224 protein-coding genes, 1 tRNA gene, 1 other RNA gene, 2 pseudogenes, 2 riboswitches and 4 other annotated features (2 of these 234 cut by a window edge) are annotated in these 230,686 nt (G+C 44.4%); of the genes and pseudogenes, 95 read left to right on the forward strand and 133 right to left on the reverse strand.

Features of this window, described 5'->3' with window-relative positions; translation table 11 throughout:
• The 12 genes and pseudogenes from CHL1_RS07870 to CHL1_RS18415 form a co-directional block, all read left to right on the forward strand.
• Positions 1–170: the end of a hypothetical protein gene (locus CHL1_RS07870; protein ID WP_250935896.1), read on the forward strand. 847 nt of this gene lie to the left of the window's left edge; only the last 170 of its 1,017 coding nucleotides appear in the window; the start codon falls outside the window, past its left edge; it ends in the stop codon at positions 168–170.
• A 477-nt stretch (positions 171–647) separates the two neighbouring features.
• Positions 648–2,042, forward strand: a complete 1,395-nt coding sequence (gene miaB, locus CHL1_RS07875; RefSeq protein WP_276520482.1) for a tRNA (N6-isopentenyl adenosine(37)-C2)-methylthiotransferase MiaB — start codon at positions 648–650, stop codon at positions 2,040–2,042.
• Positions 1,996–4,641, forward strand: coding sequence for a DNA mismatch repair protein MutS (gene mutS / locus CHL1_RS07880; protein WP_250935900.1), 2,646 nt, complete (start codon positions 1,996–1,998; stop codon positions 4,639–4,641). Before miaB ends, mutS begins: the two co-directional genes overlap by 47 nt.
• 14 nt (positions 4,642–4,655) lie before the next feature.
• Positions 4,656–6,788, forward strand: a complete 2,133-nt coding sequence (rnr, locus tag CHL1_RS07885; protein ID WP_070372028.1) for a ribonuclease R — start codon at positions 4,656–4,658, stop codon at positions 6,786–6,788.
• A 53-nt stretch (positions 6,789–6,841) separates the two neighbouring features.
• Positions 6,842–7,300: an SsrA-binding protein SmpB gene (smpB, locus tag CHL1_RS07890; protein WP_250935902.1), complete on the forward strand. Its 459-nt coding sequence runs from the start codon at positions 6,842–6,844 to the stop codon at positions 7,298–7,300.
• A gap of 9 nt (positions 7,301–7,309) precedes the next feature.
• Positions 7,310–7,708: a transfer-messenger RNA gene (gene ssrA / locus CHL1_RS07895) on the forward strand.
• A 526-nt stretch (positions 7,709–8,234) separates the two neighbouring features.
• Positions 8,235–8,648, forward strand: coding sequence for a PadR family transcriptional regulator (locus tag CHL1_RS07900; protein WP_250935904.1), 414 nt, complete (start codon positions 8,235–8,237; stop codon positions 8,646–8,648).
• A 189-nt stretch (positions 8,649–8,837) separates the two neighbouring features.
• The gene (locus CHL1_RS07905; RefSeq protein ID WP_250935906.1) at positions 8,838–9,908 is read left to right on the forward strand and encodes a CobW-like GTP-binding protein; all 1,071 of its coding nucleotides are present in this window, start codon (positions 8,838–8,840) and stop codon (positions 9,906–9,908) included.
• A 39-nt stretch (positions 9,909–9,947) separates the two neighbouring features.
• Positions 9,948–10,547 carry a DUF5714 domain-containing protein gene (locus tag CHL1_RS07910; protein WP_250935907.1) on the forward strand — a complete coding sequence of 200 codons (600 nt, stop codon included), beginning with the start codon at positions 9,948–9,950 and terminating at the stop codon, positions 10,545–10,547.
• A gap of 19 nt (positions 10,548–10,566) precedes the next feature.
• Entirely contained in the window at positions 10,567–10,863 is a 297-nt protein-coding gene (locus tag CHL1_RS07915) for a lipoyl domain-containing protein (protein WP_250935909.1), read from the forward strand.
• Between the two features lie 215 nt (positions 10,864–11,078).
• Positions 11,079–11,463, forward strand: a pseudogene (tnpA, locus tag CHL1_RS07920) (IS200/IS605 family transposase); the annotation flags it as partial.
• 93 nt (positions 11,464–11,556) lie between these two features.
• Positions 11,557–11,736 (forward strand): Fic family protein, encoded by a 180-nt coding sequence (locus CHL1_RS18415; protein WP_338078311.1) that lies wholly within the window; start codon positions 11,557–11,559, stop codon positions 11,734–11,736.
• A 265-nt stretch (positions 11,737–12,001) separates the two neighbouring features.
• Here CHL1_RS18415 and CHL1_RS07925 read toward each other — a convergent pair whose 3' ends face one another.
• Positions 12,002–12,490, reverse strand: coding sequence for a transposase (locus tag CHL1_RS07925; protein ID WP_250935911.1), 489 nt, complete (start codon positions 12,488–12,490; stop codon positions 12,002–12,004).
• Between the two features lie 450 nt (positions 12,491–12,940).
• On the opposite strand from CHL1_RS07925, the gene CHL1_RS07930 reads away from it, so the two are divergent.
• Positions 12,941–14,092 (forward strand): GGDEF domain-containing protein, encoded by a 1,152-nt coding sequence (locus tag CHL1_RS07930; protein ID WP_250936245.1) that lies wholly within the window; start codon positions 12,941–12,943, stop codon positions 14,090–14,092.
• 219 nt (positions 14,093–14,311) lie between these two features.
• On the opposite strand, the gene CHL1_RS07935 is transcribed toward CHL1_RS07930, so the two are convergent.
• Positions 14,312–15,484, reverse strand: coding sequence for a GGDEF domain-containing protein (locus CHL1_RS07935; protein WP_250935921.1), 1,173 nt, complete (start codon positions 15,482–15,484; stop codon positions 14,312–14,314).
• A 329-nt stretch (positions 15,485–15,813) separates the two neighbouring features.
• On the opposite strand from CHL1_RS07935, the gene CHL1_RS07940 reads away from it, so the two are divergent.
• Positions 15,814–16,803, forward strand: coding sequence for a nucleotidyltransferase family protein (locus CHL1_RS07940; RefSeq protein ID WP_250935923.1), 990 nt, complete (start codon positions 15,814–15,816; stop codon positions 16,801–16,803).
• A 74-nt stretch (positions 16,804–16,877) separates the two neighbouring features.
• Here the strand turns inward: CHL1_RS07940 and CHL1_RS07945 are convergent, their stop codons facing one another.
• Together CHL1_RS07945 and CHL1_RS07950 are read right to left on the reverse strand one after the other, a co-directional pair.
• Positions 16,878–18,005: a PucR family transcriptional regulator gene (locus CHL1_RS07945; protein ID WP_250935925.1), complete on the reverse strand. Its 1,128-nt coding sequence runs from the start codon at positions 18,003–18,005 to the stop codon at positions 16,878–16,880.
• A gap of 21 nt (positions 18,006–18,026) precedes the next feature.
• Entirely contained in the window at positions 18,027–18,431 is a 405-nt protein-coding gene (locus tag CHL1_RS07950) for a GNAT family N-acetyltransferase (protein ID WP_250935927.1), read from the reverse strand.
• 200 nt (positions 18,432–18,631) lie between these two features.
• On the opposite strand from CHL1_RS07950, the gene CHL1_RS07955 reads away from it, so the two are divergent.
• The 10 genes from CHL1_RS07955 (at position 18,632) to CHL1_RS08000 (ending at position 32,905) form a co-directional block, all read left to right on the forward strand.
• Complete coding sequence (locus CHL1_RS07955; RefSeq protein WP_250935929.1) at positions 18,632–19,429, forward strand: tryptophan-rich sensory protein; 798 nt, start codon at positions 18,632–18,634, stop codon at positions 19,427–19,429.
• Positions 19,430–19,910: 481 nt separating this feature from the next.
• Complete coding sequence (locus CHL1_RS07960) at positions 19,911–21,263, forward strand: aspartate aminotransferase family protein (RefSeq protein WP_250935931.1); 1,353 nt, start codon at positions 19,911–19,913, stop codon at positions 21,261–21,263.
• A 53-nt stretch (positions 21,264–21,316) separates the two neighbouring features.
• On the forward strand, positions 21,317–22,435 hold the full coding sequence (locus tag CHL1_RS07965) for a 4-hydroxybutyrate dehydrogenase (RefSeq protein WP_250935933.1): 1,119 nt from the start codon (positions 21,317–21,319) through the stop codon (positions 22,433–22,435).
• A 216-nt stretch (positions 22,436–22,651) separates the two neighbouring features.
• The gene (locus CHL1_RS07970) at positions 22,652–23,206 is read left to right on the forward strand and encodes a helix-turn-helix domain-containing protein (protein WP_228880279.1); all 555 of its coding nucleotides are present in this window, start codon (positions 22,652–22,654) and stop codon (positions 23,204–23,206) included.
• A 374-nt stretch (positions 23,207–23,580) separates the two neighbouring features.
• The gene (locus CHL1_RS07975) at positions 23,581–24,798 is read left to right on the forward strand and encodes an aspartate aminotransferase family protein (protein WP_070371490.1); all 1,218 of its coding nucleotides are present in this window, start codon (positions 23,581–23,583) and stop codon (positions 24,796–24,798) included.
• Between the two features lie 395 nt (positions 24,799–25,193).
• The gene (locus tag CHL1_RS07980) at positions 25,194–26,678 is read left to right on the forward strand and encodes an APC family permease (protein WP_250935935.1); all 1,485 of its coding nucleotides are present in this window, start codon (positions 25,194–25,196) and stop codon (positions 26,676–26,678) included.
• A gap of 190 nt (positions 26,679–26,868) precedes the next feature.
• Positions 26,869–28,014 (forward strand): iron-containing alcohol dehydrogenase family protein, encoded by a 1,146-nt coding sequence (locus tag CHL1_RS07985; protein WP_250935937.1) that lies wholly within the window; start codon positions 26,869–26,871, stop codon positions 28,012–28,014.
• A 10-nt stretch (positions 28,015–28,024) separates the two neighbouring features.
• Complete coding sequence (locus CHL1_RS07990) at positions 28,025–28,273, forward strand: TIGR04076 family protein (protein WP_070371487.1); 249 nt, start codon at positions 28,025–28,027, stop codon at positions 28,271–28,273.
• A 178-nt stretch (positions 28,274–28,451) separates the two neighbouring features.
• Positions 28,452–28,739, forward strand: coding sequence for a YciI family protein (locus CHL1_RS07995; protein ID WP_070371486.1), 288 nt, complete (start codon positions 28,452–28,454; stop codon positions 28,737–28,739).
• Positions 28,740–29,425: 686 nt separating this feature from the next.
• Complete coding sequence (locus tag CHL1_RS08000; protein WP_250935939.1) at positions 29,426–32,905, forward strand: EAL domain-containing protein; 3,480 nt, start codon at positions 29,426–29,428, stop codon at positions 32,903–32,905.
• Positions 32,906–32,945: 40 nt separating this feature from the next.
• Here the strand turns inward: CHL1_RS08000 and CHL1_RS08005 are convergent, their stop codons facing one another.
• Complete coding sequence (locus CHL1_RS08005; protein ID WP_187389312.1) at positions 32,946–34,208, reverse strand: EAL domain-containing protein; 1,263 nt, start codon at positions 34,206–34,208, stop codon at positions 32,946–32,948.
• A 144-nt stretch (positions 34,209–34,352) separates the two neighbouring features.
• The gene (locus CHL1_RS08010; RefSeq protein WP_148638258.1) at positions 34,353–35,138 is read right to left on the reverse strand and encodes a hypothetical protein; all 786 of its coding nucleotides are present in this window, start codon (positions 35,136–35,138) and stop codon (positions 34,353–34,355) included.
• A 229-nt stretch (positions 35,139–35,367) separates the two neighbouring features.
• On the opposite strand from CHL1_RS08010, the gene CHL1_RS08015 reads away from it, so the two are divergent.
• Entirely contained in the window at positions 35,368–37,896 is a 2,529-nt protein-coding gene (locus tag CHL1_RS08015; protein WP_250936247.1) for an EAL domain-containing protein, read from the forward strand.
• A 93-nt stretch (positions 37,897–37,989) separates the two neighbouring features.
• On the opposite strand, the gene CHL1_RS08020 is transcribed toward CHL1_RS08015, so the two are convergent.
• Complete coding sequence (locus CHL1_RS08020) at positions 37,990–38,382, reverse strand: bacteriohemerythrin (protein ID WP_148638256.1); 393 nt, start codon at positions 38,380–38,382, stop codon at positions 37,990–37,992.
• 231 nt (positions 38,383–38,613) lie between these two features.
• A complete protein-coding gene (locus CHL1_RS08025) occupies positions 38,614–41,679 on the reverse strand; it encodes a methyl-accepting chemotaxis protein (protein ID WP_250935941.1) in 3,066 nt (1,021 codons plus the stop codon).
• A gap of 456 nt (positions 41,680–42,135) precedes the next feature.
• Here CHL1_RS08025 and CHL1_RS08030 point away from each other — a divergent pair, with 456 nt between their 5' ends.
• From CHL1_RS08030 to CHL1_RS08050, 5 genes are all read left to right on the forward strand, one after another.
• Complete coding sequence (locus CHL1_RS08030) at positions 42,136–43,656, forward strand: helix-turn-helix domain-containing protein (RefSeq protein WP_250935942.1); 1,521 nt, start codon at positions 42,136–42,138, stop codon at positions 43,654–43,656.
• Positions 43,657–43,732: 76 nt separating this feature from the next.
• Complete coding sequence (locus tag CHL1_RS08035; RefSeq protein ID WP_070371477.1) at positions 43,733–44,359, forward strand: toxin-antitoxin system YwqK family antitoxin; 627 nt, start codon at positions 43,733–43,735, stop codon at positions 44,357–44,359.
• Positions 44,360–44,506: 147 nt separating this feature from the next.
• Positions 44,507–45,718, forward strand: a complete 1,212-nt coding sequence (locus CHL1_RS08040; RefSeq protein ID WP_148638253.1) for an EAL and HDOD domain-containing protein — start codon at positions 44,507–44,509, stop codon at positions 45,716–45,718.
• A gap of 223 nt (positions 45,719–45,941) precedes the next feature.
• Entirely contained in the window at positions 45,942–47,150 is a 1,209-nt protein-coding gene (locus tag CHL1_RS08045; protein ID WP_070371475.1) for an EAL and HDOD domain-containing protein, read from the forward strand.
• 229 nt (positions 47,151–47,379) lie between these two features.
• The gene (locus CHL1_RS08050) at positions 47,380–48,840 is read left to right on the forward strand and encodes a helix-turn-helix domain-containing protein (RefSeq protein ID WP_148638252.1); all 1,461 of its coding nucleotides are present in this window, start codon (positions 47,380–47,382) and stop codon (positions 48,838–48,840) included.
• A 62-nt stretch (positions 48,841–48,902) separates the two neighbouring features.
• Here the strand turns inward: CHL1_RS08050 and CHL1_RS08055 are convergent, their stop codons facing one another.
• Complete coding sequence (locus CHL1_RS08055) at positions 48,903–49,856, reverse strand: calcium/sodium antiporter (RefSeq protein WP_250935944.1); 954 nt, start codon at positions 49,854–49,856, stop codon at positions 48,903–48,905.
• Between the two features lie 309 nt (positions 49,857–50,165).
• Here CHL1_RS08055 and CHL1_RS08060 point away from each other — a divergent pair, with 309 nt between their 5' ends.
• Both CHL1_RS08060 and CHL1_RS08065 read left to right on the forward strand, forming a co-directional pair.
• Entirely contained in the window at positions 50,166–50,594 is a 429-nt protein-coding gene (locus CHL1_RS08060) for a VOC family protein (protein ID WP_070371472.1), read from the forward strand.
• A gap of 206 nt (positions 50,595–50,800) precedes the next feature.
• On the forward strand, positions 50,801–52,408 hold the full coding sequence (locus tag CHL1_RS08065; protein WP_250935946.1) for a dicarboxylate/amino acid:cation symporter: 1,608 nt from the start codon (positions 50,801–50,803) through the stop codon (positions 52,406–52,408).
• Between the two features lie 18 nt (positions 52,409–52,426).
• On the opposite strand, the gene CHL1_RS08070 is transcribed toward CHL1_RS08065, so the two are convergent.
• Both CHL1_RS08070 and CHL1_RS08075 read right to left on the reverse strand, forming a co-directional pair.
• Positions 52,427–53,800, reverse strand: a complete 1,374-nt coding sequence (locus CHL1_RS08070) for an MATE family efflux transporter (RefSeq protein ID WP_250935956.1) — start codon at positions 53,798–53,800, stop codon at positions 52,427–52,429.
• A gap of 22 nt (positions 53,801–53,822) precedes the next feature.
• Positions 53,823–54,257, reverse strand: a complete 435-nt coding sequence (locus tag CHL1_RS08075; RefSeq protein WP_070371469.1) for a MarR family winged helix-turn-helix transcriptional regulator — start codon at positions 54,255–54,257, stop codon at positions 53,823–53,825.
• A 261-nt stretch (positions 54,258–54,518) separates the two neighbouring features.
• Here CHL1_RS08075 and CHL1_RS08080 point away from each other — a divergent pair, with 261 nt between their 5' ends.
• Genes CHL1_RS08080 through CHL1_RS08090 form a run of 3 tightly spaced genes read left to right on the forward strand, consistent with a single transcriptional unit; the run spans position 54,519 to position 59,687 of the window.
• Entirely contained in the window at positions 54,519–55,037 is a 519-nt protein-coding gene (locus CHL1_RS08080; protein WP_250935958.1) for a V4R domain-containing protein, read from the forward strand.
• 46 nt (positions 55,038–55,083) lie between these two features.
• The gene (locus CHL1_RS08085) at positions 55,084–56,706 is read left to right on the forward strand and encodes a sensor domain-containing diguanylate cyclase (protein WP_250935960.1); all 1,623 of its coding nucleotides are present in this window, start codon (positions 55,084–55,086) and stop codon (positions 56,704–56,706) included.
• Between the two features lie 17 nt (positions 56,707–56,723).
• Positions 56,724–59,687: an ABC transporter substrate binding protein gene (locus CHL1_RS08090; protein WP_250935962.1), complete on the forward strand. Its 2,964-nt coding sequence runs from the start codon at positions 56,724–56,726 to the stop codon at positions 59,685–59,687.
• A gap of 60 nt (positions 59,688–59,747) precedes the next feature.
• On the opposite strand, the gene CHL1_RS08095 is transcribed toward CHL1_RS08090, so the two are convergent.
• A complete protein-coding gene (locus CHL1_RS08095; protein WP_070371466.1) occupies positions 59,748–61,229 on the reverse strand; it encodes a carbon starvation CstA family protein in 1,482 nt (493 codons plus the stop codon).
• Positions 61,230–61,629: 400 nt separating this feature from the next.
• Here CHL1_RS08095 and budA point away from each other — a divergent pair, with 400 nt between their 5' ends.
• Complete coding sequence (gene budA / locus CHL1_RS08100; RefSeq protein WP_250935964.1) at positions 61,630–62,259, forward strand: acetolactate decarboxylase; 630 nt, start codon at positions 61,630–61,632, stop codon at positions 62,257–62,259.
• A 233-nt stretch (positions 62,260–62,492) separates the two neighbouring features.
• Here budA and pdxR read toward each other — a convergent pair whose 3' ends face one another.
• Positions 62,493–63,908: a MocR-like pyridoxine biosynthesis transcription factor PdxR gene (gene pdxR / locus CHL1_RS08105; RefSeq protein WP_250935973.1), complete on the reverse strand. Its 1,416-nt coding sequence runs from the start codon at positions 63,906–63,908 to the stop codon at positions 62,493–62,495.
• Between the two features lie 112 nt (positions 63,909–64,020).
• Here pdxR and CHL1_RS08110 point away from each other — a divergent pair, with 112 nt between their 5' ends.
• On the forward strand, positions 64,021–64,974 hold the full coding sequence (locus CHL1_RS08110) for a DMT family transporter (protein WP_250935975.1): 954 nt from the start codon (positions 64,021–64,023) through the stop codon (positions 64,972–64,974).
• Positions 64,975–65,120: 146 nt separating this feature from the next.
• Here the strand turns inward: CHL1_RS08110 and CHL1_RS08115 are convergent, their stop codons facing one another.
• Entirely contained in the window at positions 65,121–65,453 is a 333-nt protein-coding gene (locus CHL1_RS08115) for a pyridoxamine 5'-phosphate oxidase family protein (RefSeq protein WP_250935977.1), read from the reverse strand.
• A gap of 353 nt (positions 65,454–65,806) precedes the next feature.
• On the opposite strand from CHL1_RS08115, the gene CHL1_RS08120 reads away from it, so the two are divergent.
• From CHL1_RS08120 to CHL1_RS08140, 5 genes are all read left to right on the forward strand, one after another.
• On the forward strand, positions 65,807–66,895 hold the full coding sequence (locus CHL1_RS08120; protein ID WP_070371462.1) for a 4Fe-4S binding protein: 1,089 nt from the start codon (positions 65,807–65,809) through the stop codon (positions 66,893–66,895).
• Between the two features lie 216 nt (positions 66,896–67,111).
• Complete coding sequence (locus tag CHL1_RS08125) at positions 67,112–67,333, forward strand: sulfurtransferase TusA family protein (protein ID WP_070371461.1); 222 nt, start codon at positions 67,112–67,114, stop codon at positions 67,331–67,333.
• 13 nt (positions 67,334–67,346) lie between these two features.
• On the forward strand, positions 67,347–67,766 hold the full coding sequence (locus CHL1_RS08130; RefSeq protein WP_026393244.1) for a DsrE/DsrF/DrsH-like family protein: 420 nt from the start codon (positions 67,347–67,349) through the stop codon (positions 67,764–67,766).
• An 11-nt stretch (positions 67,767–67,777) separates the two neighbouring features.
• Positions 67,778–68,941: a cysteine desulfurase family protein gene (locus tag CHL1_RS08135; protein WP_250935979.1), complete on the forward strand. Its 1,164-nt coding sequence runs from the start codon at positions 67,778–67,780 to the stop codon at positions 68,939–68,941.
• Positions 68,942–68,953: 12 nt separating this feature from the next.
• On the forward strand, positions 68,954–69,589 hold the full coding sequence (locus tag CHL1_RS08140) for an iron-sulfur cluster assembly scaffold protein (RefSeq protein WP_250935981.1): 636 nt from the start codon (positions 68,954–68,956) through the stop codon (positions 69,587–69,589).
• A 203-nt stretch (positions 69,590–69,792) separates the two neighbouring features.
• On the opposite strand, the gene CHL1_RS08145 is transcribed toward CHL1_RS08140, so the two are convergent.
• Positions 69,793–69,975 (reverse strand): hypothetical protein, encoded by a 183-nt coding sequence (locus CHL1_RS08145; protein WP_250935983.1) that lies wholly within the window; start codon positions 69,973–69,975, stop codon positions 69,793–69,795.
• A gap of 189 nt (positions 69,976–70,164) precedes the next feature.
• Here CHL1_RS08145 and CHL1_RS08150 point away from each other — a divergent pair, with 189 nt between their 5' ends.
• Positions 70,165–70,755, forward strand: a complete 591-nt coding sequence (locus tag CHL1_RS08150; protein ID WP_250935985.1) for a flavin reductase family protein — start codon at positions 70,165–70,167, stop codon at positions 70,753–70,755.
• A gap of 281 nt (positions 70,756–71,036) precedes the next feature.
• Here the strand turns inward: CHL1_RS08150 and CHL1_RS08155 are convergent, their stop codons facing one another.
• Both CHL1_RS08155 and CHL1_RS08160 read right to left on the reverse strand, forming a co-directional pair.
• On the reverse strand, positions 71,037–72,077 hold the full coding sequence (locus CHL1_RS08155; RefSeq protein ID WP_276520494.1) for a branched-chain amino acid aminotransferase: 1,041 nt from the start codon (positions 72,075–72,077) through the stop codon (positions 71,037–71,039).
• Between the two features lie 167 nt (positions 72,078–72,244).
• Positions 72,245–73,141 carry a DUF445 domain-containing protein gene (locus CHL1_RS08160; RefSeq protein ID WP_228880152.1) on the reverse strand — a complete coding sequence of 299 codons (897 nt, stop codon included), beginning with the start codon at positions 73,139–73,141 and terminating at the stop codon, positions 72,245–72,247.
• A 239-nt stretch (positions 73,142–73,380) separates the two neighbouring features.
• Here CHL1_RS08160 and CHL1_RS08165 point away from each other — a divergent pair, with 239 nt between their 5' ends.
• The 7 genes from CHL1_RS08165 to CHL1_RS08195 all read left to right on the forward strand — a co-directional run bounded on the left by CHL1_RS08165 (position 73,381) and on the right by CHL1_RS08195 (position 77,805).
• Entirely contained in the window at positions 73,381–74,634 is a 1,254-nt protein-coding gene (locus CHL1_RS08165) for an MFS transporter (RefSeq protein WP_250935989.1), read from the forward strand.
• Between the two features lie 96 nt (positions 74,635–74,730).
• A complete protein-coding gene (locus CHL1_RS08170; protein ID WP_148638236.1) occupies positions 74,731–74,913 on the forward strand; it encodes a transcriptional regulator in 183 nt (60 codons plus the stop codon).
• Between the two features lie 133 nt (positions 74,914–75,046).
• The gene (locus CHL1_RS08175; RefSeq protein ID WP_148638235.1) at positions 75,047–75,751 is read left to right on the forward strand and encodes an ABC transporter ATP-binding protein; all 705 of its coding nucleotides are present in this window, start codon (positions 75,047–75,049) and stop codon (positions 75,749–75,751) included.
• Positions 75,714–76,451 carry a protein kinase family protein gene (locus CHL1_RS08180; RefSeq protein ID WP_187389308.1) on the forward strand — a complete coding sequence of 246 codons (738 nt, stop codon included), beginning with the start codon at positions 75,714–75,716 and terminating at the stop codon, positions 76,449–76,451. The genes CHL1_RS08175 and CHL1_RS08180 overlap by 38 nt, the downstream gene beginning before the upstream one ends.
• An 85-nt stretch (positions 76,452–76,536) precedes the next feature.
• A complete protein-coding gene (locus CHL1_RS08185) occupies positions 76,537–76,968 on the forward strand; it encodes an EamA family transporter (protein ID WP_228879880.1) in 432 nt (143 codons plus the stop codon).
• Between the two features lie 34 nt (positions 76,969–77,002).
• On the forward strand, positions 77,003–77,374 hold the full coding sequence (locus CHL1_RS08190; RefSeq protein ID WP_250935991.1) for a class I SAM-dependent methyltransferase: 372 nt from the start codon (positions 77,003–77,005) through the stop codon (positions 77,372–77,374).
• The gene (locus CHL1_RS08195) at positions 77,284–77,805 is read left to right on the forward strand and encodes a class I SAM-dependent methyltransferase (RefSeq protein WP_250935993.1); all 522 of its coding nucleotides are present in this window, start codon (positions 77,284–77,286) and stop codon (positions 77,803–77,805) included. Before CHL1_RS08190 ends, CHL1_RS08195 begins: the two co-directional genes overlap by 91 nt.
• A 60-nt stretch (positions 77,806–77,865) precedes the next feature.
• Here the strand turns inward: CHL1_RS08195 and CHL1_RS08200 are convergent, their stop codons facing one another.
• Positions 77,866–79,428 carry a Na+/H+ antiporter NhaC family protein gene (locus CHL1_RS08200; RefSeq protein WP_338078305.1) on the reverse strand — a complete coding sequence of 521 codons (1,563 nt, stop codon included), beginning with the start codon at positions 79,426–79,428 and terminating at the stop codon, positions 77,866–77,868.
• A 282-nt stretch (positions 79,429–79,710) separates the two neighbouring features.
• Between CHL1_RS08200 and CHL1_RS08205 the strand changes: the two genes are divergently transcribed.
• The 4 genes from CHL1_RS08205 (at position 79,711) to CHL1_RS08220 (ending at position 85,043) form a co-directional block, all read left to right on the forward strand.
• On the forward strand, positions 79,711–81,558 hold the full coding sequence (locus CHL1_RS08205; protein ID WP_250935995.1) for a TIGR03960 family B12-binding radical SAM protein: 1,848 nt from the start codon (positions 79,711–79,713) through the stop codon (positions 81,556–81,558).
• Entirely contained in the window at positions 81,551–82,234 is a 684-nt protein-coding gene (locus tag CHL1_RS08210) for a TIGR03936 family radical SAM-associated protein (RefSeq protein ID WP_070371449.1), read from the forward strand. The genes CHL1_RS08205 and CHL1_RS08210 overlap by 8 nt, the downstream gene beginning before the upstream one ends.
• A 695-nt stretch (positions 82,235–82,929) precedes the next feature.
• Positions 82,930–83,421: a nucleoside-diphosphate kinase gene (locus CHL1_RS08215; protein ID WP_070371448.1), complete on the forward strand. Its 492-nt coding sequence runs from the start codon at positions 82,930–82,932 to the stop codon at positions 83,419–83,421.
• A 185-nt stretch (positions 83,422–83,606) separates the two neighbouring features.
• On the forward strand, positions 83,607–85,043 hold the full coding sequence (locus CHL1_RS08220; protein ID WP_148638229.1) for an alanine/glycine:cation symporter family protein: 1,437 nt from the start codon (positions 83,607–83,609) through the stop codon (positions 85,041–85,043).
• Between the two features lie 80 nt (positions 85,044–85,123).
• On the opposite strand, the gene srtB is transcribed toward CHL1_RS08220, so the two are convergent.
• On the reverse strand, positions 85,124–85,840 hold the full coding sequence (gene srtB / locus CHL1_RS08225; protein WP_070371446.1) for a class B sortase: 717 nt from the start codon (positions 85,838–85,840) through the stop codon (positions 85,124–85,126).
• A 156-nt stretch (positions 85,841–85,996) separates the two neighbouring features.
• Positions 85,997–86,065: a sequence feature (ribosomal protein L21 leader region), on the forward strand.
• 11 nt (positions 86,066–86,076) lie between these two features.
• Between srtB and rplU the strand changes: the two genes are divergently transcribed.
• From rplU to zapA, 25 genes are all read left to right on the forward strand, one after another.
• On the forward strand, positions 86,077–86,394 hold the full coding sequence (rplU, locus tag CHL1_RS08230; RefSeq protein ID WP_070371445.1) for a 50S ribosomal protein L21: 318 nt from the start codon (positions 86,077–86,079) through the stop codon (positions 86,392–86,394).
• A gap of 6 nt (positions 86,395–86,400) precedes the next feature.
• On the forward strand, positions 86,401–86,733 hold the full coding sequence (locus CHL1_RS08235) for a ribosomal-processing cysteine protease Prp (RefSeq protein WP_070371444.1): 333 nt from the start codon (positions 86,401–86,403) through the stop codon (positions 86,731–86,733).
• Between the two features lie 12 nt (positions 86,734–86,745).
• A complete protein-coding gene (rpmA, locus tag CHL1_RS08240) occupies positions 86,746–87,033 on the forward strand; it encodes a 50S ribosomal protein L27 (protein ID WP_070371443.1) in 288 nt (95 codons plus the stop codon).
• Positions 87,034–87,145: 112 nt separating this feature from the next.
• Positions 87,146–88,429: a GTPase ObgE gene (gene obgE / locus CHL1_RS08245; RefSeq protein ID WP_070371442.1), complete on the forward strand. Its 1,284-nt coding sequence runs from the start codon at positions 87,146–87,148 to the stop codon at positions 88,427–88,429.
• Positions 88,430–88,480: 51 nt separating this feature from the next.
• A complete protein-coding gene (locus tag CHL1_RS08250) occupies positions 88,481–88,843 on the forward strand; it encodes a YhbY family RNA-binding protein (RefSeq protein WP_070371441.1) in 363 nt (120 codons plus the stop codon).
• Positions 88,844–88,859: 16 nt separating this feature from the next.
• Positions 88,860–89,501 (forward strand): nicotinate-nucleotide adenylyltransferase, encoded by a 642-nt coding sequence (gene nadD, locus CHL1_RS08255; protein WP_070371440.1) that lies wholly within the window; start codon positions 88,860–88,862, stop codon positions 89,499–89,501.
• A 62-nt stretch (positions 89,502–89,563) separates the two neighbouring features.
• Entirely contained in the window at positions 89,564–90,058 is a 495-nt protein-coding gene (yqeK, locus tag CHL1_RS08260) for a bis(5'-nucleosyl)-tetraphosphatase (symmetrical) YqeK (protein WP_250935997.1), read from the forward strand.
• Positions 90,059–90,093: 35 nt separating this feature from the next.
• Positions 90,094–90,438 carry a ribosome silencing factor gene (gene rsfS / locus CHL1_RS08265; RefSeq protein ID WP_084633633.1) on the forward strand — a complete coding sequence of 115 codons (345 nt, stop codon included), beginning with the start codon at positions 90,094–90,096 and terminating at the stop codon, positions 90,436–90,438.
• A 128-nt stretch (positions 90,439–90,566) separates the two neighbouring features.
• A complete protein-coding gene (gene ychF / locus CHL1_RS08270; RefSeq protein ID WP_070371438.1) occupies positions 90,567–91,664 on the forward strand; it encodes a redox-regulated ATPase YchF in 1,098 nt (365 codons plus the stop codon).
• A gap of 194 nt (positions 91,665–91,858) precedes the next feature.
• Positions 91,859–93,571, forward strand: a complete 1,713-nt coding sequence (locus CHL1_RS08275) for a B12-binding domain-containing radical SAM protein (RefSeq protein ID WP_250935999.1) — start codon at positions 91,859–91,861, stop codon at positions 93,569–93,571.
• Between the two features lie 70 nt (positions 93,572–93,641).
• Positions 93,642–93,885: a binding site (T-box leader), on the forward strand.
• A gap of 106 nt (positions 93,886–93,991) precedes the next feature.
• Positions 93,992–95,908, forward strand: a complete 1,917-nt coding sequence (gene thrS / locus CHL1_RS08280) for a threonine--tRNA ligase (protein ID WP_070371436.1) — start codon at positions 93,992–93,994, stop codon at positions 95,906–95,908.
• A 71-nt stretch (positions 95,909–95,979) separates the two neighbouring features.
• Positions 95,980–96,222 (forward strand) — a binding site (T-box leader).
• A gap of 89 nt (positions 96,223–96,311) precedes the next feature.
• Positions 96,312–97,304, forward strand: a complete 993-nt coding sequence (locus tag CHL1_RS08285) for an ABC transporter substrate-binding protein (RefSeq protein WP_187389306.1) — start codon at positions 96,312–96,314, stop codon at positions 97,302–97,304.
• Between the two features lie 101 nt (positions 97,305–97,405).
• The gene (locus CHL1_RS08290) at positions 97,406–98,302 is read left to right on the forward strand and encodes an ABC transporter permease (protein WP_070371434.1); all 897 of its coding nucleotides are present in this window, start codon (positions 97,406–97,408) and stop codon (positions 98,300–98,302) included.
• A gap of 1 nt (position 98,303) precedes the next feature.
• Entirely contained in the window at positions 98,304–99,098 is a 795-nt protein-coding gene (locus tag CHL1_RS08295) for an ABC transporter ATP-binding protein (RefSeq protein ID WP_070371433.1), read from the forward strand.
• Between the two features lie 182 nt (positions 99,099–99,280).
• A complete protein-coding gene (infC, locus tag CHL1_RS08300; protein WP_084633632.1) occupies positions 99,281–99,808 on the forward strand; it encodes a translation initiation factor IF-3 in 528 nt (175 codons plus the stop codon).
• 95 nt (positions 99,809–99,903) lie between these two features.
• Positions 99,904–100,107 (forward strand): 50S ribosomal protein L35, encoded by a 204-nt coding sequence (gene rpmI, locus CHL1_RS08305; protein WP_070371431.1) that lies wholly within the window; start codon positions 99,904–99,906, stop codon positions 100,105–100,107.
• A gap of 26 nt (positions 100,108–100,133) precedes the next feature.
• Positions 100,134–100,487: a 50S ribosomal protein L20 gene (gene rplT / locus CHL1_RS08310; protein WP_410171668.1), complete on the forward strand. Its 354-nt coding sequence runs from the start codon at positions 100,134–100,136 to the stop codon at positions 100,485–100,487.
• 130 nt (positions 100,488–100,617) lie between these two features.
• Positions 100,618–101,994: a TrkH family potassium uptake protein gene (locus CHL1_RS08315; RefSeq protein WP_070371429.1), complete on the forward strand. Its 1,377-nt coding sequence runs from the start codon at positions 100,618–100,620 to the stop codon at positions 101,992–101,994.
• Positions 101,995–102,008: 14 nt separating this feature from the next.
• Positions 102,009–102,677, forward strand: coding sequence for a potassium channel family protein (locus CHL1_RS08320; protein WP_228879860.1), 669 nt, complete (start codon positions 102,009–102,011; stop codon positions 102,675–102,677).
• 2 nt (positions 102,678–102,679) lie between these two features.
• On the forward strand, positions 102,680–103,498 hold the full coding sequence (locus CHL1_RS08325; RefSeq protein ID WP_250936001.1) for a TrmH family RNA methyltransferase: 819 nt from the start codon (positions 102,680–102,682) through the stop codon (positions 103,496–103,498).
• Positions 103,499–103,503: 5 nt separating this feature from the next.
• Positions 103,504–103,735: a binding site (T-box leader), on the forward strand.
• A gap of 34 nt (positions 103,736–103,769) precedes the next feature.
• Positions 103,770–104,792 (forward strand): phenylalanine--tRNA ligase subunit alpha, encoded by a 1,023-nt coding sequence (pheS, locus tag CHL1_RS08330; protein WP_070371426.1) that lies wholly within the window; start codon positions 103,770–103,772, stop codon positions 104,790–104,792.
• Positions 104,793–104,805: 13 nt separating this feature from the next.
• On the forward strand, positions 104,806–107,007 hold the full coding sequence (pheT, locus tag CHL1_RS08335) for a phenylalanine--tRNA ligase subunit beta (RefSeq protein WP_250936003.1): 2,202 nt from the start codon (positions 104,806–104,808) through the stop codon (positions 107,005–107,007).
• Entirely contained in the window at positions 106,967–107,188 is a 222-nt protein-coding gene (locus CHL1_RS08340) for a phenylalanine--tRNA ligase subunit beta-related protein (RefSeq protein ID WP_250936014.1), read from the forward strand. Before pheT ends, CHL1_RS08340 begins: the two co-directional genes overlap by 41 nt.
• A 14-nt stretch (positions 107,189–107,202) precedes the next feature.
• A complete protein-coding gene (locus CHL1_RS08345; RefSeq protein ID WP_250936016.1) occupies positions 107,203–108,081 on the forward strand; it encodes a DNA-processing protein DprA in 879 nt (292 codons plus the stop codon).
• Positions 108,082–108,188: 107 nt separating this feature from the next.
• A complete protein-coding gene (zapA, locus tag CHL1_RS08350) occupies positions 108,189–108,749 on the forward strand; it encodes a cell division protein ZapA (RefSeq protein WP_242871614.1) in 561 nt (186 codons plus the stop codon).
• 43 nt (positions 108,750–108,792) lie between these two features.
• Here the strand turns inward: zapA and lexA are convergent, their stop codons facing one another.
• From lexA to lpdA, 24 genes and pseudogenes are all read right to left on the reverse strand, one after another.
• On the reverse strand, positions 108,793–109,437 hold the full coding sequence (lexA, locus tag CHL1_RS08355) for a transcriptional repressor LexA (protein WP_070371423.1): 645 nt from the start codon (positions 109,435–109,437) through the stop codon (positions 108,793–108,795).
• Between the two features lie 85 nt (positions 109,438–109,522).
• A complete protein-coding gene (locus tag CHL1_RS08360) occupies positions 109,523–110,503 on the reverse strand; it encodes a tyrosine recombinase XerC (RefSeq protein ID WP_250936018.1) in 981 nt (326 codons plus the stop codon).
• A 521-nt stretch (positions 110,504–111,024) separates the two neighbouring features.
• Complete coding sequence (locus CHL1_RS08365; RefSeq protein WP_250936020.1) at positions 111,025–112,494, reverse strand: TniQ family protein; 1,470 nt, start codon at positions 112,492–112,494, stop codon at positions 111,025–111,027.
• A gap of 23 nt (positions 112,495–112,517) precedes the next feature.
• Positions 112,518–113,513: an ATP-binding protein gene (locus tag CHL1_RS08370; protein WP_250936022.1), complete on the reverse strand. Its 996-nt coding sequence runs from the start codon at positions 113,511–113,513 to the stop codon at positions 112,518–112,520.
• Between the two features lie 24 nt (positions 113,514–113,537).
• Entirely contained in the window at positions 113,538–113,993 is a 456-nt protein-coding gene (locus tag CHL1_RS08375) for a hypothetical protein (protein WP_250936024.1), read from the reverse strand.
• The gene (locus CHL1_RS08380) at positions 113,954–116,095 is read right to left on the reverse strand and encodes a Tn7 transposase TnsA N-terminal domain-containing protein (RefSeq protein WP_250936026.1); all 2,142 of its coding nucleotides are present in this window, start codon (positions 116,093–116,095) and stop codon (positions 113,954–113,956) included. Before CHL1_RS08380 ends, CHL1_RS08375 begins: the two co-directional genes overlap by 40 nt.
• A gap of 265 nt (positions 116,096–116,360) precedes the next feature.
• Positions 116,361–118,712, reverse strand: a complete 2,352-nt coding sequence (locus CHL1_RS08385; protein WP_250936036.1) for a heavy metal translocating P-type ATPase — start codon at positions 118,710–118,712, stop codon at positions 116,361–116,363.
• Between the two features lie 35 nt (positions 118,713–118,747).
• Entirely contained in the window at positions 118,748–119,116 is a 369-nt protein-coding gene (locus tag CHL1_RS08390; RefSeq protein ID WP_250936037.1) for an ArsR/SmtB family transcription factor, read from the reverse strand.
• Between the two features lie 398 nt (positions 119,117–119,514).
• A complete protein-coding gene (locus tag CHL1_RS08395) occupies positions 119,515–121,470 on the reverse strand; it encodes a heavy metal translocating P-type ATPase (protein WP_250936039.1) in 1,956 nt (651 codons plus the stop codon).
• 151 nt (positions 121,471–121,621) lie between these two features.
• Positions 121,622–121,786 (reverse strand): hypothetical protein, encoded by a 165-nt coding sequence (locus tag CHL1_RS08400; RefSeq protein ID WP_250936041.1) that lies wholly within the window; start codon positions 121,784–121,786, stop codon positions 121,622–121,624.
• Between the two features lie 101 nt (positions 121,787–121,887).
• Positions 121,888–122,238: an ArsR/SmtB family transcription factor gene (locus CHL1_RS08405; RefSeq protein WP_250936043.1), complete on the reverse strand. Its 351-nt coding sequence runs from the start codon at positions 122,236–122,238 to the stop codon at positions 121,888–121,890.
• A 142-nt stretch (positions 122,239–122,380) separates the two neighbouring features.
• Positions 122,381–122,614 carry a thioredoxin family protein gene (locus CHL1_RS08410; protein WP_250936045.1) on the reverse strand — a complete coding sequence of 78 codons (234 nt, stop codon included), beginning with the start codon at positions 122,612–122,614 and terminating at the stop codon, positions 122,381–122,383.
• A gap of 17 nt (positions 122,615–122,631) precedes the next feature.
• Positions 122,632–123,165: a universal stress protein gene (locus tag CHL1_RS08415; RefSeq protein ID WP_250936047.1), complete on the reverse strand. Its 534-nt coding sequence runs from the start codon at positions 123,163–123,165 to the stop codon at positions 122,632–122,634.
• Positions 123,110–123,508 (reverse strand): universal stress protein, encoded by a 399-nt coding sequence (locus CHL1_RS08420; protein WP_250936049.1) that lies wholly within the window; start codon positions 123,506–123,508, stop codon positions 123,110–123,112. Before CHL1_RS08420 ends, CHL1_RS08415 begins: the two co-directional genes overlap by 56 nt.
• Positions 123,509–123,538: 30 nt before the next feature.
• The gene (locus CHL1_RS08425) at positions 123,539–124,543 is read right to left on the reverse strand and encodes a permease (RefSeq protein ID WP_250936051.1); all 1,005 of its coding nucleotides are present in this window, start codon (positions 124,541–124,543) and stop codon (positions 123,539–123,541) included.
• Between the two features lie 44 nt (positions 124,544–124,587).
• Complete coding sequence (locus tag CHL1_RS08430) at positions 124,588–124,929, reverse strand: ArsR/SmtB family transcription factor (RefSeq protein ID WP_250936053.1); 342 nt, start codon at positions 124,927–124,929, stop codon at positions 124,588–124,590.
• A gap of 41 nt (positions 124,930–124,970) precedes the next feature.
• On the reverse strand, positions 124,971–125,276 hold the full coding sequence (locus CHL1_RS08435; protein WP_250936055.1) for a (2Fe-2S)-binding protein: 306 nt from the start codon (positions 125,274–125,276) through the stop codon (positions 124,971–124,973).
• Positions 125,277–125,405, reverse strand: a complete 129-nt coding sequence (locus tag CHL1_RS18330) for a hypothetical protein (RefSeq protein WP_276520485.1) — start codon at positions 125,403–125,405, stop codon at positions 125,277–125,279.
• An 846-nt stretch (positions 125,406–126,251) separates the two neighbouring features.
• A complete protein-coding gene (gene arsD / locus CHL1_RS08440) occupies positions 126,252–126,638 on the reverse strand; it encodes an arsenite efflux transporter metallochaperone ArsD (RefSeq protein WP_228879841.1) in 387 nt (128 codons plus the stop codon).
• Positions 126,639–126,708: 70 nt separating this feature from the next.
• Positions 126,709–127,725 (reverse strand): radical SAM protein, encoded by a 1,017-nt coding sequence (locus CHL1_RS08445; protein ID WP_250936057.1) that lies wholly within the window; start codon positions 127,723–127,725, stop codon positions 126,709–126,711.
• A gap of 96 nt (positions 127,726–127,821) precedes the next feature.
• Entirely contained in the window at positions 127,822–128,181 is a 360-nt protein-coding gene (locus tag CHL1_RS08450; RefSeq protein WP_250936059.1) for an ArsR/SmtB family transcription factor, read from the reverse strand.
• Positions 128,182–128,212: 31 nt separating this feature from the next.
• A pseudogene (locus tag CHL1_RS08460) lies at positions 128,213–129,057 on the reverse strand (XdhC family protein).
• A gap of 12 nt (positions 129,058–129,069) precedes the next feature.
• The gene (gene arsA / locus CHL1_RS08465) at positions 129,070–130,785 is read right to left on the reverse strand and encodes an arsenical pump-driving ATPase (RefSeq protein WP_070371413.1); all 1,716 of its coding nucleotides are present in this window, start codon (positions 130,783–130,785) and stop codon (positions 129,070–129,072) included.
• Positions 130,786–130,900: 115 nt separating this feature from the next.
• A complete protein-coding gene (lpdA, locus tag CHL1_RS08470; protein WP_250936062.1) occupies positions 130,901–132,286 on the reverse strand; it encodes a dihydrolipoyl dehydrogenase in 1,386 nt (461 codons plus the stop codon).
• 265 nt (positions 132,287–132,551) lie between these two features.
• Here lpdA and CHL1_RS08475 point away from each other — a divergent pair, with 265 nt between their 5' ends.
• Positions 132,552–133,703: an aminotransferase class V-fold PLP-dependent enzyme gene (locus CHL1_RS08475; protein ID WP_250936064.1), complete on the forward strand. Its 1,152-nt coding sequence runs from the start codon at positions 132,552–132,554 to the stop codon at positions 133,701–133,703.
• Positions 133,703–134,242, forward strand: coding sequence for a (Fe-S)-binding protein (locus CHL1_RS08480; protein ID WP_070371410.1), 540 nt, complete (start codon positions 133,703–133,705; stop codon positions 134,240–134,242). Before CHL1_RS08475 ends, CHL1_RS08480 begins: the two co-directional genes overlap by 1 nt.
• 82 nt (positions 134,243–134,324) lie before the next feature.
• Here the strand turns inward: CHL1_RS08480 and CHL1_RS08485 are convergent, their stop codons facing one another.
• From CHL1_RS08485 to CHL1_RS08505, 5 genes are read right to left on the reverse strand one after another with little or no spacing between them, the layout of a single operon-like run.
• Entirely contained in the window at positions 134,325–134,732 is a 408-nt protein-coding gene (locus tag CHL1_RS08485; protein ID WP_250936065.1) for a putative zinc-binding protein, read from the reverse strand.
• A complete protein-coding gene (locus CHL1_RS08490; RefSeq protein WP_070371408.1) occupies positions 134,729–135,136 on the reverse strand; it encodes a putative zinc-binding protein in 408 nt (135 codons plus the stop codon). The genes CHL1_RS08485 and CHL1_RS08490 overlap by 4 nt, the downstream gene beginning before the upstream one ends.
• A complete protein-coding gene (gene gcvH / locus CHL1_RS08495) occupies positions 135,129–135,977 on the reverse strand; it encodes a glycine cleavage system protein GcvH (protein ID WP_250936067.1) in 849 nt (282 codons plus the stop codon). The genes CHL1_RS08490 and gcvH overlap by 8 nt, the downstream gene beginning before the upstream one ends.
• Positions 135,970–136,284, reverse strand: a complete 315-nt coding sequence (locus CHL1_RS08500; RefSeq protein ID WP_250936069.1) for a 4Fe-4S dicluster domain-containing protein — start codon at positions 136,282–136,284, stop codon at positions 135,970–135,972. Before CHL1_RS08500 ends, gcvH begins: the two co-directional genes overlap by 8 nt.
• 2 nt (positions 136,285–136,286) lie before the next feature.
• On the reverse strand, positions 136,287–136,658 hold the full coding sequence (locus CHL1_RS08505; RefSeq protein ID WP_148637052.1) for a hypothetical protein: 372 nt from the start codon (positions 136,656–136,658) through the stop codon (positions 136,287–136,289).
• A 194-nt stretch (positions 136,659–136,852) separates the two neighbouring features.
• On the opposite strand from CHL1_RS08505, the gene CHL1_RS08510 reads away from it, so the two are divergent.
• The 3 genes from CHL1_RS08510 (at position 136,853) to CHL1_RS08520 (ending at position 138,227) form a co-directional block, all read left to right on the forward strand.
• Entirely contained in the window at positions 136,853–137,167 is a 315-nt protein-coding gene (locus tag CHL1_RS08510; RefSeq protein ID WP_148637053.1) for an ArsR/SmtB family transcription factor, read from the forward strand.
• Positions 137,168–137,368: 201 nt separating this feature from the next.
• On the forward strand, positions 137,369–137,800 hold the full coding sequence (locus tag CHL1_RS08515; RefSeq protein WP_148637054.1) for an arsenate reductase ArsC: 432 nt from the start codon (positions 137,369–137,371) through the stop codon (positions 137,798–137,800).
• Positions 137,801–137,819: 19 nt separating this feature from the next.
• Entirely contained in the window at positions 137,820–138,227 is a 408-nt protein-coding gene (locus tag CHL1_RS08520; RefSeq protein ID WP_250936071.1) for an arsenate reductase ArsC, read from the forward strand.
• A 62-nt stretch (positions 138,228–138,289) separates the two neighbouring features.
• On the opposite strand, the gene yqeC is transcribed toward CHL1_RS08520, so the two are convergent.
• The 4 genes from yqeC to CHL1_RS08540 all read right to left on the reverse strand — a co-directional run bounded on the left by yqeC (position 138,290) and on the right by CHL1_RS08540 (position 142,873).
• Entirely contained in the window at positions 138,290–139,021 is a 732-nt protein-coding gene (gene yqeC / locus CHL1_RS08525; RefSeq protein WP_250936072.1) for a selenium cofactor biosynthesis protein YqeC, read from the reverse strand.
• Between the two features lie 291 nt (positions 139,022–139,312).
• Positions 139,313–140,632 carry a ribosome biogenesis GTPase Der gene (gene der / locus CHL1_RS08530; protein ID WP_250936074.1) on the reverse strand — a complete coding sequence of 440 codons (1,320 nt, stop codon included), beginning with the start codon at positions 140,630–140,632 and terminating at the stop codon, positions 139,313–139,315.
• A 99-nt stretch (positions 140,633–140,731) separates the two neighbouring features.
• Positions 140,732–142,051, reverse strand: coding sequence for a DUF512 domain-containing protein (locus CHL1_RS08535; protein ID WP_250936076.1), 1,320 nt, complete (start codon positions 142,049–142,051; stop codon positions 140,732–140,734).
• Between the two features lie 117 nt (positions 142,052–142,168).
• Entirely contained in the window at positions 142,169–142,873 is a 705-nt protein-coding gene (locus CHL1_RS08540; protein WP_139142353.1) for a 4Fe-4S double cluster binding domain-containing protein, read from the reverse strand.
• An 84-nt stretch (positions 142,874–142,957) separates the two neighbouring features.
• Here CHL1_RS08540 and CHL1_RS08545 point away from each other — a divergent pair, with 84 nt between their 5' ends.
• The gene (locus CHL1_RS08545) at positions 142,958–143,479 is read left to right on the forward strand and encodes a DUF4364 family protein (RefSeq protein ID WP_070371398.1); all 522 of its coding nucleotides are present in this window, start codon (positions 142,958–142,960) and stop codon (positions 143,477–143,479) included.
• 81 nt (positions 143,480–143,560) lie between these two features.
• Here CHL1_RS08545 and CHL1_RS08550 read toward each other — a convergent pair whose 3' ends face one another.
• Entirely contained in the window at positions 143,561–143,926 is a 366-nt protein-coding gene (locus CHL1_RS08550) for an Acb2/Tad1 domain-containing protein (protein ID WP_070371397.1), read from the reverse strand.
• 294 nt (positions 143,927–144,220) lie between these two features.
• Here CHL1_RS08550 and CHL1_RS08555 point away from each other — a divergent pair, with 294 nt between their 5' ends.
• The 4 genes from CHL1_RS08555 to CHL1_RS08570 are packed head-to-tail and all read left to right on the forward strand — an operon-like array spanning position 144,221 to position 147,183.
• The gene (locus tag CHL1_RS08555) at positions 144,221–144,943 is read left to right on the forward strand and encodes an amino acid ABC transporter ATP-binding protein (RefSeq protein WP_070371396.1); all 723 of its coding nucleotides are present in this window, start codon (positions 144,221–144,223) and stop codon (positions 144,941–144,943) included.
• Between the two features lie 52 nt (positions 144,944–144,995).
• Positions 144,996–145,808, forward strand: coding sequence for a transporter substrate-binding domain-containing protein (locus CHL1_RS08560; RefSeq protein WP_070371395.1), 813 nt, complete (start codon positions 144,996–144,998; stop codon positions 145,806–145,808).
• Positions 145,808–146,530, forward strand: a complete 723-nt coding sequence (locus tag CHL1_RS08565; protein ID WP_070371394.1) for an amino acid ABC transporter permease — start codon at positions 145,808–145,810, stop codon at positions 146,528–146,530. Before CHL1_RS08560 ends, CHL1_RS08565 begins: the two co-directional genes overlap by 1 nt.
• A complete protein-coding gene (locus tag CHL1_RS08570; RefSeq protein WP_148637059.1) occupies positions 146,524–147,183 on the forward strand; it encodes an amino acid ABC transporter permease in 660 nt (219 codons plus the stop codon). The genes CHL1_RS08565 and CHL1_RS08570 overlap by 7 nt, the downstream gene beginning before the upstream one ends.
• Before the next feature lie 220 nt (positions 147,184–147,403).
• Here the strand turns inward: CHL1_RS08570 and ytvI are convergent, their stop codons facing one another.
• Complete coding sequence (gene ytvI, locus CHL1_RS08575) at positions 147,404–148,483, reverse strand: sporulation integral membrane protein YtvI (RefSeq protein WP_070371392.1); 1,080 nt, start codon at positions 148,481–148,483, stop codon at positions 147,404–147,406.
• Positions 148,484–149,178: 695 nt separating this feature from the next.
• Between ytvI and CHL1_RS08580 the strand changes: the two genes are divergently transcribed.
• Positions 149,179–149,712 carry a hypothetical protein gene (locus CHL1_RS08580; protein ID WP_070371390.1) on the forward strand — a complete coding sequence of 178 codons (534 nt, stop codon included), beginning with the start codon at positions 149,179–149,181 and terminating at the stop codon, positions 149,710–149,712.
• A gap of 161 nt (positions 149,713–149,873) precedes the next feature.
• Here CHL1_RS08580 and CHL1_RS08585 read toward each other — a convergent pair whose 3' ends face one another.
• The 6 genes from CHL1_RS08585 to CHL1_RS08610 form a co-directional block, all read right to left on the reverse strand.
• A complete protein-coding gene (locus tag CHL1_RS08585; protein WP_250936084.1) occupies positions 149,874–151,448 on the reverse strand; it encodes a histidine kinase N-terminal 7TM domain-containing diguanylate cyclase in 1,575 nt (524 codons plus the stop codon).
• 82 nt (positions 151,449–151,530) lie between these two features.
• Positions 151,531–151,896, reverse strand: coding sequence for a VOC family protein (locus tag CHL1_RS08590; protein ID WP_070371388.1), 366 nt, complete (start codon positions 151,894–151,896; stop codon positions 151,531–151,533).
• A gap of 23 nt (positions 151,897–151,919) precedes the next feature.
• Positions 151,920–152,483 (reverse strand): hypothetical protein, encoded by a 564-nt coding sequence (locus CHL1_RS08595; RefSeq protein ID WP_250936086.1) that lies wholly within the window; start codon positions 152,481–152,483, stop codon positions 151,920–151,922.
• A gap of 97 nt (positions 152,484–152,580) precedes the next feature.
• Positions 152,581–153,225: an MBL fold metallo-hydrolase gene (locus tag CHL1_RS08600; RefSeq protein WP_250936088.1), complete on the reverse strand. Its 645-nt coding sequence runs from the start codon at positions 153,223–153,225 to the stop codon at positions 152,581–152,583.
• 39 nt (positions 153,226–153,264) lie between these two features.
• Positions 153,265–154,233, reverse strand: a complete 969-nt coding sequence (locus CHL1_RS08605; RefSeq protein ID WP_084633629.1) for a lamin tail domain-containing protein — start codon at positions 154,231–154,233, stop codon at positions 153,265–153,267.
• A gap of 372 nt (positions 154,234–154,605) precedes the next feature.
• Complete coding sequence (locus CHL1_RS08610) at positions 154,606–156,066, reverse strand: helix-turn-helix domain-containing protein (protein ID WP_250936090.1); 1,461 nt, start codon at positions 156,064–156,066, stop codon at positions 154,606–154,608.
• A 168-nt stretch (positions 156,067–156,234) separates the two neighbouring features.
• Between CHL1_RS08610 and CHL1_RS08615 the strand changes: the two genes are divergently transcribed.
• Both CHL1_RS08615 and CHL1_RS08620 read left to right on the forward strand, forming a co-directional pair.
• Entirely contained in the window at positions 156,235–156,477 is a 243-nt protein-coding gene (locus CHL1_RS08615) for a type II toxin-antitoxin system Phd/YefM family antitoxin (protein WP_070371384.1), read from the forward strand.
• Positions 156,474–156,848: a type II toxin-antitoxin system death-on-curing family toxin gene (locus CHL1_RS08620; RefSeq protein WP_070371383.1), complete on the forward strand. Its 375-nt coding sequence runs from the start codon at positions 156,474–156,476 to the stop codon at positions 156,846–156,848. The genes CHL1_RS08615 and CHL1_RS08620 overlap by 4 nt, the downstream gene beginning before the upstream one ends.
• Positions 156,849–156,911: 63 nt before the next feature.
• On the opposite strand, the gene CHL1_RS08625 is transcribed toward CHL1_RS08620, so the two are convergent.
• The 66 genes from CHL1_RS08625 to CHL1_RS08950 all read right to left on the reverse strand — a co-directional run bounded on the left by CHL1_RS08625 (position 156,912) and on the right by CHL1_RS08950 (position 220,161).
• Positions 156,912–157,373, reverse strand: coding sequence for a hypothetical protein (locus CHL1_RS08625; protein ID WP_070371382.1), 462 nt, complete (start codon positions 157,371–157,373; stop codon positions 156,912–156,914).
• A gap of 22 nt (positions 157,374–157,395) precedes the next feature.
• Complete coding sequence (locus CHL1_RS08630) at positions 157,396–157,725, reverse strand: restriction endonuclease subunit S domain-containing protein (protein WP_175440937.1); 330 nt, start codon at positions 157,723–157,725, stop codon at positions 157,396–157,398.
• A 46-nt stretch (positions 157,726–157,771) separates the two neighbouring features.
• The gene (locus CHL1_RS08635; RefSeq protein ID WP_242871613.1) at positions 157,772–158,329 is read right to left on the reverse strand and encodes an N-6 DNA methylase; all 558 of its coding nucleotides are present in this window, start codon (positions 158,327–158,329) and stop codon (positions 157,772–157,774) included.
• Between the two features lie 198 nt (positions 158,330–158,527).
• The gene (locus CHL1_RS08640) at positions 158,528–159,652 is read right to left on the reverse strand and encodes an SPFH domain-containing protein (RefSeq protein ID WP_250936092.1); all 1,125 of its coding nucleotides are present in this window, start codon (positions 159,650–159,652) and stop codon (positions 158,528–158,530) included.
• Between the two features lie 15 nt (positions 159,653–159,667).
• Entirely contained in the window at positions 159,668–160,267 is a 600-nt protein-coding gene (locus tag CHL1_RS08645) for a hypothetical protein (protein ID WP_207648651.1), read from the reverse strand.
• A gap of 232 nt (positions 160,268–160,499) precedes the next feature.
• Positions 160,500–161,132: a DUF697 domain-containing protein gene (locus tag CHL1_RS08650; RefSeq protein ID WP_250936094.1), complete on the reverse strand. Its 633-nt coding sequence runs from the start codon at positions 161,130–161,132 to the stop codon at positions 160,500–160,502.
• A gap of 77 nt (positions 161,133–161,209) precedes the next feature.
• Positions 161,210–161,713: a hypothetical protein gene (locus tag CHL1_RS08655; RefSeq protein ID WP_250936096.1), complete on the reverse strand. Its 504-nt coding sequence runs from the start codon at positions 161,711–161,713 to the stop codon at positions 161,210–161,212.
• Between the two features lie 1,144 nt (positions 161,714–162,857).
• Positions 162,858–163,172, reverse strand: a complete 315-nt coding sequence (locus CHL1_RS08660) for a type II toxin-antitoxin system RelE/ParE family toxin (protein ID WP_070371378.1) — start codon at positions 163,170–163,172, stop codon at positions 162,858–162,860.
• On the reverse strand, positions 163,159–163,431 hold the full coding sequence (locus CHL1_RS08665) for a type II toxin-antitoxin system prevent-host-death family antitoxin (RefSeq protein ID WP_070371377.1): 273 nt from the start codon (positions 163,429–163,431) through the stop codon (positions 163,159–163,161). The genes CHL1_RS08660 and CHL1_RS08665 overlap by 14 nt, the downstream gene beginning before the upstream one ends.
• A gap of 226 nt (positions 163,432–163,657) precedes the next feature.
• Complete coding sequence (locus CHL1_RS08670; protein ID WP_250936105.1) at positions 163,658–166,306, reverse strand: valine--tRNA ligase; 2,649 nt, start codon at positions 166,304–166,306, stop codon at positions 163,658–163,660.
• Positions 166,307–166,383: 77 nt separating this feature from the next.
• Positions 166,384–167,574 (reverse strand): MGDG synthase family glycosyltransferase, encoded by a 1,191-nt coding sequence (locus CHL1_RS08675; protein ID WP_070371375.1) that lies wholly within the window; start codon positions 167,572–167,574, stop codon positions 166,384–166,386.
• Between the two features lie 8 nt (positions 167,575–167,582).
• Entirely contained in the window at positions 167,583–167,738 is a 156-nt protein-coding gene (locus tag CHL1_RS08680; RefSeq protein WP_070371374.1) for a stress-responsive transcriptional regulator PspC, read from the reverse strand.
• 22 nt (positions 167,739–167,760) lie between these two features.
• Positions 167,761–168,573: a glutamate 5-kinase gene (gene proB / locus CHL1_RS08685; protein WP_250936107.1), complete on the reverse strand. Its 813-nt coding sequence runs from the start codon at positions 168,571–168,573 to the stop codon at positions 167,761–167,763.
• Positions 168,574–168,638: 65 nt separating this feature from the next.
• Entirely contained in the window at positions 168,639–171,641 is a 3,003-nt protein-coding gene (locus CHL1_RS08690) for a vitamin B12-dependent ribonucleotide reductase (RefSeq protein WP_276520486.1), read from the reverse strand.
• 331 nt (positions 171,642–171,972) lie between these two features.
• On the reverse strand, positions 171,973–172,587 hold the full coding sequence (gene plsY / locus CHL1_RS08695) for a glycerol-3-phosphate 1-O-acyltransferase PlsY (RefSeq protein WP_070371371.1): 615 nt from the start codon (positions 172,585–172,587) through the stop codon (positions 171,973–171,975).
• Between the two features lie 4 nt (positions 172,588–172,591).
• A complete protein-coding gene (locus tag CHL1_RS08700) occupies positions 172,592–172,882 on the reverse strand; it encodes a cysteine-rich small domain-containing protein (protein WP_070371370.1) in 291 nt (96 codons plus the stop codon).
• A 2-nt stretch (positions 172,883–172,884) separates the two neighbouring features.
• On the reverse strand, positions 172,885–173,457 hold the full coding sequence (locus CHL1_RS08705) for an indolepyruvate oxidoreductase subunit beta (protein WP_070371369.1): 573 nt from the start codon (positions 173,455–173,457) through the stop codon (positions 172,885–172,887).
• Positions 173,457–175,238 (reverse strand): indolepyruvate ferredoxin oxidoreductase subunit alpha, encoded by a 1,782-nt coding sequence (iorA, locus tag CHL1_RS08710; protein ID WP_250936110.1) that lies wholly within the window; start codon positions 175,236–175,238, stop codon positions 173,457–173,459. Before iorA ends, CHL1_RS08705 begins: the two co-directional genes overlap by 1 nt.
• Positions 175,239–176,177, reverse strand: a complete 939-nt coding sequence (locus CHL1_RS08715; RefSeq protein ID WP_070371367.1) for a phosphate acyltransferase — start codon at positions 176,175–176,177, stop codon at positions 175,239–175,241.
• Positions 176,178–176,419: 242 nt separating this feature from the next.
• A complete protein-coding gene (locus tag CHL1_RS08720; RefSeq protein WP_070371366.1) occupies positions 176,420–177,787 on the reverse strand; it encodes a citrate/2-methylcitrate synthase in 1,368 nt (455 codons plus the stop codon).
• Between the two features lie 365 nt (positions 177,788–178,152).
• A tRNA-Trp gene (locus CHL1_RS08725) sits at positions 178,153–178,228 on the reverse strand.
• Between the two features lie 67 nt (positions 178,229–178,295).
• Complete coding sequence (gene purB, locus CHL1_RS08730; protein ID WP_070371365.1) at positions 178,296–179,729, reverse strand: adenylosuccinate lyase; 1,434 nt, start codon at positions 179,727–179,729, stop codon at positions 178,296–178,298.
• 182 nt (positions 179,730–179,911) lie between these two features.
• On the reverse strand, positions 179,912–180,715 hold the full coding sequence (locus CHL1_RS08735; RefSeq protein WP_338078306.1) for a TIGR00282 family metallophosphoesterase: 804 nt from the start codon (positions 180,713–180,715) through the stop codon (positions 179,912–179,914).
• Between the two features lie 57 nt (positions 180,716–180,772).
• Positions 180,773–182,317 carry a ribonuclease Y gene (rny, locus tag CHL1_RS08740; RefSeq protein ID WP_139142350.1) on the reverse strand — a complete coding sequence of 515 codons (1,545 nt, stop codon included), beginning with the start codon at positions 182,315–182,317 and terminating at the stop codon, positions 180,773–180,775.
• A 169-nt stretch (positions 182,318–182,486) separates the two neighbouring features.
• Positions 182,487–183,569 (reverse strand): recombinase RecA, encoded by a 1,083-nt coding sequence (gene recA / locus CHL1_RS08745; RefSeq protein ID WP_070372192.1) that lies wholly within the window; start codon positions 183,567–183,569, stop codon positions 182,487–182,489.
• 71 nt (positions 183,570–183,640) lie between these two features.
• A complete protein-coding gene (locus CHL1_RS08750) occupies positions 183,641–184,879 on the reverse strand; it encodes a competence/damage-inducible protein A (protein WP_250936112.1) in 1,239 nt (412 codons plus the stop codon).
• A 50-nt stretch (positions 184,880–184,929) separates the two neighbouring features.
• Positions 184,930–185,469, reverse strand: a complete 540-nt coding sequence (pgsA, locus tag CHL1_RS08755) for a CDP-diacylglycerol--glycerol-3-phosphate 3-phosphatidyltransferase (protein ID WP_250936114.1) — start codon at positions 185,467–185,469, stop codon at positions 184,930–184,932.
• Complete coding sequence (rimO, locus tag CHL1_RS08760; protein WP_250936116.1) at positions 185,453–186,817, reverse strand: 30S ribosomal protein S12 methylthiotransferase RimO; 1,365 nt, start codon at positions 186,815–186,817, stop codon at positions 185,453–185,455. The genes pgsA and rimO overlap by 17 nt, the downstream gene beginning before the upstream one ends.
• 6 nt (positions 186,818–186,823) lie before the next feature.
• A complete protein-coding gene (locus CHL1_RS08765) occupies positions 186,824–189,295 on the reverse strand; it encodes an FtsK/SpoIIIE family DNA translocase (protein ID WP_250936118.1) in 2,472 nt (823 codons plus the stop codon).
• 142 nt (positions 189,296–189,437) lie between these two features.
• The gene (dut, locus tag CHL1_RS08770; RefSeq protein ID WP_250936120.1) at positions 189,438–189,890 is read right to left on the reverse strand and encodes a dUTP diphosphatase; all 453 of its coding nucleotides are present in this window, start codon (positions 189,888–189,890) and stop codon (positions 189,438–189,440) included.
• A 1-nt stretch (position 189,891) separates the two neighbouring features.
• Positions 189,892–191,970 carry a polyribonucleotide nucleotidyltransferase gene (locus CHL1_RS08775; RefSeq protein WP_250936129.1) on the reverse strand — a complete coding sequence of 693 codons (2,079 nt, stop codon included), beginning with the start codon at positions 191,968–191,970 and terminating at the stop codon, positions 189,892–189,894.
• Positions 191,971–192,106: 136 nt separating this feature from the next.
• Positions 192,107–192,370, reverse strand: a complete 264-nt coding sequence (rpsO, locus tag CHL1_RS08780; RefSeq protein ID WP_425341595.1) for a 30S ribosomal protein S15 — start codon at positions 192,368–192,370, stop codon at positions 192,107–192,109.
• Positions 192,371–192,493: 123 nt separating this feature from the next.
• Positions 192,494–193,402: a bifunctional riboflavin kinase/FAD synthetase gene (locus tag CHL1_RS08785; protein ID WP_148637083.1), complete on the reverse strand. Its 909-nt coding sequence runs from the start codon at positions 193,400–193,402 to the stop codon at positions 192,494–192,496.
• Positions 193,403–193,410: 8 nt separating this feature from the next.
• Complete coding sequence (gene truB, locus CHL1_RS08790; protein ID WP_242871627.1) at positions 193,411–194,343, reverse strand: tRNA pseudouridine(55) synthase TruB; 933 nt, start codon at positions 194,341–194,343, stop codon at positions 193,411–193,413.
• The gene (locus CHL1_RS08795; RefSeq protein ID WP_250936131.1) at positions 194,318–195,277 is read right to left on the reverse strand and encodes a DHH family phosphoesterase; all 960 of its coding nucleotides are present in this window, start codon (positions 195,275–195,277) and stop codon (positions 194,318–194,320) included. The genes truB and CHL1_RS08795 overlap by 26 nt, the downstream gene beginning before the upstream one ends.
• Positions 195,261–195,647 carry a 30S ribosome-binding factor RbfA gene (rbfA, locus tag CHL1_RS08800; protein WP_070372201.1) on the reverse strand — a complete coding sequence of 129 codons (387 nt, stop codon included), beginning with the start codon at positions 195,645–195,647 and terminating at the stop codon, positions 195,261–195,263. Before rbfA ends, CHL1_RS08795 begins: the two co-directional genes overlap by 17 nt.
• A 38-nt stretch (positions 195,648–195,685) precedes the next feature.
• Positions 195,686–197,893, reverse strand: coding sequence for a translation initiation factor IF-2 (infB, locus tag CHL1_RS08805; RefSeq protein ID WP_250936133.1), 2,208 nt, complete (start codon positions 197,891–197,893; stop codon positions 195,686–195,688).
• A gap of 25 nt (positions 197,894–197,918) precedes the next feature.
• Positions 197,919–198,191 carry an RNase P modulator RnpM gene (gene rnpM / locus CHL1_RS08810; protein WP_070372203.1) on the reverse strand — a complete coding sequence of 91 codons (273 nt, stop codon included), beginning with the start codon at positions 198,189–198,191 and terminating at the stop codon, positions 197,919–197,921.
• A 66-nt stretch (positions 198,192–198,257) separates the two neighbouring features.
• Positions 198,258–199,451 carry a transcription termination factor NusA gene (nusA, locus tag CHL1_RS08815; RefSeq protein WP_250936135.1) on the reverse strand — a complete coding sequence of 398 codons (1,194 nt, stop codon included), beginning with the start codon at positions 199,449–199,451 and terminating at the stop codon, positions 198,258–198,260.
• 23 nt (positions 199,452–199,474) lie between these two features.
• On the reverse strand, positions 199,475–199,966 hold the full coding sequence (locus CHL1_RS08820) for a ribosome maturation factor RimP (protein ID WP_070372205.1): 492 nt from the start codon (positions 199,964–199,966) through the stop codon (positions 199,475–199,477).
• Positions 199,967–200,135: 169 nt separating this feature from the next.
• Positions 200,136–200,693, reverse strand: a complete 558-nt coding sequence (gene frr, locus CHL1_RS08825) for a ribosome recycling factor (protein WP_070372206.1) — start codon at positions 200,691–200,693, stop codon at positions 200,136–200,138.
• Between the two features lie 3 nt (positions 200,694–200,696).
• Positions 200,697–201,425 (reverse strand): UMP kinase, encoded by a 729-nt coding sequence (pyrH, locus tag CHL1_RS08830; RefSeq protein WP_070372207.1) that lies wholly within the window; start codon positions 201,423–201,425, stop codon positions 200,697–200,699.
• Positions 201,426–201,508: 83 nt separating this feature from the next.
• Complete coding sequence (gene tsf, locus CHL1_RS08835) at positions 201,509–202,153, reverse strand: translation elongation factor Ts (RefSeq protein WP_084633727.1); 645 nt, start codon at positions 202,151–202,153, stop codon at positions 201,509–201,511.
• A gap of 27 nt (positions 202,154–202,180) precedes the next feature.
• A complete protein-coding gene (rpsB, locus tag CHL1_RS08840; protein ID WP_070372208.1) occupies positions 202,181–202,969 on the reverse strand; it encodes a 30S ribosomal protein S2 in 789 nt (262 codons plus the stop codon).
• Between the two features lie 148 nt (positions 202,970–203,117).
• Positions 203,118–203,798: an AAA family ATPase gene (locus CHL1_RS08845; RefSeq protein ID WP_338078312.1), complete on the reverse strand. Its 681-nt coding sequence runs from the start codon at positions 203,796–203,798 to the stop codon at positions 203,118–203,120.
• On the reverse strand, positions 203,774–204,067 hold the full coding sequence (locus CHL1_RS08850; protein WP_250936137.1) for a hypothetical protein: 294 nt from the start codon (positions 204,065–204,067) through the stop codon (positions 203,774–203,776). The genes CHL1_RS08845 and CHL1_RS08850 overlap by 25 nt, the downstream gene beginning before the upstream one ends.
• Positions 204,068–204,087: 20 nt before the next feature.
• Positions 204,088–204,444, reverse strand: coding sequence for an AAA family ATPase (locus CHL1_RS08855; RefSeq protein ID WP_250936138.1), 357 nt, complete (start codon positions 204,442–204,444; stop codon positions 204,088–204,090).
• A gap of 93 nt (positions 204,445–204,537) precedes the next feature.
• Positions 204,538–205,068, reverse strand: a complete 531-nt coding sequence (gene hslV / locus CHL1_RS08860; protein WP_070372210.1) for an ATP-dependent protease subunit HslV — start codon at positions 205,066–205,068, stop codon at positions 204,538–204,540.
• A 34-nt stretch (positions 205,069–205,102) separates the two neighbouring features.
• Entirely contained in the window at positions 205,103–207,172 is a 2,070-nt protein-coding gene (topA, locus tag CHL1_RS08865) for a type I DNA topoisomerase (RefSeq protein WP_250936140.1), read from the reverse strand.
• Positions 207,173–207,285: 113 nt separating this feature from the next.
• Positions 207,286–208,395 carry a DNA-processing protein DprA gene (gene dprA / locus CHL1_RS08870; RefSeq protein ID WP_250936142.1) on the reverse strand — a complete coding sequence of 370 codons (1,110 nt, stop codon included), beginning with the start codon at positions 208,393–208,395 and terminating at the stop codon, positions 207,286–207,288.
• Positions 208,396–208,525: 130 nt separating this feature from the next.
• Positions 208,526–209,350, reverse strand: a complete 825-nt coding sequence (locus CHL1_RS08875; RefSeq protein WP_070372213.1) for an ABC transporter substrate-binding protein — start codon at positions 209,348–209,350, stop codon at positions 208,526–208,528.
• Between the two features lie 139 nt (positions 209,351–209,489).
• Entirely contained in the window at positions 209,490–210,356 is an 867-nt protein-coding gene (locus CHL1_RS08880) for a universal stress protein (RefSeq protein ID WP_148637088.1), read from the reverse strand.
• A gap of 93 nt (positions 210,357–210,449) precedes the next feature.
• Positions 210,450–211,370 carry a hypothetical protein gene (locus tag CHL1_RS08885; RefSeq protein ID WP_148637089.1) on the reverse strand — a complete coding sequence of 307 codons (921 nt, stop codon included), beginning with the start codon at positions 211,368–211,370 and terminating at the stop codon, positions 210,450–210,452.
• Between the two features lie 21 nt (positions 211,371–211,391).
• Positions 211,392–211,739, reverse strand: a complete 348-nt coding sequence (locus tag CHL1_RS08890; protein ID WP_148637090.1) for a DUF192 domain-containing protein — start codon at positions 211,737–211,739, stop codon at positions 211,392–211,394.
• A gap of 12 nt (positions 211,740–211,751) precedes the next feature.
• Positions 211,752–212,666 carry a type II secretion system F family protein gene (locus CHL1_RS08895; RefSeq protein WP_250936144.1) on the reverse strand — a complete coding sequence of 305 codons (915 nt, stop codon included), beginning with the start codon at positions 212,664–212,666 and terminating at the stop codon, positions 211,752–211,754.
• 32 nt (positions 212,667–212,698) lie between these two features.
• A complete protein-coding gene (locus CHL1_RS08900; RefSeq protein WP_250936145.1) occupies positions 212,699–213,631 on the reverse strand; it encodes a type II secretion system F family protein in 933 nt (310 codons plus the stop codon).
• A gap of 23 nt (positions 213,632–213,654) precedes the next feature.
• The gene (locus CHL1_RS08905) at positions 213,655–214,998 is read right to left on the reverse strand and encodes a TadA family conjugal transfer-associated ATPase (RefSeq protein WP_250936147.1); all 1,344 of its coding nucleotides are present in this window, start codon (positions 214,996–214,998) and stop codon (positions 213,655–213,657) included.
• A gap of 30 nt (positions 214,999–215,028) precedes the next feature.
• Positions 215,029–216,180, reverse strand: a complete 1,152-nt coding sequence (locus CHL1_RS18335) for a CpaE/TadZ family protein (RefSeq protein ID WP_276520487.1) — start codon at positions 216,178–216,180, stop codon at positions 215,029–215,031.
• 54 nt (positions 216,181–216,234) lie between these two features.
• Positions 216,235–216,912 carry a Flp pilus assembly protein CpaB gene (gene cpaB / locus CHL1_RS08915; protein WP_250936149.1) on the reverse strand — a complete coding sequence of 226 codons (678 nt, stop codon included), beginning with the start codon at positions 216,910–216,912 and terminating at the stop codon, positions 216,235–216,237.
• 68 nt (positions 216,913–216,980) lie between these two features.
• Entirely contained in the window at positions 216,981–217,925 is a 945-nt protein-coding gene (locus CHL1_RS08920) for a pilus assembly protein TadG-related protein (protein WP_250936263.1), read from the reverse strand.
• Between the two features lie 80 nt (positions 217,926–218,005).
• Complete coding sequence (locus tag CHL1_RS08925) at positions 218,006–218,416, reverse strand: TadE/TadG family type IV pilus assembly protein (protein WP_250936151.1); 411 nt, start codon at positions 218,414–218,416, stop codon at positions 218,006–218,008.
• Between the two features lie 173 nt (positions 218,417–218,589).
• Complete coding sequence (locus CHL1_RS08930; protein WP_250936153.1) at positions 218,590–218,757, reverse strand: Flp family type IVb pilin; 168 nt, start codon at positions 218,755–218,757, stop codon at positions 218,590–218,592.
• 56 nt (positions 218,758–218,813) lie between these two features.
• Complete coding sequence (locus CHL1_RS08935; RefSeq protein ID WP_084633730.1) at positions 218,814–218,981, reverse strand: Flp family type IVb pilin; 168 nt, start codon at positions 218,979–218,981, stop codon at positions 218,814–218,816.
• A 60-nt stretch (positions 218,982–219,041) separates the two neighbouring features.
• Positions 219,042–219,209, reverse strand: a complete 168-nt coding sequence (locus CHL1_RS08940; protein WP_250936154.1) for a Flp family type IVb pilin — start codon at positions 219,207–219,209, stop codon at positions 219,042–219,044.
• Positions 219,210–219,261: 52 nt separating this feature from the next.
• Positions 219,262–219,429: a Flp family type IVb pilin gene (locus CHL1_RS08945; protein WP_250936156.1), complete on the reverse strand. Its 168-nt coding sequence runs from the start codon at positions 219,427–219,429 to the stop codon at positions 219,262–219,264.
• Positions 219,430–219,606: 177 nt separating this feature from the next.
• Positions 219,607–220,161 carry a prepilin peptidase gene (locus CHL1_RS08950; RefSeq protein ID WP_250936157.1) on the reverse strand — a complete coding sequence of 185 codons (555 nt, stop codon included), beginning with the start codon at positions 220,159–220,161 and terminating at the stop codon, positions 219,607–219,609.
• Between the two features lie 79 nt (positions 220,162–220,240).
• Positions 220,241–220,325, reverse strand: a riboswitch (cyclic di-GMP riboswitch).
• A gap of 79 nt (positions 220,326–220,404) precedes the next feature.
• Positions 220,405–220,489, reverse strand: a riboswitch (cyclic di-GMP riboswitch).
• Positions 220,490–220,974: 485 nt separating this feature from the next.
• Here CHL1_RS08950 and CHL1_RS08955 point away from each other — a divergent pair.
• Positions 220,975–221,313 carry a DUF2325 domain-containing protein gene (locus CHL1_RS08955; RefSeq protein WP_070372225.1) on the forward strand — a complete coding sequence of 113 codons (339 nt, stop codon included), beginning with the start codon at positions 220,975–220,977 and terminating at the stop codon, positions 221,311–221,313.
• On the forward strand, positions 221,310–221,867 hold the full coding sequence (locus CHL1_RS08960; RefSeq protein ID WP_250936159.1) for a DUF3793 family protein: 558 nt from the start codon (positions 221,310–221,312) through the stop codon (positions 221,865–221,867). Before CHL1_RS08955 ends, CHL1_RS08960 begins: the two co-directional genes overlap by 4 nt.
• Before the next feature lie 107 nt (positions 221,868–221,974).
• On the opposite strand, the gene CHL1_RS08965 is transcribed toward CHL1_RS08960, so the two are convergent.
• The 7 genes from CHL1_RS08965 to ybeY form a co-directional block, all read right to left on the reverse strand.
• Positions 221,975–224,902: an EAL domain-containing protein gene (locus CHL1_RS08965; protein ID WP_250936161.1), complete on the reverse strand. Its 2,928-nt coding sequence runs from the start codon at positions 224,900–224,902 to the stop codon at positions 221,975–221,977.
• A gap of 89 nt (positions 224,903–224,991) precedes the next feature.
• Positions 224,992–226,158 carry an MFS transporter gene (locus CHL1_RS08970; protein WP_250936163.1) on the reverse strand — a complete coding sequence of 389 codons (1,167 nt, stop codon included), beginning with the start codon at positions 226,156–226,158 and terminating at the stop codon, positions 224,992–224,994.
• Between the two features lie 201 nt (positions 226,159–226,359).
• Positions 226,360–226,749, reverse strand: a complete 390-nt coding sequence (locus CHL1_RS08975) for a VOC family protein (protein WP_250936165.1) — start codon at positions 226,747–226,749, stop codon at positions 226,360–226,362.
• Between the two features lie 45 nt (positions 226,750–226,794).
• The gene (recO, locus tag CHL1_RS08980) at positions 226,795–227,547 is read right to left on the reverse strand and encodes a DNA repair protein RecO (RefSeq protein WP_250936167.1); all 753 of its coding nucleotides are present in this window, start codon (positions 227,545–227,547) and stop codon (positions 226,795–226,797) included.
• Between the two features lie 20 nt (positions 227,548–227,567).
• On the reverse strand, positions 227,568–228,464 hold the full coding sequence (gene era, locus CHL1_RS08985) for a GTPase Era (RefSeq protein WP_070372231.1): 897 nt from the start codon (positions 228,462–228,464) through the stop codon (positions 227,568–227,570).
• Between the two features lie 20 nt (positions 228,465–228,484).
• The gene (locus tag CHL1_RS08990) at positions 228,485–228,931 is read right to left on the reverse strand and encodes a diacylglycerol kinase family protein (RefSeq protein WP_338078307.1); all 447 of its coding nucleotides are present in this window, start codon (positions 228,929–228,931) and stop codon (positions 228,485–228,487) included.
• Positions 228,903–230,099 (reverse strand): rRNA maturation RNase YbeY, encoded by a 1,197-nt coding sequence (gene ybeY / locus CHL1_RS08995; RefSeq protein WP_250936178.1) that lies wholly within the window; start codon positions 230,097–230,099, stop codon positions 228,903–228,905. The genes CHL1_RS08990 and ybeY overlap by 29 nt, the downstream gene beginning before the upstream one ends.
• A 131-nt stretch (positions 230,100–230,230) precedes the next feature.
• On the opposite strand from ybeY, the gene CHL1_RS09000 reads away from it, so the two are divergent.
• Positions 230,231–230,686 carry the 5' portion of a DMT family transporter gene (locus CHL1_RS09000; RefSeq protein ID WP_228879696.1) on the forward strand. Its footprint extends 474 nt past the window's final position, so the window shows 456 of its 930 coding nt (coding positions 1–456); its start codon is at positions 230,231–230,233; its stop codon lies off the right edge, out of view.

Below are 230,686 nucleotides of genomic sequence, written 5' to 3' on the forward strand. Positions count from 1 at the left end.
TGCGGATGGCGCATATGGGCTATCAGCAAATTAATGAAATTGGTTATGCAAATGGGCCGATAACGAGAAACATAATACTGGATGAAGAAGTTTCGGCCGGAGCTGATTACTTTAAAACTGATTACCCAGTACCATGGGCGTATGCTCGGGACACTTCATTATTAAATTGATTTTATGAAAATGCGAGAAACTGGCGATAAAAACGCTTGAACTGATGAAATTACGGTGTTTTATAGTGCGATTTTGCGAGAAAACATGATTTTTATCAAATATCGCTCATATTTCCGTTTTAAGTAGCTTAAGCCCTCACAGGTAATAAGTGACCTGTTAAAACGAGATAATAAGCCATATTTATAGAACAACTGATGGTTTTATGGTATAATTCAATCAATCGTTCCAACCGGGCCACTGTTTCATGCATAAATGAGGTTGGACATAGAAAAACAATAGCATACTGCAATTTGCTTTCTGTTTTGCGGGACCGTATTGATGATATGGTCCTATTTTTGTGAAAAGAAAAAAGGCCCGGGGTAAACCCGAACCTTAATTCCAGATACACGTTTCAATATTAACATTCACATTTGATTTATTTAGTATATAATAGTAGGGTGAAATTTTAAAACAGCTAATTAGGAGTTAAAATATAGATGAAACATAAGAATAGAAAGCTAACGTTCTGTATAAAAACCTTCGGATGTCAGATGAATGAAAATGACTCCGAAAAAATTTCGGGAATGTTAAAAGCCCTGGGCTACGTCGAAGAAATGGATGTCAACAAGGCCGGTCTGGTCATTCTTAACACCTGCTCGGTTCGGGAAAACGCCGACGAGCGGGTCTTTGGCAATATTGGCGCCTATAAGACGGTTAAGAAAAATAATCCTGATTTAATTCTGGCGGTCTGCGGCTGCATGATGCAGCAGCCCGAAATCGTCAATCAGATTGTCACCAAATATCCCCAGGTTGATCTGGTTTTTGGGACCCATAATTTTCATCAGTTGCCGCAGATGCTTAACAACTACATGGTCAATGGCAAGCGGCTGGTGGAGGTCTGGGAAGATTCCGATACGATCATTGAAGATCTGCCGGTGGACCGCAAATATCCCTTTAAGGGCTTTGTGACCATTATGAATGGCTGCAACAATTTCTGCACCTACTGCATTGTGCCCTATACCCGGGGCCGGGAAGTCAGCCGCCAGCCGGAGCGTATTTTTTCCGAGGTCGCCGCCTTGGTGGCCGATGGTTGTGTGGAGGTGACACTGCTGGGCCAAAACGTCAATTCTTACGGCAATGATCTGGGGGACGAGGTAAATTTTGCCAATTTATTGCGACAGCTTAATACCATTGAAAAACTCAAACGGATCCGGTTTATGACCTCCCACCCAAAAGATCTCACCGATGCGGTGATTGATGCCATCGCCGAGTGTGACAAGGTTTGTAATTATATCCATCTGCCGATCCAATCCGGCAGCAGCCGGGTCTTAAAAGCGATGAACCGCAAATATACCCAGGATGATATTCTCAATCGGGTTGACACGATCCGCAAAAAATTCCCGGGGGTGGCCATCACCACCGATCTGATTGTCGGCTTTCCTGGGGAAACGGAAGAAGATTTTTTAGAGACCCTCAAAGTGATTGAGTTGTGTCACTTTGACTCAGCCTTTACCTTTTTATATTCGATCCGCACTGGCACTCCGGCAGCAACCATGGCCGATCAGATTCCCGACTCGGTTAAGCATGAACGGATCAACCGCTGCCTGGAAGTGCTCCATCGGATCAGCCACGACATCAATCAGACTTATCAAAATCAGGTGGTGGAAGTGCTGGTGGAAGAAACCAGCCGCAACAACCCCGAACGGCTGACTGGCCGGACCCGAACCGGGAAGGTGGTCAATTTTCCCGGTGAACCCGGCGATATTGGCAAACAGCTGATGGTTAAGATTACCCAGGCCAAAACCTTTAGTCTGGATGGTGAAAAAATTCCACAGGAGGACACCGATGGCGCAGCTCACTCCAATGATGACCCAATACCTGCAAATTCATGAGGAGGTACCGGATGCCCTGCTTTTCTTTCGGCTTGGTGACTTCTATGAGATGTTTTTCGATGATGCCCTGACTGCTTCCCGGGAGCTGGAAATTGCCCTGACTGGCCGGGATTGCGGGCTGGAAGAACGGGCGCCGATGTGTGGGGTGCCCCATCATGCGGCCCAGAACTATATTACCCGGCTGGTCGAAAAAGGTTATAAGGTAGCCATCTGCGAACAGGTTGAAGACCCCAAAGAAGCCAAGGGGATTGTCCGTCGGGAAATTATTCGGGTGATTTCGCCGGGTACCATCTCTGAAGGAAAATTGCTGGAATCCAAGAAAAACAATTATCTGATGGCCCTGTTTCTGGAAAACAATAGCCTCGGGATAGCCAGTCTGGATGTTTCAACCGGGGATTTTTACGTCACCCAGATCGAAGCCAGAAGTCGCGATCAGTGGCTGTCCCAGCTGTCCGATGAAATCGGGCGGTTATTACCGGCTGAGGTGATTCTTAATGGGGCACTGTTTAAAGACGGTCAGGCATTGACCCTGATCGAAAACCGTTTTGGAATACTGGCCAGTCTTTATCCGGAAAAATACTTCTCGGTCAAAAACGGCAGCCAGCGGATTACTGAACAGTTTCAGGTTTTTGCTCTGGGGGCGCTTGATCTGGAGCGCCGGGATCATGCCATTGCTGCCGCCGGGGCACTGCTACTTTATCTCGATGAAACTCAGAAACGGGCCCTGACCCATATTAAAACGATCCGCTATTATAACAGTAGGGACTATATGGTGCTGGATTTGTCGACCCGGCGCAATCTGGAGCTGACCCAGACCCTTAGAACCTTGGAAAAAAAAGGCAGTCTGCTTGGGGTTCTGGATAAGACTGTTACCGCCATGGGCGGACGCACCCTGCGCCGCTGGGTCGAGGCGCCGCTTTTAAATCGTGATGCGATTCTTAAGCGTCAGGGTGGGGTGGCAGCTTTTTTTAATCATGCCGCCGATCTACCATCGTTTAAAACGATTATGACTAGGGTTTATGATCTGGAACGGCTCTGTGGCAAGCTGGCTTTTGGCACCGTCAATCCCCGGGATCTGCTGGCCCTCAAACAATCACTGGGGGCGCTGCCATTAATCCGGGATTTTGTGGTGCAGCTGGACGCAGAACCACTTACTGCACTGTTTGATCCGGATGAGCTGCTTACTGATATATGGGAACAAATTGAGCAGGCGATCGATGATCAGGCCCCACTGGTTCTAAAAGACGGACACGTGATTAAAACCGGCTTCCATCCAGAAATCGATGCGTTTCGGGAAGCTGCTGAGAAGGGTCAGGACTGGATTTGCGATCTGGAATGCCAGGAGCGGGAGCGCACCGGGATAAAAAATCTGAAGGTGAAATATAATCGGGTCTTTGGCTATTTTATTGAGGTGACCAAAAGCAATTTTGACCAGGTACCGGAGGACTATATTCGTAAACAGACCTTGGCCAATGCCGAGCGCTATTTTACGCCGGAGCTAAAAGAAATGGAAAGTCGGATTCTCGGAGCCCAGGAAGGGTTGCTACGCTGCGAAACCCAGGTGTTTCAGGAAATCCGTGATGGTCTGCTCAAAGAAATCCCCCGGATTCAGCAAAAAGCCCGGGAAGTGGCGGAACTCGATGCCATCTATGCGTTGGCGGCAGTGGCGCTTCAAAACCGTTTTGTCTGTCCGGAGATTCGGGAAGACAGTACGATACTGATCAAAAACGGTCGCCATCCGGTGGTGGAGGATATGATTGGAACCAACCATTTTATTGGTAACGATTGTCTACTCAATCAGGATGATCAGCGGATGCTGATTATTACCGGACCAAATATGGCCGGGAAATCGACCTTTATCCGCCAGGTGGCGATTATTACCCTGATGGCTCAGATTGGTTCCTTTGTTCCTGCCGATGCGGCCAGCATCGGCGTCGTCGACCGGATTTTTACCCGGGTCGGAGCCAGTGACGATCTGGCCAGTGGTCAGAGTACTTTTATGGTGGAAATGACCGAGGTGGCCAATATCTTAAAAAATGCCAGCGCCCGCAGTCTGGTAATCCTTGATGAAATCGGTCGGGGCACCTCTACTTTTGACGGCATCAGCATTGCCTGGGCGGTGGTGGAATATCTCCACAATCCGGACAGCATCGGGGCCAAAACCTTGTTTGCCACCCATTATCATGAACTGACTGAGCTGGAAACCTTAAAACCGGGGATTAAGAATTTTTCTATCCGGCTTAAGGATACCCCCGATGGAGTGATCTTTTTAAGAAAAATCATTCCCGGTCCAGCTGATCAGAGTTATGGCATTGAAGTCGCCAAGCTGGCCGGTTTTCCGGCCGGAGTCACCCGGCGGGCTCAGGAAATTCTTGGCCATCTGGAATCGGGCGAAGATACCTACCGCCAGGAGCTGCTGGTGGCCGAACCGACGGTTCTATACGGTGACAGCGGCAACCAGTTGAATTTCTTTGATGTTGCTCAGACGATGACCGATGCCGAAGCAGAAGCACTCGAAACCATTCGGGAAATGCAAATTGAAAAAATGAGCCCCCTGGAAGTCATGATTGTGATCGACCAATTACGAAAAAAACTATAGTGATCGGAGTAAAGATGAAAACCAAAGAATTAAAACGCATTGTCAAGCGTTTGATGAATGATAAAAAATATCGAAATATGACGTTCGATCAATTATCGGATTTTATCGGTTTGTCTAAAAAGAAGGATCGCCAGATGCTGTCCCATGTGTTAAAAGAACTGGAAGTCAAATGTAAGGTCGAGAAAGACGGCAACGGCACTTACAAAAAGGGCAATGGTGCTCCTAAAATCGTTGGGGTGCTGCGGGGCAACCAGCGGGGCTTTGGTTTTGTTATTCCGGATTACTCGATTTTCTCGGAAGATGTTTTTATTCCCGAGAAGGCCCTCCATGGCGCTCTGGACATGGATACTGTCTGGGTGCGCCTAACGTCTAAACCGGGAGATAAACGACCAGAAGGAGAAGTGGTCGAAATCATTGCCCGAGGACATCAGAAAATTATTGGCCGTTATCAAAAAGGCAAGGGCTTTGGTTTTGTGGTACCGGATAATGATCGCCTTTGTAAGGATATTTTTATTCCCGAACGGCGGGGTCGAAAAGCTGTAACCGGCGATAAGGTGGTCACCCAGATCGTCTCCTGGTCGGAGACTGGTAAAAATCCCGAAGGCGAGATTCTGGAAATTCTTGGTAATGAAAGCGAACCGGGGATTGATATCCTCTCAGTCATTAAAGAATATGACATCCCGATGGATTTCTCCAATGACGTGGAGCGGGAAACCAATCAGTTAAGCGACCGGATATCGGAGAGTGAACTGGAAAAACGGCGGGATCTGCGGGACCAGCAGATTTTTACCATCGATGGAGATGATGCCAAGGACTTTGATGATGCCGTTTCGCTAACCCAAACAAAAGATGGTAATTTTTTGCTGGGGGTGCACATTGCTGATGTCAGCCACTATGTCCGGCCGGGCAGTGCCATTGATGAGTCCGCCCTGGAACGGGGCACCAGCGTCTATGTGGTCGATCGGGTAGTGCCGATGTTGCCGTTTAAGCTTTCCAATGATGTCTGCAGTCTGGTGCCCAACAAGGACCGACTGACTTTCAGTTGTGAAATGGAAATCAATAAAGATGGCCAGGTAGTGCGCTATGATATTTTTAAATCGGTGATCTGTTCCAAGGCACGGATGACCTATAAAAAGGTTAATGCGCTGCTGGCCGACCGGATCGATGAAGCCGCTGAGCTAAAACCCTTTCGCAGTGAACTGGTGTTAATGGAGGAGCTGCATGAAATTCTGCGGGTCAAGCGCCGCTTAAACCGGGGGGCAATTAATTTTGATTTCCCTGAAGCCAAGATATTACTGGATAATCATGGGTTTCCTGAAGAAGTGATCATTGATGAGCGGTTGATTTCTCACCGCATCATTGAAGAGTTTATGCTGGTCTGCAATGAAACCATCGCCGAGCACGTCTCCAAACTGGATGCACCGTTTATTTTTAGGAACCATCCCGAACCTCACCCTGAAAAGCTGGTCGCCTTTCGCACCTTTATCAATCGCTACGGCTTTAAGCTGGGGAAAAACGACGATCAGGTACCTTCCGGTCACGACTTTCAGCAGTTGGTAGTAGATATTGAAGGTAAAAATGAAGAACGGGTGATTACCCTGCTGATGCTAAGGACCATGCAACAGGCCGTTTATGAAGGCCGTAATCTGGGTCACTATGCCCTCGGGGCAAGCTTTTACACCCACTTTACTTCACCGATCCGTCGCTACCCGGATCTTTTTGTCCACCGCTATCTGGCCAAGGCGATGACTGGAAAAATCAATAAAAAATCATTGGATTATCTGGAGAAAAATATTGATGCGGTGGCCAGCCACGCATCTGAAACAGAGCGCCGGGCGGAGAACATCGAACGGGAAATCACCAAGCTCAAGATGACCGAGTACATGACCCGCCATCTTGGTGATGAATTTACCGGGCGGATTAGTGGGGTTACCTCCTTTGGCTTTTTTGTTGAACTGGAAAATACCATCGAAGGTCTGGTGCGGCTGGCAGATTTAAAGGATGATTATTATAACTATGACCCGGATCTGCATCAGCATATTGGGGAACATCGGGGAAAGATATTTAGATTGGGCCAGGAAATCAAAATAAAAGTGGCAAAAGCTGACGTGAGTTCCAAACAAATTGATTTTGTACCTATGGATTAATTAAGGAATCCGTGTTATAATGTGATGCTAGAGAAGAAACAGAGGAGTTGCGTATGGGTGAGACTATTAAAATTGTGGCCAAAAATAGAAAAGCACGTCATGATTTTACCATCGAAGATACCTATGAGGTGGGCCTGGTTTTATCAGGGACGGAAGTGAAATCGATCCGGGCCGGAAAAGTCAGCCTGAAGGAAAGTTTTGCCGATATCCACAACGGCGAGGTTTTCGTTTATCAGATGCATATCGATCCCTATGAGCAGGGGAATATTTACAATAAAGACCCGCTGCGCATCCGAAAGCTCTTGCTTCACAAACAGCAGATCCGAAAACTGATCGGGCTGAAGCAACGGGAAGGCTATACTCTGGTACCACTGAGTCTGTACTTTAAGGATGGCCGGGTTAAAATGGAACTGGCCCTGTGCAAAGGTAAGAAGCTTTATGACAAGCGACATGCCATTGCCGAGCGGGATTCCGACCGGCGGATTCAAAAAAGTATGCGGCATAATGGCTAGTTATTATTTGGGGGTGTACTGGTTTCGACGGGGGTTTTGAAGCTTGAGTAGCGAGTCGATGTTGCCAATCATCGTTAAAAATGGCGCATAAATATAAACGCAAAAACAGAAAAAAGTTACGGGTTAGCTTTAGCAGCGTAATTCGCTCTAAAGTTTAATACTAAGACTTCGCAGCATAATTAATGCTGCACGCCTCCCAACTCAACCTGTGGTTTTGGGTTTCGGCGTTCATTGAAGCAGGGAACCGTTTTTGGTAGTGTCTCGCACCATTAACGATCAAGAGGCTGGTTCCACTTTTTCTATGTCATTGGAGAAAGAGGGGAATAAGAAAATAAACAATGACTGCACTCGGAGAAGCTCCTGTGAATGGACTTTCGGACAGGGGTTCGACTCCCCTCACCTCCACCATTATTAATATAAATGCAACTTATTTAACGACTGATTAGTGATAATCAGTCGTTTTTTTATATAATAGCGACTGTGTTTATAATTTTGAAATAATATTGAATAAAAATAATTATATACGGACAGGGGTTCGACGCGGTCTTTATTATTAAAAATAACTTTTTAACCAGTCATATAATTGACCTGCCCCAAATCTCAGAGTTAGTTTTTTGATACTAGATTAGGGTCTGAGATATTCTTTCGGAGTCATATTACTTATTGAACTATGTGGTTGGAAATAATTATATTCTTCCAATCCATAATTATTTCTTTTACTTCTTAATATATATAAATGTTAAGCTAAAAGTAAATGAGCGCGTGGTTCACTTTCTGGTTGACTTTGTAGTACCACTACACGGTCAGTTTTTTCAGTGGAAGATATTTTTAATAAGTTGATAAGTTGGTGTCAGGTCCGTGTCACACGAAATTTTATTGGTCATCTCAACCCATTTATGGTTTAATAGAATAAGTGGTAGAGAGAGGTGTTTGTATGATAGAAAAGAAAGATGATGACAAAAATACTTCACATAAAAATGTTCCGTTTTTTGCGATGGATTGTCCCTGTAAGGGAAAGAATCTTGATAAACTGATCCAGCCATCAATTTTGTTGGTTTTGTCGAAAAAAAGCCAGCATGGTTTTACGATTGTCAGCGAGCTGGAAAAAAGTCCTTTGTGTAATGGAAATGCGCCGGATGCTACAGGGGTTTATCGCTATCTTAAGAAAATGGAAGAGGCAGGTCTTCTGACTTCCGAGTGGGAGATTGAATCGGGAGATAAACCCAAGCGTGTTTATGCGATTACGGCAAATGGTCGAAAGTGTTTAGCGAACTGGTCGGAAGTGCTTGAAAATTATGCCCGTAATATTACTATACTTGTTGAACAGATTCGGTCTGAAACAGAATAAAATTAAAAAGCTCTAGCCGATAATTCGGGTATGGCTTTTTTTATTTGAAAAAACTTGCCAATAGTAATGAAGTTATTATATAATACCTACATACTAGATCATGTCTAATATAAGATATAAACAAATAAAAGCAAAAATCTATTATACGGATCAGAAAATTTAATATCGAGGAGAAAAACTAGGATTATTATGGTAGGCGGATTTTTGGGAGCCGGCAAAACGACATTGCTGAAAGAAACTGCAAGGCGGTTGGCCGGACAGGGAAAACGGATCTCGCTGATTACTAATGATCAGGCTGGAGGTCTGGTAGATACCAGTTTTTTGAAAATCGATAATGACTCGGTTCTGGAAGTCAGCGGGTCTTGTTTCTGCTGTAATTTTAACGGTTTGCTGGAAGCTGTGGGACAGGCTAGACAAAAAGGACAGGCCGAGATTATTATTGCCGAACCGGTAGGCAGCTGTACCGATCTATCGGCAACGATTCTTCAGCCATTGAAAGATAAATATGGCGATGAATACGAGCTGGCACCCTTAACGGTTTTAATCGATCCCCAAAAGTTGCAGTCGCTTCTGGCTGGTGATAATGCCGGTCTTCATGGAAGTTCAGCTTATATATTAAAAAAGCAGCTGGAAGAGGCGGATGTGATTGCTATCAACAAGAAAGATCTGCTGAAAACTGGAAAACTGGCGGATTTAATGAGTGAAACGACAGAAAATTATCCGCAGGCAAGCGTTTTTTCCATGATTGCTCTGGACGGCGATAATGTCGGGTCGTGGCTTTCGTATGTCTTGTCAGCAAACGCATCAGGACAGAATATAGCTGAGGTGGATTATGATATTTATGCTGAGGGCGAAGCTGTTTTGGGTTGGCTCAATGCAACGATGACGGTTTCTGGTCCAGAAACAAACTGGAATCTGTTTGGGAAGACTCTGCTCAGATCATTGGGAGAAAATTTTGATTGCGAAAAAGTGCCGGTAGGTCACGCAAAATTGATGCTTAGAGCCGGTGATGAGTATCTGATAGGGAATCTGACAGGTAAACTGGATACACTGAAAATTCGCGGTAACATAGAATCTACTGGTCAAATTGAGCTGATTTTGAATATCCGGTTTGAGATGTCTCCAGAACAACTTAAAGTACTGGTGCGAGAGGAAGTTGACAAAGCTCTTGGTAAAAGCCTGAAAGGATCACAAATGATTCTTAAATGCCTGAGTCCCGGCCGGCCGAATCCGACTTTCCGTTATCAAAAAGTTGTTTGATGAAACGTAAAGTTACAAGAAATGGGATAGGAGTAGAATATGACTCACGAAATTGTTCTAAAAGAAGAGGATTACCAGTCACTTAAGCAGAAAGCGCTGGAAGTCTTTGATGGAGATAGGGAAATGACCGTAAATGTAATAATGGAGGAAATGATGGATCAGCCATTTGTTCCGATGCATTATCCATACCATCATTATATCTTGCCGGCAGCGCTGTTAACGGCATCAGCCATTGAAGTGAAAATGCAGCGTGAGGAGTTAGAAGAAAAGCTGGAGATTGTAAAGGATCGGTCTAAAAATATTCTTGCCGGGTTTTGTGGCTTTTATGGAGCCTGCGGTTCAGGTGTCGGGACTGGGATTTTTGCAAGTGTTCTGACGGGTACAAGTCCCATGTCCGATAAGACCTGGCAGTGGACAAATCAGGTAACATCAATTTCTCTGCAGGCGATTGCTTCAGTGCCTGGACCGAGATGCTGTAAGCGTACTGGATATTTGTCGCTTCAGGCATCAGTGCCCTATTTGAACGAAAAATTAAAACTGCATTTAAAAACTGATGACGAAATTATTTGCCGGTATTATGAAATGAATGCCGAGTGTAAGAAAAATTTATGTCCGTTTTTCAAAGTGGCTGAAGTTTGAGGAAAGAAAGGTGTAACCAATGAAAAAAGTGATTAAAGTCGGTGAACAGATTATGCCTCGGAAAGATCCGCAAAAAAAATGCTCCTGTCAGGATTCACCAGTTGATTTGAGATTTAAGTCCGGGATCATCAGTTGGCTTTTTCAGGAAGGGACAGTTGTTGAAAAAAATGAGCCTGTTTGTGAAGGTGAAATTGAAAAGAAAGTGCTGGAGTTTGTAGCACCTGAAAAGGGTATACTCATAGAAATTTGTATTGCAGAAGGCCAGGAATTTACGGCTGGCGATGTGTTGGGCTGGATTGATGTTTTTAAATATTAAATACTGATAATTAAAGAAAACCCTGTATCGGATTCAAATTAGTCCGGATACAGGGTTTTTAAAAGTATGTTCGGCATGTAATGAATGGGGACGGTGGGGTTAGCTCAGGTAATCAGGGTATCACCGTTCAAAGTGGAAGATGGCCAGTTATTTACCGAATTGCCGCTAACGGCTGGACCGCTCACCTAAAGTATCCCGTTGACATCGACGACTGGCTGGCAGGGCTGCCCCCAGATAGTTTATCACACACGAAATCGGGGTGTAAGTTATATAGACGAAAGGCAGATACAAATAAGTATAAGGGAAATTTTGATAGAATTATGAAAATACAAAGGTGTTGAGATATTAGCGGGACATTTAATGTCGGATCATATTCATATGTTTCTGAGTATACCAACAAGCTAGGTATTTCTAGCTTTATGGGATACTTACAGGGAAATCGGCACTGATAATATTTTACAAGTATGCAAACTTGAAATATAAATTTGGTAATTGTCATTTCTGGAAGAAGGTTATTATGTAAGTGCAGTAGGTCTAAAGAGGAAACGACTATTCGGGTGGCCGCCTATCGAATTACATATTAGGGAACAGCAGAGTAAATATTATAAGGTATCTGAGGAATGTGATCATCGAGCAGATTTAGGACAGTTTGTTGAATTTTTATTAGAAGCAATTTATGATGCGCTGCAAGATATTTCAAATACCGGACAAGTTACCGATCAAGTAACCGAACAAGTCGAAAGATTATTAAATGTGATCGGTGACAACGCTTATTCGACAAAAGAACTGATGGAATTATTAGGTTTAAAACATCGGCAAACCTTTAGAGATAACTATTTATTGCCGGCAATGGAAAAGGGATTATTGAAATGACAATTCCATATAAACCAAACACAGTAAGCAAAAATATAAAAAAATATAAATATAGAATTAGAGCGCTTGAAATTGATTGGTACAGTTGTGCTACAGCCGTTTACTTGGACTATGTTATATTAAAGCTAATCTATGGCGATAGTTATTTATTTCAATTGTCACCACAAACCGGTACGGATTACCTCCACCATTATTGAATTAGATGCAATATATTTAACAACTGATTAGTGATAATCAGTTGTCAGACTGTCAAAGAACCCGATTTTTAAACTGAAAATCGGGTTCTTTGCGTGACCGGCTCAAAAAGAAGCTGAGCTTTGGATTTCCAAAGCGCCAGCTTTTTCAAATTCATGGCAGCATATTTAAGCCGAACCCAGCTGGTAACTGAATTCAAGCCTCGGTAAAGCGTATAACGCATGGCGTGTTTTTCTTTGGCATCTGCAAAAACCCGTTCGATGGTCTGGCTTCTGAGTGAGTAAGTTGCTTTTCCAATCGGTGAATGGCGAATATCTTCAGCCATTTCAAGATAATCCTGCCAGACATGTCGGGTCACCGTTTTTTCACAGGATTTGTTCTCTGTAAATAAATGTCTGGTTGGACAGCGTTCGCAATTAAATGGGATGTTTTTGTATTCCTGGTAACTGTGTCGATTCGTAGTGGCATAATACAAGGTTCGGTTTTCCGGACAAATGACCCAATCATTATATTCATCATAGGCATACTCATAACTTTTGTGATAATTCGGCTTTGTCATGAGGCGTTTGTATGGCAGTGAAGGAATTCGGCGTCATCAAAAATTGTCTTGCAGATCCATGGTGTTTTATAACCGGCGTCCGCTGTAATGACTTGGATCCGTGAAACGGTACGGATCACCTCCACTAAATAAGAACATACAAATTGATACAATAAAGGCCGCCTTGTGATCAGGTAGCTTTTAGTATGGGTAGAAAAAAATTTCAGGTGGATTGGATTGATATGTTACATTGGTATCGTTGATTTCATCTTATAATATGATGGAATGATTGTGCAAATGAAGATGTTATATCTTCATATGTTTATTTAGCTCATTTACCTTGTTTTTATGTCACACAACATGCCACAGATTGAAAAAGCTAATTCAATGTGATATGATTTCAGAGAAATTACAAATTTTACAATTAAACATTATTTCCATATTAGCAAAAGGAGGGCTAAATTGAACGTTATGATTGTTTTAATCAGCTGTATTTGGACGAGTGCAGTGATGCTATGGTTTAATTTAAAATTGAACAATATAAAAGACCACCTGCAAGTAAGAAAATTTATTTTAGGGAATATTAGTTACGCGATATTAATAACTACATTTACAATATTTTGTCATGATCGAAGTGTCAATGCCAGTGTTGTAGCAAATGTAGGTTTTTACATTTTTAGTATGATGATTTTTTCAGGGCGAAATATATTTTGTTCACTTATTGAAGTCATGTACACTTTTTTTATACAAATACTCGCTAACATTTTGTTTGCTATCTATTATATAGGCATACTAAAAAAAACGCTTGATGAATTTAATAATAATATTATTGATAATCTATCTTTTTTGATCTTGGTTCTAGTACTCTACATAGTTTTAAACAATAATCTCGGGAAATTAATTTTTAATTTGAGGGATTCTGTGTTAATAAAACACAAATTATCAATGACTGTGGTAACAGCCTATCTGTTGGTCATTTCTATCTGGTGTTTAATTGCAGTAAATATTTTAGAATATGAAATATCAAATTTATTTTGGTTAATTTCAAGTTTGATATTGGTTCTAATTGGTGCTTTTGTTGGCATCACGATTATTGAGCAACGAAATAAATTATTGGAATTGAAAAAATCGGCTTTTACAGACGAATTAACCGGAACAATGATCCGAAAAGCGGGCATGAATTATTTAAGAAGTATGATCGAAACTTCCCATAAAAAGGGACAGAATTTTAATATAGTCTATTTAGATATTAACGATTTAAAAGTTGTAAACGATGAATTAGGCCATTTATGTGGGGATCAAATGATCTGTCATATCATTTCAACAATCAGGAAAAATATTAGGTCTTATGACCATATAATACGTATGGGTGGAGACGAATTTTTAATTGTGTTTCAGGAGTATTCGTCTGAGGAATTAAAAGGAATCATGGAAAGAATTCTGATTATAGTAGAGGCTGAAAAACCGCCCTCATTAGCCAATTATCCGATCAGTTTTAGTTATGGGATTGCAGGGCACACACAAAAATCGAAGATTTCCGATCCTATGGATCTGATTACATCGGCTGATCAGGAAATGTATCGATACAAAAATAAATATAAGTTAAATGAAAGTCAAACGTAATGTTTATGATTTTCTGATAAATGTGAATTTTAAATTGATCCAATAAAAACTGCCTTACGCATAGATGGCTTTTACTGGAATTTTAAAAAGGCTTTAAAAAACGATTAGGTCGATTTGGGTAGTATCGGTAGTGCACTACTAGTTTTATCATTATTGTAACTAACGCCGCAAGTCGACTTAAACAGGGATTTGGCAAACTGGATTTACAGGATCAGAGATTTATTCGTTTTTGTACGATCGTGTTTCGAAATTTTTAGATTCACCATTTTTGAGACGGTTTTTATTAACATACATCTGTTCATCGGCTTCACTGATTAAGTCTTGCAGGGTTTGCGGGTCAGCCGGATTAAAAATGCTATAACCGAAACTTGCACTTAGTGAATAGGGTTTGCCGTTTTTTTGGTTATAGTCTAAAAATGTTTGCTTTATCCGAGCGATCGTTTCATCGATGTCGGTTTTGTGATTGGATTCCAGGAGGATAATAAATTCATCTCCCCCAAAACGATAGACGTTGTCATGACTTTTGGCGGCATGATGCAGCAGGTTTGCGGTTGTGATCAACGCCTGGTCGCCTTCATGATGTCCATAGTGATCATTGATGGTTTTAAAATCATTCATATCGAACATGATGATGACAAAACAATGTTTGTTTGCAGTTAAGTAGGAAAACCGCTCTTCCAGCTGTTCGCGCGATGGTAAACCGGTCAGTGGATCGCGCAGGAACGTATCTCTTTCGATTTGAATGTAGGCAATTAAAGTGGCAAAAATAAATGACGGCCAGATAATTAAAATACCGTAGATGAACATCTGCAGGATGCCAGCGACAATTGGGATAAGCATAAAAAGAAAAATTGATTCAATGATTTTTCCATTGATTTGTTGTCTGTAATTTCGGATGCGAAAATACAAAAAAGAAATCATCCCATAAGTCATTAGAACAATGAGATAAAGACCGATGCCTCGGGCGTAAGTATTTTCAGAGTCGATGGTGAACACGATCCCGGTAAAAACATTGATAATGAGCAGAATAAGTGTGAGACAAAAAGGGATGAGGTACCATTTCAAATGTTTTTTTAGTTGGCTTCGATCATTGAAGATTTTATAATCGGCATAGGCAACCCAGATTACTGCAGGCAATGAATTGCAGGCGATGAGGAGATTATTCGTGACATAAAGAAGCAACCGGCTGTAAGTCAGCGTTGTACCATTTAAAAGCCAAGTAACACCTTCTAGAAAATTCACCACGGATAGTACCAGCGTAATAATCAAAAAAAGGCTATGAGATAGTTCAGTGCGAAAATCCTGTCTGATGAGACTTATGAATATGTAAATTAAGATCAACTCAGAATAGATTAGCAGATCAATTGAGCAAAATAGACTAATTACATCCATCAGTGAATACCTCCGGGAAAAAAACTAATTAATATTTAAAATCAATTATTTGATTATAGCATATTTATTATTGATATTCACTTTCAGAAATAATTGTTCAAGACATTTAAAATGATCAATGGCCTGATGAAGATGAGCAAGTGAAAGGTACATGGCGGGTTTATGTTCGTGACAAACGCAGGCGATTTGGTTATAATGATGGCAAGATCCATAAAAATCGGCGGGCCTAGCAACTTGCTAGAAGTAATGGCAGTGGTGCGGGAGTGTCGGGAAAAGTCACGATTTTATGAGGTCGTCTTTAAAATAATCGGGAAAGGCAGGCACAGTGGATGAACAAACTAAATGATTACTTATACGCCGGTGATACCGTGCTGAAGATTCTGCAGCGGTATTCTGAGGATTTAAAAAAGTCGGCGATTGCCAACGATAATCCGATCGATCTTTGGCATTGTAATTTTTTGCTGCAAATTGCCGAACTGCTACAGCACAATGACTTCCTGGCTTCGCAATCCCAGCGGATTCGGGAATTCTATAAACTGATGGCGACTGACTATCCGTTTCTGGCCTTTACCTTTAAGGGGCGGATTAAATCACTGATTCGGGCTGAAGCCAAATTCAATGGTTACATTGTTGAATATATCTATGACTATTATAAAAATTGCGGCGATTACCCGTCGCTGCCTGAACTAAAAAACGCCTTAAACCGGTTTCGGGATCTGATTGCTTATCGGATTGTGATTTCACTACCTAAGTGTCACCTCAAACCCGGACAGACTATCGCCGATGAAGAAATAAACTATCTCTATGATGTGGCCAACAAGCTGCCGGGTTTTTTGGAGGAGCGGGGCTTTACCGCTGAATTGTCAGCGCTGAGTGATCAGAAAAAATCACTCTTATTAAAAGAAAATGTCGGTCCCTACTATCGGGATTATATTGCCAATGCCGAGGCCAGTGGTTATCGTTCCCTGCACATTACCTTTTATGATAACATTGCCCGGTGCTATGTGGAAGTCCAGTTGCGCACCAAAGAAATGGACGATTTCGCCGAAATTGGGCCAGCCAATCATTTAGGTTACGAAAAACGCCAGGAAAGCGAGCGGGCTCGCCGGGCGGCCATTCCCCAGGGCGAAAACATTTATTTTGATGAAGCCTATGAACGAGGGATCTGCCTGCAGCAGCTGGAACTGGCAAAATTGGATGTCAATATGTTTTCAGCCATGGACAATTCCCTGATTAATGATGGCTGTGGTCTCTTTCGGGGCCGCTTGATTCTGCCCTATGAACATCTGTCACGGTTTCAGAATGACCTGATTGATTAGTTTGGCTGAGAGCCGGGGCCGACCAGTTACGTGGGGTAAGTCTTTTGGCAAGCGCTGACGGAGTCACTCCCTAGTCAGAGGGTCAGATAATCCCTGATCAGAAAGGCCAACTGAAGCTGGAATTTTTCATCCATCGTCACCAGCTCCATCTGAAGGATCTGGCGGATTTTTTTCATCCGGTAATTAATGGTGTTGCGGTGGGTGAAGGAGGCTTCAGCCACCGCCTGAATACTGCCGTCATATTCGAGGTAAAGTCGCAGCGTTTTTGTCAGCTGGGACTGGGGATCCTGGGTTTCCAGTCGACTCAGGCTGTCATCGGCCAGGTTGGCCAGTAAAGCCGGATCGGGCACTGCAAAAAAGATTTTGAACAGCCCGAGATCATCAAAATGACACAAATGCGACCCCTGCTGCCGGGCCACCTTTAGGGCAAAAAGCCCTTGCTGGAAACTGACGTGGAGGCTGGAGAGGCTGGTAGTCAGAGCACCGATGCCAAAATAAACCGGTTCGACGGGAGGATTTATGGGGATGGTTGCAACGTCGGTTGTGGCGGTGCGGAGAGCGGCGTTGTCGGGTTTTAAAAAAATAAAGACAAACAGCTCCTGGAGCCGAAAGTGATAACAGTGAGGAGCTACCTGGCGCAGCTGCTCCATCAGGCGATCCGGGCGATCTGGGGTGGCAGTGACCATCACCTGATAGGGAAGATCGGTTTCATAACCCAGGCTGTTTAGGGTGTCAATGGCACCTTCGGGATCGTCGGGATGCAGTAGCAACCGAGAAAAGGCCATGGTGGTGCGATCTTCCTGATAGGACTGCATAAAGAGACGGTTACCATAATCCTGCATAATGGCGGACAGATGGATTTTCCAAGGCATCGCAAAAAGTGGAAAATGGTGCTCATTGCACAAAGCGATGACGGCGGCAGAAATGGTCTCAACAAACAGATAGCGGCCGGTGTTGAGGATCAGCCCGGCGCTTTTTTGGGCAATCAACCGGGTGATAAAATCATGGAGCCAGCTGTCGGAATCACAACTCATACCGGTGGTAATGATCAGTTCGCCGCCCTTTAGGAAATCGGTGGTGGCACTGTCCTCGGTAAACTGGACCCAGTCGATGGGGGTGTTCAGGCCGGTGGCTCCAGCCAGTAGCTGGAGCTGGTAGGTTTTTTGGGTGGCGTGGAATAAATCGGCTAAAATAATGGCCATTTGGTCTACCTCGATCCAAGCTTAGTGACGTGGTGAATGCATAAATATCTCAGGTGCTGGTTCAAAACCATGGTGCTGATAAAAACCATGGGCATCAGCGGTGACGAGAAGACCATACAACCCCCTGAAATCGGAATCGGTTGTGATGAATTCCAGCAGCAGCCTGCCCAACCCCTTGCCCCGGTGGGCTGCGTCAATAATAACATCACAGATATAATAGGTGGTTGCAAAGTCAGTGATCACCCGGGCAAATCCAATTTGCTGATGATCCTGATCAAACACCCCATAACAGACTGAATGGTCAATGGCTTTGATAATCGTTGCTTCAGAACGATCCGGGGCCCAGTAGGTCTGCCGCATTAAGTTCTTGATGTTTTCCAATTGTAGTTTGGAGCGATCTTTAAGGATTTGATAGTCTTTTGGCATTATGTGTCATCCTTTCGATTCTATTGGTTTTCTTCAGTATACTAAATGGGCTTTGGTCTGTCCAGCACAAGCTAGTCAGTCAGCGGCCTGTGCAAAAGAAATTAAAATTAGCCGTAACCATTAATCGGTTTGATTCAATAATTGGTCAAAAAAGGGGTATAAAAAAGACGTACCGAAAAAATACAGAAGAGGTGAGTTTTATGAATCGACTAACACAGGCCTGGATCGGGATGATCCTGTTAATCGGCACGTTGGTAGTAAACAGTTTTGGCGCTTTTGGGGTGTTCAATGGGATGTCTCAGCGGGATATTTCAGATATGAACGGGACCCTGATTACCCCGGCGCCGTCAACTTTCAGTATCTGGAGTGTGATTTATGCTTTGTTAATTGCAGCCGCCGTGGTGATGATTGTTAAAAACAAGGAGGCGTATTATGGCCAGGCGATTGAGGGCATCAGTAAACTATTCTGGCTGACAAGTGGCTTGAATATGCTCTGGATTGTTGTTTTTTCCTATAACCTGATCGGCGTCTCGGCGCTGGTGATTTTAGCCTTTGCCATTACCCTGACCTTGCTGATCTTACAGCTGGGTAAAATCCAGACTGCCAGTCAGTGGCTGCTACCGGCCGCCTTCGGGATGTATACCGGCTGGCTGCTGATTGCCACGGTGGTCAATATATCCTCCTGGCTGGTCAGCATCGACTGGCAGGGCTTTGGGATTGCCGCCGATGTCTGGGGAATTATTATACTGATTGTGGCTGTGGTAGTGACGGCGGGAGTTACCCTGATCACCAAAAATGCCATTCTGCCGGTGCCGGTGGCCTGGGGATATTTCGGCATTTATCAATCTTTAACTTCAAGCGATGGTTTTGCTGGCGCCTATCCAGCGCTGGCGATGACCGCCTTGGTGGGGATTGGGGTGCTGGTCGTCATGACCGGGGTCCAGTTTTATTTAAATCGTTGGCGGCTGATGCCGGTGGTCAACGCCGATGCGACCTGAGACAGCAGCCGATCAGCACTACTTTAATATCGCCAGTAATAATCAGCCGAATCCCCGCCACCAGAAAAAGGGCGGGGGCTCCGGATTTTTTTTGATTTGCAATGGGCAGTGGGCTGTTTTTGGCTGTTGCGCACAAATACTATCCAATAATTTAGGCTGACTGGCCATTGCATAAGGATTTAGCTGTGCTATAATTACAGACATAAACAAGACAAGGAAGTCGCTTCCCGGTCTTGTTTTTTGTTTTTGTGAAACCGCAGGCAAAGCAAGGGTGCTTTGACTGAAATGGTTATTCACTTTGTTGTGTTACTTAAATATTGTAGAACAATGGTTGCTTTGGGTGCAGTTTCCACAATTTCGTAACGTTAGGCGAACAGTGTAGAAATTCGCATCGCGATTTTTTCTGGTGTTTCGTGCGTAACTGAAACCAAAGCTCACGGAACTCTCGAAATTCGTATTAGTTTAGAAATGAGGAGATTAAATGTTAAAGAATGCCTTACCAGAAGTAATTACAAAGCAGGTACCCGGTCCCAAAGCGGCTACCATCATTGCCCGTAGAGAAAACGCCATTCCCGGTGCCATCAAATGTGTCTATCCGCTGGTGATTGATACGGGCGAAGGGGCGATGATTGAAGATGTTGATGGCAATCGCTTTGTCGATTGGGTCGGCGGAGTTGGCGTCCTGAATATCGGCTATTCCCATCCTGAAATCGTGGCGGCGGTAAAAGCCCAGACAGATAAGTATTTTCATGGGATGTTTAATATTGTCACCCATGAAGGCTATGTGGAACTGGCCGAGACCTTAAATGCCATTGTGCCGGTGCGGGGGGTTGAAAAGATGACCTTTTTAGCCAATAGTGGCGCCGAAGCCGATGAAAATGCCATCAAAATTGCCAAGGCCTTTACCAAACGGCCCAATATCATTGTCTTTTCTGGTGCTTTTCATGGCCGCACCATGCTGACGATGACGATGACCTCAAAAAAAGCCTATGCCCATGGACTGGGACCATTTCCCGATGGCATTTATCGGGCCCAGTTTCCATATTTGTACCGGAATCCGGCAGGTATGAAGCAAGAAGATGCCATTGACTACTATACCCAAAGCATTTACCGTGTCTTTGAAGAAGCGTCGCCAGCCGAACACGTGGCGGCGATTGTGGTCGAACCGCTTCAGGGTGAGGGCGGATTTATTCCGGCGCCGCTCGAATGGATTAAGGTAGTGCGCAAAATTTGTGATGACCATGGTATTTTGCTGATCGCCGACGAAGTCCAGACCGGCTTCTGCCGCACCGGCAAGATGTTTGCCTCACAATACTGGCAGGAAGCGGGGGCGGAGCCGGATATTATCACCACCGCCAAATCAATTGCAGCGGGATTGCCGCTGAGTGCCATCACGGCCCGAAAAGAAATTATGGAATCCGTCAAAGGCGGCACCATCGGTGGCACCTATTGCGGGAATCCGGTGGCCTGCGCTGCAGCCCTGAAAGTCATCGAAATCATGAAACGGGATCATCTGGATCAACGGGCCCGGGAAATTGGCGCCATCGCCACGGCCCGCTTTAACAGCTGGCAGGATACCTACGCAGTGATAGGTGATGTCCGGGGCCTGGGGGCAATGATCGGAATTGAATTTGTCAAAGACCGCACCAGCAAAGAACCCGACCCGGAACTGGTGGCAGCGATTGTTAATGAAGCTGCCCAAAACGGCCTGATCATCGAAAGTGCTGGCGTTTACGGTAACGTCATCCGTTTCTTGGCACCGCTGGTGATAACTGACGAACAACTGACCGCTGGTCTCGATATTTTTGAAAAAGCGATCAGCAAATGTGTGTAAAGCAACGGCAATTGGCTATCAATTAAAAAGGCGAAAGCCGGAAAGGAGAAACGATGAAACAATTTAAAATTACCCCCCAGATATTGGAGTTTGACCACTGTCGTGAAGTGGCAGCGCATTTTCAGATTGGTCAGGGGGATCTGGTCTTTATCAGTGACCGCACCTACGAACACTATTTTGCAGACTCTATCGGAGAAGCGGCCTATCGGGTCAATTATCGTAGCTATGTCAAGGGTGAGCCTACCGATGTGATGGTCGAGGCGATAGCTGCCGACATCAAGGATTATCACTATACCCGGGTCTTTGCCATTGGTGGCGGCACCATCCTGGATGTGGCCAAGCTGTTTGCTTTAAAACAAACTGTGCCGGTGGTTGATCTGTTTAACAAAGAACTGGAAATCTTAAAAGTTAAGGAGTTGATTCTAATTCCTACCACCTGCGGCACCGGCAGCGAGGTCACCAATATTTCGATTCTGGAGCTAACCGCAATCAATTCCAAATTCGGGCTGGCTGTGGATGAACTCTATGCCGATTACGCCGTGCTGGTACCGGAGTTGCTTTCCGATCTGCCGATGAGCGTTTTTGCCACCAGCTCCATTGATGCCCTGATTCATGCCATCGAAGCCTATACCTCGCCAAAGGCCAGTGCCTTTAGCCGACAGTATTCGAAAAAGGCTATGGAAATGATCATTTGCGGGTATCAGGCCATTGCCAAGGCAGGCCTGGAGGCCCGGACACCGCTCTTGCAGGACTTCCTGATTGCTTCGACCTTTGCAGGAATTGCTTTTGGCAACGCCGGTTGCGCCGCAGTTCACGCCATGAGTTACCCCCTTGGGGCCGTCTACCATGTGCCCCATGGCGAGGCCAACTATGCCATCTTTACCGCGGTTTACAAAACCTATCAGACCATCGATCCAAACGGCAGCATTGCCGAGCTCAACGCCTTTCTGGCCGGACTGCTGGGCTGCGATACCACGTTCGTTTACGAGGTCCTCGAAACCCTGCTGGGTCACATCCTGCCGAAAAAGGCTCTCCGGGACTATGGCGTTACCCAAGCCGATCTATCCAACTTTACCGAAGCGGTGATGACAAAACAAACCCGGCTGATGGCCAACAACTACGTGCCGCTAAACGAAGACCAGGTACTGGCGATATATCAGCAGCTGTATTAATTTACTATTTGCGTCTGGCTACCGTACCGACCAATGACCAAGGGGTCAGACTTTTATTAATCTGTTGTATGCTGCGGAATCGGACAGGCGATGCCGTGTCCACTCCGATGCACACAACCTAATGTAATAATTGTCGGTACTGGGTTAGTGCGGCCCCGTTGATTTTGCCCTCGTCTTCGGTTAAACTTAGCTTTAGAGAAAGTCGAGGCGAAGAGTATGGATTACCTGAATAAAAATATTTCAATTAACTTAAAAGCGATCCGCAAAGAAAAGGGCATGAGTATGGATGAGGTGGCCGAGCAGACCGGGGTCAGCAAGAGCATGCTGGGTCAGATTGAACGAGGCGAAGCCAATCCCACCATTGGCACCCTAGGTAAGATCGTCAGCGGTCTGCGGGTCGATCTGGCTGACCTGACTAGAACCCCGGGGGTGGGCGTTTATCAGGTCAACCGCGACCGGCTGCTGCCGTCTAAAGAGGTGCCCGGCCAGTATGCTGTCTATACCTATTTTCCCTATGAAAAAAACCGTCTGTTCGAAATCTATGAAATTGAAATTGAACCCGGGGCTTGCTATGTCAGTGGCGCTCATGGTCAGGGAACCAACGAGTACATCGTCGTCCACGCTGGGGAACTGACTTTGGAAGTCGACAACAGTTTTTACCAGGTCAAACAGGAAGATGCCCTCAGCTTTGAAACCGCCGTTAAGCATATTTATTGGAACAAGGGTCGAGAGCCGCTTAAATTTATCATTGTGTTTGTCTTTAAACAGTAGCATCATGGCCGTCGAGACGGTTTTGTGCCCCCGGTTATGGGGAAAGAATGTGCAATATAATGCACATATTTATCTTTTTTATTGGACTAATTCCCCTATATATAGCGTTTTGTAAAAAAAATAAAATAAATACCTGATGTGTGTTGACAACATAATGCACACATGTTATAGTGTAGATGTCAATTGACAGGACGAAGGCGTTCGCAACATGAAGATTCATGTTACGGCGTTTTTTTGTTTAGCTGACAAACGATGAGGTTTGTCAGAAATATAAAACTATGACAACATGAACAATAATTGCTTTGCTGGCGTTAACTGGCAGCGAAGCTTATGGCATTATAACAGAGCGCATGAACAGGGAAAGGAAAATTGGAATGAAACTAAAAGACACCGGACTGACAAAAGAGGAATTAAAACAAAAAGTTGACACCTATATGATCGAGACTTACGAACGGTTTGATTTTATCGCCGAGACCGCAAAAGATATGTACATCTATGATGAAAGTGGTGAGGCCTACTTGGATTTTTATGCCGGAATTGCCGTTAACAGCACTGGCAACTGCAATGACAAGGTCGTCGCTGCAGTTAAGGATCAGGTCGCTGATGTGATTCACACCTTTAATTATCCCTATACCATTCCCCAGGTGCTGTTGGCTGAAAAGATTTGTACCAGCATCGGGATGGACAAGATCTTTTTCCAGAACTCCGGGGCCGAATCCAACGAAGCGATGATCAAAATGGCCCGAAAATACGGAGTTGAAACCTACGGCCCACAGCGTTATAACATCGTCACTGCCCGGATGTCCTTTCATGGTCGCACCATGGGGGCCCTCAGTGCCACCGGCCAGCCCCACAACGCCTGCCAGATTGGCTTTGGCGAGATGACACCGGGATTTTCCTATGCTGAGTTTAACAACCTGCAATCTTTTAAAGATGCCGTGAACGACAATACCATTGCCATTCTGATCGAACCGGTTCAGGGTGAAGGTGGGGTGCATCCGGCAACGATGGAATTTATGCAGGGACTGCGGGCCCTCTGTGATGAAAAAGGCTTACTGTTGCTGCTCGATGAGGTCCAGACCGGCTGGTGCCGCACCGGGGCAATTATGGCCTATATGAATTACGGCATCAAGCCCGATATCGTCTCGATGGCCAAAGCCATGGGCGGAGGCATGCCAATTGGTGCCATCTGTGCTACCGCTGAAGTCGCCAAGGCCTTTACCATGGGCTCTCACGGTACCACCTACGGCGGCCACCCGGTTTCCACCGCCGCTTCGCTGGCACAGATCACAGAGCTCCTCGACCGCGACCTGGCTGGCAATGCCCGGGAAATGGGGGCCTACTTTATGGATCAGTTAAAAGGTCTGCCCAAGGTCAAGGAAGTGCGTGGTCAGGGCCTGCTGATCGGGGTCGAATTTGAAGACGGGGTTTCCGGTGTCGATGTCAAACATGGGGTGCTTGAGAAAAAACTGCTGATCACCGCCATCGGACAGAACATTATCCGGATGATTCCACCACTGATTGTCACCAAAGAAGACTGCGACAAGGCCTATGGCATTATCGAAGCAACAGTTAAGGAACTGATTAATTAAAAGCAGGTGTGGGCGATCACGGATCGCCCCTACAGGGCACGATTTCATGCAACTTAATAATTAAATATCTAAACAATGGGGTTTTTACAGCAAAACAGCTGGCGGTCTAAATTTTGACCGCCAGCAAGCGACTGGAAGAACCCCGTTTTTTATTATAAAGGCTCATCAAAGTATAATTGCAATTTATAACTACGAACAAAGATTGCTTTGCTGTCGGTTTTCACAAACGATTCTGTAACGTGTAGGCGAACTGGCGATAGCCTGTCCGCCGTACAGTGTAAGAATTGTTTCGTGTAAAACTGGCAGCGAAGCGCATCGCAGTATTGTTAGAGAAGAAAACAAATCCCAAAACGAAAGGAGTGTATGATTCACAAGCGGAATCATACAAAGAAAAAATGAGTGAAAAAACAAACAAGTCAAAATTTGACAAAGTGTTGAGCACCAAAGACATTTTTGTACTGGCCTTCGGAGCCATGATTGGCTGGGGCTGGGTGGTCAACACCGGCATCTGGATTGAAACCGCCGGCGCCCTTGGTGCAGCGCTAGCCTTTGTGATCGGGGGCATCATGGTACTTTTTGTCGGCCTGACCTATGCCGAACTGACAGCGGCAATGCCCCAATGTGGCGGCGAGCATGTCTTTAGTTATAAGGCCATGGGGCCGACCGGGTCGTTTATCTGTACCTGGGCGATTATTCTTGGCTATGTCAGTGTCGTGGCCTTTGAAGCCTGTGCTTTCCCGACGGTTATTCAGTACCTCAGCCCCAACTTCCTGCAGGGCTATATGTACACAGTCGCCGGCTTTGATATTTACGCCTCATGGGTAGCAGTGGGGGTTGTGACCGCCATTATCATTACCATCATCAATATTCTGGGCGCCAAAACAGCGGCCAAGCTGCAGACCATTTTTACCGCTTTAATCGCTGCCGCCGGGATTTTACTGATCGCTGGTTCGGTTATCAATGGTGATCCCGCCAACATTGCAGGCAATATGTTTGCTGGCAACATTGAAAATGGCACGACCGCCCTGGGTGGCGTGCTGACGGTTGCAGTCATGACTCCATTTTTGTTTGTCGGCTTTGACGTGATTCCCCAGGCGGCCGAAGAAATTAATGCCGGTTTCAAGAAAATCGGTGGCATTATGATTCTCTCGATCCTGATGGCAGTGGCCTTTTATGCACTGATCATTCTGGCGGTCGCCTATGTGATGCCACTAAGTGCAATGGCCAATTCCACCCTGGTAACCGCTGATGCCATGGGCCTGGCCTTTAACAGCGCCATTATGACCAAGGTCTTGATTGTTGGTGGGATGGCCGGGATCATCACCAGCTGGAACTCTTTTTTAATCGGTGGCAGCCGGGCGATGTTCTCAATGGCCGAATCCAACATGATTCCACGGGTTTTTGCCAAACTGCACCCTAAATTTAAAACCCCCGTCCTGGCGATTGCCTTAATTGGTGTCCTGTCGGTGATTGCCCCTTTCTTTGGCCGTAAAATGCTGGTCTGGATTGTTGATGCCGGTAGCTTCGGTGTCTGTCTGGCCTATGCGATGGTGTCGTTATCGTTTCTGATTCTCCGCAAAAAAGATCCTGACATGAAACGTCCCTATAAAGTTCGTTTCGGTACCTTTGTCGGGATTGTCGCTGTCGCCCTATCGGGCTTGATGACCCTGCTTTATGTGATTCCACTGCCTTTTGCGTCCACCGCTCTGGTGATGGAAGAGTGGATCATGGCTGGTGGCTGGGCGATCCTCGGGGTGGTCTTCTACGGTTACTGTAAGTATAAATATGGTAGTGAGTTTGGGGCTCATATGGACGTTGAATATGAAGATATCGACGACCTACCGGTCTTTTCTGGCCGGGTTGGCAGCGTGACGGAATAACCCCACCGGGATGCCGGAAGTTCGGTGAACTTAGCGCCCCGTTTCGCACGAAACAATTCTTGCTCTGTACGGCGGATAGGCTATTGCCTGTTCGCCTAGACGTTACAGAATTGTTTGTGGAAACGGAACGCTAAGTAATCATTGTTCGAGGTTTTAACAGTATCGAACAACAGCATGAAAGGAAAGACTTATGAATAGTTTTAGCTTTAAAATCCCCCAGGAAATTATCTGTGGGGTCGATAGTATCAAGAAATTGCCGGAGCTTTTGGCTAAGCAGGGGCTTAAGAAGGCACTGGTGATTTCTGGGCCCCATCTCAATAAGATGGGGGTGGTGGCCAAGATCACTGCCATTCTGGGGCAAGCCGGGCTGGCCTTTGACAGCTTTACCGAAACCGAAGCCAACCCCTCGGTGGAAACCGTCGATAAGGCGACCGAGGTTTTTTTAGACAGCAAGGCCGATTGTATTATTGCCCTGGGTGGCGGCTCACCCATGGATGTGGCTAAAGCAGTGGGCGTCCTGGCTCGGTTTGGTGGGACGATTGGGGACTACGAAGGGGCCGATAAGGTGCCCGGGGCGATTGTCCCGCTGATCGCCATTCCCACCACCGCCGGAACCGGCTCGGAGGTGACGGCCTTTGCGGTGATCACTGACCGGGCCCGGAATTATAAACTGACAGTCTTCAGTTATGAACTGATCCCGACCACGGCGATTCTTGATCCGACCCTGGTGATGACTACTCCGGAAAAAACTGCCGCAGCCTGTGGGATTGATGCCCTGGTCCATGCCATCGAGGCCTATCTGTCCAAGGCTGCCTCACCGTTTTCCGATGCTATGGCTGAAAAGGGGCTGACCATGCTTGGTAGCAGCATCCGGCCCTTTGTGGCCGATCGCACCAATCCCCAGGCGGCCGAGCAGATGCTTTATGGCAGTATGTTTGCCGGGATCGCATTTGCCTGGGCAAGGCTGGGTAATGTCCACGCCATGGCCCACCCCTTGGGCGGCTATTTTGATGTGGCCCATGGGGTGGCCAATGCAATCTTACTTCCCACGGTGTTGGACTATAACGCCCTGGCTGATACCGGCCGTTATCAAATCATTTACGAAGCGATCAGCGGACAAAGCGCCGGGCCTGATTTTGAACCCGCAACCCTGGTGGCGGCAGTGTCCAAGCTGAGCGCCGAGCTGGGAATCCCTCAAACGCTGACGGAAGTGGGTGTGACCGAAGATATGATCCCGGCAATGGCCCTGGATGCCATGAAAAGCGGCAACATTCTGGTCAATCCCCGATCCACCACTCTGACCCAGATCGAAGATCTGTACCGTCAGGCGCTTTAGGAGGTTAGAAATGAATGAAATTGAACAAAAAATAAAACTGGTGGTGGAATCATCGGATTGTCCGCTCTATGCGCCGGGGGATGAGGTCATTTTTGACGGACCCCAGCTGGATAAAGACAACAGTGGAAATTTCTGCATGATGGCACTCAGTGCAGTGTTTCCTTTTGTCTATGCCGCCCGGAAAGGGGTCATTAACGAGGCCCCGCTTCAATGTCCGGATTGTGGGGAAAAGGTGGTATTCCGGATTTACAAAGCCTGATACCTCCCCCATGCATCGTAAAACAGCAGTGACGTCACCATTCGTCGCTGCTGTTTTTTTAGAACACCCCTTAAAATATAAATGATTATATTTTCTTTACCATCAGGTTGAAGTCGGTTATACTTTAAGCTGTCGGGCTGGCTTTGGGTCAGACCAGTATTGAGATTAGGAGCGAAAAATGTTTATTATTTTACTTAACTACATTAAATCAGTTGAAGCGGTGGACGCAGTGATCCCCGCCCATCTTAACTATCTGGAGCATTATTATCAGCTGGATAAATTTATCTTATCCGGTCGCAAACGGCCCCGGACTGGCGGGGTGATTCTCTGTCAGGCCCAGGATAAGGACGAAGTCTGGGCGATCATTGAAGAAGATCCTTTTTATCTTAAAAAGGTGGCAGCCTACGAAGTGCTGGAATTTCTGCCGACCAAAGCTGCGACCAGCCTGACTCCCTATCTGGTGTAACGGCCAGCAATAAAGAAACTCTAGCCCGCCCGGCTAATCAACCGGGCAGGCTTTTTTGGAGGCGGATTTTGGTCGATAATGAACAGAATGAGACAAAGAGGCGAATTCATTATCATAAAAACCCTAAAAACGAAGGGGATCCGAAGCCTTTCGAAGCGGTTGAGAAGGGTTTTAACGGCTATAATAAGGGATTCGAAGGGGTTTTTTCCAAACTCCGTATATAGGAACAAAAAAATAAAATAACCAGAGCGTTTATTTACCCCCCCCCCAACCATTTCGACCCTTTCGGAAAGCCCGGACCGGGCCAAAGTGAAAGTATGACGAAGTAGCGGAAAAAGTATGTAAGTGGCCTAGTGATAACAGAAATAAGGTTCTGCATCATCCCGTAGGGGCGGTCATTGACCGCCCGAAACCTTGATCTTAGACCATCGGCCAGCATGAAACAGCAATCATCTTGTAATTGACCTTTAAGCGGATTGGCGATCAGGTAGTCAATAACGGCAGAGAAACATTACCAAAGAGGGTGTGATATTGACATTACCTGGGCAATAAAGTAAAAGAGGGGATTGCCTACTGCCATAAATCATCGTATACTTTTTAGTAGGAAGTACAAATCAGTGAAGGAGGAACAATGAAAAAGTCAACGATCCTCAACTGGATGATGAGATGGAAGGATGGTGAGCGTGGTGGCGTTAGAGCATTTATTGAATCGGATTAAATTAAAAGAGGGGGCCGCATTGCCGGAAAAAGATGACTGGTTAATTGAGAACCGGCGCCATGCTCAGGAAATGATGAAAACCGGAACCTGGACCTATGTCGTTGGTTCAGATACGGTTTATTTCAGCGATGAATACTATCGCATTCTGGAAACGATTCCAGAGCAGCATCAAAAAAAGGCCGATTCCTATTTTCAGTTTGTCTGCCCGGACGATCGGGAAAAGCTGATCACCTCCCGGGAGGCGGCGCTAAAGGGCAGCGACCAGGAGTTGGAATACCGGATGATTACCGCCAAGGGCAATCTCAAATACGTCCGGGAAAAAACCAGAACCCTGCTGGATGATGCTGGCCAGCCTCAAAAAATCATAGGAGCCCTGCAGGATATTACCAGTGAGAAAATTATCGAGAACAGTTTGATCGAGTTGGGTGAGAACCTCAATCTTGGCCAGAAGGTGGCGGGCATTGGCAGCTGGAAATACAATGCGGTTAAAAACGAAATTTTCTGGTCGGATGAAATCTATCGGATCTATGATCTAAAACCCGAAGAATTTGGTGGTACCGTTATCGAATTAATGGACTTTACATATCCGGAGGATCGGGAGGTGTTGGCTGAACTGACCCGCAAGCGGCTGGCCCGGGAAAAATTTGATCTGCAATATCGGATTCAGCTAAGAAACGGTACCACGAAATACGTCCGGTTGGTGGGAGAGCCGATTAACAATAAAGATGGCTTAAACACCGATCTGGTCGGCACCATTCAGGATATCAGCGACATCAAAAAGCTGGAGAATGAAATTGGTTTTATTAAAAAAAATCTTGAGCAGGCCCAGCGGCTGGCCAAAATCGGCAGTTGGGAAATGGATGCGGTTTTGGATCAGAACTACATGTCAGCCGAGGCCCTGCGCATTTTTGGGATTACGGAATCCGAGTTCAAGGGCACCTTTGATGATTTTCTGAGCCGGGTTCACCCCGAGGATCGCAGCATTATCACCGACTCAACCTTCGGGGATCTGTCAGAAGAACCCTTTGAGCTGGCCTTTCGGGTCATTCACAAGGATGGATCGATTCGTGATGTTTTTCAGATTGTCGAGTTCCGGCTGGATTCGGCCGGACAGATTGCCCATGTCTATGGCACCATCCAGGATGTCAGTGAAAAAAAGGCTTACGAACGGGCCATTGCCAGCAAACAACTAGAAATCGAGAAAATTTCGCAGCGCTCCCGAATTCTGGTGCAGGAGTCGGGGGTGGTGTTTGCGATTATTTCCGAAGCGGGCATTATCAGCTATATCAGTGATACCGCCCGGAAGGTGATCAGCTATCATCCCGGGAGGATGAAGGGGCGCCTGATTTATGATTTTTATGAGCCGGATCAGGCCGAGGTCTTAAAAGCGATGATTGACACCGTTATCGCCGAACCGGAGCAGGTACAAACGGGGGTTATCAGCTTTGCCGGTCAAACCGATAAAGCCATATACCTGGAAGTCCATGTCCGGAATTTTCTTAGCCATCCGACCATTGCTGGCCTGGTGCTGGATTTTCGGGATATCACCAACCGCATTGTGATGCAAAAGAAAATAGAAAAACTGGCCAACTTTGATGAGATCACTGCGTTGCCCAAAGCCAGCCAGTTAAGAAAAGAGCTGGCCGAAAAATGTCGCCAGGCCAATTTAAAAAAATCCAGCCTGGTGCTTCTGATGCTGGACTTTGAGGGTTTTAAGGAGATCAATGATTCGCTGGGGCATCGGGTTGGACAGCAGCTGATTGTCCAGCTGGTCATGCGGCTGCGCGGTTTGCTTGGCAAAGATACCCTGATTTCACGGTATTCCGAGGATCAGTTTGCGATTGTCATCGAGGGACTGATTAATCTGGATGCCTATCAGGCCAGAGTGGCCGAAATCATCGATTTCTTTTACCGCTCCTTTAAAATCGAGGTCTATGAGTTTAATATCAATGTCAATGTTGGCGTCAGTGTCTACCCTCTGGAGGTAGAAGCCCAGGAGCTGTCGATGGATGAGCCATTGTCTGATGACGACATCAGTCGGACTCCTGACGAACCGGATGAGGTTGAGCAATTGATCCGTTATGCTAATATTGCCCTGATCTGGTCGAAAAAAGAGGGCCACAACCGCTACCAGTTTTATTCATCCGAGCTCAACATTCAGAATTACAAACAACTGCAGCTGCGTCATGATTTGCGGATGGCCCTTAAACGGAATCAGTTCATGGTTTTTTATCAGCCAATTGTGCGGATCAAAACCAATGATATTTTAGCCATTGAGGCACTGATTCGCTGGAATCATCCGGATTGGGGGATTGTTTCACCGGATGAGTTCATTTTTCTGGCCGAAGAAACCGGCGCAATCGTTGAAATGGGGAAATGGATGCTTAAAAAAATCTGTGATGATCATCGCTATTGGCTTCAAAAAGGGTATCCACCGGTCTATATATCCCTGAATTTTTCCAGCATCCAGTTTTACGAACGCAATTTTGTCGAAAATATCCAGGATATTTTGGCCGAATATGAGGTCGATCCCAAATACCTGATCGTCGAACTAACCGAAAGCCTGCTGGTTGAAGACTCTCAAAAAGCCATTGATGACATTAAGAAATTACAGGCGGTGGGGATCAAAGTGGCCTTGGATGATTTTGGTACCGGCTATTCGTCGCTGAGCTACCTGAATCATTTTAATGTTGATATCATAAAAATGGATGCCAGCTTCATCAGAAACGTCATGCTCGACAGTAAAACGGCCATCATCGCCCAGGCCATTATCAATCTGACCAAGGCGCTGCACATCAAGCTGGTCACCGAGGGCATTGAAAACTGGGATCACCTGGCTTTCCTCAAAGAAAACAACTGCTTTTCGGGACAGGGCTATCTCTATTCGCGGCCGGTACCATTTTTAAAAATCGATGAATTGCTGGAAAAAGGTAAATGTCGACCGCTACTGAGTCGAACCACGGCGAAATCCCAGGTTGAACGGCGCAAATATTTCCGCCAACGGTTTCGTAATTTTTTAATCACCGAGCTAACGATTCTGCGCATAAACGATAAACAGATGCATGTCGGCAATTCCCGGGTATTGGTTAAAGATATCGGTCCCGGTGGCTTGTGCTTTATTTCCAATATTCAATTTCCACTGGAACGAGATTTCACTTTACGCTTTGCGGCCACCCTGATGGGCGGCGAGATGACCGCCATTGGCACCCCTGTCCGGGTTGCGGAGCTTAGTGAAAGTCTGTTTGAGTACGGCGTCAAGTTTATGATGGATGAGCAGGAAAGTGAAGAACTGACCCGGCGACTCTATGAGCTCCAGGTAAAAATGAAGAAAAATATTCTTTTTGCTGACGGCAATTTTACTGATAAAACGGCCGAAGACTACTTTGACGAACTCACCGGTCGGCCCGCTAAGGTTGATTTCAGCCAATACCGCAAAAATCATTTTTAGGGATAAAAAAAGATGAACGTGATGTTCATCTTTTTTTGCCTCATGGCAACTGGGCAGCCAGGGGCTGCTGGGTTTCTAAAAAATCGACACAGAGAATATATTTTTTGGCTGCCAGCCGAAAGACACGGGAATAGGTGATGCAGAGACTGCCGGTGGCCATTGACACATAGGGCTCGGAAATATAGGTGTCCTGTTTGCGCTTGATCAGATTATAATAAAAGTTTTTGATCGAATGATCAACACCCATTTTGGCCGAGTGAAAGACAAGCTTTTCGCAGGCCCCGATATTTTTGGCGCCCACCGTATCGCTGCACTGAATGCCGGATTCATCGAGGACATAGGCGCAATCCACGGCTTCGGCGCCCGTCAGGCATTTTGTCAGCTGGCCGTCAAACTCATCGGGGTGATCAACTACCGCCAGCGCCTTGATCATGCCATTGACGGTTTGGGTGTAGGCCAGACACTTCTGATTATAATCATCCAGCTCCTTTAGCAGCAGCGCCTTGTAGGCATCCACGACCTCAGCCGTTTTAGCGATCAGCTCGGCTTTGAGCACAAAATCATTGCCTGGTCTGGCAAAATAGAAGCCCTGAATGACCTGGCCGCCGAGTTTTAGCACCTGGATGGCTTCACTGCGGGTTTCCACCCCTTCAGCCACAATCAGGGCCCCAATCTTATTGGTGAGATTAACCAGTGATTTAAAGACCTCCTGTTTGTGGTAAATATGATCCATATCTTTTATAATCGAGCGGTCGATTTTGACAATGTCCGGCTTCAGCCCGGCAATCCGATCCATATTCGAAAACCCGGCGCCGACATCGTCCAGGGCGATCAGAAAGCCCTTGTTTTTGTAGGTGGTGACAAACTTGGTCAGGCCGCTGGTGTTTAAGGCCTTGGACTCGTTGATCTCGATGACGATATTTTTAGGACTGATGCCGCTCTTATCGACCTGGTCGCAGAGATAATTAGAACCCCCAACTTCATCAATGATGGCGGTGTCCAGATTGAGAAAAAGCAGCAGATCCGGATTGACCTGATAATAATCTAAAAAGGCGGACAGTACCGCATCACGGCAGGCCCGATCCAGGGGGATGGTCAGTCCGGCGGTATGGGCGGCAGAAAAAAGCTGCTGGGGCGGAATGGTTTTTTCCGCTCCGGGAATGATCCCCCGAATCAGGCCCTCCAGACCCAGAATTTTTTTCCCGGTGACAGACATGATTGGCTGAAAGTAAGCCACCAGGTTTTTCTGCTTGATGATTTGTGCAATATTAAAGGTTTCGTTGGGTTGGTTTGATTGTTCCAAATATTTTCTCCAGATTTGTACACGATCAAGTGTCATAATTTTTAGGCTAAGCTAATTGTACTGTTTTAAGCGGATTAATTCAACCTTTTTTACCGTCGCAATTCCGCTTTGGCAGGCTTTTTTAGACTATTTATGAAAACGGCCTTAATGATCGTGGTGAATATGATTGCAGCAGTGGCTGTGGACATGGGGCTCCAAATCCTTGGCTTTACGAAAGATAAAATCCTCATAGGTTTGATTAATCATCTCGTAGTTATCAAAAATACTGGGATTATCAATGTTATCGTGGAGAGCCTTAAGCAGTTCGTGAACGTGATGGCGGTTTAAGTAGTCCGGCAGGCTGACATCAAAGTTCACATAGGCACCGATGGCCAGGGCCTGTCCGTAAAATTCAGCCAGAGCCTGCATGTGAGCGCCCAGATCAAAGGAAAGGACGCTTTCATATTCCGGCACCGTGCCACACAGATAAGAAAACAGCACCGCTTTGTTTTCAGCGCTGATCAGGTTGTAATAGAGATTAAAACCCCGATACCAGGCCCGCACCTCGGCTAAAAATAAAAAACAGGCCGAGTCAGGAAATTGAGCGGCCCGCAAATTGGCAACCTGATATTTTTCCTGGATGTCGGCATAATCAATCAGCCGGGTATATTCGTATGCAATCGCCTGGCAATACTGTTGTGATTCATCAAACAGATCCTCGTGCAGTAGCAGATAATAATGTTGATCCGCTTCGTCTGGCAGTACCAGTAGCTTGCTACTGTTTTCAAGCTCCTGCCGGGAGGCCGTGACAATGGCCTGGTCGCATTTGGTGTTGGCCAGTTTAAGTCGTTCGTTGTAGAGATCGGTGGTGACAATGATTTCCAGGGGATAGTCTTTTTTGACCTGATAAACAAGATTATATGTTTCGATGATGTTTTGTACAAGGGACATGGATTTCCTCCTTGGGTATGAAGTTTAGTACGATTAAGAGTCCAGAATTAGTATAACCGTTTCCGGTGAAGTTGTAAATGGGGAAACGTTGATTTGGGGTTAATGGAGGCCGGAAAGACGGTGTCAAAAAATCAAAAGGCAGGGTTTATCAAGCGGCTGACGGGGTATAATGGAGTAAAGATCAGTGCCTCATGTTTGCCTGCCAATCGGAGGGAGGAAGGATTTGGATATGAACTGGTTTGCCGCTATTTATTTTAGTTGCTTTATGTATTATCTGATCACCACCATTGTGACCTTGTATCCGTGCAAAAAGAATGGTGCCAGAGGGGTCTTTGGGATGATTTGCCTGAATCTGGCCCTCTGGTCGATGCTGTTGTTCATGATGAGCCTTGCAGATAGCCCCGAGCTGGCCGCTTTTTACCGCTGGGTCATGTGTTTTTGCTGGTCGGCCTTATTTACCCTGATTCTTTATCTGGTGCTTTTTTTGGCTGGGCGCCGGGTTTTTTATAATCAGCCCTGGAAAAACGTACTACTGATCACCCCGGGCGTCTTTTGTTTTGTTTTTTATGTGTTGACCCCGATCGGCCCGGATCAGATGATATTTCTGGATCCTGGCTGGGCCTTTGCGGTACCCGCCGATCGTGGTTTTTTCTGGGACACCTATTTTACTTTTTATTATGTCACCTACACCCTGATGGCACTGGTGGTGACGGCATACTGGAACCGCACCACGCCGTATGTTCGGGAGCGGCGGCAGTCGGCAATTATTTTCTTGTCGTTTCTGTCGACCCTGATATTTGGGGGTATTGCCGATACACTACTGCCGATTCTCGGGATCACCAGCCTGCCACCGCTCACGGTGCTATTGTGTTTGGTTTGTATTATTGGGCTGAATTTTGCCATTAACCGTTACCGGATGATGCGGATTACCCCGAAGAGCATTATGATGGAAGTCTTTATGATGATGAGCGAAGGGTTGATCATCACTGATGGTCAGGGTCGGATTGTTGCAATGAATGCTGGCGCCGAGACGATTTTGGCCTATTCGGGGCAGGAACTACTTGATCAGCCGATACAGGCCCTCTTTGATCAGTCGGAACCCTTTGATTGTTCCTCGGTTCAGGATTTAAAAAGCAGTGCCATGACCCTGCTTGGCAAAGACCGGCACCCGGTGTCGGTACTGATCTCCTGTCATACCCATTATGATCAGTTTGCCGATCGCATTGGTACGGTCTTCACCTTTTCGGACATTAACGAATTAATGGCGGCTGAAGCCGCCCTGGCAGAGTCCAACAGTGCGCTGGAAGAAAAAGTTTCCCAGCGAACAAAAGAGCTGGCCCAGATCAATTGCCAGCTGAAAAAAGAAATTGCCGAAAACAGTCGCAACGAAGCACGAATCAAAAAAATGGCCTATGAGGACGCCTTGACCAAATTGTATAACCGTCGCTTTTTTTATGAATACCTGGAAAAGCATGTGACCTATGCGATGCGTACCAATAAGGGTTTTGCCGTCTTGTTTATCGATTTGGATGGATTCAAGCTGATTAACGATTCGCTGGGACATGATATGGGGGATGCACTGTTGATCCGGGTGGCCGAAATTCTCAAAAAGGCGTTGCGGGAAAGTGATGTGCTTTGCCGGGCTGGCGGCGATGAGTTTCTGATCTTGCTGCACGATACCTACCGCAATGATGAAGTTACCGAGGCCTGTACCAAAATTTTGTTTTTGCTGGAACGACCCATTGCCATGGATAGCTACAATCTTCATATCAGCGCCAGCATTGGGATTGCCTGTTTTCCCCAGGATGGTTACTCGCCGGAACTGCTGATTAAAAATGCCGATATTGCGATGTATGAAGCAAAGGAGCAGGGCAAGGGCCAGTTTGTTTTTTACGAGGACAGTCTAAAAGAAGACATCGATGAAAACATGACCTTGAGTAACGATCTCTATTCGGCCATTGATAACAATCAATTTGAACTGGTCTATCAACCGCAGGTGGATGCCACCACCCAGGAGATCAACGGCTTTGAGGCCCTGATCCGCTGGCATCATCCGGAGCGGGGTCTACTGGCGCCAGCAAAATTTATCCCCCTGGCCGAGCGGACCGAGCTCATCATTCCAATTGGTGAATGGGTGATCCGCACCGCCATGGCGCAACAGAAAAAATGGCAGGAGCAAACCGGGAAAAGGCTTCGAATGGCGGTCAATCTTTCCACGAAACAGCTGAAGATGGCCGATTTTGTGAATGTGATCGAGTACGCCCTGCTGGAATTTGACGGTGATCCGGCATCTTTTGAGTTGGAGATTACGGAATCCATTTTCATGGAAGATACGACCCTGATGCTTAATCAGCTCAAACAGATCAAGGACATGGGCATGGCGATTGCCATTGACGATTTCGGAACCGAGTATTCATCGCTCTCCTATCTAAAAAAGCTGCCGATGGATCGGATCAAAATTCCCAAAACCTTTATTGATGGTATCGGTCATAATGAAAAAGATGAAGCGATTATTGTCTCGACCATTGTTTTGGGGCTCAAGTTGGGCTGTCGAACCATTGCCGAAGGGGTTGAAACGGAAAAGCAGCTGCTCTTTCTAAAACAGCACGGCTGCGAGGAAATTCAGGGCTATTATTTTTATCAGCCGATGCAGGCCCAAAAAATTGAGCATGAACTGTTCAATTACTATAAACGAAGCAATGGCTTGATCTGCCTACCAGCCCATAAAATAACGGCAACTTACCAGTATTATATGTAAACAGTCAGCGGTACTGATCCCGGCATTGACACCTTGTTTGGGATGATAAAAAATGTCAAAAAAAGCAGCGACGATCGCTGCTTTTTATTGCATTTAAGCGTGGGTACCGATTTTTTTATCCATGCCGGAAATATGTTTGGTCAGCCAGTCAACCACCATCTGGTTAGCGCCAATGATCACGGCGATATTACCGCCGGATTTGTCATATTCGGCCTTGAGTTTGGTCAGTTCATTGACAAAAGCTTTGTGCGCCGCCTGCTGTTCAGCCAGGCCCGGATAGTTGATACTTTTCATATACGCTTCTTCATCGCTGAAATGCTGTTTAGTGTAGCTATCCAGAAAAGAAAGGAGTTCACCAATTTTTTCTTTAGTTTTGCCAGTTTTACCGGCTTCAAAAAGTTCATCGGCCATTTTGAATAATTGTTGATGTTGGGCATCAATGCTGTTCACCCCAACTGATAAATCGTTTGTCCATACAATTGCCATCGTAAACCCTCCTGGTGTAAAAATGTTGTGTGATATATCATGAGTGTCGATAAAAGTCGACATGATAAAATTATAACCCGTATTGCTGGCTAAATCAAGAGTCATTCTAAATAAAAAAACAACGCCGCAATCCTGGGGGAGTGACAGCGTTGTTTTATTAAGACTACCGCCTTACCGCCACGTGTTTGATACGGATGCGGTTGGTGTGGGTATTAAGCGGGGATTACGATTTTAATACTTGTCATTGTCCCAATCATCCAGCTCAATCCGGGGTTCAGGGACGGGGGCTGGTTCCGGTTCAAAGACCGGTTGGGTTGGGGCAGTGTGGCTGCCACTGTTCTTGATGGTAAAGGCGCCCACCATCTGTTTTAGCATTTCGGCCTGGCCGGACAGTTCTTCACTGGCGGCGGCGCTTTGCTCAGCGGTGGCGGAGTTGGTTTGAACCACCTGGGAGACCTGTTCGATGCCTTTGGTAATCTGGGCGATTTCCGAGGCCTGATCGTTTGACGCCCGGGCGATGTTGCCCACCAGGGAGGTGACTTTCTCAATCGCCGAAAGAATCTCGGTCAGACTTTCGGCGGTTTCATCGGCAATTTTTGAACCGATGGCCACCTTGTCGATGGAGCCTTCAATCAGGCCGGTGGTTTCTTTGGCGGCTTCGGCTGACCGGGCGACCAGGGTTCGTACTTCTTCGGCGACGACGGCAAAGCCTTTGCCGTGTTGTCCGGCCCGGGCGGCTTCAACGGCCGCATTGAGCGCCAGAATATTGGTCTGGAAGGCGATGTCATCAATGACCTTGATAATTTTGGAAATGCTCTGGGAGGAGCTGTTGATATCGACCATCGCCGTGACCATGTTGTTCATCCGGACATTGCCAATTTCAGCGTTGTTGCGGACCTCAATGGAGCGCTGGTTGGCTTCATTGGCCCGGATCGCATTCTGTTTGGTTTCCTGGGCGATTTCGTCGATGGAAGCGGTCAGCTCCTGAATCGCCGAGGCCTGTTCCGTGGCTCCCTGGGCCATCGCCTGACCGCCATCCGAAATCTGCCGGGCGCCACTTTCGACCTGACCGGCGGCATTGTTAATGTCGGCCATGGTGGAACTGAGGTTTTCGGTAATTTCATTAAGCGCCGTTTTAATGGCCTCAAAATCGCCCAGATAGTGGCGGGTTATTTCCTGATTGAGGTTACCTCGGCCAAGTTCTTGCAGCGTTTGGGTTATCTCTTCCACATATTCCTTCAGGAAGGTAATGGTCTGGTTCATATCCTCTTTAATCTGGCCGTGCTGGCCCTTAAAGTCACCCTGCATTTGGGTATGGAGATTCCCCTGGGCCAGTTCCCGGAGGGTGGCTGAAGCGGCCTTGATCGGCTCGATCACCACATCCAGGGTCTGATTAAAGCCTTCGACGACCTTGGCGTATTCACCCTGGAATTTGGTCGCATCCCCCCGGTTATCAAGATCACCGGCGACCGCCATTCGGGTCATGGTCTGGGTTTCGGCGACCAGCAGGGCAATGCTTTCAATCATTAAAATAAAGCTGGGCACCAGGGTGTCGTTGTCGCTGCGTTGGCCGATGGCTTTTAGGCCATCGAGATCGCATAAATTTCCGGCCGCGATGTTGTTGGCAATTTCGACAATATGGACCATCTGTGCGTGAACGCCATTGATGGATTCCCCGATTTCCTGATAAATTCCCTGATAGTGACCGTCAATTTTCTGGGACAGATCATTGGCACAAAGCAGCGCCAGCACTTGATTCCCTTCGGTCAGGGCCCCCAGACCCTCGATACAGGCGTTGATATTGGTTTTTAAGGTATTGAAATCGCCTTTGTATTCGGTGGTGATGGGCGGCGGGATGACCCCGTTGCCAATCCGTTCGATGGCTTTGCTGGCTACCTTCAGGGGTTTGACAAAGGTGTTGATCATGTTGTTGAGGCTGATAATCATATCCTTGAAGGCACCGTTGTAGATGGTGGTATTGCCGCGGTAATTCAGTTGTCCATCCTGGGCAGCCGCACCGATTTTTTTGATGTCATCGCTGACCGCATTCATTGCAGCAACCATATCAAGCAGGGCATAGGCCAGCACATCCTTGTCGGACTGGGGTACAATGGCCACTGCAAAGTCACCTTTTGCTAAACGTTGGGCCGCTTCGGCCTGTTCCCGGCGACTCTCAATGATGGTCGCAAAGGAATCCATCAGGGCGCCAATTTCGTCTTCGCTGCTCGCTGTGATTTCCAGATCCACATCTCCCAGGGCCATCTGATCGGCCAGGCCGGTTAAATCGACAATCGGTTTGGTAATCCGTTTGGCCAGATACCAGGCGGCGGCACCACCCAGCGCCAGCACCAGCAGTGAAATTAATATGGTGATGGTTCGTAAATGGTTCATCGGCGCCAGGACATCACTTTCGTACTGAGCGATGATCAGGTTCCAGTTGGTACCGGGAATCGGAGCGGTGGCCCCGATTTTTTTGTCGCCGTTTAAGGTGTAGTTAAGCATTCCGGATTGTCCGGCGCCCAGTTCCATAAAGGCCCGGCCGAAATCCTTCCAGATGCCGTCATTTTCCATATCGGCAAAAACGTTGGTTTGTTCCAGAATGACAGCATCATCGGGGTGAGCCATAAAGCCGCCCTCGGCACTGACCACAAAGCCGTACTGACGCTCGCCGTCACCCATGGCATTGGTGGTGTCTTTTAAAAAGGTGGGATCCCGACGACCCACCAGCAGGCCGACGACCTGGCCGTTGCTTTTGATTGGGGCCACATCAAAGACCACCGGTTTTAAGGTCACCTTGCTGATGGCCACATCCGAAACAGCGGTCTCGCCTTTAAAGCCGTTTTCATACCAGTACTGTCCGGCGGCATCAAATTCGCCGCCACCAGCCAGATACTTGGCATGGCCGTCTAAATTCATCACGGCAATGTCTTCATAACCCAGGGCTGTCACATCAGCAGCCAGGGCCGCAACCTGGGTATTATAATCCATTGAAGCAATACCACTGCGTTTACTGACCTCATTGAGGGTTTCCAGATTCCCGGCAATAATGGCCGCAACGTGGGAAGCCCCCTCATCGGTGTACTTCTGGGCGTCGGCATTGGCCTGTTCCAGCAGAGCCGCTGAGCCCATGGAGTACGACAAGACACCCAGGGCGATGACAGCCACCGCCAGAATCGCCAGCGTGAAACCCAACAGTCTGGTGGACAGGTGTTTTTTAATCACCCGTCGTTCCCGCAGCCCCGTCAGCCCTGTTAGGGGAGCCGGGTTGTTATCCAGCAGAATTTTTTCTTCGTTCATCTTTTTCCTCTTTTCTTTTTTTTTTGCTTGGCCAGTTTTTAGGGCAGTCACAAGTCCAACCCAGAGGATCGTCACACAACTTGCATGACCGCTGTGATTTACAAAGGACAGGTTTTTTAAATAGTTTGTGAAAAATGATAAAAAATGATTGCCGGAATCCTTAGCGAATCACGAATCATTTCTAAAAACTGTGCAAAAGCCGTATCTATTATATCGATTTTGCCTCGCAATTACCAGCAAAATTGGCTAATGCAGACAATATTTATTTAAGGCCCTGTGTGCTTGTCATATTGACGATTTTGTCACAATCACAAAATATTACACTTGTCAGTCCATCGTAAAACGATTATGATGGGTGAAGAAAATATGAATAATAGAAGAGTTAATTGAATGTAACTCTTTAAGAAAAAATAATAAAGTCGAAATAGGCAACCTTGCCTGTTTCCGGGAGGTCTTATGTCATTACTGAGTCAGAGAATCGGCGAATTAATCAGTGAAAGCGGTGAAACCGTTTTGGCACTGGCAGAAATGGGAAATATCAATCGTACTACCCTGCAGCGGGTCAAGTCGGGCGAACGCTTGCCGACTCGGGCGATGCTAAAAAAGCTGATTCGGGTGTTGCGGCTTTCGCCGACAGAGGCCGCTGAACTGGAAAAGCTCTGGGCGATCGCTCAGGTGGGCGAAGGGATCTATGCCAACCGCCAGAAGATTGTTGAGCTGATCGAAACCATTTCCGAATTAACTGAATACAAAATTCCCTATTCCAAAGAGCTTAAGTCTCGGGATGATAAAAAAGACCCAGATGAGCAGCCCCCGGCCATGCAAATTGTTTGCGGTGAAAAACAGGTGCTGAGTCTGATTGAGAAAAGCATTGATCAGGAATTAAGCAAGCAGGTTAAGCCAACCATAAAACTGACCATTCCCTATACCTTTTCGGCGGTTTATGATTATCTTTTTATGCAGTTGCTGGGCAACAAAAAAACACTCGATCTAGCGGATGTTCTGTGCCTGCGCCGAGAAGCGGGGGACACTGCTGCCGACCCGATGCTGGGGGCGCTAAAACACCTGATCGCCCTGACACTGCTGGACAACGTCAATTATTCATCCTACAGCTATACGCTTGAGACAAACACGGGTGTCAGTGGCCCGGAAATGAGTGCCCTGTTTCCTTATTTTATCATAACATCCACCGTAGTCATCACCATTTCCCGGGATTTAAGTCAGGCGGTGCGCTATCACGATCCGGCCTTTGTGCGTCTCTACAGCGACTGTTTTGCAGAAATTTTGGCCTCGACCCGGCCCTTCATTCTGGAAAGCAATAATCTCTTTGCGGTTTTTGACCTGGATCGAAAATTTAAGGTAGAAATGGTAGTTGAACCGTTGCCATGTATTGCCTATTACACCGATCGAGATCTGCTCGAAGCCAAGCTGAATAAAGACTTTCCTTATTATGAACCCTTGCTGGATGCAGTTGACCGCTATTTTAATTACTTCCGGCAGGTCAGCACGGGGATGCTGAATGTTTTTTCATTAAAAAACTTAAGGCAGTTTATGGATGATGGCAATCTGGTTTTCCCGGAAGAAATTTATCATCGGCTAACCCCATCAGAACGCCTGATGATTCTACAGCAGGTTCGTGATGATCTTTTTTTTGAGCGTCGGCGGCTCTTTGCCGTGGATGATCAAAAACTCTTCTTAAACCAGGCGGTGGAGTTTATCTATGAGAGCTGCGATTGTCTGCGACTGGTGCTACACTATCGTATTGCTGGCCGGATCGTTTATAAAACCATCGAACTCCGGGAAGCTTTGGTCATTGCCGCATTTAAAGAGTTTTTTCTCAGTCTGCCAGACAGCGATTATGTGCTGCCCACTGAGACGACCCTGGCACAACTAGATGCTCTGCTGGCCGAATATGCCCCGGCGGCCGATCCCAATTTAACAAAGCCGCTTGTGATAGTGGCGCAAACCGGGGTATAATAAAGACAAACGGAGCGCAAAGCTCACGGCAGTTTTGTAATGACCTATTTATAAATCCAAACAAGGAGGTAAGCATATGGGCGGCATCCTCTTTCTCTTTCTCGTAGGCATTGCTGGCATTATCCTCTGGCTTTATCTGTCATCCCGGCAAAAAAAAGAGCGTCAGGACCAAAAGCCACAGGTCAAAGTTCCCTGCCGGGACGGCTATATCATCGGTTATTATCAGGGCAACCGCCTAATCGGCCAGCGTTATGTAAACAATTCGCTGGCCTCAACCGGGGTTTTTGTCAATACCATTCAGGTTGGTCCCGGCAAAGAATATTATCCCAATGGTCTCCTTAAATACGAAGGCAACTTTGTCAATGGTCTGGCCTCCGGTCAGGGGAAACTCTACGAAGAAAATGGCAAGCTTAAATACATCGGGAGCTTTGCCAATGGCTACGCCTCAGGTCAGGGACGCATCTTTGACGCTAGTGGCAAACTAAAATGCGAGGGCAATTTTGCCCGGCTGTCTACGAATCAGGAAAACATCAAAGATCCGTCAGTACCCACCGGCCATTGCAAAGAATATTACGATAATGGCCAGCTAAAGTATGAGGGCGAATTTTTAAGCGGTGTCTGGCATGGGGAAGGGCGTTCCTATGATCGCAGCGGCCGACTGGTGCATAAAGGTAAATTTCGCAACGGTAAAGCAGTTGGCTGACAATTGATCGGCAGGTGTCGGCTTATTTAGTTGATGTCAATCGTTTTCACTTGTTAATTGGTCAGGATGATGCTATCATTGAGACAAGAGGTTTTAAAAATTCGGGTATCAGATGACTGACCTGACACCGTTTAAGGGGGAGCGCAGATGTTTATTGCCAGACAACCGATTTTTAACGTGGATCTGGACGTTTATGGATATGAACTGTTGTTTCGGCTCAACAGCCAGTCCAGTCAGTTTGGTGGAATTTCCTCGCAGGGAGCCACCGCAGCGGTGCTCACCGGACTCTATGAAGCGGGAATCGAAAACATCATTGAGAATAAACGGGCCTTTATTAATTTTGACGAAATTTTCATCCATTCCGATGCCCTGGAATTAATTAAACCGGATCAGATGGTGGTGGAAATGCTGGAAAAAATAAAAATTGATGACAGCCTAATCGAACGGATCCGATCAATCAGGGAAAAGGGCTACCAGATTGCCCTGGACGATTTTGAAGAAGCCTTCAAAAGCTACCCGCTGAGTCCCCTGGCCGACATTATCAAGTATGATCTGATGGCCACTCCTCTGGCAACGGTTGCCAGAGATGCCGCCGCTGCGCTGGCTCAGGGCAAGGTGTTACTAGCCGAAAAAGTCGAAACCCGGGATGAGTTTTTACAGGCTTGTGATATGGGCTTTACCCTCTTTCAGGGTTATTTTTTCAGCAAACCTGTGATTGCTGGTCAGTCGGTTAATAAATCGCCGACCAAGTTTCAGTATTTCAGATTGATTGAGGAACTTAAAAAAGAAGACCCTTCCTATGATGCCCTGGCTGAGCTGATTCAACAGGATGTCACCTTGGCCTATCGGGTCATGCGGATGGCCAGTGTCCGATCCAATCACGATCTGGTCAGTTCGATCCGCTATGCGCTGACCTACATGGGCCTTAACGAAATTGAGCGCTGGTTCAATATTCTGATGCTTCAGGATCTGGGCCAGGAAAAACCCGCAGAGTTGATGAAAATCGCGCTGATTCGGAGCCGTTTTGCCCAAACCCTGGCCAAGCGGGCGCTGATGACCTACAACGCCCAGCATGGGGCGGCAATGATGGGGTTGTTTAGCGTCCTCGATGGGATTCTCGACCAGACCATGGATGAAGCACTGGCGGGCATTGCCTTGCCACCGGCCATTCCCGACGCACTGATAAAGGGTGAGGGGGTGCTGTACCCGATTTACCAACTGATGCTGGCCTATGAAAAAGGTGACTGGGCAACCACCCTGAAACGATCGCAGGAGCTAAAAATCGAGGAGTACATTTTGTATCACGATTACCGGGAAGCGATTGCCTGGGCCAATGAAATCATTTTAAACATCGCCTGAAAAATCTTAAGTAGATAACCGATTCAATAAAACATGGCCAGCTGCAGTTGCGCCATTTTTTTGTTGCAATAATTGGCAGCAGATAGAAAACATGTGCAAAAAAATAACAGCCTGGGGGTGTGAAAATTCTTGTTTTTGATGAAACATAGTGTTACAATAAACATATTGAACAGGAACGGACATTTATAATTTTACACCAGTATAAAGAGACCCAGGAGGCCATATGTTTATTGCCAGACAACCGATTTTCAACGCTCAGCTGGACGTGTACGGGTATGAGCTTTTATTTCGGCTTCACAACCACTCGACGCATTTTGGCGGCATGTCGTCCCAGGGGGCAACAGCCATGGTCATCACCGGTCTGTTTGAATCGGGACTGGAAAACCTCGTTGAAGATAAGTTTGCCTTTATTAACTTTGATGAAATATTTATTCATTCCGAAGCTGTGGAGCTGATTGACCCCGAGCGGATGATTGTGGAAATGCTGGAAAACATTGAAGTCAGCCGCAATCTGGTTGAGCGGCTTACGGCTATCAAAGACAAAGGCTACAGCATCGCTCTGGATGATTTTGCCCAGACTTATCAGACCTACCCCCTGACGCCATTGGCGGATATTATCAAGTATGACCTGATGGTCACGCCGCTTGATACCATTACCGATGATGTTCTGGCGGGTCTGGCTCAGGGGAAAACACTGTTGGCTGAAAAGGTGGAGACCCGGGATGAATTTCTAAAAGCGAAGGATTTGGGGTTTACCCTCTTTCAGGGCTTTTTTTTCAGCAAACCGCACATTGCCGGCCGTACCTTCCGGGCCACCCCCTCGCAACTGCAGTATCTGCAGCTGATGACTGAAATAAATGCGGATGAACCCTCCTTTGATCGATTGGCCCAGTTGATCGAACAGGATGTGACCCTGACCTATCGGTTGCTCCGACTGGCCAGTTTTCGGGCTGGCAGTGAATCGATTTGCTCCATCAAGTTTGCCCTAAGCTATATTGGCCTGCGTGAATTTGAACGCTGGATCAGTATTTTAATGATTCATGAAGTCAGTAAAGATAAACCCACCGAACTGATCAAACTATCGCTGATTCGTACCCGCTTTGCCGAGTCACTGGCGAAACGCTCGGGAATGCATGAATGGGAACATGATGCCGCTCTGATGGGACTGTTTAGCGTTTTGGATGCGATTCTTGATCAACCAATGGATGTGGTCTTGGCGGGGATCGCCTTGCCGCAAGCGATTTTAGAGGCCCTGATCAACCAGCAGGGCGTTCTTTTTCCGATTCAGGCCTTGATGGTGGCCTATGAAAAGGGCGAATGGTGTCTGGTCGAAGAATTGGCTCAATTCTTAAAAATAGAGGATTACCACATTTATCACGACTACCGGGAAGCGATTGCCTGGGCGAGTCGCATTGTTTGCAATATTGCCTAGATAAGTGAATTACATAAAAATAAATAAAAAAGAGTACTCACCCGATATGTGGTGTGAGTACTCTTTTTTTATGATCGGTCGCAACCCGATCGTTTAACCATTTTGGATCCGACAAGATTTATAAAAGGGCAAAATATTCTGGCACACAAAATGCCACATCTTGCAATTGGCTCCAACACGGCTATAATAAGAGTGAGAGAGACAAAAAATACAGAAACTGGAGTAGCCGATGACACGTTTTAGTAAAAAAATCGAAGAATTAATTGACGAAAGTGGCGAAACCGTACAATCCCTGGCGGAGATGGGGAAAATCAATCGCACCACGTTGCAGCGGATAAAATCTGGTGAGCGGCTGCCTACTCCTAAAGTTTTTGAATGCTTATGTAAAGCGTTGCGTCTGTCAACGACTGAAATCGAAGAATTGCAGGCCTTGCAAGAAATTACCCAGGTCGGCGAACGGTGTTACTATAATCGTCAAAAAATTGTGGAGCTGATGGCCGTCATCTTTGAACTCACCAGCTATCACATTCCTTTTTCAAAAGAATTAAAAGCTCCGGATTGCGCATTAGTCGGCTCCGGGGAACAAGCAAAAATTCAGATTGTGACTGGATTAGAAGCCGTCCAGAGCGTTATCGAAAACAGCATCGATCGGGAGCTTTTCTGCCAGGAGGAGCCGCATCTGAAACTTTCGATTCCCAGTCATTTTGAACGGGTTTATGCGCATATATTTCAGCAAATGCTGGGAAATGCAAAATACCTGGTTTTGCAGGATGTTCAGTGTTTTCCGGAAGTCAGTGACGAAAGCCTTGCTGATCCGGGCCTTGGTACCCTTAAAACTCTGATAGGTCTGTCGTTGCTTGATAATATTACTTATCACTCCCACTATTATTATCAGGCAGTTGGGAAGAGTCAGGAAATCAATGTGCTGTTTCCCTATTTTATGCTCACATCGGAGGAAGTCATTGTGATTTCCCGGGATTTTTGTCGGGCCATCCGCTATCGCGATTCAGAGCTTTATGATCTCTACCAGAAGGGTTTTGTTACCATCCTTTTGCAGTCCGAGCCCTTTATTGAAGAAAGTCGGGATCTTTTTGCCATCTACTCCTTGGATACGACCTATCGGATCCGTCAGGTTATTGAACCGCTGCCCTGCTTTGCCTACTACGCCACTCACGAGATGGTAGCCGACAAGGTTCGCCGGGAATTGCCCTTCTATGATGATCTGGTATCGGCCACCAATCGCTTTTACGATTATTTTAAAGCGGAAAACCGTGCCATGATCAATGTCTTTTCATTAAACAATCTGGAAACCTTTATGGATACGGGCAATATGTATTTTCCGGAGGAAGTGTGTCATCCCTTTACGCCAGCCGAACGCCTGATGCTGACCAAACAGGTGCGCCAGGATATTGCCGCTGATGCCCGCAAAACCTACGCCTTCGATGAAAAAAAGATTGTCCTTAATTCAGCAGTTGAATTTGTAAATGAAGCAACTCTGGTGCATCTGATCCTGCATTATCAAAAAGCCGATCAGCAGATTTTTAAGACGATTAAATTAAAAGAAGCAAAAATTGTGGCCGCCTTTGACGATTTTTTCTCAAGTCTGCCGGGCAGTCCCTATGTGTTACCCAAAGAAGACACCCTGGCTGCCATGGATCAGCTGATCTTGCGCTATGAAGCCCAGGCATAGTGTTATAAAAAGCACCCGCAAAATTGCGAGTGCTTTTTTAAGTGCCAGTAAGCAATAAAGATCTAGGAAATCGCCCGCATGATGATAAAGGTCGAATAACCGACATAGCCCAGCATCATGACGGCCCCTTCCCAGCGGCTGATTTTCTTGGAGGTGTACATCATCGGAACGACGATAATCATGGCCGCCAGCAAAATCCACAGATCGGCATAGTTTTCGGTGGCGATTTCAATTGGGAAGATAACCCCGGAAACCCCCATAACAAAGAGGACATTAAAGATATTAGAACCGACAATATTACCAACAGCAATATCGTTTTCGCCCTTCTTAGCTGCTACTACTGAGGTGATCAGCTCCGGCAGGGAGGTGCCGATGGCAACGATGGTTAAACCAATCACGGTTTCAGACATGCCCAGGATGGTGGCAATTTCGATGGCCGCATTAACCACCAGATCGGCGCCAAAAACCACGGCGACCAGACCGCCGATGGTAAAGAGAATACTCTTGGGAACTGGCAGCACAAGTATTTCGCCCTCAGATTCTTCTTTGCCCAGGATGGCAATTTCCACCATCGAATACAGATAGATGGCAAAAAAGAGCAGTAGAATCCAGCCCTCCGAACGGGAAACCACGCTGATCGGGTCACCGTTGATCAGCCCGTCCATCACCATCAGCATTAAGGCAACGGTGGTCAGGATGGCAAAAGGCATCTCTTTAAAAATCGTTTTTGATTTGATGCTGATGGGGGAAATAAAGGCTGAGATACCCAGAATAAAGAGGATGTTGACAATATTGGAACCCACCACATTCCCAAAAACAATCCCATTGGCCTGATTCAGGGATCCGGACACACTGACTGCCAGTTCCGGGGCGCTGGTGCCAAAAGCCACCAGGGTCAAACCGATGACCATACTGGGGATGTTAAAGCGCTTGGCAATGGAAGACGAACCCTCCACAAAAAAATCGGCACCCTTAACTAATAATACGAGGCCGATGATTAAAAAAATAATACTCACAAGAAATCCTCCCTCTAAAAATTACAGATTGCAGAACTGACTATCAAGTTGTCTGCAACAAGGCAGAAATGAACGAAAATAAAGCTCCATTTATGACCCTTATAACAATAACAGCAGATTTGCATCAGGTCAATTTTATTTTACAGAAATTTGTAAAAAATTTACCCGAAACCGTTTAAATCGTAAAAATAAGGCTATACAATGTAACAGAGTGTCATGGTGCTGTAAAATTGATTAAAACGGAGATCCCGGTGCAATCCCAAGTATTCTTTAGCAAAGGGTGCACCTAAACGAAAAAGGAGTGTAGAAATGCAGGTACAACCCTATATTAGTTTTAATGGAAATTGTCAGGAAGCTGTGGAATTCTATGCCGACGTTTTTGGCACTGATCAGGCTGAAATTATATTATTTGATGAAACCCTGCCCGAACCGGGCAATCCTGATCCGGCAGAAAAAGTGACTATTCGTGCGGATCTTGAGACCGATGAACTACGGGTGTCGCTCTCGGATATACCCTCAAAATCACCTGACAATCAAAAAGAAAAGATGACCCTGGTCATTTTCAGTGACGACCTGGATGAGATCAAAGGCCTTTATTATAAATTAAAAGATGGTGGAACCGTCGAAACCGAACTGCAGGAAACCTTCTGGAGCAAGGTTTATGGTTCGCTGGTCGATAAATTTGGGGTAAATTGGCAGTTAAATTATGATGACGGCAGAATGCGTCAAGTGGTATAATGGTGGTAATCTTTGACTAACTTTTCACCATTTGATGAGCGCAACAATTTTTCCATCACGGTGAAAGGCACACGGTATCAATCGTACCGTGTGTTCTTTATGCCAGCGCCAGATAATTTCAGGTTTGACACCAGCCTAACCCGAGAGTATATCAGTGGCATGGTTTACACAAACGCAGTCAGAAGATCGATGCATAAGGGGGAACCATGGAAGTAAAAAAGATATTACCACTGAGTCTGGCCAGTCTCGATGAAGCCAACGTCTTTGTTTCGGAGCTCTTGCAAAAATACAAGTGCCCCAAAACCGATAACATGAAAGCGCAGCTTTTTGTGGAAGAAGCCATTGTTTACTGGAGTGAGCGGGCAAGCGATCAGGCGCATTTTGAGTTGTCGATTCAGAAGCGCTTTAAAACCATTAGCCTAACGCTGAATTACTGGGGTAATCCGGAAAATCCGCTGACCCTGCCGGAAACACCGGAGGGAGAAGCAGTTGACTACAATCGGATCGGACAGAATATCTTAATTGGACTGTCATCGGTAACCTATTCTTACGAAAAGGGCTGTAATAACGTTTCTTATACGCTAAAACAAAAACCATTAAACCCGGCATTGACAACAGCCATCGCCCTGCTTGGTGCGATTCTGACCGGATTTTTCATCCAGATGATGGCGCCTGAGCTGGGCAAGCAAGTGGGTATCGGGATTCTTTCTCCGATTAGCAGTACATTTTTTGGTTTTCTCAACGCCATTGTAATACCGGTGCTGTTTTTTTCCGCCATCGGCAGTATTGTCAATATGGATAACCTGGCCCAAATGAAACGGATTTTCCGCCTGCTGCTGACCTGGTCGATGGCAGTAATTCTTCTGGCTTCAGCGGTTTCTTTGGGAATGGCTCAGATTTTTCTGCTGGGCAACACCGGGTCAGCCAGTCAGGCTGGTCAGGGGGATCTGTGGAACCAGATTGGGGAGATGGTCTTCGGGATTATTCCAGCCAATATTATTCAGCCGTTTATCGATGGCAATACCCTGCAAATCATGTTTCTGGCCATTATTGGTGGCATTGTGATGTTGACCTTAAAGGGCCGCTTTCCGCAAATTACCCGGATTATTACCGAAGCCAATCTGATTTTTTCAACCATCCTGGACGCCGTCTGTGCCCTGATGCCGGTGGTGGTTTTTATCAGTATTTTGAATATGATGATTTCCGGGGAAGGGGCGGCGCTACTGGGAGCCGTTTGGCTGATTGTATTGTTGCTGATTGCTTTTCTGATTATTAATGTGTTCATGCTGTTGAGTGTAGCCGTTTATGAAAAAATAAGCCCTGTGACGTATTTAAAAACAGCAGCACCATTTCTGCTGATTGCCTTCTCAACCGCCAGTTCCAGCGCCACCTTTGTCAGTCATACCGCAACGGCAATTGGCAAGCAGAAAATCCGGGACTACGTCGTCAATTTTTCGATTCCGGTAGGGGTTTTGTTTAACAAGCAGGACGCCATTCCGATGCTGTTATTGACATCCTTGTTTATTGGTAATATTTATGGAATCGGCTTTTCATTGCCGGATACGATTCCGGTCGTGATTCTGTGTATGATTCTTTCGGTGGCGGTGCCACCTTCGCCGGGGATGGGGGCTTTTCTTTTCACCATCGTTTTCAACCTTCTGGGGATTCCTTTGGAAGGGCTGGCACTGGCCGTAACCATCGCCATCTTTCTGGACTATCCGGCCACCACCGGCAACGTCATGACAACCAATATCGGAATGATTCACACGGAACACCGGCTCCGTGCCAGCGAACTAAAAAAGCGCCCGATTTAGGGGCGCTTTTTTGATGGCTTAGGCCAGTCCGTCTTCCATTGCCATGGAAATCGGTTCGGTTTTGCTGGCCCGAAGTTTACGGTAGGTGACGGTATACATTGAAATGGCCAGGATAATTGAGACAACATCGGCCAGCGGTTGGGCCCAGATGATCCCCTGCAGACCAAACAGCGTGGAACCTACAATCAGAATCGGGACAAAGGCTAGACCCTGTCGGCAAATAGTCAGAATCAGCGAAGGGATGGCTTTGCCCAGCGACTGATAGACGGTGGTGACGATAAACTGGAGGCCCAGAAAGGGACTGACCAGCATTTGAATAATCAGCATGGTGGCACCAATGGTGATGACCTCCGGATCATTGATGAAGAAGGTAACAATCGGGGCGGCAAAAAGGATTGCGACGATCATGACCACAGTGCCCATGATCATTCCGACAACCCCGGTGAATTTAATGGCATCATTCATCCGTTTATAGTTCTGCTGGGCGTAATTGTAGCCGATAAAGGGCTGAATACCCATTGCCAGACCCAGTGCCAGCATGACCACAATGGAGAAGACCCGGCCAGAGACACCCAGGGCAGCAATGACGGTATCGCCATATGCGGAGGCAAAGCTGTTTAACATGATCATTGAAAAACTCATCAGAATGTTATTGACAGAGGCCGGAATCCCAATCGCAAAGGTATTTTTGGCGATGGCGCCTTCCATCCGGAAATCCTGGGGGGCGATGGAGAGCACATCACTGTGTTTAAAAATATAGTAGATAAAGTATAATACAGCGCAGGCATTTCCAATCACGGTGGCCCAGGCTGCTCCGGCCACGCCCATGCCCATGGAGAGAATCATAATCGGATCAAGAATGATGTTAACGATGGTTCCGATCATCATCCCGATCATCGATTCTTTGGCTGCGCCAACGGAGCGGACAATCTGGGCCAGTGAATTCTGCAGACTGATGGCGATGGCGCCATAAGCGACAATGGTCAGATAGTCCCGGGCAAAACCGATGGTGTTGGGGCTGGCACCGGCAATGGTCAGAATTGGATCCATAAAGACCAGAAACACCACCATTCCGATCAGGCCCAGGGCGATCGAGCCATAAAAGGCAAAGGAGGAGGTATGCTTGATATCCGCAATCCGGTGCTCCCCCAAGAGCCGGGAAATATAGGAGCAGCCGCCGATGCCAAAAATATTACCAAAGGCCATCAGCAGAAAAAAGATCGGCATGGTCAGGGTAACGGCGGCCACCTGGTTGGCATCACCGGTTTGACCGACAAAATAGGTATCGGCCATGTTGTAGACAATCGTCACCAGCATACTTAGCATGGTGGGAATGGCCAGGGTCATCACCGCCTTGGGGATGGGGTACTTTTCAAATAAATCGTTTTTCATAAAAATAATTCCTTTCTGTGAATCATTGGTTGGTAATGTTTTCTAAAATTTGATGCAGGAGCGACTCCAGCAGGTCGAGATGTTCAGGTGAGATGCCCCGGAGGGTCTCAGTTTCCAGACGGGTGATCTCGGTACAAACCAGCGACTCCAGTTCCAGACCCTTTTTTGTCAGCTCCAGATAATTAATCCGGCGATCCAAAGGATCGGGTCGGCGCTGGATAAAATCTTTTTCCACCAGCCGCTTGACGATCCCGGTAACGGTGGGACCTTTGAGGCGAAAAGCTTCTTCAATCATCTTCTGGTTGATTGCCTGACCCTGATGGTGTAGCAAAAACATAATCACCGAAAATTGGGACGAGGTCAGATCCCATTGTTTTAACGAATGATTGAAGCGCATTTCCATAATGTTATTCAATTGTTTAACAAAGCCACCAAAATTAAATTGATCTGTTTTCATCACGTCTCCATTACTTAGCATGCTATCTATTTTATCGGAAGAAATTTTAATTGTCAAGTCAACATTTTAACGAATCGTTTGCACAAAATAGCAGATGTTTAAAATTAAGAATCGATATCGATAAAATAGATCTGCTGCCAATTAAAGCACCTTGACAAGATCCCGGGTTAACGTGGTAAAATAAGGAAATTAAATCAATTTACGATTGCCGCAAAACAGGTGGGTTAGTAATTGAGAAGCGTGAAGTGGAGGGCATCATAATTGGCTGGAAAATATGAATTTTCCTGGGAGTTACTGGGAGATATTGGTGTAGGACGTCCAAATTTGGGGAATACCACCCGGGTTGAGGTGTATCGACTGATGCAATTTACCTTCAGAGACATCATCGAAAAACATGTTGGGGTTGAGGAAACCGATCAAATTTTTTATGAGGCTGGACAATTGGCTGGTAATGCCTTCTATCAGCATATGATTACGAAAACCTATGATCTCAATCATTTTGTTAGTCAGCTTAAAACGGTGCTGAAAGACCTGGGTATGGGTATTTTGCGGGTGGAAGAAGCGGATATGGAAAAAGGTGAACTGATTTTGACGGTTTCCGAAGATCTCGATTGCTCCGGCTTGCCGGAGGATAGTTACGAGATCTGTACCTATGATGAAGGGTTTATCTCGGCCCTGCTGGAAAATTTTTCTGGTAAACCTTTTGTTGTTAAAGAGATCGACTGCTGGTGCACTGGGGATCGCACTTGTCGTTTCCATGCCAAAGCAATCGAGCAATAAGACATAATTAGCCAGCTATAGCATGAAGGGAGCTGACAAAACAGCAATGATCAGTAAAGACGCACGATCCATTTTAGAATATTTTAAAGCCCTGTTAAATGACCTTCGAGTCAGCGTAATTCCCCCTGAAAACATCAGCAACGATGACTCTTTTTTAGAAATTGATCAAACCATCAAAACCATCAGGAATTCGGCAACAGCTCTTGGCAACGGAAATCTGTCTGAGGATATCAACGGCCGGGGTTACGTGCTGGGGTCTTTAAAAAACCTTCAGGCTTCGCTTAGGAATTTGACCTGGATCACCAAAACCATTGCGTCAGGCGACTTTTCTCAGCGGGTTCATTTTCTTGGCGATTTTTCCGAGGCCTTTAACAGCATGACCGAAAAACTGGAGTCGTCCATTCATGAACTGGAAGAAGCCCGTTCTCATTTCGAAATGGTGTTTCAGACTATTCCCGATGCCACCGTGATTACCAAAGTCGCCGATGGTACCCTGATTGCCTATAACCGGGCTTTTATGGAAGCCGCAAAATTTACCGATGCGGATTTAACCGTCGGTTCATTTAACATCCGTGATCTCTACATTGATGAAAGCCAACGGGAAACCTTTATCAAAACCCTTGAAGCCAATGGTTTTGTTGAGAATTTGGAGATCTGTTTTTATGGCAAGAATAATGAACGACATATTGGTCTGGTTTCATCGAAAAGAATCATCATTGACGGGGCTCCCCACGCTCTCAGCGTAATCCGGGATATCACTCAACTCAAGGCCATTGAAGCGAAACTGCAGCAGAGTGAAGAGCGCCACCGGTTGCTGGCAGACAATGCAGCAGATGTCATCTGGACCATGGATCTGACCGGGCGTTTCACCTACATTAGCCCTTCGGTGGAAAAACTCCGGGGCTATACGGTTGAAGAAGTCATGGCTCAGTCCCAGGAAGAAGTCTTATGTCCAGGATCACTGGTTCAGATGCATGAGGGGTTGGCTCGGGCCATTAATTCGGTTCAGAATGGTCTGCCTTTTCAAGTCTATCGCGGGGAATTGGAACAACCCTGCAAAGATGGCACCACGGTTTGGACTGAAGCGACTGTTTCCGGAATATACAGCGAAGATGGACGCTTTGTCGGGATGTTGGGGGTTACCCGGGATATCAGCGAACGAAAACTAATGGAGGAAGAAATAAGACGGCTGTCAATTACCGATAAGCTGACCCAGAGCTTCAACCGTTTAAAGCTGGATGAGACCCTGGAACATCACAACAAATGGGCCCAAAACGGCTCAGCTCCTTTTGCGATTATCATTCTGGATATTGACCACTTCAAACTTGTCAACGATACCTATGGCCATCAGGTCGGGGATCGGGTTTTAATCGAGCTGGTTGGACTCCTCAACGAAACGGTCCGGCATGGCGATGTGGTGGGGCGCTGGGGCGGCGAAGAGTTTTTGATTATTCTGCCGGATACTAGCCTGATGGACGCCGCCAGGTTGGCCGAACGGCTGCGCCAGGCAGTTGCTAACCATTCTTTTGCAACTGCGGGAGCGGTGACAATCAGTCTTGGGGTATCAGCTTACAAAAATGATACCGCTCCGGAGTCCATCGTTTCCCGGGCCGATAGGGCCCTCTATCTGGCCAAGGAAAAGGGCCGCAATCGTGTTGAAGTATGCTAGTTTTTTCGGAGGGGTCAATGCCAAACCATGAACTCAGTTATCGCAGCAACTTATTAAAATCAGCTAAAGCTGTCATCCATGTAAGCGTGCTCCTGATTTGGATGTTTGCAACCGGGATACTGTTTGGGCCAACTTTTTTTGTCTGCGCCGAGGACGAAAAGTCGGTGCTTTTTATCAGCTCCTACAGTGAAAGCTTTGTCTCGGTTCCTGACCAGATAACGGGCATCCGATCGGTATTTGACGAACAAAAGATCAAACTGGAAATTGAATATATGGATACCAAACGCCTCGATACTCCGGAGAACAAAGAGGTTTTTTATCAGAGTCTGAAATTCAAATTGGCCCAGCTGCCACCCTATGATGCGGTGATTGTAGGAGATGACAATGCCCTTCAGTTTGCCCTCGACCATCAGGCCGAATTGTTTTCTCAGATCCCGATTGTTTTTCTTGGTGTAAACGATGAAACCCGGGCCCGACAAGCTGCGGCCGATCCTTACATCACCGGTATTATTGAGCGGATCTCGATAAAAGAAACGCTGGAGATCGCCCGGGTCTTTAACCCCCGGGCTACCAAGGTAGTAGGGATTGCCGATGAAACTCTGACTGGTCAGGGCAACCGTCAGCAGTTTAAATCCTTACGCCAGAGCTTTCCGGAACTGACCTTTTCCACCCTCAATACGCCCAACTACAGCTTTGATGAGCTGGGGACAGAACTGGAGAAATTGGGGGATGACACCATTTTACTATTTTTGGATATGAACCCGGACAAGACCGGGGCTTACATGGAGTTTGAAAAAGCGGCAGCTTTTCTGAACCAGCATACCCAGATCCCCGTTTATCGGGCTTCGGTGGGAGGCGTCGGTTATGGACTGATCGGCGGAAAAATGGTGGATTATCAGGCCCTGGGCAAAACAGCGGCCGAATTGGTCAGCGACATTTTGGCAGGAACCCCGGTCGCATCCATCCCAATGGTTGAAGAGACCCCCTATTTTTACATCTTCGATTATGAATTGATCAAGCACTATCAGATTCCGGATCACCTGATTCCGACTGATGCGGTGCTGATTAATAAAACCGAACATCCACTGGATAAATATCGCAACCTGATTTTGGCCACTGCCATTATTGTCAGCTTTCTGACCTTGGTAACGCTTTTATTAATTTATGATAATCTGAAGCGCCGAAGCATCCAAAAAGCCCTGGTGGCCAGCAATGCTAAGCTTACAGCGACGTACAAAGAACTGGAAACGGTGGAAGGAACCCTGCGGCGGCAATATGAAGTGATGGCCGAGCATGACCGGGAAGTCGGCGAACTGAATCAGAAGTTTGAGCTGGCCATTGAGGGCACCAACAGTGCGGTCTGGGAGGTAGATCTCACGTCCAAAACGGTTTCTTTTGCTGGGGACTGCTCCCGGATTATCAATCGAATCCTCAGTAACCATTGTCATGTCCACTATTGGATGGATGTCGTTCTGGAGGCCAGTCATCGTGAGCGTTTGATTACAGAGGTCAGCAATTACCTTCTGGGTAAATCAGCCCAGATCAATATTCAGGTACTGACGGCGGGCGACGACACACAGCAAAAATGGTTGCTGATCCGTGGCAAAGGGATCAAATCGGCAGACGGCAATTTCTGCAAGCTGCACGGGATCTTGCTGGACAATACTAAATTCAAACTTCAGGAAGAACAGATAAGGCATCTGGCCCGACATGATTTTTTAACCCAGCTGCCCAACCGGATGAGCTTTCTGGTGCAACTGGAAAAAGAACTGGCGGCTGGCCATACCGGGGCGGTGCTGCTCCTGGATATTGATAATTTTAAAAGTATCAATGACACCCTGGGCCATCTCTTTGGGGATCAATTGCTCAAGCTGATTGCCTGCCGGTTGCAGTCAATCGCTGACGAGAACATGATGGTGGGTCGGCTCGGCGGTGATGAATTTCTGATCCTGATCACCAATAAATGCCATCAGGCCGATATTGAAGCCTATGCCAATAAGATTTTGAGCGCTTTCGATGAAGCCTTCCGGCTCGACAGCCGGGAAGTTTTTGTCAGTATCAGCATGGGTATTTCCTGCTATCCCTATGATAGCAGTGCGATGGATCAGCTGATTATGAATGCCGATACAGCCATGTACGAGGTTAAGAACCGGGGCAAAAATCACTATATGTATTATCATCAGGAATTGAAAAAGGCCATGAGCCGTAAAATCGAAATTGAAGCGATGCTCAGAGCGGCATTAAAGAGCGACGGTTTTAAACTGGTCTATCAGCCCCAGGTGGATTTGGACAGTGGTCAGATCAGCGGCTTTGAAGCCCTGCTCCGAATCAAAGAAAGCCGCCTCGGTCCGGACCAGTTTATTCCGGTAGCCGAAGAAACCGGCCTGATCAGTGAGATCGGCCGCTGGGTGATCCGGGAAGCGGTGGCCCAGATTGCCCGCTGGCGCAATCAGGGACTGGCGGAAAAACCGGTAGCCATCAATTTTTCCAATCGTCAGTTGCAGGACAAAGAGTATGTTGGCTATATCATCACACTGCTGCATCAGCATCATGTCGAGCCCCGGTTTATTGAGATTGAGATTACCGAAAGCATCTTGATGGAAAACGATGGCCAGACGAAGGAGTTTCTAAAAGGGCTTAAAGATGCCGGGCTGGCAGTGGCCCTGGATGATTTTGGCACCGGTTATTCATCGCTGAATTGTCTGACATATCTGCCGGTCAACAAAATAAAACTGGATAAATCAATCAGTGATCAGTTTTTACAGGGCAACCGGATCAAGGTGATAGAAAGCCTGATCCTGCTGGCTCACAGTCTCAATTTAAAAATCATGGCGGAGGGTATTGAAGAGTGGGACAAAGTTGCCGTTCTCAAAAACAGTGACTGTGATGGAATTCAGGGCTATGTTTTCAGTAAACCGCTGGAACCGGCCGAAATCGCCGTGATTTACAACCACAATCTACTCACCAAGCCGCTACAATAAAAATCCCCGCAGCATCACTTGAGATGCGACGGGGATTTTGTCGGTACTGGTTTATATTTTCTATTGGGGCAGCTGATCCAGACCTTTTCGGCCCTGTTTTAAAACCAGCACCATGTAGAGAATGGCTGCCGCGGCGCCAATCAGATAAGAGAGGATATAACTGTTGGGGTTGATGCCTATCGTCGGGCCCAGTCGGGGTTCGAGACCCAGACCAATCGGGGCATGGCAGATATAAGAGATCACGATAAAGGTGTAAAACATCCCCGGGAGCAGGGTAATCCAGAAAATCTTGTGTTCAGTCATTAAATAAACCGCCGCCATCGCCAGGGCGAAGATCGCCACAAACTGGTTGGTAAAACCAAAATACTGCCATAACAGATTAAACCCATTGGGGGCGGTCTTGGCAAAAACCAGAATCACAACCGCTGGGACAAAAATTCCCAGAGTTGTCAGCAGTCGATTTTTGATGACGGTCTGATCAATGTTGAAGGCTTCTCCGACCATCAGTCGCAGCGACCGAAAGGCGGTATCGCCGGAGGTAATCGGTAGCACGATAACCCCGAGAATGGCGAAGAACGCCCCAATCGGGCCCAAAAATTCCTGGGAGATCAGGCCCACCATGGCGGTGGCGCCGGTACTGAAATCGACACCGCGACTAAACAGCACCATCGCCCCGGCCGCCCAGCACATGGCGATAAAGCCTTCCAGGATCATCATGTTGTAAAAGGTCCCGCGCCCCTCTTTTTCGGCAGTAATGGTCCGCGAAATCAGCGTCGACTGACTGCCGTGAAAGCCCGAGAGGATGCCGCAGGCGACGGTAATAAAGAAGACCGGAATAAATTGCTGACCCAGGGGATGTTGGGGCAGGGTCGACCAGGACAGGTTCAGGAGATTGACACCACCATCCATCATGATGCCGGTAAAAACCCCCAGCGCTGAAATGATCAGAATAGCCCCAAAAATTGGATAGACTCGGCCAATTATTTTATCGATGGGGAAGAAGGTGGCGATTAAATAATAACCAAAAATGACCGCATAAACGATCCAGATGGTGGTGTTCTGGGCACCGGCATCCTTATTCAGAATATCCCTGGCAATCAGATCGCCGGGGGTGTAAATAAACACCACCCCCACCAGAAAAAGCAGCAACCACAACACCAGGGTATAAAAACGCTTGATCTGCGGGCCCAGATACTTGCCCACCAGCCGGGGCATCTGGGCGCCGCCGTTGCGGATCGAGATCATCCCGTTGAAGTAATCATGAACCGAGCCAGCCAGAACGCAGCCGATGGGAATCGTAATAAAGGCCAGCGGGCCGAACAGAATCCCCTGGATCGGTCCCAGCACCGGGCCGGTCCCGGCAATGTTGAGCAATTCGATTAACTGGTTTTTCCATTTGGGCATGGCCACAAAATCGACCCCATCGGCCTGGCTGATCGCCGGCGTCTGGCGCGTATCCGGGGCAAACACCTTTTCGACCAGTTTGCCATAGAAAAACCCGCCTAGAATTAAAATTAATAGTCCGATAATAAAGGTAATCATGATGCCTCCTCTGCAGTTGTCAGGCTTTTGTCGTAGAAAAAAAGCCCTAAGCTCAACCACGGTTTCATTTTAACATTGCGTTAAATCGCCGTCAATCCGGAATACTGCCCTATGTACGGATAGGTTGGTTCAGGTGAAGGCGGCGTAAGTTAAAATCCCCAAAAGTTTCCATTGCATCCGAGGTGATGGGGGTGTAAAATCGGACTTAGATTGAAAAATGAGGAGCGTGTTATGAAAATAAAAATTACCGCAATTGTTTTATCGGTTTTGGGGATAGTGACGCTGGCCGGTTGTCGCCGCAACCACTAACACCAGCAGCGAGGCTGCCGCAGCTAAAGAGGAGACCCTCTTCCAGGCATCGACGATCAATTCCCTGCTGGCCGGGAATTACGATGGTTTTATGACTTTTGGGGAATTAAAGCAGCATGGCGATGTCGGCATCGGTACCTTCAACGCCCTGGATGGCGAGCTGGTGATGATCGACAATACGGTCTACAAGGTCAAGGCCAGCGGTGCCGTGGAGGAAGTTCCAGACACCGATACCACCCCCTTTGCCGCAGTTACCTACTTTGACGAGGATGCGACTAAATCACTGGGACCAACCGCCAGTCTGGAAGCCCTGGAGCAGGAACTGGACAAAATGATAACCGACCCGAAGGCCTTCTATGTGTTCCGGATCGACGGCACCTTCAACACCATCAAAGCCCGTTCGGTGCCCAGCCAGATAAAACCTTATCCGGTGCTTTCTGAAGCCGTCAAAAACCAGTCGATCTTTGACTATCAAAAGATCAGCGGTACCCTGGTCGGCTTGTGGTGCCCGGCCGATATCGGCGGCTTGAATGTCAAAGGCTACCATTTTCATTTTATCGCCGATGACCGCAGCAAGGGCGGCCATCTGCTTGATGTCAGCTTTGACAGCGCCACTGCCTTTGTCGATCAAACCGACGGCTTTTTCATGACCCTGTCGCCATCCACCCCGGAAGGAACCGTAACGGATGCCGACTCCGCCATCGATGCTGTCGAAAAATAACCAGATTCGAAGCTATCTTAAAAAGACACTCGTAGGAGTGTCTCAGACTGTCAAAAAAGATAACCTAGTACCGACAATTGTTACATCATTTTGTCCGCATCGGAGCGGACACGGCATCGCCTGTCCGATTCCGCAGCGTACAACAGATTAACAAGGGTCTGACCCCTTGGTCATTGGTCGGCACGGGAGTTTATCGACAACCTCAGACACTCGCGGGAGTGTCTTTTTTGTGCTCAAGATCCCGGTTCCCGCAGGGCAGTACAGAATCGGGTGATGCCGGTGGTGATTTCGGCAAAGGTTAGGTGAGCGTAGCCGAGGAGGATGTCGCTGCCGTAGGGTGTTGTGTTGCCAAAAACGTAGTTTTCAATGGGATAGACCCGGACTTGTCGGGCATTAATGCGATCGATCAGTGGGGGAGCAAAAACAACGCCGTTAAAACGGACAACCATGTGCAGCCCGGCGGCATGGCCTTTGATTTCAAATTCAGCCGGATAACAACGGGATAATTCAGCGATCAGGTGCTGGCGTTTTTTAGCATAGATTTTTTTCATCCTCCAGATGTGTTTTTCCAGCCCACCGCTTTCAATAAATTCGGCCAGGGCGTACTGGGTCAGGGCTTCGGTATGAACGTCGGAATATTTTTTAAGCTCCAGGTAAGGTTCGATCAGTTGATCCGGGAGAATCAGATACCCCAACCGGATAGCCGGGGTGAGGATCTTGCTGAAGGTCCCCAGGTAAATGACCCGGTCAGGACTTAGCTCATAAAGGGATGAAACCGGCTGGCCTTCAAAGCGGAATTCACTGTCATAGTCATCCTCCAGCAGATACGTATCATTGGCGATGGCATACTGGATCAGTTTCTGACGGCGTTGGATCGGCAGGATGCCACCCAACGGATATTGATGGGAAGGGGTCGTATAGACAAAGGCCGGGTTCGGATGGGCGTTGAGGCTATCAGTCAACAGACCCTGATCATCCACCGGGATCCCAATTAAATGGAGTTTTGCGCGCTCAATAATCTGGCGCAATCCGGGATGGGTGGGATCTTCAATCAGGACCGCTTGCCGCTGATCCTGAAATAACGCGACGATCAGGGCCAGACCCTGGGTCGAGCCAGAAACGATCATAATCTGGTCGGGATGACAGGTGAGTCCCCGGGTGCGTCGCAAATAGGCGGCAATCGTCTGGCGCAGCCTCATCACCCCGGCGCTGGGATGATAACGAAAAGCGGCTTCAGGAATCTGATCAAGACTGCGCTGATAGGCTTTTTTCCACGCCGACAGCGGAAACCGGGACGAATCAATGACGCCGGACTGGAAATCAATCACTGCGGATGGCGGTACTTTTGTTGCGATCATCGTGGCAGCGCATTTTTTCGTAGCGGTGTCCGGGGGGATCGAAAATACATCAATGCCATTGGCGACCACCGTCCCCGATCCATGATTTCCAATCAGGTAGCCCTCGGCAATCAATTGATTGTAAGCTTCCAGAACGGTGCTGCGGGAGATCCCCAGATCAGTGGCCAGCTGCCTGGTTGATGGCAGCTTCTCGGCCGGTGCCAGCTGGCCGTTTAAAATCAGGTGTTTGATCTGCTCATAAAGCTGTCGCATCAAGGGGCGGTCATTCTTTTTATCAAGATTAATCCACATTGCGTTCCTCCAAAAGTGGTTTGCTAAAAAAACCATTTAAGTGGTTATTTACAAACCACATCAATCTGGTAAGATTTTATCATAATCATATAAAAGAGAAAAGAGGATTATTATGGGAGAAAAACTCCGCGCCTATGTGGATTTGACAGTGGCGATGGCAATCGCCGGCAGTGCGGTTGTGGTCAGTAAAATGATGGTGGCAAGGGTGCCGGTTTTTTTGGCCACCGAACTGGGGATTGCCATCGGGCTGGTCTTTTTGCTGCTGGTCACCTTTGTGATTAAAAAAGAACACCACCGCCTGGATAAAAAATCCGTGGTGGTATTGTTGGGTCAAGCCCTGGCCGGGATTGTGTTCTACCGGGTCTTTATTTTCTGGGGGCTACAGCTGACATCAGCCGCTAACAGCGGTTTAATTTCCAGCTCTGGACCGGCCATTGTGGTGATTCTGGCGTTTTTTATTTTGAAAGAGAAGATCTCAAAAAATAACGCCATCGGTCTGGCGTTTGTTATTGTCGGATTACTCTGTATCAACCTCTTCACCTATTTTGCGGAAGGGACCCTTGACAGCTCGGTGCTGGGGAATTTTCTGATTCTGATTGCCGTTATTGGCGAGGGCTTATTTTCGGTGCTCAGTAAAATAAAGTGCATCCCGATGTCCTCGGTATACCGGACAACACTGGTGGCGGGAATGGCCTTTATCTGCTTACTGCCCCTTGCCATCCACGACGCCTGGGGCTATCCGTTTGCCAAAATGTCGCTTCAGACTATTTTGTGTATTGGCTATTACGGGATCTTTGTCTCATTTATATCGTATGTCCTATGGTTTCGGGGGATTGCTAAAGTTGCAGCCAGCAACGCGGCGATCTTCATTAGCGTGGTGCCGGTCAGCAGCATTATTCTGGCTGCCATCCTGCTCAATGAAAAAATCCAGCTCAGTCATCTGCTGGGGATGATCCTGATCGTCTGCGGCATTCTCATCGCCACCCAAAAATCGCCAGCGAGCGCCAGCAAAATACCTGTTCCAGAGCTAAAAAACATTACGGCTGAAACGATCGAAAGCGATTGATCCCGCGATTAGTGCCGTTTGCCAGAATAACGGCGAAGTTCAACCGCAATCACGGAGGTTTGCTCGAGGATCTGCTGATCAAAGCTGAAATCGTCCCGGCCGGTCTGCTGTTTCATAATCGCCTGTAAAGCCTCAGCCTTTTGCCGCTAAGCATCGTCCAGAAAAACCGCCTGACCGGTGCCGATAAAACTTTCAAAATAGCAGCTGTAATCACAGCCCTTTTCGCCGCTGATCAGCTCTTTCATCTGATCCATCTCGATACAGACCTGGTTATTCTGTTTCAGGATCTCTGTTTTGCGGCCTTCCCTGGCACAGTGCAGAAAGATGGTAATGACGGAATCATCCTGGCGATAGCCAAAATTCAGGGGCACCACATAGGGTTGGCCGTTGTCCACCATGGCCAGCCGGCACACCTTACAGCCGTTAATAATTTCAATAATCTCCGTTAGTTTGGTTACTTCCCGATTTTTACGTCGCATTTGTTTCCTCCATTTGTTTTTATTTAATAGGTAATTGCGAAACAGCCGTGAGCTTTGCGCCCAGTTTCGCACGAAACAATTGTTACACTGTACGGCGGACAGTTCTCTGAACTGTTCGCCTACACGTTACAAAACTGTTTGTGGAAACTGCACTCAAAGCAACCATTGTTCGGTGTTTTTTCATTTCGCAATTACCTATTTTTATTTAATCATTAAATTATAACTTATCGTACCGATTTTGATGCTGGCAGTCAAGCAGCTATTTCTGATTCGTATCATGACTATTCTTGTGTTTATCGTGAAAGAAGTTTATAATTAAGAAAAAATTATAGTTATCGAGGAAGACCAGAACCATGGCGAGTCACCGTAATTCTAGCGAAACAAAAGCCTCCAGTGAAATAAAAGCACTCAAAGCAATCCTGTGGGTGTATATCATCCTCTGCCTGATCATTGCCGGGCTCAATTTCGGCTATGTCAGTCGGGCTACCCCGGAAGTGGCCGCCTTTATCGCCTGGCTGTGGGGTTTTTATGAAAACTGGGTCAAGACCAGTTTTATTGTTATTGGTAGCTTTCTGACCCTGCGGATTATTGGCGCATCCGGGCGGACTGAGATGCGCAAACGCAATCTGACCGGTTTTATCGTGATGGCTTTGGTCGTTCATATTGTTGGCCCGATTCTTTTAGATAATCAGGAACTTTACTTTTTTGCGATGCCACTTCCCTGGACCACCATCCCCTTACAACTGATGGACCCCAACACCGCCTTTTATCTCAAATACCTGCCGGTCTTTGGCCTCACTGGCATCGCGCTGGCGCTGGCCTTTTATCTGCTTATCACCATCGTTGTTCTGGTCGGAACGCTGCTTTGGGGACGGCGCTGGCAGTGCGCGACACTGTGCCTGTTCAATGGTTTTGCCAGTGAGGTTTTTGATCCGGTAATGCCCTTGCTGGGAACCCGGAAAAAGCTTAAGGCCCGCGGCTTAAAAGTGTTTGCCATCCTGCGTTGGCTGTTTCTGGCAGTCGCCATCGGTTTTACCGTCTACTGGGTGCTCTATCTGTTGGGTCTGCCGCTGGCCAACAGCGAGACAGTGGCAAAAATCGAAACCTATAAATACCTCGCCGCTGAACTGTTGATGGCGATGTTTTTCTGGGTCGCCTTTTGCGGTCGCGGCTACTGTTATTATTGCCCTCTGGGAACGGTGGTGGGCCTGCTTGGCAAGCTGGTTGGTCAGCAGATCACCACCAATCAGAGCAACTGCATCCAATGTGGCCGCTGCAACGTTGCCTGTCCAATGGCCATCGATTTAAAATCCCGTGCCGCCACCGGCCTTCCGGTATCCGAGCTGCGCTGTGTCGGTTGCGGTCACTGTGTCGACAGCTGCCCCACCAAGACCCTAGCATATTCAACCCGGTTTCTCGAGCGCTTTAAAAATAAAAAGTAAGAGAAAGAACGAGCTAATAAACTAACCCCGTACCGACAATTGGTCGGTACAGTATCTTACAGCAACCTCAGCAGGCCGTCGGACGATCCGCCGGCCTGCTTTTTTATGCTTTTTACTGAATATTCAAGTAAGTTGTTCATAATGGGGTATGAAAAAAGAGAAAACGACGGAAAGGCACAGCAGCAGTGAATAAAAATTTGAGTAGGAGGCAAGAACATGGCAGAAATTTATGTTGATGTGAGAGGCGAAACCTGTCCGGTTCCTTTGGTAGAAATGCGTAAAGCCGTCAGAAGGGCGCAACCGGGGGATGTCATTGCGATTACCGGGAACAATGCCGCCTCGAAAAAAGAAATCCCGATGGCCGCCGATGCTTTGTCGCTGGCAGTCACCAGCATTGAAGAACAGGACGGCACCTGGACCATAAAAATCCAAAAGTAAAGGAGGCTTTTTCATGGCGGACAAAACAACCATTATTGTTCAGAGTGGTGATATGGATAAACTGTATAGTGCTCTGATTGTGTCCAATGGCTCACTGGCGATGGGGATGGAGGTATCCCTGTATTTTACCTTCTGGGGATTGCTGCGCCTGAAAAAAGGCGGCCTGGAAAAAGGGCCTTTATCGAAAATGCATTTTCTGGGCTTGGGAAAAAAGATGATGCTGGGACGGATGAAAAAAAATAATGTCGCTTCCCTGGAACGGCTGATGGCTGATTTTAAGGAACTGGGCGGCAAAATCATCGCCTGTGAAATGACCATGGACATCATGGGTTTAAAACGATCCGATCTGATCGAAGACATCATTGACGACTATGGGGCCGTCGGAACCTACATCCAGGAAGCCCGACAGTCAGCGATTACCTTGTTTATCTAAGGGGGGGACTCATGGAAAACGTGTATTATTTGGATAATGCCGCCGCTACCCGGCTGGATGAGCAGGTGCTGGAAGTGATGAAACCGCTATATTTTGACCGTTACTCGGTGGCGACCTCGGAATTTGGTTATTCGTTGGGGGTTGAGGCAAAAGAAGCCCTGGATGATGCCAGAACTAGGCTTGCAAAGGCCCTGGGCGCCAACAGCCAGGAGTTTATTTTCACCTCCGGCAGTGCCGAGTCCAGTAATTTGGCCTTAAAAGGGGTTGCCAAGGCTTTGGGGGCAAAAAAAGGTAAACACCTGATCGTCTCCAAAATTGAAGACTTTCCAGTGCTGTACAGCGCCAGAACCCTGGAAAAGGAAGGCTTCACCGTCGATTATCTGGACGTCGATGGGGATGGTCTGGTGGATCTTAAAAAACTCCAGGCGCTGATCAGCCCGGAAACCATTTTGGTCTCGGTTCAGCATGGTAATCAGGAGATCGGCACCCTTCAGGATATCAATGCGATCGGCAAAATCTGCCATGATCAGGGGGCACTCTTTCATACTGACGCCACCCACACCTTTATGCGTGTGCCTCTGGATGTCAACACCATTGCCGTTGATCTGATCACCGTCTCGGCTCATACCCTGCATGGTCCTAAGGGGATTGGTGGACTCTATGTAAAAAAAGGCACCACTCTGGCTAAAATAATGGATGGCGGTTTTCAGGAGTTTGATCTCCGCGGCGGGATGGATAACATTCCCGGTGCCGTCGGCTTTGCCAAAGTGGCGGAACTGGTGACGGCGGATGAAAACATCCGGCTGGCAGCAATGCGGGATCACATTATCACCATGGTGAGCGAGCAGATCCCTGATGTTATCCTAAACGGTCATCCCCGGCAGCGGACGCCCCAAAATGCCAATATCACCTTCCATTATGTGGAGGGGGAATCGATCACCCTTCATCTGGACATGTATGGCATTGCCGTCAGCACCGGTTCGGCTTGTTTTAGCCGCTCCCTGGAAGCCAGTCATGTGATTGCCGCCATCGGTGGTGACCATGAGCGGGCTCACGGCTCGATCCGGATGACAGTGGGTCGCTTCAATACCATGGAAGAGGTGGTTTTTGTGGTGGAAACGCTGAAAAAGGTGGTTGAGAACCTGAGAAAAATCAGCCCCCTGGGAAAGGAATAGGAGGAAATAACAATGGCAAGTCCTTATAACGATCTGGTCCTGGAACATTTTAAGAATCCCCGCAATACCGGGCGGATTGAAGATCCCGATGGCAAAGCAACCGAAGGCAGTCCGGCCTGCGGCGATATGGTGTCACTCTATTTAAAGGTCGATCCCGAGACCAAGAAGATCGATGATATCAAATTTGAATCTTACGGTTGTGCCTCAAACATCGCCACCGGTTCGATTATTACCGAACTGGCCAAAGGCAAAACCATTGATGAAGCCAAAAATATTACCTGGCAGGAAGCCTCGGAAGCCCTGGGCGGGCTGCCCAAAATCAAGGCTCATTGCTCGGTGCTGGCAGTGGAGGTGTTGCGCTCGGCAATTCAGAATTATGAAGAAAAGCACGGCCTGGTTACTGAAAAGGTCGCCACTACCGAAGAAATTGTCAGAAAACGCTTAAAGAAGGTCATGAATCCGATCAAAGGCCTGGATATGGTGGCTACTCATCTGGTCAAGGAAATTGATATCACCGGTGGCGTGGTTCGGATCGTCATCGATCTCCCCGAAACCCATCAGTTTGCCAACGCCATCAAAGAAGACGCAGTGGAAAAAATCGAATCCCTCTGGGATATCGATCAAGTCATCGTCGAGTTTACCGACTGATAATTGATCGGTACGGTAGTTTATCGCCAATAAAAAAGAGCAACCTGTTAAAGCGTTGCTCTTTTGCCGCTAACGGGCAGTTTTTGAAACAGCAATAATACTTAAGGTCAGAGCTGCGGCGCCCATTACCAGGGCAACCATACTGGATACAAAAGCGGCTACTTTCATCGAACTACCTCCTTATTCGTTTTTTTCAGTTGGTTTCAATCCTCGTCGTAAAAACCACTCATGGAATAATCTTCAAGCGCTTCCAATAAAAAGACCAGACTTCCGGTCATGCTTTCGGCGGTAGTAACGACAATTTCTTTTTCTTCTTCGGTCAAATCCATGAATTCTTCTTCAAGATCACATAGACGTTTAATTAGAAATAATAATTCTGTTTTCATACTTCTCCTGTCCACTGTCTTTTCTAATTATAATACTATCGGCTTAGCAAAGAAATTGCAAGAAAAATTGTACTTAAATGGTTTAATCGATGCTTTTCAGCAGTCTTGGGCCCGGCTGACGATGATTTTCTGCCATAAGGATGGGAAAACTGCTATAATGATCTTATCGCAGACAAAGGAGAAAATGCAATGAGTAAAACAAAATGGCCGGGATCGGTATTACTGGCCCCGGTACCTCCGGTGTTGGTAACCTGTGGCGAGGCCGCATCAGAAAATATCATAACGGTGGGCTGGACCGGGGTTCTCAATACCAAACCGCCGATGACCTATATTTCGCTGCGGCCCGGTCGCTTATCTTATGAAATCATTACCGCCACTCGGGAGTTCACCATCAATTTGTCGACTGTAGCGCTGGTCAATGCCGTCGATTTCTGCGGGGTGCGTTCCGGCCGTGACATCAATAAATTTGAACGGATGGGTTTAACCACACTCCCCGGCGATACGGTAAAGTGTCCGATGCTGGCGGCCAGTCCCTTAAGTATGGAATGTCGGGTCAAAGAAATCATCCCACTGGGCACCCATGATCTGTTTATGGCCGAGATTCTGGCGGTCCATGTGGCGGACGCCCTGATTGATGAGGGCGGCAAACTCCATCTGGATCAGGCCGATCTACTGGCCTACGTCCACGGCGAATACTTTGGGCTGGGCGAAAAAGTCGGCAGTTTCGGTTATTCGGTTCGCAAAAAGAAAAAGAAGAAACGACCCGCACAGCAAAAATAAACCTCAAACGATGGGCGTAAACCCATCGTTTGAGGTTGTCGAGAAATACCGTACCGACCAATTATCAATCTATTGTTTGCTTGCGCCATGCGAAATCCGCTACGCTCCTTTCGCCTTGGTCGCGGGCAGTCGCCAACTATAAGAAAGCTTATGATTGGCTCGTTGCCTGCGCGCAGAATCGGACAGGCGATGCCGTGTCCGCCCCGATGCAAACAATCAGATTATTAATTGTCGGTACTGGGTTATCAATTGGTCGGTACGCAGTCTACAATCAAACCCTTTTATAGCTTGGTAATCCAGCCTTCGGGTCCGGCCAGATCGCCCAGTTGGATCGCGTTGAGGGTATCGTAGAGTTTTTTGGTCACCGGGCCGACTGCGGTTTCGCTGTAGAAAACGTGCAGCCGGTTGTGATGGAAGATACCGCCGATGGGGGTGATTACCGCAGCAGTGCCGCAGGCGCCGGCTTCGGCAAAGATATCCAGTTCGTCGATGAAAACATCCTCTTCGGATACGGCCATCCCTAAAACATGCTCGGCCAGATACAGCAGCGAGTATTTGGTGATGCTGGGTAAGATCGAAGGGGAGTCGGGGGTGACAAAGCGATTGTCTCTGGTGATGCCAAAGAAATTGGCGGCGCCGACCTCTTCAATTTTGGTGTGCGTCGTCGGGTCCAGGTAGATGCAATCGGCAAAGCCGTTCTTAACGGCAATTTCATGGGCCAGCATCGAGGCCGCATAGTTGCCGCCAACCTTCTGTTGGCCGGTGCCGTTGCAGGCTGCCCGGTCATAGTCGGAGACCATAAAATTAACTGGCGTCAGCCCACCTTTGAAGTAAGCGCCGACGGGCATACAGAAAACCGTAAAGATGTATTCATTGGCTGGTTTAACCGCCATGCTATTACCGACCCCAATCATCATCGGGCGGATATACAGCGAGCCGCCAGTACCATAGGGCGGAATATAGGCTGCATTGGCCTTGACCACCTCGAGGCAGGCTTTGATAAAGGTCTCTTCAGGAATAACCGGCATTAACAGCCGTTGGCAGGAATCCTGAAAGCGTTTGGCATTCTGGTCAACCCGAAACAACTGAATCTCGCCATTTTTCGTCCGATAGGCCTTCAGTCCTTCAAAACACTGCTGCCCATAATGCAGACAGGGAGCTGCTTCACCCAGATGCAAAACATTATCTTCAGTCAAAACCCCTTCATCCCACTGCCCGTCTTTCCAGAACGACAGATAGCGATAATCCGTTTTGATATATTCAAATCCCAATTGATCCCAATTAATTTCTAATTTTTTAGTCATTTTTAGCTCCTTTTTAATATCTATCCTAATTGATTGCGAAATTTGAAAGAATCGAACAAACTATTTCGTAACGTGTCGGTGAACAGTACAAGAAAGTGTTGTGCGCCCTAGTGTAGAAATTGTTTGGTGTAACCGACAGCGAAGCCCATGGTAGTTTTTTAAATTCAGACAACCTGTTTGCTTCCCTAGACAAAGGACATCACCAGGCCCATGATACAACCCAATAATCCGCCCAGCCAGACAATGGCATTGAGTTCCTTACGCATGATTTCCAACAGCATTTTTTCAAAAGTCAGGACATCGTAGCCGTTAATCTGATCTTCAACCAGTTTTGACAAGTCCAGGGCGTGTATTAAGATGCCGATGTTTTTGTCGATCAGTTGATGATAGGTCGAAATAACCCAGGCGACAAATTCCGGAATCCGGTCTTCGTATTCAAGATAAAGGTCACAAAGCCGTTTATCGAGCAGATTGGTGCTTTCTTTTTCAAAGATGTTATCGAGAATACTCTCGCCTTTTTCAACCACCATCCGTTCGATGATTTCAGACATTTTAACCTTGGCAGAACTGATCAGATTTTCATTGATCAGCATCGCAAACATTGAACCTTGGAGATTGCTGACAATTTCGGTGACGGCGATTTCTGATAAGAGCGGCCCAAGTTCCATTTTGACCATCCGTTCATAAGAGAAACCGACCACTTTGTTTGTCACATCTGTGATGATCAGCGCACCGCGTTCGGTGCCGGAAAACGAGTAAAACAGCTCCCGCAGGGTTTCGTCGCTGGTGCTTTTTTTAGCAATCAGGCCATTGACGGCGATGGTGATCTTGTCGTCCATTTCCGGGGACAGCAGACCATTTTTGATGACGTCCTCATTAAGCAGATTGTTGGCCACCACGTCCCCGAGTGATTTGGCGATACGGGGTTTTTCTTTAGGGATTAAGCCCGGGGTAAAGGGCAAGGTCAACCCGAATACCTTGATGGCGTTTAAGGGGCGAAAGAGCATCCGAATCGCGATGCCGTTAGTGATCAGTCCGATGATGCCGCCCAGTAACGGACCGATAAAGAATGATAAATCCATGATTTCCTCCTGTCATGCCTTTTGATAGTTAGTTAATCAGAAACGGAACGAAAATTTTACGTCACGTTCGTAATGAACGCTTCCATTGTAACTAGTGTATATTTTAATCTTTTTAAAACATGCTGTCCAGTGGAATCATGAAAACCAGTAAGAAATGCATGATTTACTGGTATTTATGATTGTTTTTACTTTAGCAAGCTGATACAATAAAGCAAGAAAATTTTTGGAAGCAGAGGGAAATGATGAAAAATGAGAATTTAAAACGGTGGATCTACCTGTGTGTTGGAACCATCATGCTGTTGTTTCTGGGATTATTGTATGCCTGGTCAATTTTTAGGGCGCCGCTGAACAAGGTCTTTGAAACGTGGACGGTAACAGACTTATCACTAAATTTTACCATCTCAATTATCTTTTTTTGTATTGGTGGTTTTGTCAGCGGACAATTAACCCGCTTGATCAAAAACCGGACCATTGTTCTGATCGCGGCAGCGATGTTGTTTATCGGTTTCTTCGGGGTCTCGAAAATCGATCCGAGTCAACCAGAACAAAGTCTGATGATGTTGTATATCTTTTATGGGGTACTTTGCGGAACCGGCGTTGGTATGGGCTATAACTCAATTATTAGTGCGGTTGTACCCTGGTTTTCTGAAAAAGCTGGTTTGGCGTCAGGAATTTTATTAATGGGCTTTGGACTTGGCGGTTTGATTCTGGGAACGATGATCAGTTCTCTAATTGGCGACGTCGGCGTTTTGAACACTTTCTTTTATCTGGCGATCATGGGAGCAATTGTGATGGCTCTGGGCTCCTTCTTTATAAAAAAACCGGTAACTGCGCCCAAAAAAGCGGTAGCTGTTGCGGGTGAGACCAGCCAGAAAAAAGAATATACAGCCAGAGAAATGTTAAAAACCGGCGTATTCTGGACTTATTTCTTCTGGGGGATTATGATTACCGCATCGGGACTGCTGATTATTGGGAGTGCAGCAACCATTGCGGTGGCCTTTGGTGCACCGGCCCAGTTGGGGCTGTTGGTATCCGTTTTTAATGGTGGCGGTCGTGTTGTGATCGGAACGGTGTTTGACAAAATGGGCAGAGCGAAGGCTATGGGAATCAATACCATACTTCTGCTGGTTGCTGGCGTTTTCTTGTTTATGGGTGCCACGATGAATAATGTTATTTTCATCTTTATCGGGCTTTTATCGGTTGGGGTTACCTATGGTGGCGTGCCAGCTTTATCCTCGGTGGTGATCAATTCCAGTTTTGGTTCAAAAAATTATCCCCTTAATTTCAGCTTGTCCAATTTTTTACTGGTACCGGCGGCTATTATCGGACCAATGATCTCCAGTTATTTACTGCAGAACTCTGGCGGTAGCTATAGTTCGACCTTTATTGTAATTATAGTCTTCGCTGCCATTGCTTTGGTGCTGAACCACATATTAGGGATACAAAGTAAAAAACTAAGCCAGGCTTCAATTATCGCAGTGGGCGAGAATTAAGCACCACCTGCGGTCAGCAATTGGCCAAATTAAAACCCAAATTAAGGATGAGCTGTTAAAATTTGTCATAAGAATGAATGAATTTGGAGGGCAAATATGGAACTGAAGGATAAAATTTTAGCTTGTATGGAACAGCATGGAGCGCCGATGACTGCTGGCGAAGTTGAAAAAGCCTTGAAGGTTGATCGTAAAGAAGTTGATAAAGCCTTCAAACAGCTAAAAAAAGAAGAAGCTATTGTCTCCCCGGTGCGCTGCAAGTGGGAACCAGCCAAAAAATAACTAAAAAGAAAGGGAAACCTTTCTTTTTTTTCGAGCAGACTGGCTTTTGAGAGGTTTATTCGCTATACTGGTAGCAGCTATAATTGTTTGCAAGGGGTGCGGTGCCTCAATTAACTGAAGAAGGACAAAAAAGATGAAACATTTTATTGAATTTAAAGATGTACATAAGCGCTATCATATGGGGGAGGTAACCATTAATGCCGCTAACGGGATCAATTTTTTTATTGATGAGGGCGAATTTGCAGTGGTTGTGGGCCCCAGCGGAGCTGGTAAAACAACGGTTCTTAATATCCTGGGTGGGATGGACGATTGTGATGAAGGCCAGGTGATTGTTGGCGAAAAAGATGTTGCGGCCCTAAACCGTCGGGAGTTGGCCGAATATCGGCGTTACGACACCGGTTTTGTTTTTCAATTTTATAATTTGATTCAAAATCTCACGGCGGTTGAAAACGTCGAGTTGGCGACCCAGATCTGTCATGATCCGATGGATGCCGAAACAGTTTTAAAAAGTGTCGGCCTGGCAGAACGACTGGGAAATTTTCCTTCGCAGCTTTCCGGAGGCGAACAGCAGCGGGTGGCGATTGCCCGAGCTCTGGCTAAACGCCCCAAACTATTGCTTTGTGATGAACCGACCGGAGCACTGGATTATAATACCGGCAAGAATATTTTAAAACTGCTCCAGGAAACCAGCCGCAAAGAAAAGATGACGGTAATTCTGATCACCCATAATCAAGCCATTACGCCGATGGCCGATAAGGTTATTATCATGAAAAATGGTCAGGTTCAGAAGAGTTATCTCAATGAAAAGCCCTTATCTGTTGACGAGATCGAATGGTAGTCGGCTCACTACCCTCCGGGGCGCGCTTGCGCTTGATGGGTTTGCACTGGTAAAACTCCTGGGTCAGGGGCGCTTTGGATGCAGCTATCTGATATCCCGGGAAGATCAGGACTACGTTGCTAAAATATTTCACCCCAATGATGTCAAGCGCCGCAAAAGAAAACTGAACTGGGAAATTAAGTTTCTTAGAACCATCGACCATTCAGCCATTCCCAAATTGATCCAGGTCATTGATCGGGATGGTTGCTTTGGATTGGTGATGCAAAAAATGCCGGGGCAGACCCTCGAGGATTGGCTTGCGTGTGACTATGCCTTTGGTAAAAGCGAAATCGCCATTATTTTTTTTCAATTAATTGCGGTTATGGATTATCTGGCAGACCTTGGCATCAGCCATCGGGATATTAAAGCTGACAATATTTTATGGACCGGTGATCAGCTGTCTCTGATTGATTTTGGTTCGGCCAGAAAGATGTTGTCATTTGATACGCACTTTAATCCGGATTTTTGGGGGATCGGTGATGTTTTTATGCGCCTGGCATTAAGCTGCGAGGAAATTACAGCAAGTTTCAATAACGGCGGAATTGAACAGTTTGATCTAACCGAGGAAGAGCTTTTGGTGATCAAGCGGTTACTGCACATTGAAAAGCCCTATCCGAATTTTCGGGTTTTAAGAGCTGCCGTTAAACAGCACTGGACATAAAAAGGTGCATAACAGCGCTTGGGAATCGCTCCATGTTTGTGAGCAGTCATACAAAAATTATAAGGAAGGGGAGTGTCTGAGAGCTTTGAATGAACTTACCTATTATCTGCCCATTCTATTAATTGTAACCGCCAATGTGTTTTATAACATCTGCACGAAATCGACACCGGAGACGGTCAATCCTTTTTTATCACTGTTGGTTACGTATCTGGTGGCAGCGTTATTGACGTTGATTCTGATGCTGGCCAATGGCTTGGAAGAAGGAATCGTCCAGTCGGTTAAACGACTGAATTGGACCAGTTTTGCCCTGGGGATTTCGGTTGTCGCCCTGGAATTTGGTTACATAACCGCCTATCGGGCTGGCTGGAATATTAGCCTGGGGTCGCTGGTTGCCAATATCTCATTGGCGATCTTACTGATTCCCATTGGTATCTTGCTATACAAGGAGGTTTTGACCACCAATCATCTGGTAGGTATTGCTCTTTGCCTGGTAGGGTTATTTTTTATTAATCGATAATTACATTAAATTTAAATAAGGAGACGAATGCCGGATGCAGTTTAAAACAGCATATTTTGAGGAGCTCTGGTTAAGTGACAACCAGAAAAAAGAACCAACTGCAGAATTTTGGGACTTTCGGGCGGAGGAATACAATCTTTCATCGTCAACCGGAGACGCTCAGTTAAATCGTAAAGACAAGGTTCAGGCCTTGATTGACAAAGGGATTATCACGAGTGAAACAACCGTCCTGGATATCGGTTGTGGGCCGGGACAATTTGCAGTTGAGTTGGCAAAAAAACAAAAAAAGTGGTGGGGCTGGATTTTTCTAAAAAGATGGTGCACTATGCCAGAGAAAATGCCGCAGCTGCGGGGTTACAAAATACCGAGTTTATTCTCTCGGATTGGGACAGCTTTCACTACCTAGAATCTTTTGATCTGGTGATTGCCAGCATGTCACCGGCGATTTGCAAACCGGATCATCTTTATAAAATGATTGGCTCCTCCAGAGGTTTTTGTTATCTGTCATCGTTTGTGGAACGACATAGTTGTCTGAAAGAAACACTCTACACACTAACAGATCAACATTATATCCGCCAGTTTAATAAGCTGAACTATATTTTTAATATTTTATGGACAAAGGGTATTTTCCCGGAACTGACATACGAAACGGGGCTTCACAAGCGAGTTTTCCCACTGGAAAAAGCAAAGGGGATTTATAGCCGGGAGCTTGCCGTTTTAGATAATCCGGATCAGCTTGCGCGGGTTCATCAATATTTGGAAAAAGTGGCAGAAAATGGGGTGGTTACTGAAGCTTTGCAACAACGAAAAGGCGAACTGATCTGGGAAATAGTTTGATGTAGAATAAATATGTCCGCCATTTTATTGCTAAATGGCGGACATTTGAAATGGACAGTATCAATTCGATGTGGAGAAATCCAGCTTTGTGATGCGGGCTTGGGAAATCCGATGGAAGACGATGAGCGATCCCATCAGTAGTCCGACTGAGGTTAACCAGGTCAGCGGAAGATTTCCATAGCTCAAACCAGCTATCAGATAACCGATAAAGCTGCAGGATGCCACCAGCAGGGCATAAAGCATCTGGGTTGAAACGTGCTGGATATGATCGCAGCCAGCCCCGGTGGAAGAAAGAATGGTTGTATCCGAAATGGGTGAACAATGGTCGCCGAAGACGGATCCCGCCAGTGTTGCTGACAAAGTTACGACCATTAGTTCCGGGGCGGTGTATTGGGAAATCATGACGACAATCGGAATGAAGATCCCAAAGGTACCCCAGGCCGTTCCGATGGAAAAGGACAAGAGGGCCGAAACCAGGAAAATCATGGCCGGGATCAGCCCCACTGGGATACTGCTGGATTTAACCAGTTCGCCAATAAAGAGGCCGGTACCCAGCAGATCCTGACATAGGGCACCGATAGTCCAGGCAAGGGTTAGAATAATATAGGCCGGAACCATGGTTTTGATTCCTTCGCCGATGCCACCCATAAAGGTTTTAAAACCAATCAGTTTACGGGGGATAAACAGCAAAAAGGTCACAACCAGAGCCCAGAAGGCGCCCATTACCAGGGCTGCCGAGGCATCACAATTGCCAAAGGCTTCCGATAAGGTCAAGCCTTCACCGGACCAGTAGCCACCGTTTTGGAGCATCGAGAAAATTGAGAAGGCAATCAGTGAGCTGATTGGAATAACCAGATCCCAGAGTGTGCCTTTGCCATCCATCAGAATTTTTTCTTCCAGTTCAGTATCCAGGGCTCCCAGCTGACCGGTTTCGGTCGCTCGCTGTTCAACCCGGGCCATTGATCCGAAATCCAGATTGGTAACAGAAATAATTATAACCATCAAGATACTTAACAAGGCATAAAGGTTGTAAGGGATGGTCGCCACGAAGGCACTCAGTTCATTTTGGAAAGCTCCCGTTTCATAAAGGGTCGAGCCGACCGCTGCTGCCCAACTGGAAATCGGGGCGATGATGCAGACTGGTGCTGCGGTGGAATCGATGATGTAGGCCAACTTGGCCCGGGAAATCTGATATTTGTCAGTGACCGGTTTCATAACCGTGCCAACGGTGAGGCAGTTAAAATAATCATCAACAAAAATAATAACGCCCAGAGCACTGGTGGCCAGCTGGGCACTGCGGCGGGATTTAAGCTTGGTGGCGGCCCAGTTGCCATAAGCCCGAGAACCTCCGGCAATGGTTACAACATAAACCAGGGCTCCCAGCAGCCCCAAAAATAAGATGATATTAAACTTGCCCGGTTCACCAACGGTTTCAGCCATCAGGCCAAAAGCAACCGTACCCATTTCAACCACACCGCCGCCGCTGTTAACGACATAGATCAGGGTTCCGGATAGAATTCCGATTAGCAGGGCGGAGATAACTTCTTTTGTAATCAACGCCAGAACAATGGCAATCATTGGTGGAATAATGGACAAAATGCCCACATCGACTGTTTCAAACAATTTTTTCTCCTCTCATAAACATAATATTTCAGATAATTGCAAAAAGTTCATAAATACGTTTCACCGCTTGATATTACCTGACTTAAATTTTTTAAACAGGGTGTAGTCTATCATAATTGATTGCGTTAATCAAATGCGCATTTTAGAATAATTGTCGGAGCGGGGCGATGGGACTGAATATTTATTCTGGGACGGGGACTGTACAAGCTGATAAGAATCATGTAAGATAAGGTGTGCTAAAATGAGTTAGGCAGTTTAAAAATTATAAATATGAGGAAATGAATGAATAATTATATCGAAAAAAATATTTTGCCCCTGGTGACAAAACCAATCACCTATCTTGGTAATGAGGTGAACGCAGTCCATAAGATTCCGAGTCCGGAGATGATTCGTTTTGCCTTTGCTTTCCCGGACACCTATGAGGTGGGAATGTCTCATTTGGGCATGAAAATACTCTATGGGTTACTCAACGAAGAAAAAGATGTCTGGTGTGAGCGGGTCTTTGCGCCCTGGGTAGATATGGAAGAACAGTTGCGTCAGCATGATTTGCCATTATATGGCCTGGAATCGATGCTGCCCTTGAACGACTACGATTTTGTGGGCTTTACACTGCAATATGAAATGAGCTTCAGTAATATTTTAAACATGCTGGAATTAGGAAAGATCACCCTGCGCAGCGCTTTGCGAGAGGAAGACGAGCCCTTTGTGATTGCCGGGGGCCCCTGCGCCTATAACCCGGAGCCACTGGCTGATTTTATTGATCTTTTTGTCATTGGTGAAGCGGAAGAGGTGATTCTTAAAATTATGGCTGCCCACCGGGAATGGAAAAAAGCTGGTGGCAACCGCCAGGACTTTCTAAAAAGGGCAGCTCAGATTGACGGGGTTTATGTCCCGGCATTTTATGCGGTCAGCTATGATAAGCAAACCGGGCTAATTACCGCCTTTTCCCCGATTGTCAAAGAAGCACCACCAACGATCCGCAAGCAATTTATTGAAAACCTTGATCAGGCTTACTTCCCGGAAAAAATTGTAGTATCCTATACCGAAACTGTCCATGATCGGATCAGTTATGAAATATTCAGAGGCTGTGGCCGGGGTTGCCGTTTTTGTCAGGCTGGGATGATCTACCGCCCGACCCGGGAAAAAACCGTGCCAACTATCCAGGCAAAAATCAAAGCGCTGATCGACGCCACTGGCTACGATGAGGTTTCACTGTCATCGCTCAGTACCGGTGATTACAGCGAAATTGAAGCCCTGATTAAAAACCTGGTTTGTGATTATGCGGATGGAAAAGTCAGTATTTCCTTGCCATCACTGCGGATTGACTCCTTAAGCATTGAGATGTTGGAAGAAATCCAGAAAGTTCGCAAAACCGGTTTGACGCTGGCACCAGAAGCTGGAACCCAACGGATGCGGGATGTCATTAATAAAGGTGTTACTGAGGAAAATCTGCTTGACACGGTACGAACGGCTTTTGAAAAGGGCTGGGGACATGTTAAACTGTATTTTATGATTGGTTTGCCGGGGGAAACGCTGACAGATATCGAAGGCATTGCGGATTTAGGGCAAAAAGTTGTGGATGAATACTTTAAAATTGATCGGGAAGTCCGCAACAAAAGTTTGAAAGTCGTTTTAAGCACCTCTTCCTTTGTGCCCAAGCCATTTACACCTTTTCAGTGGATGGGCCAGAATACCCGGGAAGAATTTAAACAGAAACAACGTCATTTAAAAGCCAGTATTAAAGATCGCAAGATTTCTTACAGCTGGCATGACAGCGGGGTTAGCTTCTTGGAAGCAGTCTTTGCCCGGGGTGACCGTCGTTTAGGTTCGGTGCTGGAGATAGCCCATCAAAAAGGTTGCCGCTTTGATGGCTGGGGCGAATGCTTTGATCTGCAAAAATGGATGGATGCTTTTGACGAGGCCGGGGTTGATCCGGATTTTTATGCTTTACGAAACCGGGACTACGAAGAAATTCTGCCCTGGGATTTTATCAATACTGGCATTACCAAGGACTTTTTACAAACCGAAGCAAAAAAAGCCGAGACAGCTTTAACAACACCGTTTTGTCCCGATACGTGTTCAAATTGCGGCATTATGGAATTCAAGAAAGGATGGAAATGCAATGGTTAAAATTCATTATCAGTTTAAACGCTCAACCCCGCTGCGTTTTTTATCCCATCTGGATCAACAACGATTGTTTCAACGGGCGTTTCGCCGGGCGAATATCCCGGTTGCATACTCCCAGGGTTTTAACCCCCATCCCCGGATGTCATTTGCGCTGGCGATGTCGGTGGGTTTAACCAGTGACGCGGAGTATGGTGAGGTGATTGTATCTACGGACATCGATGTGGACACCTTTATTCACCGGATGAACCAGGCACTGCCGAAGGGTCTTGAAATTATTGCTGCAAAAATCTGCGGTGAGGGGGTCGAATCCCTGTCGGCATCGCTTTATCAAAGTGACTATCGGATTCGCATCAAGGTCATGCCAGAAACAGATTTAAACGAATTGGCAGCATCTGTGCGCATGTATCTGGAACTTCCACAGATTTTGATCCAGAAAAGAAATAAAAAAGGAAAATATGTACAAAAAAATATCCGACCCTTTATTGAATCGATTTCGGTATGTGCAGACGCCGAAATCGATCATGTCAATGTAAAGATGACGCTGATTTATATCGAGCAGCAATGTGTCAAGCCGGAACAGGTCTTAGCGAGTTTCAACGATCAAATCAGAGCGGTTTTTGTGATCGATCCGACGATCGAATTACATCGGGAAAAACTGCTGCTTAAAGTCGATGCTTAAGGTTTACAAAAGAAATAAAAACGTTTACAAAAAATGCCTTTACATTTCAAAGAAACGTGCTATAATTTAGCTAAATCAAAGATCAACACGATCCTTTTCACAATTGATTAATAAGATCATTGAAAAGTAAATAAACCTTAACAGCCGATAAGATTAGAAAGACGGTGATTTGTTTAGAGATAAAAATTTAAAATAACCCGAATGGATGAATAAGATTTTATCGATTGTCATTTCCAAAGATGCAGCAGTTCTTAAAACCAAATTGGGTAGGCGGCATCGACATTGATGGCCTGATTAATTGGCGATCGGTATTTAATTATGGACGTGAGCATCACTTTTTAAGTGGTGTGACCATAAAAATAATAATGGATCAACGATAATTAACCACATAATGGAAATGACGATTTGCCACTGAAACGGTAAAAATTTGAATTGAATAAAAAATATCCTGAAGAATTTTGCCAGTTAAGCGTTTATTACTTTTAGAAAAGTGAAGAAGTGGATTTTTGGTGAAATGAAAGGGGTGAGTCCAAAAGGAATGACATCTGAAATCGAAAGCTGAAGCCGGTTCTGCATTTATTGTGGAATCGGCTTCAGCGTTTTTTGCGGTTAATTAATTATTTTAGTATAAAAATGTTAATCCAGTAATTGTATTATACTTTATAACTACAAAACATAGAAGGTGAGGATTTGCAATGAAATCATATGTATTAATTATTATGAAACCCGATGCGTTGGAGACGGAATTAGTTGAACCGATTATAAAACGGTTTATCGAGCATGACTTCAGGATCGAGATGATCGGATATAAGAGCGTCAGTGACGACTTGATCTTAACCCATTACGCCCACGTAGTTGAAAAACTGGGAGAATCGTTTAAAAAAATGGCCATCACAGCTTTTGCTGGGAAAGCAATGATGCCCATTATTCTTAGTCAGGACGGGGAAAATGCCATCGGCAATGCCCGGGAATTAACGGGCGCCACCGACCCGGCCCGGGCTGAACCGGGAACGATTCGGGGTGATCTGGGAACCGATTCCTTTGATAATGCCGACCGGGAAGCTCGCTGCTGTAACAATCTGATCCATTGCAGTGATTCAAACGAAGCTCTGCTAACCGAACTTAAACTCTGGTTTGCGCCGGAAACCTATCAACTCTTTGCGTCGCTAATCCAAGTGCTCAATTGAATTCGAGTGATTTACCGGGCAGTGCTTCCGGATTGGGTTAAAATATCTATGGAAATGACAATAATTACCTCTTGCCTGGGCTTAAGATAGGCTTAAGGTAAATACTTGTCATTTAGAATGTTTAGTATTGTGAAGCAAGATAAATAATGATAAAATGATCCCACTATAATTTTAAGGGGGTTAAGATGAATTTTTCGGAAATTATTGCAGCTGTCAACAATTTTGTTTGGGGACCTGTAATGCTGGCGTTACTGATGGGAACCGGGATCTTTTTGACAGTCCGGTTAAAGTTTCTGCCATGGCGAAACTTGGGTTATGCATTGAAATCGGTTTTTGCTAAGCAGGATCCATCAAAAAAAGATTCGAGTGGGGATATTTCACCCTTCCAGTCTTTAATGACGGCGCTGGCAGCGACCATTGGTACGGGTAACATTGTCGGGGTGGCGACCGCCATGGTTCTGGGGGGACCCGGAGCGCTGGTATGGATGTGGATCAGTGCTTTGTTTGGTCTTTCCACCAAATACGGGGAAAGTGTTCTGGCGGTTAAATACCGGGAAACCAACAAAGAAGGTGAAATGGCTGGCGGGCCGATGTATGCCATGAAAAACGGTTTTAAAAATAAAACCATCGGTGCAGTACTGGCAGTGTTGTTCTCAGCCTTTGCGGTGATCGCTTCTTTTGGAATCGGTAACATGACCCAAGCCAATTCTATTGCCAGCGCTGTTGTTGGAACCTTTGGTATTCCTACCTGGATTACCGGAGCAGTTATCACAATTCTGGCTCTTGTTGTATTACTGGGTGGGATTAAAAGTATCGGTCGGGTCTGTGGTGTCATTGTTCCCTTTATGGCAGTCTTTTACTTTGTGGCCGGTATATTAGTAATTATTATTAATTTTGAAAACCTGCCTGCCGGTCTGGCTCAAATCTTTACAATGGCCTTTTCACCCACAGCGGTGGCTGGTGGGGTTGGCGGTACGGTGATTGCCAGCATGCTCAGTGCCATGCGTTGGGGGGTTGCCCGGGGGGTTTTCTCCAATGAAGCCGGTTTAGGTTCGGCGCCAATTGCGGCGGCCGCTGCTAAAACGGATCATCCTTCCCGTCAAGGTTACATTAACATGACCGGGACCTTCTTCGATACCTTGGTTGTATGTTCCATTACCGGTCTGGTAATTGCTTCTTCCGGTATGCTTGGTACCATGACCGAAGCCGGAAAACTGCTCAGTGGGGCAGCGTTAACGATTGCCGCCTTTGAATCAGCATTAGGTCCGATCGGGGGCTACATCGTCACCATTGGGATTATGCTGTTTGCTTTTTCAACAATTCTGGGCTGGGAGTATTATGGTGAAAAATCATTGGAATATCTGATTAAAGCGCCAATGGCAGTGAAAGTTTATCGACTGTTTTACAGCTTAATTGCTTTTGTCGGCGCCACCACTGCTCTGCAGATTGTCTGGGATTTCTCGGATACGATGAATGGATTAATGGCAATTCCTAATCTGATCTCATTACTGGTTTTAAGTAATGTCATTGCGAAAGAGTGTTTTGATTATGAAGATAAAGTAATCAAGCCGGAACGTGAATTGCGAAAATTGGGAAAAAAGGCAGTTGTTGATAACGAATAGCAACTGTGCTTAAAATGTAATAAAGTGTCCGCAGTCAATGGATGATCTCAACGAGATCCAAACTGCGGACACTTTTATGTTTACTTGATTTTTCGGGCATGCACCGCAAAGCGGGCATCATCGAAGGTGTAGATACAGGTGGACAGGGTCAGCACTTCATCGTCCGGGGAAACAACCACACCGGTATCATACAGTGAACGGGCTTTGAGTCGATTCATATAGTTGATAAACTCGGTGTCACTTGAAAAACTGGGCTGGCGATAATCGTATTCGGCTTCGGTAATATAAACCGAGAAGATCTCCCAATCCCCGGGATTGCCAGGCTGATCAAACTGAATCACCGGATGGGCTTTAAAATAGGCCTGATCCTGATAATTCCATAAGCTGCCAAACATTGATTCATCTGACATATAATGACCATAGAGTACGTGATTCCGGGTTGTCACCGGATCACTCAAGTAGTCCCGGAAGATGGCGCCCTCGAAGGATGATTCCTTTAAAAAATTATGAGACAGATAAAAATCGTTATCAGTGGTTTGGGTAACCGGATATTCAAGGGGTGTCCCTTCGATTTGCACCCAGCCAATGGTATCGGGGTTGATGGACAGCAAGGCATTAAAATCAATTCGATCGGCAATCTCGGTACGGTTTTCTTTGGCGACGGCAATTATTTTATCCTTTTGCATGTTTTGATTGATCATTGGATAAAAATTATAGATTATGAATCCCATAGCAAGGATAACTAATAAAACAACAGCTACAATTTTTATTCTAGGCATGTTTTTTTGCAATTTCATTTTCCTCCTAAAGCTCAATTTATTTTATTATACCCATCATACGAGAAAACCCCCAAATAAAATAAATGATTTCAGTTTTTTTAGGTGTATTATCATGTCAAATGAACATTGTTAATATTTTGATTGACTTTAGTAACGCACCATGTTAATATTTATAAAGTTATGTAGCCGCACACACAAGGTTTTAAGTCGAAAGCACCTTTTGTGGCGAGTCTGGTATGAGGAGGTGTAGAACTATGTATGCAATTATTAAAACAGGTGGTAAACAATACCGCGTTCAGGAAAATGATGTGATTCAAATTGAAAAAATCAATTTCACTGAAGCCGATGTAAAAGAAATTACTTTTACTGAAGTTTTAGCAGTTAACAAAGATGGCGAAATGATCATTGGTACGCCAGTGGTTGAAAATGCTGTTGTTAAAGCAGAAATTTTGGAAGTTGCCAAAGGACCTAAGGTTATTATTTACAAGTATAAATCTAAAAAAGATTATCGGAAAAAACAAGGTCATCGACAACCATTCATGAAAGTTAAAATTACTGGCATTCAAGCCTAGGCATTTATGATTTCAGTAAAGATTTGTGGTAAGCATAATAAAGCAAGTGAAATAATTGTGTCTGGTCATGCCGGTTTTGCCGATCATGGCGAGGATATCGTTTGTGCGGCTGTTTCGGTTTTAACCATCAGCATTTTAAACGGACTTACCGAAATTGTTGGGCGAAAAGATCTTGGCGAAGTGATCGAAGAGGGCTATGTCCGTTTTATCATTCCCGAAATCAATGATGAACCAACGAAATCAAAAACAGAAACACTTATTTCGACTTATCTTCTGGGAATCCGGGGGATTAAGGAAGCTTATGGAGATTATATCCAGTTTGAAGAAGTATATAAATAGGAGGTGAACAACATGTTAAAAATGAACCTTCAACTATTTGCCCATAAAAAAGGGGTTGGTAGTTCAAGAAATGGTCGAGACAGCGAATCGAAACGTCTTGGCGTAAAAAGAGGCGATGGTCAATTCGTACTGGCAGGAAATATTCTAGTTCGTCAAAGAGGAACCAAGATTCACCCTGGTACTAACGTTGGAAAAGGCGGCGATGATACATTATTCGCTTTAGAAGATGGAATTGTCCGTTTTGAACGAAAAGGCAGAGATAAAAAACAAGTAAGTATTTATCCTCGGGAAGCCATCTAGTTTCTCAGTGACAAAATAATACAGCCATAAAACCTCTTATGCTCGTTTTGACAAGATAAGAGGTTTTATTTTTATGTTGTTCGGGTAAGTACCCTAAAAAAGCGAGGTAGCAATGTTTGTAGATAAAGCAGAGATTATTCTGAAGGCTGGTAATGGCGGACATGGTGGAATGAGTTTCCGGCGCGAAAAATATGTCCCCAACGGCGGTCCCGATGGCGGGAACGGAGGTCATGGCGGCAATATTGTGTTTATGGCCGATAATGGTTTTCGAACCCTGATGGAATTTAAATATAAAAGAAAACACAAGGCAGAAAATGGTGAAAACGGCACCGGCGGTCGCTCCACCGGTAAAACCGGAGAAGACCTGATCATTAAGGTTCCGGTTGGAACGATTGTTAAAGATAAGGATACCGGACGGATTATCTGCGACCTTTCCGAACACGGACAAAAATACCGGGTAGCAGAAGGCGGTCGGGGTGGTCGTGGAAATATGAATTTTGCAACAGCTACCAGACAGGCACCTCGTTTTGCTCAGGGTGGAGTAAAAGGTCAGGAACGAACTGTTATTCTTGAGCTGAAACTGCTGGCTGATGTGGGTCTGATTGGATTTCCCAATGTTGGGAAATCAACACTGCTCTCGGTAATCACCAAAGCCAAACCCAAAATTGCCAATTACCATTTTACCACCATTGTCCCTAATCTGGGGGTGGTTGAATGGCGAAATTTTGATCCGTTTGTGATTGCCGATATTCCCGGTTTGATCGAGGGCGCTCATGAAGGAACCGGACTGGGTGACCAGTTCCTCCGTCATGTGGAACGAACCAAGCTGCTAATCCATCTGTTGGACGCAGCTGGCAGTGAAGGCCGGGATCCCCTGGAAGATTTTAAAGCGATTAATTTAGAGTTGGAAAAGTATAATGAAAAACTAGCCCAGAGGGTGCAGATTGTCGCTTTGAACAAGGTTGATCTTCTCGCTGATGCTGGCGAAACAGCTGAACTCAAAGCCGAACTCGAAAAACTCGGTTACGAGGTTTTTGTAATTTCAGCAGTAACCGGCCAGGGGCTTAACGAACTGCTTAGCCGAACGATAACCTTGCTGGATGAAATCGGTGAGGTTGAACCGATTTTTGACATTGAACCAGAGACTGAATCCGTTTATACCCCTGACTTTATGGAAAAACAATTTACTGTTGAAAAACGTGATCATTTATATATTGTTAAAGGCGATTTCCTGGAGCGACTGATTACATCCGTTAACTTTGAAGATTTGGATTCAGTTGGTTTCTTCCAGCGGGTGCTAAAAGATAAAGGCGTATTTGCAGAGTTGGAAAAAATGGGCATTCAGGATGAGGATGTTGTTCAGTTGGAAGACATCGAATTTGAGTATTTTAAATAGATTTTGCCCATAATAATATGCTATAATAGCGTCGTAGAAAGTTGAGAAAAAATGTTAACAAGTAAACAAAGAAGTTATTTAAGAAAGCTGGCCATGGATATCCCTGATATCATTTTCGTTGGCAAGGAAGGCGTTACCGAGCAAGTTATTGTGCAGACTAGAGATGCCATCATTGCCCGGGAGTTAATCAAGGGAAAGGTTCAGAATAACTCCATGGAAGAAGTTGGTGACGTCGCCCGGGAATTGGCCGCTGCCACCAAAGCGGAGATTGTCTGCACCATCGGTAACAAATTTATTCTTTATAAAAAGAATTTATTAAAAACGAAAATTGAGGTTCCCACTAAAAATGCAAAACCCATCAAACGGGTTAAGAAAAAATCATTAAGCCCATCACGAAAATTCACTAATTCATAAAAAGTAAAGGTTTGAGATGAAGAAAAAAATCGGTCTTCTGGGAGGAAGTTTTAATCCCATCCATACGGGTCATCTGCTGTTGGCAGAGTCGGCTCGGGATCAATATGAGTTGGATAAGGTTTTGTTTATTCCCACTGGGAATAACCCATTTAAATTATCGCAAGATGAAATTGCCAGAGAACACCGGTTAAAAATGGTGGAACTGGCCATTGCCAGCAACGATCGTTTTGAGATATTAACCCATGAAATCGACCAGAGTGGCATCACCTATACCATTGACACGATTAATAGCATTAAAGAAATATACCCGGACTGTGATTTTTATTTTATTGCCGGGGCCGATTTAATGTTTGAGATTACCTTGTGGAAGGGTGCGCCGGAGCTACTTAAGTCGGTAAAGTTCATTACCACCTTCCGCCCGGGCTATAGCCATGATCGCCTGGATATGCGGATCAAAGAACTTCAGGAGATTTATGGGGCATCGATATTTAAGCTTTACGCCACGGAAATGGACATCGCCTCTTCCGATATCCGCTCCCGGATTAAGAATGGTTATTCCATCCGGTACCTCTTACCCGATCCGGTGGAAGCCTATATCCACGACCAGGGCCTCTATTTGCCAAATGGGACACATGGGGATCAACATGAACTGGACTGAGATCACTACAGATCTTGAAAATAAGCTGAGTCCAAAACGCTTTCGCCATACAATTAACGTGGTTGGCGGCTGAACAACTGGCGAGTCGTTTTGGGGTTGACCTTAATCAGGCCAGACTGGCGGCACTACTGCATGACTGTGCCAAAAATATGCCGGACGAAAAGCTTCTCGGCTATGCCAAAAAGCATCAGATTAAAGTCGACCGGGTCAGTCGCCATGATCCCCAATTACTTCATGGCCCGGTGGGTGCGGTATTAGTTGAAGAACGCTATGGCATCACCGATGTGGCGATTCAACATGCGGTGTGTTATCACACCACCGGGTGTAAGAAAATGAGCACCCTGGACAAGATTGTTTATTTGGCTGATTATATCGAAAAAGACCGATCTTTTCCTGGGGTTGAGGCCATTCGAGCGGCAGCAAAAACAGATCTTGATCAGGCAGTTATACTGGCATTATCCAATTGTATCTGCCATGTCGTAAAAATTGGTGCGCTGCTTCATAAGCATACCCTTGAAGCACGAAATGATTTGCTGATTAAAACCAGAAATCTATGAAAAAAAGTAATCAAGAAATTAAAAAAAGAAAGTGAGTGATCATTATTAATCCAGATGAATTTGCACAAAAGATTAAAGAGTGGATTGAAGCAAAAAATGGCGATGATATTGAAGTCATCGATGTTACGGAGATGACCTCCATTGCAAATTATTTTGTTATTGCCAGTGGTAGCTCTGAGCGACAGGTCAAGGCGATCGCCGAAAATATTGAGTATGAGGCCCAAAAACTGGAGATCTTTCCTAAAGGGGTTGAAGGTTTACGTGAAGCCCGCTGGATTTTGCTGGACTACTACGATGTGATTGTCCATATCTTCCATGCTGAAGAACGGGAGTTTTATAATCTCGAAAAATTATGGAAAAACACTGTTGTCAATCGATAGACGTCTGTTTACAAAAAAGCGCTGACCAAATTTGAAATGGTGGTACTTCTTGTTCCAAGGGAACGGGAAAACCCACCTTTTTAAATGTCAGGAGAAATGTTTTAGACGAAAATAAGAAAGAGGTAATAATGAAGATAGGAATCGTTGGCTTACCCAATGTTGGGAAAAGCACCATATTTAATGCATTAACCAAGGCCGGAGCAGAGTCTGCCAATTATCCATTTTGTACGATTGATCCCAATATCGGGGTTGTCACTGTACCGGACCCCCGTCTGGCGATTTTGGAAAAAATGTACAATTCTAAAAAGGTTATTCCCACCACCATCGAATTTGTGGATATTGCTGGTCTGGTACGAGGCGCAAGCAAGGGGGAAGGGCTGGGCAACAAGTTTCTTTCACATATTCGGGAGGTTGATGCCATAGTCCATGTGGTTCGTTGTTTTGAAGATGACAACGTGGTGCATGTGGAAGGAAAAATTGATCCCATTGATGATCTGGAAACCATTAATCTGGAATTGATCTTTGCTGACATTGAAATGCTAGATCGACGGATAGAAAAAAATAAAAAGTTGGCCAAGACCAATCCTCAGGAAAAGGCAAATATTGAGGTGGCGATGCGGCTGCGGGAAATCCTAGAAGGTGGCAAAATGCCCAATGATGAGGATTTTTCTGCGGATGAATGGGAATTTATCCAAACCATTCAGCTGATTTCCATCAAGCCGGTACTGTATATCGCCAACGTTTCTGAAGATGATCTCCATGAAGATAATGATATGGTAACCCGTTTAAAAGCAACAGTGCGGGAAAACCACTCCGGCAGTCATAAAGACATCATTAAAATATCGGCTAAAATTGAAGAAGAAATCGCCCAGTTTGACGAAGTCGAAAAGACGGAGTTTTTATCTGATATGGGTTTGGACGAATCAGGCCTGGATCAGGTTATTCGCTCTGGCTATAAACTGCTGGGGCTGATTACTTTTTTAACCGCTGGCCCCCAGGAAATTCGGGCCTGGACAGTTACCGAAGGTACGAAGGCACCCCAGGCTGCCGGAAAAATACACAGCGATATTGAGCGGGGTTTTATTCGAGCTGAAATCACCAGTTTCGATCAGCTGGTTGAAGCCGGTTCGGAAGTAAAAGCCAAAGAAAGTGGCGTGACCCGGGTAGAAGGTAAAGAGTATGTCATGAAAGATGGCGACGTAACTTTTTTCCGCTTTAATGTATAACAAATATCGTTTGATTTATTTAATTGCCGTGAGCGTTGCTGCCATTTACGCTGGATAATTACTATCCAGGGCAAACGGTACTGTCTGCTTCTATTCATCTAAGCAGAGTATTAAGAGGTGTAACAACTCGGCAGCAAAGAATTTTTTTATTAACTTATTCCCAGACTTAAATCCCCGAAGACCTGGAGGTTACCGTGAAAGATCTTGTCCTAGTAGCTATTAATGCCAAATATATCCATACGAATTTGGGGGTGCGTTCTTTAAAAGCGCAGCTGCCGAATTTTGATGTCGAAATTGTAGAAATGTCAATTAATGATCCCTTTCATCGGATTGTTAAGTTGCTTCTGGATCAAAATACCAGACGAATTGGTTTCTCCTGCTATATCTGGAATATGGAGATGGTAGTTAAGCTGGCAGAAGTCATTAAAAAAGCGAAACCCCAGGTTGAGATTATTTTTGGTGGCCCCGAGGTTAGTTTTGATGGAGTGGCGCTGCTAAAGGCTTATCTTTTTTGTGACCGGATTATTCAGGGCGAAGGGGAAGCCAAACTAAAAGCGCTACTGGAGTCTGGTAATTATCACGAAGGCCTCAATAAAATTCCGGGACTTTGTTATCGCAGTTCAGCGGGGCAGGTTGTCGAAAATCCTGATACTGAAGCGGTACCCCTAAGTCAATTGGTGTTTCCTTATAGTAATGTGGATATGGCCAGCCTTAAGCATAAAATCATTTACTACGAAACCATGCGGGGCTGTCCGTTTTGCTGTTCATATTGTTTGTCTTCGGCTAAGCAAGGGTTAAATTTGCTGGGACTGGATCGGGTCTTTGCAGAATTGGATTTCTTTATTGCGGTGGGGGTCAAGCAGGTCAAACTGGTGGATCGCACCTTTAACTGCGACGTCGGTCGGGCCAAAAGAATATTTGCCCATCTGATTAAGCGTGGCGGGCCAACAAATTTTCACTTTGAAATGACCGGCGACCTGATTGATAACGAGATGATTAACTTACTTAAGACAGCCCCGTCGGGATTGATTCAATTTGAAATTGGCGTCCAGAGTACGGCTCCGGAAACTCTAGCTGCCATTGGCCGAAAAATCAGTGTGACCCGAACCGGTGACCATGTAAAAAAACTGCTAATGCCACAGAATATCCACATTCATCTGGATCTGATTGCCGGCTTACCTTTTGAGAACTACGATAGTTTCAAGGAATCCTTTAATCATGTGATCGCTCTTGCCCCAGATATGCTGCAGGTGGGCTTTCTTAAATGTTTAAAAGGTACCCGGATTCGCAGCGAGGCGCTAATTCATCAGTATCAGTATGCCAGCTTTCCGCCCTATGAAATTATTTCAAATAAGTATATTAGCGCAGAAGAGCTTTCTCAATTACGTCAAATTGAAGTATTAGTCGATCGGTACTACAATAGTGGCGACTTTAAACAAAGCATGAACTATATTTTTGCGGACAAGATTTTTCTTACTCCCTTTGATTTTTTTGAAGCGTTTTCCTGTCATTGGGAAGATCAGGGCTATTATGATGTGGGCAAATCAAAGGAACAACTCTTTGCTATTTTGCACGAATTTTTCAGGGATCACAAAAAGGTCGATCAGATTGGCGAGTGTCTTCGATACGATTGGCTCACCCAGGGAAATTTCAGAATGCCAATGGGTATGTGTGATCAGACTCCAGATAAAGAATGGATCTTTGAGTTTTTAAAAGAGCCGCAGAATATTGAGAAATATCTGTCTGATTTTATTGATCAGGCACCTAAAAAGATTTATACTCAGGTCAAGTTTCAATATTTTTCAGCAGCCTTTCTTAGCCGCCTCTCCGGAGCGCCGTTATCAACAGCAGAGCAAACGGGATTAGTGGTCTTTTCAGCAACGGGATCGCACATTGTTGTTGAATAAAATATTAAATTTTCTGAAAAGTATTGATTCCCTGCTAGATAAAGGTTATACTGATAGACAATAAAAATAAAAAAAGACGCTGATAAGGACGAGTAAGTTATCCCGATGTTTCAGAGAGTAGGCAACCTGGCTGTAATTGCTTATACAACAGATAATTGAAAACCACCTTGGAGTCGAAGCCTGAAATAATTTGAAATGTTACCTTGGGTACTTTCAATACAGTAAGGTTTTACGGTGCTGACCGTTATTCAGAACTTAAGTGGATTCATGAAAATGAATCAAATTGGGTGGAACCGCGTTGAGACGTCCCTTTGTTTGACAAAGGGGCTTTTTTGTTTTTTAAATTAAAATGGTTTTATCAGTCGGATCGTTAAGATTCCCTGAATGCTCACAATAAACGCCAAAACAAAGGAGAATAAAATGATTACTATTACGTTAAAAGACGGATCCATAAAGACTTATGAACCCGGAATTACAGTGCTTGAAGTGGCCAATGATATCAGTCCGGGATTAGCTAAAAATACCCTGGCTGGAGAACTAAACGGTGAGGTTGTTGATATCCGCCAGGTCATTAATGAAGATGCCACCCTTAATCTGCTGAAATTTGAAGATGAGGGCGGTAAGCACGCCTTTTGGCATACTGGTTCCCATCTTTTGGCCCAGGCGGTTAAACGGCTTTATCCTCAAGCTAAACTGGCCATTGGCCCGGCGATTGAGAACGGTTTTTACTATGATATTGATGTGGATGTAATTATCACCCCGGAAATCATGGAAAAAATTGAAAAGGAAATGGGCAAGATCGTTAAGGAAGGCTTGGAAATCAACCGTTACGAGTTAAGCCGTAATGAGGCGCTGGCTAAAGTTAATGCTGAAGGCGAAATTTACAAAGCCGAGCTGATCGAAAACCTCCCGGAAGATGCCATTATCAGCTTCTATTCACAGGGGGAATTCTCGGATCTGTGTGCTGGCCCCCATATTCAAAACCTCAGTGGGATTAAGGCCATTAAACTGCTCAGTCTGGCTGGTGCCTACTGGCGGGGAGATGAAAAAAATAAAATGCTGCAGCGGATCTATGGAATCAGCTTCCCTAAAAAAAGTGAACTGGAAGCTTACTTAACCCGGTTGGAAGAAGCCAAAAAACGGGATCACCGTAAGCTGGGAAAAGAGCTGGATCTTTTCTCGCTTCAGGAAGAAGGCCCGGGCTTCCCATTTTTCCACCCCAAGGGGATGATTATCCGCAACGAACTGGAGAATTTCTGGCGACAGGAACATCAGTTGCGGGGCTATCAGGAAATTAAAACGCCCATCATTTTAAATGCCGATCTGTGGAAACGTTCCGGCCATTGGGATCATTATCAGGAAAACATGTATTTTACTGAAATAGATGACGCCTCCTATGCGGTAAAACCAATGAATTGCCCCGGCGGCATGCTGGTCTATAAACGCAAAGGCCATTCTTATCGGGATCTGCCCTTAAAGATGGCCGAACTGGGTCTGGTTCACCGCCACGAACTACATGGGGCGCTTCATGGCTTGATGCGGGTGCGAAACTTTACTCAGGATGATGCCCATATCTTTATGACACCCGAACAAATCGAAGCCGAAGTCATCAAGGTGATTGATCTGGCTGATGATGTTTACCGGGTGTTTGGTTTTAACTATAAGGTCGAATTATCAACCAAGCCGGAAAAAGCCATTGGTTCCGATGAAGTCTGGGAAATCGCTACTGATGCTTTAAGAAACGCATTGGAAAAGAAAGAAATCAACTATCGCTTAAACCCTGGCGATGGGGCTTTCTATGGCCCTAAAATTGACTTCCATCTGGAAGACAGCCTCGGCCGAACCTGGCAATGTGGTACCATCCAGCTGGATTTTCAGATGCCGGAACGTTTTGATTTAAACTACATTGGCTCTGACGGCGAAAAACACCGTCCGGTTATTGTCCATCGTACCATTCTCGGCAGTATCGAGCGGTTCTTTGGTATTCTGATTGAGCATTTTGCCGGGAAGTTCCCGCTCTGGCTGGCGCCGGTACAGGTAATGATTATTCCGGTTGCTGATGCCCATCATGATTTTGCCAAAGGCATTGCTGACCAACTGACCGCCATTGGAGTTCGGGCTTCAGTGGATGGCCGGGATGAAAAGTTGGGTTACCGAATCCGGGAAGCACAGATGCAAAAAGTGCCTTATATGCTGGTGGTTGGTGACAAGGAAGCCGAAGGTGGTGACCTGGCGCTGCGAATCCGGGATACTGGGGATGCTGGTCTGATCAGTCTGGCGGATCTCAAAGAAAAGCTGATTGAAAAAATCAAAACAAAGTCATTAACCTTAGACTAATCCAGGAATAATATGGGTCGAATTTGCAATAATGGTTGACAAATTCGACCCATATCAATATAATAAAAAACAATAAAGTGATGACCAGGAACGAGTAATAACAGGATGATCTTTACAGAGAGCTTTCGGTAGGTGCGAGGAAGCAAGACGTCGTTATGAATACATCCTGAGAGCTGCTCACCGAAAGGCACTGCCCGGTAGGCTGAGCCGGATACCAACCGTTACCGTGGTTAAGTGACTTTAGGTTGCTTTCAGAGTGTGATGCATGCGCATCAAAGGCAAGGTGGTACCGCGAATTTGTGTTCGTCCCTGTTAGACAGAGACGAATTTTTTTTGTGTAAAAAGCGAACAATTCAGCCTGAAAAGGTTTGATTGAATAAAAATGAAAATGGAGGAAATGAAAATGAAAAAACACGGTAAAAAATTAATGGCTGTGCTGGCTGTTGCTGCTGTGGTCGCATTAGGCGCTGGCTGTTCAAGCACGGCGACAAAAAATGACAGCAAAAGTGCCACCATAGGGATTGTTCAATACGTTGACCACGTAGCCCTTGATGCAGCCCGGGAAGGCTTTGTGACTGCCCTGGCTGACAATGGTTATACGGATGGGGATAAGATCACCCTGGATGTTCAAAATGCCCAGGGCGATCAAAGTAATCTGTCAACCATCAGTGATCGTTTTGTCAGCAACAAGGTTGATATGGTTCTGGCCATTGCCACACCGGCAGCTCAGGCCATCGCTGGTAAAACGACTGAAATCCCGATTCTGGGAACGGCCATCACTGATTATGAAGCGGCTCGTCTGGTGTCTTCAAACGAAGCACCCGGTGGAAATGTCAGCGGTACCACCGACATGAATCCGATTAAAGAACAAATTGATCTGCTGGTAAAACTGGTACCCACCGCTAAAACTGTTGGTGTCCTGTATACATCCAGTGAAGATAATTCAGTCATCCAGGCAAAAATTGCCAAAGAAGCCATTGAAAAACTTGGCCTGAAATATGTCGAAGTAACGGTTACTAACTCCAATGACGTGCAACAGGCAACTCAATCGATCGTCAGCCAATGCGATGCCATCTACATTCCGACTGACAATGTTTTCGCCTCAGCTATGCCTCAGGTTCAAAGCATTACTTCACAGTCAAAAACTCCAGTCATTTGTGGTGAAGCCGGAATGGTGGAATCCGGTGGACTGGCGACCTTGGGAATTTCCTACTCAGATCTAGGTTACCAGACTGGTTTAATGGCTGTTAAAATTCTAAAGGGTGAAGCTGAACCGGCAACCATGCCGATTGAATCAGCAACAAAGTTTGAATATGCCATTAATGGTGCCGTCGCACAGGAAATTGGCTTAACGATTCCTGCGGATCTTCAGCAATACGTGATTACCGCAAAATAAGTAACTTAAATAGAAACGATTTAGCAAGCAGTAATGAGTACATTGCTGCTTGCTAAAATTATTAATCAACATAATCAATAGATAAGAAGTGAGGCAGAATAATGTTTGAGATACTATTAGGTGCAATATCGCTGGGCCTGCTCTGGGCGATCATGACGATTGGCGTTTATATCACCTACCGAATACTCGATATTGCTGATTTAACAGTCGAAGGCAGTATTGCCATGGGAGCTGCGATCGCAGCTTTTTCAATTTTTAACGGGATGAATCCGTTCATCGCAACCTGTTTGGCCTTTGTCGGCGGGATGCTGGCCGGACTGGTCACGGGGATTTTGCATACCAAACTTAAAATACCCGCCTTGCTGGCCGGTATTTTAACGATGATTGCACTTTATTCGGTTAATCTCCGGATTATGGGCAAAGCCAACCTGTCGCTGCTGCGGATTGACACCGTTTTTACTCCGCTTGAGAACCTGGGATTAAGCCCAACCAATGCAGTCATGCTTTTTGGATTTATCAGTGTGATGGCAATTGTTGGTCTTTTATACTGGTTTTTTGGAACCGAAATCGGTTGCGCCATCCGGGCTACCGGGAACAATCCGCAAATGGCCAGAGCTCAGGGTATTAATACCAATAATATGATTATTCTGGGCCTGGTGATCAGTAATGGACTGGTTGCTCTTTCGGGTTCGTTAATAGCCCAGAGCCAGAGCTTTGCGGACATCCAAATGGGGATTGGCTCCATTGTTATCGGGTTAGCCTCGGTTATCATTGGCGAAGTTATTTTTGGCACCCGAAATTTTTTCAATTGCCTGATTTCACTCGTCCTTGGTGCCATTACCTATCGGATTATCATCGCCCTGGTATTAAAAATGGGGATGCCAGCCAACGACTTAAAACTCTTTACCGCCATTACTGTGGCCATTGCGCTGTCACTGCCGGTCTTTAAAAGCTATCTTCGTCCCATTAAAAAATCGATGAATGGAGGCGATCTCTAAAATGCTAATAATCAATGAAATTGAAAAAAAATTTAACGCTGGCACGGTCAACGAAAAAGTGGCCCTCCGCAATTTTAGTCTATCCCTGGCCGAGGGTGATTTTGTCACGGTTATTGGTGGTAACGGTGCTGGCAAGTCGACTTTTCTTAACTGTGTGGCGGGAGTCTTTGGTGTTGACAAGGGTTCGATTCTGATAGACGGACAAGATGTTACCAAGCTGCCTGAACATAAACGCTCTGCCGTTATCGGCCGGGTTTTTCAGGATCCGATGATGGGTACTGCCGGTAATATGGGGATTGAAGAAAACCTTGCCCTGGCCTACCGTCGCGGTAAGACCCGGTCACTTAGCTGGGGCATCAGCAATAAGGAACGTGAAATTTATAAAGAGTACCTGAGCCATCTGGATCTGGGGCTTGAGAATCGTCTTCATGCTAAGGTTGGTCTGCTCTCTGGTGGACAGCGGCAGGCCTTGACCCTACTGATGGCAACTCTGAAAAAACCTAAACTGCTATTGCTGGATGAACATACAGCGGCATTGGATCCCAAAACGGCTGATAAGGTTCTAAAACTCAGTGACCGTTTTGTCCACGAAGGGAATCTGACCACCCTGATGGTCACCCATAATATGCGCCACGCCATTGAGCATGGGAATCGCTTGATTATGATGCATGAAGGCCACGTAATTTTAGATATCAGTGGTGAAGAAAAACAGAGTCTCACAGTTGAAGATCTACTAAAACGCTTTGGCCAGGTCAGTGGCGAAGAGTTTGCCAACGACCGGGCTTTACTTTCATAAAAAAAACTTGACAATCGATCTGAATAAGCATATAATAGCTGAGTAACAAAGTAGAGGAACACACACTTCTCACCTCATTTCTCAGGGAAATAGGTAAATATGAATGAACGCATAATCATTGTTCGTAAGTATTTTTTTGCAGGTGGAGTAACTCTACCTGCAATTTTTTTATATGGAGGTATATGACTATTAGCAAAGATGTTCAACACGAAATTAATAACGAGATCCGTGATCGCGAAATCCGTGTAATTGACGAAACTGGAGAAATGCTTGGTGTCATGAATACCAGAGAAGCTCAAGCATTAGCCGATGAAAAAAATTTGGATCTAGTGAAAGTTTCACCAAACGCAAAACCGCCGGTTTGTAAGATTCTTGACTACGGTAAGTTTAGATACGAAGAAATTCAACGATTAAAAGAAGCCAAAAAAAATCAAAAAGCTGTGGTTATTAAAGAAATTCGTATGTCGGTTCGAGTTGAAGAGCATGATATTAATGTTAAAATTAAAAATTGCATCAAGTTTTTAGAGCAAGGCAGTCGAGTTAAGGTGGCGATCCGTTTCCGAGGCCGTGAAATGGCTTACACCGAACAGGGAAAAGAAGTATTACTAGATTTTGCTGAGCGGGTTGCTGATCTGGCGGTAGTCGAAAAAGCACCAAAAATTGAAGGCCGAAACATGGTTATGTATTTAGCCCCCAAAAAAGATAAGTAATTCACACTGTTAATTGACTATCTGATTGTGAAACTTTCGTTTCTCAGATATAGTTTTTTATAAATGAAACCTTGTACAGGGAGGAGGAAATAGTTATGCCAAAAATGAAAACCCACCGTGGTGCTGCAAAGCGTTTTAAAATAAAAAAATCAGGTTATATTAAACGTTCAAGAGCGTTCAAACGTCATATTCTTAACAAAAAGAGCAGCAAGCGAAAAAGAAATTTAAGAAAAGCAACTGGTTTAGCTCCTGGCGATGCTAAAGTAGTAATGAAAATGATCAAAATCGTAAAAAGATAATATTTGAAGATAGGAGGAAATAGATAATGCGAATTAAAAAAGGCGTTAATGCCAAAAAGAAACATAAAAAAGTACTAAAACTTGCAAAAGGCTATTATGGTGCTAAAAGTAAGTTATATCGATCAGCGAATGAAGCCGTTATGCGAGCACTCAGATCTTCATATGTTGGCCGTAAAGAAAAGAAACGAAACTTCCGAAGATTATGGATCACCCGAATCAATGCCGGTGCCAGAATACATGGTTTAAGCTACAGCAAATTCATGTTTGGTTTAAAACAGGCAGGTGTTGAAATCGACCGTAAAATCTTAGCAGATCTGGCAATGAATGACAGTAATGCTTTTAAAGACTTAGTTGAAGTATCAAAGAAGAACATGAACTAATCGTAATGAAAAACTTCTCAACGGATTATCCATGCTTGAGAAGTTTTTTTTATGGATATTATTCTTGCTTTTTTATTGTGTCGTGTTAGAATAGGTATGGTTATTAAATATTTAAGGCAGGAATCGAATCATGGCAGAAAAAATACGCTGGAACTTTAAAAAATTTGCGGGACAACGTTCCCCGGCAGAAATGCTGATTTATGGATTTGCACTGGTGATCCTACTGGGAGCCATTTTGTTGACCTTGCCGATGGCCAGCGCATCAGGAACCAGCGGTGGTTTTATTAATGCGTTATTTACGGCTACCTCAGCAGTATGCGTAACGGGGCTTGTGGTTGTGGACACCGGCACCTTTTGGTCGGTATTTGGGAAAGTCGTTATTATTTTACTGATACAGATCGGTGGCCTGGGCTTCATGTCATTGACGACAATGTTTTTTGTACTGGCGGGAAAACGGATTACGATCAAGGATCGTCTGCTGATTCAATCCTCAGTGAACATGGATTCACTTTCCGGAGTAGTTAAATTCACCAAGTACATTTTCTTTTCATCGCTGATCATTGAAACAGTTGGGGCATTATTGTTGGCCCTGGTTTTTATTCCGGAATATGGATTTTTGCGGGGCACTGCCTTCAGCTTTTTTCATTCGATTTCTGCCTTTTGTAATGCTGGTTTTGATCTATTTGGGAATTACTCCAGCCTGACAAAATATGTCGGTAATTTTATTGTCAATTTTGTGATTGGCGGGCTGATTATTCTGGGGGGGCTGGGATTTGCCGTTACCAGTGATATCATTAACATTCGAAAATTTGAAAAAATGACTATGCATGCCAAGCTGGCCCTGACAGTCACCGGTGTTCTTTTGATTATTGGTTTTGTGCTTTTTTTTGTTTTTGAATACAATAATCCGATGACGATGGGAAAGCTTTCTTTTCCCGAAAAACTACTGGCCGCCGCTTTCCAGTCGATCACACCAAGAACTGCTGGTTATAATACCATTGACATTGCCGCTTTAACAACACCATCATTGTTTTTAACCATGCTGTTTATGTTTATCGGAGCTTCACCGGGGTCCACCGGTGGCGGCGTTAAAACCACCACCTTTGCGATTATTATGATGACGGTTGTCTCCGTTCTTCATGGTCGAAAAGATGTGGTGGCCTTTAAGCGTAGCATCATGGGCCCGGCAATCCGTCGGTCCATTTCGGTGATTGTCATTGCATTGGGTATTGTCATCTTTATGATTTTTGTGTTATTATGTACTGAACCTGAAGCTTCTTTTGAAACGGTGGTTTTTGAAGTACTTTCAGCATTTGGTACGGTTGGCTTAACAACCGGTTTAACCCCTCATTTATCAACAGCGGGGAAAATAGCCATCAGTTTGACCATGTTTGTTGGCCGGCTGGGTCCGTTAACGGTAGCCTATGCGATTTCACGCAGTGAAAAGCGAGCCCGAGAAAACGTGGGAAATTTCAAATTGCCGGAAGGCAACATTATGATTGGCTAGAGGAGGAGTATTAATTGAAAGAAAAGCAGTTTGCGGTTCTTGGTTTAGGGCGTTTTGGTGAAGCACTGGCCATCACCCTCAGCGAATTGGGCTGTAATGTTGTTGTCGTCGATAATGACGAAGAAAAAATTCAAAACATTGCGAATTTGGTAACCTATGCGGTGCAAGCGGATGTGACCGATATTAATACACTGAAATCGATTGGCTTAAAGAATGTCGATGCGGTGGTGGTTTCCATTACCTCAGACATTAACAGCAGTATTATGGGTATTGTCAATGCTCAGGAACTGGGAATCAATGAAATTTATGGAAAAGCCAACAATGCCCAGCACGAAAAGGTGCTACTTAAATTAGGGGTCAAAAAAGTATTTTCTCCAGAGCGGGACATGGGTGAGCGGGTTGCGCATAATCTGTTTTCCGGCGATTTTATCGATATTTTGGAGCTGGATACCAATCATTCCATCGTTGAGGTGGAGTCCCTTCATATTTGGGAAGGAAAAAACCTGGAACAGTTAAACCTCCGGGAAAAACATGGCTTAAATGTAATTGCAATTCGGAGTCTGGATGTCTTAAATGCTTCGCCATTGGCCAGTGATGTGATTCATGCCGGAGATAAACTGATTGTGATGGGGGAGAATCGCTCCATTAATGAGATTAACAAACTGTCCCGAAAAGACCATTAACGATGTTTCCAGAAATTACATCAAAAAATAATGAGCAACTGAAGTATCTGCGTAAACTCAGCAGTAAATCCTTTCGGGACGCCGAAGGTACCTTTGCCATCGAAGGCACCAAGCTTTTTCTGGAAGCAGTTAAAAATCAATTGCAGTTTAAGCAGATCTTTATTACCAGCACTTGGCTGGAGATTAATGGCGCATCTGTCAGGGATCGTCTGGTTACTTTGGAGAACAATAAAGTTGCCATTGCAATCGTCAGTCCGACGATTCTGGCAAGCCTGTCCGGTTTACAAAAACCCGAAGGAATTATGGCGGTACTGCATAAAATTAATAGCCGACCGGGAACCTTCAAGCGTACGGTTTTACTGGAGGATGTTCAGGATCCCTACAATGTTGGTACCATTATTCGTACTGCCGATGCAGCAGGTTTTGACTGTGTGGTGACGTCTGCTAAAACAGCGGATATTTACAATGAGAAGGTACTACGGGGTTCGATGGGTTCGGTCTTTCACTTGCCGATTTATCAGGTCGTTTCGCTGCTTGATACGGTCAAGCAGTTAAAAGAGCAGCAGGTAACGATCATCGGTACTTCCTTAAGTGGCAGTTGTTTATGGGAACGCCAGTCCCTCAACGGTTCATTTGCCATCGTTATGGGGAATGAATCCCAGGGAATGTCGAAGCAAATGAGTGAATGCTGCGATCTGTTACTGAAAATTCCCATTTTGGGTCAGGCGGAGTCACTGAATGTGGCAACGGCTGCAGGTATAATCATGTATGATCTGATTCGAGATTTTAAGGAATGCCAGACCAAAGTAAAAGATAATTAAATAACTTATCTACAATGATAGAGCGAGTAAATAAAGATGAGACTTTACAGAGAAAAAATCCCAGGCTGAGAGATTTTGTGTTTAAATTTATTGAAGTTCCCTCTGGAGTTTTAGCTGTGAACCGCATCAACCAATTTTGATGATTGATAGCAGCTAACGTTAATTGCGTTAAAATTTTAAGTGAATACAATTATGTATTAATTTAAGGTGGTACCGCGGAATGATTTCGTCCTTTTGAGAGGACGATTTTTTTATTTATAAGGAGAAAGAAATGGAGCTAGAACTCAAACAATTACGAGATCGCTGTATAGCTGATCTAAGTGCCGTTACCGAACTGAAATCACTGGATAATGTCCGGATTAAGTATCTGGGTAAAAAAGGCGAACTGACCATTGCCCTAAAAGGAATGGGCAAGCTTTCCAACGAGGAACGTCCGGTCATTGGCAAGCTGGCCAATGAAATCCGGGAAGAAATTGAAAGTAACATCATGGCGCAAAAACAGTTACTGGAACAACAGGAAATTGAAGCGCAGATCAAAGAAGAACGTATCGATGTGTCCCTGCCTGGACAAAAACATCAGGCGGGAAACCTGCATCCGTTAACTACGATTATCAATGATTTAAAAGAAATCTTTCTGGGAATGGGCTTCTCCATTGCCGAAGGTCCGGAGATTGAATGGGCAAAATATAATTTTGACTATTTGAATGTGCCTCAGGATCATTCGGCCAGAGACCTCCAGGACACTTTTTACTATCAGGATGATATCGTGCTGAGAACTCAGACTTCACCGGTTCAAGTTCGGGTTATGGAAGAACAGCAACCACCCCTGCGGATTATTTCACCGGGTCGGGTTTATCGCTTTGATGAAATCGACGCTACCCATTCTCCAGTCTTCCATCAGATGGAGGGATTGGTGATTGATAAAGGCATCACCATGAGCGATCTTAAAGGAACCCTTGATTTATTTGCCAAGAAACTCTTTGGTGAACAGACGAAAACCAAGTTCCGCCCCCACCAGTTCTATTTTACCGAGCCCAGCGCTGAGATGGATGTAACCTGCTTTAAATGCGGCGGCGTTGGCTGTAAGGTTTGCAGCAACACCGGCTGGATTGAAATTCTCGGTTGCGGAATGGTTCACCCGAATGTTTTGCGCTTCTGTGGCATTGACCCGGATGAATACAGCGGCTTTGCCTTTGGCATGGGCCTTGACCGGATCACAATGATCAAGTATGGCATCAACGATCTGCGTTTATTGTTTGAAAATGATCTGCGTTTTTTAGCGCAATTTAAATAGGAGGAACCCAATTATGCTCGTTTCACTGAATTGGTTAAAAGAATTTGTTGATATAAAAATGGCACCGTTTGATTTTGGGGAGGCTCTGACGATGTCCGGGACAAAGGTGGAAACCCTAACGGTTGTTTCAGAAAATGTGGTTAATATCTTTACCGGACAAATTACCAAAATTGAAGCCCATCCCAATGCGGATAAGCTGACCGTTTGTACCGTGGATATGGGAACTGACCAACGGGTGATTGTCACTGCGGCCAAGAATGTCTTTGAAGGTGCCATTGTTCCGGTGGCCATTGATGGTGCGGTAATTGCCAATGGTACCAAAATCGGCACCAATGATTTTCGGGGATTGCTTTCCTATGGGATGTTCTGCTCGATTGAAGAACTGGGAATGAACACCGATTTATTTTCTAAAGAAATCATGGAAGGGATTCTGATTCTGCCGGAAAATACGCCGCTGGGAATGGATGCCCGGGAACTTTTGTGGCTTGATGACGTGATCATCGATGTGGAACTGACGGCTAACCGATCGGATTGCCAATCGATTGTGGGGATCGCCCGGGAAGCGGCAGCAACCCTGGATCTGCCAATGGCTGAAGTACCAGTTTATGACGCCACCGCAGAAAGTGCTAATGAAATCCCCGACTATTTGGCCGTACGCATTGAAGATTCTGCCTGCCCCCGATATGTTGCCAAGATGCTCAAAGTCAAGAAAATCGAAGACTCACCGCTGTGGATGCAGATCAAGCTCCTAAACAGTGGAGTGCGGCCGATCAACAATATTGTTGATGTCACCAACTACGTGATGCTGGAGCTGGGCCAACCGCTCCATGCTTTTGATTATCACAGTCTTAAATCCCAGGAAATTGTGGTTACAACCACTGCAGATAAGAAAATTGTCACTTTAGATGATAAAGAGCGGGAAATAGATGAATCGATGCTGATGATCACCAATGGCAAAGCCCCAGTGGCCATTGCCGGGGTCATGGGTGGTGAAAATTCAGAAATTACTGATAAAACCAGTCTGATTGTCCTGGAATCGGCCAATTTTAACAAAGGCAGTGTACGCTTAACGGCTAAACAACTGGGCCTGCGAACCGAAGCCTCATCTCGCTTTGAGAAGGGCGTTGATCCGGAATTAGCCGCAGTGGCAGCACTGCGGGCCACTCAGCTGCTACTGGATATTGGTGCCTGTGATGTTATCGAAGGGATGATTGATGTTTACCCTCAGGTGGCTGCATTAAAAAAAGTTGCCCTCGATGTTAATTGGTTTAATGCGTTTGTGGGGATTTCTTTGACTGTTGAGGAAGTTTCAAGCATGCTGACCCGGTTATTCTTTACGGTGAACAAAATAAGCGATGCCGTTTTGGAAGTTGAAGTGCCCAGTTATCGGATGGACATTGAGCTTAAAGAAGATCTGGCCGAGGAAGTGGTAAGGATTTTTGGCTATGATCGCATCCCTGGTACCATAATGGGCGGCGAAACCATGGTTGGCGGTAAAACCCCAGTGCAGAAATTTGAAGACAGCCTGAAAAACATTCTGGTGGGTCAGGGCTATTTTGAAACCCTGACATCCTCCTTTACCAGCGAAAAGCGTCTTCAGGGACTGAATACACAGCTTCCGGATAACCTGATTCCGCTGATTAATCCGCTGGGGGAAGAAAACAGCATCATGCGCCATACCCTCATTGGCCATCAGCTGGAAGTGATTTCACTAAACTATAATCGTAAAAACCCGGCGGGCTGTTTTTTTGAATTGTCCAATACCTATCGCAAAAACACCAAGCCAGGAGAATTACCGGTTGAAGCCAAAAAACTGGCCATCAGTTCCTATGGCAGCGGGGATTATTTTGAATTAAAAGGGGTTGTTGAGCTCTTGCTTGAGCATTTTGGAATTTACTATCCGGAGTTTGTTGCTGGCGGATCGGACTTCCTTCATCCCGGACGAAAAGCAGAAATTTTTGCCAATGGGACCAAACTCGGGGAAATCGGCGAGATTCATCCGATGGTTGTCAAGCATTATGAACTGCCGAAACGGTGTTATGTTTGTCAGTTATCGTTTGATGAACTTTTTGAATGTGCCAGCCTGGATAATAAATTTACTGATCTGCCAAAATTCCCGGCTTCTAATCGCGATTTGGCTATTTTACTCAAAGCTGAAATTCCGGCGGCAGCGATTGCGGCAATTATCCGTAAAAACAGCGGGCGAAATCCTTGAAAGCATTGAATTGTTTGACGTCTATACCGGAGCTCAAATTCCGGCCGGTTATAAGAGTCTGGCCTATGCCTTAAACTTCCGTCATCACGAACGAACCCTCACTGACAATGATATTAATCCGGTTATCGACCAGATTCTCGGTGAATTGAAACAGGCATTTGATGCCCAACTCCGTGAGTAAGTATTGAAACGATCATGAATCTGATTTGTGAACATATTGTCGGGCTTCAGCAATTAAAAGGGGTCGGTCGACAGAAAACGATCCGCTTGCTGGAGTTGATCACCGCTCCTCAGCAGCTTTGTTTCCGGGAGTTGGTTGAAATCGGCCAGACTTTTGGGATGATTTCCAGCCAGATCAGCAAGGCCGAAATCGCAGCTGCTGAGGACTGTGCCCAGACGCTGGCCGAACAATGCGGTCAGCTGGGAATCTCTTGCTGCTCGTATTGGGATGAAGCGTTTCCGGATAGTCTGAAATTTTCGGATCATCCGGTGTTGATTTTTTATCAGGGCGACTTGAGTATTTTAACACATTCCAAACGGGCGGCAGTGATTGGTAGCCGCCAACCTTCCGCCTTGGGGGCAGATTTTGCTTTTCAAGCAGGTAAGTTACTGGCCGAAAACAATTTTGTGGTAGTCAGTGGCCTGGCGATCGGTTCTGATTCTTATGGGCACCAGGGTTGTCTGGATGCCGGTGGAAAGACGGTGGCCTTTCTGCCTTCTGGTTTAGCTCCAATTTATCCCAGCACCAATCAGCAGTTGGCAGATAAAATCTGTGGCATGGGGGGCTGTCTGGTATCCGAATACCCCCATCATGAAACCCTTTTGCCATATAAGTTCGTAGAGCGGGATCGTCTTCAGAGTGCGTCCAGTCAGTTTGTGATTGTTTCCAATTTTACGCCGGGGAGCGGTACCATTTATACCCTGGATTACGCCAGAAAATACCAGAAAGCGATTTATTCCATTCCGGTTATCCATAGCGAATCACGGGCTGGTTTTAAGCATCTTGAGATAAAACAGATTGACTACCGAATTTTAAGCAATACAGAACTGGCTGATGTCATTGAGCAGTATTAATTGATAAATCAATTGTAATTTTCTTGTTTATTACCTATAATAGAATATAACAAAGAAGAACCTTTTTATCACTTTTGAGAACTAAATTTATTTCACAGGAGGAAAAAATGCCTGAACAAACAATCATGGAATTACGCATACTCGATACCGAATTTAATCTAAAGGCCAAGGGAAACGAAGAGCATATTAAGCACGTTTCTGACTACGTCAATACCGAATTGGAACGGGTCAAGGCTGCGAATCCCTTCACAAACCATATTCGGATTGCGATTTTAGGCTGTATGAATATTACCGAGCGGCTTTTCAACGCAGAGGAAGAAGTTCGGAGCAGTGAAGAAGTAAAAGCCAAAGAAGTCGGCGAGGTGAAACAAGTTAAAGCTGAACTCAAGAAACTCAGCGATTTGCTGGCCGAAGAACAGGCAAAATATCAAGCACTGGCTGAAGAGAAAGACTTATTGCAAAAAGAACTGGATGAAAAAAATGATCTGTTGGCCCAATACCGGGAACACTTACGACAAGGAAAAATTGAAAGTGAAACCAGCCGCAAAACAATCCTGGATCTCCAGAATCAGTTGTTTGAAAGCCAGATCGAATTGGTCAAAGCCAACAAAAATCATATCGAAAAAGATGTCTTTAAAAGCATTGAAGACAAAATGAAACTGGACTAACGGAAAATAAAAAAAAGATGTTTGCACATCTTTTTTTATTGCTCTAAAATTTGCGGATCAGACCGGTTACCTTGCCAAGAATTTTGATATCCTGGGCATTGCAGAAAATCGGATCCATGGTTTTATTTTCCGGTTGCAGTCGGATTTTATTGGGCTCGTCGTAAAAAATGCGTTTGACCGTGGCTTCGTTATCTTCAAGCAAAAGCGCTACAACAATGTCATTATTTCGGGCCGTCTCCTGCTTTCGGACGATGATTTTATCACCATCGAGAATCCCGGCTTCAATCATGCTAGTCCCCTTGACTATAAGAATAAAGGCGTCATCGGATCCGGTAAAATCGAGCGGCAGCGGGAAAATATCAGTAATGTTTTCAATTGCCAGAATTGGAGCACCGGCAGTGACGCAGCCTAAAATTGGCAATGAGATAATTGTTTTTTCATCAAAGTGACTGGAAATTGTTTCATTGGGATCGTGGCGCAACACCTCGATAGCCCGGGTTTTGGTTGAATCACGCTTGATATAACCCAGCTCTTCCAGCTTTTTCAGGTAGGTGTGGGCGGTGGAAGTCGATTTCAGATTAACAGCGGCACAAATTTCCCGCACTGATGGGGGATAACGTTTATCGCGCATTTGGGTTTCTATAAATTTCAAGATATCTAATTGTTTGCTGTTTAAATCCTCGTACATGAGTTTTCCTCCAAAATAGTTATGCTTCATTATAGCATATCACCAGATTAAAGGCAAACGTAAGTTCTTAATTTTACCATTGTTGTCAATCATCGCTTTCAAACTGTGCCAACGGATTTTGGTTAAGGGTATCCCGGAGGATTTCTTCATTGACATGGGTATAGATCTGAGTGGTTGAAACATTCTGATGACCAAGAATTTCCTGAACCGAGCGCAAATCGGCATTGCCATAACGGAACATCAGGGTTGCAGCGGTGTGGCGGAGTTTGTGGACACTGATTTCATCGGTATTGAGACCGCAATTCGCCAGATGTTTCTTGACCAGGTGCTGAACCGCCCGATTGCTGATCGGGCCATTTTGCTGGCTGAGAAAGAGATAGGGGCAGTTGGATTCTGGGCGCACCGCCAGATAGCGATTGATGGCTTTTAAGCAGGCATGGTTTAAAAAGACGGGACGCTCTTTATTACCCTTACCAATGATGCGCAGGGCATCGTTTTTGATGTCGGAAATCTTTATTTGGGTCAGCTCGGAAAGACGCATCCCGCAATTGAGAAACAGGGTAATAATGGCAAAGTCCCTTTCTTTATGGCGACCGGTAATCCCTTTCAATAAATCCACGGCTTCGTCCCATTCCAGATAACGGGCATGACGGGCCGGGAGTTTGGGCATTTCCAGTTCAGTCACCGGGTTGGGCAGAAAGTACTTTTGCTTATTGCACAGATAATTAAAGAATGAACGTAAGGAAGAGACCTTGCGGCTTCGGGCCGCATCTGCATTTTGCCGTTCCTTACTGGAGTAGGAAAGAAAGGCATAGAGAATCCCCAGATTTACCGATTTTAAGACATCAATGTCGATATCATCGATGGGAATTGCATCAAAAGGCAGCGATTGGGGAACCATCGCAAAATAGCGTTTGAGGAAGCGGAAAAAAATAATCAGATCATAACGGTAAGCCTGGGCGGACTTTTCAGAATAACCTTTAATGGTTAAAACATAATTTAGGAATTCATCCAGCAGTGCATTATTGGGAATAATTTTATCAGTTAGATTGGTTGGGATGGTCATCAGAGTCTCCTAAAATTTTTGCCGGGGTTGGCTGGTAACAGCTGCAAAAAAGATGGCATAAGCTGAGATGGTATTTGCACAAGCACCGGCAGATTTTATTATAGCTTACCACACTTTAGTCATTTTGTCACGAAACTTACATTTTGCGACATAATATTTTTGCTTATTTCAAATTCATACTGAGCTTTGTTTGGTGCATTGTTGTGCATTGACATATACTTCGGACATAGCTTGACATATAAGTGGTAAAAAATAATTCTTTTGTTGCCGATTATGTATAATTGATCGGACATAAATAACGAATTTAATTGAATTCTGTGAACAATAATCAGAAATATGAAATTTTATTATCTCCGGTGAATAAAATGCAAAATAAAATGAAAGGTTCGCATGATACCTATTTCATTTAAAAAAATAGGTAAAATTTGACATATAACCCGTAAAAAATGGAAGGTTTTCATGAAAAAAATAAGTTCTATATGTAATGCCAACTTTCAGTGAAAATGTATTAAGCCTTATAATTATCCAATGGAAACATTGTAGCGTACAATCAGACTATATCCCCCAACCATTGTTTCCATATTATCTATATTGTTTCGATAATCTTCATTCACCTGAGACTCTTCTTCTTCGAAAAAATAGACATTATAAAAGAGATCATTCTCGATAATAATGCCTTTATAGGCTGGGCCAACTGAAATACCAGAATCTAAAAGATCTTCTGTAATTATTTTTATAAAGTCACCATTTCTAATATTATTCTCAATAAAACCTAATAGTCTACAAAAGTATTCAAATAAATAAAACTCGATAATTTTACAAGCAAGCTGGAAAACATCGGCCGAAATTGTTGTGCTTTTGGGATCATTAAAGAAATCATAAAAGAGTTGAATGAGGTATTCATATAAGGACAACAAGAAAGAAGTATTACACTCTCCTGCCCTATTTCTCAATATACAAGAATATAACCATAGATAATATGCATATTGTTCTTTTTTTATTTTTTTATTACCATAGAGACATTTTACAAAAATATTATTTAATTTCGTTTTGTAATCAATATTTGTTCGATTCATATTTTCGCAATGATAACCAACTCGGAAAGTTTTCTTGATCCGGCTGTCGACTTTATTTATGATATCTTCAAGTGATGAAAGAATTGACAAATCATTTTTTGAATAGTCTTTTACTAAATTAATCCAATCACAATCGCAATTAGAGTAATAATTGTTCAGATTACTAATTTCATATTTAGTTAATTTCGTTACTTTTCGCACACTAATTGTCGCTAGACTACTCTTTTCGCCGTTGATAAGATAATCTTTTATAAATTTAGCGCCAAAATCCGGAAGTTTATTTTTAATTTTTAATTGCCAGGGATTAATCTCAATTATAGTACAACTTCTATCCGAAATAGATGGAAGATTCAACGGTATTGATTTATTATGATAACTTCTTGCAACAAGCTCCATTGGTGAGTGTATCATGAAATGTCGGAATAAGTCAATTTCACAATGGGGACAAATATAATAACTTTTTTTATTGAAGCAAAATTCCGAAAATCTGCGATGGTTACAAACAGGGCAATGTTCAACCAAAAGCATATTATGTATAAGACATTGATCTAAAAAAGAAAATTGATGAAATAAATAATGATTTCCTTCTTCCAGGCACTTTGGACAATATTTAAAATAATGATCGAATAGAAAAATGAGATTATGGGGAAGAAATATTGAAAATGGACCTAATAGTCTCTTCACATCTTCTTTTATTTGCAGAAGAACTGGTTCTTCAATTATGGAATTTAAACCTTCAACGTTTATTTTACCCCTATATTGAAATAAAAGTTCTGGCAAAAATTTATTTGTATCATTATTGTTTACCAATATTGGTTTAATCAATATATTTGAAGAACAAGAATTCACGTAACATGATTTAACTAAATAATCATAAAAGCTTTCATATTGATTTCGCTTAAATTTTGTTAGCATACCAGCTTATCCTCGCTTTATACTCACTTTCGCTTTCCATTGATACATGCATTTAAAAGGTCTTGCTCGTGGCCACAGTCCGCAAATTTGACAGTCTCGATCCACATATCTTCGGTTATCCATTCATCCCCTGCCCCTTCTATTCCATGTTCTATAAAAAGAAATTCAATCATGTTACATAAATGACTCATTGATAATCCATGTTTACTGAAAATAGTTTTTCCATAAATATTACAAATACAATTGTATAAATTTTCAGTTTCATGGATCAGAAATTTACTCTCACTGAATGCCATTGGAAAAAAATAATTCGTATATGTCAAGTCTGAATCTAAGGGAAATCGCATACCGAAATCGTATGCTCCGAGGACATCTTGAAGTTCTTTCTTTGTCCGTATACCATTAAATATGTGCGTTTTTTGCATGAAACGTCGCACAATCTGGACTTCCTTCATTCCTGAGAACAAGTTCCGCTGTGAGATTAAATCTTCAGTACCAACTAAAATTGTCGTCATTTCTATACTTTGAGCTTTTAACTGATTATTAATATCTTTAAGACATTGGTATTCATTTTTATCTAAAGCATCTGCTTCATCAATGAAAAAAAGGATTTTTCGATTTCCGTTTTCTTCAAGGGCTAAATTAATTAGCTGTGAACACAATCGATCCGATTTATCTTGTGCTGAACCTTTATTAAATAAATCATGATTTGTAGCTTTCAATAATCTTGTGTAAAAAACATTGGTGTTCTTTAGTGGATCAGGCATTGAACTCACAAACGTTAAAATTTCGTGGTCGTACTTTTCGTATATTTCATTTTTTATTATATTGATTGCTGTCGATTTTCCATAACCTGATGGGCCATAAATAATCATTCCTTGGATTCTGAATTTGATCGCTTCGTCAATTTTTTTGATTGCTTCTTCAACAATCGATGTTTTTATCTTGTAATTTCCAGTGTGAATGGGATGCTTATTTTTTACTGTTGAATTTACTTGATCTAATTGATCTGCTCTCATTTTATTTTAAACCTTTCCTTATTATTACCATGTGCGCTTGGATGGATCTGACCATTTCGCCATTAATTCCTCATCACTTAACAAATTCTTTTCATTGTCAAGACTGATTTCGTCTGTAGTTTTAGAACTTTTTTTATTTTGAGGTAGAATATTTGATCCTGGACTTCTTTTTTCAGCCTCATTTCGAACAGATGCCAAGTGAGTTGCCGCCGTTTTACTGAATAGGGCTTTTTCTTCCAGATTATTTGCAAAATTTGTTATTATGTCTTCGACGTGAATGTTGTTCATGTCATTATTATTTGCGAAATCTCGTATTAATTTATTTGTTTTTAAGGAAATCGCAGTTCCAATCTGTTTACCTTTGATCACTAAATGTCCGATATGAGCGCCATTTTCTAAATATGCTTCCATCTCTCTAATATCAAGCGGATCAAACTCGATTACAATATTCTTACCGACTGGTGTATAGCTTGAAGACAAAACGGAACTTGTATATTTGTATCCAGCAAAATTGATATATGGCCGGATTCCCTTTTTTTGTTGCCTTGAACTTTTCTGATTTGATAACATTTCATTAGCGAAAAATCCTTTCTGTTATCATCTGAAACATATGATGGAATCAAACCTCGATCAATTCGGTCTCTCATAACTGATAGAGGCGAAAAGCCACCTAATCCTTGATGAGGTTGCAAATTGTATCCTGAAATAATTATTTCAGCAATTTCGGAGATCTCTTTGAGGGTAATCCGATATGTAACAGCATCTTTTTCTGCTCCGATTCGACGAATATCATTAATGTTGCTCCCCGTTGTAGATGGCATTCGATGAAAACCTTTCTCTTCTAAAGTTCTAAAAAATCGTTCAATGAGTGGGCGTCTATGAGGTGTTGCAACAGGGCCAAAATTTATACTGATACCTAATTTTTCTAAATTATCCGTAATGTCACGTGAAAGATGCGATAGTGCATTATCCATACAAATCTCGTCGAAGAGTGCCCATTGCGTATAAGGGACTGCTACTGAGTGGTATCCTTCAATACTTTTTTTAAAATTGAATTGACTAAAATTCAATGATTTATGTGGAATTATTGCGTTTTGTATACATTCTAATACATCAAATCGATTATAGTTTTGACTAACAGAAATAGTGTATCCAAGTATAACGCGAGTTGCTACGTCAATTACTGCAATAATCCAGATACGATTGGCTAAAACGTAAACTGTGTCGCCATGCTCATTTTCAACAGCAACTGTAAATAATGCATCGATTTTGTGCCCATCTAACTCAACTTTTGCAAAAGGTCGTTTAGGACTGGATTGATCCGGCTGTATGCATCTTGTGTTACGAAATAATTGCTCCGCATTTTTTCCGTAACGATTCAATGAAGCATAAGGATTTTCGTCACCAATATTATGCAAAAATCTGATCATTGATCGATATCCTTGGGATTTAGTTTCAAATGGATAGTCGGTCTCTTTAAAGCCGTTTGCTATCAGATTTTTTATTAAAGATTCATGGATTGTTTTAAAAGATGATAATTTATCCCATTTTGATTTTTTTTCATTAAAATAGTCTAATAATAATTGATCTCGAATATCGGGGTGATCCTCCATTAGTTTAATAAATGGACCTTTTCTAGATTTTAATCGATGCCCTTTTATTAATCCAACATAGCCCACAGGCTGGCCATTTGTATCAAGGCTTGCACAACGATCGACAAACTCTTTAATATGAGAATGGTTTATGCCGGTCATTTTTTCTATGTTTTTTATTGACTCACCATTTAAATACAAATCAACTGCTTTTTTTCGCGATTCATAGATTTTTTTATCAGAGTCTGACATATTATAGGTACTTACAGTTCGCCATGTTTTACTTTCTTCATAAAATTTTGCGATCTTATTATTCCAAAAACGTTTGCCATAGCTCACCTCTGTATAAAAGTTCAATTCCTGATTAAACACATCCGCTTTGATCTGATCACGTATTAGCAAATAGACCAGGCTTGGAAATACCATTGTTGGCTCTGGATCAGATTCATAGATATGTCCAATTGTAGTATCCCCTACTTGTTCTATAAATCGTTTTATTCGTTTTATACAATTTCCGAGTAACCGTTCGTCAGTTCTACAAATGCAGTGATACATAAATCTCATATTATTGAGATGTTCCAGACCTTGAAAAATATCATTTTCAGTACGCACACGGAATAGAATATTATTTTTCAAACACCAATTTTTTTGGATAGCAATTTGAGACTTTGCTCTGACTGCGGATTTATTGTCTCCAGTTAAATCAGAAGTATACTTAATTTCCCATAATTCATTAATATTGTCTTCATAAAGAACTTCCATATCAAACACTGTTTTGCACATTTTGCCATCATTATTTTTTCCAGTTATTTGAAGTGGTTGTTCGACGTATTTAATAATTTGCGGATTCAATTCAACAGTTAGAAAGTTCGCATATTCCAAATTACTATAAAAACAAGCCCTTCGATTTAGTTTTAGACTATGACAAATAAAGTAATTCGAACCATAGCTCTGTGAGCGTGGCATTTCGATCGGCTTTTCACTTAACATGGGCTTCCTCCGCAATATTTATTAATCTCAAAACTCAAAAGCAAATATTGTTATCGTTTACTTATCCAATTTTCTTTAGAATAATCACAGAAATTTATTCAAAGATACTTTTAAGGTTTAAATACCAAAAATGACGGATTGAATTTTTTATTTCAATCCGTCATTAGGCTCAATTTAATTTGTTAAAAGTATAGTAGTATTTAATGTTTAAGCTTCATTTGAAACTAAAATAGCAACACTAAATTAATGATCCTTTAATCTATTTTTACAAATTTTTCGTATTCATGACTCTCATAGCATTTAAGACTGCTAACAATGCAACTCCTACATCAGCAAATACTGCTTCCCACATTGTAGCAAGTCCACCGGCACCTAATATCAGGACAATTCCTTTAACAACAAACGCCAAAGTAATATTCTGTAATACTATACGTCTCGTTTTCTTTGAAATATTTATTGCACTGATCAGTTTACTCGGTTCATCAGTCATTAGCACAACATCCGCAGCTTCAATAGCGGCATCAGATCCTAACCCCCCCATTGCAACGCCAACATCAGCTCTTGCTAAGACTGGGGCATCATTTATACCATCTCCAACAAAAACAACGCATCCTTTCGTGCTTTTTTGGTTATAAAGCAGCTCCAGTTTTTCTACCTTTTGATCGGGAAGTAGATCCGAATAAACTAAGTCCAATCCTAGTTGCTTACCAACTTTATCACCGATGATCTTATTATCGCCTGTCAGCATAACAGTCTTTTTTATACCGAGTGCTTTTAAGTCACCAACAAGTTTTTTAGAATCCTTTTTGATTTCATCTGAGATGACAATCGAACCTGCATAACTCCGATCTATCGTTATATATACAATTGTTCCAGGTTCATCATTTTCCAGTATGGCTATTTCTTTATCGGCCATCAGCTTTGCATTACCTGCAAAAATTTCCTTCCCTTTAATATTAACCTTTAATCCCAGGCCGGGAAGTTCTTCATGCGCTTCAATTACTCCTTTGTCAATTTCTTTGCCATAAGCTTTCATAATTGATTGAGCAATGGGATGGTTGGAATAATTTTCAGCATATGCCGCATACATTAAAAGCTCATCATTGGTTATGCCTTGGACCGCTTTAATTTCTGTTACTTTAAACACGCCTTTTGTCAAGGTTCCAGTTTTATCAAATATTACAGTATCAACATTATTCAAAGCCTCTAGATAATTTCCACCTTTTATCAAGATACCATTTTTTGAAGCGCCTCCAATTCCACGCAAAAAGCCCAGCGGGATTGAAATAACCAATGCACAAGGACAAGAAATTACCAAAAAAACCAATGACCTGTAAATCCAGTCAGAAAAAGTTGCACCTTGGATAACTAAAGGCGGAATAATCGCAAGCGCTAAAGCTGCGACTACTACTATTGGGGTGTATACTCGCGCAAACTTTGTAATAAACTGTTCCGTAGGCGCTTTTCGACTGCTGGCGTTTTCAACCAGTTCCAAAATTCTTGATACCGTGGAATCGCCAAATTCTTTTTTAACTTCAATCGTTAATAACCCGTTTTTATTGATGAACCCTCCGTAGACTTCATTACCAACTTCTACTTCACGAGGAACGGACTCGCCCGTAAGTGCTGAAGTATCCATCATGGATTTCCCTTCAACAACAACTCCATCAAGTGGTACTTTTTCGCCTGGTTTCACAATAATATATTCTCCGATAAGCACATCCTCTGGAGAAACAATTTTGATATCATCCCCATCCTTTAAATTTGCATAATCAGGTCTAATATCCATAAGTTCAGCAATCGATCGTCTGGATCTGTTTACCGCTAAATCCTGGAAGAATTCGCCCACTTGATAGAACAGCATTACTGCAACACCTTCTGGATATTGACCGATAGCAAATGCTCCTATCGTTGCGATTGACATCAGAAAACTTTCATCAAAAAGCTGTCCGTTTTTTATATCTTTAGCAGCTCGCAACACAACTTCTCCGCCAACTATCAAATACGCAGCAAAATACAAAACAAATTCCACTGGTGTTTGGAATGTAAATATTAAAGCAATGGCAAACAACACCCCACCGATTGCTAATTTGACAAGCTCTTTCCTATTACCATCACCAATTTGCACATGTTCCTCGGTAGCTTTTTTAGATTCTTCCTTTACCATTACATCAGGCTCTATTTTTTTTATAATAAGTATAATATCTTTTATTGCTGTTTCGAGATCTCTATTTCTTGTTTCAATATTAAGTTTACCTGTTGTAAAATCAACATTGGCGCTTTTTATGCTATCTAGTTCCTTGATTTTTTCTTCAATTTTCAAAGCACAATTAGCGCAATCAAGTCCTCCTAATATAAGTGTCTTTTTAATGTATTTATCGTGCAACTTTTCAGACACAGTGACATCCGGCTCAATCTTATATACAATTTCCGTTACATGTTTAACAACAGCTTCTTTCTTATCAACATTATCAAGCTCAATGGTCATAATTTTAGAAGCGAAATTAAGCGTAGCCTCTTTAACATCCTCTATATTGTTCACTTTATCATTAATTTTTGCCGCACAGACAGCACAATCCAAACCATCTAAAACAAGTTCAATTTTTGATACTTCCATTTTTGATCCCCTCCTCTTTTATTTCAACTATATTTCTACTTTTCGTTTATATGTACCATCCCTTGATTAAATATTTGTTTAACATGGTCATCATCTAATGAGTAGAATACTACTTTTCCTTCTTTTCTATTTTTCACAAGTTTTGCTTGTTTTAAAACCTTTAGCTGATGTGAAATGGCGGATTGTGTCATATTCAATAGAAATGCGATGTCACATACACACATCTCACTTTCAGCTAATGCCCACAATATTTTGATTCTTGTTGAATCTCCAAAAACCTTGAATAACTCAGCAAGATCATATAAGAGCTCTTCTTTTGGCATTTTATCCTTAACTTGCTTCACAACATCCTCATGGATTACATTACAATCACAACGTTCGATTGGATTCTCAATACGAACCATATCATTCCCCTTATATTTAAAAGATTTATACATGAATAGTTATTCATGTATCGATTATACTACTTTCGTGGACTAATTGTCAATCAATATTTGAATAATTGTTCATATAATCATTTATAAAAAATCTAAATTTCATAATTGTATATTCCGACCGGTGAACTCCATTGGAAATGCGGACATCAACTACTTACTCTGAAAACAACAGCCTTAATCGCGTCAATGAACCCATAGTTTATTAAAGTGCGCACAAAACAAAAGAAACCGAAGCGCTTCTGAAAAATGACCAGAGTAGCTTCGGTTTTGTTTCTGGCATCAAAAAAGGGGTAAACGCTGACTAACAAAATGTTATTTTGCGACACCCCCATTTTTCTTATAACAAACATCGTAGTGTTTAATGATTAATTTTCATTTGGAATACTGGCAACATTCTGTTTATTGGAAGATAAACGCTCATCAATTTTCGGATACTTAGGTTTATACCAAAGGAGAAGCGTTGAGCTGATAATAACTGTCAGACAGCCTGCTTCCTGAAAAATAATGGCCCAAACTGGGGTAAGCATCGCTAAAGACGCCAATGCTAATCCAATGACATTATAGACAAGCGAGAAGAACATGTTTAATTTAATTCGTTTAAACACTTTTTTCGAGGTCCAGATAAAATCAGCAACACTTAACAGGTCATCATTCATCAGGGTGATATCTGCTGTTTCAATTGCTACATCTGTTCCGGTAGCTCCCATGGCCATTCCGATATCTGCCAGAGCTAAGGCTGGCGCATCGTTTATCCCATCACCAATCATCGCTACTTTTTTTCCTTGCTTTTGCATCTCTGCAACGACTTGCTGCTTTTCCTCGGGTAGCATATTGGCTCTAAAATCGTCCACGCCTATTTCTTCAGCGACTCGTTGCGCTGTCACTGCGTTGTCACCAGTCAGCATCGTCACATTTTTTATCCCGATTTCCTTGAATAAGAGAATCACGTCCCTAATGCCTGGTCGAACTTTATCAGCAATAGAAATAAGTCCAATGACTGCACCCGCTTGAGCAACAAGCATAATGGTTCTGCCTTGTTCTCGTTGCAACTGCATTTGCGCTTTGACTTTCTGATCCAGCATAATCCCCTGATCTTCCAATAACTCTTCTTTTCCGACCAATAAGGATTTCCCATCAAAACGAGCAATGACACCCTTACCCACTTCAGCTTTAAATTCTTCCGGTTCGGGTATTTCAGCTCGTCGTTCTTTGGCATGTTTAATGATTGCTCTGGCCAATGGGTGTTCCGAATATTTTTCCCCAATCGCCGCCAGATGGATGACTTCTGCTTCCGAAAATCCATTAAATCCGGCAATTTCCATCACTGTTGGGGTACCCAAAGTAAAGGTTCCCGTTTTATCTACCAGAAGGGTATCAATTTTTCCAGCTTCTTCAATGAAAATCCCACCTTTTACAAGAACACCCCGGCGAGCCATATTTGAAATACCTGCGGTTACGGCTGTAGGAGTTGCGATAGCGAACGCACACGGACAGGCAACTAACAAAACCGCGACGGCAGTTTTGACATCTCTTGTTACAAAGTAAGCCGCAATGGCCATCACAATCACTACGGGTAAAAACCATTGGGTAAAGCGATCAGCAACGGTTTGAATTGGCGGTTTTGTCCCTTGCGCTGATTCAGTTAAATGAATAATCTTTGCCAAAGTTGTATCTTCACCCACGCCAGTGGTTTTAATTTCGATTCGCCCTTCTTCATTTAAGGTTCCGCTATATACTTCACTGCCTTTAAATTTTTCAACCGGAATCGATTCTCCGGTAATCGGTGCCTGGTTAACGCTACTTTGTCCATTAACAACGATACCATCAACAGCGATGCGCTCACCGGGTCTAACAACAACCAGTTCACCCAATTGCACTTCTTCAATGGCGACAACAATCTCCGCTTCATTTCGTTTTACCGTTACTTGCTGAGGTGCCAGATCCAATAAACTGCGGATGCTTTTTCTTGTTTTATTTAAGGTAAAGGCTTCAAATGCACCGGCGACTGACATGATAAAAATCAAGATCGCAGCGGTGATAAATTCACCAATTAAAACAGTAGCGATCAGTGCTACTGTCACAAAAACATTTACTGTAATTTTTCGATGGAAAACATCTTTAAACCCAGAAATAAACCGCTGTAATCCACCAAATATGGTTGCAAATAAAGCGATAGCAATATAAATTATGGGTGGCCCAATATTGTTTACTGCCAATAACCAGCTGATAATTATCAATATTCCAACAATCAGCGGGGCAATCGCAAATACTAAAAACTCTCTTATCGGTGAGCTTTTCATTGCTTCATTTTCGTTAGACATTCTGTATCCCTTTCGTGTATAAATTTTTGGTCTTGGTCTAATTTGATTCTTTAAAAAATCTGCCTTTAAAAATCAGCTCAGATTTCTAGGAATCCATCAGTAATCCAAGCCTAATTGAATCAGTTCCGAATGTTATCTGTTATCCGGCCAGTTACTTTTTCTCACCAGCATTATTTTCTTTTTTTGCTTTGTTTTCCTTTTTGGGTGGGGCACAGTCTGGTCCGCAAGTCTCTCCTGGTCCACAACATCCCCCGGTTTGGCTAAGTGATTCTTTGATTAAACTAAAAATACCTGCTTTTTTCTTTTTTTCTGCCATTTTATATCTCCTTAATTTTTATATATTTAATATGCCTTCATGGGTATATAGGCATATTAACTTTAAATTTATGTGTACTTTTACTTAAAACTTAATTAACGCTATTTGAATATAAACGTACAATCAATATTTTTGCTGATATATCCTTTTAGATTTTTCTGATCATTGATATAATGGTCATCGACACGCCACTGTTCTTTTAAATACTGGTAAAGATATTGATTTTTATCCCAAAACGCATCATTTAAATAATAGTATGACCACTGTGATTTCTTTTCATCAGTAATCAATCCAGCCGCTTTTAGTTTATTTAGATGCTTTGAAGCATTTGTTTGGGAAATATTGAGTACCGCCTGAACTTCGCAAACACAAAGCTGGTTTTCACTGAGAATATTCAGTAGCCGTATTCTGGTATCATCGGTAAGCATTTTAAAAATATCAGTTAAATTCATCAATACACCTTCTTTACATTACTATATGCTCCAGTGAGCATATAGTATCATGAATTATATTTTTTGTCCAGAAAAAAATATATCTCAATAATCGATAAAAACCCGTTTGATCAAATAATTCAATCAAACGGGTTGTCTACTATTACTTCTGTAAGATCTTTTTAATGTCATTTACTGATGGAATCCGCCCCATGACGACTACTTTTTCATCAATCACAAGCGCTGGCGTTTTCATAACGCCATAAGCGATAATCTCCTCCATACTTTCCACTTTTTCAACGGTTGCTTCAATCCCTAATTCTATTAAAGCTTCTTTGGCATTTTCTTCCGTTTTTTTACAGTTCTTACACCCTATCCCTAATACCTTAATGATCATAACAATCCTCCATAAAATTATTTTATTTTATCTTCTTCCCTTTTGGTGGGAATCAGTAATACTGACGCTGAAGCATGTCTGGCAAGATTATGGCTGACGCTTCCTAAAAAAACTTGCGGTATAAACCCACGTCCCTGACTGCCCATGACAACCAACGATATTTTTTCTTTCTCTATGAGTTTCAAAAGTTCGGCTGATGGTGAACCATAGAGAAGTTTCACGTCAACCACTATATTTTCCAATGTTGATAAATCATTTTTCAAAGCTTCAAGCTTTTTCTGATCGGCTTCTTTGAATTCTTCCTGCCGATGTTTAAGATGAGGTTCAATGATCGCTTTATCCATAACATGAGCCAATGTGACTTTTTTTACACCGTCAGCTACCATTTTTTTCACATATTCAAATGCCTTTTCAGCATTTGCTGAGAAATCGGTTGAAAAAAGAACATGTTCAAGGATATTACAGTCACTAGCCTGCTTTGATTTATCGACTGTTTCATTGGGTACACGAATGATTAAAGTGGGTATTCTGGCGTGTTGGACAATCCCCACCCAAAACCACATCGCCAACCAACGAATGTTTAGTGGCTCCGACAACCATCATAGAAAAATCTTCCTCTAATGCAATGCGATTGATCTCATTTTTAATATGACCCGTTGTCACTCTGGTTGACACGGTGTATCCCTGTGCTTCAAGCATTTCTTTTTGTACTTTTAAATTCTCTTCAATGACTGACTTAAAGTATGTTGATATCTTTGAATCCGTTTCACATGGATTTAGACAGTGTAATAGAAGACATTCCTTTGCTCCCAGGCTTCTTAATCCCGCAAGACAGGAAATCATCATCGTCGCCAATGGGGATATTTCTGTTGCAATAATGATCCGACTAAACATTTTAAAACCTCCTTCAAATAATCACAATTGTTACAAGAGCAAATAGCTAAAGGCATTAAACCCATAACCAATAATCAATATGCCAATAACGACGATAGAAAAGAATATTGCCAGTAACTTCGTTTTAACCACTCTTTTTAGCATAATTAATGACGGCAGTGAAAGTGCTGTAACTGCCATCATAAATGCTAATACGGTTCCCAGTCCAGCACCTTTAGAAACCAGTGCTTCCGCAATGGGTAGGGTTCCGAATATATCAGCATACATGGGTATCCCGACTAATGTTGCAATCAGTACCGAGTACCATTTGTCCTGTCCCAGAACTGCCGAGATGATATCTTCTGGAATCCAATTGTGAATTATTGCACCAACTGCGACCCCAATTAAAATATATAACCAGACGCGCTTAACAATTTCAATAACCTGATCTTTGGCAAAAACCAATCGATCCTTAATGGTCAGCTCTTCTTGGGCAACTTCAACTATTTTATTGTTGTAAACAAAGGGTTCGACGTTATCTTCAAGATTGGCTTTACCGATGATCGTCCCGCCGATCACAGCCAGCACCAGACCAACCAGCACATAAGCAAAGGCGATTTTCCAATTGAAGATACTGGCAAGCAGTAGAACCGATGCCAGATCTACCAATGGTGACGAAATTAAAAACGAAAATGTTACTCCGATTGGCAGTCCAGCGCTCGTAAATCCGATAAAAAGGGGAATCGACGAACAGGAACAAAAAGGTGTGATCGTACCTAGTAGCGCTCCGAGAATATTAGCTGTGATCCCTTTTAATCCACCTAATATTTTTCTTGTTCGCTCCGGGGGGAAAAAACTTTGTATATAGGAAATAATAAAAATCAATACGGATAGCAATATAAATATTTTTATCACATCATAAATGAAAAACTGAATACTTCCCCCCAACCGGTCTTGGGTGTTTAGACCAAATACATTTTGCACGAGATTTGTAACCAGATCTGAAAGCCATTGCATTCTTAACAATTGGTCATTTAGCCATTGAAATATAAACATGAAATCAACTCCTATCTTCTTTAGAGAATCTATCTTTTACGCATTTAATTACAACAATTATCAAAAAGGAATTTACGATCCACATGCTTATTTTTATCTAACACAAGCTGCGGAAAATCTTCAATATTTTCCAAAATATCCTGAACCGTCCGCTTTAATAATGGATTGTCAGTTTTCAGGTTATAGAAAATGAACTTTTCTTTTCTTTCGGTGGTGACAAAATCCAAGTCTCTTAACTTTGATAAATTTTTAGAGATGCTTGGTTGTGAAACCTCTAAGACATCGCTGAGTTCACACACGCATAATTCTTTTTGAGCGAGAAGGACAATGATTCGAAGCCGGGTCTCATCTGACAACATTTTATAAATATTCGTTAGCTCATTCATTTCCAAATCCTTTCAGATTAAATCATACAAATACATGGTGATTATTTTATTGCTAAACCTTTGTCAATTGCTTCTTGAATGATCTTATGACAGCAAACACCCAGCGGATTGTTTTTTTTGCAGTCAGGGTTTTTCATCGCACCTGCTACTTCATTCACTTCTTTCACGGTTTTCGCACCATGGTATATAACAGCTTCTATGACTTGTTTTTCGGTAACTTTACTGCAATAGCATGCATACTTAGGCTCTGCATTCTTTTTGAACCAAATCGGAACCTTTATCTGGTCTTTAAAGAATCTAATATCATTAGTATTGTCATAATAAATCACATCACAATCTTTGTTCATTCAGATCTGGTAATGTTCTCCTATTACTTCGTTGTGATGATCATCTGTCACTAAGTGCTCAACTGTGATTTTGCTGACGGATTCACCTTGATTTTTACAGATTGGGCAAAGGTCAATAATATTATCCATTGCTATTACTTGCTCCTCTTTATATTTATTTATATATACTCGTATGGGAATATGTACATATTAACTCTAGAATTTTTATTTGTCAATCTTTTTTGATTGAGTGATTACAATATGAAGGCAGTGGTATAGGTAGGTTATGACGTATTAGAGTTTGGAGTAGTTGTTGCAGATCTTTAATTTAGAATTAGTTATTTGATTTGTCTATGAATATTTCTCAATTTTAAATATATTTGCATTGAATTAATATTTGACAACAAAATTTAATTTTTTGATCATGTTGCATTTCTATGAATATATATATCATTTAATCTAACATAAAAATTTTCAATTTAATGCTTCCGCCTTTTTGTACGTATCATATGTCAAATTTTCTTTTTATACGTACTATATGTCAAAAAATCATTTATTACCATTTATATGTCAAAATATTTTGACATATAAATGGTAATAAAAAAACGAATGGCTTTCTTATGGGATTTTTATAATTGGATTTTGTACGGGTTATATGTCAATGCACAATTGTTATAATCACAGTTATTCTCAGGTTCAAAAAATACCCTCATTAATACTTATCTGATGTTAAAACGATCATTCCAAATCTTAACAGTTGTTCTTCATCTTAACAGTTGTTCTTCAATAGATATACAGATTTTTTCCGAAATGATCACAACGATAAAACACAACGATAAAACAAACGGATCGTCAGGTTTAGTAATGACGATCCGTTTGTAAATAGCCGCAGCACTTTATTATGGTGCTTGCATTGTTGCCAATGGTGATCACGCTTTTGTCGCAAAAAGTTTCTTTGTGACAAAATGGTTCGCATGAAATAGTCGGTGCTCTTATTTAACAACAACCCTCTTTATCACAGCCGCAACCACAAGCCGTTGGTTTATCATTTTTCTGTACCATCTTGATAATATCTTCTCTGGTCATGCCTGCCCACTCTGCAAAATTGGCATTGGATGGGTAGGAAGCTTTCTGTTTGACTTTCCCATCCACAACGGTGATTGGCAAAGCTTCGGTACCTTCATTGGCAATGATATCGTTGACTTCTTTATTGGTAACAAAGGCCATCGGATCACTGGAAAGATTGTAACGGATAATTTTTCGCCCTTCCCCCTCCAGTTCATTTAAGAAAGTTGCCACTCTTAACAATTCCTGATCCACACCTGGTCCACAAACACCGGTAGAGCAACACATTGCGGGCTCATAAATTTCTACTTTACTCATTTTTCTTTCTCCATTTCGTTATTTATTATTGTATAAATTTGACTAACATAAATTATCCCAGATAACCGGATTACGGACAGCGGACAAAATTTCGAACCCATAAACAGTCAGAGCAGGAAGGCGTGTTGAAATAGCAATCATACTTGGTGTCTTCCACCAGACTGCAGCCGCTTCGTAAATCACAGTCGATACAGGACGGATACTGGTTGTTATAAACCGTATGCCAGAAACTCTGATAGTCTTTGCCTTCGATGATTTCTTTTAGAGATTTTTCTTTGATGTTGCCAAATGAATGTTTGATGACTCTTTTTTTGTCGCCAAAGACATATTCGTCATAACTGTTTGCCAACCGATAGCAGGACATCACTTCCCCCTGGGTGTCAATATAAATATAGCCCTTATCAATAAAGGTACAGCGGCGTTCGGTTTTTAATTCCATATCCGGGATGTTAATTTTTATGTCCCGATAGGTAAAGATTTTTTCCAGATAAGCCTTGCCTTCCGGATTTTGATAGCGGGTATAAAAAATATCATCCGCATCTTTCTCATTGATCGGCAATAGATGAGAAAGCGATAAACGGTGGAAGCCGTAGTGCCGCATCATCTTCATGATGTCAAATAAGGCGTCGGCATTGCTTTTTGTCAGTACATAGGCTACCCCAACTTTCGGCGTCGGTGAATGGGTTTGTTTATGATAATTGGAGATGGCTTCAAAGGTTTTGATTAGCTGATCCTTTACCCCCTGGGTGTCTTCGTGATACTGATCGGCTGAAAAATAAACTTCCGTAAATTTTTCACAAAGTATTTTGGCATTTTCACCGGTCATGATGCCGTTGCTGGTCATTAGCAGTTTATAGCCTTCAAACAAATCGACCGCTTCTTTAAAATGGGGGTAAATCGTTGGCTCTCCGATCCCGCCGAAAAAAACTTCCTCTAGTGCGGGAAATTCTTTAACCTGTTCCCGGATCGATTTGAGCAACTCCAAATCCATATCACCCTCAACCGTATCCCAGGTATGCCGAAAACACATCTCGCAATTCAGATTACACCGATTTGTGAGTTCAATATAAATCCGTTTCAGTTCCATATTTGCCTCGCTTCATTCTTGTTCTCCCAAACGACAGGGGGTTCAGAAAGATTATAATGACTTACTCTTCTTCCCCATCGATTTTGTTTTATTTTTTTATACGATCAGAGCTGTAATACTGTGGCAGGTTAATTCACTGTTTCGATACTGTATCAGTTTATTTAATTCAGCCACAAATAAATTTTCTTTACCTAATTCTGTTTCGAAAATTGCTGTCAGAAAGGGATGTTCGGTGAGAACCAGATCTTTAATTCGGTAATAGGCAAATTTATTTTCGCGACGACTTTCCAAAAAACCGGCATCGCTCATTAAGCGCAGATGTTTGGACAAATTCGATTGCGAAATACCGAGCAAATACTCCAGCTCGCAAACGCATAATTCCTGCACATAAAGTAAATTCAGAATTCGCAAACGATTGGTATCAGACAATACTTTAAGTATTTCGATGACTGTCATTTTTTCCTCCATTAATGGTTGCTCTAAAAAACTACTCATTTGTTTTAGTTTGCACTTTTCGTTTCAGCTCTTTCCGGGGTATCCCGGTGCCACCATTTTTGATCATCAAGATTTCAGCCAGAATCGAAAAGCCAACTTCCTCCGGTGACATGTCGCAGATATCCAGGCCCACCGGGGTATGGACTTGTTCAAGCAAGTCGGCGGCGATCCCCTCTGCTTCCAGCTGTTTGTACATTTCTTTTGTTTTTGAAAGCTGCCCAGCATCCCGACATAAGCAAAATTCTTTTGCAGTGAGCCTTTTAGGGCCGATTTATCCTGGGTATGGGTTGAGGCACAACAGACGTAGTAGGCACCATCGGCAATATCCGTTTCCAGGATGGCTTTTTCAAAATCATCACAGGGAATAAACTGATCAGCCACCGATATCTGCTCTTTAATTTGTTCGGGTTGACGGGTATCAAAAAGAATCGTTTCAAAATGGAGCATCCTGGCCAAATTTAGAACCGCATAGCCAACATGACCGGCATTGCAAACAACCAGCTGCAACCGGGGGCTGACCACTTCGACAAATAAACTGACATTAAAGGTGCATCCCAGACCAGCTGCTTCATAGGTGGGGATGTGTTCATAACGCTTAAAAAAGCTTTGGCGATCTTTAATGGCTTGTTTGGCATCGGCTAAAGCCTCACGCTCAAACTGGCCACCGCCGATCGTTCCCATGGCGGAGCCATCTTCAAGCAGTAAGATTTTCTTTCCAATTTTGCATGGGGAAGTTCCCTCCGCATCCACCACAGTCAGAATGGCGTAAGCCAGACCGGCTTTTTTTGCTTTTAGCTGTTCCTGTAATATATCCATATGTTTCCTTTCTGAGTTCATTTGCCTCACGCATTATTTTTTCCAGGGAATAACCACGTAATTGCCATTGGTGTCTTCAGCGATGCGCTTAATCCATTTTTGTTCGTTATTGGCTCTGGCCCGCAAAAACGGATCTTTGGTATCGGTAGCCAACAGGCTGGCGTTCATCACCCACCATTTGCTCAGAATCCCGGCCCGTTTTAAATCGGCTTCTAACCGGAGGGCCTCAAAAACTGGGGTTGCTTCTGGCAGGGCGACAATAACAACTTCGGTTTCGGCCTGGTTTTGCAGCCGTGGTAGCAGATTGACGACGGAATCCGGAATATCGGCATTGGAGCGCTGCATTTCTTTATGATAGCTTTCAGTAGAGTTGAGTAGCAGCAGGGTATGTCCGGTGGGGGCGGTGTCAATGACAACCACCCCATCTTCAGCTTTTTCGACCTGTTCCGCAAAGGCTCTGAATACAGCAATTTCCTGGGTACAGGGCGATTCCAGGTCTTCAATGATATAGTCGATGTCATCTTGACTCATGTTAGCTGCTTTGGCTTTGCCAATGACTTCATCCCGATATTTATTGAGTTCTTCGGCTTCATCAATATTACTGACGGTGATATTTTCCCCGCCCATGGTTGCGGCACTGAGATGACCGGCCGGGTCGGTGGTGGTCAGGTAAACCTTTTTGCCCATTTTTGAAAGGCCCAGTGCAATCGCAGCGGCAATGGTGGTTTTACCGACGCCGCCTTTACCCATGGTAAAGATGACTTTTTTGTTGGAATCAGCCAGGTCTTTGACCAGGTTTTCCAAACCGGGTAATCCGCTGATTTTCTGTACTTGCTCTGCTTCAATCGCGTCGTCTTCAGTAAACAGGCGACGAATGTTGTCGACCCCGGCAACGTTATAGGCCCGTAATGGCAGGGTGTAAATATCCAGGGTTTTTAAGCTGTTGGGAATATTTTTAACGGCATCTTTTTGCTTACCATAGAAAGCAGTGGCAATGTCATCGGACCGGTCAAAGTTTTCCAGGGCCCCATTGATGATCAAGATTTGATTGTCGACCCCAATTTCTTTGAGTTCCTTAGATGCTCTGGCCGCTTCGGCCAGTGGCGATGGTTCGGGACGGGAAACCAGTATCAGGGTCGTCTTGTCGCCATCGGATAAGGTTCGCACGGCTTTTTCATACATTTTCTTTTGTTCGGTCAAACCCGATAACTGCCCCAGGCAGGAAGCGCCGTGGGTACTTTCATCAATAAAGCTATCCCAGGCTGATGGCAGTTGCAGCATTCTGAGGGTGTGTCCGGTGGGGGCGGTATCAAAGATAATATAATCATAGTCTTGACTCATTTTTTCATCGGTGATGAAGCGGGAAAATTCGTTAAAGGCCGCAATCTCAACGGTGCATGAACCGGCCAGCTGTTCTTCCATGCTGGCAATGGCCACATCGGGTAGTTTTCCCCGATAAGGGCCAACGACTGATTCCTTATACTCTTCAGCGGCCTGGATCGGATCCAGGTTGGCAACCACGAGATTGGGGACATTCTTAATCGGTACTCCTTGACCGGTTAATGCGGTTTCAAAAACATCCTGTAAATTTGACGCCGGATCGGTGCTGACGAGAAATACACGCTTGCCCTGATCAGCAAGACTCACTGCCGTGGCACAGGCTGTGGAGGTTTTGCCGACGCCGCCTTTGCCGGTATAGAATAAATATTTTGTTAAGCTTACCTGATCGGGTGAAAAATTCTTATACATGATAATCCTTCTTTCTTATATGAATGTATCTTCATATGTCTTATTAATCATATGATAATTCATTCATGTAACTAAGTCAAGCGTTTTTTGCTCATCTTAAATATCTTTAAAATTTTTACAAACGCATCTTAACTTTATTAATTGATTTTCCATGGACATCATGAAGGGCTTCCATGATCGCTTCGGACAGGGTCGGGTGCGGATGAATCACCTCCCCAAGAACTTCTGCCGTTAAGCCGAGGTGGACGGCCATGGTCAATTCGGCCAACAGGTCGGTGGCCTCTGGTCCGATAATCGAGGCCCCAATGATCACATCCTCCTGATTGACAATAATTTTAACCTGGCCCTGAATTTTCCCGATGATCTGGGCTTTACCCAGTGATCGGAAATCAAAACTGCCGGTTTTATACTTGATCCCCTTAATCTGGGCTTCTTTTTCGGTTAACCCGACTGACGCAACCTGGGGGTCGGTATAAACACATCGGGGGATCGCTTTATGGGCGCCGGATTTATTGTGCCCCAGCATATTTTCGGCAGCGATTATCCCTTCTTTCGAGGCGACATGGGCCAAATATGGGCTGTTAATCAGATCCCCGACGGCATAAATACCGGCAACACTGGTTTCCAGACGATCATTAACTTCAATATGCCCCCTGGAATCAACAGCGATTCCCAATGCTTCCAGATTCAGACCACTTGCAAAGCTGGCTCGGCCAATGGCAAGCAACATCATTTCGGCCGTTAAGGTTTTGCCATCTGCCAATGTCACCACGACTTCAGTGTCCGAAACCGCCACAGCGGTCACACTGTTGGCGGTGATAACTTTTATTTTTTCTCGTTTGAATTGCCGCATGACTTGTTTGGCGACATCCTCATCCTCGGAGGGCAGCAGCTGTGGGGCCATTTCGACAATCGTGATCTGGGTCCCCATCCGACTAAAAAACTGTCCCAGTTCACAACCGATGACGCCGCCGCCAACAATAATCATCGATTTGGGCGGCTGTTGCAGTGACAGGGCCTCGGTACTGGTAATTACCCGCTCACCATCATAGTGAAACAGTTCCGGACAGATCGGGACGGACCCGGTGGCCAGTAGGATTTTATCACTGACCAGGGTTTCAAGCCCGCCATCGATTAACTCGACGCTGACGGTATGGGCATCGATCAGTCGGCCAGTCCCTCGCACCAGCGTAACCCCATTTGATTCAAAAAGAAATTCAATTCCCTTAACCAAACCGGATACCAGCTTGTCTTTGCGTTCGATTACCTGATTTAGATCGGCAAAAGTATGCTCATTAAATACCCCGAATTTCTCAGCTTCCAACGAGGTCGTCAATACATCGGCCGAAGCCAGTAAGGCCTTGGTTGGAATACAGCCCACATTGAGGCAGGTTCCCCCGACCCTGTTTTTTTCGACAACGGTCACTTCCGCCCCTAACTTAGCTGCCATAATGGCAGCTTCATAGCCACCGGGGCCAGCACCAATAATTGTAATTTTCATGGTATCTCCTTGTATTTGTCTGAAATATTTATGTAACGATAATGAAGCCAGTGCCGTCATAAAATTACGGTTACTGATATGATCTATTTTTCTCCCAATTATGTCAACTGTTAATTTCTTGCCCTGTTTTTAAGTAAAATCATGGAAATTCGATTTTAATCAACCCAAATTCTACCTGTTAAATTTATTGACGAATTTATTTTTTGCGCTTATGATAAAAGAGATAACTAAGGATATTATTAAATGATTATAGAAGGAGACATATATGGATATTTATCTGGATAATGCGGCCACCACCTTTCCCAAGCCGCTGGCCGTTCCTGATGCGATTTATGATTATATTGTCAATAATGGCGGGACTTCTGGACGCGGCTCCTACGAAAAGGCGATTCTGGCCGATGGTCTGGTTTATCAGACCAGAAAAAGTCTTGCCAAATTGTTCAACCACAACGACCCCAAAACAGTGGTGTTTACTTCTTCCGTTACGGAATCGTTAAATCTGGCCCTCCAGGGTATTTTAAAGCCTGGCGATCATGTCGTCACCAGTGCGCTGGAGCATAACGCTGTCTGGCGATGTCTGAAAACCCTGGAACGGGATCGGGGCATTACGATTTCAGTGGTTCCGGCCACGGCTCAGGGCGAAACGGCGATTGAGGATGTGGAAGCGGCGATCACACCGGAAACCCGGATGATTGTTTTTACCCATGCTTCCAATGTCCTGGGAACCATTCAACCGATTGGTGAGATCGGCGCTTTAGCCCGCAGGCAGAACCTGCTTTTTCTGGTGGATGCCGCCCAGACGGCGGGGGTGATTCCCATTGATGTCCAGGCCCAGAACATTGATCTGTTGGCCTTTACCGGCCATAAAAGCCTGTTGGGACCAATGGGTACCGGCGGCCTGGTTGTCAATTGCGAGGCTGAAATTCATCCCCTTATCTCCGGTGGGACCGGCGGAGATTCAGCCTACGAATACCAGCCGGATTATTATCCCAACCATTTGGAAGCCGGTACCATGAATGTCAGCGGCATCATCGGTCTGGGGGCCGCACTTTCGTTTCTAGAGGCTGAAGGCCTGGCGACAATCCGTCATAAAGAGGATGCTCTGATGGACTATGCCCTCAATGCTTTAAGTACGGTGCCGGGAATCGAAATTTATGGCCCCTGTGATTCTTCCAAGAGTGTCGGGGTTATTCCGTTTAATCTTGAAGGACAGGTTCCCGAAGAAATCGCCTTTTATCTGGATCAGGAATGTCAGGTGATGATCCGCGCTGGCTTGCATTGCGCCCCCAGTGCCCATCGTTTGATTGGGACGGTGACCCGGGGCAGCTGTCGCATTGGGATTGGCTATTTCAATGAACCGGCGCATATCGATGCCTTGGTTAATGGCTTGAAATCATATTTAAAGGAGAATAACTAATGTACCTCGAAACCATCAGTCTTATTTACATCAAACCCTGCACCACCGGTGGCGGTCGGATTAAATTTCGGGCGAAGCTCAGCAATCCGGTTCCTGACGTCATGCCCTATCTCAATACGGTGATTAAAACCGGCCTTTATATTCCGTCGGCCCAAACCTTTACCTATAAGATCGGCAGTCATATTATCAATATCCACGATCGCAATCTTACCTGTACCCAGTTAACCAATGAAGCCCAATGTTATGAAATGATCGATCATATTTATAATCTGATCAATGACACCTGGTCGAATCGAGAAAATATTGAACCCAATGAGGAAACCCGGGAGCGCCCCAGTGCGATACAGCTTTATAAATTGTTGCCCAAGAAAATCGGCTGTAAGGTCTGTGGCCAGGGTTCCTGCATGGCCTTTGCCTCCAAACTGATATTAGGCAGCTGTCGGCTGAACCAGTGTAGCCTGATGAAAGAGGATGAATATGCTCCCAATTATCTAAGCCTCGAAGCCCATCTGCAGCTGCTGGGTTATGAAACCGACTGAGTCCGTTAAACCAGAATAATCATCTTAACCCAAAAGCCAGATCGTTTTTGTCAATGATCTGGCTTTTTTGATGATGGTTTTGTTATTGTTTGGCTAAAATATCGTCAAATATCTGACAGGTTATAGCAGCGGTTTTGTTGACATACTCATGGTGTTCGTCGGTTAGATGACGGGTTGACAAGGGCTTTTTCAGGGATTTGTCTTCGCCGATAATCTCGGCCACATCGACGCTACCGGCAACCTGATTGCTGTATTTTTCAATGGCCCGTTTGGCACAGCATTTGGAACAGCCATCGACGGCGATGGTCGGATATTTTTCGGCAAATTCCCGTTCGCCGCCATCACCAGCGATAAATAAGGGCAGACAAAGGGTCGATACCATCCCCGGTTTGAGTTCTTCCATCATTTTACGCACTGCCAGCCGGGAAATGGTCCCCCCCAGGCACTCTTCACCGCTGCAGGAAATAATCCCGATTTTATTGTTTATCATAGCAAGTCACCCCCACCTTTTATTTCTTTAACATCAGCAGCTAAAATTTCGGCCAGTTCTTCGGCATAGTTCCAACCGTCTTGAGTAAGGGCAGTTCCCGTACCATGTTCTTCGCCGCGATGGGCTTTCATAAAATCGGGAACCTTATGACTTTTAACGACAACGCCGCCGGTTTCTTCGACACTTTTTTTAGCGCAGTATTTGGCACAACCATCCATGGTGATGCAGGATTTGCCGTTAATCTTGGCCACGACCTCATCATCACCGGTGACCACATGGGCCAGGCAGAGGGTCTCGGTGTCGTTGGGACACTTTTCCTCAGTTACCATTAATACCGATTCTCTGGCCAGTAAACCAAATACTTTGCCAATTCCGCTGCAGGGGATTACTTTTATTTTAGACATCGATTTCTGCTACCTTTCGTTGTAAAAATTCAAAATAGGCCGGGCAATCGTGGAGAAGATCCTGATCTTCGGAAAAATCACGGAGTTTCACTTCCACCAGCCAGCCTTTTTCGTAGGGACTTTCGTTGACCTGTTCCGGGGCATCATTTAAACTGCTATTGACAGCCACCACAGTACCAGAAACCGGTGAAATAATTTCAAACACCGCTTTGCTGGACTCGATGCTGCCTAAATCGTCAAACTGTTCAAACTCATCGCCGATTTCCGGCGGGTCGACATAGAGAATGTCTGACAGGTTCTGTTGTACATAATCACTGACCCCCACCCGAGCCATCTTTCCGGACACGGTCACCCAACAGTCGTTTTCATTGAAGAAATAATTGCTTTGGGGGACCTTGAAAATAAATTTTCCATGGGAAAAGCTGTTATACTCAACCGCTTCCGGTTCAATAAACTCCGACTCCGCCTGATCAGCGGCACTACTATTTACTTTTGCCAAGACAGCCTGGACAACCGCCCGGGTGTCATCATTTTCCTGAATGTCGACCCCCAGTTTGATATCCAGGGTTTTGGCGACTTCACTGACATTGACTTTGTCCTTGATGGCCAGTTCCAGATCGCCAGCCAGTTTACTGGCACAGCGGGTATTGCAGCCATCGATGATGGTTAAATCGCCAGCGGCCAGGGCTTTTTCGTAGCGGCTGCGGTTCTGATTTAATAACACCGGACAGATCAGCGCTACTTCTGCTGACTGGGCCAGCTCCAGGGCCACCCGCCGGGACAGATCCCCGGCGCATTTATCCAGGCCGTTACAGGGCAATACACAAATTGACTCACTCATTGGCTTTGGCCTCTTTTTCTGCTGCTTTCTCTGCCTTACGGATGGCTTTGATCATCTTGGTGGTTTCGGTTTTATCCGGAAAGGTAATGGCATCCGGACCACAGGTTTTGGCACAGGCCCGACAGAAAACCACACAGTTATTGGGGTTTTTGACCTTTAACTTGGGTTTGGCATTCTCATCGACTTCAAAAACCTGATGGGGGCAAAATTTCACACAGTCCATACAATCGTTGCATTTTGAAAAATCAATACGGGGAGACCAGTCAATCCGATCCCGTTCGACACCCATAAAAGTTGATTCACTCATGGCTACACCTCATATCCCATTTCTTCCAGTTTGTTTTCTACCACTTCAAAGGCTTTTTCGTTGGTCATATCACGGATGTCCAGCATCACGGCATCTTTTTCAATGTTAAGGCCGGCTTCTTTAAAGGCATCTTTGAACATTTTCCGTTGCATATTGGGTGCACAGGCGCCAATGATTACTTTGCGATGGGACTTTAAAAAATCAGCCAGAAAACGATCGCCATCTTCTTCGCAGAGTTGTGGATGAATAAAGGCGTATTCAACCGGCAACTCGATTCGCACCTGGTTGATAAAATCCCAAATATCCATGGCCTGAAAGCCGGGACATTTTCCGGTGCAGACACACATAATAAAGCCTGGTAATTCTTGACTCATATCTTCCACCTCGTTTATAATATAATTAAATGCTTATGGTTTAGTTCATTATACGCCTCTCGTTTAAGGGTGTCAAGGGCAATCGATTAAGTTTGCATTTTTATAAGTGATTGCTTATAATGTTATATAACCCATTCCGTTTTCATAACTAAAAACTGTGTAATCCATTTAAAAAAATCGAAAAGAGGTCAATTATGAATAGCGAAGATCTTTCTGTCAAAATTTTCAAAGCACTGGGTCATCCCATCCGCTTGCAAATAGTAAAATCACTTCTGAATGAATCACGATGCGTCTGTGAAATCAACCGTGATTTTGAATATAGTCAGGCCAATCTCTCCCAGCATTTAAAAATTCTGCGTGAAGCAGGAATACTGGAAAATAAAAAAATTGGGGTTGAAATGCATTATCGGGTGAAGTTAAAAGGCATCAAAACACTGCTGGAAATCATGGATCAAACGGCGATCGAATATTTTGAGACGTTGGATTTCAAACCAAACGAAAACCGGTAGCCAGTCCTAATATTATACCCGATATTCAATGTCCGGATAATCCCAAAAAACCGCCAGGTATGTTTATTAACCATGCCTGGCGGTTTTTTGATGCGAATATAAGATATACTTGAGTTAGAAAATTTAACATAACCAATCTCGCTGGCATCCTTTAATTATGTTATGCTTACAGTCAAATCTTTGTTGCAAGGAGTCAGAAATATGATTAAAGTACTATTTGTCTGTGTCCATAATTCCGCCCGCAGCCAAATGGCCGAGGCGTTTCTTAATGATTTGGGAAAAGATTACTTCATTGCCGAGAGCGCTGGTCTGGAACCGGGAACCATCAATCCTCTAATTATTAAGGTGATGGCTGAACTTGGCTATGATCTCAGTCAAAACCGAACCAATTCGGTGTTTGACTATTTCAAGGAAGGGCGTCTCTATTCAATTATCGTTAAAGTCTGTGACCTGGAGAATGGTCAGCGATGTCCAGTTTTTCCGCTGGCTATGAATGTCCTCGACTGGACCTTTGAAGATCCGGCTGATTTTACTGGTACCGAGGAAGAGCAGCTTGAACAAGCCCGCCATCTGCGTTATAAAATCCGGGAAAATGTCATCGATCTGATTAACACCTACAAGAATTCTATTTAGATAAAAAAGGGAGAAACCCATGAACAAACCCAAAGTTGCCTTTGTCTGTGTCCATAATTCCGCCCGCAGCCAAATGGCCGAAGCCCTGGCAAAGAAATTTGCCAGTGATGTCTTTGACAGTTTTTCGGCTGGCACTGAGACCAAACCGCAAATCAATCAGGATGCTGTTCGCCTGATTAAAGCCCACTATGGTATTGATATGGAAGCGACCCAGCACTCCAAGTTGCTGACAGATCTGCCGCCGATTGACATTGTCATCAAAATGGGCTGCAATGTCGTCTGCCCCTACCTGCCCAGCCGCCATACTGAGGACTGGGGATTGGATGATCCCACCGGCAAAAGTGACGCCGAATTTCTGGCGATTATTGCTCAAATTGAGGAAAAGGTTAAAAATCTGGCTGATCTGATCCGAAATAACGAGCTCTAGTTTTTACATCCTGATCGGAACCACAAGCTAACATAAAAAAGTGTAAATTGTACTTTTTTATGTTAGCATCTGCAATCTTTGATCCAGCCTTCTTTAAGGGAACCGATAAAGCAGTGAGGAAAAATCATTTTGCCGATTTTGGCCATTTGTCGTGCATTTTCCAGATGCTCGCCATCGGCTTTATTGATCAGCAGAATGCGATCAACAGCCGGTCCAAAGTGGGGATCAAGCTTGGTACGAGAAAAGGTTGCAAGGGTCCGTTTTAAGGCCGTTTCATCAAAAAACAGCTCTTCCCCATCAAACAGCTGGGAGCGATGAAATAGGGTTTCATCGATTGGTCGCTTAAAGGTTTCAGCTCCCATCACATGAATGATTTTGGTGGTCAGGGTCGGAATGGCTGGCTCGTAGTCGGCATAGAATTTGTAGGGGCGGCGATTGGAACCATCTCCTTCATTAATAATTACCAGTGGGGATAGCGCCTGATGAAGCTTGCACAGATCGGCATCATCAAAGCCAGCAATTTTCTGCTGGGCGACTTCTTCCCGGCCAATGATCCATTCTTTGGCTGGGTCTTTTTTTATTTCGGCTATAATGGTATCGATATCCGGATCAATCAACACCTGGGCCGGGTTTACATCGGCCACACAGATTTTGGCGGTGGTGGTGATCACATGGGCCTTGCCAGCGGCAGTAAGTTCCCGGCCCAGGGCAAACATCAGGGAGGTCTTGCCACCGCCACCAGTAATGGTGATGACCTCTGTCTCGGCTATTTGAAAAGTATCGATTAGATTCATGGTATTCTCCTTCCGCAAAAGCTTTTTTTCTAACAACACTATTATTATATGACAAAAATGCGATGTTTAAAACGATCTTTTGCTTTTTTGAGAAGTCAACCAAACAACCATCAGACAACAAAAAAAAGACCCTCAAACGAATGAAGGTCTATGCAGCATAAAAATGTGAATCGTTTATCTTTGTCCATGATATTGCATACCTGTCCCATCCTGTGGTTGGGTTCCGAGATCACAAACACCATAATCAGAGTTTTTCCAGCAAACGGTCAAATACTTGTTATCAGATGCTTGTTACTCGGCCCGTTCCCGGATAAACAGACGGATCGGGGTGCCGAAGAAATCAAAGGTTTCGCGAATCTTGTTTTCCAGATATCGCTGATAGGAAAAATGAACCAGCGTCATGTCATTAACAAACACCACAAAGGTTGGTGGATTGATGGCCACCTGGGAGGCATAATAAAGCTTTAAACGACGGCCATGTTTGGAGGGAGGCTGTTTCATCATCACAAATTCGGCCAGGGCTTCGTTAACCTTTCCGGTGGTGATCCGTTTGGCGCTTTGGGCCTTTACAAATTCAATGGTTTCAAATATTTTTCCCAGGCGCTGTCCAGTTTTGGCCGAGATGAAAATGATTGGCGCATAGTCCATAAAGGATAGGGCATCGCGGATGTCCCCTTCCATCTTTTTCATGGTTTTATTGTCTTTTTCGACAGCATCCCATTTGTTGACGATAATAATTGATGGTTTGGAACGATTATGAGCAATTCCGGCAATTTTGGCATCCTGTTCGGTGACGCCCTGAGAGCCATCAATCAGAATCAGGACGATCTGACTGCGTTCGACGGCGGCAATGGCTCGGACAATGCTGTAACGCTCAATATCTTCATAGATTTTTTTCTTGCGCCGTAATCCGGCGGTATCAATCAGGACATAATCTTCGCCATCATAGCGGACGCTGGTATCGACGGCATCCCGGGTGGTGCCGGGGATATCGCTGACAATCAGCCGGTCTTCGCCAAGCACCTTGTTAATCAGGGTCGACTTACCAACGTTGGGCTTACCGATGACGGCCACCCGCAGGCGCTCATCTTCGGACTCGTCTTCATCGTAATAACGCTTGACGTGGTTGATGATCTCATCGAGAAAATCCCCTAGCCCCAGCCCCTGTTCAGCAGAAATGGCCAGCGGTTCGCCGATGCCGAGATTGTAAAATTCAAAGACGTTGTTTTCCAGGCTCTGACTGTCAACCTTATTAACAGCCAGCAGCACATCTTTGTCGTGTTTACGGATCATATTGGCGACTTCCAGATCGGAGGCAGTCATCCCTTCCCGACCATCAACCAGCAGGACAATCAGATCGGCCATATCAATGGCCACCTCGGCCTGAACCCGCATCTGCAAGAGGATGTCATCCTTGGTGTGGGGTTCAATACCGCCGGTGTCAATCAGGGTGAAGTGGTGGTTTTGCCATTCGGCGTCGGCAATGATCCGGTCCCGGGTTACCCCGGGGGTGTCTTCGACAATGGCGATTCGTTCGCCGACTAATTTATTAAACAGGGTGGACTTGCCCACATTGGGACGGCCCACCACTGCGACGATAGGTTTTGGCATAATTCTTCCTCATTTCATTTATTATCATTTTGCGAAAATTACAAAAGTGCTTTGCGCTTTGTTTGGTGTATAGTTGCTAGCTGATTGGTTTGGCTTGATTCACGTGGTGCAGTGGTCAAGCAGAGCCTGACCATCTAGGGGAACACTGGCAACTTTGACGCCCAGGGCATCGCTGAGACTTTCCAGGGTCCAGTCATCGAGCAGGGTATGACTGCCGTTGCGAAGAGCGTTTTCTGGTAGCAGCAGTAGATCACAGGGATCGTCGGCGAGCTGATTTTTTAGCTGAGCTAGGATATCAGTGCCAGTGACCAGGCCAGAGACGGTAATGGCTTCCCCAAAGAAGTGGTTGGTAATTGGGAAAACGGTCAGCGTCAGCCCGGGCACAGCGGCTGTGATGGCAGTCGCCAGTTCGTCCAGATACGTGGCCGCGGCAGTGCCGGTGATCAGCCCGATTTTTTTAGGCTGATTGCGGGTTTTTAGGGTTTTTAAATTAGCCAGGGCCTCAGTCAGAGAAGTTTTAAAATCAGCCATCATCCCCACCCCGTTTTCAATCTGGGGAAAACCGTGATAATAATCACTGTCGGGAATTGGGCTCTGGGCCAGCAGGTAAAACTCATCGCTGGGATAGACAAAGCCATCACCATGCTGGGCTTCCATTTCACCATGAACAGCGTCGATCAGGGCCAGGGTTTGCCGGGCTTCATCCCGGGTAAAAAGCCGGAGCTCGGCGAGACCCTGACGGTGGTTGGACAGGCCCACTGGCACCACCGACACCGACTGCAGCACCGGGTAAAAGCGCTTTAGTTCATTAAGTGTCTTTTCCAGTTCGGGGCCGTCATTATAATCCGGTACCAGCACAATCTGACCATTCATCAAAATGCCATTTTCATAAAATGTTTCCAGGTAACGCATCACATCCCCGGCAAAACGGTTTTTAAGCATTTTAATCCGCAGTTCGGGATTAGTGGTATGAATCGACAGGTTCATCGGCATGATCCGGTAGCGGATAATCCGGTTTAGTTCATCCGGGGTCAGGTTGGTCATGGTGATGTAGTTGCCGGTTAAGAAGGACAGCCGCTCATCGTCGTCTTTGACATAAAGGCTTTCCCGCATGCCCTGCGGCAGCTGATCGATAAAGCAGAAAACGCAATTATTTTTGCAGGTTTTAGTGCCGATCATCGCTTCGGGAAAAACCACCCCCAGATCGTCCTCATATTCTTTTTCAATATCCAGCTCCCAGATCTCCCCATCCGGCTTTTCGATTTCCACCTCTAAGCAATCATCAGCAATCAGATAGCGGTAGTCGAGGATATCGGTGACCGGCATGCCGTTGATTGATAGCAGACAGTCCCCGGGGGTAACATCCATTTCGCTGAAAATGCTGTCTTTTTCAACAGCCTCTATAATAAACTTTTTCAATCGCTCTCTCTGTTTCTTTACAATTTAAAAACTGCCAGCAAAACCAGCCGGCAGTTCTCCTTACCTATTATATAATACTTTCACTGAAAAAAAAACCTCTTTAAGAATTTTTCGCAATTATTGGCCGATGGGACAGCGAACCATGCAAAGGCCGCAGACCGCTCCCCGGCCAATATGCTGATAGGCCTCCTTCATCTGCTGGCTGCAGGCAAAGGCATCGTAAAGCTGGTTACGGGCCATCCCCGGGGTCCACAGCTGCCCTTCGATGGCCTGGGCCGGACAGGCCGTGACACAGACCCGGCAGCTGCCACAGCCGCTTTCGGTCACCGGGTCGCCGACATTAAAAGGAGCATTGGTCAGGATAGTGGACAGCCGTACTCGGGGGCCGTAGCGCTGGTGGATAAACAAGGCACTGCGGCCGATCCAGCCCAGCCCCGCCAGCACGGCACCAGTTTTATGGGAGAAGGCGCCGGTAAACGAATCATTAGGATCGGCCACCGACTGGGACGCCGGAATCGCCACGCTTGGATAACCAAGGGCCTCCAGACTGAGCAGCAGCCGCAGGCTGATATCATCGAGCAGACGGTTGACACTGCGGTAATGGCTGAAATAGGTTTGGGTCGGCTCCTCCCCGATCTGATTTAAAATGCCATTGGACAGTTTGATAAGAATCGTGATGGCCCGGTTAAAGCCCATCCGTTTTTGCTCCGGTAGAATGGACAGATCAGAAAAGCCGACGGCCGTGGCACCCAGGGACTGCCCCAGGTGATTAATGGTGTGATTGAGGGCATCGGACTGATGACTGCAGATTTCTTTTTTCATTTTCTCCTCTTTTTTACACAGAAATAGGGAAATTCACCCATTGATGTGTTACAATAGCATTACAAAACAAAGGTGGTGATATTTATGCTCTTTAATTCTTCGCAACAGGCTGAAGATAAATTAATCATACTCTATGTCCTACAAAAAATCAAAACCGCGTTAACCCGGGAGCAGATTGCTCTGATCATTATTGAAAACCTGCAGATTGGTTATTTTGATATCCAACTCTACATTGACGATCTGATCAAGGACGATTTTCTTTCAACGCTGGAATATGACGGTAAATCAGTATTGAGCTTAACGCCCATGGGCAAGGATACGCTGACGGTTTTTCACGATAAAATCCCCACTTATATTGCCGAGATGATTGATCTTTACTTAAAGGAAAACCGGGCCAAGATTTTTAAAGAAGTAAAAATTACTGCCAACTACCAGAAATTGGGGGAAACCGACTATCTGGTGGAACTAAAACTTCAGGAAAACAATATGGTTTTAATGGAGATCGCCTTAAATGCCCCGACCCTGAAACTGGCGCTGGACATCTGTAATCGCTGGAAAGAAAATACCCAGGAGTTATATGCGTCGGTATTGAATCTATTAACCTGATTAATTTTATAGCAACACATTCAAAAGGTTGGCCACTGGGGTTTTAACCCGATAGCCAACCTTCGTCGTCGTTGCGTATAGTTATTTCTTATGGGTTCCGATGACATCACGTTTGATCCGATCTTCCACCCGACGGTTTAACCACATGATTGCTGTCTCAATATGTACCAAGGCCATCGCATTCTCAGTACACTCAAACTCCCCTTCCTGGAATAGCTTTAAGCGATCTCTGACAATCTCAAGCAAATCAGAATCAATGACGCCGACTTCCGATATGGGTTCGTTTCTGGCTCCTTTTTGAAACTTAATTCTTGCCAGCTCAACTGGATCATCGTCTTTAGTCCGAATAACATACTCGTTATAAGCATTGCCGACGCCCTTGTCAGCGACTCGATAAACCTCATTTAAATTGCCTTTGTACTGAACGGTTGTTATTTTCTCACCCATTTTGCTGCCTTCTTTCCACTCTAAGTTGTATTCACTCTAAGTTATATTTGATTATACCCCTTTATACCCAAAACCGAATCGCATATTCAGTTCTTTTGAGCATTGACGTTCTTAATAGTGCAACTTTTTAAACGCTTGACAAAAGCTCTTCTTCATAATATTATTGTAAAAGGGTTTTTTATATTTAAAAATAATTTATGTAGCGAGGGAGCTTCAAATATACTATAACACAGTGCGTATATTTTATGGAAGTTCTTTTTTTGGCTATTGACATTAGATTTGGAGGAAGAATAATTGATTAAACTTCAAGATGTGAATAAGTATTTTGGTGAACACCATGTGTTAAAAGATATTAATCTGGAGGTTGCAGAGGGTGAAAAATTAGTAATTATCGGACCGTCAGGTTCGGGCAAGAGTACCACCGTTCGTTGTATGAACTTTCTGGAAGCACCTACTTCCGGGCATGTTTTTATCGATGGTGAAGAACTTACGCAAAAAAATAAAATTCAACTGGTGCGACAAACATCGGCGATGGTATTTCAGAGTTTTAACTTGTATCCCCATAAAACCGTGCTGGAAAATCTGACCCTGGCACCGATCAAACTGCAAAAACTGTCCAAAGAAGAAGCCATCAAAAAAGCCCGTAAATATTTGGCGATTGTTGGCTTGAGTGAAAAAGAAAATGCTTATCCGGCAACCTTGTCCGGGGGACAACAACAGCGGGTCGCTATTGCCAGAGCCCTGGCAACTGAAAAAAAGATTATCCTTTTTGATGAACCAACATCAGCGCTGGATCCGGAAACAGTTCAGGAAGTGTTGGATGTCATGATCAAGTTATCAAAGGAAAACATCACCATGGTAGTGGTTACCCATGAAATGGGTTTTGCCCGGGTGGTTGCCGATCGGGTCATCTTTATGGACGATGGCCGGATTGTGGAAGAAGGAAAACCGGAACATTTCTTTGAAAACCCAACCGAGGAACGAACAAAACTCTTTCTCAGTAAGATTCTGCGTTAATTTCTAATGTCGCAAGCGATATTAGTTATTATATTTTATATTTAGGAGGAAAATGACTATGAAAAAGGTACTCTCTGCTCTGCTTGTTTTATGCCTGGTGTTTACCTTGGCAGCCTGTTCGTCGTCAACTGGTTCAAAGGACAATGCTACCACTGATGGTAGTTTGGACGCAGTTGTTAAAGCCGGTGTTTTACGTGTCGGTGTTAAAGAAGACGTTCCCAACTTTGGGCTGCGTAACACCACTACTGGTGAAATCGAAGGGTTTGAAATTGATCTTGTCAAGCTGTTGGCCAAAGCAATTCTCGGCGATGAAAATGCTTATGAATTAACACCGGTAACGGCTAAAACCCGTGGTCCATTACTTGACAATGGCGAAGTCGATCTTGTTATTGCAACCTTTACGATTACGGACGAACGAAAATTAACTTACAACTTCTCGACCCCGTATTATGAAGATGCGGTTGGTCTGCTCGTTAAAAAAGATGCCGGATTCAAAGGTTTAGCTGACATGAATGGCAAAGTAATTGGTGTTGCTCAAAGTGCGACCTCCAAAGATGCTGTTCAAAAAGTTGCCGATGAAAAAGGGATTACGGTATCATTCTCAGAATATGCGACTTATCCAGAGATCAAGGCAGCTTTAGACTCTGGACGCGTTGATGCTTTCTGTGTCGATGGTTCAATTCTTGGTGGCTATGTTGACGATACGACCATGATCTTGCCAGACCGCTTCTCACCGCAACAATATGGTGTTACCTCAAAACTTGATAACATAGCTCTGACTGAAGCAGTTGACGGCTATATCAACGGATGGTTAGAAGATGGCACCATTGAAGGCCTGATCACGAAATGGGGACTTAATTATTAATGAATAGTTCTAATCCTTTTGCCTTATGGCGTTGGGAGAAGATGTTTGGAGAATGGCAAATGTTTGGCGAAGGGTTTCTGCGAACCATTGAGGTCGCAGCCCTCGCCTTGATACTTGCTCTTGTTCTGGGTATTATCTTTGGCGTTATCTCAACTTCAAACAATAAAGTAATGCGTGGGATCGCAAGGATTTATGTTGAGTTCTTTCAAAACACTCCCCTGGTTATTCAGGTTTTCTTTTTGTATAATGGTCTGGCCATTGCGGGACTGCGGCTAAGTGTGTTTGTAATTGGGGTTCTAGGCATAGGGGTTTATCATGGTGCTTATGTTTCCGAAGTTGTTAAGACGGGAATTACTTCCATTCCGGAGGGACAAGTCGAAGCGGCCAAGTCCCAGGGTTTTACTTATATTCAGTATATGCGCTATATTATTCTACCCCAAACAATTAAGATTATTCTGCCACCGCTTACCAATCAGGCCGTCAACCTGATTAAAAACACTTCCGTTCTGGCGATGATTTCTGGTTTTGATCTGATGTATATGGCTGATTCATGGGCATCATCCAGTCTTGATTATGGGCCATCTTATGTTTTTGCCGGTCTCTTGTATTTTATGCTCTGTTTCCCATTGGCAACCTGGGCAAGAAAATATGAAGAACGTCTCAAACGCAATGACACGACCCGTACTCTCTATGATCCATGTGAGGAGGCCGTAACATGTTAGACGTTTTTAAAAATGTATTTACGCCTTCAAATGTTGAATTCTTAGCCAAAGGCATGGCGTTAACCATAGCGATTTCAGTATCGGTTGTTATTATCTCGATTATTTTTGGAACCATACTGGCTTTGCTGCGAACGTATGAAAAGCGCTTTTTGGGCAAATTGGCTGGCTTCTATATTGAAATGTTTCGAAATACACCCTTACTGCTCTGGATTCTGGTGTGTTGCTTTATGATTCCCTATGGCACCATTGTCATTCGTGGCGGATTAGCTTTGACTTTATACACTTCAGCGGTTATTGCAGAAATTGTCCGTGGCGGTTTAAACGCCATCGCCGAGGGCCAGTTCGAAGCCGCTACATCTCAGGGGTTTACGCTGATCCAAACATTAATCTACATCGTTTTGCCCCAATGTTTTAAAAGTATTGTGCCTTCCCTGCTTTCGCAGGTCATTACAACTGTTAAAGATACCTCTTTCTTGCAGGTTGTTGCAATTCCCGAGTATACTCGCAGCGGATTTGTGGTTATGGGACGCTATACGACGACACCTGAAGTTTTTATGATCTTTGCGGTGTTGGCAGTTGGTTATTTTGTGATTTGTTTCAGCCTGTCGTGTGTGGTTCGCAGCTATCAGAAAAGAACACAAATCGCCAGATAATGAAACAATTCCAGATAATAATGAATGAGTTAAAACGTAAACAAAGTCATGGATTGATTTTAATCCATGACTTTGTTTTAATTACGGCATCGTTATTAACCAGGATCGGTGCTTAGTGGTTTTCTATATTTGGGTCGCTGCGCCAGATTGGTGCATGCCAATGACTAAACCATTTAACCTTAACTGCTGGAGTGATTTTTCTTTTTGGCGGCCAAGGGCTTTATTTGAAGAGCTTTACCGTTCCCACATCATTTAAATGTTTCAGTAGTGACAGGGCAATGGGAAAACCAAACAGGCCCAGAACCCCCAGTAAATTAACACCGATAAACATGCTCATTAAGGCCACCACCGGGTGCAGGCCCAATTGACCGCCGACGATTTTAGGCTCTAAAATATTGCGGATGACTGTCACAAAAACATAAACCAGGATCAAGCCCAGCGCCGTCTGATAGTTACCCTGAAGCAGGGTGATCACCGACCAGGGGATCATTATCCCACCGGTTCCCAGCACGGGTAAAATATCGAAGATGGCAATAAAAAAGGCAATCAGAATGGGGTTGTCAATCCCGACAATTGAAAGTCCAATGGAGAGTTCAACAAAGGTAATTGACATAATCAGGGCATAGGACCGGATCACCACAAAGAGGGTATTGACGATGTAATTTTTAATAGTCTGGAAAATCTCATTGGCTTTCTCGGAAAACTGCCGGAAAACAAAGGCTGACAGCATTTCGTAATCAACCGCCATGAAAAAGGTGGCAATGACCATCAAGAGCATTTTGATTAAAAAAGCCGGCAGCGACCCGGCCAGGTCTGATAAGAAGGCCACAAAGGCCAAGGAGATACTGGTGACATTATCCCCCAGGGAATTGACCAGCTGTTCCGATGCTGCATTGAGGACATCAACCAGGGCCGCATCAATCAGAAAGACGGTTTGTTCTATCCCGTCAAAAGTGGTCAGCAGAAAGGGTCTGAGCTGATACTCGTAGATATCGGGTAAGGCACTGATGGTTTGCGTCAGGGTTGAGATTAATTTAACTCCCACCAGGGCAACCAGAATCCCGGCACCACCGTAAAACACCAGAACCAGAACAAACGATACCAGTTTGTTTGGCAACCGGGTCCATTCAGAAATTGCTTTGGCCGGGCCTTTAAGCAGATATGCAATCAGGAAAGCCAGGATAAAAGGGCTTAGTAACGAAATTGCATACTCAAAAATGAGATACACAATCGCCACCACTAAAAGAATGTAGACAGCATTGATGATAAACTGTCTTTTTTTGTCATAAGGGGATTCCATTTATTCCTCCAATTTTTATTTGTGATCGGTAATTGCGAAATTGCACTGACAGTAATCATTGTTCAACTTAATTCACTTCGCATTGATCGATTATATGTGAACACCAGACGGGGTTCGATCGATAACAAAACCGTTTCTCAGATAAGCTGAAAAACGGTTTATAAAGACATGATTTTTCTTCAAATTTATAATACTAAAAAAGACCAAAAAAAACAGCACTTAAAATACTGCGTCGAGGTCTACGATGGTAGAATAAGAGACTTAATCGAACTAAACACGGTTTTAGTTTAGGGCGCAAGTTAAAATTAATCCTATGCGTCTCGTCAGGTTCATCATTCACTTAATGATCACTCCTTTTTTTATTATTGTTGTAATTTTACCGCATCTGATTGTAAAGATCAATGAATAAATCAAGATTAACATCATTTACAAAAACGGTATGGCCGCACTGGTCTGATTGACCCAAGCCACGGAATAGTCCAGGGAAATGCGCTGGCCACAGTGCTGATATTCAGCCATTGACAAATATTTCTATTTAATAGATTACTCCAGAACAGGTTAAAGAATACATCCCCGATAACTATGAGCTCGTACCGATTTCGATATTTGATCACTCTGATAAAAAGCATTGCGCAATCATCGGGTGTTTTAATGTTCATACGAGTGTTTTTTGGGGTTCGCGATATGAGCTGTATGTGATTGCCCGGAACAAAACGACCAATTTAATTTCCTGGGTGATCTGTGACTACGAATCCAATACCTTTCACTATGATCCGGGCCAAGGTTTTCTCCCCTCCACCTTACAGAAATCGGTTTTTACAACCACCTATAATGGCAAGCTGATTTGTGATATTGAAGGTCAGGATAGCCCCACCAGAATGGATTTGATCATTGATATCAATCAGTATAATTGCGTTTTTTTGAATCAGCGCTTATGGATTGAAGGTAATTTATCAATTGATTATGCCGGAGAGCTTGACAACAACGGCAATGATCCCTTCGGACTCATCTTTGATCCGATGGAAATGAAGTGTGCCCAACATATTGAAGTCGATCAAATCGAGATCAGGCAACTTGATTTTGGCTTCATCAATTCTCAGATGAAACCCTTTGAAGCATGCTGTTTTCCGTTTGCCCAGCATTATATGACAACCATCTTTCCCCAGGGACATCTGATGAAGGACGAAAATGACCTGTATGCCAAAATCAGCGAGATTGTCAATCAATAGGGTGCCGATTATCCGGCATTCGTGGCAGCAGGCACTCGTATAAGGGAATCTGATGTTGTCGCATTGGTTGCGGTACGCCTTCGGCACCAGTGAAAGGCCCCGTTTTTGAGACGGGGGTTCAAGGGGGCGGTCCGGCAGGGTTGATTGGATCAGGCCGTTTTTTAGTGTTCATAAAAGACCACCTGATTACCACCGGCTTTTTTGGCCGAATATAAGGCCTCGTCCGCCTTCTGATACAGCGTTTCAAAATGGTGGCCCGGCAAGGTCTGATCGGTTACAGCACCGATGCTGACGGTGACCCTTTCATGAAGCACGTCGGCGGTTTCTTTTTGAACCTGCTTAAGAATCTGCCGGATGATGGCCTGGGTCTGTTCTTTGCCACAGCCCAAAAGGGTCAGGCTGAACTCATCTCCGCCAATCCGGCCGACCAGATCGTCTTTGCGGATACACTGCTTGATGGCATCCACCACTTTTAAGAGGACAACATCCCCAACTGGATGGCCATACTGGTCATTGACGGCCTTAAATTTATCAATATCGATAATCAATAAGGAAACCGGGTCGGCGACTGACGCATTGACGTAATCAATGTAGGCCTGTTTGTTGAGCACCTGAATATGCCGATCCATCTCGGCCTGTCGTTTCAGGGACTGTCGCTCGAGCCGGGAGCTGGTTACGTTGCGGATCACCGAGACACTGCCAGAATAATGGTGCCGGTCGTTGATAAAGTGATGCAGATCAATTTCGTAGTAGTGTTTGGCTCCATCAAGGGTGTCCAGCTCCAGTTCAACGCTGCCGTTTTTTCTTTGCGTTAAGCCCTCCTGCCATAATGATTGGCTGTGAAGAAAGGCCGAGTATTTGGTGAAATCACGGTTTGTGAGCTTGTTGCCGGATGCTTTGTGAGGGCTTTGGGCCGCTTCTGGTTCGGTAAAATGCTGGAAGAATGCAGCAGCTGACGGGTTCACCTCCACAATCTCCCCGGCGGCGGATAAAACCACGATCCCATCTGGCAGGGAATTGATGATCCAATCCTTGGCCAAGGGGGCAATCTTTAAAAAATCGTGGCGATAGACACTATAGGCGATAAACAGATTGGGAATCAAAAAGATCACCGACATCGGAAAAGTTTCGGCGGTTCCGACAATCAGGTAGTTTTTGATCAGTAACAGCGTCAGGGCCAGAATAAAGCCGATCAGGATATAGAGAACCTGCTTCTGACCGCTTCTGAAAATACGGATTTGAAACAGTATCAGAATAATGATCGAAAACAACATCAGGGCGAAACGCAACAGCACAAACATATTGCCCCAGAATGCCGGCTCCACATACAGGCTCCAGTGACCGTTTACTTCAACCATCTCCACGGTTTTGCGGATCAGATGATGCAGTGGATTGGTGAAGGTCAAAACAATTCCGGTCAGGCTGATTGCTGCTGCCAGCCACACCGTATATTTGAGATATTTGTTTTTGTTTTCAGTGTATTCAATGACAAACCAGAGATTGGCAATGGGGATAAAGGCCATCCCTATTTGAATAAAATTCCGCCAGAATACTTTGGCCTCGTAGCTTTGAGCAAACAATTCAATGGTGGAACCGGCCACCCAGGACAACAGCAGCACCATCGTACACAAAAAGGGTAGCCCACCCTTGTCCCGACGATGCCGGTAACTGACATATACTAAAAACAAAGTCACCATCAGGGTGGCGATATTAATGATTAAGACCGTTTCTTTCATCTGTCCCTGTTTCTTTCTGCTGTTGCCAGTCTTTGGCGATGATGTTGGGATGGGTGATTTTTAAGTTTCATGTTCTTAGTTTTCAGGCGAGGTGTTCGATCAGCTGGATTTTCAGACCATTGGGATCGAGGATAAAGAAAAAGCGGATGTACGGGGCAGGCTGAAACGGGCCACTGTGAATGGCAATGCCTTTTTCCGTTAGCGTCGCCATACTTTGATCAACTGACGCCACCGAAAAGCCCAAAGAAATGCTCTGGCCCATATCAAAGCTGGTGACGGCCTGGTTACAGACCAGCTCCAGCTTGGTTTCGCCGTCGCCTAAAAAGGCCAGCTCCATCTGGGGGCCAGCCGGTCGGCGATCCAGCAGTGTCAGACCCAGCACTTCGGTATAAAAGTTTAAGGATTCGTCCATATTTTTGACGGTAAGGGTTACCCATGATAGGTTCATAATGTTCTCCTTTTGTTTTAGCGTTATGGATAGTTTATCATAATGTTACCAGCGGCGCTGCGCTCTTTAGAAAAATATTCAATGTGATAGGTAATGATGGGGATCTTTAGCAGTTCCAGCCAGCCATTATAAATGCCATCAATAAAGGCCGGACGCCACTCGGAGCGGCGTGTTATCAGTGGACAGCCATGAATCTGCTCTTTTTCTATTACCAGTGAGAAGACCCCATTTTCGAGATGAGGTTCAAAGGGATAGGTCCGGCATTGAATGGGCCGATGATCCCGCAGGCAACCACTCTCCAGATGGCAATAGATATAATACATTTTTTTAATTTTAGGGGGCATCTTGTAGTGCTTCTGGCTGTGCAGCTCGTAGTCGGTTGCGACTGCCGCTTGCATGTATTCATATTCGAGCGGTAATAAATACATACCCAGTCGTTTCTCGTCGTCATCACGTCGGCGGCAGCAATGATAGCCACAACATTCTCCACAATTACCGGCGATGATCGCTTCATCCATCAGAGCATAGGCTTTTGTAAAAATGGCCTGGTAGTCCTTTCGCATTGGTTTTTTATTTTTATCGGTCACATCTGCTCCGTTCTTTTAATTCTGAAAATATTTATTCCCTTGTTTATTGTTCTGGCAAAAAGCGCTTCGTTATCGGGAAATGTTCTGCGGGCGATTGCTACTGCCCTATTTTACTTGCCGGTGTCGGTCGGCCATGTCCGTAGTAAATGGTTTTTGCCGGCAGCTGCTGCACCGCCTGAATACTCTTTTGCAAGGCGGCGTGATCCTCCCATAAATATGCCGGTTGGGGGCTTAGCATATGCATCAGGATGTCCCCGACAAATAATTCACCGCTGGGAAAGGTAATCACCATGGAGCCCCGGGTATGTCCCGGCAGTGGATGGATGGTTTCGCCAAAACCCAGCCGGTTGGTTTGGGGCCCGGTGATGATCAGATCCGGCGTGAAGCTTTGGGGCGGATTTCGCTTCATGGTACCCTTCCCCAGCCATGTAATCATTTTGCCGATGGGATGGGTGGCCTGCATTTGTTGTGAAAAGGGATTATCAATCATATTGATGTCGTTTTGATGGATGACAATGGGGATGCCATATTTTTTCTGAAAGAAAGCCGCACTGCCGATATGATCGCTATGGCCATGGGTCAGCACCAGATAACGGATTTGTTCCATGGCAATCTGGTGTTGGGCCATGGTTTTTTCAATTTTATCCCCCATTCCCGGGGCACCGGCGTCAATCATCAGGTGGTGTTCCCCCTGAGAGATCAGGTAACAATTGGAACCGGCTGAGATGGTGATGATGTTCATTGGTTATTCTCCTTTCGCGTTATGATTAATAGGTAATGATTAATCATCGTAACGATCCACCAGTTTACCGGTGTTGTCATATAACTCCGCCGGGTCACTTTTGCTGTTGCTCCAGGTCCCGCCGCCATCGAGCCAATGAAAATCGATACCGGAATTGGTGGCAGAATCCCCAACCTTCACCTCGGCACCAGCTGCTAAACTAAAGGCCGGAAAGGTAAAGGTCTGGTTCCCGGTAACGGATACGATTTTCCAGCCGGTTAGGTCAACCGGATTGGTACCGTCATTTTTAATGACGATGTATTCGGCCTTTTTATCACGGGCGCTAATGCTGACGCCGCTACCGGCTCCCCCATTTTGCGACGTGAGGCCCAGTCCCTGATTGACGTCATCGGGATTGACATTGTCAAATTCATCATGGATGACATTGCCCTTTAGGGTATAGGTATAACTGTAGTGACTGGGGATCTGGGTGGTGGTCGACGGATAGGTGATCACTGCAGTAAAATCACTGCAGCCACCGGCATCACGAATGACCTTTTCCATATAGGCCTGATCACCATCCCGATTCAGGGTGCTATCCTGGGGAGTGATGTTATAGGCATTGGACACCCCGCCGAGGGAATCGGCAATGACATGGCCCTCATCGAGGGTGGGGCTTTCGGTACCGGGAACCTTGGCCTCATCGGGATAATAGCGGCCCGTGTCCAAAACCGGTTCCTTATCATCATCCTGTAAAATGATTTCTTTTGCCGTCACCTTGACCAATTGGCCATATTCATTGGTAAAAGCATAATACTCACGATCGCCAAAACCAATATCTACCACCACATTGGGCAGCCGCTGGCCCGACAGGTCGCCACCATCGACTTCAATCCAGGTATAACCTTCAAAATCTGGCCGATTGGAGTTATTTAGGGTGCTACAACCGGAAAAGATAAATATCGACAGCAGCACCAGGGTCAGCAGCACCGTTGATTTCCCGGGTAGGTGTTTTTTAATTTGAGACATGTTAATTTCCCCTTTTTGGATCTTTTTTTAAACGTATTGGTATTTAATTGAATCACTTGAGGGCGGTGGCCTTTTATCCGAAGGAATCAGGCACGGTTCCCCATAAGCTTTGTTAGGGTTAATTATACACATTTACTGACATCTTTAACAGGAATAATTTGTTCAGTATTCAACAGCAAATGGCCTGACAGTTCATTCACATTAATATTTTATTGATATCTATCCCGTGCGCTCCGATCTTTTAAATAAAAATATCTTTCAATGCGCATGTACCTGGTTAAATCATTGTCTGGGCGAAGTTAAGTGTGGTTGGAACCGTTAATTTTGACCGCTGGGTGGTTTTATAACCGGTAATCCCAGTGCAAAGGCTGTTTATACGTCACATATCTGCATTAATCGATCGAGTTCGGCCAGGGTTTGCTCCTTTGGTAAAACATATCTGCTGTTTGTCATATTGGTAAAAAAGTCATCAAAGGCGGTAACCACGCTGGGCTCATAAATTTCAAAGGCTTTAAAAACCAGCTGATTATTTTTACGGTAGTGCAGAATCACACGAATCAGATTTTGCTCATTGGAAAATTCGGTGGAGCCATTCATAAAGATCTGCTCCTCGTCGATGGCATAATAGGAGCGGCGATTGTTGGCCAGATCATCACGAACCAACCCGAGCAGGTATAAGCGATCAGCTGGTTTGACAGCATCATAGACTTCATCTGGAAAGTTCAGGCGTCCATCTTTCATAAACTGCTCTAGGTTTTTTAGCGAAAACACATTGATGATGTTGGGATTTTCCCGTTGAATATTGCCATAATGATTGACTGCCATCTCTAGCAGCGTTTGATAATAGGGAAAATCCTTATTCATATTTGCTTCCAGCAGTTCCCGGTCAATGTAGTAGGCAAAACAGGGCAAGGGCTCGACCACATGCTTTAACTGGCGGATCTGTTCCATGGTATAGACCTCAAACAAATCAGTGCTTTCTTCAATAAAGGTCTGGGATCTGGCAACCAGGCGGTCAAACTCGGTGCGATACAGATCAAAAATGGCCGCATCCTGATATAATACCGCCTGACTGAAATCAGTTGAAATGGTAATGACCCGATCGGAAGTCAGGATAAAATACGGAAACAGGGCTGTTACTGGCATACTGACTGAAGTTTCTGGTGAAAAATAATAGTAACAGGAACGGTAGTTGATATTTTCCAGTAGCGACAGGGCGATCAAGTGACGAAGGGCCGCCACCGCCTGCCCCGGTTCGTCGGTCGCTGACTGTTGACGGAACCCCAACACATCCGCAAGGTTCAGTTTTTTCTTGTTGCCCATCATCTGTTGGAAAATGTAGTCGTACACCTTGCTTTCGGTATGGGGAATGCACAGTTTCAGCTCTGGTTGGGTGGCGGAAAAAAGTTCCTGATCGATGCTGTTTTCAATCAGATTTAAAACCGCCATTGGATCGGAGTAGACCTCAAGCGGCTCGGCAGACTGCTTATTGTCGAGTGGGCTGACTTTCAGATCGATCTCTTTTGAGAAGGGAATCTTATATTCGGTGAGTTCAGAAATCATTTCAATCAGATCAAAAATCTGGCGACGACTGTAAGAGACTGTCTCCCCGACCCGGGCGATTTCCAGCAGTTGGGCGAGTTCATCCTGTTCAATCGGGGAAAGCCGCAAAGCCCGGCTCAGATTGCAGAAAAACTCCGGGGTCGGCAGGCGCTCGCCGGATTTAATCCGTTGCAGGGTGGTGCGGTTGATGCCGCCAATTGCGACCAGAGACGCAACGGTTTCACCACTCTCAATAATCAGTTCTTCTATTCTTTTGCTAAATAAGGTCATATGTCCTCCTGAAATTTTGATGTAAAATGATGCTTATATAAACTGGTGTCAGGTACATAAGGTGTTCCATAAGGTGTTCTTAAATTAAGTGTGCCTTTATAGATTTATTTTTAGGTTTTATTTATCCTAGAATTGTAGAACAATGGAAACGAACCAGGAGGTAATAACATGCAAATTAATACCAAAAATTTGGTTTCCATTACCGAAGCCAACCAGAATTTTTCGAAGGTTGCCCGTCTTGTGGATGAAAACGGCGCTGCTTTCATTCTAAAAAACAATACCCCCCGCTATGTTCTGATTGAGTTCAGCCAGTTTCAGGAAGAGTCCGCACTTGTCGATGACGCCGTTGACGCCATTGCCAAACGAATTCTAAAAAAACATCAGGCCGCCTTTGAGGAATTGGCCAAATGAAACGGTTGTCCTGTCAGCAGGTGCTGCGCCTTCACACCATGCTGATTAACGAAACCGGGGGCAGTGATGGCCTCCGGGATGAAGGGTTACTGGATTCTGCGCTAAATGCACCCTTTCAGAGTTTCGGGGGCGAAGATTTGTACAAAACGGTTCCCGCGAAAGCCGCACGACTGGGGTTTTCGCTGATTAATAACCATGCATTTATCGATGGCAATAAACGAATCGGCATTCTGGTTATGCTGACATTTCTGGAAATGAACGGCTTTCTGCCTGATTGTACAGATGATGAACTGATCCAGTTGGGTATCGGTCTGGCCGCTGGACACATTGATGATCGGCAACTGCTTGACTGGATTATTGATCATGTCTGACACCATCCAGTGGAACTTGTTTTAAAGTGCACAAAACCTCCGTCCCTTTGTGTTGACGGTCACTTATCCCTCAGATTTTTTTAACCGCTCTAAGGCATCCTTTGAAATCCTAATAATTTCTTTTCCATGAATATGAGCAATATAATTTTGATATTGCTTTTGATTTCTCGGATTTTCATCTTCTGTTATAGCATCCCAATTAAATGTAATTTTCTCTATAATTAACGGAAACTCGATTGGAAATGAAAAGCCTCCCGTTCTCTGGTAAACTTTTAAAACAGACGGATCGTGCTTTAGTTTATTATTAGCATATCTCAGCCCACTGAAAAATTGTTTGTCATTACAATCAATTAGTATTTCCTCATTTTTTTCGAGACGTTCGTAATAGTCAAACAGACAATGCAGAAAATTAACAACACGAAAGTTTACTTCTTTTTTTAGCTCTTCATTATTTAAATCTTCTTCTGCAATTCGTATCACAGCTATCATTTCTTCATAACTTTTTCTCAAAGCATATTCAAACATTCTATCACCTTACCATCTATAATTACCAAGCAGTTCTGAACGACTGAATTAAGCAAGTCCATAATTTTATCTTTGCACGTATTTCACCTACTAGATGCATTCTGCATATCTCAGAAAAACAGTCAGAAAAACGAAAAGTTTCCTGAAGTTTTGCGTTAAGGATGCACAAAACCTTTTTCGGAAAACCTCTAACCATAAACTTTTCATAGGTTTCTTTAGAGATAAAATAAGCTTTTGAATAGTCAATATAGCCATCTTTAACTGACTTTGCACTTAGTGTCTTAATACCTGCTTCTGATTTTTCTGGAGTTTTCCCTCGGTAATCGATTATTTCTTCGAGAGCATTCTCCATCGTATCTACCTTCCAATAGACCGGAATTAGGCCTACTTCGGTCTCCCTAAAACTCATACCCAATCCCCCCCAGATTCTTCCGGATCTCATCCTCCAGGTGCCGGGATTTGGCAAAGAGTTCGGCCAGTTCGGCAGTCAGGTTTTCCATTTTTTCCTCAAAGGGGATGCCGTCATCAATGGCGTCTTCAATCCCCACATAGCGGCCCGGGGTCAGGACATATTCATGTTCCTTAATTTCGGCCAGTTTGGCGGCTTTGCTAAAGCCCTTGACACCGTTATAGGCCCCACCTTTTTTGTGCCACTGGTGATAGGTTTCGGCGATTTTAGCCATCTCAGCAGCGGTGAGCACCTTGTGGCGGCGGTCGATCATTTCGCCCAGCTGACGGGCATCGATAAAGAGCACCTCATGGTAGCGGCTGCGAAAGCCGGGGTTATCGGCCTTATTGCGGTTTAATATCCACAGCGAAACGGGAATCCCGGTGGAATAGAAAAGTTTGTCCGGCAGGGCCACGATGGCGTCGACCAGATCGGCTTCCAGTCGGGCAATTTCTTTTTCCTTGTCGACCAGTTCGTCCAGGTTAATGTAGATTTCCAGATCTTCCACGACCGCGGAGACATAGTTTTCCTAAGTTAAGTTGAGCCTGGCACCTGGAAAGCAACTGGGGTGATGCAGGTGATACATAAAGCGTGATTTCACTTTTACAGAAACCGGATCTAATTCAAAAAGACCAGAATTCTCATTAGTTTTTTATCTTTGCGACAAGGGGCAATACCACATATCATCCTGATTTATAACGTTTTTCTACAGCCCCATAATTTCTTTCTTTTTCGCATCAAACTCGGCCTGGGTTAAAACGCCCATATCAACTAGGTCTTTTAGTTTTTTCAATGTTTCGATCTGTTCGTCGAAAGACATTGAAGAACTTTGTGTTGCAGCTGGCTGGCCTTGTGATCCAATATTCTGGGCCATATTCATACCGAAAAGCATACCACCTCCGTTTCCAAGACCATTATTTTGAATACCTTGTGCAATCTTTTGCTGTGCAGCAATATTGGAAGCTCTTTGTGAAACATCTTCATAGGCTCTCATATTCATTTTGTTTGCTGAGAACTGGTTAATGAGCTGTCGCGATTCTGGTGAAAATTCGATATTTTCGACCGCTACCTTGACAAGTTCAAAACCAAAGCGCTCTTTCCATGTGCCAGCATTGTAAGAATCATTAGATATTCGCTTAGAAATTTCAACCGCCTGCGACGGTAACTGGGAAATGCGATGGCTGGTCGATAGAGAATTTAATGCGATAATAAATGATTGTAAAAATTCTGAGAGAACTTGCGCTCTAACTTTAGGATTATCAAATGAATAGCTATTGACATTAGCAGGTACAAAGTTTTTGATAAACTTCTTCGGTTCAACAATTTTAATTGAGAAGCTGCCATACGCATAAATTTCGAGGTCGCAACCATAAAATAGATCATTATAAACCTGTGGACCGCGTGTTCCAAATTTTATATCACGAATTTCCCGTAAATTAACAAATGCTATTTTCTTTTCCATCGAGGAAATACCACCGAAGCCAATTCTGTCTTCAGTCTGTTTGAAGATGGATGTCTCCAGATCATTGCCGTCAAATAGGCTTTCCTCACCATCTCGATATTCATAGCCGCCAGGAGTGGTAATAATACCCTCAATTCCGGCTTGGCTAAAAATGAAAGCTGCCGTATTTTCAGGAATAAATATTTTCGAACCGTTTGAAATAACATCTGTTGAGCCAAGGCTATTAACGCCACGCCCGTTGTTATTTGTTTTCAGGATTCCTGGTGCGACAACGGTATGTTCATCAAAATGTCCAGCAGTGATGAGTTCTTTCCATTGATCCGCAAAGGAGCCCCCTACTGAATCAATAAATGCTTTTATAATGCCCATGGTTATTAACCTCTCTTATCCTAGAATTTGGTCTGTATCACAATATTGACAGCGAATGCTCTGACCTTTGGTGCCAGTAAGAGGTGCCATGCAACCGATACATTTTTTGGTAACCTTTACCGATTTATCCGCAGCTTTGTCTTTGGGTTTGATTCCCAAGCTTCCTTTTAAAACGTTGATCGTATCTTTAAAGGTTTCTGCAACCATTTCTGCACCAGGGATCGCAAATGGATTTGCCACTGAACTTTGCTCAGACTTATTCCCGGTTAAGACTTTACTGATGCCATTGGCAAAATCAATAATTTCTTTCTTTCCTGAGCTTTGAAACTGGAAAGCCAACTGGCCATTGACAAAATATATCTGAAGATCAGGCATACCATTTGAGCTTTTTCCCAAAATAGCCTGTGCTTGACCATTGACGATTTTCACTTGACTGAGCGGATATTTCTTTACCCCTTTGGTGTTTCCAAACATGCCCTTACTGATATGGATAATATTTATATTGGTCAGAATCAGTTCATCAGTATAAGCTGTCATCAATCCGCCGCCTTCACAAAGGACACTGGTACTCTGAATAAGAATCGCTTCATTTGGCTCTAAATTGTAATTTACCATACTTTCTCCCTTTTCGTATTTTAATTGACTTCGACCTATATTAAAATGTAAACTCATTGCGCTGAAAATTAAATCAATAAGCGCATTATTACGGCTAAGCTAAACGCTATACATTTATATAAGAGTTGTAAAATACCCGTACTATTGTTTCTTCAGGATTCCAAACTGATCTGATTTCACAATCACTTCGAGAAAACTCTGCCGCCCATTGTGAACGGCAGAGTGTCAATTTTTAGAGGCTTTCCTTTGTTGATGGGTTTTTACTATCCGAATGGCTAAAAACATCGGTTAAGATATCGGGAAGAATTTTCCCGATATCTTTAGGATTATCCAGCTTAGTAATCTTTTCTACAATTAACGTGACTTTTTCCATGAATTGTGATGTCAAAGTTGCTTCCATTACGTTTTTAACCCATTCAATGTCTGCCACGCTTTTTTCACCAAGGTATATTTTTTCATACACAAAGATTGAGCCTTCACCGATAGCAGCAACGATAGCACCTCCTACGATGGCATTGATCACACTCGTAGCCAAGTTGATACCAGGTATAAGTTTAAGTGCCCCAATCGCTGCTTTAGCAGCAATGGTCACAGCACCAACTTCGACAATTGTATTAAAAAATTGTTTGGAATTTTCGTCATCTTTTATGCCATATATCTTTGCTAAGCCTTTTATTTCAGCGATCTCAAGCGGAATGAGAAGCACCCCATCAGCAAGTGAAAACGGTACCGCACAGACAGTAACGGCTGCCGCCGTCGACAGACCCACAAGGCTATGTGCCATCGTTCTTTTCTGGTTAAGTACCAATGTGGATACGGCCTTATCAGCGGCTCTAGTTCCTTCAGGCATTAATTCATTGGTCACATCAATTAATTCAGAAATCCCTTCGGGGGGTGCAAAAGCTCTTTCGTTAAGGCTATATGTGGCTGCGACAACCGGGATTATTTTACGCAGATTCTTTGATGATTTTTTTGATCAGCAAATACGTTGTTTGCCATTTCGATATTCTTTTCTCTTTCGCCAACAGAATAGGATTTGGTAATGACAACCACAATAGGTACTGACTCCCATGCTGGTGTCAATCGTGAAAGGTTTTTTAGAGTTTCTGTAAATTCCTTACCCATGGTGCCATCGACGCATAGCCAAATCAGGTTGATTTGATTATCTTTGTGACCTTCTTTATAACGGCTATTTGACCATTTTTTAACTGAATTAATGACTCTTTGTTCCTTAATAAAGGGTGGTTCAATTACAAATGATGGTTTATAACAAACCGCATCAATGATTCTTAAGGGGATAATTTCACTCTCATAGATATCCAGTTCATCAATGTCGTCGATTGGACCCCATCCTGTTTCAACGCTTTCTTCTCCAAAAACAGCCCTAATTAATGTTTTTATGCCCACTTCTGGATTACCAATAACTAATACATTACCTCTTTCCATTTTTCCACCTTTTATCACTTTCTATTTATTGAAGAGAATTCTTGAACTTCTTTTCACTATAGAGTATGCAAATTTCGCGTGACATCTAAATAGATTTCGACAATCTAAGAACCTTTTGAACTTTGAACAGTCGTTTTGTATTGTCATTGAATTATTTTAATTTATATTCTTACCAATAATTTGATTATACGCTTTTTCCCCGCCACTGACCAGCGCAAATTTCACTTTCCAGGGAATGCTGCTTCTTTTAATTCACTTAATCCATCAGCCTCCGGCCATCCCAATCGCCCTGATTTGAGAATAACACATCCATCCGTCCAAATGTGGGATCGGTCAAAATCTAGTCAAATAAATCGGTCTGGTCACAGGCATTGATTCGGATTATTTACCGCTGGTTTAAAACTAACCATAAGAATTATTAGAAAGCTACATAAATACCTTATGAGCCATATTTTAGTTTCCTTTCGATCACCCTGTTTTAGTCTTTCCGAAAGGATCGAAAGGGTTTAGGGTTAAAAAAATCCATATAAATATTTTATTCTTTTGTGTTCTATATAGCTGAGTTTGGAAAAAACCCTTTCGACCCTTTCGAATCCCTTATTAGAGCCGTTTAACCCTTTCGCAACCCTTTCGCAACCCTTTCGAAAAGCTTCGAAACCCTTTCGTATTGGGGGTTTTTGAGATAATGATTTCGCCTCATTGTATCAATATATGCATCTTGGTATTAAATCACAAAAATTTTCACGAGTAAGATCAACATAAATGGTTCGATGGGTGACTTTTTCCTTACTTTTTTCGTCTTTTCAAAATATATCATTTAACGCTATTTAGAAGCATTTATAACTGCAGGTAGATCGCATAAGCGATAGGCGCTTTAGCCAAAGCCTACCGGCTCCCCCAGGGCTAGTGGAAAATCGCTATGGCCTCCCCGGTCAGCTGATCTTTGAGAATGTCGATCAACGACCAAAAAACCCGGAACCGCCTGAATCTTTCAGGGTGTTCCGGGTTTTGAGTAAGCTGTGATCCCACTGATAGGATTATCAGCGCGGGGGGCAATTATTTTTTAAAATAGTCCAACCGTTCCTGCACCTTTTTCATGGTTTCCTGATCTAAGATGTTAAATATAGCATGAAAAAAATGTAGTCTACAAAAGGCGAAGCCAATCGCGACGGGCATAAAGGATTCGTTCGACATTGACGACTTTAGCTTGCTCATCAATGGTAAAGAAAGCAATATAATTTTTAATCAACAGTTTTCGATACCCCATCGAAGCCAGCCGGTCATCGCGAACCGCCGGACATTTCTGTGGCATTTCGGATAAAAAAAGAAGGGCTGCTTCGATCACATCCATCATGTTTATGGCCGTCATTGGTGATGACAATTGTGACGATATGTAGTGAATAACATCACGAAGGTCGTTTTCAGCCGGCTCTGAGATTTCAATGTTATAAATTATCATCGGCTATCTCTTGTCGTAAGTCTTTCATGACATCAGTCAATGGCCGTTTTTTTCCGGCTTTGATGGCGGTGCGACTTTCGTCAAGGGCACGATAAAGTTCAAGCTTGCCGTTTAACATTTCGTATGCTTCAATGCTCATGACAGCCAGATCTCCCTGACCATTCTTAGTGATGAAGACAGGTTCTTCATGTTCGTGACAGAATTTAGAGATTTCGTTGTAACAATTTCTTAGATCCGTACTGGATTTGATATAGGGCATGTGATCGTCCTCCTTTGTTAATCTAAAGATATTATACCGGAATATCTTTAGATTAACAATAAAAACATATCCACCGGTGTTTCACACAAACTTATAAAATAAAAAATCACCCCGGCCATTAAACAACCAGGGTGATCCAGAAGCTGGGTATTAATATCAGCTTTGCATGCCTTTTAATAAATATAAGCTGTGATCCCACTGATAGGATTATCAGTGCGGGGGTCACTTATTTCTTAAAATAATCCAATCGTTCCTGCACCTTTTCCATGGTTTCCTGGAATTTTTTCTGTTTCTCCCGTTCAGCTTCAACCACCTTTTCCGGGGCTTTATCGGTAAAGCCTTTGTTGGCCAGTTTCTGGGTGACCCGGTCAATTTCCTGCTGGAGCTTCTTTTTCTCGGCTTCCAGTCGGGCAATTTCTTTTTCCTTGTCGACCAGCTCGTCGAGGTTGATATAAATTTCTAAATCCTCCACCACGGCCGAGACATAGTTTTCCTTAATGTCGGCTTTGGTAATTGGCAGAATCGTCGAGACTGAGGCCAGCTTCTGGAAATAGTGCAGGGAGTCGGCCATCAATGTCAAGTGCTCGGGATTATCGCAAATCAGGAATAACTGGGTCTTCTTGGAATTGGGCACATCCATTTCAGCGCGGATATTCCGGATGCTGCGGATCGCTTCCATCAGGAACTCGACCTGTTTTTCATCCTCCGGAAAGACCAGCGTGTCATCAAAGTGCGGCCACTGAGCCACCATGATATCGCCGGTACTGCCCGGCAGATAGCCGTTGATTTCTTCGGTGATAAACGGGGTAAAGGGATGGAGCAGTCGCAAAATGGTGTCCAGTACCACCCGCAGGGTATACTGGGCGGCGACCTTGGTTGTTTCTTCCTCGCCGTAGAGCCGTGGTTTTACCAGCTCGATATACCAGTCGCAGTATTCGCTCCAGGCAAAATCATAGATCTTGGAAGCGGCAATCCCCAGTTCGTACTTGGTCATGTTGTGGTTGACTTCGGCCACGATGGTATTCATCCGGGACAGAATCCATTTGTCGGTGTTTTCCAGATGAGCGATGGCCGTTTCTTTTTTGTCCATGATATCGTCATCCAGATTCATCAGCACAAAGCGGGCGGCGTTCCAGATCTTGTTTAAGAAATTCCGGCTGGACTCCACTTTTTCATCCTGCCAGCGGATATCGTTACCAGCGGAATTACCGGTGATAATGGTAAAGCGCAGGGCATCGGCGCTGTAGGTTTCGATCAGTTCCAAGGGATCAATACCGTTACCCAGGGATTTACTCATTTTACGTCCCTGAGAATCCCGCACCAGACCGTGGATATAGACATCTTTAAAGGGGGTTTCGCCCATTTCGAAGAGGCCCATAAAAATCATCCGGGCAACCCAGAAGAAGATAATATCATAACCGGTAACCAGCACCGAGGTGGGATAGAATTTCTTCAAGTCCTCGCTGTTTTCCGGCCAGCCCAGGGTTGAGAACGGCCACAGGCCCGAACTGAACCAGGTATCCAGAACATCTTCATCCTGGGTGAGGTGGGTGCTGCCGCATTTAGGACAATGGTCAGGAGCCGTCTTGGCAACCACCATCTCCCCACAATCGTTGCAATAATAGGCCGGAATTCGATGTCCCCACCACAATTGCCGTGAAATACACCAGTCCCGGATGTTTTCCAACCAATTGTAATAAATTTTGCTGAAACGGTCGGGGATAAAATCAGTTTTGTGCTGACGCACGGCATCCAGGGCCGGGCCAGCCAGTGGTTCCATTTTAACAAACCATTGTTCCGAGGTCATGGTTTCCACGGTGGTGGAGCAGCGGTAGCATTCGCCGACGTTATGCTGATGCTCGTCGATTTTTTCGAGCAGCCCCAGCGCTTCCAGATCTTTGACCACGGCTTTACGACAGTCGTAGCGATCCATGCCGGCATATATTCCAGCCAGTTCATTCATTGTACCGTCATCATTGAGTACCCGAATCTGTTCCAGATTGTGGCGCAGGCCGACCTCGTAGTCATTGGGATCGTGGGCTGGCGTCATTTTAACCACCCCGGTACCAAAGCTCATATCGACATAGTCATCAGCAACAATAATAATTTCTTTATCAAGCAGGGGCAGCATCACGGTTTTGCCGATTAAGTGCTGGTAACGCTCGTCCTCAGGGTGAACGGCCACACCGCTGTCCCCCAGCATGGTTTCCGGCCGGGTGGTGGCCACCACCAGATAGCCGTCGCCATCGGTCAGCGGGTAACGGATGTGCCAGAGATTGCCCTGGTGTTCGGCGTATTCCACTTCGGCTTCAGACAGGGCCGTTTTACAGGTGGTACACCAGTTGATAATCCGGCTGCCCTTATAGATCAGGCCTTTTTCATACAGATTGACAAAGGCTTCGTTAACGGCCTGGCTACAGCCTTCGTCCATGGTAAAGCGTTCCCGGCTCCAGTCACAGGAGGCACCCAGCTTTTTGAGCTGATCAGTAATCCGGGTTTTATAGGTTAAGGCCCAGTCCCATGCTCGTTCCAGATAGGCTTCCCGGCCAATCTCCTGCTTGGTTTTACCTTCTTCTTCCCGCAGTTTATCAACCACTTTAACCTCGGTGGCAATCGAGGCATGGTCGGTTCCCGGCAGCCACAGGGCGGCGTAGCCATTCATCCGTTTGTAACGGGTCAGGACATCCTGGAGGGTACCGTCAAAGGCGTGGCCCATGTGCAGCTGACCGGTGATATTGGGGGGCGGCATCACAATCGTAAAGGGTTTGCCATTGGGATTGACTTCCGGTTTAAAATAACCCTTTTGCTGCCAACTGGCATAGGTTTTATCTTCTACTTCTTTGGGATCATAGGTTTTTGACATTTCTTTCTTCATATATGCACCTGCTATTCTTATTGGTCGTTAGGCAATTGCCAAGGTTTTGTGAGTTTCGCTGTTTTCGCACTTGCCAACTATTGGTCTTTTATTTCCTTAATTTTGTAGGGGTCAAAGAGGGCCGGTTGGGGTTCTGGTAAGGCTTTTTTCTCGATATAACCGGCAATCAGACGGTGACACAGTTCGATGGTTTTGGTCATCGAGCGTTTCTGGGCCTCCTCGGACATATTCTCTGACATACGTTTGATGATGTATTTATTTTCAAACAAAAAATCAACCATTGAGGTTAAATCTTTGATCTTGTCCACTTTGATGGCCATTCCCCCATCCACCAGGTAATCAGCGTTTTCTTCTTCCTGGCCGGGATAGTAAAAGGGTATGATCATGGGAATGTTTTTAACTATCGCTTCGGTGGTGGTCAGGCCCCCGGGCTTGGTTATGATAGCATCAGACTGATCCATCAGTTCGGAGACGTTATTGACAAAACCGTGGATCTCGACAAGCTTATCGTCGGTTTTTTCCCGGGCATAATGGGCCCTGATTTCTTTTTCGATTTTGCTGTTATTGCCGCAGACCACAATAATGCGGATTTTTTCCTTAACCTTCATCAGCGAGGTAAAGGCTTTTTCCATCTGTTTACTGCCCAGACTGCCGCCCATCAGCAGGATTGTCCCGGCCACATCAACCAGTTCCTGACGCTGCAGATGGTTGTTTTGTAAAAAAGTCTGGCGGATGGGAATCCCGTAGGGATAGATAATGTCAGCGGCTACCCCTTTTTCGACCATGGTCTCTTTGGTGTACTCACTGCCGACAATATAGGCGTCAATCATTTTTTTAAGATAAAGGGTATGAATTTTATAGTCAGTGACAATCGACAGCACCGGGACATCAAAGGCATGGTGCTCTTTCAGGGTACCGAGCACGTTGGTCACAAAGGGATGGGTGGTGATGATCAGATCGGGGTGACCGGACTTGATCAGGGGCACGATATCGGGGTTCATCACCCGGGTCAGCACCTGAAAAATACCCTGCTGAAAGCGGTTCATGTTGTTAAACTGATTGTACATCTGCTCGTAGAGCTTGGGTACATTCACCACCATCTGCTGATAGCCTTTGGTAATCAGGCGGTCCAGGGTGACGTTGGTTTCTTTAAAGGCATCATAAACTTCGGTTTGATAGCCGGCTTCATCCAGAGATTCCTTTAAGGACTGGGCGGCCAGATTATGACCGGCACCGGTTGACGCTGTAAAAATAAATACCTTTGACATGGCGGGCCTTAGTCTTCGAATTCTTTGGTAAACTTGTAATTAACCCGCATCAGTTTGCCGCCCATGGCTTCTTCTTTGCGTTTTTCAACCACATAGATGCCACCAAAAACCATTAACATTCCGGCCATGACAGCCGAAAATCCCACTAATATTTTCTTTAACATAAGAAACCTCCGTATATTTAATTTAATCCTTCTGTTGTGAATCACTTAAAAAAATCGTTCCGATTTCTTCGCCGTCAAGAATCTTATAGAGCACCTTGACGTCTTCCCCGGAAGCGATAATCATATCAATGCCGCAGTCGGTGGCGTATTTGGCGGCGCCAAGCTTGGTGATCATGCCGCCGGTGCCAAGACAGGAAGCAGTGTTGCCGGCACTTTTCATCAGCTCGTTATCAATTTTCTCCACCGTCTGGATCAGCCGGGCGTCTTTATTAACAGCGGGGTTGTCATCGTAGAGACCATCCACATCCGAAAGGATGATTAAAAGATCGGCATCGACCAGGTCGGCAGTCATCGCCGAGAGGATATCATTGTCGCCAAAGCATTCCTCCTGAATCTCATCGGTGGCAATGCAGTCATTTTCATTGACAATCGGGATGATCCCCCCGGCAATCAGGGCCTGGAAGGTGTTCATGGCGTTGTTGCGCTTAATGGCGTGTTTAAAGACGTCCTTGGTCAGAAGAATCTGGCCGACGGTCTGATGGTATTCATCAAAAAATTTGTGGTAAACCCGCATCAGAAGCCCCTGGCCCACCGACGCAGCGGCCTGTTTTTCTTTCAGGGTTTTGGGCCGTTCGGTCAGCTTCATCCGGTTCATCCCGGCGCCAATGGCACCGGAGGAAACCAGCACCATTTTTTTTCCGCTGTTTTCCAGATCCGTCAGCACCCGGGCCAGGATCTCCAGCTTTCGCAGATCCAGGGTGCCATTTTGGTGGGTCACCGAGGTGGTCCCCATTTTTACTACAATGGTGGTGGCGTTTTTTATCTTTTCTCGCATCTTAATCTCCTAGTTTGTTCCTAGTTAATTATTATATCAAACAATGCGAAAACCGCAACGCTTTTTTAGCTGCAGCCGGTGGTAGTGCCACAATCAAGACAGAGCTTGCAGGTGCCGTTTTGCATCATCCGGTCACTGCCGCAGTGGCTGCAGGTTTCGCCATAGAGTACTTCCCCACCGCCATCCTTGTTATAGTCGGGTGTGGCTTCACCGGTGCTGACGCTGCGAACCAGGTTTTGCTTGTTCATCAGGGTAAAGTTTTTGGGCTTGACCTGACAATTGGAAAAATCGCCGTGCTCAATGTCGATGACCTTACTGATCAGATCCGAAATCGACGAGGCAAACTTGATATAGGGGTGCCGGGAGACAAAGCCCGAGGGCTCATATTTCTGGCCCCGCAGCATCTTGGAGATCTGATCCGGCGGGATATGGTACTGCAGCATGTTGGAGATCGACTTGGACAGGGAGGCCAACAGCCCCTTAACCACGGTTCCCTCTTTATCGGTAGAGACAAAGATCTCGGCGATGCCGCCGTCTTCATAAAAGCCAATGGTGATATAGAGCTCTATGTCGCCAATTTTGGCAGCATGGGTACGACTGAGCCGCATCCCTTCCGGGCGAACCCGGTTTAAGGCCTTACTGTTGCCTTCCTTGACCAGGGCCAGGAGCTCGGCATAGCTGTAGTCATCGACACTACGATCGATATCCTCGGCCATGCCAGAGCTCAGCGGCTGGGAGGCTTTACAGGCATCCCGGTAAATGGCAATCGCCTTGGTGCCGGTGCGATAGGCCAGCAGATGGATGTTTTCGACATCGGCCACGGTGGCATCATGAGGCAGGTTGACGGTTTTTGACACCGAGCCGCTGATCATCGGGGTAATGGCCGACACCATCAACACGTGACCCATTGGGGAAATGGTATTGGCGGTGTCAAAAATCGGCAGATGCTCTGGCTTAAGATGGGGCGCACCGGTCACCCCCTCATGGAGAAAATAGCCCTTGACATCTTTTTCCAGGATATAGGTGAGAATATCCCCCACTTCCTTTTCGCTGTAACCGAGGTTGTAAAGTGCCTGCTCCAGCACCGGATTGACAATTTCCATGGAGTAGCCGCCGATTAATTTTTTAAAGACGACATGGTTATAAAAGGGTTCCACCGAGGTGGCACCGCAATCCATCGCAAAGGAGATCGTCCCGGTGGGGGCAATCACCGATACCTGGGCGTTACGGTAGCCATAGGTCGTCCCGACTTCCTCCGCCAGCTTCCAGGCGTTTTTGAGCTGGTTGCTGATTTCCTTAAAACCCATTTTCTGAAGCAGCTTGTGGTTTATTTTAATCGGTTCATAGTGCAGTTCTTCATAGTCATCGGTTCGGGCGCCAGCCACTCGGCTGTGGTTGCGGATGACCCGCCCCATATAGGGTTTGTTGATTTCATATTTGGGGAAGGCGCCAATTTTACTGGCCATCAGCGCCGACACATGGTAGGAGGTTCCGGTCATGATCCCGGTTATCCCGGCGATCAGGTTACGGCTTTCGGCTGAGTCATAGGGATAGCCCAGTGCCAGCAGCAGGGAGGCGGCGTTGGCAATGCCCAGACCGGTGGTCCGAAACAGATAGGATTTGCGGGCCACATCCGGGGTCGGAAACTGGCCATGATAGATGGAGCCTTCCAGGGCACATTGAATCAGCCCGACTAGATGAATAAAGGGCTCGATCTCAAAACTGTTGTCTTCGGGATTGTAAAATTTATAGACATTGATGGACGCCAGATTACAGGCCGTATCATCTAAGAAAGCATACTCCGAACAGGGATTGGTGGCATTGATGCGGTTTATTTTAGCCGTCAGGTCACCATCTTCACCACCCGGACAGGTATGCCAGGCATTGAAAATATCGTCAAACTGAATCCCCGGATCGGCACATTCCCAGGCAGCCTGATTAAGATGCTGCCATAATTCCTTAACCGGTACCTCCCGGTCCACCCGGTCATCGACCCGACCCCGGAGTTTCATTTTATGATCGGGCTCACTTTTTAAGTTTAAGACCGCCTGCATGAATTCGGCATTGAGCCGCACCGAGTTGTTGCTGTTCTGGCCGCTGACGGTCTGGTAGGCCTCGCCATCCATTGAAATATCATAGCCCATTTTACCCAGGGCCCGGACTTTTGCTTCTTCCTTGACTTTCCAGTTGATAAAGGTATCTATTTCGGGATGGTCAATATCGACAATCACCATCTTGGCCGCCCGGCGGGTGGTACCCCCGGATTTAATGGCCCCGGCATTGCGATCCAGACCCTGCAGGAAACTCATCATCCCCGAAGACTGGCCGCCGCTGGTCAGGCCTTCATTGGCTGCCCGCAGGTTGGAGAAATTGGTACCTACGCCGGAGCCGCCCTTAAACAGCTTGGTTTCACTGACATAATGCTCGGAAATGGAATGGTCGCCCAGCAGCCGATCCTGAATTGAGAGGATAAAACAGGCGCTGGCCTGGGTGCGGCTGTAGCGGTCTACTGATTCCAGCACTTGGCCGCTTTCTTCATCATAATAATAAAGATCATCCTTGGAACCGGCAATGTCATAGCTGCGTTTGAGACCCGTGTTAAACCATTGCGGAGAGTTGGGGGCCCACATCTGCATCAGGAAGGCATAGACCAGCTCGTCATAATAGATCTGCCACTGCTCATCATTATCAATCAGGCCTTCTGCCCGGATGGCGTCGGTCCAGAAGCCGACCAGCCGGTCGGCAATTTCCCGCATGCTGTGCTCGTAGCCATAGCCATTGGGCACCCCTTTGCGGCGGAAATATTTGGTGGCAATAATGTTACAGGCATTTTGCGAGTAATGCTCGGGGAATTCCAGATCGGTCATTTCATAAATAATTTCCCCGGTCTGATAGTTTTTTAAGATCACGTCAACGGTTTGCCACGAAAACAGATCGTAGACGGTTTTATCGGAATCTTCCAGTTCTTTGGTAAAGACCCGCGTAAACAGCTGATTTATTTGATTCAATTTCTTTGTCCTCCTGGTAATAAATACACTATCTTGCGATGCATCTCTAATTATAAACATATATATAGTGTCCGACAATGTATTTTTATGTTTTTCGCCGATAATTTACCCGCCTGGCCGGGCGCAAATAAAAAGGCTCATGCTTGAGCCTTGAAGTTGATAAACTCCCGTACCGACCAATTGTTAATCTGTTGTTCGCTGCGGAATCGGACACTAATAAGAAATATAATTTCTTATTAGTCGCGGGCAGTCGCCAACTACAAGCAAGCTTGTGATTGGCTCGTTGCTACCACGCAGGCTACGCCGTGTCCGCTCCGATGCGAACAACATGATCTAACAATTGTCGGTACTGGGTTAGCTTTTTTAAGCCCATGCTTGAGCCTTAGGTGTTTTAATTTTTCATCTTAACTTTTTGACCCAGCTTGCTTTCTTTGCCCTGGATGATCCGGCCGATGTTTTTGCGGTGCTGATAGATACTAAAGAGGCAGAGCACAAAGGCGAAAACAATTTCGGCCACCGAGCGACCAAAGAGAAGGGTGAAAATTGGCAGCATGGTCATCCCCACCATTGAGGTCAGGGATACCATTTTCCAGATGGCCAGCACAATCAGACCGATCATAATGGCAATGACGGCGACTTCCCAGTCATAGACCAGAAATACCCCCAGCGAAGTGGCAGTACCCTTACCGCCCCGAAACTGCAGAAAGACGGGCCAGTTATGGCCAGCCACAACAGCGATGCCGCCTAAAACCAGAAACACCTCATCAACATTCAGGGCATAGCGACCGACCAGAACCACCAGAGTGCCCTTTAAGGCGTCCAGTAGAAACACCGGAATGGCGACGTTTTTCCCCATGACCCGGAGTACGTTGGTGGTGCCAGCATTGCCGCTGCCGTAGTTGCGGACATCTTCATTTTTAAGAAATTTTACCAGAATATAGGCAAAATTCAAGTTTCCAATTAAATAAGCCGCCACAACAAAAACAATTCCAATAATAATCGACATATCACTACTCCTTTAACTGATTAATTTTAGTTGTTCTGAGTTGTTCAATGAGCGTTCCCAGCTTTTCGAGCACTGTGTCAAAATTTTCCCGCTGATGAGGAAAATTGCAGGCACTACAATTTTTTATACCCTTTTTCGTGTAGGTAAAACTGCCACCGCAATTTTCTGCCAGGGCATAGAGCGGACAATAACAGAACAGACAATTAAAATCGTCTAAGCAATCAACCGGATGGCAGGGAAAGTACTCACAGGCGGTATGCTGAAAAAATTTAAAATTTGAATCGTCCTTTTTCATGGTCAGACAGCGTCCATTCCGGCTTGGAGGGCTTTGACATTTAATTCCTTAAACTGCGGTTTGACGTTCTCGGCAATGATCGCTTCCCAATCAATGTCGGTGAGGCCCATCGATTTAATAATCGAACCCAAGAGAATCACGTTCATGACCTTGGGGTTCCCCAGTTCTTCGGCCATTTTGGTGGCGGCCATCACCCGCAGGTTGACCTTGCTCTTTATTTCATCCAGAATATTTTCCGGATAGGTGGTGGCTCCGATGATTACTGACAGCGGGAAGATTTCGGTGTCGTTGACAATCATTTTGCCGGTCGGTTTGAGGTATTCCAGAGATCGCAGTCCCTCCATCTTTTCAAAGGCCACAACAATATCTGCCGAGCCGATTTCAATCACCGGCGACTGGACATCATCACCGTAACGTACCAACGACGAAACTGATCCGCCCCGCTGACTCATCCCATGGATTTCGCTCATTTTGACATCATAACCAGCGGCCATTAAGCCGGTGGTCAGCAATTTGGCTGCCAGAATGGTGCCCTGACCACCGACGCCAACGAGTACAATATTTTTAGTCTCCATTATCTTACCTCCACAGTAATGGCCTGTTTGGGACAGATCTGGGCACAAACTCCACAGCCAACACAGGTTTCTTTAAGAATGCCGGATTTTTTATTGGCCAAGTCAAAAGCCAGGGCCGGACAGCCGGACTTCAGGCATTTTTTGCAGCCGATACAGGTATCAAGGTTAACAGCGGCCACCATTTTAAAAGCGGTGGGGAATTCGGTCTGATCCTGGGTCGAGAATTTTTTAAGTACACAGGGCCAACGGGTAATAATGACTGCCGGGCCATCAACATTGAGACCCCATTCAATGGCTTCCTGCACAATCTTCAGATTATTGGGATCGACTGAAATCAGGTTTTTAACCCCGCAGGCTTTGACCATCGCCTCAATGTCAATGATTGGGGCGTCATCACCTTTTAAGTCATAGCCGGTGCCAGGATTCTGCTGATGGCCGGTCATCCCGGTAATGCGGTTATCGAGAATAATTGTTAAGGTATTGCTTTTGTTATAGGTCACATCCATCAGACTGGTGATGCCGGAGTGGAAAAAGGTCGAGTCGCCAAGAATCGAAACCACTTTTTTGGAGTGATCGCCCTTGATGTCAAAGGCTTTCTGGACGCCATGTCCACCACTGATACTGGCCCCCATGCAGATCATCGCATCGGTGGCATTATAGGGTGGCATTAACCCCAACGAATAACAGCCGATGTCACTAAAGATCATCAGATCCTTGCGGCGACCCAGCTCGTAGAAAACGCCGCGGTGGGGACATCCGGCACAGAGGGCTGGCGGTCGGGGTAGTACCATCTCAGGATTGGGATTAATCACCTGGGCTGTTTCATCCAGCAGCGCCTGACGAATCCGATCCGGGGTCAGCTCACCCATGGTTGGCAGTTTTTCCTTGCCGACACAATTAATTCGGGCGGCTTTAATTTCTGTTTCCATAATCGGATCATTTTCTTCGAAAATATAGACGGTTTTCTTGCCCTTGGCAAAGTCAGCAATTTTTTTCATCGGCAGCGGATAGCTAAAGCCGATCTTTAAATAGGAAACGGTGTTGCCAAAGACTTCCTTGGCATAGCGGTAGGCCACGCCTGAACCGATAATGCCAATCTCTGCCCCATTATCTTCAATGTAATTAAAGGGCGTGGTGTTGGAATACTCTTCCAGGCGGGCAAAATTATCGGCCAGTTTAACCTGCATGCCCCGAGCAAAAGCCGGTAGCGGACAGTATTTGCGGATATCTTTTTCGTAGGGTTTATCGGCTACTTCAAGCCGGTCACTGCAGGAAACAATTGATTTGGAGTGACAGACCCGGGTGGTCATCCGGAACAGCACCGGCAAGTCGTAGTCTTCGCTGATGGCGTAGGCTTCCTTAATCATATCCTTGGCTTCCTGGCTGTCGGAAGGTTCAAACATGCAGACCTTGGCATGACGGGCATAGTTGCGGTTGTCCTGTTCGTTCTGGGACGAATGCATCCCCGGTTCATCAGCGGTAACCAGCACAGCTCCGGCGTTAACTCCCAGATATGCCAGAGTAAAGAGTGGATCGGTGGCGACATTGACGCCGACGTGTTTCATGGCACAGAGGCTGCGGACGCCGCCGATGGCCGCACCGGCAGCCGCTTCCAGGGCCACCTTTTCATTGGGTGCCCACTCCGAGACAATCTCCGGATAGGTAGCGACGTTTTCTAGAATTTCAGTACTGGGTGTTCCTGGATAGGCAGTGGCAAACTTGACCCCCGCCTCCCAGGCCCCTCGGGCGATGGCTTCATTTCCTGTCAGTAATAGCTTCATTTAATGCTCCTCTCGTAATTGGTGACAATTATCCATTCGCTGGGCCAAAAAAGCCCCGAGAATGATTGAATTTAATTTGTTTTCAAACGAATCGGATCGGGAGGTCAAAATAATCGGAACACAGGCTCCCATCACAATCCCACCCAATTGTGCCTGACCCAGATGGGTCATGACCTTCATGACGGCGTTACCGGTTTCAATGTTGGGCATGACAATGACGTCAACATCACCAGCTACCGCCGATTCATAGCCCTTAATCCGGGCCGCTGTTTTAGAGATCAGCAGATCCATGGCAATCGGGCCCTCCACCAGCACATCCTGGCCGAAATAATTGGCCTCGCCCAGTTGCTTCAGGGCTGCCCCATCCACCGTCGCTGGCATTTTGGGATTGACCTTTTCCTTGGCCGCCAGGCAGCCGACTTTAATCGGGTTAAGTCCCAGCAAGCGTGAAAAATCCACGGCATTACTGATAACTCCTTTTTTCTTTTCCAGATCCGGATCGATGATCATCCCACCATCGGACAGGATCAGAAATTTGTGATAGCTGGCCATCCGAACCATCATAATGCTGCTAAGCAGGCGGCCAATCAACAGGCCGTTGGTCTTATGGATGACGGCTTTTAAAAAGATAGAGGTATCGACCAGGCCTTTCATAATAAAATCAGCCTGGCCCTGACGAACCAGAGCCACGGCCTGTTCACAGGCCGTGGCCAGATCGTCACAATCAATAATTGTCATCCTGCTTAGATCAATTTTTTGGGCACTGCTGATGGCCTCAATCCGGCTGCGACTGCCAACCAGAATGATGTGCTCCAGATACAATCCGTTGGCGGCTGATAGAGCCCGCAGCAGCTCACTTTCAGCCGCCGCTGCCACCACCAGGGTACCTTTGGGGCCACTCTGAACCGCCTGACCAATCTCTTCAAAAGTATTGTACATCTTAACCTCATTTAATTCATCTGTAATATTATACACTAATTTAAACCCATAATAAAGACACAATTTTGTTACAATTACCCCGTTGCCAAAACAAAGATCTTGCATGTAAAAACAGGCAGGTTCCGGGTTGCGACAGGGTCACATAAAAAAAGTCTTCCTGATCTATTCTAGCACAGAAGCGATCAGAAAGACGATTAAATTTCGGGGATATTTTTGCCTTATGCGCCCCATGTTAAAGGAAATTATTGGCGCTTATTCAGTGGTTCGTAATCCCGGCGTTCGCTGACGTGCATGTAGGCCGGACGGATAATCTTTCCGGCATTGATCAGCTCTTCCAAACGGTGAGCACTCCAACCAGCAATTCGGGCAATCGCAAAAATCGGCGTAAACAGTTCCAGAGGCAGGCCCAGCATGCTGTAAACAAAGCCGCTGTAAAAGTCGACATTGGCACTGACACCCTTGTAGATTTTACGTTCTTCACCGATGACTTCCGGCGCCAGTCGTTCCACCATCGAATACAGTTCAAACTCATCGTGGAGGCCCTTTTCTTCAGAGAGGCTTTTGACAAACCCTTTAAAGACATTGGCCCGGGGATCCGATACCGAATAGATGGCGTGACCCATCCCGTAGATCAATCCAGCATTGTCGAAGGCCCGTTTATTAAGCAGATCCACCAGATACTGGCGCACCTGTTTTTCATCGGTCCAATCATCCAGAGTTTTTTTCATGTCTTCAAACATTTCCACCACTTTAATATTTGCACCACCATGTTTGGGGCCTTTTAACGAACCCAGTGACGCCGCAATGACTGAGTAGGTGTCAGTGCCCGAAGACGACACCACATGGGTGGTAAAGGTCGAGTTGTTACCGCCACCGTGTTCGGCATGAAGCACCAGGGCGATATCCAGAATCCGGGCTTCCAGCTCAGTATACCGGCTGTCCGGCCGTAAAATGTAGAGAATATTTTCGGCCGTTGACAGATGCGGTTGCGGTTGGTGAATAAACAGACTCTGGTCATCGTGATAATGTTTATAGGTCTGGTAACCATAGACTGCCAACAGCGGAAACAGAGCGATTAACTCCAGAGATTGCCGCAGTACATTGGGAATCGAGACATCGCTGGCTTTGTCATCATAGGAAAACAGGGTCAGAACACTACGGGCCAGAGTGTTCATCATATCAGAGCTGGGGGCCTTCATAATAATATCCCGCACAAAGCTGGTGGGCAGGCTGCGATAGTTTCCCAGCACGGTGGTAAAGCGTTCCAGCTCGTCTGAATTGGGTTGACTGCCAAACAGCAGCAGATAAACCACTTCTTCAAAACCGAACCGTTTTTCTTTGACAAAGCCGTCAACCATGGCTTCAACGTCGACACCCCGATAGAAGAGTTTTCCTTCGGTTCCGATTTTTTTGCCGTCTTCAAAGATATAAGCCTGGATTTCCGAGATTTCGGTCAGTCCGGTCAAGACCCCGTTACCGTCTAAATCCCGGAGGCCCCGGTTGACCTTGAATTTTTTATATAACTCTGGCTCAATGGTGCTATTTTTTACGCATAATTCACTATACTCTATAATTTCAGGGGTAATTTCCGAAAACACACGATTCATCATCAATCTCCTCTATCTTTCTTATTTTTTGCCATTACAAAATTGCGGGGCCTGACAGGCCGTTTATGCATTTCGCAATCGCCCAACTTAATGTTAGCTTATTATACCTTAAATGCTCAATGAGATAAAGTTAATTTATTATTTTTTTATGCTTTTTTGAAAGACATTCTTATACAATATCTTTTTAGTCTTTTATTTTCCGTAAATGATGGGAAAATTATTATAAATTTGAAAGTTTGTATTTAATTCTTTCATTATTAAATAATTTCGGAATTTTAAACCGAATCGTTTCCTACCCCAAAAGCCGCCGCAATTTTTGAGATAAAAAAAAACTCCGATTCATCGAATCGAAGTTTATCCTTTATTTTTGGCAGGGGCAGAAGGATTTGAACCCTCGGCACGTGGTTTTGGAGACCACTGCTCTACCAACTGAGCTATACCCCTACAACAGCAACTACTATATTATAAGTGCTGCTGATGTGTTTGTCAATATCTTTATAAACTTTTTATTCTATACTTTTAAATCAATCTTGCTGAGAGTGAGCAGATCCTGATTGGCCTCAAGCACCGGAGCCACTTCTTCGCTGATAAAATCATCGACCTGTTGGGGCGCCCGACCAACATAGAGGCTGGGGTCCATTAAGGCATCGACATCCTCGGTTTTTAAGTTGAAGGCAGGATCTTTAAGGATTCGTTCAATCAGGTCATTGGGTTTCCCTTCCACCTTCACAGTATGGCCAGCTTCCATCGACAACACCCGGATTTTTTCGTGGAGATCCTGACGATCACCACCCCGCTTGACCCCTTCCATAATAATGTTCTCGGTGACCATAAAGGGCAGCTCGGCATCGATATGCTGGCGCACCACCTTGGGGTATACCACCAAGTTTTCCGAAACATTCATGGCAATCATCAGAATGGCATCGGTAGCCAGAAAGCCTTCGGGAATTGAGATCCGCTTGTTGGCCGAATCATCCAAGGTTCGCTCAAACCATTGGGCCGAAGCCGTCAGGGCCGGGTTCAGGGCATTGACGATGATATAACGGGCCAGCGAACAGATCCGCTCGGACCGCATCGGGTTGCGTTTGTAGGCCATCGCCGACGAGCCAATCTGGCTTTTTTCAAAGGGTTCCTCAACTTCTTTCAAATTCTGCAGCAGGCGGATGTCGGTGGCAAATTTGGTCAGGGTCTGGGCGATGCCGCTGAGGACACCAAGCACCTGGGCATCAAATTTACGGGAATAGGTTTGCCCGCTGACCGCAAATGATTTTTTAAAGCCCATTTTTTGGGCCACCAGGGTATCCAGTTTTTTAACCTTGTCGTGATCATTGTCAAACAGTTCCATAAAACTGGCCTGGGTGCCGGTGGTACCTTTAACCCCCAACAGCTTAACATTGCTAAGCAGATGATCAAGATCCGCCAGATCCATCAGCAGATCCTGAATCCATAAACAGGCCCGCTTACCGATGGTGGTCAGTTGGGCTGGCTGAAAATGGGTAAAGCCGAGAGTCGGCAACTCTTTATACTGGGCGGCAAAGCGGGACAGGTGGTTGATCAGATTAAGGACCTGCTTACGGACATGGACCAGACCCTGGCTGTAAACAATCACATCGGTATTGTCTCCGACATAGGCACTGGTAGCCCCCAGATGGATAATCCCCTTGGCTGTCGGACATTGGGCCCCATAGGTATGAACATGGGCCATGACGTCGTGGCGCAGTTCTTTTTCTTTTTGGGCTGCCAGTTCATAATCGATGTTGGTGATGTTGGCTTTCAGTTCGGCAATCTGGGTGTCGCTGATGTTAAGTCCCAGTTCCTGCTCGGCTTCGGCCAGAGCCACCCACAGCTTCCGCCAGCTTTGAAATTTATTGTCCGCTGAGAAGATATGGAGCATCTCCTTTGAGGAATACCGCTCAATCAGGGGGTTTTCATAGTATGCTTTCATAATTTATTCCTTTCATATTTAAATCCGTGAGCTTTGCGTCCAGTTTCGCACGAAACAATTTTTACACTGTACGGCGGACAGTTCTCTGAACTGTTCGCCTACACGTTACAAAATTGTTTGTGGAAACTGCACCCAAAGCACTCATTGTTCGAAGCTTTTAATTTTCCATTTAAAACCGCCGCTTACTGGTCGGTTTCGTAGGTTTGATATAATCGAGTGATGTGCGTCACTTTGTTTTCAAGTTCATCGATGGTCAAAATAATCCCATTGATCTGAACAGAACCAGTGGCTGTCACAAAACGGCTGGGCCGTTTTGTTAGCATGGTATCAAGAATGATCTGGGAATCCACCCCAATCACGCCATCAAGTGGTCCGGTCATCCCGATGTCGGTAATATAGGCCGTACCGCCAGTTAAAATCCGTTCGTCGGCTGTCTGGACATGGGTGTGGGTGCCATAAACGGCAGTGGCGTAACCATCCATAAAATACCCGAAGGCAATTTTTTCCGAGGTGGCTTCGGCATGAAAATCAACCAACACCAGATCGGCGGCTTTTAAGGACTCTCGGAGTGGTGCCATCATATTAAAAGGGCAGTTTAAGTTGGGCATAAAAATCTGGCCGGACAGATTCACCACCGCAATTCGTTTGGTACGGCCATCTTTTAGGGTGCAGTTAAAAAAATCATAGCCTTTGCCTGGACAGGGGTCGGGATAATTCAGGGGCCGGATAATCTGCGGAAAGTCGGCAATGGTTTCAAGTAGCTCTTTTTGCTGCCAGACATGGTTGCCCATGGTGATGACATCAATCGGCAAATTTAGCAATTCTTTGGCATTTTTAGTCGAGAGACCATTACCCCCGGAGGCATTTTCGCCATTAACAACCGTAAAATCAATGTCTTGTTCGGCAATGATTGTGGCCAGTTGGTCTTTTAAAATTTTTCGTCCGGGGCGGCCATAGACGTCCCCCAGTATTAGTATCTTCATCATTTATCCTTCTGCATTAAAAACTGACTAAAAAAAGGGGAGAATCTCTCCCCTTTTAGACTATTTAGCGTAGTCGCTAGCTCTCGTTTCACGAATCAGATTAACCTTAATGTTACCGGGATATTCCATTTCAGCTTCAATCTTCTTGGCAATATCTCGGGACAGCAAAATCATTTCATCATCGTTAACTTCATTTGGTTTAACCATAATTCTGACTTCACGTCCAGCCTGAATGGCGTATGATTTCTCAACCCCATCAAAGGACATGGCAATGGTTTCCAGTTCCTGTAACCGTTGGATATAAGAAACTAGGGTTTCTCGTCTGGCACCAGGTCGTGCTGCTGAAATGGCATCCGCTGACTGAACCAGAACGGCTTCCATCGTCCGGGCTTCAACATCACCATGATGAGCTTCGACAGCATGAATAACGTTTTTATTTTCTTTGTATTTTTTTAATACATTGACTCCAATTTCAACATGGGGCCCTTCGACCTCATGATCAATCGCTTTTCCAATATCATGTAATAATCCTGCTCGCTTGGCGATCTTAATGTTTCCATCCAATTCGGCGGCCATGATGCCCGCCAGATGAGATACTTCAATGGAATGCTTTAATACATTTTGACCATAGCTGGTACGGTATTTAAGCCGTCCCAAAAGCCGGACAATTTCCGGGTGCAGGCCATGAATGCCGGTATCAAAACAAGCTTGTTCGCCGACCTCTTTGATATGGTTGTCGACTTCCTTTTGCGATTTTTTGACCATCTCCTCAATCCGGGCAGGATGGATTCGACCATCAATAATCAGTTTTTCCAGAGACAATCTGGCCACTTCCCGACGAATCGGATCAAAACCAGAAAGAATAACGGCTTCCGGGGTGTCATCAATAATCAGATCAATCCCGGTGAGGGTTTCCAGGGTGCGGATATTCCGACCCTCCCGACCGATGATTCGGCCCTTCATCTCGTCATTTGGCAGGTTGACCACCGTAATGGTTTGTTCAGCCACATGGTCGGCGGCGCAACGTTGAATCGATTGGGCAATCAGTTCTTTGGCTTTTTTATCAGCAGTGGCTTTTGATTCAGCTTCAATCTGACGAATCATAATCGCCGCTTCCTGACGGGTATCTTTACTGATGTCTTCCAGCAAAATTTCTTTTGCTTCTTCATAAGTAAGCCCGGAAATCCGCTCAAGTTCCTTGACCTGCTCGTCATACATGCTTTCAACTTTTTCTTGCTTCTTTTCGAGTTCTTTGCTTTTTCGGGCCAGAGATTCTTCACTGCGTTCTAAATTTGTCAGCTTCTTCTCAAGGTTTTCTTCTTTTTGAATCAAGCGATTTTCAAGTTTCTGAAGCTCGGCTCGTCGTTCACGATTATCTTTTTCAAGGGATTCTTTTAATTTCAAAGATTCTTCCTTTGCATCAAATAGAATTTCCTTTTTTAAAGTTTCTCCTTCTTTGACGGCATCATTCACAATCGTTGTGGCGGTTAATTCAGCATTCTTTATCTTGCCTTCGGCAATATTTTTGCGTACCAAATAACCAATTCCAAACGCAGCGATGATACCAATGAATAAAATTATTGTTAGTATGTCTATAATTTTCACCTCCTTATAAACGATTTGCTATGTTTTTAATCTACTCATCATGATCTATATTTTATACTCTTTTGAAAATAGTGTCAAGAAACAAAGAACCCCACCAGGGGTTATTTTTAAGAAATCAAAAAAAGAACCGCTAAACGGCTCTTTTTTTATGGTTTTATTGATGGTTTGCTTATTCAATCTCTTCATCTTCGAGCAGGTCTGCTTCAACCGCTTCGGGTTCAGCCGTCATTTTGCTGGCCGCATTTTTGGCCCGGATTTCGGCTTCGATGGCATCGGCAACATCGGGGTTGGCTATTAAAAACTCCTTGGAGTTATCCCGACCCTGTCCCAGTCGTTGCTCATTATAGGAGAACCAGGAGCCGGATTTGTCGACGATTCCAAAATCGACGCCAACATCAAGAAGATCCCCTTCTTTGGAAATACCCTTACCATACATAATGTCAAACTCAGCCTGTTTAAAGGGCGGCGCAATTTTGTTTTTGACAATCTTCGCCCGGGTCCGGTTACCAATAATTTCGGTGCCTTTTTTCAGGGATTCAATCCGGCGGACGTCGATTCGTACCGAGGCATAAAATTTAAGGGCCTTCCCGCCGGTGGTGGTTTCGGGATTACCAAACATCACCCCGATTTTATCGCGCAACTGATTGATAAAGATGGTGGTGGTGTTCGATTTTTTAATGACCCCAGTTAGCTTTCTAAGTGCCTGGGACATCAGTCGGGCCTGGAGACCCATGTGGGAATCCCCCATTTCACCATCGATTTCGGCTCGGGGCACCAGGGCTGCCACCGAGTCGATGACAATGACGTCAATGGCATTACTGCGCACCAGGGCTTCAACAATTTCCATGGCCTGTTCGCCGGTATCTGGTTGGGCTACCAGCAGATTATCAATATCGACGCCCAGAGCCTTGGCATAGGTCGGATCCAGGGCATGCTCGGCATCGACGAAGGCGGCATTACCGCCAGTTTTTTGCGCTTCAGCAATGATGTGAAGGGCAATCGTGGTCTTCCCGGAGGATTCCGGACCGTAGATTTCCACCACCCGACCCCGGGGTACGCCGCCCACACCCAATGCCATATCCAGGCCGATGGATGAAGTCGAAATGACTTCGACATTCAGTTTGGCAGCTTCATCACCGAGGCGCATGACCGAACCTTTACCAAAACTCTTTTCGATGTTTCGTAGAGCTGCATCCAGAGCCTTTTGTTTATCGGTTAATTCTTCACTATTTATTTTTGATTTTTCAGCCATTTGTAACCATCCTATCTTTATTGAAACATTCGTTTCGGAACGTTCGTTCTGATTTAATTATAACGATTCAATTACGCTTTGTCAACTATGGTTTTGCGGATCAGATGGAAGACCTTATTGGCGGTTTTCTGCTGCACGACTTTGCGGTCGCCATTAAAATGATAGCGATAGACTTCGGTCTGGTCATCAAAACAGATGCCAATATAGACCAGTCCCACTGGTTTTTCGTCACTGCCGCCGTCCGGACCGGCAATCCCGGTGACCGACACATTAAGCCGGGCTCCGGAAAGGGCTGACAGGTTCTTACACATTTCGCTGGCGGTTTCGGCACTAACGGCCCCATAGGTATCCAGGGTGGCTTTTGAAACATTCAAGAGCTTCATTTTAGCTTCATTAGAGTAGGTCACTAAACCAAAGCCAAAAATTTTGGAAATCCCCGGCTGTTCGGTCAACTGGGCGGCAATCAGGCCGCCGCTGCAGGACTCGGCGGTGGCCAGCGTGATGGAGTTGGTCATTAATAATTCGGCTACCGTTTCCTGGAGCGATGCTTTGGAAAAAGTGAAAATATGGTCTTCAAACCGGGACAGCATAATCCCTTCGTAGTGATCCAAAAGCGCATTGATTTCATTTTCATCATGGCCATTGGCGGTAATCCGCACCAGTACCTCACCCATCTTGGCATAGGTGGCAATGGTCGGGTTGACCTGGGTATCAATCAGATCCAGCAGCCGGTCTTCAGCCGCCGATTCGCCAATATCCGAGAGATTGTAGTACCGTGAAATCACCAGCTGTTGATGATCCTGCTGTAACACCGGCAACACTGCTTCTTCAAACATGCGGGTCATTTCCCGGGGTGGCCCTGGCAACATGATAATAATCCGCCCCTGCTCTCTCAGTAAAATCCCCGGGGCCGTGCCGCAGGGATTAAATAAAATCTCGGCACCTTCGGGAATAAAGGTCTGCTTGAGGTTGTTGGGGGTCATGGTAAACTCCCGGTTGGCAAAGTACACCATTAAATCGTCTTTGGTTTTTTGATCCTGAACCAGCTTTTTGCCAAAAATTTCAGCAATCACTTCCTTGGTCAGATCATCCTGGGTGGGCCCCAGTCCGCCGGTGGTAATAATCAGGTCGCTGCGCTCAAAGGCGATTCGCACCGCTTCTTCCAAACGCTGCGGATTATCCCCCACGGTGGTATGAAAACACACCCGGATCCCCAACAGGGACAACTCCCGGGATAAAAACTGAACATTGGTGTTCAGGGTATCCCCTACTAACAGCTCCGTGCCCACCGAAATCAATTCACATTTCATTGGTCATTTCCTCTCAAAGTTTGATGATTAATACATATTGGCGTAACAAATTACATCGAACGAAACACTTTTTTATTAAGAATCAGATAGTCAATTCCTGAATACAGGGTCAGCAAGGTGGCCACAACCATCATAATGTCGGCCATCGGAATACTGAGAAGCGAAAATGGCCAGTTGTTAAAGAGTATTAGAATAATGGCAATCATCTGCGAAATGGTTTTGGCCTTGCCCCATTTGCTGGCAGCAATGATGATCCCATCGGCAGCCGCCAGCGACCGCAGACCGGTGATGGCAAATTCCCGGGCAATGATGATTATCACCATCCAGGCCGGAACCGAGCCCAGCTGGACAAAGCAGATCAGGGCCGAACAAACCAGTAACTTGTCAGCCAGCGGGTCCATAAACTTGCCGAAATCGGTGACCAGGTTACGGCTGCGGGCCAGATAGCCATCAAGGCTGTCGGTCAATGAAGCGATAATGAACAGGGCCGCCGCAATTGGCTCGTGGTAAGGAAAATCAATCAGCAGTGCAGCAATGAAAAAAGGGATCAAGACCATTCTGACAACGGTAATCTTATTTGGTAAATTCATTTTCAATATCTCCTATCAAATCATATTCGAGGGCTTGAACTATCTTAACGGAATAAAATTCTCCGATTGTTAAGGGATCACTACTTTCGACAAATACGGTGCCATCAATTTCCGGGGCATCGCCATAAAAACGGCCATAATAGGCCCCATCCTCGACACCTTCAAGCAGTACCATCAGGGTTTTGCCGATAAAACGTTGTTTCTGGTGATAAGAAAGCGCCTGCTGGGTGATCATGATTTCGTCATAACGCTGTTCTTTCTGGTCCTCGGTCAACTGATCCATAAATTCAGCGGCCGGAGTATTTTCTTCCTGTGAATACTTAAATACCCCTAAATGATCAAAAGGCAACACTTTTATTTTATTTATCAGATCCGTGTGGGCCGCAACCGTTTCTCCGGGAAAACCCGTGATAATCGAGGTTCGTAGCACCGCCTCAGGCAGGGTTTGGCGTATCTTTTTTACCAGTTGGCTAATCTGCGCAAAGCTCATCTTCCGACCCATCCGTTTTAACACCTCATCATTGAGATGCTGTAGGGGAATATCAAAGTATTGACAAATCGCCGGGTAGCGTTTAACCACTGCCAGAAGCTTGTCGGTAATGCCCTCGGGGTAAAGATACATCATCCGAATCCAGGTAAAATCAAAATTGCTGGCAATTACTTCAAGCAGAGCTGGCAAGTCCAGACCTTCATCCAGATCCTGGCCATATGGGGCAATGTCCTGACCAATCAGGATGATCTCCTCGATCCCCTGGTCCCTCAGGTACTGAAGTTCAGAAAAAATTTCCTGGCTGGGGCGACTGCGGTATTTTCCACGGATCTTGGGGATGACACAATAGGTACAGCCGTGGTCGCAGCCTTCGCTGATGCGGATAAAGGTGGACACTGTTCCCGGTTTTAGATAACGCCTGGTTTGGCTGATGGCTTTGTCAATATCGCCAAAATACTGGGGCATCACAGGGCTTGTGGGCGGGCTGGCCGGATCAGCCACCGGTCTTTCCAGCGACGTGATCAAATCAACAATATTGTCAAAATGGCCCACCCCTAAAAAGCCGTCAATTTCCGGGATTTCCTCGGCCAGTTCAGTATGATAGCGCTCGGCCATGCAACCGGCGACAATCAGCAGCTGGCAGGAGCCGGAATTTTTATAGCCAACATAGTCAAGAATATATTCAATTGATTGTTCCTTGGCCGATTGGATAAAACAGCAGGTATTGACAATAATAATCGCAGCTTCCTGGGGCTCATCAATTATTTCGTAGTTTTTCTCGGCAATCAAACCCAGCATCATTTCTGAATCGATGGTGTTTTTATCACAGCCCAGGGTGGTCATGTGGATGGTCTTCATTTTATGCTAATCTCTCCTATTATATTCATCTTCAGTAATCAGAATCTGCCGGGGTTTGCTGCCGTTGGGCCCGGAGATAATTCCCCGTTCTTCAAGGTCATCAATAATCCGGCCAGCCCGGGCGTAACCTACCTGCAGTTTTCGCTGCAGCATCGAGGTTGACAGCTGGTTGTATTCAAAGGCAATATTCAAGGCATCTTCCAGCAGTACATCACCTTCCCGGTTCTGCGTTTTTTCCTCCGGTTCCTGGGAAATGGCTTCTTCAATGGCGGCATCATACTGATGGCCCTTCTGGGGTTTGACAGCATCAATCACGGCATTAATCTCGGCATCCGAGACATAGGTACACTGAACCCGGGTCGGCTTGGACTGCCCCACCGGGTAATAGAGCATATCCCCCTTACCAAGTAGTTTTTCGGCCCCGCCGGTATCGAGAATCGTCCGTGAATCAGTATTAGAGGCCACAGCAAAGGCAATTCGCGAGGGAATATTGGCCTTGATCAAACCGGTGATTACATCCACTGACGGCCTTTGGGTGGCAATGATCAGGTGGATCCCACAAGCCCGGGCTAATTGGGCGATCCGGCAGATGGCATTTTCACATTCTTTGGGTGAGGTGATCATCAGATCGGCCAGTTCATCAATGACAATCACAATCCGGGGCAGTTTTTTCAGGCCAGTCGCCAGCATCTGTTCGTTGTAGCCCTCAATATCCCGAACCCCGGCATCTTTAAAGAGCATATAGCGGTCGGTCATTTCTTTCAAGCCCCAGTTGAGGGCATAGGCGGCTTTTTTGGGATCGGTCACCACTGGAATCAGCAGATGCGGAATGGCATTATACTGATTGAGTTCCACCATTTTGGGGTCGATCATAATAAACCGCAATTCTTCCGGAGACGACTTAAAGATCAGACTGACTATAATACTGTTGATACAGACACTTTTTCCCGAGCCGGTGGAACCGGCAATCAGAACATGGGGCATTTTGCCGATATCGCCAATCACATTTTCGCCGGACAGGGTTTTTCCCAGGGCAAAGGTCAGTGGACTTTTGCTGTTTTTAAAGGACGGGGTATCAATAATTTCCCTAAGACCGACGATTTCTGATACATCATTGGGAACCTCAATGCCGACCGCCGCCTTGCCGGGAATCGGGGCCTCAATCCGGATATCCGAAGTGGCCAGACTCAGCGCCAGATCAGAGGAGAGATTGACAAATTTATTAACTTTAACCCCCGGATCAAGCTGCAGTTCAAAGCGGGTTATGCTGGGACCGACATTGACCTCGACGATTTTGGCTTTGACGCCAAAATTTTTCAGGGTTTCTTCGATGATTCGGGCTTTCTTAATGACATCATCTTTTTTGGACTTTTTTTTAGTGGCCGGTGGATTTAAAAGTTCCAACGTCGGAAAGGTGTATTCCTCAACCTCATCTTCAAAACTGACTGCGGACAAGTCTAATACCTTTGTTTCATCGTCCGTTTTCGTTTCTTTGTGATAATCTTTGTTGGCGGCTTTTTTAGTCGTCCCCAAGTCATCAAAATTGGGCGGCTTGAGGAAATTCTCGTGAATCTTCATCGGGGTTTCCGGTTCGTCGGCATCTTCTTCAATAAAGCCGAAGGGATCCTGCCGGGTTTTCTTTTTAGTCGCCGGAATCACCCCGGTGACCGGTTCAAACAGGGGTTTTTCTGTGGGCGGAAGGGGCGGATGGGTTTCATTAATCTGATAAGGTTCAAACAAGGGGGCGTTCTCATCAAAATCACCCACCATCGGAATCAGGGTGGTTTCGGAGGTCCGTTCCTTAGTCGCCTTGACCTCTTTTCTGATCTGCTGTTTTTCCTTTAGCATCGCCAGCCGGTCTTTCAGCCGGTCTTTGACCGGAGGGGCATTGTCACTTTTTTCCTTAATCTGGCTTAAATATTTTTTTAGTCGGTTGCGGAAAATAAAAATTAAGATAATGGCCGAGCTGACAACAATCAGCAGCAGGGTGCCTTTGACCGCAAACAGCTTAATAAACAGAACTGCCAGCAGAATCCCGATAATCCCACCGTATTGGCCATACTGGGCCAAACTGAACAGCTCCAGAAGACTGTAGTCCATCAGATTGGGGGCATAAATTGTAAAACCGATCATCATGTTAACAAATAATAAGAAGGTCAGTACAAAGGTGGTGGCCCAATCAGTTATTTTATTCAGACACAATACCACCCCCAGGGCGCAGAGATAGAGAGATATAAAAATCGTCAGGGCGCCAAAGCAATACGAAAAGGCCTGACTGACAAAGTTGCCCACCATCCCGGCATTAAAGTCGATGTAGGCATAAATCGAGAAAACCCCCAGAATGATTAAGAAGATTCCGATGGCCATGTTACTGATGGAAAACCGTTTGGCTGTTTTCGGGGCCGGTTTCTTTTTGGTTTTCCCTTTATTTGATTTGTTATTTGGTTTAGTTTGATTTGGTTTCTTAGTTGTTGCCATTATGCTCCTCTGTTTAAAAAAAGAAATGATAAAAGGTGCAGGGATACCTGCACCTTGAGATTGTGTTATGGAAGTATGATTGGAAAGCGGTGCAGCAATCAATGAAGGGTTCATGACCTCAGCGTACTTTTTAACAATACCATTATTTTCCTGAATGGCCAAAGCCACCATCGCCCCGCTTACTGGCGACCAATTCGTCTACGCTTAAAACTTCCACAAAATCGGCTTTGACATATTCCGAGAAGACCATCTGGGCAATCCGTTCGCCGGGTTCCAGCTGGTAGGGCTTATCGAGTAAGTTTATCAGAATTATCTTAATTTCTCCCCGATAATCAGCATCAATGGTGCCGACGCCGTTGACCAGCGATAGGCCATGTTTAAGGGCCAAGCCACTGCGGGCCCGAATCTGAGCTTCCACCCCTATCGGCATTTCCAGAAAAATGCCGGTGGGAATCTGATAGACCTTGTGGGGCATGATGATCATTTTACCATCCAGATTGGCTCGCAAATCAACTCCGGCAGCGCCTGGGGTCTGATATTCCGGCAGTGGAAATGGTGACTGATTCAGTATTTTAATTGAATATCTATTATTCATCTTATTCCTTTGGCAAAACGGCCTTCCGGGACAGATTAATGCGGCCCTGTCCATCAATTTCCATGACTTTAACGGTGACCTCATCGCCAATTTTAACCACGTCTTCAACGGCATTGACCCGCTCGTGAGCCAGTTTGGAAATATGGACCAAACCGTCTTTGCCACCTGGTAGGGATACAAAGGCACCAAAATTCATAATTCGGACGACCTTACCGGTTAAGACCTCACCCACTTCCACTTCACGGACGATGTTTTCGATAATTTCTTTGGCTCGATTACCGGATTCGGTATCCACAGAAGCAATGAAGATCCGGCCATCATCTTCAATATCAATTTTAACGCCGGTATCATCGATGATCTTATTAATAACCTTACCGCCAGAACCGATAACGTCACGGATCTTGTCGGGTTTAATCTGGAAAATAATAATTCGAGGCGCATAGGGTGATAAATCTTTGCGGGACTCGGCAATTTCGTCATTCATAATGCCAAGGATATGCAGTCGGCCAATGCGGGCCTGTTCCAGGGCTTCGGTTAAAATCTGCTTGTTGATGCCATCGATTTTAATGTCCATCTGAATTGCGGTGATCCCCTCAGCAGTTCCCGCTACCTTAAAGTCCATATCGCCGAGGAAGTCTTCCATCCCCTGAATATCCGAAAGAATCGCCAGTTTATCGTCTTCTTTGATCAGACCCATGGCAATCCCGGCAACTGGCGCTTTTAAGGGCACTCCAGCAGCCATTAATGACAGCGAGCTGCCGCAGACACTGGCCTGGGAGGTGGAACCGTTGGAACTTAACACTTCCGATACCACCCGGATTGCGTAGGGGAATTCATCTTCGGATGGCAGCACCGGAATCAGTGCCCGTTCGGCCAGAGCACCATGTCCGATTTCACGGCGGCCGGGGCCCCGGGATGGTCGGGCTTCGCCAACACTGTAGGCCGGGAAATTATAGTGGTGAATATAGCGTTTGGAATCTTCGTTGGATAAACCATCCAGTTTCTGGACATCTCCTAAAACCCCCAGGGTGACTACAGACAAGACTTGGGTTTCACCCCGGGTAAATAATCCGGAACCATGGGGTCTTTCAAGAAAGTCAATTTTGGCGGTGATCGGACGGATCTCATCCATTTTTCGGTTGTCTGGACGAATCCGATCTTCAAGAATCATCCGACGAATTTCTTTTTTGACCAGCGAATTCAGAATCTCGTCGATATCATTGCCCTGGTTGGGATAGGTTTCTGCAAAATGTGCTCTGACCAGATTTTTAGTGGCCTCAATATTATCCAGTCGTTCCAGCTTATCGGCTGTTTTAACGGCAGTTGTCAACTGATCCCCTAAGAAAGCAACCACTTCGGCTTTGATTTCTTCGGCTGGGGTAAACAGCGTATATTCCTGTTTTTCTTTGCCCACAGTAGCGACGATTTCTTCCTGAAAGGCGACGATTTTTTTAATTTCTTCGTGAGCCAGCAAAATTGCTTCCAGCATCAGTTCTTCGGAAACCTCGTTGGCACCGGCTTCCACCATCATGATGGCGTCTTTTGTGCCGGAGACAATCAGGCTCAGTTCACTGATTTCACGCTCAGCTTCATTGGGATTGATAATGTACTTTCCATCGATATAACCAACAGCAACCGCACCGGTGGGGCCATTGAAAGGGATGTCCGAAATTGACAGTGCAATTGAAGAGCCAATCATTGCCGCAATTTCAGGCGCATTATCCTGATCCACTGACATAATCGTGGCAACTACCTGAACGTCGTTGCGAAAGCCTTTCGGGAATAAGGGGCGGATGGGTCGATCCATCAGTCGGGAGTTTAGAATTGCCCGTTCGGTGGGACGGCCTTCACGCTTAATAAAACCACCGGGGAATTTTCCCACGGAGTATTGTTTTTCTTCGTAATCACAGCTGAGTGGGAAGAAATCCATGCCTTCCCGGGGCTTTTTAGAAGCTGAAGCAACAGCCAGAACTTCGGTTTTACCATATCTGATCATCGCTGCACCTTTTGCCAATTGTGCCACTTCGCCAATTTCCACGCGGAAAGGGCGACCAGCAATTTGAGTTTCAAAAATATTCATTCTTTTCTCGCTTTCTATATATAATACGCCAAAAATGGCAGATTTATCGTTTTTCAGAACCAGGATCACCAACCGTGTTAAGGAGATTAAGTGCTAACCTTCAGGTAAAAAAAAGGGCGGAATACTCCGCCCCAAATTATTTTCTTAAACCTAATCTTTGGATTAGTTCACGATATCGTGTGATATCTTTGTCTTTCAGATAAGTTAATAATCGTCGTCGTTGACCTACCAGTTTCAGTAGACCGCGTCGTGAATGATGGTCTTTTTTATGGATTTGAAGGTGTCCATTAAGATCATTGATACGGGCTGTTAATAGTGCAATTTGTACCTCTGGTGAACCAGTATCACCCTCAGCTTTTTGGTAGTCTGCGACAATCTGTGCTTTTAATTCTTTTGTGATCATGTAAAATCTCCTTGTTTTTTAATTTAGCCATAAACCGAGTATTTTGTTGGAGTGTCAAAAAACTAAGTGAATGGTAGTAATTTAATGAGTATATCATAAACAGTTAGGCTTGTAAATGGATTATTTGATAAAATCCTTGCGGATCTGATCGATATCCATTCTGATTTGATTGATTAAATCATCAATGGAATCAAATTTAATTTCGTCCCGGATTTTTTTAATGAATTCGATGGTGATTTCGTGATCATAAATGTCCTCATCAAAATCATAAATATAGGTTTCGATGCTAAAGGGGTGTTTTTCAAACGTCGGGTTAAATCCCAAATTGGTTAAGCCATGAAAACATTGTCCCTGATAATGAACATGAGTATAATAAACGCCGGTATTCGGCAAAATTAATTTCTTATCGAGTTTGATATTGGCAGTCGGAATACCATACTGGTGTCCCAGTCCTTTGCCCTGAACAACCACGCCACTGAGGGCATAATTTCGGCCCAGAAAGGTTTTAACCTCATCCACCTGACCACAGCTGATCAGCTCCCGGATAAAGGTGGAACTGATGGAATGGGTATTGATGATAAAGGGGGGTAGAATTTCTACGGCAAAGCCGTATTTTTTGCCCAGCTCAACTAAGGTGGCGGTGGTTCCGGCACCCTTGTAACCAAAATTATAATTAAAACCAACCACAATGACTTTGACATTGTATTTTTTTAGCAGATAGTCGGTGATAAATTTCTCTGGGGTTAGCTTCATCAGCTTTTCGGTAAAGGGATTCAAGAAAACGAAATCAATGCCATAATCCTGAATCATGGCTTCTTTTTGGGTATTGGAGGTGATCAGCCAGGGGGTATAATTGGGAAAGATCAGCTCCAGAGGGTGTTCCTTAAAGGTCATAACCCCGGTTTTGCACCCGATTTGCCGACCAATTTCTTTCGTTTTTTGCAGTAAGGCCCGGTGTCCCAGATGAACGCCATCAAAAAAACCCAGGGCTAATACCATTTCTTCGCCGTGATACGTTTGTGCTGTCATGTTTTACCTCACAGTAGTTTTGTCGGTTTGATATAGTTGCCTTCGTCATTTATAACATATCTGCCCATACCAATTAGCTGATTCCCATCATACAGCCGCAGGGTTTCGCCGGGATAAAAATCATCCAGCGATTCACGGAGATTCCACTGAAACAGCTTATTGCCATTGAGCAGGAAACGGCGGCCCTGATCGGTGGCAGAAACCCGGCGATAACCGTCCATCGAGTATGCCAGAGGATATAAGAGCGATTCCGGGGCCTCCTGACTGATGCGTTTTTCAATCTGGCTCAAGGTTAAGGCATCGCTCAGTGTAAAGCGGCCAACCTGATGGCGGATCAGTTGCCCCATACAGCCCAGGGTCCCCAGGGCTGCGCCGATATCCCGGCACAAGGACCGGATGTAGGTGCCCTTTGAACAGGTGACCATCATTCGGGCTTTTTGAGCGGCTTCATCAAAATTCAATAAACGGATTTCTGTGATGTGAACGTCCCGTTCGGGAATTTCCACCGTTTCGCCGTTTCTGGCGTAGTGATAGAGTTTTTTGCCATTAACCCGAATGGCTGAGTAGATCGGTGGTTGCTGGGAGATATCACCAGTAAATTGTGACAAAATAGCTTCAAAAGCCCTGGCATCAATCCGTTTTTCGCTTTTGTCAACGATGGTTCCTGATAAATCACAGCTATCGGTTGCCAAACCCAGAATCACCTCGGCTTCATAGACCTTGTCGTGATCCGTGATGTACTCGACCATTTTGGTGGCTTGACCGACACAGAGTACCAGCACGCCCTGGGCCTCAGGATCAAGGGTTCCGGTATGTCCGATTTTTTTGGTTTTAAGGAGCTTCCGGGCTTTAAATACCACATCGTGGGAAGTCATCCCCGGCTCTTTGTTGACATTGAGATAGCCATTAAGGCTGTTAAGCTTCTCCATTTTGATTTGCACAAACCTCCATCAAGTCCCGTTTGAGTTCCCCGACATCCCGCGAAAAATTAAAACCGGCGGCCCGTTCATGACCTCCACCACCGTATTTTAAGGCAATTTCGTGGATATCGTAGGGATATTTGGCCCGTAAGGAAACCCGGTATTCACCGGGGTCAATTTCTTTTAACAGGGCCGTAATGGCGACGCCGATGGTATTTTGGCCCAAATTGGCTACATCATCGGTAATGTTGATGGTGCCGCCAAATTTAACGATAGTTTCGTGATCCAAAATCATCATCGCAATCGGCATACTGTCGAGAATTTCCAGGGAATGAATCGCTGCCCCGGTCATTTTCATCTGATTGATGTTCTTTTGGGTATGAAGCCGTTTGGAGAGGTGGGCATAATTGGTTTTGATGGCATATAATTCACTGGCAATTAAATGGGTATCGACTGTCACATTGGAAAATTGAAAACTGCCGGTATCGGTGGTAATGCCGGTGAAAATGGCATCAGCCATCTCCTCATCAAACACCACATTAAGTCCCCGGAGTACCCGAAAGACGATTTCGGCTGTTGCACCGGTAATTTCGACAAAGTTCAGATCACCATAGTGGGCATTGCTTTTATGATGATCAATCACCAGTCTAATTTTTGCGGCTGGCATTTCCGCTGGTGAAAAAGCAAAACTGCTACTGGAACAGTCAAGATAGATAATTACATCATAGTCGTCCTGTAAGACCTGGTTAAAATACTGAATTTCATCAAAGAACTCCAGCTTGTCTTCAAGGGGTAGGTCGATATAATAATCAACGGTTTTATTCAGCTGCTTCAAACCTTTTCCCAAGGCCACTGCCGAACCAATTGCATCACCATCCGGTTTTTGATGAAGCAAAATCAAAAACCGTTGATTGGTGCAAAGACAATTTAAAATCTCATCAGGAATCGTGTTCATTCTGATCCTGCATTTCTTTTTTATCGTCTTTCAAACTTTGTAAAATTGACTCGATATGCATGCCATATTCAATCGAATTGTCGATTTCAAAGCTGAGCGCCGGTACCGAATGAACAGTAATGACCTGGCCCAGGCTCGATCTTAAAAAGCTCTTGGCATTATTCAATAATTCGAGGACAACCTTCTTCTGACGATCATCACCGAAGATGCTGACATAGACAGTGGCAGTTTTTAAGTCGGGAGCTGCTTTAACCTTGGTGATACTGACATTACTGTCTTTAATTCGGGAGTCTTTCATTTTATGGATGATGATTAAGCTTAATTCCCGCTGAATTAAGCCATTAATTTTTTCATTGCGATGCGATGCCATTTTGTGTTACCTCCTTGCTGAGAAAGATAGGCTTGCGCTTATCTTTCAATCTTTTCCATGGTAAAGGCTTCAATGTTATCGCCAACCTTTAAATCGTTGTATTTTTCGATGCCAATACCACATTCGTAGCCGGTGTTAACTTCTTTGACATCATCTTTAAATCGACGTAACGAGGCAATTTTTCCTTCCAGAATGACGATTCCATCACGAATAATTCGGACGTCATCATTTCGGTTGATTTTACCTTCGGTAATGTAACAACCGGCGATGGTACCAACACTGGGGATTTTAAAGACTTCCCGGACTTCGGCATTACCCATGACCTTTTCCCGGAATTCTGGGGCCAGCATCCCTTCCATGGCTTTTTTGATGTCTTCAACGGCATCATAAATAACCCGGTAGAGTCGCATATCCACTTCTTCGGTTTCAGCCAACTTGACGGCATTTTTATCCGGTCGAACATTAAACCCAATAACAATGGCGTTGGAGGTTGCGGCTAACATCACATCTGTTTCATTGATGGCACCGACAGCTCCGTGAATAATATTGATGCGGACGGCTTCGTTATCCAGTTTTTCCAGGGATTGTTTGATCGCTTCGATGGAACCCTGAACATCCGCTTTAATAATAATATTGACATCCTGAATATTGCCGTCCTGAATCTGACTGAACAGATCGTCAAGAGAAATGTTGGAACGACGCTGACGTTCACCTTTTTGCATCTCTTTTCGTTTTTCAGCTAATTGACGGGCTTCTTTTTCATTTTCCAGAACAATAAAATCGTCTCCGGCTACCGGAATATCGGACAACCCAGAAATTTCCACCGGTGTCGATGGGCCAGCCTTTTTAAGACGTTTGCCTTTATCATCAATCATCGTTCGGATTTTACCATAGGTGGTTCCCGAAATAATTGAATCCCCTATATGCAAGGTACCCTGCTGAACCAATAAGGTGGCAACCGCTCCTTTACCCCGTTTGATCTGGGACTCGATCACACTGCCCCGGGCTTCCCGACCAGGATCAGCGGTCAGTTCTTCCATTTCGGACATCATAATGATCATTTCCAGCAGGGATTCAATCCCTTCACCGGTTTTAGCTGAGACGTTAACAGCAATGGTTTCCCCGCCCCATTCTTCAACTACCAGATTATATTTGGTCAGCTCCTGTTTAACCCGTTCCGGGTCAGCGCCAGGTTTATCAATTTTATTGATCGCCACCAAAATCGGAACACCAGCAGCCTTGGCATGATTAATCGCTTCTACGGTTTGAGGCATGACCCCATCATCCGCAGCAACCACCAGAACTGCGATATCGGTAATCTGTGCACCTCGGGAACGCATGGCTGTAAACGCTTCATGACCTGGGGTATCGATGACAGTAATGGCATGGTTATTGATATTTACGGTATAGGCCCCAATATGCTGGGTGATTCCACCCGCTTCGCCAGCAATAACATTCGCTTTACGGATTTTGTCAAGCAGTGATGTTTTACCATGATCGACATGTCCCATAACGGTGACAACCGGTGGTCGGGGGATTTCGTTTTCGCTTTCTTCTTCGTCATATTCTTCCAGAATTTTGGAAACGACGTCTTCAATTTTGATGGCTTCCACTTCAAAGCCCAGCTCTGCCGCAACAATTGCAGCTGTTTCAAAATCGATTTCCTGATTGATGCTCACCATGGTTCCAGCCAGCATCAGGGTTTTTATAACCTCGGTGGCGCTTATTTCAAGGACATCAGCCAATTCACCAACGGTTAAGACCTCCGGTATTTCAAAGGTCTGGTTTAATTGTACTGACTTCTTCTTCTCATCCTTGATGCGCTTGTAAACACTTCGAGCCGTTTTTTCTTTTTTGCTGTGATCCCGCATCTTGGGCTGTTGACCTTGATTATTGGAAACCGGTCGTTTTTTATCATCGGCTTTTTTCGGCCCATTACCACCTGTTTTGGGTTGGCTTTTTTGTGGTGGTCTGGTCGGTTTTTTAGTCTCACTCGTCCCCTTAGGGGCAGCAGGATTGGCACTGGCTTTGGTCGGTTCCTTAACAGGGGCCTTTTTCGGCTCAGTTTCCTGCTCTGCTTGATACTTATTTTTATCGAATTTTTCTTCAAATTCGGAAATTTGTTGATCAGTCAGGGCGCTCATATGGTTTTTTACAGGAATATTGTACATATTTAAAATGCTTACGAAATCTTTGCTGGGAATATCATATTTTTTAGCTAAATCGTATACTCTTAATTTTGACATAGTATTCCTCCCTTCAATATTTTATTTATTTCATTTGTTTTTTCTCTGACAGTTGCTGTCGAACGATTTCGACAACATCACTTTCTACTTTTCTTTTAAATGCCCGTTCCAAATAATTTTTATTCAGGAATTGATCAACACAGGCATCGGACTGGCAGACATAAGCACCACGTCCATTTGCTTTTCCGGTGGGATCAAAAAAAATTTCGCCAGATTTATCTGAGACAATCCTAAATAAGTCACGTTTATCAAATTTGGAATGGCATATAACACAGGTTCTCTGTGGAATTTTTTTCATTTTACCTCCCTGACATTTTTTTATCTAAGTATTATAGCATAAAAAGCTATATTAGTGATTAAACCTTTAATTTTCAAGATCTGAAATATCGTCGAAGAGGACGTCTTCTTCAGATACTGACGAATTCATCAACTCCAGAGCCTCAGCGGATTCAAGCTCTTCTTTTAGCTCCAGTAAAATATCCTCGGTTAAACCGCTATTCTGGTTTTTTGCTTCGTTATGTTGGTTGACATAGTCAATTTTGCTTTTGATGTCAATTTTCCAGCCAGTCAGTTTTGCGACCAGACGGACATTTTGACCTTCCTTACCAATGGCCAGGGATAATTGATAGTCATCAACAATCGCCACCGCTGATTTTTCATCTTTATTGGCGATGATTTCAACTACTTTGGCTGGACTCAGGGCATTGGACAGATATTCTTCAACCGAGTCGCTCCATTTAATAACATCTATTTTTTCACCCTGCAACTCATTGATAATATTTTGAACCCGGACCCCTTTTTGGCCGACACAGGCACCAACCGGATCAATACTGGGGTCATTGGCTTTGACGGCCACCTTGGTGCGAGAACCAGCTTCCCGGGAAATGGAGACAATATCGACAATCCCGTCAAAGATTTCCGGTACTTCGGATTCGAACAAGCGCTTGACCAACCCCGGATGGGTTCGGGATACATTGACCTGGGGTCCTTTGGTGGTTTTTTTAACCATTAGTAAGTACACTTTTAAGCGTTGGTTCAGCGTGTATGTTTCGCCAGTCGTTTGCTCAGATGGCAACATCACTGCCTCCAATTTACCGATTTCTACATACACAATACCTTTTTCGATTCGTTTAATAATCCCGGTTAAAACTTCATCCTGTCGTTTGAGGTAATCGTCGTAGATGATATTGCGCTCTGCTTCTTTAATCCGCTGGATGATCAATTGCTTGGCATTCTGGGCCGCAATTCGGCCGAAATCCCGGGGTCGGACTTCTTTTCTGAAAAAATCGCCGACTTCGTAATTACTGTCAACTTCCCGGGCTTTTTCAAGCGAAATCTGACTGTGATCATTTTCCGGAACCTCGACAATTTCTTTTAATGCAAAGACTTGAATATCGCCATTTTCACGGTCAATGCTGATCTCAACATTGTGTGCATTGCCATAATTCTTTTTATATGCGGTGGTAATTGCAGCCTCAATTGCTTGAATTAATTCTTCTTTATCAATTGATTTTTCTTCTTGAATTACATCCAGAGCGCGTATAAACTCCTGATTCATATTGGTTTTCTCCGCCTTCCGTATTATTCAGCTGATGGAAGAGGTTTAAAATTCAACTCATCCAACCGATTTGCTTTTGCAATTTTACTGTTCTCCAGTGTCAGCAGTTCACCTGTTTCCAATTCAAGGGTTAGTTCATCGGTAGTATATGATTTTAATACCCCCTCGATATCTTTTTTCCCATCCATCGGTGCGAAAAGATGAACTGCTATTTTTTTATCAAGATTTGACAGGAAATGTTTTTCTTTTTTCAACGGACGATCCATTCCGGGTGATGATACTTCGAGAAAATAACTTTGTTCGATGGGATCCTGCTCGTCAAGCATTTCACTGACTGGTCGGCTGACTTTTTCGCAATCTTCCAAAGAAATGCCATTTTCCGAATCTATAAATAGGGTCAGATACCAGTCCTTTCCTTTTTTTTCAAAGGTCAGATCGGTTAGTTCATACCCCAGTGATTCGACCACTGGAGCAGCTAATTCTTCTAATAAGAACTCTTTCGATACTTTTTTCATACTTATTCCTTTTATTTTATTATTTATCTAAAAATCTGGGTTGTATTTTTCACAGTAGCCATCACTTTGATACCGACTTGAAAAATAGTTAAGAGTGGGTCTCCCCACTCTTAATGAAATACTATATAATTGAATGAACAATTAAATAAATCATATCCCGATAAAACCATTAAACCTCTAAAATTTCCGCTTCTTTTTCTTTTAGAATGGCATCAATGTTTTTAATCTCTTCGTCCGTTACCTTCTGAATTTCTTTTTCACCTTGCTTTAAATCATCTTCGGTGATCAGACCTTCTTTTTGTCCATCTTTAAGATCCTGAATGGCATGACGACGAATGTTTCGCATAGCAACCTTGCATTCTTCTCCGTACTTTTTAACCAGTTTGACCAGCTCTTTACGGCGTTCCTCGGTTAACTGGGGAATCAGTAAACGGATAATTTTACCGTCATTAGAGGGATTAAAACCCAGGTCAGATTTTAAAATACCCTTTTCGATGGCCGGAATAGCGGTTGCATCATAAGGGCTTACAACGATCATGCGTGGCTCAGGAGTACTGATGTTTGCCAATTGATTCAAACTTGTCGGTGATCCATAATAATCCACCATGACCTTGTCAAGAATTCGGGGATTGGCTCGACCAGCCCGGAGACTTCCCAAACTTTCATTAAGGTTTTTAAGGGCTTTATCCATTTTTTCATTTGCTGTGGCTTTGATCTCATTAACCATCTTCTATACCTCCTGAATAATTGTTCCGATTTTTTCGCCCATAATTGCACGTAAAATATTTTTCGGTTCATTTAAACCAAACACTAGAATAGGGATGTGATTATCCATACATAATGAGGTTGCGGTTGAATCCATGACCTTCAGGCCTTGATTCAGTACATCTATGTATGATAATTCAGAATAGCGGACTGCATCCGGGTTAACCAGGGGATCTGAATCGTACACCGCATCAATGCTTTTTGCCAAGAGGATAATTTCAGCATCAATTTCTGCTGCTCGCAGGGCAGCCGTTGTATCGGTCGTGAAAAAGGGATTTCCGGTACCGCAGGCAAAAATAACAACCCGTCTTTTTTCGAGATGTCGAACGGCTTTTCTGCGGATATAGGGCTCGGCAATTTGTTTCATTTCAATTGCAGTTTGAACCCGGACGGGCACGTCCATTTCTTCCAGAACATCCTGTAAACCGAGGGCATTGATGCAGGTGGCAAGCATTCCCATGTAGTCGGCGGTTGATTTATCCATCCCTTCGCCGCTTCGTCCCCGCCAGAAATTACCACCGCCGACAACAATGGCTATTTCAACACCCAATTCAAAAACCTCTTTGATCTGGCTGCAGATAGCTTGTACCGTCGGCGTATCAATACCATGGCTGGTTGTACCGGCTAATGCTTCTCCACTTAATTTTATGATGACACGTTTGTATTTCGGTTCCAATAAAACTCCCCCTTTCATTTTCTTTATTATATCGTAATGTGAAATAATTTACAATCGAATCAACGGTAAAAAAAGAACACGAATGTGTTCTTTTTCAGCGTTTATGCGTTTAATTGCTTCGCTACTTCTTCGGCAAAGTTTTCTTCTTTTTTCTCTAAACCTTCACCCATCTGGAAGCGGGCAAAGCGTCGGATTTTGACATTTTCGCCGATGGTCATAATTTGCTCTTTAACCAGATCTTCAATAGTCAGATCGGGATTCTTAACAAAAGGTTGTTCCAACAGACAAATTTCTTTATAATATTTGCTGACACGGCCTTCAACCATTTTATCAACGATTTTTTCTGGTTTGCCTTCATTGAGCGCCTGAGCTCGAAGAATTTCTTTTTCTTTTTCAATTTCTTCCATTGGCACTTCTTCTTTGGTTACATATAAAGGATTGGCAGCAGCAATGTGCATTGCCACGTCTTTAACAAAATTTTTAAATCCTTCATTTTTAGCAACGAAATCAGTTTCGCAGTTAATTTCGACGAGTACGCCAATTTTTCCACCCATATGGATATACGCTTCAACGATTCCTTCAGCGGCAACACGGCCAGCTTTTTTATTGGTAGCAGCCAGTCCTTTTTCCCGCAGATAAACCATTGCGTCTTCGATATTTCCGTCTGTTTCAACAAGCGCTTTTTTGCAGTCCATCATTCCGGCACCACTTTTAGCGCGTAATTCTTTTACTAATTTTGCGTCCACTTTTCTCCTCCTGATCGTAATTATAAACTATTCTGCTTCAGTAACTTCAGCAGCTTCTTCGACTTCGTCAACGTCGCTGACAACTTCTTCGACGACAGCTACTGGTGCTACTTCAATTTCTTCTTCGACTTGTTCGCCCTGACGTCCTTCAATAATCGCATCAGAAATAACTGAAAGAATTAAAGCAACCGCACGAATCGCATCGTCATTACCAGGAATGATATAGTCAATTTCATCAGGATCGCAGTTTGTATCTACGATACCGATAATTGGAATACCCAGTTTTTTAGCTTCAGCAATGGCAATTCTTTCTTTCTTTGTATCGATAACAAAAATTGCACCCGGAACACCCTTCATATCTTTGATGCCGCCCAGGAATTTTTGTAATTTTTCACGCTGACGTTTCAGCTGAATAACTTCTTTTTTAGGCAGAAGATCAAAGGTGCCATCTTCTTCCATTTGTTCCAATTCATTTAATCGTTCAATTCGTTTGCTGATGGTACCGAAGTTTGTTAAGGTTCCACCTAACCAACGATGATTCACGCAATAGCTGCCGCTACGTTTTGCTTCTCGTTCGATGCTTGTCTGAGCTTGTTTTTTGGTTCCGACAAACAGAATTTCTTCGCCGTTTTCAGCCAGTTCTTTGACAAACGCATACGCTTTTTCAATTCGTTTCACAGTTTGTTGTAAATCAATGATGTAAATACCATTTCTTTCTGTGAAAATATATGGAGCCATTTTTGGATTCCATCGTCGTGTCTGGTGCCCGAAATGCACCCCTGCTTCTAATAATTGTTTCATTGAAACACATGCCATAATTCATTCCTCCTTGGTTTTTCCTCCATTCTCATCAATCAAGAACATCGACCAGCAAACCGGCACCTGATGTCTTTCAGAGAATGTGTGTAATACATACCGATATATATTAACATAGCGTTGCTGTTAATACAAGTTATTTTTTTATTTAGAGTAAATATTTTTGATAATTATCCCGCTTTTCAGAGATATTAAAGACCCGTTCCACGTAATTCATATCAATGACAAAATCGTCCTGTTCGTAATCGGACGCATAAAAGGATATTTCTTCCAGTAATTTTTCCATTACGGTGTGCAGCCGCCGGGCCCCGATGTTTTCGTCTTCTTCATTTTGAAGATAAGCAATTTTAGCAAGATACCGGACTGCTTCGTCCTCAAAAATCAGATTGACATCCTCGGTTCGGATCAGCTGCTGATATTGCTTAATGACCGAGTTTTCAGTATGGGTCAGAATCTGAATAAAGTCTTCTTCAGTCAAACTGTCCAGCTGGACACTGATTGGGAAACGACCCTGGAGCTCGGGAATCATGTCAGAAATTTTTGACACATGAAAGGCACCGGCTCCAATAAAGAGAATAAAATCGGTTTTGATCGGACCATATTTGGTGTTAACCGTGCTGCCTTCAACAATTGGCAGGATATCCCGTTGAACCCCTTCCCGGGACACATCGGGTCCGTGGTTGTTGCCGTTACCGATAATTTTGTCAATTTCGTCGATAAAGATAATGCCATTCTGTTCGGCATCCTTGACACCCTGTTCGTTGACCTGATCCATGTCAATTAACTTTTGGGCTTCCTGATTGATCAGGATTTTCCGAGCCTCAGAGATTTTGACATTTTTCTTTTTTTCTTTTGAGGCAAAAAGTCACCAAGAATATCATTCATATTGAATGACATACTATCGCTGTTCATTCCCTGCATAATACCAATAGTTTTAGAACCGTCGTCATCCACTTCAATTTCAATCATCTGGTCTTCCAGCCGACCAGCGACCAAATCCTTTGATAGCGCTTCCCGTTTTTCTTTTTTGGTCTGCTCTTTTTCGGCATCTCCTTCGAGTTCCGATAGTGTTGGGGTTGTCGGCGGGGATGGTTTCATAAAAATGTCAAAGGGGGTTTTTAGGGTTTCTTTGACTTTTTTGAAGGTACCAGAATATCCAGAATAATTTTATTGGCATTTATTTCGGCTTCGGCATAAACTTCTTTCATTTTTTCCTGTTGAACGTTTCGGATGGCTGTATTGACCAGATCCCGAACCATCGACTCAACATCCCTGCCAACATAACCGACTTCGGTAAATTTAGTTGCCTCAACCTTGATAAATGGTGCTTTCACCAGCTTCGCCATTCGTCGGGCTATCTCGGTCTTCCCGACCCCGGTTGGTCCAATCAAGATGATGTTTTTAGGCGTGAACTCATCGATCAGATCGGCTGGTAACAACGACCGTCGATAGCGATTGCGAATCGCCACAGCCACAGCTTTTTTTGCCGCTTCCTGACCAATGATATAACGGTTTAGTTCGGTAACGATTTTTTTGGTGTTAGTTCTTTCATTAGCATTCTTCCGTTTCTATAATACTTCAACAGAAATATTATTGTTGGTAAAGACACATATTTCTGAAGCAATCTTTAATGATTCGTAGACCATTTCTTCGGCACTGAGGTTTGAATGACTTTTTAAAGCCCGGGCTGCGGCAAGTGCATAGGATCCACCGGAACCAATGGCCGCCACATCATCATCCGGTTCAATGACTTCGCCGTTCCCTGATAAGACCAGGGTCTCGGCTTCGTCCATGACAATCAGCAGGGCTTCAAGTTTCCTGAGAATCTTATCTGAGCGCCACTCCTTGGCCAATTCCACTGCGGAACGTTTTAAATTACCGTTGTACTGTTCAACCTTGTGCTCAAATTTTTCGCACAGGGTAAAGGCATCGGCAACCGATCCGGCAAACCCCACCAGGATTTTATCATGATAGATTCGTCTGATTTTAGTGGCTTTGTTTTTCATGATTGTTTTTTCGCCCATGGTTACCTGACCATCTCCAGCTATGGCGACTTGACCGTTATGACGGATTCCTACGATGGTTGTTGCATGAAACATAGTTATTCTCGCTTTCTTAACACTTGTACTTTAGTTATTCGGCCATTGGTGCTTTATAACCGCAATCTTTTTTATCACAATAGATTGATTTGCGTTTCCCCAGGCCTTTTTGAAAAAGAGTTGATCCGCAGACCGGACATTTTTCAGGAATGGGCAAGTCCCAGTTCATATAGTCACAATCCGGGTAATTGTTACAGGAATAAAAGGTTCGTCCAGTTTTTGAGGTTCGCTTAACAATATCGCCACCGCAAACGGAACAGATCCCCCCGGTTTTTTCAAAATAGGGTTTGGTATTTTTACAGTCCGGAAAGCCGGGGCAGGCCAGAAAGCGGCCATATTTTCCTTTTTTAATGACCATTCGGGTACCGCACAATTCGCAATCCACATCTGATTCGGGATCAGCGATAGTTACTGATTCAGCCTTTTCCTGGGCATTGGTCAGTTCTTTTTCAAAACCCTGATAAAAGTTTTTAAGCAATTCAACCCAGTCAGTTTGGCCATCAGAAACGGCATCAAGACGATCTTCCATTTCGGCGGTAAAGGAAATATTTACCACATCACTGAAATATTCTTTCATCAGATGGGTTACCGTGACACCAAGTTCGGTCGGCTTGAAATGCTTGTCTTCCACTTCCACATAGTCCCGGTTTTTAATGGTTGCAATGGTCGGTGCATAGGTACTGGGTCGACCGATGCCTTTTTCTTCAAGGATTTTAACCAATGAGGCCTCGGTGTAGCGGGCCGGAGGCTTGGTGAATTTCTGCTCTTTTGTTGTTTTAAGCCGTTCCAGGTCATCGCCGATGGCCAGTTCCGGCAAGATACTGTCATCATTTTTACCAGCCCCTTTGCCAACCCGGGTAAAACCGTCAAACTTTTGGGTTTCGCCTTTGGTTTTAAAAATCAGATTGTTGCAGGCTACATCCACATCGGTAACGAAATACTGGGCATCAGCCATCTGACTGCAGAGCAGTCTTTCCCAGATCAGCTTGTACAAACGATACTGGTCTGGCTCCAGTGAATTGCGGGCATCTTCAGGCGTCAGCACGACCGATGACGGACGAATGGCTTCGTGGGCATCCTGGACATTTTTCTTCTTTCCGGCTTTTTTTTCAGTGCCCAGATAATCATCGCCAAAATGTTCTATTATATATTCCTTGCTCTCAGCAACCGCTTCGTCAGCAATCCGGGTTGAGTCGGTTCTTAAGTAGGTGATCAAACCGGTCAGCCCACTGCCCTTGATATCAACCCCTTCGTAGAGCTGCTGGGCCAGACGCATGGTGCGTTGAGTTGTGAAGCCCAGAACCTTATACGCTTCCTGCTGGAGGGTACTGGTGGTAAAGGGTAGCGGTGGTTTTTGATAACGAATCCGCTTTTTAACATTTTCAACGACAATGGGATGGGCGTTTACTACCTTTTCCAGCCGAATGGCCTCTTCGGCGTTGGTAATGGTTTTCTTTTTGCCATCTTCCGAATAAAATTTGGAGATGAAGGTTTTTTCGTCATCGGCTTTTTTTAAAAGCAGCTCCAGGTTCCAATACTCTTCGGGAATAAAGGCGGCAATCTCCTCTTCCCGATCGACAATAATTCTGGTGACAACGGATTGAACCCGACCACCACTAAGCCCCTTCTTTACTTTTTTCCACAAAAAAGGACTCAGTGAATACCCAACCAGTCGATCCAGAATCCGCCGGGCCTGTTGTGAATTGACTAAATCGATATCGATTATGCGTTTATTTTCAATGGCCGCATTGACAGCTTTTTTGGTAATTTCATGGAACTCAATCCGGCATTTGGTTGCTAAATCGATTTCCAGAAAATTTGCCATATGCCAGGAAATCGCTTCTCCTTCCCGGTCAGGGTCAGTGGCCAGATAGACCTGATCGGCTTTTTTTGCAGCATTTTTCAGTTTTTTCAGTAATTCCGCTTTGCCCCGGATTTTTATATAGTCCGGTTTAAAATCTTCTTCTATATTAATACCAATTCGGCTTTTGGGCAGATCAATTACGTGTCCCATCGTCGCTTCAACTTCGTAGCCTTTTGGTAAATACTTCTTAATCGTTTTTGCTTTTGCCGGCGATTCAACGATAACCAAGGTTTTACTCATTGAATACCTCCTTCTCTCTTAATAGTAACGACGCTTTTCTCTTAAAATAGCAACATTATAGCAAATCTTTCCACAAAATACAAACTTATGCAGTCGAATATAACGCATTGTCCTTAAATTAACAGGATATTTCCGTATTTAATTTGAATGATCTCTGCTATTTCCATCATCGTCAGCAGACTATTTACCTGATTGATGGGTAATCCGGAGCCTGCCACCAACTCATCAATGGTGCGATAACCCTTTTTAATCAGATCAAAGAGTAGCCGTTCATTCGGATTGGTCAGTTTTAACTCAGTCTGTTTGTTATAAACGTCTGCCTTTGTTTCCATGTGATCCGTCCATTGATCGAATAAAACATAATCCTCTAAAATATCATGGGGATCGGTAACAAGTTTTGCACCTTCTTTTAGTAATTGGTTTCCACCAGCCCAGTTGCAAGTGCCAATATCCCCGGGGATTACATAAACATTCTTGCCCTGTTCCAAGGCATGGTTGACCGTGATCAGTGATCCGCTTTTTTTACGGGCTTCTATCACCAGAACACCCTGGGAAAGCCCACTGATTAATCGATTTCGTTGTGGAAAGTGATATGGCAGGGGTTTATCACCCAAATTAAATTCACTGAGCAGCAGACCTTTTTGGGCCATCAAATCAAAAATCTTTTGATTGACCCGGGGATAGCAGATGTCAATACCGGTTCCTAAAACGCCAATCGTGCTCCCCAGTTCATTGATACTGCCCCAGTGACTCTTGCCGTCAATGCCATCAGCTAAGCCGCTGACAATAGTAATCCCCACTGAAGATAGAGATTGTGAAAATAACTTGGCGTGTTTTTCGCCAGCTACCGTGGGGTTGCGGGAACCGATTATGGCAATCGATAGTGGTGCCTGAAGCAGTGATAAATCACCTTTGGCATAAAGAGCCAATGGCGGCGTGTAAAGATTTAAGAGCGACTCCGGAAACTGGGGGTCATGACGCAGAAGCAGTGTAATTTTATTTTTTTCCAAATATGATAAATCCTGAGTTGCCTGCACCAGCGATCGAGACTGGAAAAAATAATTAACTGTCTTTTCATCAATGATCTTCGTCATCAAAAGGGTTTCGGGACTTAATGAATAAATCACACAGGGAGATAAAAATTGTTCGATCAGCATATTTTTTTGTTTGAGGGAAATTTTTTTTAGCCGCATAAACCATAGCCAATAAATTAAATCTTTCACCGTTTTCTTGTCCCCTTTGCATTTCGGATCACGTAGTGTATCATCATTATAATGGCAAAGAAAAGCCTTGGCAATCAAAAAGACCCGGCGCTGGTATCAAATCTCAGCGCCGGGCATTTTTTTATTATAATTATTCAATGACTTTTAATTCGGTATTAATATTCTGCGTAACATCCTGTCCAAACCATTTCATGGACAGCTCGGTTAATTTTCCATTTTCCCGTAGAGTATCCAGAGCCGTATTTAACTGTTCATTGAAGGCTGTGTCAGCTTTTCTGACGGTGATGCCGATGGGTTCATTTGACAAGACATCAGATGAAATTGCGTAGACATCCGGTTTTAGTGTGGTATAGAATTGAGCAACACTGATATCCGTCATAATGTTATCAATTTGCTTTCCTTCCAGTGCGGCGAAGGCGTCAAGCATGGCATCATATTTATTCACAGTATATTCAACGTTTTCCTGGGTTTTTAAAGCCTCCGCAGCATAATCAGCGGTGGTTTCGATTTGAACGCCGACTGTTTTTCCAGCCAGATCCTTTGGTGTTTTTGCCGGAGTCGCATCTTTACGAGAGACAATAACAATCCCATTGGCAAGGTATGGATCTGTCATATTAAAACCGCTTAGCCGTTCTTCCGTAATGCTGGTTCCCGATAAAACAATATCATACTGGTTGGCATTCAGACCATTAAAAATGCCGTCCCAAGCTGTTGGCACCCATTTAATCTCAACTCCGAGCTCATCTGCCAGGGCCTGACCCAGGTCGATATCAAATCCGACCAGTTCATTGTTTTCATCCCGGAATTCCAGTGGCAGATACATGTCATTGGTTCCGGCGGTTAACACGCCATCGGCCAGCGGATCTACGTTACTGGTCGATTTACTGCCACAGCCAGTCAACAACAAGGCAGCTCCTAATACAATTGCTACTAATGCATAACTTTTTCTTTTCATTTTTTCCTCCTACGGTATAAGTTTCATCTTTCATTATATTTGGCCATGCATAAAAATTCAAGTTATATTTCCCGAAATTAAATAAACAGCTGAAATTTGCTATTGCATTTCAGCTGTTTGTTGGTTTTACTAAAATTTTCTAATCTGCCCGATTGCCAGGAATCAAAAGAACCGATGCAGAAGCATGACGGACAATATTATGGCTGACACTGCCCAAGAAAATTTCTTTAATAAAGCCTCGCCCCTGGGTGCCCATCACAATCATGGGAATTCGTTCCTCATCAACCAACTTAATAATCTCTGAAGTGGGTGCTCCGTAACGGATCTTTATTTCTACTTCAACTGTGTTGAGAAGTTGCAATTCATCTTTAAGCTTCTGGAGGCGACTATTGTCTATTTCATTGAACTCAACCAGTCGATGGAGCAGATATGGATTTATTTTGGATTCATCCTGAATATGAAAAATCGTCACCTTATTGACACCTTGTTTGACCATTTCTTTAACATATTCAAAGGCAATATCGGCATTTTCCGAAAAATCGGTGGGAAACAAGATATGATCAATTTGATCATTTGAATTTCTGACCGTTTGATCCTGATGATTGTCCTTAACGAGCATGATGGGTTTTGTCGAACCATAGATTATATCGTAAGCAACCCCACCTAAAAAAAGGGCACCTACCATGGAGTGCTTTTCAGCTCCGACAACAATTACTGCGTAATCACCGTCTTGGGCAATCTGATTAATTTCACTTTTTAAATTGCCGGAAATGATTTGAGTTTTTACGGTAAATCCCTGCTCAGTTAGGATCTCAGACTGATTTTTCAGGTTCTCATTAAATATGGATGTTAAATAGGAGGAAACACCAGAGTCAACGTCATGGGGATTAAAACATTGAAGCAGTAAACATTCCGTCGCACCCAGAGCACGAAGACTTCTGATACATTTCACCATCTCATTCGATGCGTTGGAAACCTCGGAAACAACGATTATCTTTTCAAACATATCAATCCTCCATAATTATAAAATAAAGTTACTATTTTATTTATAACCTTTTGCGAATTGATTAAACGCATAATCAAAAATTGTGTCTATTTTTTACTGGCTTTGAATCGTATCGATCAGTAACATGTTTTTTAGTGTTATGAAGTCGTCACCCTCTGTCTCGATCAGATGCAACGAATTGATCATGTTTTCTGAGAGCTTAGCCAGGGTTATCTGATGATTCTTTATGAACGCATCCGTTTTTGACTGATACGTAGAAATTGCTTGCTGAATCTTCTGATTGGCAGTTTCCTCCAGTGTTGCTATTTGCGCTTTGAGGAGCATCACTTCATCGGATAGTTGTTCATTCGTTTTGATTAACTGATTATTTTCAGTGATTAACGCACGACGTTCTTTAAGAATGTCCTCATACTGATATTTTAGGACATCCTTTTCCGGCAGCTGTTGATCAGCCGAACCGCTTGCTGGTGTTATCTCGCTCAGATTGGTGCTGGCATAGGCTTCAAGTTCAGTACTTAACTCCCGAACCATCGCCTTAAGCTGATCCAGTTGCGCTTTCATTTCTTGGCTTTCCTGCTCATAACTCAAGTATTCTTCGAGTTTAGTTTGTGAGTTGATGGCGGCGTCGCCAGGATGCGTATCAATAACTTCAACCGGTTGCGGCACCGGGTTAATACTCAGTTCATTAACCAGGCGATTCAATTCTTCGTTTTCTCTTTTTAATGCATCAATTTGATTTGCCATTTCACCTTTTGAACTTTTACAGAGATTATACATTTCGCCGTATTGATCCCGTTCCTGTTTTAACATCGTTATCATGGCAGCGTATTCTTCAAGTCGATTATTAAAGGATTCCTCGGCACTGCTTAAGCTATCGGTTAGATTGTCAATATACTCGGTGACCTGTTTTTTGTTGTATCCGCCCATTTCTTTTCCAAAAGATAATTTTGTTTTTGATTTTACTGACTTATCTCTGAGCTCATCTAAGGTTAGTTGTTCGGATTTTTTTGCCATGATTTATTATACCTTTCTAAATTATTGACTGACGACAAGACGCTGATTGACTTCCAGGTGATATTTTTGACAGGAGCCCGATTGAAGCTCCAGTACCCAGTATGCATTTTTAACATGGGGACTGACTTTTCCCGGCCTCATGTGGTGTTCCAGATGTAGGATCTTGCCATCTTTTGAGAAAAAGATCACATCAATCGGAAATTTCATCCCAAAGGTATGAACCTGATTGCATTTTTTGAGTAAGAGTCCCTGGTTATCAGCTAATTCGGTGGTTCTTAATAAACCGACCAATCGGGTGACGAAGTTATCTGCGACTTGTATTTCACTAAACAGGAGTGTGTCATTTTTAAAAATACGACATGTTTTCATTTATTATACCCCTTAACCAAACTGTTTAACAAGCTGTAAAATTGTTGGCCCCAAAAGAACAATAAATAGTACCGGAAGAACGAAAAAAACCAGTGGAATCATCATTTTGACCGGTGCTTTCATGGCTTTTTCTTCGGCTCGTTGTCTTCTTTTTATTCGCAATTCTTCGGATTGTGCTTTCAAGACATGATTAATGGGAATTCCCAATTGTTCCGCCTGAATAATTGAACCCACAAAGGTTTTTAATTCTTCAACCGAATTACGATCAGCCAAGCTTTTGAGGGCATCTTTGCGGGGCTTTCCATAGTTAATTTCAGAATGAACAATATTCAGTTCGGCAACCAGAACGCCACTTAAACGCTCGCCAATTTTAATAAGCGCCGAATCAAAACCCAGTCCCGCTTCCATGGTGACACAAAGGATATCCATAATATCCGGCAATTCATTGGAAATTGCGCCTTGACGTTTGTTTATTTTGAGTTTTAAAAAAACAACCGGTGCGATAATTCCCAATAACATACAGACGAAAACAAATAATAATTCATTTAAAATATTCCAGCGGGTGAACAAAGTTATAAAAAATGCACCAATAAAAAAGCCACCAAAAACAATAATCCGGATCGCATTGTATTCATTGACGGCAAGCTGAAGTCCGGCGAGTCTGAGATTTGTCTCGGTTTTTTTATTTGAGGCACTCCCTTTTTTGGGAAACAGTGATGATATTTTTTTAATTAACGATTGGTAAATGGGCAGAATGACCCGTTGAAAAAAAGGTTTCTCAAACTCATCATCAAGATCATTTTTGTTTCTTTTTTTAATCGAACCGAGTCTTTTCCTTTTGGTATCGGCAATGCTCGCCTGATTGTAAAACATGATTAGAATCAGGATAAAAATCAGTGATGAAACACTGATCACCAAAAAAAACATCTGCGTCACCTCATTTCTTTACGATTTAATCGTCAAAATTTTATATTGACGATTCTTCGGATAATCAGATAGCCAATTACTTCCATTACAATAGCAATGACTACCATGGCAATACCGAGATTGGATTCAAAGAATATGGTTACATAATCGGGATTAAATAACAAAAACACAAGTATAATTACCAAGGGCATTAAACCCACCACAAGACCTGAGGTTCTGGCAGTTGCTGTCAAAACTTTGAGCTCATTTTTTATTTTAAACCGTTCTTTGATGGTTCCCGAAATATTGGTTAAAATTTCTGAGAGATTCCCGCCGGTCTGGCGCTGTATCAGAATTGCTGAAACAATCATCATGAAATTCTGACTGCCAATTTTGTCAGATAACCGGGTTAAAGACGTTTCAATGGAGCTGCCTAATTTTAACTCCTTAACAACCCGGCCAAATTCTTCCGAAATGGGGTTTGGCATTTCAGTTGATATGCTGACTAACGCCTGCTGAAAGGTGAGACCAGCTTTCAAACAACTGCTCATGATACTGATGGCATCAATTAGTTGCTGTTCAAACAGTTCGACTCGAGTTGCCCGTTTTTTATTCACATAAAGCGGCGGTACCAATAACCCAAATAGCAGTAAAATAATTGAAAAGATAATATTGCCGCCCAGCATAAACACCAGGGTTGAGGGAATCATCGACAAGCCAATCCAGAGAAGCAGAAATTCAGAAGGTCGGATCAGAATACCAGACATTGACAAATCATTTTCCAGTTTTTTAAGCACCTTGTGTTTGGATTTTTCCCGACTTTTTCGGGCTTTTTTTAAATTTGTCAAGTCGGTTGCACTCAGGCTTGTCAGGCCGTTAAACCGCTTTTGCATCTGGCGTTGATCCGCTGAAATGGCGTAAAGCAACAGCAATACCAGAAAAAATACTGTAAGCATCATTAATAAGGTGACGATGATCGCATTCATTGCATTACTCCGTATAAACTCATTTACTCGATGAACCAATCATCATTAATCATTACACCATTATGAGCAATTTTCTCTAAACATCGGGGCTTGATCCCCATGCTTTTAAAGCGTCCTTTGAATTTTCCATCGGTGTCCAATTGTCCGGTCATTTCATAGCTGAAAATGTCCTGCATAACAATGACATCTCCTTCAAGACCCGTAACCTCTGTAATATTTACCACCTTTCGGGTTCCATCCCGGAGTCGTGATTGCTGGATGATGATGTCAATGGCTGAGGTCGTCTGATCTCGGATTGCCCGCAACGGCAAATCCATCCCTGACATCAAAACCATCGTCTCGATACGAGACAGAGAGTCTCTTGGTGAATTGGCATGAATGGTGGTCAATGAACCGTCATGGCCAGTGTTCATAGCCTGAAGCATATCGATGGTTTCTGCCGAACGAACCTCTCCGACAATGATCCGATCCGGCCGCATTCGCAGGGCATTGACGACCAGTTCCCGAATTGAGACCTTTCCTCGTCCTTCCAGATTGGATGGTCGACTTTCCAGGGTAATCACATGATCCTGTAACAGCCGCAGTTCGGCCGAGTCCTCAATGGTGATAATCCGTTCATTATCTGGAATAAAGCTGGAGAGTACATTGAGCATGGTTGTTTTTCCGCTGCCGGTTCCGCCTGATACAATAATGTTCAGTTTGCCCTTAACACAGGCTTCCAAAAACGACAGCATTTTTTTTGATATTGATCCAAAACCCAATAATTGATCAGTGGTAATTGGCTTTTTGGAAAATTTTCGAATGGTAATAACCGGCCCGACCAGAGAAAGCGGTGGAATCACCACGTTGACCCGGGAACCATCTTTTAACCGGGCATCGACCATCGGACTGGACTCATCGATGTGACGGCCTACCGAAGATACAATCCGGTCAATCACGTTCATCACATGCTGATTGTCCTTGAAGACCACCGGCGATAATTGAATCTTCCCCTTTTTTTCAATATAGACCCGGTTATAACCGTTAACCATGATCTCGGAAATATCCGGATCATTTAAAAGCACTTCCAGCGGTCCATAGCCGATAATCTCATTGAGTAATTCTTCGGTAATACGGCTGCGATCCAGGCGGTTGACATTTTCCGCTTCAACCGCCATGACATTTTCCAGGATTCGCAGGATTTCGATGGGATTTTCTTTGCCGACCGTGTCAACCTTACTGCTATTGATTTCATTAATTACTTCCTGGTGAACCCGATTTTTCAGATCCTGATGGATATCAACATGTATAATGTCTTTCTTTCCTTCTTCCTGATCCTTGTCTTTTTGTCCCAGTCGTTGTTGTTCCATTCTTTCCAGCAGTCCCATTTTTTTACCTCTTTTATCGATTCTTTCTTTTTAACTAACTCGATGGTCAATGGTATTGACGATATATTGCGCCAGTTTTTTTAGGTTCTTGCTAATTTCCGACTTAGGTGCGTCCAAGACAACGGGGATTCCCTTGTTATGAGCGGTTGTCGCTGTCTTGAAATCAAAAACGATGGTATTTTTAACCGGTTCATTTAAAACCCGCTGCATATCCTTTAAGCTGATCAATCCCTTTGTTATCCGATTGATCACCAGTTCCGTTTTTTCTTTCTGTTGCAGGGACTCTAGAATATTGAGGGTAATTTTGGTGTTGCGCAAGGTTGAGATATCCTGAACAGTAATTAACAGTACCAGGTTTGAATTCTCGATGGCTGCCATGGTAATGTCACTAAACACCGGTGCGGTATCAATCAGAATATAGTCATAAAAGGGCCGCATGGTATTAATCATGGTTTCGATGTTTTTAGGGGTTACATATTCGGCATATTCGGGACTTTTGGGGGCACAGACAATGCTGACCCCGGAAAAATGCAAGGCCATCATCCGTTTGATGGCGTCAATATCACCGGCATCGTTGCCCTGTGATAATTCAGAAATAGTATCCTTCGGGTCAATATCAAAGTAAACATTGACATCCCCAAATTGGAGATCAGCATCGATTACCGCGACCTTCTTACCCATTTTTGCCAGCGATACCGCTAAATTTATAGCAATGGTTGTCTTACCAATCCCGCCTTTGGCACCAAATACCGTAATTATCCGGGATTGCATATTATTGGATGCCGTGATATCCGCATTTTCCAAACGGGATTTTTCCATGTAATGAGCCAATTCGATGTTTTCCTGTAACGTTTCAGCATCAATGGGGAACTGTAGTACTTTGCGGATCCCGGCCAACATGACTTTTTCGATCATGCTTACATCAAAACTGTCACAGATGAGAATTACTGCACATCCGGGAATTCGGATATATATTTTTTCAGCCAAATCGATGGCTGCTTTGTAGTCATCTTCACATTGAATAATCAACACATGGGGCTTCAAACTGATGGATTTCTCCAGAACACTTTCATCCTGTTTTGAGAAACCGATAAATGCCACGCTGTCGCTGCGAAGCAGACTTTTAATTTCATAGATCCGATTGTCATTATTTCCAACAATCATTACCTTTATCTTTTCCATGGCGTTTACCCCATTTTATTCTATAGTATATAAATTATTAGTCGTTAGTACCGCTTAGTTTAAAGGCATGAAGGGCTTTGGTCCTAATATGGCCTTGTCAACCGGTGAGCGGAGCACCAGACGATACTTAGTCGTTTGTTCAATTGACAACGCATAGGTAATTTTTTCAACCTCGGTTGCTGGAATCGAGACCGTTACCGAGGTGTATTCCCCACCTTTGTCGCCAGTGCTCTTGGGGCCAATTTCCAGAATTTCAATATTTTCGACAACATACTGTGAAACGACATCTTTTTCTTTTGTGATCCAAATTGTGACAAGATCAACACGATCTCCCTTGACTAAATAGCCGCCTACCCCTTTTTCTTCATCGACCAGAATGGTCAGGGCCCGATAATTTGGTTCAATGGCGTAGGATAAATTATTATTTTCCTGATTGGTATCACTTAAACGACTGGTCAGGATCTGTTCATTGGCCTCAATGTTTTCCTTGGTGATACGCCCCAGAACATCCTCCGGATTGGCAATTGACAGTTGGTGAACCATCTCAATTGGTACTTCTTCGGTTGTTAGCATCTCTTTTTCAATGACGGTTCCCTTGGGAATGGCCTGAGTTGCCAAAACAACGGGCTGTGTCGCCTGGTCTTTGCCTTTTTGTAGGGAGATTGCAAATTGAAAAACTGCAAATCCGGTGATCACCGATACGATCAATGCAATTATTACGAGTTTTTTCATCGATTTCTCCATTCAACTGATTAATGGGTTTATAAATAATATTTACCCAAAATACCGATAGTTATTAATTATTCGGACAGGATCAGGTTATATAATCCAAAATCCCCTTCGGTTCCTTCCCCAACATTATTTCCTGAAGAGGCACCATTTGATACCATATTTAAAAAGGAGCCGGTGATGTAGCCATCATTAGTCTGATTTTCCAGTAAAAATGCAGCAAACCCTTCGACAACTACGGTTTTTTTGTCGGTACCAAAAGAATAAACAGGTACTTTTACAATTCTCGGGCAAGATGGCTCGAAATCTTCGGCGGTACAACCGGAACCGCCAACTTGAGCTCCAAAATGGGTACAGGCATTGTATCGTTCATCAAACCCTTGATAAGTCGGTCCCACCATGTTGCCACTTTCTTCCAGAAGGATATCACCGACGCTGATTTCTCCGGCATAACCCTGAGAAATCCAGATTCGATAATCACTGGCACCGCCGCCTTGTCCATCCAGATCGAGGGCTCCAAAGAAAGATGTTGATCCGCCATGAACCCCATATTTTAGCGTCACATGCGTTAAATTGTTGTTGGCAATTCGGGATTCAATTTCTTCTTTAGTCAAGCCAATGGGAACAACTCCTGTCGTTCGATTGATCGGTGATAGTTTTGCCACCGCACTTCTGGAAAGATCCAAATAATCAATCCCAAATATTTTAGCAAAGTACATCGGTACGGAATTATCAACAATTACTTTTATCTCAGTGTATTGGCCATTTCTGACCTTCCCCAGAATAACATCATCCTGAGTCAGGTCTTCAAATCCGTTCAGACTGGCATAATTGATGGCACTGTTTTTGATCTGATTTACTTTTGCCGTATTGCCGATTGGAACCGGCAACAACCGTCCCGATGAGTATACGGCTGCATCCGCAGCTTTTTGCTGTTCTCCGGTACTTAAAAACGCCAACCCCAGATCAATAACTAATGCCAGCATTCCCATGATAAATACCATCGAAACAGCCACAATAATCAACGCATCACCTTGTTCGGATTTTTTTATCCGCTTAAAGGGAATTTTTTTAATAAGTTAATTATCCGTCTCATTTATTCCACCTTCATGGTACAGGATGAAGAAAGATTCATCGTTTCACCCTGAACAAAGACGCCAACAATCGGGGTCAAAATATTCACATCATCACTGATAACGATAATTACATCACCAAGACGGGGGTTTGATGCATTTGTAAACGTGATGCTGATGTCTACAGTGTCGGCAATGTTCTCAGGAGCAATTATCCGAATATGCTCTTCTATCGCCACTTTACTAGTAGAATGTACGATTGCATAGCGTGCGCCTTCTCTTGCGGCATAATCAATACTGTTCTGATTCATAAACAGCCAACCAAAATCGATGATTGCGCACAAAATCATAATCAAAATTGGCAGGGTGATCGCAAGCTCAACAATTGCTTGCCCGTCTTCTTTTTTAAACCGTTTGATTATGTTTGCAAACATTTTTCCTCCCTGATCATTCATCCTGAAGATCTGATTTATTTAACTGTAACTGGAGCAGATCGTTTAACCGACTAAAAAAGGCATATTGATTACGTCCGGCAGAAATCTCCACTTTGACGTTGCCAATATGCCACTGGTTTCTTCACAGTAAACACAATAACTACCTGTAGGCTTTATGCTGCTAATTGGGTTCCGATATCCGTAAAGAATTGACCAATTTGAGGGCCCAGTAACCAGATGGCAGCAATGGCAGCCAATGCAATCCCGGCAATAATCAAACCATACTCAACCATACCCTGTCCATCTTCTTCTCTAATCATGTGTGATAATCCGTTTTTCATTTTATTTTCTCCTTTTATTTAGTATCTTCGATAAATTTCTATTGATCTATTATCGTTTAAGCCGCTAATTGAGTACCGATATCGGTAAAGAACTGACCAATTTGTGGACCCAGTAACCAGATGGCAGCAATGGCAGCCAATGCAATCCCGGCAATAATCAAACCGTACTCAACCATACCCTGTCCATCTTCTTCTCTGATCATGCGTGACAATCCGTTTTTCATTTCTTTCTTCTCCTTTAAATTTTTTTAAATCGTGCTTAATTTCTTGAACAGTCTACTTCATTATGCAGCCATCTGCGTGCCGATATCCGTAAAGAATTGACTGATTTGCGGCCCCAGCAGCCAAATGGCGGCAATGGCAGCCAATGCAATCCCGGCAATAATCAAGCCATACTCAACCATACCCTGTCCGTCTTCTTCTCTGATCATGTGCATCAATTGATTTCTCATTTCAGTTTCTCCTTCAATATTTTATATTTGTTAGTCAAACTAATTAGAATCATTATGCTGCTAACTGAGTGCCGATATCTGTAAACATTTGCCCGATTTGCGGCCCCAGCAGCCAAATGGCGGCAATGGCAGCCAATGCAATCCCTGCGATAATTAAGCCATATTCAACCATGCCCTGTCCATCTTCTTCTCTGATCATGCGTGATAATCCTTTTTTCATTTTTTCTTCTCCCTTTTAAAAATTTTTCGTAATCGTTACCAAGTAAACTTGCTTTAAAACAACATTCCAAAATCTATCAGATGATTTGTGTTGATAAGATTTAAAATTAATACGGATACAAAACTGGAAGCCATAAATGGTCCCAGGGCGACCTTTGATTTCAAATTACCTTTTCGTCTAATGATCAGGTATGCTGTATAGATCATCAGAAAAAAAGTCATTATCATAATCGCAGAAATTATTCCATAAACACCCAAACAAAAACCAACCGCAGCAGGCATATTTTACGTCTCCCCAACCAGCGCCCTTTCCAATTATTGCTGGTAAAAAGAATATAATAAAACCAATTACTAAACCAAAGATATTCATTCCAATACTGGCAATCGGTTGCCCGGTAATGATGAAGGCACCGCCCACGAATATCGTCATTAATACCAGCTCATTGGGGATTTTTTTAATGCTGATGTCTACAGCAGAAAGAATGACACAGATTGAAAAGAGCAACATACATTCCAATGTTTTTGGTTCAAGTCCGTTGAGTTTTACAAAGACTAACCAGATGGTTGCGTTAAGCATCGCCCAAAATATTGTATCTGTAACACTACCGGATAACTGATGGTTGGTCAAGGTCTTGACTCGCTGTCTGACTAAATAATCAGTCGTTTTTTTCATTAATACTCCCGTCACTGCTCCAATTATAAAAACTTCTGCAGTTATCAGTAATTGATCCATCAGTATCCTCCATTCGTTTTTTGCAATAAAAAAGCAACGATTTACTCGTTGCAATTAAGGCGAATTAAATACACCTATAATCTGCAACTGGCTGTCATATAAATACTTATTTAGACCCTATAGCTTTGCGTCCTTACCTTTCGATAAGTTTGCCAAATATTAAATTGACCAACAACTGAATCGTATAGAATAAAAAAACAACGCATTGACACGTTGCATTATAATCATCATTAAAAAATGTGGTTGTGCAACTGGCTGTCATATAAATAATTACTTAGACCCTAAAGCTTTGCGTCCTTACCTTTCGATAAGTTTGCTAAATATTCTATTGGCATCATGATAAGGCATATATTATCAATTGTCAAGTGAATATTTTGCGAATTATTTTTTTTATTATATTTGCAGCAGTAATATTTTGCTCAAAATACTATAGATTACTACTGACATTAAATATAAGATATTCATTATATGCGCCGATGTTTCTTGTGCATCACTCGACTTTTGATTAATATTGTTGTGCAATTTTGTGATATTATTATCAATCATCAATTGTATTATAATAATCTAATGTTGCAGCCGTTTTTTTGATGATCAATGTTATTTCGCGAAAACTGTTAATCAATATAAAGTCAATGCTTAAAATACTGTATGTTGATTTATGCGGTATAATATTTAAATATGAGCTTTGTAGTCAGCCATAAAAACCAATAATAATTCCTTAATAAATGTTTAAAAATAATTGACAGCTGCTCCGAATTGTGATAAGTTATAATCAGTTAGTTATAACTAACACATGGGGATGGAGGGCACCAAATGAGCATTGTTATTATTGGCGGAAATGATCGCATGATTTATCAATATAAAGATTTATGCAAAGAATATGATTGTCGGGCTAAGGTTTTCACCCAAATGCAGGGTGCAATGAAAAAAAAAATCGGCGTCCCAGATTTGATTGTATTATTTACTGGGACGGTTTCGCATAAAATGGTAAACTGTGCGACCGATGAGGCAAAAAGACTAAATTTGCCCCTGGCACGGTCACATAGCAGCAGTTTGGCTGCATTACGAAACATTCTGGAGGAGCATTGTGCTCAATGTAAGAATTGCGATGGCTGTGTTTTAAAATCGCATACCCGGAAGATGTCGTCATGAACAAGTTCGAGAGAGAATTGATACGCCACTGTTCGCCTACATTAGCCGGAATGAAAACTGGTAATTTATTCAGTTATCCATTTACCAGCTATTGCCAACTCGCAGAGCAGCTGGAGCAGTGTAATAATACGTTGAATGCTCGTGGGGTTTATCTGGAGGTACTGAGGATAAATGCCAGTCGGGTTTTAATCTATGTTTATCGTCAAAGTCGACTGCTCAAAGACTTTTCATGTCCGCGGGTGGACAGCTTTCTTCAGGACATTGGTTATCGTACCGAGGATTTGAAATCTTGTCTGGAATTTTTATCCAAGCGGATTCAAGATTCCAGCGAATTTCCCCACGAGATTGGCTTGTTTTTAAGTTATCCGTTTGAAGATGTTCAGGGATTTATCGAGCATGAAGGAAAAAATTGTAAATATTGTGGTTGTTGGAAAGTATATTGCAATGAAAACGAAGCAATCAAACTTTTCAACAAATATAAAAAATGTACGCAAGCTTACTATCGACGATTGCTCAGTGGGTCATCACTTAGGAGATTGACTGTTGCTGCCTAACTAAAAATTTGACTGTTGTAATTGCTCTGTCAAAGGCCATCCATTTGCTATTGGCAAAAATGGATGGCCTTCTTAAATAATTTTGTTTTTATCAATGATTTATGGGTTTAATTTTCATCAGTTATTTCAAAGATATGATTAAAAATATTTTCTATCGCTGCTGAATCCAGCGGTTTACTGAAAAGATAGCCCTGAATATAGTTGCAACCGCCACGCTTTAATTGCCAATATTGATCCCAATCTTCAATCCCCTCTGCGGTGATTTCTAGCTTTAGACTATGTGCCAATGAAATTAGACTATCCATGACCTGATTGTTTTTGAGGTTTAGAAACTTATCATTGATGGATTTATCCAACTTAACCTTATCAACTGGTATATATGTCAGATAATTCAGAGATGAATAGCCGGTACCAAAGTCATCCAGGGCGATTTTGAAACCAGCATCTTTTAATCCCTGTAAAAAAAACATCGTTTCATTATCATTCTCCAGCAGAATGCTTTCTGTAATTTCAATTTCAATCATTTCTGGTTTAACTGCATGAGTCCTTATGAGTTGCCCCAGATACGCGATAAAATCTCTATCCTTCAATTGTTTACTGGAATAATTAATCGCAATTATTTTTTCTCCGAGCCCCATATCTCGCCATTTAGCAAATTGTTCAATAGCCGTTTTAGCAACCCAACGACCGATATTGATAATTAGACCCGTATCTTCTGCAACTGGAATAAATTGATCTGGTCGGATATTATGATCTTTAAATCGCAATAATGCTTCGAACCCATGGATTTGAGCTGAACACAAATCGACTTGTGGCTGATACAGAAGTTTGAAACCATCCGTTTCTAAGGCTTCTCGAATAATTGCTTCTATTTCGATTCGGGTATTAATAATATCTTTCATTTCAGAGTAATAAAAGATGTAGTTGTTTTTGCCGCTATGTTTAACATGATACATCGCTGTATCAGCATTCATTATAATTTGATTGATATCACAACTGTCTTCCGGAAAACAGGTTAATCCCATACTGATATTGATATTATTGGCTTTGCCGTTGAGTACAAATGCTTTGTCAAAGGCTGCTTTTATAATTTGAGCGAAATTTTCAACTTCTTGCGTTCCATTAACATTTTTTATTAAAATCAGGAACTCATCTCCGCCAAAACGGGAAACAAACGTCTTTTCATTGGAAAGGTCACTGAGTCGATGAGCAATCATTTTTAAGATCTCATCACCATAGACATGTCCCTGGGTATCATTGATCGCTTTAAAGTTATCGATATCAAACAATAAAACGGCGCCAGGTTTGCCAGATTCCAGTGCATCCGCAAGTTTTTCTAAAAAGCTCATTCGATTTGGCAAATCGGTTAAAAAATCATGGGTAGCAAGGTATTCAATATAGTCCTCCTGTTCCTTCATTCGTGTCGTGTCCATGAGAATTCCATGAATTTGTTTAATAAGACCATTGCCCTGTGATATTCCTCTGCCCCGGAATAGTAGCCATTTTACTTTATTATTCTCATCGTTAATGGGAATCTGAATATCAATTTCATTTTTACGCCCAGCACAGTAGGACTGTATTTCGGATAATAATCTGTTTTTGTGTTCCGGATCGGTTAATCGACTCAATAAATCTTCAAATTTTTCGTTTTCATTGGGGATTCGACTGACATAAGAAAAGTTATCAGATATCAGAATTTCATTAGTATCTAAATCCAATTCCCAAACTGCACTATTTGTAATTTCTGTCGCAATGGCATATTTCTGATTCAGGATTCCGACTTCTTTGAGACTTTTTTCAATGACCTCATACTGAGATCTCAATTTGTCTTCAGTTTTTTCAAGATGATCATTGGTTATTTTTAGACTCTCATAACTTTCCTGTAATTGTTTTTGAATGGCACGTCGTTTTAAATTATCGACGATAAGAATTAATGAAACAGTCAAAAGAAAAAGTATCAGAACCCCGATGCTAACAAAAATTTCCCGATATTTTTCCAGAGGCGAGGGTTCTTTATTAATTAATACAGCATTTTTGGGAATCAGCGACTCGGGAATATTGAATTTTTTAATGAGATCATAATCAAATATATAGTAATAGGGTGTATCCTCAATAAGACCCATTGATTCCACGGACTTGCCATTTAATATATCCATGATTAAATTGCCAGAGATCCGTCCAAAGGCCTCGTAGTCAATCAGTTTTCCGCCCAATATGCCTTCACCAATTCCGCCAATACTGGTTCGATAGACCGGTATGGTGGTATTATCTTTCAAAAACTGATACTGATCGTTTAAGTCTTTGACAACACCGTTTTTGTCCTGGTTCATACTCAGGTATAAAAGAATTGCATCGTCATTAAGATTTTTAAGCACTTCCTCAAACTCAGCAAAGGTATAATCCGATACGTTTAAGACCCGAAAATCAAGATCACTAAATTCACTTTGAGTGGCCAGAAATTGCCCCTGATCACCTTGTCCGGTCAGGGATGAGTCCACAATACCAATAACTTGAGAAGCTTTAGGATTGAATTTATGGGCGATTTTAATCGTTTCGACCATTGAAAATTTCTCGAACATTCCAGTAAAGTAAGGGCTTTCGGCCGCTACTTTCCCCCGCTCGAAATCATTAATTCCGAAAAACACCACCGGTATTTGGGGAAACAGCGTATCGTGATGATCGATCATAAACTGTAAGGCATTATCATCCCCAACGAGCACGGCGTCATAAGGCGGCAGATTTTTTAATTTATAAGCTAGATTTTCATAAAACAGTTGTTTATTCTCTGCAGTATCAAGCCGCTTTGTATCCATATATTCAATATCCAGACTGACTTTCTCATCAAGCGCAGACTGAATCCCCTTAATTTGCAGCGGAACCGTTGGGAAACTTTCACTGTATGAACTGATAAACAACACCCGTTTATTCTCATTAAGGGCATGGCCAATCATTGGAAAACAGAGCAACAAAACCAGGCTCGTAAAAACAACTCCCCATATTACGGTGATGGTGATTTTTTTTAAATGATTTCTCATGGTGAGCTCTCCTTTACTTCGATCAATTCGTACGAATCCGGTACAGATAAGGATTTGATAATTTCTAAACTTCGATACGATGCATAATTCTATTGCGGCTTATTTAAAACAAATCGACGACTCATTGCAAATACTACTGCCAATAGCAGCAAGCAAAGTGATGCGATCATAAACTTGATACTTATATCACTGTCAGGGATCTGGAGCGATATCCAATCAAAGATTAAGGGTGAGACAAACATTCCTAAATTGACCGCTGCCGTTACCAATGCAATGGCAGTGGATTGATTCTCTTTTCTTACTGCGTTGGCGGCCAGATAAATTCCTGTTGGCATAACAACACCAATTCCAAATCCGATAAAAAGAGCGGCAACACAGATACTGACTAACGATCCCAGAAAAAATATTAGGCTCATCCCCAGTCCCACAACTGCGATTCCGACGGTTATTGTCATTGTTTTTAGGCGGTGGATGATATGGCTGTAACGAAAACCGGTGATCATTCCGGCTGCTGATATCAGGGTGTTGATGATACCGCTAAGCGTCGCATCCCCATAGCCCTTGCTCACCACCAGCAGCGCTATGTTAGTCTGAAAAACAAAAAAGCAGCTGCCAAATAAAAAGATGATCAGGGCAATAAAATAGACGGTACCATTTAGTTTTTCAGTACGATTTCTTGCTTTTAGTTGGGTCGCTGGAAGCGGCTGATCATGGGGCAAATATTTTATGACAATCACAAGAACCGGTAGAAAAGCCAGATAAACCAGATAAGCTCCATTCCATTTTATATTAGCCAGCAAACCGGAAGTAAACAACAGCACCATACTACCGCCATTAAGAAAAGCCGATTGGAGTCCCATCATCGCCCCGCTTTCTTCGCCAGAAAAATAAACGGTGATTAAGGCCAGAGTTATTGTTGCATTAATTCCTTGACCGACACCAATCAAAACACTGGAAAGCCATAAATATTCAATCGCCAGCGGCCCCAGTATCAATCCCATCAATCCACCAGAGAGCCCGCAAGTTAGACTAAAAATCACAAGACTCTTTTTTGAGATCCGCATTGAGAGTGGACCTGCAGCAAATGCAAAAATCACCCCCAATAACGCCGGTAGGGTCAAAACCATTTGAATCATGGTTTCTGACACATTGGGGTAATGCTGTTCGATATCGGCAAGAATGGCAGAAGCGGTCATTGATATCATTAAAAGTGATGCAACTGATAAAATAGCCAGTTTGATTCGTTTTTTCTCCAATTGCGACTCCATATCTCAGTACAAATTAGAATAGTATTTTAATATAATTCTTACCCCCGATAGGATCAAATATTCGAAGGTTCTAGCCTGATAATGCTTTTCATTTCGGATGATGACAATCGTTTTTCATAGCCCCCTTTCACTTAACCAGAAATTAGTTAAAAAAAAGAGAGGTACTCCCTCTCTTATCATGGCAAACTTTTACTTCCGGATGATTTCAATTTTATAGCCGTCCGGGTCAGTAATAAAATAATAACGGGGTTTACCATCACCACTTAAACCTTTTGGCTCAGTGGGTTGGTAGCCCTTTGCGTCGTGCGCGGCCCAGGATGCTTCAAGATCATCAACCACGACGGCTAAATGACCGTAGGCAGTGCCCAAATCATAGGGAACAACCTGACCATAGTTATAGGTCAGTTCCAACTGATGACCGTTGGGATCGCCGTCGCCTAAAAACACCAGCGTAAACTCATAGGTCGGTTCGTCCCGTCGTCGTACTTCCTCAAATCCCAGCGCTTCTTTGTAAAACGCCAGAGAGCGGTTTAAATCCAATACCCGAATCATTGTATGCGCCATTTTGTAGTTTCCCATCATAATCTCCTTTTTAATTTATATTTTTCGTATTTTCCAACTGATTTAGGGGTTGAGCATGGTTTTATAAAAAGCATAGGCTTTGGAAGATTTCCCGATGCAACAGCTGATATAATGATCCAGCAGATCACTAATTTTTACGGCTTCAGCTGGGTTGATCTCCCGGTCTTTGAGCTGTTTAATCGGTTGTTTTAAAAAGTCCCGGAGCAGTTCCAGCATGGCTGGGCTTAGCTTATAGAGATAGCCCGGGCTTTGTTCCCGGCAGTCCCGGCAGACCAGGCCATTTTGTTCAATACTGAAGTGGCTTAACGCCTGATCATGCTGACAACCCATGCACGTCTCCAGAACAGGACGATAGCCTAAGTAGCTGACCAGCTTCATTTGAAAGGCTCCGACCAGAACCAGGTCATTTCTGGCTTTGCCGCCGGAGATATAAAACAACACATGGAGCAGCAGTTTTAAAATCTCCGGACTTTTCTGATAAAATTCGTAGGTGTTATACATCAAGTCCAGTAAATATGAAGCCAGGGCCATTTTGGTCAGATCAGTTCGCAAGGGATAGAAGGCTTCGATTAAATTGGCCTGATTGATGATGCCAAAATTCTTGCCGGGATAATAGACAAATTCACTATAGGCAAAAATTTGAGTGCTGGCTAAAAGACCACTTTTCTGACGCCGGACGCCTCGGGCAATACATTGGATCTTACCCTCATCTTCGGTGAAAATGGTCAGAATCTTATCCTGTTCTTTGTAGGGCTGCTCTCTGATGATCAGGCCTTTTGTTTTAATCAGTGCCATATTGCTCCAAACCGAAAAATTTATTCAAAATAGCCTAAATCTTTCAGATCAAAATTCTTATCCCGCCAATCCGTGCGAACCTTCACCCAGAGTTGCAGATTGATTTGGGTTTTGAGGAAAAATTCAATATCTTTCCGGGCTTGCGAACCAATCTTGGTCAGCATCGAGCCGCCCTTGCCGATTAAAATCCCTTTATGGGTTTTGCGCTCACAGAAAATGGTCGCTTCGATATCAATAATATCCTTCCCTTTTCGGGGTTTCATAGCCGTTACTTCGACAGCAATACCGTGGGGAACTTCATCATTTAAAAGGTTAAGGATCTTTTCACGGATCAGCTCCTGGACAATCCAGCGTTCGGATTGATCAATAATCATATCAGCGGGGAAAAACATCGGACCCGGACTGAGCAGGTCGGTTATCAGATCCAGCAGTTCTTTAACACCATCTCCGGTAACCGCCGAAATCGGAATAATGGCTTTAAGGAAATCGTATTTTTGATATGCCGCAATGGTGATTAGCAGTTCTTCTTTGGGCAACAAATCAATTTTGTTGATGACTAAAACAACCGGGGTCTTGCTGGCTCCCAGCTTCTCCAGAATATATTGATCGCCGGGCCCAATTTTTGTTTCGGGCTCAACCAGGTATAAAACCACATCCACGTCAGCAACGGTATTTTCCGCCGCTTTTTGCATGTAGTCACCTAAGCGGTTTTTGGGACGGTGCATTCCCGGAGTGTCAATAAAAACCATCTGGGCCTGCTCATCGGTATAAATACAACGAATTGCATTGCGGGTGGTTTGGGGTTTGGCCGAAGTAATCACCAGTTTCTCCCCCATAATATTATTAAGCAAGGTCGATTTTCCGACATTCGGACGACCGACGATACTGATAAAGCCGGATTTAAAGTTTTTGTTCATTATTCACATTCTTTCTCTGGTTAAAAAAACCAATTGATAATTTTGGGTAAAAAGATAATCAGCCCCACGCAGATTGACATGATGGCTGCTACCATTACGGCTCCGGCGGCGGTGTCTTTGGCAACCTTGGCCAGATGATGGTATTCTTCGGTATAAAGGTCCACCAGGGTTTCAATGGCGGTGTTGATAATTTCGAGGATAAAAACAAAGCCAATTACAATCACCAGCGCCAGCCATTCATAGTTTTCGATTTTAAAGATAAAACCGCAGGCCACCGCCAATAAACCGATGCCAAAGTGAATGCGCATATTCGGCTGGGTTTTGAGGGTGTGTAAAATACCTTCAATGGCAAAAGAAAAACTCTTTTGTAGCTTTCGTCTGATCGTCCCCACCTCCTGATTCATTTGCTTGATAGAAGGATGCGACTGGGGCAAGGCTTTAGTCGTCACCCATAATTTCTTTTTCAATGCGACGCATCACCGATTTTTCATCATCTTTCAGATGGTCATAACCCAACAGGTGCAATACACTGTGCACCGACAGATAGGAAAGCTCCCGGGTCAGGGTATTTCCGTATTCTTTGGCCTGGGCTTTTGCCTGCTGGATGCAGATAACAATATCACCGAGTAACAAGGGCAAAAACGGATTGTCTTCGATAATTGACTCCCGATTATTCATGAAATCTTCATACATCGGAAAGGACAGGACATCGGTGACAGAATCTTTATCCCGGTACTCCCGATTCAGATCTCTTATTTCGGAGGTGCTGACAAATGAAAAACTCACTTCACACTCCACCTCAATTTGCTGGTGAAGGAGCGTTCGTACCATTGCATCTTCGACCTCTTCCAATACCGTTTCATCAATTTCAAAATCACTACGGTTATCATAAGCGACTACAAGCATTTTAGTTCCTCTCTGACTTATATTATTTCTTTTTTTATGGGCTGCTTTGGCTTTCGCTTCGGCTCGTGCAGCCGCCCGCATGGCAGATTTTTTGGCATCCGTCAAGGGGGTTGGGTGTGGGATCAGTTCATCATAGGGTGGTGTGGTCATATGGGATAGCATTCCAAAGCCGTGGTTATAATCAATCATCGTGATGCTGCCCAATTTAATGTCAAAATGCCATTTACAGTCCAGCGGCAGATTCAGCATATTGGTCAACATGCCGTGGATCGTACCACCGTGAGCCACCATCAGAACCGTTTCGCCTTCGGTCAGTTCGGTTAAAAATTCGGCGCAAAGATCATGATATTCCCGTTGGCTCTGACCCTGAGGGACTCTGTAATTTATATAATTTGCCATCCATTGATCCCACTCAGACTGGAAAATTTCGATGCATTCGTCCCGGGTTTTTCCTTCAAAGATCCCGAAGTTGAATTCACGGAGGCGGTGATCGACTTGAATCTCTTTCCCGGTTACTGCGCCCACTGCCTGGGCAATTTTGTAAGCCCGGGTCGTTGGACTGGCAAAGATTTTATCAAATGACAGTTTCTTATCCAAGGCAATCAGTTCTTCCACCAGAATTTCTTTCATGGCCTCGCCCCGGGGCGTATAATCGGATTCGGTGTGACCATTGAGGCGATGTTCCACATTTCCAAAAGTTTCTACATGTCTAACCAATACAAGTTTCATTTATTCGTCCTTATGTGATTTATATATTTCTTCTCTATTATAACTCATTTTAATCGGGGAAACCAAAATATTTTTGCCATCTCTGATTAATTTAGTTATAATTAAACCAGAACCTGAGAAAGGATATCATCATGGAAAAAATAAAAAAACAAGCACTCTTTGCTGATCTGGGGCTGGTAGCAGTGGCTTTTGTCTGGGGCAGCGGTTTTGTTGCGTCAAAAAATGCTCTGGACTCCATGTCACCAATGATGTTGATGACGGTCCGATTCGCCGTTGCTTCCCTGTTATCCGGATTTATTTTTCGGAAAAATTTAAAGAACCTCTCAAAGGATACAATTAAGGCCGGTTGTGTGATTGGCTTTTTTCTATTCACTGCTTTTGCCGCCCAGATGATTGGTCTGCAATATATGCTGGCCGGAAAACAGGCCTTTTTAACGGCGACCAATGTAATTATGGTGCCCTTTATTTACTGGGCCGTTAAAAAACATCGGCCGGATCAGTATAATTTTGTAGCTGCCTTTATTATGCTGTTGGGGCTGGCCCTGTTGACCATCGATTTTTCGGTTGGCTTTTCTTTTAATCCCGGG

Origin of the sequence: Acetobacterium wieringae (assembly GCF_023700225.1) — a bacterium.
GTDB classification, from domain to species: domain Bacteria; phylum Bacillota; class Clostridia; order Eubacteriales; family Eubacteriaceae; genus Acetobacterium; species Acetobacterium wieringae.

Bases quoted from the DNA above. Each gene is read 5' to 3' on its own strand.
- miaB (WP_276520482.1), top strand. From the start codon at position 648: ATGAAACATAAGAATAGAAAGCTAACGTTCTGTATAAAAACCTTCGGA.
- mutS (WP_250935900.1), top strand. From the start codon at position 1,996: ATGGCGCAGCTCACTCCAATGATGACCCAATACCTGCAAATTCATGAG.
- rnr (WP_070372028.1), top strand. From the start codon at position 4,656: ATGAAAACCAAAGAATTAAAACGCATTGTCAAGCGTTTGATGAATGAT.
- smpB (WP_250935902.1), top strand. From the start codon at position 6,842: ATGGGTGAGACTATTAAAATTGTGGCCAAAAATAGAAAAGCACGTCAT.
- CHL1_RS07900 (WP_250935904.1), top strand. From the start codon at position 8,235: ATGATAGAAAAGAAAGATGATGACAAAAATACTTCACATAAAAATGTT.
- CHL1_RS07905 (WP_250935906.1), top strand. From the start codon at position 8,838: ATGGTAGGCGGATTTTTGGGAGCCGGCAAAACGACATTGCTGAAAGAA.
- CHL1_RS07910 (WP_250935907.1), top strand. From the start codon at position 9,948: ATGACTCACGAAATTGTTCTAAAAGAAGAGGATTACCAGTCACTTAAG.
- CHL1_RS07915 (WP_250935909.1), top strand. From the start codon at position 10,567: ATGAAAAAAGTGATTAAAGTCGGTGAACAGATTATGCCTCGGAAAGAT.
- CHL1_RS07925 (WP_250935911.1), bottom strand. From the start codon at position 12,490: ATGACAAAGCCGAATTATCACAAAAGTTATGAGTATGCCTATGATGAA.
- CHL1_RS07930 (WP_250936245.1), top strand. From the start codon at position 12,941: ATGATTGTTTTAATCAGCTGTATTTGGACGAGTGCAGTGATGCTATGG.
- CHL1_RS07935 (WP_250935921.1), bottom strand. From the start codon at position 15,484: ATGGATGTAATTAGTCTATTTTGCTCAATTGATCTGCTAATCTATTCT.
- CHL1_RS07940 (WP_250935923.1), top strand. From the start codon at position 15,814: ATGAACAAACTAAATGATTACTTATACGCCGGTGATACCGTGCTGAAG.
- CHL1_RS07945 (WP_250935925.1), bottom strand. From the start codon at position 18,005: ATGGCCATTATTTTAGCCGATTTATTCCACGCCACCCAAAAAACCTAC.
- CHL1_RS07950 (WP_250935927.1), bottom strand. From the start codon at position 18,431: ATGCCAAAAGACTATCAAATCCTTAAAGATCGCTCCAAACTACAATTG.
- CHL1_RS07955 (WP_250935929.1), top strand. From the start codon at position 18,632: ATGAATCGACTAACACAGGCCTGGATCGGGATGATCCTGTTAATCGGC.
- CHL1_RS07960 (WP_250935931.1), top strand. From the start codon at position 19,911: ATGTTAAAGAATGCCTTACCAGAAGTAATTACAAAGCAGGTACCCGGT.
- CHL1_RS07965 (WP_250935933.1), top strand. From the start codon at position 21,317: ATGAAACAATTTAAAATTACCCCCCAGATATTGGAGTTTGACCACTGT.
- CHL1_RS07970 (WP_228880279.1), top strand. From the start codon at position 22,652: ATGGATTACCTGAATAAAAATATTTCAATTAACTTAAAAGCGATCCGC.
- CHL1_RS07975 (WP_070371490.1), top strand. From the start codon at position 23,581: ATGAAACTAAAAGACACCGGACTGACAAAAGAGGAATTAAAACAAAAA.
- CHL1_RS07980 (WP_250935935.1), top strand. From the start codon at position 25,194: ATGAGTGAAAAAACAAACAAGTCAAAATTTGACAAAGTGTTGAGCACC.
- CHL1_RS07985 (WP_250935937.1), top strand. From the start codon at position 26,869: ATGAATAGTTTTAGCTTTAAAATCCCCCAGGAAATTATCTGTGGGGTC.
- CHL1_RS07990 (WP_070371487.1), top strand. From the start codon at position 28,025: ATGAATGAAATTGAACAAAAAATAAAACTGGTGGTGGAATCATCGGAT.
- CHL1_RS07995 (WP_070371486.1), top strand. From the start codon at position 28,452: ATGTTTATTATTTTACTTAACTACATTAAATCAGTTGAAGCGGTGGAC.
- CHL1_RS08010 (WP_148638258.1), bottom strand. From the start codon at position 35,138: ATGTCCCTTGTACAAAACATCATCGAAACATATAATCTTGTTTATCAG.
- CHL1_RS08015 (WP_250936247.1), top strand. From the start codon at position 35,368: ATGAACTGGTTTGCCGCTATTTATTTTAGTTGCTTTATGTATTATCTG.
- CHL1_RS08020 (WP_148638256.1), bottom strand. From the start codon at position 38,382: ATGGCAATTGTATGGACAAACGATTTATCAGTTGGGGTGAACAGCATT.
- CHL1_RS08025 (WP_250935941.1), bottom strand. From the start codon at position 41,679: ATGAACGAAGAAAAAATTCTGCTGGATAACAACCCGGCTCCCCTAACA.
- CHL1_RS08030 (WP_250935942.1), top strand. From the start codon at position 42,136: ATGTCATTACTGAGTCAGAGAATCGGCGAATTAATCAGTGAAAGCGGT.
- CHL1_RS08035 (WP_070371477.1), top strand. From the start codon at position 43,733: ATGGGCGGCATCCTCTTTCTCTTTCTCGTAGGCATTGCTGGCATTATC.
- CHL1_RS08040 (WP_148638253.1), top strand. From the start codon at position 44,507: ATGTTTATTGCCAGACAACCGATTTTTAACGTGGATCTGGACGTTTAT.
- CHL1_RS08045 (WP_070371475.1), top strand. From the start codon at position 45,942: ATGTTTATTGCCAGACAACCGATTTTCAACGCTCAGCTGGACGTGTAC.
- CHL1_RS08050 (WP_148638252.1), top strand. From the start codon at position 47,380: ATGACACGTTTTAGTAAAAAAATCGAAGAATTAATTGACGAAAGTGGC.
- CHL1_RS08060 (WP_070371472.1), top strand. From the start codon at position 50,166: ATGCAGGTACAACCCTATATTAGTTTTAATGGAAATTGTCAGGAAGCT.
- CHL1_RS08065 (WP_250935946.1), top strand. From the start codon at position 50,801: ATGGAAGTAAAAAAGATATTACCACTGAGTCTGGCCAGTCTCGATGAA.
- CHL1_RS08070 (WP_250935956.1), bottom strand. From the start codon at position 53,800: ATGAAAAACGATTTATTTGAAAAGTACCCCATCCCCAAGGCGGTGATG.
- CHL1_RS08075 (WP_070371469.1), bottom strand. From the start codon at position 54,257: ATGAAAACAGATCAATTTAATTTTGGTGGCTTTGTTAAACAATTGAAT.
- CHL1_RS08085 (WP_250935960.1), top strand. From the start codon at position 55,084: ATGATCAGTAAAGACGCACGATCCATTTTAGAATATTTTAAAGCCCTG.
- CHL1_RS08090 (WP_250935962.1), top strand. From the start codon at position 56,724: ATGCCAAACCATGAACTCAGTTATCGCAGCAACTTATTAAAATCAGCT.
- CHL1_RS08095 (WP_070371466.1), bottom strand. From the start codon at position 61,229: ATGATTACCTTTATTATCGGACTATTAATTTTAATTCTAGGCGGGTTT.
- budA (WP_250935964.1), top strand. From the start codon at position 61,630: ATGACTTTTGGGGAATTAAAGCAGCATGGCGATGTCGGCATCGGTACC.
- pdxR (WP_250935973.1), bottom strand. From the start codon at position 63,908: ATGTGGATTAATCTTGATAAAAAGAATGACCGCCCCTTGATGCGACAG.
- CHL1_RS08110 (WP_250935975.1), top strand. From the start codon at position 64,021: ATGGGAGAAAAACTCCGCGCCTATGTGGATTTGACAGTGGCGATGGCA.
- CHL1_RS08115 (WP_250935977.1), bottom strand. From the start codon at position 65,453: ATGCGACGTAAAAATCGGGAAGTAACCAAACTAACGGAGATTATTGAA.
- CHL1_RS08120 (WP_070371462.1), top strand. From the start codon at position 65,807: ATGGCGAGTCACCGTAATTCTAGCGAAACAAAAGCCTCCAGTGAAATA.
- CHL1_RS08125 (WP_070371461.1), top strand. From the start codon at position 67,112: ATGGCAGAAATTTATGTTGATGTGAGAGGCGAAACCTGTCCGGTTCCT.
- CHL1_RS08130 (WP_026393244.1), top strand. From the start codon at position 67,347: ATGGCGGACAAAACAACCATTATTGTTCAGAGTGGTGATATGGATAAA.
- CHL1_RS08135 (WP_250935979.1), top strand. From the start codon at position 67,778: ATGGAAAACGTGTATTATTTGGATAATGCCGCCGCTACCCGGCTGGAT.
- CHL1_RS08140 (WP_250935981.1), top strand. From the start codon at position 68,954: ATGGCAAGTCCTTATAACGATCTGGTCCTGGAACATTTTAAGAATCCC.
- CHL1_RS08145 (WP_250935983.1), bottom strand. From the start codon at position 69,975: ATGAAAACAGAATTATTATTTCTAATTAAACGTCTATGTGATCTTGAA.
- CHL1_RS08150 (WP_250935985.1), top strand. From the start codon at position 70,165: ATGAGTAAAACAAAATGGCCGGGATCGGTATTACTGGCCCCGGTACCT.
- CHL1_RS08160 (WP_228880152.1), bottom strand. From the start codon at position 73,141: ATGGATTTATCATTCTTTATCGGTCCGTTACTGGGCGGCATCATCGGA.
- CHL1_RS08165 (WP_250935989.1), top strand. From the start codon at position 73,381: ATGATGAAAAATGAGAATTTAAAACGGTGGATCTACCTGTGTGTTGGA.
- CHL1_RS08170 (WP_148638236.1), top strand. From the start codon at position 74,731: ATGGAACTGAAGGATAAAATTTTAGCTTGTATGGAACAGCATGGAGCG.
- CHL1_RS08175 (WP_148638235.1), top strand. From the start codon at position 75,047: ATGAAACATTTTATTGAATTTAAAGATGTACATAAGCGCTATCATATG.
- CHL1_RS08180 (WP_187389308.1), top strand. From the start codon at position 75,714: ATGAAAAGCCCTTATCTGTTGACGAGATCGAATGGTAGTCGGCTCACT.
- CHL1_RS08190 (WP_250935991.1), top strand. From the start codon at position 77,003: ATGCAGTTTAAAACAGCATATTTTGAGGAGCTCTGGTTAAGTGACAAC.
- CHL1_RS08195 (WP_250935993.1), top strand. From the start codon at position 77,284: ATGGTGCACTATGCCAGAGAAAATGCCGCAGCTGCGGGGTTACAAAAT.
- CHL1_RS08205 (WP_250935995.1), top strand. From the start codon at position 79,711: ATGAATAATTATATCGAAAAAAATATTTTGCCCCTGGTGACAAAACCA.
- CHL1_RS08210 (WP_070371449.1), top strand. From the start codon at position 81,551: ATGGTTAAAATTCATTATCAGTTTAAACGCTCAACCCCGCTGCGTTTT.
- CHL1_RS08215 (WP_070371448.1), top strand. From the start codon at position 82,930: ATGAAATCATATGTATTAATTATTATGAAACCCGATGCGTTGGAGACG.
- CHL1_RS08220 (WP_148638229.1), top strand. From the start codon at position 83,607: ATGAATTTTTCGGAAATTATTGCAGCTGTCAACAATTTTGTTTGGGGA.
- srtB (WP_070371446.1), bottom strand. From the start codon at position 85,840: ATGAAATTGCAAAAAAACATGCCTAGAATAAAAATTGTAGCTGTTGTT.
- rplU (WP_070371445.1), top strand. From the start codon at position 86,077: ATGTATGCAATTATTAAAACAGGTGGTAAACAATACCGCGTTCAGGAA.
- CHL1_RS08235 (WP_070371444.1), top strand. From the start codon at position 86,401: ATGATTTCAGTAAAGATTTGTGGTAAGCATAATAAAGCAAGTGAAATA.
- rpmA (WP_070371443.1), top strand. From the start codon at position 86,746: ATGTTAAAAATGAACCTTCAACTATTTGCCCATAAAAAAGGGGTTGGT.
- obgE (WP_070371442.1), top strand. From the start codon at position 87,146: ATGTTTGTAGATAAAGCAGAGATTATTCTGAAGGCTGGTAATGGCGGA.
- CHL1_RS08250 (WP_070371441.1), top strand. From the start codon at position 88,481: ATGTTAACAAGTAAACAAAGAAGTTATTTAAGAAAGCTGGCCATGGAT.
- nadD (WP_070371440.1), top strand. From the start codon at position 88,860: ATGAAGAAAAAAATCGGTCTTCTGGGAGGAAGTTTTAATCCCATCCAT.
- ychF (WP_070371438.1), top strand. From the start codon at position 90,567: ATGAAGATAGGAATCGTTGGCTTACCCAATGTTGGGAAAAGCACCATA.
- thrS (WP_070371436.1), top strand. From the start codon at position 93,992: ATGATTACTATTACGTTAAAAGACGGATCCATAAAGACTTATGAACCC.
- CHL1_RS08285 (WP_187389306.1), top strand. From the start codon at position 96,312: ATGAAAAAACACGGTAAAAAATTAATGGCTGTGCTGGCTGTTGCTGCT.
- CHL1_RS08290 (WP_070371434.1), top strand. From the start codon at position 97,406: ATGTTTGAGATACTATTAGGTGCAATATCGCTGGGCCTGCTCTGGGCG.
- CHL1_RS08295 (WP_070371433.1), top strand. From the start codon at position 98,304: ATGCTAATAATCAATGAAATTGAAAAAAAATTTAACGCTGGCACGGTC.
- infC (WP_084633632.1), top strand. From the start codon at position 99,281: ATGACTATTAGCAAAGATGTTCAACACGAAATTAATAACGAGATCCGT.
- rpmI (WP_070371431.1), top strand. From the start codon at position 99,904: ATGCCAAAAATGAAAACCCACCGTGGTGCTGCAAAGCGTTTTAAAATA.
- rplT (WP_410171668.1), top strand. From the start codon at position 100,134: ATGCGAATTAAAAAAGGCGTTAATGCCAAAAAGAAACATAAAAAAGTA.
- CHL1_RS08315 (WP_070371429.1), top strand. From the start codon at position 100,618: ATGGCAGAAAAAATACGCTGGAACTTTAAAAAATTTGCGGGACAACGT.
- CHL1_RS08325 (WP_250936001.1), top strand. From the start codon at position 102,680: ATGTTTCCAGAAATTACATCAAAAAATAATGAGCAACTGAAGTATCTG.
- pheS (WP_070371426.1), top strand. From the start codon at position 103,770: ATGGAGCTAGAACTCAAACAATTACGAGATCGCTGTATAGCTGATCTA.
- pheT (WP_250936003.1), top strand. From the start codon at position 104,806: ATGCTCGTTTCACTGAATTGGTTAAAAGAATTTGTTGATATAAAAATG.
- CHL1_RS08345 (WP_250936016.1), top strand. From the start codon at position 107,203: ATGAATCTGATTTGTGAACATATTGTCGGGCTTCAGCAATTAAAAGGG.
- zapA (WP_242871614.1), top strand. From the start codon at position 108,189: ATGCCTGAACAAACAATCATGGAATTACGCATACTCGATACCGAATTT.
- lexA (WP_070371423.1), bottom strand. From the start codon at position 109,437: ATGTACGAGGATTTAAACAGCAAACAATTAGATATCTTGAAATTTATA.
- CHL1_RS08360 (WP_250936018.1), bottom strand. From the start codon at position 110,503: ATGACCATCCCAACCAATCTAACTGATAAAATTATTCCCAATAATGCA.
- CHL1_RS08365 (WP_250936020.1), bottom strand. From the start codon at position 112,494: ATGCTAACAAAATTTAAGCGAAATCAATATGAAAGCTTTTATGATTAT.
- CHL1_RS08370 (WP_250936022.1), bottom strand. From the start codon at position 113,513: ATGAGAGCAGATCAATTAGATCAAGTAAATTCAACAGTAAAAAATAAG.
- CHL1_RS08380 (WP_250936026.1), bottom strand. From the start codon at position 116,095: ATGTTAAGTGAAAAGCCGATCGAAATGCCACGCTCACAGAGCTATGGT.
- CHL1_RS08385 (WP_250936036.1), bottom strand. From the start codon at position 118,712: ATGGAAGTATCAAAAATTGAACTTGTTTTAGATGGTTTGGATTGTGCT.
- CHL1_RS08390 (WP_250936037.1), bottom strand. From the start codon at position 119,116: ATGGTTCGTATTGAGAATCCAATCGAACGTTGTGATTGTAATGTAATC.
- CHL1_RS08395 (WP_250936039.1), bottom strand. From the start codon at position 121,470: ATGTCTAACGAAAATGAAGCAATGAAAAGCTCACCGATAAGAGAGTTT.
- CHL1_RS08400 (WP_250936041.1), bottom strand. From the start codon at position 121,786: ATGGCAGAAAAAAAGAAAAAAGCAGGTATTTTTAGTTTAATCAAAGAA.
- CHL1_RS08405 (WP_250936043.1), bottom strand. From the start codon at position 122,238: ATGAATTTAACTGATATTTTTAAAATGCTTACCGATGATACCAGAATA.
- CHL1_RS08410 (WP_250936045.1), bottom strand. From the start codon at position 122,614: ATGATCATTAAGGTATTAGGGATAGGGTGTAAGAACTGTAAAAAAACG.
- CHL1_RS08420 (WP_250936049.1), bottom strand. From the start codon at position 123,508: ATGTTTAGTCGGATCATTATTGCAACAGAAATATCCCCATTGGCGACG.
- CHL1_RS08425 (WP_250936051.1), bottom strand. From the start codon at position 124,543: ATGTTTATATTTCAATGGCTAAATGACCAATTGTTAAGAATGCAATGG.
- CHL1_RS08430 (WP_250936053.1), bottom strand. From the start codon at position 124,929: ATGAATGAGCTAACGAATATTTATAAAATGTTGTCAGATGAGACCCGG.
- CHL1_RS08435 (WP_250936055.1), bottom strand. From the start codon at position 125,276: ATGAACAAAGATTGTGATGTGATTTATTATGACAATACTAATGATATT.
- CHL1_RS18330 (WP_276520485.1), bottom strand. From the start codon at position 125,405: ATGGATAATATTATTGACCTTTGCCCAATCTGTAAAAATCAAGGTGAA.
- arsD (WP_228879841.1), bottom strand. From the start codon at position 126,638: ATGAGTAAAGTAGAAATTTATGAGCCCGCAATGTGTTGCTCTACCGGT.
- CHL1_RS08445 (WP_250936057.1), bottom strand. From the start codon at position 127,725: ATGGAACTGAAACGGATTTATATTGAACTCACAAATCGGTGTAATCTG.
- CHL1_RS08450 (WP_250936059.1), bottom strand. From the start codon at position 128,181: ATGACAGTCATCGAAATACTTAAAGTATTGTCTGATACCAATCGTTTG.
- arsA (WP_070371413.1), bottom strand. From the start codon at position 130,785: ATGTATAAGAATTTTTCACCCGATCAGGTAAGCTTAACAAAATATTTA.
- lpdA (WP_250936062.1), bottom strand. From the start codon at position 132,286: ATGAAAATTACAATTATTGGTGCTGGCCCCGGTGGCTATGAAGCTGCC.
- CHL1_RS08475 (WP_250936064.1), top strand. From the start codon at position 132,552: ATGGATATTTATCTGGATAATGCGGCCACCACCTTTCCCAAGCCGCTG.
- CHL1_RS08480 (WP_070371410.1), top strand. From the start codon at position 133,703: ATGTACCTCGAAACCATCAGTCTTATTTACATCAAACCCTGCACCACC.
- CHL1_RS08485 (WP_250936065.1), bottom strand. From the start codon at position 134,732: ATGATAAACAATAAAATCGGGATTATTTCCTGCAGCGGTGAAGAGTGC.
- CHL1_RS08490 (WP_070371408.1), bottom strand. From the start codon at position 135,136: ATGTCTAAAATAAAAGTAATCCCCTGCAGCGGAATTGGCAAAGTATTT.
- gcvH (WP_250936067.1), bottom strand. From the start codon at position 135,977: ATGAGTGAGTCAATTTGTGTATTGCCCTGTAACGGCCTGGATAAATGC.
- CHL1_RS08500 (WP_250936069.1), bottom strand. From the start codon at position 136,284: ATGAGTGAATCAACTTTTATGGGTGTCGAACGGGATCGGATTGACTGG.
- CHL1_RS08505 (WP_148637052.1), bottom strand. From the start codon at position 136,658: ATGAGTCAAGAATTACCAGGCTTTATTATGTGTGTCTGCACCGGAAAA.
- CHL1_RS08510 (WP_148637053.1), top strand. From the start codon at position 136,853: ATGAATAGCGAAGATCTTTCTGTCAAAATTTTCAAAGCACTGGGTCAT.
- CHL1_RS08515 (WP_148637054.1), top strand. From the start codon at position 137,369: ATGATTAAAGTACTATTTGTCTGTGTCCATAATTCCGCCCGCAGCCAA.
- CHL1_RS08520 (WP_250936071.1), top strand. From the start codon at position 137,820: ATGAACAAACCCAAAGTTGCCTTTGTCTGTGTCCATAATTCCGCCCGC.
- yqeC (WP_250936072.1), bottom strand. From the start codon at position 139,021: ATGAATCTAATCGATACTTTTCAAATAGCCGAGACAGAGGTCATCACC.
- der (WP_250936074.1), bottom strand. From the start codon at position 140,632: ATGCCAAAACCTATCGTCGCAGTGGTGGGCCGTCCCAATGTGGGCAAG.
- CHL1_RS08540 (WP_139142353.1), bottom strand. From the start codon at position 142,873: ATGAAAAAAGAAATCTGCAGTCATCAGTCCGATGCCCTCAATCACACC.
- CHL1_RS08545 (WP_070371398.1), top strand. From the start codon at position 142,958: ATGCTCTTTAATTCTTCGCAACAGGCTGAAGATAAATTAATCATACTC.
- CHL1_RS08550 (WP_070371397.1), bottom strand. From the start codon at position 143,926: ATGGGTGAGAAAATAACAACCGTTCAGTACAAAGGCAATTTAAATGAG.
- CHL1_RS08560 (WP_070371395.1), top strand. From the start codon at position 144,996: ATGACTATGAAAAAGGTACTCTCTGCTCTGCTTGTTTTATGCCTGGTG.
- CHL1_RS08565 (WP_070371394.1), top strand. From the start codon at position 145,808: ATGAATAGTTCTAATCCTTTTGCCTTATGGCGTTGGGAGAAGATGTTT.
- CHL1_RS08570 (WP_148637059.1), top strand. From the start codon at position 146,524: ATGTTAGACGTTTTTAAAAATGTATTTACGCCTTCAAATGTTGAATTC.
- ytvI (WP_070371392.1), bottom strand. From the start codon at position 148,483: ATGGAATCCCCTTATGACAAAAAAAGACAGTTTATCATCAATGCTGTC.
- CHL1_RS08585 (WP_250936084.1), bottom strand. From the start codon at position 151,448: ATGAAAGAAACGGTCTTAATCATTAATATCGCCACCCTGATGGTGACT.
- CHL1_RS08590 (WP_070371388.1), bottom strand. From the start codon at position 151,896: ATGAACCTATCATGGGTAACCCTTACCGTCAAAAATATGGACGAATCC.
- CHL1_RS08600 (WP_250936088.1), bottom strand. From the start codon at position 153,225: ATGAACATCATCACCATCTCAGCCGGTTCCAATTGTTACCTGATCTCT.
- CHL1_RS08605 (WP_084633629.1), bottom strand. From the start codon at position 154,233: ATGTCTCAAATTAAAAAACACCTACCCGGGAAATCAACGGTGCTGCTG.
- CHL1_RS08610 (WP_250936090.1), bottom strand. From the start codon at position 156,066: ATGACCTTATTTAGCAAAAGAATAGAAGAACTGATTATTGAGAGTGGT.
- CHL1_RS08615 (WP_070371384.1), top strand. From the start codon at position 156,235: ATGCAAATTAATACCAAAAATTTGGTTTCCATTACCGAAGCCAACCAG.
- CHL1_RS08620 (WP_070371383.1), top strand. From the start codon at position 156,474: ATGAAACGGTTGTCCTGTCAGCAGGTGCTGCGCCTTCACACCATGCTG.
- CHL1_RS08625 (WP_070371382.1), bottom strand. From the start codon at position 157,373: ATGTTTGAATATGCTTTGAGAAAAAGTTATGAAGAAATGATAGCTGTG.
- CHL1_RS08630 (WP_175440937.1), bottom strand. From the start codon at position 157,725: ATGGAGAATGCTCTCGAAGAAATAATCGATTACCGAGGGAAAACTCCA.
- CHL1_RS08640 (WP_250936092.1), bottom strand. From the start codon at position 159,652: ATGGGCATTATAAAAGCATTTATTGATTCAGTAGGGGGCTCCTTTGCG.
- CHL1_RS08645 (WP_207648651.1), bottom strand. From the start codon at position 160,267: ATGGTAAATTACAATTTAGAGCCAAATGAAGCGATTCTTATTCAGAGT.
- CHL1_RS08655 (WP_250936096.1), bottom strand. From the start codon at position 161,713: ATGGAAAGAGGTAATGTATTAGTTATTGGTAATCCAGAAGTGGGCATA.
- CHL1_RS08660 (WP_070371378.1), bottom strand. From the start codon at position 163,172: ATGATAATTTATAACATTGAAATCTCAGAGCCGGCTGAAAACGACCTT.
- CHL1_RS08665 (WP_070371377.1), bottom strand. From the start codon at position 163,431: ATGCCCTATATCAAATCCAGTACGGATCTAAGAAATTGTTACAACGAA.
- CHL1_RS08670 (WP_250936105.1), bottom strand. From the start codon at position 166,306: ATGAAGAAAGAAATGTCAAAAACCTATGATCCCAAAGAAGTAGAAGAT.
- CHL1_RS08675 (WP_070371375.1), bottom strand. From the start codon at position 167,574: ATGTCAAAGGTATTTATTTTTACAGCGTCAACCGGTGCCGGTCATAAT.
- CHL1_RS08680 (WP_070371374.1), bottom strand. From the start codon at position 167,738: ATGTTAAAGAAAATATTAGTGGGATTTTCGGCTGTCATGGCCGGAATG.
- proB (WP_250936107.1), bottom strand. From the start codon at position 168,573: ATGCGAGAAAAGATAAAAAACGCCACCACCATTGTAGTAAAAATGGGG.
- CHL1_RS08690 (WP_276520486.1), bottom strand. From the start codon at position 171,641: ATGTTTATAATTAGAGATGCATCGCAAGATAGTGTATTTATTACCAGG.
- plsY (WP_070371371.1), bottom strand. From the start codon at position 172,587: ATGTCGATTATTATTGGAATTGTTTTTGTTGTGGCGGCTTATTTAATT.
- CHL1_RS08700 (WP_070371370.1), bottom strand. From the start codon at position 172,882: ATGAAAAAGGACGATTCAAATTTTAAATTTTTTCAGCATACCGCCTGT.
- CHL1_RS08705 (WP_070371369.1), bottom strand. From the start codon at position 173,457: ATGGAGACTAAAAATATTGTACTCGTTGGCGTCGGTGGTCAGGGCACC.
- iorA (WP_250936110.1), bottom strand. From the start codon at position 175,238: ATGAAGCTATTACTGACAGGAAATGAAGCCATCGCCCGAGGGGCCTGG.
- CHL1_RS08715 (WP_070371367.1), bottom strand. From the start codon at position 176,177: ATGTACAATACTTTTGAAGAGATTGGTCAGGCGGTTCAGAGTGGCCCC.
- CHL1_RS08720 (WP_070371366.1), bottom strand. From the start codon at position 177,787: ATGATGAATCGTGTGTTTTCGGAAATTACCCCTGAAATTATAGAGTAT.
- purB (WP_070371365.1), bottom strand. From the start codon at position 179,729: ATGAAAGCATACTATGAAAACCCCCTGATTGAGCGGTATTCCTCAAAG.
- CHL1_RS08735 (WP_338078306.1), bottom strand. From the start codon at position 180,715: ATGATGAAGATACTAATACTGGGGGACGTCTATGGCCGCCCCGGACGA.
- recA (WP_070372192.1), bottom strand. From the start codon at position 183,569: ATGGCTGAAAAATCAAAAATAAATAGTGAAGAATTAACCGATAAACAA.
- CHL1_RS08750 (WP_250936112.1), bottom strand. From the start codon at position 184,879: ATGAAATGTGAATTGATTTCGGTGGGCACGGAGCTGTTAGTAGGGGAT.
- pgsA (WP_250936114.1), bottom strand. From the start codon at position 185,469: ATGAATTTACCAAATAAGATTACCGTTGTCAGAATGGTCTTGATCCCT.
- rimO (WP_250936116.1), bottom strand. From the start codon at position 186,817: ATGAAGACCATCCACATGACCACCCTGGGCTGTGATAAAAACACCATC.
- CHL1_RS08765 (WP_250936118.1), bottom strand. From the start codon at position 189,295: ATGGCAACAACTAAGAAACCAAATCAAACTAAACCAAATAACAAATCA.
- dut (WP_250936120.1), bottom strand. From the start codon at position 189,890: ATGAATAATAGATATTCAATTAAAATACTGAATCAGTCACCATTTCCA.
- CHL1_RS08775 (WP_250936129.1), bottom strand. From the start codon at position 191,970: ATGAATATTTTTGAAACTCAAATTGCTGGTCGCCCTTTCCGCGTGGAA.
- CHL1_RS08785 (WP_148637083.1), bottom strand. From the start codon at position 193,402: ATGACAGCACAAACGTATCACGGCGAAGAAATGGTATTAGCCCTGGGT.
- CHL1_RS08795 (WP_250936131.1), bottom strand. From the start codon at position 195,277: ATGAACACGATTCCTGATGAGATTTTAAATTGTCTTTGCACCAATCAA.
- rbfA (WP_070372201.1), bottom strand. From the start codon at position 195,647: ATGGCATCGCATCGCAATGAAAAAATTAATGGCTTAATTCAGCGGGAA.
- infB (WP_250936133.1), bottom strand. From the start codon at position 197,893: ATGTCAAAATTAAGAGTATACGATTTAGCTAAAAAATATGATATTCCC.
- rnpM (WP_070372203.1), bottom strand. From the start codon at position 198,191: ATGAAAAAAATTCCACAGAGAACCTGTGTTATATGCCATTCCAAATTT.
- nusA (WP_250936135.1), bottom strand. From the start codon at position 199,451: ATGAATCAGGAGTTTATACGCGCTCTGGATGTAATTCAAGAAGAAAAA.
- CHL1_RS08820 (WP_070372205.1), bottom strand. From the start codon at position 199,966: ATGAAAAAAGTATCGAAAGAGTTCTTATTAGAAGAATTAGCTGCTCCA.
- frr (WP_070372206.1), bottom strand. From the start codon at position 200,693: ATGGTTAATGAGATCAAAGCCACAGCAAATGAAAAAATGGATAAAGCC.
- pyrH (WP_070372207.1), bottom strand. From the start codon at position 201,425: ATGAAAGGGGGAGTTTTATTGGAACCGAAATACAAACGTGTCATCATA.
- rpsB (WP_070372208.1), bottom strand. From the start codon at position 202,969: ATGGCATGTGTTTCAATGAAACAATTATTAGAAGCAGGGGTGCATTTC.
- CHL1_RS08850 (WP_250936137.1), bottom strand. From the start codon at position 204,067: ATGAAACCATCCCCGCCGACAACCCCAACACTATCGGAACTCGAAGGA.
- hslV (WP_070372210.1), bottom strand. From the start codon at position 205,068: ATGTTTCATGCAACAACCATCGTAGGAATCCGTCATAACGGTCAAGTC.
- topA (WP_250936140.1), bottom strand. From the start codon at position 207,172: ATGAGTAAAACCTTGGTTATCGTTGAATCGCCGGCAAAAGCAAAAACG.
- CHL1_RS08875 (WP_070372213.1), bottom strand. From the start codon at position 209,350: ATGAAAAGAAAAAGTTATGCATTAGTAGCAATTGTATTAGGAGCTGCC.
- CHL1_RS08880 (WP_148637088.1), bottom strand. From the start codon at position 210,356: ATGTTTGAAAAGATAATCGTTGTTTCCGAGGTTTCCAACGCATCGAAT.
- CHL1_RS08885 (WP_148637089.1), bottom strand. From the start codon at position 211,370: ATGGCAAAAAAATCCGAACAACTAACCTTAGATGAGCTCAGAGATAAG.
- CHL1_RS08890 (WP_148637090.1), bottom strand. From the start codon at position 211,739: ATGAAAACATGTCGTATTTTTAAAAATGACACACTCCTGTTTAGTGAA.
- CHL1_RS08895 (WP_250936144.1), bottom strand. From the start codon at position 212,666: ATGTTTTTTTTGGTGATCAGTGTTTCATCACTGATTTTTATCCTGATT.
- CHL1_RS08900 (WP_250936145.1), bottom strand. From the start codon at position 213,631: ATGAATGCGATCATCGTCACCTTATTAATGATGCTTACAGTATTTTTT.
- CHL1_RS08905 (WP_250936147.1), bottom strand. From the start codon at position 214,998: ATGGGACTGCTGGAAAGAATGGAACAACAACGACTGGGACAAAAAGAC.
- CHL1_RS18335 (WP_276520487.1), bottom strand. From the start codon at position 216,180: ATGGAAAAGATAAAGGTAATGATTGTTGGAAATAATGACAATCGGATC.
- cpaB (WP_250936149.1), bottom strand. From the start codon at position 216,912: ATGAAAAAACTCGTAATAATTGCATTGATCGTATCGGTGATCACCGGA.
- CHL1_RS08925 (WP_250936151.1), bottom strand. From the start codon at position 218,416: ATGTTTGCAAACATAATCAAACGGTTTAAAAAAGAAGACGGGCAAGCA.
- CHL1_RS08930 (WP_250936153.1), bottom strand. From the start codon at position 218,757: ATGAAAAACGGATTATCACACATGATTAGAGAAGAAGATGGACAGGGT.
- CHL1_RS08935 (WP_084633730.1), bottom strand. From the start codon at position 218,981: ATGAAAAACGGATTGTCACGCATGATCAGAGAAGAAGATGGACAGGGT.
- CHL1_RS08940 (WP_250936154.1), bottom strand. From the start codon at position 219,209: ATGAGAAATCAATTGATGCACATGATCAGAGAAGAAGACGGACAGGGT.
- CHL1_RS08945 (WP_250936156.1), bottom strand. From the start codon at position 219,429: ATGAAAAAAGGATTATCACGCATGATCAGAGAAGAAGATGGACAGGGC.
- CHL1_RS08950 (WP_250936157.1), bottom strand. From the start codon at position 220,161: ATGGATCAATTACTGATAACTGCAGAAGTTTTTATAATTGGAGCAGTG.
- CHL1_RS08955 (WP_070372225.1), top strand. From the start codon at position 220,975: ATGAGCATTGTTATTATTGGCGGAAATGATCGCATGATTTATCAATAT.
- CHL1_RS08960 (WP_250936159.1), top strand. From the start codon at position 221,310: ATGAACAAGTTCGAGAGAGAATTGATACGCCACTGTTCGCCTACATTA.
- CHL1_RS08965 (WP_250936161.1), bottom strand. From the start codon at position 224,902: ATGAGAAATCATTTAAAAAAAATCACCATCACCGTAATATGGGGAGTT.
- CHL1_RS08975 (WP_250936165.1), bottom strand. From the start codon at position 226,749: ATGGGAAACTACAAAATGGCGCATACAATGATTCGGGTATTGGATTTA.
- recO (WP_250936167.1), bottom strand. From the start codon at position 227,547: ATGGCACTGATTAAAACAAAAGGCCTGATCATCAGAGAGCAGCCCTAC.
- era (WP_070372231.1), bottom strand. From the start codon at position 228,464: ATGAACAAAAACTTTAAATCCGGCTTTATCAGTATCGTCGGTCGTCCG.
- ybeY (WP_250936178.1), bottom strand. From the start codon at position 230,099: ATGAAACTTGTATTGGTTAGACATGTAGAAACTTTTGGAAATGTGGAA.